Genomic DNA, 224389 nt, shown 5'->3' on the forward strand with positions numbered 1-224389 from the left:
ACGTCGGCTTCGAGCAGGCCCGCGGCAGGTACTCGATCTTTTTCGACGCCGATGACGAACTGGACGCGGAGGTCGTGGCGCGCGTCCTGGACGCCCTCGACTCGACCGACACCGACGTCGCGATGATGCCGTACACCTACCGGCGCGGCTGGACCACCGACTACACGGGAATGAATTCGTTCGACCAGGTCGTCTGGGAGAACTACGTCGGCGCCAGTGATCGCCGGTTGGTGCGGCTCTCGGAGGTCCCGAGGCTGCTCGGTTTCTCGAACTACCCGTGGAACAAGGTGTTGCGCACCGAGCGCTTCCGGCAGACCGGGCTGCGCTTCAGCGAGACCCACGTCCACAACGACATCCTCGGGCACTGGATGACGCTGCTCGGCGCGCGCACGATCCTGCTGTTCAACGAATCCGTCTGCACCCACATCGTCGGTGACGGCGGGGGCAACCTGTCGCACCGGATGGGCCGCGAACGCCTCGCCCTCTTCGATGCGCTCGACGAGACGTATGACGAGCTGCAGCGCCGTCCGGAGCTGCGCAACCGCTACTCGCACCACTACTGGGACTTCGTGCTGCGCTCCTCGGGTTGGGCGCTGGACCGGCTCGCACCCGAAGTCGTCGACGACGCACGGCAACGCTTGCAGCAGCATCTGTTGCGGATCAACCTGGCCGATTTCATGCGCATCCGGGAACGGCGCGATCCGTCCCTCGCCGACCGCATCGTCCGCCGCTCGCTCGTCTGATCCTGGAGTACATCGCCATGCCCACCGTCAGCATCATCGTCACGTCGTACAACATCGAGGCCTACATCGAGGAGTGCCTGCGCAGCGTCGCGGCGCAGACCGTCCAGGACATCGAGGTCCTGGTCGTCGATGACGGGTCGAGCGACAGCACGCCGGACAAGATTCGCGAATTCGCTTCGCAGGACTCGCGATTCATCCCGGTCCTGCTCGGTGAGAACAGCCCCGGTGGCGTCGCCACGGCCGCGAACGCAGGTCTCGACCGCGCGACGGGCGACTGGGTCGGCTTCGTCGACGGTGACGACTTCGTCGAGCCGGACATGTTCGAGCAACTGGTGCGCGCGGCCGACGCCGCAGGCTCCGAGCTCGCGATGTGCAAGTACCTCGAGGTCGAGGACACCACTGGTCAGCGCAACGAACCGGCGGATGCGCATCGTTGGGCCGCGCTGGACCAGGGCAGCTACGACCTCGACCCGACCACCCGGCACCAGTTCCTGCGGTTCATCGCCGTGCCGTGGCGCAAGCTCTACCGGCGTTCCCTGCTGGAGGACGAGGGCATCCGCTTCCCGGTGGGCGACTACTTCTTCGAGGACAACCCGTTCCACTGGTTCTCGATCGTGAGCGCCCGCTCGATCGCCATCGTGCCGACGGTGCTCGCCTACCACCGGGTGGCGCGGTCCGGGCAGACGATGGCGACCGCGGACGAGCGGCTCTTCCGCATCTTCCAGCACCACGACACGATCCACGAGTGGCTGAAGCAGCGCGGTGTGCTGGAGATCTACCAGGTCACCCTGTTGACCTGGGTCATCTCGCAACTGGAGTGGATCTCCCGCCGTACGCCGGAGAATCTGCGGGACACGCTGTTCGACATCGTCCGACCGATCTTCGCCCAGTACTCCAACGCCCTGGTGATCCGGGCGCTCAACGAGGGCAACAAGGGCGAGCACACCCGGCGCCTCTGCCTCGCGATCGCGAAGGGCAACAAGCAGGGATACAACCGGGCGCTGGCCGGCCGTCCCACGACGGACAACAAGGTGCTCGTCGGCTGGCACCACCTGCGGTACTCCGGGGTGCGCAAGACGGCCTCGATGACCCGCAAGTACGCGCAGCAGCAGCTGGCCGACAACAACAGGCTGGCAGCCATCATTCCGCTGCGTTCGTCCAAGGCCGAGGTCAACAACGGTGACCTGATGTACGCCCTGGCCGTGCTCCAGCAACAGCTGAGCGACCTGCAGCAGCAGGTCGCTCAGCTGGAGTCGCGCTCGGCGGACGCGGTCAGTCCTGCAACAGCGCAGGAATCGGGCGCCCTGCGCTGATCGCGTCCTTCATGGCGTCCGCCGCGGCCAGTGCGTCGGCGATCGTGACGTCCATGTCGAGGTAGCGGTAGGTGCCGAGGCGCCCGGCGAACGTCACGTTCGGCTCCTCGCGCGCCGCGTCCAGGTACTGCTGCAGCAACACCTTGTCCTGCGCCATCCGGATCGGGTAGTAGGGGATGTCGTCCTCGCCGGCGAGGCGGGAGTACTCCCGGAAGCAGATCGTGTCCTCGTGTTCCTCCCACGGCGCGAAGTGCTTGTGCTCGGAGATGCGGGTGTAGGGCACGTCGACGTCGCCGTAGTTCATGACGGCACAGCCCTGGAAGTCGCCGGTGCTGCGGATCTCCTCGAAGTCCAGGGTGCGGTAGCCGAGACGGCCGAGGCGGTGCCCGAACCACGCGTCGAGCGGTCCGGTCCAGATCGAGTGGTCGAACTGCTCACGGTCCGCGGCGCTGTATGGCGTGCTCAGTCGGACCTCGATCCGCGGGTGATCCAGGATGCGCTCGATGATCGCGGTGTATCCGTCGCGGGGGATCGCCTGGTAGGGGTGCGCGAAGTAGGAGTTCTCGTAGTTGAAGCGCAGCGGAAGGCGGCGCAGAACGGACGCCGGGATCTCGGTCGGCTCCAATCCCCATTGTTTGCAGGTGTATCCGTGGAAGAACGCCTCATAGAGCTTGCGACCCATCATCTTCAGGGCCTGCTCCTCGAAGTTCGCCGGCTCGCCGATCGACTGGTCCGACTGCTCCCGGATGAATGCTTCCGCGCCGGCCGGATCCAACGTCGTGTCGAACAGCTGGTTGATCGTGAGCAGGTTCACCGGAAGGGAGTAGACCCTGCCGCCCACCGTGCTCAACACCCGGTGGTTGTAGGGCTGCATGTCACCGAAACCGTTGATGTAGGCCCAGACCCGCTCATTGCCGGTGTGGAAGATGTGCGGCCCGTAGCGGTGCACCATGATCCCTGTGTCGGGGTCGCGCTCGGTGTGGCAGTTGCCGCCGACGTGATCGCGCGTCTCGTGGACCACGACGTCGTGTCCGGCCTCGGCCAGCTCGCGCCCGATGACCGCACCGGAGAACCCGGCTCCCGCTATTCCGATCCGCATGTACCGTCTTCTCCCGTGTCGTGTTTCTCCCCGTCCGAAATGGCCGGATACGCTTGTATCACAAGGGAATTCCGACGCTAGTCGTGATTCGATACAGAGGGGAAACGCAGTGAGTACAACACCTGAACGGACGGCGACCATCCAGTGGTCGGTCGTCGTTCCGGCGTACAACTGTGCGCACTTCCTGGCCGAGACGCTCGAGGGGGTCGTCGCACAACTGGGCGGTCGGGCGGACGCCGAGATCATCGTGGTCGACGACGCATCGACCGACGACCCGGAGGCCGTGGTGCGCGACGTCGGGAGGGGACACGTCCGGTACGAGCGAAACCCTCGCAACCTCGGCGCGATCGGCACCTTCAACCGGTGCATCGATCTCGCGCGAGGTGAGTGGGTACACATGCTGCACGGTGACGACATCGTGCTGCCCGGGTTCTACCGGGCCATGGAGCGTGGCATCCGGACAAGCATCGGGACGGGCATCGGGACGGGCATCGACACAGGTGGGGCCGCCGCGCTGTCCGCGATGTGCCGGACGGTCGACATCGACGAGAACGGTGCGCAACTGCACGAGAGTCGTCGGTATCGCGAGGGCACCGGCGTCTGGGACGGCGCGTTCGACGCGTTCGTCGTGTCCAACCGGGTTCGCACCCCCGGCATCGTGGTGCGCCGGGCGGCATACGAGCAGGTCGGGTCGTTCCGCGAGGACCTGCCGCACGCGGCGGACTGGGAGATGTGGACCAGGCTCGCCGCCGCCGGGCCGGTCGTCTTCGTCGACGAGGTGCTGGCCGGTTACCGCAAGCACGGTGAGTCCGATTCGTCGCACCGGATGCGGACCGGCATCAACATCCGTGAGCGGGTGACCGCCATCGGCGTGATCGGCCAGCACGTTCCACCGGCGCGCCGCCCGCGGACCGCTCGACGCGCGTTGTTCTACTCGGTCGCCTATGCCGGCCGCAGCTCGTGGCAGCAGGTTCGGCGACGCCAGTGGCGGGTCGCCGCGGTCCAGGCGAAGGAGGGTGCGCGATGCCTGCTGCACCTGCCGCGGGCCGTCGAGCACACCACCGGTGCAGTGCGCGCCGACCAGGGCTGAGCGTCCGTCATACGGTCCGGTGCGCGGGCGTCCGGGCGACCTTTGAGAGACTGGGGCGACCGCTTCGGACGTCCCCAGGAGAACCACGCCGTGTCCACCGCGCAACCGCTGACCGAGCTTTCCGCCGACGAGATCGCTGCCTTCCGCCAGGAGCAGCAGGCGGCGTACGAGACGTTGAAATCCAGTGGTCTGAAGCTCGATCTCACGCGTGGCAAGCCGTCGGCGCAGCAGCTCGACCTGTCGAACGCCCTCCTTCAGTTGCCGACGGAGTATGTCGACGAGGCCGGTGTCGACACCCGCAACTACGGCGGCCTGCAGGGCATCAGCAAACTGCGGGAGATCTTCGCCGACCTGCTGTGGGTCGAGCCCGAGCAACTCATCGCCGGCGGCAACTCGAGCCTGACGATGATGCGTGACAGCCTCTACTGGCTGACCCTCTTCGGCGGCGTCGACTCCCCGCAGCCGTGGTCGCAGGAGGAGAAGGTCCGCTTCATCACCCCGGTCCCGGGTTATGACCGGCACCACACGCTGCTGGAGTCGCTGGGCATCGAGATGGTGTCCGTGCCGATGACTCCGGACGGCCCGGACGCCGACGCGGTCGCAGCGCTGGTCGCCGACGACCCGACGATCAAGGGCATCTGGGTCGTGCCGACCTACTCCAACCCGGCCGGCGCGGTGTGCAGCCAGGAGGTCGCGGCGCAGTTGGCGTCTATGCCGACCGCGGCGCCGGACTTCAAGATCTTCTGGGACAACGCCTACGCGTTCCACCACCTGACGCAGGATGAGGCCAAGAGCGCCGACATCCTGTCGCTGGCCAGCGCCGCCGGCCACCCGAACCGGCCGATCGTGTTCGCCTCGACGTCCAAGATCACCTTCGCCGGAGCCGGTGTCGGATTCCTCGCCGCCTCCGTCGAGCAGGTGAAGTGGTACCTCGGGCACCTCGGCAACGGCTCCATCGGCCCGGACAAGATCAACCAGCTGCGGCATGCGGAGTTCTTCGGCGACGCCGATGGCGTGCGGGCGCACATGCGCAAGCACCGCGACATCATCGCGCCGAAGTTCGCCGAGGTGCAGCGGATCCTGCGCGAGCAGCTCGGCGGCAAGGGCATCGCCACCTGGACCGACCCGATCGGCGGCTACTTCGTCAGCCTCGACGTGCTGCCGGGCACCGCGACCCGTGTCGTCCAGCTGGCCAAGGAGGCCGGCGTCGCGCTGACGCCCGCCGGTGCGTCATACCCCTACGGGAGCGACCCGGAGGACACCAACATCCGGCTGGCACCGACGTTCCCCGTGCCCGAGGAGGTCACGGCTGCCATGGAGGCCGTCGCGACCTGTGTGCTGCTGGCCGCTGCCGAGAAGCTCGCGGGATAACGGCGCCGGGAACCCGGGTCGACAAGTCCGTCATGAGCGCGTCCTCGGCCCCGGCACCCCGTCACGCGGGTGGGGATCCGTATGGCAGAGTTCGGCCTGTGGATTTCCCGGCCGAGACGCCTGCGACCCCGGTCTTCTTCGTGGCCGGCGGGACGGGAATCTCTGCCGAGACGCTCGGCAACATGATGTTGCAGCAGTTCCCCAGCGTACGTTTCGTGCGGGAGAAGCTGCCGTTCATCAAGACGCCCGAGCAGGCACACGAGGCCGTCGCGCAGATGGACGCCATCAAGACCGACGTCGTGACCCCGCTCGTCTTCTCCACGGTTGCCGTGGAGGAGATCCGCGAGATCCTGTCCGGCACCGAGTGCGCCTTCATCGACCTGTTCGGCTCCCATCTGGACATGGTCGAGCGGGTCCTGCACGTCAACGCGGCGCACAACGCGAGCAGCGCCCATGGCATGCGGGACGTCGGCGAGTACGACAACCGGATGAAGGCCGTCGAGTTCGCGATCGAGCACGACGACGGACAGAGTCTGCGGCAACTGGAGCGTGCCGACCTGATCCTGACGGCGCCGTCCCGCTGCGGCAAGACACCGACCACCATGTATCTCGCGCTGCAGTACGGCCTGCGCGTCGCGAACTACCCCCTGGTCGAGGAGGACTTCGAGACCGGCGGACTGCCCAAGCCGATCGCCCCGTATGCCGACAAGTGCTACGGACTGTTGTCGACGGCTCAACGACTCAGCCAGGTGCGCTCCGAACGTCGACCGGGCTCGACCTACGCAACGCTCGCGCAGTGCACCTACGAGTTGCGCCGCGCCGAGGCGATGTTCCGCACGCATCGCATCCCCTACACCAACTCCGCCCGTATGTCGGTCGAGGAGATGGCCGCGACGATCATGCAGACGCGCAAACTGAGTGCCGGACGAGCTCCTGGCGCCCGAGGTAGATGACGCGAACGTCGCGTCATATGAAAGGAATCCCGACATGACGAACATCGAGTGGTTCGCCGATCTCGGCATGAACGACGTCGAGACCGTGGGTGGCAAGAATGCCTCGCTCGGTGAGATGGTGCAGCACCTGTCCAAGGCCGGCGTGAGCGTGCCGACCGGGTTCGCGACCACCGCCGACGCCTACCGGCGGTTCCTGGACGAGACCGGGCTGAAGGCCGAGATCGACGGGCTGCTGGACGGACTCGACGTGGACGACGTCCGCGAGCTCGCCAAGGTCGGCGCGAAGATCCGCGGCGACATCGAGCAGCACGAGTTCCCGGCCGACCTCGGCGCGGACATCCGCTCGGCATACGAGAAGCTCACCGCCGAGCAGGGCGCGGACGCGACGTTCGCGGTGCGCTCGAGCGCCACGGCCGAGGACATGCCGGACGCCTCGTTCGCCGGTCAGCAGGAGACCTTCCTCAACATCAGCGGCATCGACAATGTGCTGCGCGCGATCAAGCTGGTCTTCGCCTCGCTCTACAACGACCGCGCGATCGCCTACCGCGTCCACGCCGGTTACGACCACTCGCTGGTCGCACTGTCCGCGGGCATCCAGCGCATGGTGCGCTCCGACATCGGGTCCTCCGGCGTCATGTTCACGATGGACACCGAGTCCGGCTTCCGCGACGCGGTCTTCATCACCTCCAGCTACGGCCTGGGCGAGGCTGTGGTGCAGGGCGCCGTCAACCCCGATGAGTTCTACGTCTACAAGCCGGCCCTGAAGGCCGACCGCCCCGCGATCCTCAAGCGCGGTGTCGGCTCCAAGGCGACCAAGATGGTCTACACCGAGGACCCGACCGTGGGGGAGACCATCCACTTCGTGCCGGTCGACGAGGCCGACCAGGGCAAGCTGTCGCTCACCGACGACGAGGTGACCGAGCTGGCCAAGCACGCGGTCGCCATCGAGGAGCACTACGGCCGCCCCATGGACATCGAGTGGGGCAAGGACGGTGTCGACGGCAAGCTCTACATCCTGCAGGCCCGCCCGGAGACCGTGCAATCGCGCTCGAACGCCTCGACGCTGCAGCGGTTCGTGCTCAAGGAGCGCGGCCCGGTCGTCGTCGAGGGCCGCGCCATCGGTCAGAAGATCGGCGCCGGTGCGGTCCGCACGCTCAGCTCCATCGAGTCGATGCACGAGTTCCAGCCCGGCGAGGTGCTCGTCGCGGACATGACCGACCCCGACTGGGAGCCGATCATGAAGCGGGCGTCGGCGATCGTCACCAACCGTGGCGGCCGCACCTGTCACGCCGCGATCATCGCTCGCGAGCTCGGCATCCCCGCCGTGGTCGGCACGGCGACCGCGACGACCGATCTCACGGACGGCCAGCAGGTCACCGTCTCGTGCGCCGAGGGCGACACCGGTTTCGTGTATGACGGCGCGCGCGACTTCGAGATCAACGAGACCGCGCTGGACGAGATGCCGGAGCTACCGGTCAAGATCATGATGAACGTCGGCACCCCGGACCAGGCGTTCGAGTTCAGCCGGCTGCCGAACAAGGGCATCGGTCTGGCCCGGTTGGAGTTCATCATCAACCGGCAGATCGGCATCCATCCGCGTGCGTTGCTCGAGTTGGATCAGCAGGCGCCGGAGCTGCGCTCGCACATCGAGGCGCTGATCTCGGCATACGACAGCCCGCGTGACTTCTTCGTCAAGCGCGTCGCCGAGGGTGTCTCGATGCTGGCCGCGGCGTTCGCGCCCGAGCCGGTGATCGTGCGTATGTCGGACTTCAAGTCCAACGAATACGCCGGCATGCTCGGCGGCGAGGGATTCGAGCCCCACGAAGAGAACCCGATGATCGGCTACCGCGGTGCATCGCGTTACCTGTCAAAGGATTTCGAGGACTGCTTCGCGATGGAGTGCGAGGCGCTGCGCTACGTCCGCGAGGACATGGGGCTCACCAACGTCAAGGTGATGATCCCGTTCGTGCGCACGCTGGAGGAGGCCGAGGGCGTCATCGACCTGCTTGCCAAGAACGGCCTGAAGCGCGGCGAGAACGACCTGCAGGTCGTCATGATGTGCGAGGTTCCCTCGAACGCCGTGATCGCCGATCGGTTCCTCGATCACTTCGACGGGTTCTCGATCGGCTCCAACGACATGACGCAGCTGACGCTGGGTCTGGACCGTGACTCCGGGCTGGTCGCGGCAGGGTTCGACGAGCGCAACCCCGCCGTTAAGGCGATGCTGTCGATGGCGATCAAGGCGTGCCGCGACCGTGGCAAGTACGTCGGCATCTGCGGCCAAGGCCCCTCGGACCACCCGGATCTGGCCGACTGGCTGCTGGACCAGGGCATCGAGTCGATGTCGCTCAACCCCGACACGGTCGTGGAGACCTGGATGCGGCTGGCGAAGCGCAGCTCGGCCGGCGCCGGGGCGGGCACGCCGGGCGAGTAGATCGCTACTGTCGCCGGTTACTCGCCGTTCCAAGCCATTGCGGGCGAGTAACTCACGACAGTAGGCAGTTCGTGGTTCGTATGGCGAGGCGCCTTCCCGTGGTCGGGGAGGCGCCTTCGTCATACGCCCTGAATGGTCCGGCATCCGAACGGGAGCTGGGTGCACAAACATCCCATGTTAGGTTCAATGCGTGTCCGAGCTGATCCCGCCACCGAAGCGCACGAGTGAACTCGTCGTCGCGCACATGCACGAACTCGTCCGCAGCGGCGAGTGGCCGGTGGGGGAGCGCATCCCCGCCGAACCCGACCTGGTCGAGCGGTTCGGGGTCGGGCGCAACACGATTCGCGAGGCGGTGCGGGCGCTGGAACACGTCGGGATGCTCGCGCCACGCCGCGGCGACGGGACCTATGTCCGCAGCACGAACCCGTATGCCGCCGTGATCGAGCACAGCGCCACGACCGAGCTCCTCGACCTGTTGCAGGTGCGTCGCGCCCTGGAGTCCGAAGCCGCCGCCGGCGCCGCTCGAACGGCGACCGCCACCGCTCGGCGTCGCGTCCGGAAGTTGTTGCACGAGGCCGAGAATGCTTTGGCGACAGGCGATTCCGATCGGTATGACGCAGCCGACATCGACTTCCACGCCGGTGTCGTTGCCGCCTCGGGCAACAAGTTGCTCATCGAGATCTATGCCGGCGTCGTCGAGGCGATGCGGCGCTCACATGCTGAGGTCACCGGTGCCGTTCGCAATGCCGAGACCCACCCGGTCGGTCACCGGGACCTGGTGGACGCCATCGAGCAGGGTGACGCGGATGCGGCGCGCGCCGCCGTCCACGCCTACCTCGCCGAGGCCGAGAGGGAGGTGCGCGGATGACCGACGTGCGACCGGCCGAAAGTGCCGGGACGACAACCGCGCTCGGCGGTCGGGCCGCCCTCGTCGCGGCGATCGGCATCATGTTGGTGGCAGCCAACCTGCGACCGGCCGTCGTCGCGGTGTCACCGCTGATCGACACGATCTCGGACTCCTTCGGGTTCAGCAGCTCGACCGCTGGTCTGCTGACCGCGCTGCCGGTGCTGTTCTTCGGAATCAGCGCGCCCGTGGCACCGCGGCTCGCGCACCGGTTCGGCATCGAGCAGACCATCTTCGGGGCGCTCGCCGTCCTCGTTGCCGGCATCGCTCTGCGGCTGATCGCTTCTCCCGCAGCGCTGTTCGGCGGCTCGGTGCTCATCGGGATCGGCATCGGCGTGTGCAACGTCGTGCTCCCGGCACTCATCAAGCGCGACTTCGCGCATCGATCGGGTCTGATGACCGGGCTCTACTCGATGACGCTGTCCGGCGGGGCAGCGGTGGCCGCCGGGCTGACCGTGCCGATCGACGACGCGCTCGGCGGGCGCTGGCGACTCACCCTCGCCGCCTGGGGGCTGCTGGTGCTCGCCGCGATGCTGCAGTGGCTGCCGCAGCTGCGCCGCAAGCACGTGGTGTCGTCGGCGCGGCCGTCGAGCGGGCTGTGGCGGGATCGCACGGCGTGGGCGATCACCGTCTACATGGGTGCGCAGTCCCTGATCTTCTACACCTTCGGGGCGTGGTTGCCGAAGTTCCTCATGGACGAGGCGGGGATGTCGAGCGGTGCTGCCGGTGGCGTCCTCGCGCTCGGTCAGACCGTCGGTCTGACCTGTTCGCTCGTGGCGCCGATCCTCGCCGGACGCTTCGCCGACCAGCGCCCGATCACGTTGACAGCATTGGGAATCTGCGTGCTTGGCTTCGTCGGACTGCTGACCGTGCACGGCTGGTGGGTGCTGTGGACCGGCATGATCATGGTCGGACCGGGCTGTGGCATCGGACTGGCGTTTCTGTTCATGGTGCTGCGCAGCAACTCGACGGCGCAGGCCGGCCAGGTCTCGGGTATGGCGCAGGCTGTCGGCTACGGCATGGCGGCACTCGGCCCGATCGTGATCGGCGCGGTGCACGACGTCAGTGGTTCCTGGACCCTGGCGATGGCCGTGCTCGCGTGCGGCGCCATACCGCAGGGGATCGCGACGCTGCGCGCTGCGCGGCCCGGAAAGATGGCCCCCGCCGACGGCTGAGCCCCGCGCAACGACGATCAAGCGGGGCGGTGCGAAGTGCGGCATGCTGCTGAAATGAGCAGCAACACCGACACGTTCGGACGGTATGTCGGGATCCTCGCCGAGACCCTCGACGATCACGCGACGTCGCCGACCCAGTTGGCGCAGCGGCTCTACACGTCACGGTTCCACCTGGACCGCATCGTGTCGTCGGTCGGCGGTGAACCGCCCGCGACGCTCCGCAGGAGGCTCTTGCTGGAGCGTGCGGCATACCGGCTCATCACCAGTGAGCGCCGGATCCTCGACGTGGGAGTCGAAGCCGGCTATGCCTCGCACGAGGCCTTCACCCGCGCCTTCGCCCGCCTCTTCGGTATGGCGCCACGCGAATTCCGTTGCCATCCGGTCGATTTCAAGATCCCGGCAAACAACGGCGTTCATTTTCAACCACCGGGAGGGCTACGGCTTCCGGGCACAGGAGGATGCACCGCCATGGAACTTCTCACCCGCATGATCGACCATCACATCTGGCTCACCGGCGAATTCGTCGACCGCGCAGCGCGTTTGACCGACGCGCAGTTGGACGAACGCATCGAATACGGACTCGACGACGACCCGGACGTCATGACGTTGCGACGTCTGCTGTCCCGCCTGGTCGGGCAGATGGGGATGTGGAACGCCGTGCTCGCGAACCGCGAATACGACTGGAGCGTCGAGGAGCACGAGTCCGTGCTGTCCCTGCGGTCACGCCTGACGCTCGAGGGGCCGCGGTTCGCCGAGAACGTGCGGGCCGCCATACAACACGGTGAGCTGGACGACACCTTCGTCGACGCCGCCTGTGAGCCCGCCGAGGTGTTCACCTACGGCGGCATGATCGCCCACGTGCTGACCTTCGCGGCGCACCGGCGCACGCTCGTGGCGCTGTCCCTCGACAAGCACGGGGTCACCGACCTCGGCTGGGGCGATCCGATGCGCTGGGTCGCTGAGCCTGCTTGACCCGTTACTCCTCGGAAATCGTCATCGACGCGAGACGCTGACCGGCGAGCGCGACCCCGGCCGCGAGGGCGACGAGTGCGGCGATGACGGCATACGCGACGGGCACGCCCGGTTTGCCGTCGTCCGGCGCGCTCGCGATCTGCTGGATCACGGCGTTGCCCCAGGCGCGTGCCGACAGCCACTTGACCGGTGAGAACAGCGAGGAGATCGTCGACTCCCAGATCAGCCAGAAGAGCAGGCAGCCGACGACGCTGCGCTTCATCGTCGTGGCGAGAGCGGTGAAGATGCCGACATACGCGACGGTCGAGACTGCCCCGCCCGCGAGGGCGGCCAGCGCGACGCGGTCATCACCGCCGACCATGACGATCCCGGCGACGAACATCATGACCGCCGCGAAGACAACGCCGGCGCCGAGCACGATGACCGCCTTGCTGGCGATGATCGCCAGCCGGGAGATCGGCTTGGTGAGCAGGTAGATGATCGACCCGTCGTCGAACTCGGAGTTGATCAGCGTCGTCGTCGCGATCAGGGCGACGACGGGCACGACGATGCCGACGCCGAAGATGCGTAGGAAGTTCTCGGCCGCGGTGCTGTCGTCGCCGCCGGTGGAGGCGGCACGGATGACGCCCGCGAGGATCACCAGGATCACCGGCATCGCGATCATCAACCAGACGCGTGCGCGACCGAAGAGCGAGCGCAGGCCGAGGCGCAGGATGGTTGAGTTCATGAATTCACCAGGTAGCTGAAGACGCTCTCGAGGGACTCGTCGGTCGGGTTGAGCTCGAAGATGCGAATGCCGTTGTCACGCGCGAGTTTCGGGACGATCTGGGCGAAACCACCGAAGTCGTCCGCCTCGACCTCGAGGGCGGTGGTGCCACGGAGTCGAGCCCCGCGCACCGACGGTTCGGCGAGCAACAGGGCAGCCAGCCTGCGGTCGTCGGAGCTGCGGACGACGTACTGGTTGGGCCGGTCGGTCATCAGGCGGCGGATGGCGGCGAAGTCGCCACTGGCGGCGTGCCGGCCGGCGACGACGACCTCGACGTGGCGCGCGATCTGCTCGACCTCCTCCAGGATGTGCGAGCTGAAGACGATCGTCCGACCCTGTTCGGCGAACTGCGTGAGCAACCCCATCATGTGGCGTCGCTGGATCGGGTCCATGCCGTTGAACGGCTCGTCCAGCAGCAGCACACCCGGGTCGTGCACCAGCGCCGACGCCACCTTGATCCGTTGTCGCATGCCCTTGCTGTATGTCGAGATCTTGCGGTCGGCCGCATCGGTCATGTCCAGCAGGCCGATCGCGTGTTTCGCCGCGAGCTTCGGTTGGGGGACCTTCTGCAGTTCGGCGTTCAACCGGACGAACTGCTCACCGGTGAGGAAGTCGTAGAGCGACTCCTGCACGGGGACCAGGCCGACGTGTCGGTACATCTCGACGCGCCCTCGGGTCGGTTGCCCGTCGAGGGTCACCGTGCCGGCCGACGGTGGCAGCAACCCGGCCATCATCGACAACAGCGTGGACTTGCCGGCGCCGTTCGGGCCGAGCAGCCCGGTGACGCCGGGGCCGATGTGCATGTTGACGTCGTTGACCGCCACCACGTTGCCGTACCAGCGGGAGACGTCGATCAGGTCGAGGTCGCTCATACGGAAGCCGCCTTCCGGGTGCGTGCGACCAGGATCGCCGCGGCACCGAGCGTCCAGCAGACGGCAGCGACCGCGAAGCCGACCGTCCAGCCCGGGCCAGGGTGCAGCACGGTCGTGTCGGGCGTCGGCTGGTCGAAGAGTCCACTGATCAGCTCGGCCACGACGGTGAACGGATTGAACAAGGACCCGATGAAGCTCATCGTCGGGTGGTCGCCGTCGTATGCCGCGCCCTGCACCGCCTTGACGATGCCGGAGCTCAGCATCAGCGCGACGATGACCGCGGTCACCGCCAGCCCGGACCGGGTGGTGATCGCCGAGACCATGCCCGCGAAAGTGGCCAGCATCAACGCCAGCACGGCCACGCCGACGACCGCCGCCAGGTAGTTCCGAGTGTGTTCGCCACGGTCCACATTGGCGCCGAGCGCTGCGCCATACCAAAGGGTCATGGGTATGACGACGACCGCGAACAGTGCGGTCGCCAGTGCGGCGAGGCGCATCAGGACGTACACGCTGCGGGAGAGGGGCCGGGCGAAGTAGAGGACGACAGTGCGGTAGCGCAGGTCGCGCGCGAACAGGACCGGTGCCTGCGCGGCAGCGAAGATGGTGATCAGCAGCTGGGTCCAGTAGGGAAAGCCGAAGTAGTTGGCGAGCGGCGCGAACAGGTCCGCCTGGTCGGACAACGACATCTTGTTCAGCTGGAGCAGCAACCCGGCCAGGACCAGCGCCGGGATCAACAACAGGCCACTCATCAGCCACGGCATGACCTTCGACTTGCCGGAGCGGCCGAGGCCGAAGCAATGCCGCAACGAGGTCAGGTAGAGCGACCAGGCGACCGCGGCGGTGCTCTGCCGGCGGCCGGTGAACGGGCGATAGCCGATGTCATGGATGACACCGCGTCGTGCCGGTGTCGTCATACCGGACCTCCTTGCTGGCCGAAGACCTCTTCCAGACTGTGGTGGACCTCCTGCAGGCGGACCAGCCCGAGTCCGGCGTCGGCGACGGTGTCCCGGATCAGGTCGAGGGTCTCGGGTCGTTCGACGCGGACCTCGATCTGCTCACCGACCGGCCAGGCCGGCACACCTCGGTCGAGCAACGCCTGTCCGATCCGGCGGTCGCTGCCGGGCGGCCCGAGCACTTCGACGAGGACGTTGCCGGTGGTGTGGGTCAGCTCCTGGGTGCGTTCGGCGCGCAACAACCGTCCGCCGTTGATGACGATCACGTAGTCGACCGTGCGCTCCAGCTCACCCAACAGGTGGCTGGTGACCATGACCGAGATCCCGAAGTCGTGCCCGATCCGCCCGATCAGGTCGAGCATGTCGTCGCGGGCGCGGGGGTCGAGTCCGTTGGTCGGTTCGTCGAGCAGCACGAGTTGCGGGCTGTGCACGATCGCCTGCGCAAGCTTGGCGCGCTGCTTCATGCCGGTGGAGTAGCCGCCCATCGCCCGGTGCCGTTCCTCGGCGAGCCCGACGTGCCGCAGGACGTCCGAGGTGCGCTCGCGGGCGGCGTTGCGCGGCAGCCCGGACATCATCGCCATGTGCATGACGAACTCCGCTGCGGACACGTCACCGGGGAGTACGTCGTGCTCGGGCATGTAGCCGACGAGCGCGCGAACGTTCGCCCCTTGCACCGTGGGGTCGATGCCGAGCACCTGGACCCGTCCGCCGGTCGGCCGCAGCAGCCCCAGTAGCACCTTGATGAGCGTGGACTTGCCGGCCCCGTTGACGCCCACCACCCCGGTGATGCCCTCGGGGACGGTCAGCGTGAGATCGTCGAGCGCGCGCACCCGGGGGTACTGCATCGTCAGGCCCTCAGCGGCGGCGACTGCCATGGTCGCCACCCTAACCGGCGGTTCCCGTATGACGCCGCCGCCGCACGGAGACCGGCGTGGTCGACCTCACTCGTCTCGATTTGGACTGCGCGGACGTCTCTGGCAGACTGGTCAAGTTGCTTGACGTGCAGTGATCACGTGCGTCGCCGACAGGTCCGGAGCGATCCGGGTCCGGCGAGACGCATTACTGCCGCCCCGAAAGCGCCCAGTTCGCCAGCAGGCGGACCATGCGGGTGAGGTCGGGAAGCGCAAGCCACAGGCGCGAAATCGTAGGGGTTTCGCCGGCCAACCACGCCAGAGATGTCGGCGCCGTGCTGCGAAGCACACACGACACACCCGAGCGCGGGGGTCGGGGACCAACCTTGATATCGCACCGAACAGACCTAGTAAGTAATGAGTACGGCGAGAGAGAGACACGGGCGAATGGCGGGACAAAAGATCCGCATCCGACTGAAGTCGTATGACCACGAAGTCATCGACAGCTCGGCGCGCAAGATTGTCGACACGGTGACTCGTGCCGGTGCAACGGTGGTCGGCCCTGTGCCGCTCCCGACGGAGAAGAACGTTTACTGCGTCATCCGTTCACCGCACAAGTACAAGGACAGCCGCGAGCACTTCGAGATGCGTACCCACAAGCGACTGATCGACATTGTTGACCCGACCCCGAAGGCCGTCGACTCGCTGATGCGTCTCGACCTTCCGGCGGACGTCAACATCGAGATCAAGCTCTGACCTGGGAGGAATGACTCGATATGACACACACCACTGAGCGTTCCGTGAAGGGTGTTCTGGGCGAGAAGCTCGGAATGACCCAGGTCTGGGACGAGAACGGCCGGCTCATCCCGGTCACCGTCGTGCAGGCCGGCCCCTGCGTCGTCACCGCCGTCCGCGGCGAGACCGAGGGCTACCACGCGGTGCAGATCGGCTTCGGCGCGATCGACCCGCGCAAGGTCAACAAGCCGCTGACCGGCCACTTCGAGAAGGCCGGCGTCACGCCGCGTCGTCACCTCGCCGAGATCCGCACCGCTGACGCCGCCGAGTACCAGCTCGGTCAGGAAGTCACCGTGGAGACCTTCGAGACCGGCCAGGTCATCGACGCAGTCGGCACCACCAAGGGCAAGGGCTTCGCCGGCGTCATGAAGCGTCACGGCTTCCACGGCGTCAGCTCCTCCCACGGTGCACACAAGAACCACCGCAAGCCGGGTTCGATCGGTGGCTGCGCCACCCCGGGCCGCGTCTTCAAGGGCATGCGTATGGCGGGCCGCATGGGCGGCGAGCGCCAGACGACCCAGAACCTCACGATTCACGCCATCGACGCCGACAAGGGTCTGTTGCTGATCAAGGGTGCCGTTCCCGGTCCCCGTGGCGGCATCGTCCTGGTGAAGACCGCGGCGAAGTCGTCCGTCAAGGAGGCCTGAGCCAGATGACGACCGTTGACATCAAGAGCGCCACTGGCGCCAAGGCGGGCACCATCGAGCTGCCGGCCGAGATCTTCGACGTGCAGACCAACGTCCCGCTGATCCACCAGGTCGTGGTGGCGCAGCTCGCGGCAGCACGTCAGGGCACCCACTCCACCAAGACCCGCGGCGAGGTCCGCGGTGGTGGTCGCAAGCCCTACCGCCAGAAGGGCACCGGCCGCGCCCGTCAGGGTTCGACCCGCGCCCCGCAGTTCGCCGGCGGTGGCACCGTGCACGGTCCGAAGCCGCGCGACTACGCGCAGCGGACCCCCAAGAAGATGAAGGCCGCCGCTCTCCGTGGCGCCCTGTCCGACCGGGCCCGTCACGACCGCATCCACGTGCTGACTTCCCTGGTCGAGGGCAACACGCCCTCCACCAAGGCCGCGGCCGCGGTGCTGGGTGAGCTCACCGAGCGCAAGAACCTCCTCGTGGTGCTCAGCCGCGACGAGCAGGCGGCGCTGCTGTCGGTGCGCAACCTCGCGGACGTGCACATCCTGTTCGCCGACCAGCTCAACACCTACGACGTGTTGTGCGCGGATGACCTGGTCTTCTCGCAGGCTGCGCTGGAGCGCTTCCTCGCCGGCCCGGCCGCCGCAGGCAAGGCAGCATCGGTCAAGGAATCGGCTCCGGTCGAGACCGCCGCGACCGAGGCAGCCTCCACCGAGGTCGCCGACGGTGGCTTCGGCGCCGACTCGGCAGCTCCGCTGGCCGACGGTGCCTCGCCGGACCCGAAGACCTTCACGGTCAAGGGCAACAAGGACTCGATGAAGTACCACGTCGCCGGCTCCCGTTGGTATGACGCCACGGTCGCCGAGGTGTGGTTCAAGACGGCCGAGGCCGCCGCTGCTGCTGGGTTCGCCCCGGCCGGTGGTGCTGCCGCGCAGCAGACCGATAAGGACAAGTGATTCTCGCCATGACGCAACTGGGTAAGAACCCGCGCGACATCTTGATCGCGCCGGTCGTCTCGGAGAAGTCCTACGCGTTGCTCGACGAGGGCAAGTACACCTTCATCGTCGACCCGAGCGCGAACAAGACCGAGATCAAGATCGCCGTCGAAGAGATCTTCGACGTCAAGGTCGACTCGGTCCACACGTTGAACCGTCAGGGCAAGACGCGCCGGACCCGCTTCGGCACCGGCAAGCGCAAGGACACCAAGCGCGCCATCGTCTCGCTCAAGGAAGGCGCGATCGACATCTTCGGCTCGCAGGCCTGAAGAACGATCGCCCCAAGACAAGACTCCTAAGGACAGACAATGGCTATCCGCAAGTACAAGCCGACGACGCCGGGGCGTCGTGGCTCGAGCGTGGCCGACTTCGCTGAGGTCACCCGCTCGACGCCCGAGAAGTCGCTGGTGCGTCCGCTGCCCAAGACGGGCGGCCGCAACGCGTCGGGTCGCATCACGACTCGTCACATCGGTGGCGGTCACAAGCGTGCCTACCGCGTCATCGACTTCCGTCGCCTCGACAAGGACGGCATCCCGGCGAAGGTCGCTCACATCGAGTACGACCCGAACCGCACCGCCCGCATCGCCCTGCTGCACTACGCCGACGGCGAGAAGCGCTACATCATTGCGCCGAACCGCCTTCGCCAGGGTGACGCGATCGAGAACGGTCCGGGCGCTGACATCAAGCCCGGCAACAACCTGCCGCTGCGCAACATCCCGACCGGTACGGTCATCCACTGCATCGAGCTGCGGCCCGGTGGCGGTGCGAAGATCGCCCGTTCGGCCGGTGCGCGCGTTCAGCTCGTCGCCAAGGACGGCCCCTACGCCCAGCTGCGTATGCCGTCCGGTGAGATCCGCAACGTCGACGTCCGCTGCCGCGCGACGGTCGGCGAGGTGGGCAACGCCGAGCAGAGCAACATCAACTGGGGCAAGGCCGGCCGCATGCGCTGGAAGGGCAAGCGCCCGACCGTGCGTGGTGTCGCGATGAACCCGGTGGACCACCCGCACGGTGGTGGTGAGGGCAAGACCTCCGGTGGACGTCACCCGGTCAGCCCGTGGGGTCAGGCCGAGGGCCGCACCCGTCGCCCGAAGAAGGAGAGCGACAAGCTCATCGTGCGTCGCCGTCGTACTGGAAAGAAGCGGTAAGAAATGCCCCGTTCATTGAAGAAGGGCCCCTTCGTCGACGACCACCTCCAGAAGAAGGTGGACGCACAGAACGAAGCCGGTACCAAGAACGTCATCAAGACCTGGTCCCGCCGGTCGATGATCACTCCCGACATGCTCGGTCACACGCTGGCCGTGCACGATGGTCGCAAGCACATCCCGGTCTTCGTGACCGAGGCGATGGTCGGCCACAAGCTCGGCGAGTTCGCACCGACCCGGACCTTCAAGGGCCACGAGAAGGACGACCGGAAGGGACGGCGTCGCTGATATGTCCACGACAGAGAACACCAACCCGACCGTGGGTGCCAAGGCGCAGGCGCGGTTCGTCCGCATCACGCCGATGAAGGCCCGCCGCGTCGTCGACATGGTGCGCGGCAAGAACGTCCAGGAGGCGATCCACCTGCTCACCTTCGCGCCGCAGGGTGCGAGCGAGCAGGTCCTCAAGACCCTCAACAGCGCTGTCGCCAACGCCCGCCAGAAGGCGGACCAGGCGTCGGTCGCGTTCGACGAGCGTCTGCTGGTCGTCACCGAGGCGTATGTCGACGAGGGCCCGACCATGAAGCGGTTCCGTCCCCGTGCGCAGGGTCGCGCGAGCCGGATCCTCAAGCGGTCGAGCCACATCACGCTGCACGTTGCACAGCCCGAGCGAAAGGACGGTGGCCGGTAATGGGTCAGAAGGTCAACCCGAACGGTTTCCGTCTCGGCATCACGACCGAGCACAAGAGCCGTTGGTTCGCGGACTCGGCCAAGCCGGGTCAGCGTTACCGCGACTACGTCAAGGAAGATGTTGCGATCCGCGGTCTGATGTCGACCGGCATGGAGCGCGCCGGCATCAGCAAGGTCGAGATCGAGCGCACCCGTGACCGCGTGCGTGTCGACATCCACACCGCTCGCCCGGGCATCGTCATCGGTCGCCGCGGCGCCGAGGCCGACCGCCTGCGCGGTGCGCTGGAGAAGCTCACCGGCAAGCAGGTTCAGCTGAACATCCTCGAGGTCAAGAACCCCGAGGTCGACGCTCAGCTGGTCGCGCAGGGCATCGCCGAGCAGCTGTCTGCTCGCGTGAACTTCCGTCGCGCGATGCGCAAGGGCATGCAGACGGCCGAGCGCGCGGGTGCCAAGGGCATCCGAGTGATGGTCTCCGGCCGTCTGAACGGCGCCGAGATGAGCCGCACCGAGTTCTACCGCGAGGGTCGTGTGCCGCTGCACACGCTGCGCGCGAACATCGACTACGGCTTCTACGAGGCCCGCACCACCTTCGGCCGCATCGGCGTGAAGGTCTGGATCTACAAGGGTGACCTGACCGCCAAGGAGTTGGCGCGTGAGCAGGCTGCCGCACCGAGCCGCCCGGCACGGGGTCGTCGTGACGACCGTCGTGGTGGTGGCCCGCGTGGTGGCGGTCGTCGCGACGCGGCTCCTCGCTCCGCCGACGCTCCGGTGGAGGCACCGGTCGCCCAGGACGCCGTCGCTGCAGCCCCCGAGGGTGAAGCGACCAAGCAGGGAGAGCAAGCCTGATGTTGATTCCCCGTCGTGTGAAGCACCGCAAGCAGCACCACCCCAAGCGCGGTGGAGCCGCCAAGGGTGGCACCGCTGTGTCGTTCGGTGACTACGGCATCCAGGCGCTGGAGCCGGCATACGTCACCAACCGGCAGATCGAGTCCGCTCGTATTGCCATGACTCGCTACATGAAGCGTGGCGGAAAGGTCTGGATCAACATCTACCCGGACCGTCCGCTGACCAAGAAGCCGGCCGAGACCCGCATGGGTTCCGGTAAGGGTTCGCCCGAGTGGTGGGTCGCCAACGTCAAGCCGGGTCGGATCATGTTCGAGCTGTCCGGTGTTCCCGAGGAAGTTGCTCGTGAGGCACTGCGCCTGGCGATGCACAAGCTGCCGATGAAGTGCCGCTTCGTCGCGCGTGAAGGTGGTGACCTCTGATGGCAGTGGGTTCGAAGGACCTGACCGCAGCCAAGCTGCGCGAGATGGACGACCAGGCACTGGCCGACGAGCTCGGTAAGAGCAAGCAGGAGCTGTTCAACCTGCGCTTCCAGTCGGCCACCGGCCAGCTGGAGAACAACTCGCGGTTGCGTGCGGTCCGCAAGGACATCGCCCGCATCTACACCGAGTTGCGCGAGCGTGAGCTCGGCATCGGTCGCGCGCAGGAGAAGGCCGAAGCATGAGTGAAGAGAGCAAGGAAGCAACCGTGACCGAGCGCAACGATCGCAAGACGCGCCAGGGCTACGTCGTCAGCGACAAGATGACCAAGACCGTGGTCGTCGAGGTCGAGGACCGCGTCAAGCACGCGCTCTACGGCAAGGTCCAGCGCAAGACCGCCCGCGTCAAGGCGCACGACGAGCAGGAGTCCTGCGGCGTCGGCGACCGCGTCCTGATCATGGAGACCCGACCGCTGTCGGCGCAGAAGCGCTGGCGCGTCGTCGAGATCCTCGAGAAGGCCAAGTAATCGTTCGCGGGGCATGGGCGGAAACGCCCGGGCCCTGCGCACCACCGCGGTGACACCGTCACCGCACTGACACCACATCCGTTCCGCAAGGCTCGTCACAGGCGAGAACCAGTGAGACGACAGGAGAAGAAACGTGATCCAGCAGGAGTCGCGACTGCGCGTCGCCGACAACACCGGTGCCAAGGAGATCTTGTGCATCCGTGTGCTCGGTGGCTCGGGACGTCGCTACGCCGGCATCGGTGACACCATCGTGGCGACCGTCAAGGACGCCATCCCGGGCGGCAACGTCAAGAAGGGCGATGTCGTCAAGGCCGTTGTCGTGCGCACCCGCAAGGAGAAGCGCCGTCCGGACGGCAGCTACATCAAGTTCGACGAGAACGCTGCGGTCATCCTCAAGACCGACGGTGATCCTCGTGGCACGCGCATCTTCGGCCCGGTGGGCCGCGAGCTGCGTGACAAGAAGTTCATGAAGATCATCTCGCTCGCGCCGGAGGTGCTCTGAACATGGCAGGCAAGCCGAAGATGAAGATCAAGAAGAACGACCTGGTCCAGGTCATGTCCGGCAAGGACAAGGGCCTGCAGGGCAAGGTCATCTCGGTGGACCCCGAGCGCCAGCGTGTGCTGGTCGAGGGTGTCAACCGGATCACCAAGCACGTGAAGGCCGGTCAGCCGGGCGGCGGTGCCGGTGGCATCGAGGTCACCGAGGCTCCGATCCACGTGAGCAACGTGATGATCGTGGACCCCGAGACCAAGAAGCCGACCCGCATCCGCATCCGCGAGGAGCAGGTGGAGCGCAACGGTCGGACCAAGACCGTGCGCACCCGCGTGTCGGTGCGATCCGGAAAGGACCTCTGAGATGACTGCGACCAGCACTGAGAAGGTCATGCCCCGTCTCAAGGAGCGCTACCACTCCGAGATCAAGGGCAAGCTGCAGGACGAGTTCACCTTCGCCAACGTGATGCAGGTTCCGACGGTGACCAAGGTCGTCGTCAACATGGGTGTCGGCGACGCCGCCCGGGACTCCAAGCTGATCGACGGCGCCATCAAGGACCTGGCGGCCATCACCGGTCAGAAGCCGGCCGTGACCAAGGCCCGCAAGTCCATCGCGCAGTTCAAGCTGCGCGAGGGTATGCCGATCGGCGCGCACACCACGCTGCGCGGCGACCGCATGTGGGAGTTCCTGGACCGTCTGGTGTCCATCGCACTGCCCCGCATCCGCGACTTCCGCGGCCTGTCGGGCAAGCAGTTCGACGGCAACGGCAACTACACGTTCGGTCTGACCGAGCAGTCGGTCTTCTACGAGATCGACCAGGACAAGATCGACCGCGTCCGGGGTATGGACATCACGGTCGTGACCACCGCGAGCACCGATGACGAGGGCCGCGCTCTGCTGCGCCACCTCGGATTCCCCTTCAAGGAGAACTGATGGCCAAGAAGTCCCTGGTCAACAAGGCCAACAAGAAGCCGAAGTTCGCCGTGCGCGGTTACACCCGCTGCCAGCGCTGCGGACGTCCGCACTCGGTCTACCGCAAGTTCGGCCTGTGCCGGATCTGCCTGCGCGAGATGGCGCACCGGGGCGAGCTGCCCGGCGTCACCAAGTCGAGCTGGTGAAGTCGGTATGGCGAGGGTTCGCCTTCGCCATACCAGCGCAGCCAGCGCACCCTGCATAAACCACGTAACAACTACACCGAAGGTCCGCATCCGGCAACGGGGCAGAAACCACGGTGAGAAGGGCAAGTGCCCACCATGACCATGACCGACCCGATCGCGGACATGCTGACCCGCGTGCGGAACGCCAACTCGGCGCACCACGACGCGGCGACCATGCCGCACAGCAAGCTCAAGGCGCACATCGCCGAGATCCTCCAGGCGGAGGGTTACATCTCCGGCTTCCGCGTCGAGGGCGAGGGCGTCGACAAGACGCTCACCATCGATCTGAAGTACGGCCCCAACCGGGAGCGCTCCATCGCCGGCGTCCGCCGCGTGAGCAAGCCCGGCCTGCGGGTCTACGCCAAGTCCACCAACCTGCCGAAGGTTCTCGGCGGTCTCGGCGTTGCCATCCTTTCCACTTCGTCCGGCCTGCTGACTGACAGGCAAGCGGCGAGCAAGGGCGTTGGCGGGGAAGTCCTCGCCTACGTCTGGTGACCCGGAACAGATAAGGAGATAGACAGATGTCGCGTATTGGACGTCTTCCCGTTCCGGTGCCCAGCGGTGTCGAGGTGACCATCAACGGCCAGGCCGTGTCGGTCAAGGGCCCCAAGGGCCAGCTCGAGCTCACTGTGCCGGAGCCGATCACCGTCGCCAAGGGCGAGGACGGTGTGATCGACGTATCGCGCCCCAACGATGAGCGCGACTCGCGGTCCCGCCACGGACTGACCCGCAGCCTCATCAACAACATGGTCGTTGGTGTGACCGATGGCTTCACCAAGAAGCTGGAGATCCACGGAACCGGTTATCGCGTGACCGCCAAGGGTTCGGACCTCGAGTTCGCTCTCGGCTACAGCCACTCGATCCTGGTCAAGGCTCCCCAGGGCATCACCTTCGCGGTCGAGAACCCCACCCGGTTCTCGGTCAGCGGTGTCGACAAGCAGCAGGTCGGTGAGGTTGCCGCCAACATCCGCAAGCTGCGCAAGCCCGACCCGTACAAGGCAAAGGGTGTTCGTTACGAAGGCGAGCACATCCGCCGCAAGGTCGGAAAGGCTGGTAAGTAAGCCATGGCAAAGATTGTGAAGCGTTCCACGAGCAAGGCTGCGGCCCGCGCTCGTCGCCACTTCCGGTTGCGCAAGCGTGTCACCGGTACGGCGCAGCGTCCCCGCCTGGTCGTCAACCGCTCCTCGCGTCACGTGTTCGTGCAGGTCGTCGACGACACCGTCGGCAAGACCGTCGCGTCCGCGTCGACCATGGAGGCGGACCTGCGTGCGCTCGACGGCGACAAGACCGCCAAGGCCCGCAAGGTCGGCGAGCTGGTTGCAGAGCGTGCCAAGGCAGCCGGTGTCGAGGCAGTCGTCTTCGACCGCGGCGGCAACAAGTACGCCGGTCGGGTCGCCGCCATCGCGGACGGTGCCCGGGAAGGTGGACTGACTCTCTGATGACCACGTTCAATGTCGAAATGAGGAAGCACTGATGCCTGGACCCCAGCGTCGAGGCGCTGCCGGAGCCGGCAGCAGCTCGAACAACAACGAGAACAACAACCGTCGCGGCGGTCGGGACAACGACCGCGGTGGTCGCCGCGGTGGCGACGACCGTAACCAGTACCTGGAGCGCGTCGTCACCATCAACCGTGTGTCCAAGGTTGTGCAGGGTGGTCGCCGCTTCAGCTTCACCGCGCTCGTCGTCGTCGGTGACGGCCAGGGCAGCGTCGGTGTCGGCTACGGCAAGGCCAAGGAAGTTCCGTCCGCCATCGCCAAGGGTGTCGAGGAGGCGAAGAAGTCCTTCTTCCGCGTCCCGATGATCGGCGGCACCATCCCTCACCCGGTGCAGGGTGAGGATGCAGCGGGCGTCGTCCTGCTCCGTCCGGCCAGCCCCGGTACCGGTGTCATCGCCGGTGGCCCGGTGCGCGCCGTCCTGGAGTGCGCCGGCATCCACGACGTCCTGTCCAAGTCGCTCGGCTCGGACAACGCGATCAACATCGTGCACGCGACCGTCACCGCGCTGAAGGGCCTCGAGCGCCCGGAGGCCGTTGCGGCCCGTCGCGGTCTGCCGCTGGACCAGGTTGCCCCGGCCCGGATGCGTTACGCGATGGCCGAGGCCACCGCCGCCGCGCAGAACGACAAGGCAGGTGCCTGATGGCGAACACGTTGGTTGTGACGCAGATCCGTTCGGAGATCGGTGGCAAGCCGCAACACCGGGAGACCTTGCGGTCGCTCGGCCTGAAGCGGATCGGTCACACGGTCGAGAAGCCGGACAGCCCGGAGTTCCGTGGCATGGTTCGCGCGGTCGCCCACCTGGTGACCGTTGAGGAGAAGTGATGGCTGAAGAGAAGACGCACGCACTGAAGGTGCACCACCTGCGTCCTGCTCCCGGTGCCAAGACCGCGAAGACCCGTGTGGGTCGCGGTGAGGGCTCGAAGGGCAAGACCGCCGGTCGCGGCACCAAGGGAACGAAGGCGCGCTACCAGGTGCCCGAGGGCTTCGAGGGTGGCCAGACGCCGATCCACATGCGACTGCCGAAGATGCGGGGCTTCAAGAACCCGTTCAAGGTCACGTACCAGGTTGTCAACCTGGACAAGATCTCGGCACTGTTCCCCGACGGTGGCGACATCACCGTCGAGGACCTGGTCGCCAAGGGCGCGGTCCGCAAGGGCCAGCCGGTCAAGGTGCTCGGCACCGGCGAGATCACCGTCAAGGTGAACCTCTCCGTGCAGAAGTTCTCCGATTCGGCCAAGGAAAAGGTCGAAGCGGCGGGCGGCACCCTGACCAGTGTCTGATCCGCACGCGTAAGCGCTCCGCGGGAACGACGGGACAGCACGTCTCGTTGTTCCCGCGGAGCGTTTCGCATATATCGGGCACCGGCGGGAGGCTTTGCGTATCCCAACGGCTCTCGCGCAGAACCGGCCAGGTAATCTCTGGCACCGAATAAACTTCAGCCAGCTCAACACGTGCCTCCACCGAACGGTGTGGGCCCGGCCGGCTCGAGGGTCCGCACCGGACCTGCCGGCACTTGTCACGGCCTACCTTCTCCCGCGGAGGTTCGCCCAGGAGGACTCACGTTGTTCAACGTCTTCGGCCGCGCGTTTCGCACGCCCGAGCTGCGGAACAAGATCTTGTTCACGCTGGCTATCGTCGCGGTGTTCCGGCTCGGATCGCACATCCCGGCCCCCGGCATCAACTACTCCCAGGTCCAGGCCTGTCAGAAGGGCGCGGGCCAGCAGTCGCTGCTCGGCCTGGCCAACCTCTTCTCCGGTGGCGCGCTGCTGCAGCTGTCGATCTTCGCGCTGGGCATCATGCCCTACATCACCGCGACGATCATCGTGCAGTTGCTGACGGTCGTCATCCCGAAGTTCGAGCAGCTGAAGAAGGAAGGCCAGTCCGGCCAGACCAAGATGACGCAGTACACGCGTTATCTGACGATCGGTCTGGCCATCCTGCAGTCCTCGACGCTGGTCACCGCGGTGCACAACAACCCGCAGTCGATCCTGGGCAACGGGCCGGCGTGCGGCAACATCATGACCGACGGTGCGATGCCGACGCTGATCATCATGGTGCTGACCTTCACCGCCGGCACCGGCCTGATCATGTGGCTCGGTGAGCAGGTCACCGAGAAGGGCGTCGGCCAGGGTATGTCGATCCTGATCCTCGTCTCGGTCGCCGCCCGGGTGCCCTCGGAGATCTGGTCGATCCACAACCAGGGCTGGGGCAAGTTCTTCATGGTGGTCCTGATGGGCCTGGTCATCCTGACCATCGTGGTCTACGTCGAGAACTCCATCCGCCGCCTGCCGGTGCAGTACGCCAAGCGGATGATCGGCCGGCGGATGTATGGCGGCACCTCCACCTACATCCCGCTCAAGGTCAACATGGCCAACGTCATCCCGATCATCTTCGCCAGCTCGTTGCTGTCGTTGCCGGTGATGGTCGCGCAGTTCACCAACCCGCAGGGCGGTAGCAAGGCGCCGGCCGGATGGGCCGAGTGGATCTTCAACAACCTCGGCAAGAGCGACCACCCGTCATACATGATCGTCTACACGATCCTGATCCTGTTCTTCACGTTCTTCTACGTGTCGATCACCTACCAGCCCGACGAGGTCGCGGACGGGCTGAAGCAGTCCGGGTCGTTCATCCCGGGCGTGCGCGCCGGTAAGGCGACCTCGAAGTACATCAACTACGTGCTGTCCCGCATCACCGTCGGCGGCGCGATCTACCTGGCGATCCTGGCGCTCATCCCGCTGATCGCGCTGGCCCTGGTGGGGACCAACCAGAACTTCCCGTTCGGTGGCGCCTCCATCATCATCCTCGTAGGTGTCGGTCTCGATACCGTCAAGCAGATCAACTCCAAGCTGCAGCAGCATCACTACGAAGGGTTCCTGAGATAAATGCGCCTCATCATTCTGGGTCCGCCTGGTGCGGGCAAGGGCACGCAAGCCGAGCGGATCACCGGATCTCGGCGCATCCCGCACATCTCGACCGGCGACATCTTCCGGGACAACATTCGACGTGAGACTCCGCTCGGCAAGCAGGTCAAGGGGATCCTCGACGCCGGCGGTTACGTCACCGACGAGATCACCAACGAGATCGTGGCCGACCGGCTGGCCGCTGACGACGCACGGGACGGCTTCCTGCTCGACGGCTACCCGCGCACGGTCGCGCAGGTCGAGGCGCTCGACGAGCTGCTCGCCGGTTGGGGACAGCAGCTGGACGCGGTGCTGGAGCTGCAGGTCGACGACCAGGAGCTCGTCGCGCGACTGGTGAAGCGCGCGGAGACCAGCGGCCGCACCGATGACACCGAAGAGGTCATCCGCGAGCGGCAGCGCATCTTCCGTGAGGAGACCGCACCGCTGGTGCGGATCTACTCCGAGCGCAACCTGGTGGTCCCGATCGACGGTGTCGGCGACCTGGACGAGGTGACCGAGCGCATCGACGCCGCGCTGGACGGACTCGCGACCGCGTGATACTCGGCCGGGAGCGGTTGCCGGTCAAGACGCCGGAGCAGATCCTGCTCATGCGCCGGGCCGGGCTGGTCGTCGGGGAGTGCCTCGAGCTGCTGGCCGGCTCGGTCCGCGCCGGTATGACGACGCGCGACCTCGACACGGTCGCCGAGGAGTTCATCCGCGGGCACGGCGGCATACCGAGCTTCCTGGGCTACTACGGCTTCCCGGGCACGTTGTGCGTCTCGGTGAACGACGAGGTCGTGCACGGGATCCCGGGCGACCGGGTGCTGCACGACGGTGACCTGGTCTCGATCGACTGCGGCGCGATCGTCGCCGGCTGGCACGGGGATGCCGCGATCACGGTGGTCGTGGGCGGGGACGACGCCGGACACGACGCCGACCTGCAGCTCTCCGCAGCCACCCGCCGGGCGCTCTGGGCAGGCATCGCCGCGTTGCGTCCGGGCATCGGCATCTACGACATCGGCGGCGACATCGAGGACTCGGTGCGCAGCAGCGGCCGCGCCGACGATCGTGACTACGGCATTCTCGACGGCTACACCGGCCACGGCATCGGCACCGAGATGCACATGGAGCCCACCGTCTACAACGAGCGGGTGCGGCCACACGGTCCGCGGGTGCGGGTCGGTGCAACCGTCGCGGTCGAGCCGATGCTGACACTCGGCACCCACGAGTCCCATGAACTCGCGGACGAATGGACCGTTGTCACGAACGACGGTGCACGTGCGGCTCATTGGGAGCACACTGTTGCAGTGACCGATGGCGGCCTCTGGGTGCTGACTGCAGTTGATGGGGGAGCCGCCGAGCTCGGCAGGGTCGGTGCGACCTACGCCCCGATCGAGTAGCCGGGCGCAACCGAAGGGGAAGAGCGCATGGCCGACGCACCGCAGAAGAAGAACAAGCCGGACGAGCCGACCGGGCCCAGCCCGGACGGATGGGCCGCGTGGGGGAAGACGGACTCGTCGCCGCTGAAGCCGGTCGCCGAGAAGCCGACGGAGGCCCCGGAGACCGACGCGACCGGAAACTGAGCCGGAACAGCCTGCAGCCGACACCGACATCCGGAACGACCGTGCTGTCGGCTGCAGGCTGAACAGCGGGCGCGGAGCCGAGAGTGCTCCGTTCCCGCCGATTTGGGGCGTGCGGGGTCGACGGGTAGACTGACCTGTCGGGTCTGGAGTGTCTGCTTGCCCGGACACGGTCCGCCCGCCATCCACATCGGGGGTTTCACCACTGAGTGTGGTCGGCGTGTGTCCGGACATGGGCAATCTGCACGTCATTACCCGATGCCAGCAGGGGCATTCTCAACCGGAGAGTGTCCCGCCGAGAATCAGTTAGGAAGGCATGGCCAAGAAGGACGGTGTCATCGAGATCGAGGGCACGATCGTCGAGGCCCTCCCGAACGCAATGTTCCGGGTGGAGCTGACCAACGGTCACAAGGTGCTCGCGCACATCTCCGGGAAGATGCGACAGCACTACATCCGGATTCTCCCCGAGGACCGCGTAGTGGTGGAGCTCAGCCCGTATGACCTGACCCGTGGCCGGATCGTCTTCCGTTACCGCTGATCCATCGGCAAAGCTCGCCCCGTCACCGCCTTTCCGCGGTGACCTGACTTCAAGACAAAAGGTGCGATGAAGGTCCAGCCGAGCGTCAAGAAGATTTGCGACAAGTGCAAGGTGATCCGCCGCAACGGTCGGGTCATGGTGATCTGTGAGAACGCTCGCCACAAGCAGCGTCAGGGCTGACCACCTGCACAACTCGCGTCTTCGTCATCCGACGCAAGAAGTGAACAACTGAAAATCCTTTCTATTCGCGTGATCCTCACTCCACGACAGATCTCTGGCGTGGACGTCACCCCGGGCGCAGAGGCCCGGGACCCAGCAATCCAGCCACTCCGGCTGACGCGGGACCGATCACGCACCAGACCTCTGCGAGACAACAGGAGAACTGCCTGATGGCACGCTTGATTGGTGTCGACCTGCCGCGTGAGAAGCGCGTCGAGGTTGCACTCACCTACATTTTCGGCGTCGGGAAGACCCGCGCCGCTGCGGCGCTGGAATCCACCGGCGTCAGCCCGGACACTCGTGTCCGCGACCTCTCCGAAGACGAAGTCGTCAAGCTGCGTGACTACCTCGAGGGCAACTACCGCCTCGAAGGTGACCTGCGGCGTGAGATCGCCTCTGACATTCGCCGCAAGGTCGAAATCGGTTCCTACCAGGGCCTGCGCCACCGCCGGGGTCTGCCCGTGCACGGCCAGCGCACCAAGACCAACGCTCGCACCCGCAAGGGCCCGAAGCGCACGGTCGCCGGTAAGAAGAAGGCCAAGTAATCCCTTCGCGTTCCACGCGATCGGGACACCTCTCACCACATCGTCTTTAGTTTTCAGGAGAATTCATGCCTCCCAAGAGCCGTCAGGCTTCCGGCGCCAAGAAGGTGCGCCGCAAGGAGAAGAAGAACGTCGCTGCGGGCCACGCCTACATCCGCAGCACCTTCAACAACACCATCGTCTCGATCACCGACCCGACCGGTGCAGTGATCTCGTGGGCGTCCGCCGGCCAGGTCGGCTTCAAGGGCTCGCGCAAGTCGACGCCGTATGCCGCGCAGATGGCCGCCGAGGCCGCCGCGCGTCGTGCGATGGACCACGGCATGCGCAAGGTCGACGTCTTCGTCAAGGGCCCGGGTTCGGGCCGTGAGACCGCCATCCGTTCGTTGGCTGCTGCCGGCCTCGAGGTCGGAGCGATCTCCGACGTCACCCCGCAGCCGCACAACGGTGTCCGCCAGCCCAAGCGTCGTAGCTGAGCGCGACCAGACTTTCTGAAGGAGATTTGACTCATGGCCCGTTACACCGGCCCGATCACCAAGAAGTCGCGTCGTCTCAAGACCGACCTCGTCGGTGGCGACAAGAACTTCGAGATGCGCCCCTTCCCGCCCGGCCAGCACGGCCGTGGCCGGGTGCAGGAGAAGGAATACCTCACCCAGCTGCAGGAGAAGCAGAAGGCTCGCTTCACCTACGGCGTCATGGAGAAGCAGTTCGTCCGCTACTACAAGGAAGCAGCTCGTCGCCCCGGCAAGACCGGTGAGAACCTGCTGGTCATCCTGGAGTCGCGCCTGGACAGCGTCATCTACCGCGCCGGCCTGGCGCGTACCCGCCGCGCCGCCCGCCAGATGGTGACCCACGGTCACTTCGAGGTCAACGGCAAGCGCGTCGACGTTCCGTCCTACCGCGTCGAGCAGTACGACATCATCACCGTCCGCAAGCAGTCCCGGGAGAAGTTCCCGGTGCAGCTCGCTCGCGAGACCTTCGGTGAGCGTCAGGCCCCGGCCTGGATGCACGTCGTCCCGGAGACGCTGCAGATCCTGATCCACTCGCTGCCGGTTCGCGAGCAGATCGACATCGCTCTCACCGAGCAGCTCATCGTCGAGTTGTACTCCAAGAACTGAGCTTTCTGCTACGGCTCCTCGCAGGTCGGGCAGCGGTGCGGCTCGCAAGCTCGCTTGCACCGCTGCCTGACCTGGTCGTCGCCTCCGCGCCGGTCGGCTTGTCGTTCAGGCAAGCTGGGGTCCGGCGGTCACCTGAGATCGCGAGTGACGGCTTCTTCGGTGAGTGACGGTCAGATCTCGCCGTCACTCGGCGAAGAAGCCGTCACTCGGCACAACTGCATAACCGCGGGCGAATACAGAGTCGCCTGCCGGGTTCACAGGGCTTCATATAGCGGTCGCCCTGAGGAAAGGAAAAGACACAGTGCTTATCGCACAGCGCCCCTCTCTGAGCGAAGACGTTGTCTCCGACAACCGTTCGCGTTTCGTCATCGAGCCGCTGGAGCCGGGTTTCGGCTACACGCTCGGCAACTCGCTGCGTCGCACCCTGCTCTCGAGCATCCCGGGTGCCGCCGTCACCAGCCTGCGCATCGACGGTGTGCAGCACGAGTTCTCCACGATCCCCGGGGTCAAGGAGGACGTCACCGAGATCATCCTGAACGTCAAGGGTCTGGTCGTCTCGTCCGAGCACGACGAGCCGGTCGTCATGTACCTGCGCAAGCAGGGCGCCGGTGAGGTCACCGCCGCGGACATCGCGCCGCCGGCCGGTGTCGAGGTGCACAACCCCGACCTGCACATCGCCACCCTGAACGACAAGGGCAAGATCGAGATGGAGCTGACCGTCGAGCGCGGTCGCGGCTACGTCTCGGCGCAGCAGAACAAGTCCGCCGACCACGAGATCGGCCGCATCCCGGTCGACTCGATCTACTCGCCGGTGCTCGCCGTGACCTACAAGGTCGAGGCGACCCGTGTCGAGCAGCGCACCGACTTCGACAAGCTGATCGTCGACGTGGAGACCAAGAACGCCATCGCCCCGCGCGATGCCATGGCCTCCGCCGGCAAGACGCTGGTCGAGCTGTTCGGCCTGGCCCGTGAGCTCAACGTCGAGGCCGAGGGCATCGACATGGGCCCGAGCCCGACCGACGCCGCGCTGGCCGCGGACCTGGCCCTGCCGATCGAGGACCTGGACCTGACCGTCCGCTCCTACAACTGCCTCAAGCGCGAGGGCATCCACACCGTGGGTGAGCTCGTCGGACGCAGCGAGGCCGACCTGCTGGACATCCGCAACTTCGGTGCGAAGTCCATCGACGAGGTCAAGGACAAGCTGGTCGAGATGGGCCTGCAGCTCAAGGACAGCCCTCCCGGGTTCGACGCGAGCGCCATTGCGGACCGTTACGACGACGAGGACGCCGACGGCAGCTTCGCCGAAGACGAGCAGTACTGAGCAACGCCACCAAAGTTCGGTGAATCACGCTGCAACGCAACGTGATTCGACATACAAGGAGTATTCATGCCTACCCCAACAAAGGGTCCCCGTCTCGGTGGCGGCCCCGCGCACGAGCGGCTGATCCTGGCCAACCTGGCGCAGGCACTGTTCGAGCACGACCGGATCACCACGACCGAGGCCAAGGCCAAGCGCCTGCGCCCGCTCGCCGAGCGTCTGGTGACCTTCGCCAAGCGCGGTGACCTGCACGCTCGTCGTCGTGTCATGACTGTCATCCGTGACAAGGGTGTCGTGCACCGTCTCTTCACCGAGATCGCGCCGGACATGACCGACCGCCAGGGTGGTTACACCCGCATCACCAAGATCGGTCCCCGCAAGGGTGACAACGCGCCGATGGCCGTCATCGAGCTCGTCCGCGAGCCCGTCAACGCCAAGCCGAAGCGCGCCGTTGTCGCCGAGGCCGAGGCCGCCACCAAGCGCTCGGTCAAGGAGGACGCCGCCGCTGCTGCGTCCACCGACGAGGTCGCCGAGGGCAAGTTCGGTCCCGAGTCGGCAGTCCCCCTCGAGGGTGGCGCGTCGCCCGACGCCGAGAAGTTCACGGTCAAGGGCAACGAGGACTCGATGAAGTACCACGTGGCCGGATCGCGTTGGTACGACTCGACCGTCGCCGAGGTCTGGTTCACGACCGCCGAGGCCGCTGCTGCAGCCGGCTTCGAGCCGGCCGGTGGCGAGAAGGCCCAGCAGGTCGAGGCCGACGACGCCGAGGGCGCCGACGAGGAGTGACCCTCCAGGTCCACTGAAGTGGCCCGGATCCGCAACTGCGGGTCCGGGCCGCTTTGTCGTTGTCTGGCGACCGGCGCGGGTGTGCCGAAGTCTCCCCAGGGTCGAGAACGGTCCCGGGTATGCCGGTCCGGGTGTGCCGAAGGTTCCCCTGGGGAGAGTTTGGTTCAGGCGTGCCCCGGCGCACCCCCGCTGCCCCGCCTCAGCCGGCCGTCGCCGCTGCGGCCAACCGGGACCGGTCGAAGACCTTCGCCAGCGGGAAGAGCGCGAGCAGCAGGACGACCGGCACGGCATACCCGATGCGCAGCGAGCCGGTGCCGATCGCACCGGTGAGCACCGACCCGACCAGGGCACCGACGTAGTTGAACTGGTTGAAGCGGGCGATGACCGCATCGGTGCGAGCGCGCGCGGTGTCCGGGTCGAGGTCGCCGCCGCCTCGAGCCAGGGTCGCCGCAGCCGAATAGGACAGCGGGGCGACGACGGCGATCCCGGCGCCGAGGACCAGGAAGCCGACGATCCCGACCGGCCAGGACGGAGCGGCGACCACCACGACCAGCCCGACGATCGCGATCGCCGCTCCGCTGCCGAGCAGCCGGGTCGCGCCCAGCCGGTCGGTGAGTCGATCACCCAGGACCCGGGCGCCCAGCGAGGCCACCAGGTAGGGGAGGGTGGCCAGCGCGACGAGGCCGTGCGGTGCGTCGAGGGTGTGGTCGAAGTAGACCGATCCCCACGTGGTCGAGGCCGTGTCGACGGTGTAGAAGATCACGCAGGCTGCGCCGACCAGCAGGATCGGCCGCCACGGAATGCCTTGTGCCGTCGCCGGATCCGGCGCCGCCCCGGAGCCCGGCAGGAAGCGCGCGAAGCCGACGACGAGCGGGATCACCGCCAGCCCGCTCGACAGGAGTGCGATGGACGCATGCGGCAGCGCCAGCGTGATCAGCGTGCCGGCGATGCCGCCGGCGGTCCAGGCGCCGTGGAAGGACGGCAGCACGGTCCGCCGCAGCTGATGTTCGAGCGACACGGCCTGCATGTTCGTGGTCGCGTCCACCATGCCCAGGCACACGCCGTAGATCGCCAGCCCGGCGATGAGGACCGGGATGTTCGGCGCATTGCCGCTGATCACCAGCGCGACGACGATCCCGAGCAGGCCGGCGCGCAGCACGATCGCGCTGCCACGTCGCGGTGCGAGTTTCTCGGACAGCAGAGATCCGCCGCCGGCGAGCAACACGATCATCAGCATGATCAGGGTCAGGCCCAATTGCGAGATGCCCCAGTGGTCCTCGAACTTCGGCAGGCGCGTCGTCAGCGACAGGAAGACACAGCCCTGGGCGAAGTAGGCCGCCGCGATGGCGGCACGGGGCGAGTAGCTCACCTTCGGCATCCTGGCACGCGTATGGCGCCGGCGTGCGAAATTGGACGATTGACCATGTTCGGCGGCGGATAGGCTTCCGCCATGCGGTTGCGGATCGACTTCGGGTATGACGGCACCGACTTCTCCGGCTGGGCCGCACAGCCCGGCCGGCGCACCGTGGAGCAGACCCTGTCCGAGGGACTCGGCACCATCCTGCGGTGCGACCCGCCGAAACTGACGGTCGCCGGGCGTACCGACGCCGGGGTGCACGCGCGCGGCGCGGTGTGCCACGTCGACCTCGACAACGCCTTGTATGCCGCCCTCCCCGGCCGTTCGAGTCGCGGCCCATCGGAGGCGGCAGTCACCCGGCTCGGTGGGGTGTTGCCGTCCGACATGGTCGTGCACCGTGTGGCGCCCGCGGCGCCCGGGTTCGACGCGCGTTTCTCGGCGGTGTCCCGTCGCTACAGCTATCGCCTGCTCGACGATCCCGCCGCTGCCGACCCGATCCGCCGACGCGACACGGTCGTGGTCCGTGGACCGCTGGACGTCGATGCCATGACCGTCGCTTCGCGAAAACTGGTGGGGCTGAAGGACTTTGCGGCGTTCTGCAAGAAGCGCGAGGGTGCGACGACGGTCCGTACGCTGCTCGATTACCACTGGGAGCGGGACGCCGATGGTGTCCTGGTCGGCACGGTCCTGGCCGACGCGTTCTGTCACTCGATGGTGCGTTCGCTGGTGGGCTCCGTGGTCCCGGTCGGACTGGGGCGGCATACCGAGGAGTGGCCTGCGCAGGTGTTGACCGCTCGGCAGCGCGACCCGGGCGTCCGCGTGATGCCCCCGCACGGACTGTGCCTGGAAGAGGTCAGCTACCCGGCGGATGACGAACTGGCGGCGCGCGCCGAGGAGGCGCGCGCGACCCGCGAACTGCCCGCGGGCTGACCGGCCGCGAGGTTGCCACGCACGAAGCGGCCGAGCTCCCGCATGGCCGCGGCGGCCTCGGGCACCCACGACGCCGCCGCCTGGAATACGTGCACCTGACCGGTCCAGATCTGCAACTGCGTCGGCACTCCGGCGGCCGCCAGGCGGTCGGTCATCACCTCGGCGTCCGGCCGCAGGATCTCCCGCGACCCCATCTGGATGAGCACCGGCGGCAACCCGTGCAGGTCGGCGTCGATCGGACAGACCCGCTCACCCTGGGTCTCGTGCAGGTCGTCGACGTGGGCGACGAGGTGCTGCAGCGCACGACACGCCCGCACCGTGAACAGGTCGCACTTCTCGCTGTGCGGACTGGCCGCCTTGCGCTCGACGCTGAGGTCGAGCAGCGGCGACATACCGGCGATCGATGCCGGCATCGGCAGGTTCTCGTCGCGCAGCGCGAGCGCGACCGCGAACGCGAGGTAGCCGCCGGCCGAATCACCGACGATGCTGATCCGGTCGTGCGCATAGCCCTGGTCGAGCAGCCAGCGGTATCCGGCCAGACAGTCGCCGATCATGCCCTCGATGGTGACCTCGGGCAGCATCCGGAAGTCGACGTTGAGCACCGGCACCCGGCAGACGCGCGAGGTGGCCGCGACCAACCGCCGGTGCGAGGCCAGGCTGCAGACGATGAACGCACCACCGTGCAGGTAGAGGACGGCGCCGTCGTCGCGGGCGCGGGGTGCGCGGACCCATTCCGCGTGGCAGGCGCCCAGCTGGACGGTCTCGACCGTGGTGCCGTTCGGCAGCGTCAGCCGGTCGGCGGTCCGGTCCATGACGCGCGACAGCCTGGACAGGACCGGCGCATAGCTCCACGCGTTGAGCGCCGGCTTGGCGACCGAGCGCATGCCGCCGGCCAACGCTGCGGACCGACGGCTGGTCCGTGGGAACTTCGATCTGACCGCGGTCATCCGCGCGGGTGTCGACCGGGCCGGCGACGTCATACCTCGTCCTCCGTCGATTGACTGGTCCAGCACGTGAAGTGCCGCTGTCCGGAGCCTTACCCTAGGCCTACCGTGGCGTAACCAGGGTGACCTTGAACGGAGAGGCGGAGAAACGCATGCCAGGAATGGGACCGGTCGATTCGGGCTTCCTGCTGATCGAGTCGCGCGAGCATCCGATGCACGTCGGCGGCCTCCAGCTGTTCACCGTCCCCGACGGCGAACCCGCGACCTGGGTGCGCGACCAGCTGATGGCGATCGAACCCGAGCAGATCAGCCCGCGCTTCCGGCTCAAGCCCAAGGACCCGGTGGGGCTGCTCGGCAACTTCCGCTGGTCGGTCGACAACAGCCTGGATCTGGACCACCACATCCGGCGGTCGGCGGTGCCCGGGCCGGCGCGGTTGCGCGAGCTGTTCGAGCTCGCATCGCGGTGGCAGGGGTCGCTGCTCGACCGGCACCGGCCACTGTGGGAGGTGCACACCGTCGAGGGGCTCGAGGACGGCCGCGTCGCCGTCTTCACCAAGGTCCACCACGCTCTGGTCGACGGCGTGTCCGCACTGCACCTCATGCAGCAGGCGTGCAGTCCCGACCCCGACGCGCGTGACTGCATCCCGCCCTACGCGTTGCCGGCCGAAGCGGTCGAGGGCACGGTGGGCGGCAAACGGTCAGGGCTGGGTATGCCGAACCCGATCACCCTGCTGCGCGGCGGTCTCGACGTCGCCGGCGAGTTGGCCAGCATCGGGCCCAACTCGCTGAAGGTCGCCTACCGGTCGTTGCGTGACACCGGGTTGACGACACCCTTCGACGCGCCGCGGACGATCCTCAACGGCCGGATCGGCGGCGCTCGCCGCTTCGTCGCCCAGTCGTTCGGCCTCGAGCGGTTCCGGGCCGTGGCGACGGCGTGCGACGTGTCGCTGAACGACTGCGTGCTCGCGGTCTGCGGCGGTGCGCTGCGTCGTTACCTGGGCGAGCTCGACGAGCTGCCGGACCGGTCGCTGACGGCCATGTGCCCGATCAACCTCCGGGACGAGAAGAGCGAGGTCGGCGGCAACGAGATCGGTGCGATGATCGCGAACCTCGGCACGGATCTCGAGGACCCGGTCGAGCGGATCGAGGCGGTCCACGAGTCCACGACCGCGGCCAAGCAGACCATGGGGGAACTCACCACGCTGCAGCTGTTGCTGATGTCGGGCTACAACGTCGCCGGACTCGGGCTGTCGATGCTCCCGACATACAGCCTGGGCGGCCGGCCGCCGTTCAACGTCATCATCTCCAATGTGCCCGGACCACGAAAACAGATGTATTTCAACGGTGCTCACCTCGAGGGCACGTACCCGGCGTCGATCCCGTTGGACGGCCTGGCCATGAACATCACGCTGGTCACGTATGACGACCAGATCGACTTCGGCATCACCGCCTGCCGCAGCAGCGCCCCGTCGGTGCAGCGGATGATCCACCACCTCGAGGACGCGCTGGCCGACCTGGAGAAGGCCACCGCGGCGGCGTGACCGTCAGCCGACCCGGATCGTCGCGTCCTGCGTGACTCCGTTGACGGTGACCCGCAGCGTCGCGGTGCCACGTCGCAGGCCGGTGAGGGTGCCGGTGGCCGGGTCGAACGACACGATCGCCGGTCCGTGGCCCGTGCCGATCCGGACTCCCTGGCCACCCCACTGCGCGCTGACCGGCCAAGCGACCGGGACCGTGCGGGTCTCGTCCTGGTCGATCGTCGCGGTGGCCTTCGCAGTGTGGCCGACGGCGAGCGTCGCCGGCGCGGACAGCTTCAGCGCGTCTACCCGGGCGTGGGTCTGAACGCGCAGCCACTGCAGCCGGGCACCGGTCCGTGGCACGGTCCCGACCCGGCCGGCGCCGGGGTCGACGCCCAGCATCGTCCAGCCGGTGAAGCCGCCCTGCTCCGGTGAGCCGCTCGGCGTCTTGCCCGAGTTGCCATTGGTCACGCGGGTCACGCCACCGGCGGAGTCGGTGTAGAAGATGCCGATGTGACCGTTGACCTGGGCAACGGATTTGCCGCTGGTTGCAGTGAATTGGGCGAGACTGCGCTCCAGCGCCGCTGCCTCGTAGCGGTCGCCGAGCTGCGACGCCTTGTCCGGCTGCGGGTCGTCGACCGGGTGATGGTTGAAGACGAGCACGCCGGTGATGCGCGGGTTCTTCGCGGCGTCGGCAAGCTGCTCCTGCAGCATCCGCAGCTGCTCCGTCGAGCCGCCCGGGTGCAGCGTGCCCGACGACGAGTCGAGCGTGATGATCCTGGTGCGACCCAGGTCGCGATGTGTCGAGGTGGCACCGAAGACCGACTCGAAGTTGCTGATCGGGCCGCCCATTACCTCGTGATTGCCCGGAACGTAGATGTAGGGGATCTTCGTGCCGACCTCCTCGTCGAGGAACTTCTTCGCGAACGCGATGTCCGCAGGGGAGGCCTCGTCGACCAGGTCACCGTCGATGACCAGCAGGTCCGGCTTGGACGCGACGATCTCGCGCAACGCACGACGTCCGGCTGCCACGATCGGCGAGTTCGGGTCGCGCGCGACGAACTGGGTGTCGCTCATGACCGCGATCCGCTGCGGACTGTTGTCGGTGGTGCCGTTCGTGACGACAGCCGGATCGGTCGGCCACGGCGTGTCGGGCAGCGAGCTCGCGGGCGGGACCTGTGCGGTCAGTCCGGCCACCGCCAGCTGGTCGGTGTAGCTCGCGTCCGACCGCGTCTCCATGAAGCGGATTCTGGTCACTGTCAACGGGTATGGCGTCCCCGCCGGCACGGGGAAGAGCACCTGCTGCCAACCGTCCCAGGTGACAATCGGATTGCTCGCACCCTGTTCCGGGTCCAGATTCGTGGTGGTGCCGTCACCCTTGGTGACCATCAGCCGCGGCCATTCACCCTTGCTGTTGCCCTTGATCCAGAGCGACAGTGCCTGCGGCTGACCTGGGACCGAGATCGGTTGGGGCGGCACGGCATACGCACCACGGGTTGCGGTGGTCGTGCTGAAATCGAAGCCGAGTGCCAGCCCCTTGCTACCGTCCGGTCCGTCGGCCGGAGCGACCGATCCGGTGGCGCGGTCGGCCGCGAACGTCCACGAGGCCGCATCGGTGAAGTCGGCCAGCGTCTTCTCGTCATACCCGACGGTGACCGGGACCGTCACCTGATGGCCGGCGACGGTGAACGTGATCGAGGTGGACACCTTGTCGCTGGTCGGCGTGATCCGGAATCCGGCGGGTCCCTCGGTGGTGACGGTGACGCCGTCGCCGGCGGTCACTGCGACATCGCGGGTCTCGACCGGCACGGTGAACCCGTCGGAGTCCGCGGCGGTCAGGCTGAGTGTGCCGGTGTCGTCCGCCGACGGGATCGACAGCACGCTGTCGGACGGTATGACGCGAGAAACCTTGCCGTGCACGGTGATCGGGACGGATTTCCGGTCGCGGTCGGAGCGGAAGGTCACGTCGGCGGTGCCCGTCGCGCGGCCGCGCACCACCGTCTCCGTGGGGTTGCCGGACACCTGCTGCAGCACATGACCAGGCGCCACGGTGAAGTGACCGCCACCGGCGGTGGGGGCGAAATCGGCTGCCAGTCGCGTCCCGCGCACCGTGCGACTCAGGCCGATCAGTGTCTCGGCGGCGCCATCGGTGGCCAGGCCTGCCGCGGGCTGGAGAGCCGGCCGGACGGCAACCTTCGTGGACGGACCCGTCGCGGTCGACCGGAATACGAGGGCATTGGAGACGTGCCGCTCCGCACCGTCGGACGGACGACCGACGACGGTCAGGTCCTTGGTGCCTGCAGGCCGGGCCACCAGGTCCGTCGAGCCGCCGCCGTCCAGGTTGACGGCGTTCCACGCGCCGAGATCATCCATGAAGCCGGCGAGTTCCTGGATCGTCATACCGTGGCTGTCGCCCTGGCGGCCGTCGAGGCTGACGACCCAGAGGTGGCTGCCGTCCTTGCTGATGCCGATCGCGGTGCGGGCCGCGGTGACTTCATCGTCAGAGGTCTTCGCGCCGTCGGTGAGCAGCCGCTGGCTGCCTCCGACCGCGAGATCCACCGACGCGTTGGCCGTGACCGTGACCGATGCCTTGTCGCCGACGGCGAGCTGGTCGAGGTTGTCGACGGCAGTGCCGCGCGCGACGAGCATCGAGCTCCCGGAGGGTATGTCGGCCGCGTTGTCGAGTGCAGTCCGGTCGTTGCTGACCGCCGTGACGACGCCGTTGCGCACGGTCACGATGCGGACCGGCTCGGTCTTGCCGATCAGCCGTCCGATCGGGTACTTGCCCCAGAGTGAGGTGAACAGACCGACCGAGTTCGCTGCGAAGGTAGGCGAATTCACCGCGGCGACCTTGGTGGTGGACCCGCCGGCGGTGAGCGTTGCCGCCGACATCAGCGCGCGGATCGCGGCCTTGCCGTCGGTGACGGTGAACGCCTGGCGCGGCGTCGACCCGGCGTTGTGGACCCGGCCGTGATCGATGTCGGTGCCGACCGGTGCGTCCGAGGCGTTCATGTCGTAGTAGTCGCCGTTGACCGCGGCGACGACGTTCGGCTGGTCGGCGAACTCACTCACCGGTGCGTTGGCGCCGGAGACCGCTCCGCCGTCGGAGAGACCGAGTGAGAGGGACGGTGTGTTCAGATCGGCGGTCATCACGCTGCCGGTGACCCAGCCACCCGGTTGCAGCCGCTGGAACGACGTCAGGTCCAGGCCAGGGGCAACCGCGGTACGGCGCTGGCGCAGGTAGACCGAGTCGGCGCCGTCCAGGCCGGCGAGCTGGCCGCCGTGGTCGGCACGATCCTGCGACGACGAAGTGCTCGCCGCTGCGGCTACCGGTGCTGTGGCCGGTGCCGCAGCGGCCGAGCCGCTCGGCGCCACCAGCGATCCCGTGACGAGGACTGCGGTGACGACCCCGACCAGCGCGCGGAAGGGGCGGGTGGGCATGGGTGCGAGGGTCCTGCGACGGGGTGAGTGCACCACCACACCTTGGCGGGTATTCAGCTATCTGACAAGAGTTTAGCTACAACGGTCATCGCGCGTTTGTTTTTGCCATCGCGCCGGACGCCCGCTGTTCAATAGGCGGGCGCCGGGCGGATCGCGAAGCGGACGGGCGTGCCCGGAACGCACTGTGCGAGGCGGTCGAGATCCGCGACATCGACGACTCCGATCACCGGATAGCCGCCGGTGGTCGGGTGGTCGGCCAGGAAGACGATGAGCTCACCGCTCGGCGGGGCTTGCACCGCGCCGAGCGGGATCGCTTCGCTGGGTCGACCGCCGCCGGCCAAGGTGATCTGAAAACCGTTCAGCCGCACACCTATCCGGTCGCTGTCGCTCGAGACCACACCGACGGACCGCGTCAGCGTCCGTCGGTCCGCCGCACCGAGCGACTCGGTTCGCGGACCGAGGGTGAGGCGCAGGGTCACCTCCGCGTCGGGTATGGCGGCCGGCACGGCGCTGACCAGCTGCGCGCCGATGATGTTGTCCCCGACCGGGATTCGGTCACCCGTTGCGACCGGCGCCGGGCCTATCCCGCTGGAAGTGTCGGTGCTCCAGGAACCACCGAAAGCGCCGGGCGGCGTCAGGCCGCCGCGCACGGTCAGGTAGCTGCGCAGCCCGTGCGACGCGCGGCCGACCCGCAGCGTCGCACCGGCAGGCACCAGGACGGGAGTGCCGAAGGGCGCTGCCCGGTCGTCGACGGTGACGGGACACCAGGCACCGGTGACCGCAATGAGCACGGCTGCATCGGGACGCAGCTGCAGGTCGCCGAGCAGCACCTCGAACCCCGCTGCTCCAGAACCGTTGCCCAGCAGGCGATTTCCCTGGCGGAGGGACAGCCGGTCGACGGCGCCGGACAGCGTGACGCCCTGGCCGGCGAGGCCCGGGCGGCCGAGGTCCTGCACCAGGCAGAGCGGTCCCGGTCGGATGATCTCGAGGTGTGTCATGGGCGGGACTCAGCGGATCGCGCGGAATCGGATGTGGTCGTTGGGTGCGGCTGCAGCGCCGCCACCGTCGAGATCGAACATCGGGTGGCCGGTCCGCCCGATCAGCTGCCACCCGCCCGGGGAGGTGCGCGGGTAGACGCCGCAGTAGTGGCCGGCGAATCCGACGGAGCCGGTCGGGATCGCCGGTCGTGGTGACTCGCGGCGGGTGACCTGCTGGTCGTGGTCGGCACGGGTCAGGTAGCCGAATCCCGGCATGAATCCGAGGAATTCGACGGTCCATGGCTCGGCGGTGTGCCAGTTGATCAACGCCTCGGTGGACAGTGCGAGTTGCTGCGCCACGGCCTCGAGGTCGGGGCCGTCATACCGGACGTCGATGGTGAGCTCCTTGCTGTCGGCGGCATCCGCGGCGGGCAAGGCGACGAGGTCGAGTTCGGCGAGCTTGCCGGTGAGTCGACGCAACGCCTGCTGCGCATCGGACTCGCTGATCGAGACATCCGAGACATCAAGCAGCACAGTCAATTCCGCGGGTATTGCGGTCACCGCGGGATGATCGATCGTCTCGAGCCAGCCGGTCAATGCACGTCGGGTCGCGGCGTCCGGCAGTTCGAGGAGGACCGCCCGTGCGCCATACGGCCGAAGCGTGAGCTGGTCAGTCATGGTCCGTGAACGGCGCGAGGTCGACACCTGCTTCGACGAGTGCCGCACGCACCGCGGTGGCCATCGCCACCGCATCGGGGGAGTCGCCGTGCAGGCAGATCGACTCGGCCGGGGTCGCCACCACCGAACCGTCGGCGGCGGTCACCTCGTGCTGCAACGCCATCCGGACCGAACGCTGCGCGACGACGGTCGGATCGGTGAGCACCGCCCCCGGCGAGGTGCGAGGCATCAGTGTCCCCTCCGCCGTGTAGGCACGGTCGGCGAAAGCCTCTGGCACCGTACGTATTCCGGCAGCCGATGCCTTCGTGAGAACCGCCGATCCGGGCAGCCCCAGGAGGGGAAGTCCGCCGGCTGCCACGACGGCACGGACCACGCCGGCCGCCTGTTCCTCGTGGTGGACGACCGTGTTGTAGAGCGCGCCGTGCGGCTTCACGTAGCTGACCCGGCCGCCGACGCTGCGAGCGATCCCGTCGAGTGCACCGATCTGGTAGAGCACATCGGCATACAGGTCATCGGGGGATACGTCGATGAACCGCCGCCCGAACCCGGCCAGGTCGCGATAGCCGACCTGCGCGCCGATCCGTACGCCGCGCTCGGCGGCCGCGGCACAGGTGCGGACGAGTGTGGCCGGGTCGCCGGCATGGAAGCCGCACGCGACATTGGCCGAGGTCAGCACCCGCAGCAGCGCCTCGTCGTCGCCGAGCTGCCACCTGCCGAAGGACTCGCCGAGGTCCGCGTTCAGGTCGATGCGCATGGCTTCAGGCTACGGGTCGGCGATCGGGGCGACTCGGCGTCGATCCGGCTGGTAGCTCAGAAGGGCGGCGGAGGAACGTTGCCACCGGTGCTCCGGTGCGACTCGGCCTTCGCCATACCGTTCTGCAGCGCGTTGTGGTTGTCGACGCCGCTGCCCAGCCCACTGCCGCCACCCCGGCTGCGGGTGATGAGAACGAGTGCGGTGCACAGCACGAGAAAGACGGCCAAGCAGATGATCCAGAACATGATGTCCTCCCTGATGGATCGGTGAAAAGCCCTGACGGTCAGTAGAGCACGTTGCCGGTGCGTTCGGTTGTCCCGTGATCCGATCGAAATCCTCGGCAAGAGCGGCGGTGGCGGACGAGCCACGTGTGGAAACCCTTGGGTAGAGCAGTGGTGAGGTACTAGCCACGTGTCGAAACCCATGTGACGCGACGCGGGTCGATGCATGATGCTTGACGGCTGTGGGTCATCTCGATGTTGCCGGTGTGCACTACTTCCTCCCCGACGGTCGTCCGTTGCTCGGGGGCGTGAGCCTGCGGGTCGGGGACGGGGCGAAGGTCGGGCTGGTCGGGCCGAACGGCACCGGCAAGACGACGCTGCTGCGCATCATCGCCGGTGAGATTGACGCGCACGAGGGCGCGATCACCCGCTCGGGAGGGCTCGCCGTCATGCCGCAGTTCATCGGCCGGGCGCGGCCGGACGGCGAGGAATTCACCGTCCGCGACCTCCTCCTCACGGTCGCCCCGGAGCGGATCCGCAATGTCGCCGCGGCAGTGGACGAATCCGAGCTCGCGATCATGGAGCGCGACGACGAACCGGCCCAGCTCGCCTATGCGCAGGCACTCGCGGACTGGGCCGAGGTCGGCGGCTACGACTGGGAGACTCTCTGCGACGTCTGCACGGTCGCGGCGATCGGCATACCGTTCGACAAGGCCCAGTTCCGTGACGTGTCAACGCTTTCCGGTGGCGAGCAGAAGCGCATCGTCCTCGAGTCACTGCTGCGCGGTCAAGAGGAGGTGCTGCTGCTCGACGAGCCGGACAACTCGCTCGACGTGCCGACAAAACGATGGCTCGAGGAGCAGCTCGTCGCCTCGCCCAAGACGGTGCTGTTCATCAGTCACGACCGGGAGATGCTCGCGAACGTCGCGACGCGGATCGCGACGTTGGAACCGGCGGCGGCCGGCGCCAATGCGTGGGTGCACCCCGGCAGCTTCACGACCTATCACCAGGCCCGGATCGACCGGATCAGCAAGCTGGAGGAGCTCCGGCGGCGGTGGGACGAGGAACACCTGAAGCTCAAGCAACTGGTGCAGACACTCAAGGTGAAGGCGACATACAACGACGGTATGGCGCCCCGGTACCGCGCGGCACAGACCCGGTTGGCGAAGTTCGAGGAGGCCGGTCCGCCCGAGGTCGTGCCGATCGAGCAGAACGTCAACATGCGACTGTCCGGTGGGCGCACGGCCAAGCGCGCGGTCATCTGCGAACGTCTTGAACTCACCGGACTGATGAGACCCTTCGACCTCGAGATCTGGTACGGCGAGCGCGTCGCCGTGCTCGGCTCCAACGGGTCCGGCAAGTCGCACTTCCTGCGGCTGCTCGCGGCCGGCGGATCCGACCCGGACGTCGAGCACCGTCCGGTGGGGGAGAACCCGCCGAAACCGGTGCAGCACAACGGCATTGCTCGTCTCGGGTCACGAGTGCGGCCGGGTTGGTTCGCGCAGTCCGCCCAGGCCGGTGGCACGGGCGCGTGGGACAAGCGCACGCTGTTGGAGATCCTGCACCGCGGTGACGAGCACCGCGACGGTATGCCGCGCGAGCAGGCCTCCCGGGCGTTGGATCGTTACGAGCTGGCGCGTGCCGCGGAGCAGACGTTCGGGTCCCTGTCGGGAGGCCAGCAGGCGCGTTTCCAGATTCTGCTGTTGGAGCTGTCCGGCGCGACGCTGCTGTTGCTGGACGAGCCGACCGACAACCTCGACCTGCACTCGGCCGAGGCACTGGAGGCCGGACTCGACGCGTTCGACGGCACGGTCGTCGCCGTCACCCACGACCGTTGGTTCGCAAGGGGATTCGACCGCTTCCTGGTCTTCGGATCCGACGGCAAGGTGCGCGAGGCGCCCGAGCCGGTCTGGGACGAGCAGCGGGTCGAGCGCGCCCGCTGACGCGCCACGCACCCTGACGCCAAGCCCACCATCCCGAGTGACGGCTTCTTCGGCGACTGACGGCCCAATGGGACCGTCACTCGCCGAAGCAGCCGTCACTCGGCGGTGGTCTCGACGTTCCGGACGGACGGCTTCAGCTCGTGTGGCGGCAGGTCCTGGTCGATGCCGAAACTGAGGATCCGCCTCGGGTGGATGCGGATCAGCGCGTCATCGGCGTCATCTCCAGCGATGGTTTCGGCGGTGCCGCGAATCTCGAGGCAGCGCACCCGCCACGGGTCGACCGACGGGAGGTCGTCGACCACGAAGGCGACGCGGCCGTTGTCCTGAATGTTGCGGAACTTTCGGCTGGCGGCCATGTGGAAGCCGCGTATGTCGATCGTTCCGGTGTCGGCGTTCACCGAGAAGCCGACCGGGTTCACCTGCAGCGTGCCGTTCGGTTGCGCCGTCGCCATACGACCCAAGTGTTGGGAACGCAGGTAGTTCAGCTCGTCAGGGGTGAAGACCTCGTTCGTCGGTCGGTTCTCCGTCGTCATACCGACGACGCTATGAGTTGAAGTCGACTTGAAGGCAAGGCAACGGTGGCAGCCACTGCGTACGGTGAGTGCCGTGACTTCAGTACAGACGCTGAGCGAGCCCGACCGCCGGCTCGCTGCGGCATGGGCGGCGGACTGCGCCGAACGGGTGCTGCCGGTCTTCGAGGCGGCAGCACCGGATGACGATCGGCCGCGGTTGCTCATCGCCCGGACCCGGGCGTTCGCGCATGCGGAGGTGAACACGGCGGACGAGATCCGCAGCCGGTTCGCCGGTGGTGTCGGCGTGGGCGAGGTGCCGGACCCGGCCGCGATGGCTGCCGCCCGCGCCGCCGGTCAGGCCGTCGCCGTCAGTCACATGGGTGCCCACGCACTCGGTGCCGCCGGGTATGCCGCACACGCTGTCGCCCTCGCCCATCCGGACCAACCGGACGCCGTCCATGAGGAGATCGGTTGGCAGTTCGAGCACGCGTCTGCGCAGCTCCGCGGCGCGCTGCGCGCCCTGCCGCTGCTCGGCGAGGACCGGTCGGGCCCGCTGGGACCGGGACTGCTGGCGAACGGTCGGGTCGGCGAGTTCATCCGCGAATTCCAGTCGCGCCTCGCCGAGCCCGACTGCTGATTGGGCAACTTCTGCTGGCCCGAAGTGCCCTTCCGGGTTGCCGGCTGATCAAGGACCAGCAGGACGTGCGGCATACCGCACCTTCTGCTGGACCTAACCGTCGCGCGGTCCCGGATCAGCGCGTCGGGGGAGGGTCGACCGGCAGCAGGGCGGTGTATGCCGCGACCCGGCGCGCGCCGGGTGAGCCCGCACCGGCGCGGCGGTAACGCTCCATGACCTCGGCCATCTCGGCCGCGAGTGCGGTCAGTTGTTCGGTGGTCACGAGGACCGCGTGGTCGGTGAGGCCGCAGTGCTCCTGCCAGGTGACCGGCCAGTTCGCGGTGTCGTCGATCCAGGCGCCGGCGCGTTCGGCGAAGTGCTCGACGTAGTCGCGTTGCAGCCACTGCTCGGCGGCGAGGTCGCCCGCGTCCATCGGCTCCGGGTCGGGGCGTCCGGCCGGTTCTGCAGCGGCCCACACCCGCCGCCGGCCGGTCCCGGTGCCGGTGTCCTCGATCAAGCCTGCCTCGGCGAGCCGGCGCAGGTGATAGCTGGTCGCCCCGGTGTGCGTGCCGAGTGCGTTGGCCAGGTCGGTCGCGGTCGCCTGCCCGTGCACCCGCAACTGGGCCAGCAGTCGGGACCGCAGCGGGTGTGCGAGCGCACGTAACTGGTCGGACTGTGGGACGTTGGCGGGCGACATATGTGCACAATAGTTGTGCATAAAAGGTGTGTAAACCCCCCCCGTCATGCTCTGTATGACGGCGAAAAGCGCTCGCGGACAACGGGATCCGCTCGATTTGGGGCGAATCCCGCGCCCCCGTAGAATTGATGGCTGTTGCGCATTGCGCGCAACCACCGACATACAGGGTGACCGCCGGTTGCCCCGAGTCCACGATCAACAAGAAAAGGCAGACTCGTGCGTACCTTCACGCCCAAGCCGGCGCAGGTCCAGCAGGACCGCGTGTGGCACGTCATCGACGCCACCGACGTCGTCCTCGGCCGTCTGGCCACCCAGGCCGCGATCCTGCTGCGCGGGAAGCACAAGCCGACGTTCGCGCCGAACACCGACACCGGTGACTTCGTCATCATCATCAACGCCGACAAGGTCGCCCTGACCGGCGCCAAGCTCCAGAAGAAGAAGGCCTACACCCACTCCGGTTTCCCGGGTGGACTGAAGACCACCTCCTACACCGAGCTGATGGCCAAGAGCCCGACCAAGGCCGTCGAGAAGGCCATCCGCGGCATGCTGCCGCACAACTCCCTCTCGCGCCAGCAGCTGAGCAAGCTGAAGGTCTACGCCGGCCCGGAGCACCCGCACGCCGCGCAGCAGCCCCAGCCGTTCGAGATCACCCAGGTCGCGCAGTAAGCGCCCGCCGGACTTCCAAGGAGAATTGAGCAGATGACCGACCAGACTCAGGTCGACGTCCTGGAGGACGACGAGCCGCAGCTGAGCAACTACACCTCCGAGTCGTCCACGGACGTCGCCGCCGACGAGCCCAAGGCCCGCCGCAGCGCCTCGGCCCCGGGCTCCGGCACCGGCCGTCGCAAGCAGGCCATCGCCCGCGTGCGCATCGTGCCCGGCACCGGTGAGTGGAAGATCAACGGCCGCACCCTCGAGGAGTACTTCCCGAACAAGGTGCACCAGCAGATCGTCAACGAGCCGCTGAAGGTCCTGGACCTCGACGGTGCGTACGACGTCCTGGTGCGCGTGCACGGTGGTGGCCCCTCCGGCCAGTCCGGTGCCGTTCGCCTCGGTGTCGCCCGTTCGCTGAACGCGGTCGACGAGGAGCTGAACCGCCCGACCCTGAAGAAGGCAGGCTTCCTGACCCGTGACGCTCGCGTCCCGGAGCGCAAGAAGGCCGGTCTCAAGAAGGCCCGCAAGGCTCCTCAGTACAGCAAGCGCTGATCTGGCTTCTCGCCATACATGCAGGACGGCCCCGAGCGATTTGGCTCGGGGCCGTTCCCTGTGTATGGCGTATGGGGGAGCGCGAAAAGGCGTCGCCAAGTCACGACGGTCGCCAGAATGGGACAGGCCTGAGCGCGGCATACAACCGAAGTGACGGGTGGGGCGTCATACCTGCTGTGGCGGTGCAGTCACCCGCTGCACGATTTACCGACCGGACCCGCGGTCGCTTAGGCTGCTGGAGGTCGTTCTGCGGCCGCCGGCGCATTCGCGCGCCGGAGTCTTCGAGAGTTTGAGGTGATCCATGGGGCGCTTGTTCGGCACCGACGGCGTGCGCGGCTTGGCCAATCGGGACATCACGGCGGAGCTGGCACTGGACCTGTCCGTGGCAGCCGTGCGGGTGCTGGCCGAGGAGGGCGAGTTCGCCGGTCACCGGCCGACCGCTATCGTCGGCCGCGATCCGCGCGCGTCGGGTGAGTTCCTCGCGGCCGCGACCATCGCCGGCCTGGCCTCGGCCGGGGTCGACGTGTTCGATGCAGGCGTGCTCCCCACCCCGGCCATCGCGTTCCTGACCGCGGCAGCCGGTGCCGACCTCGGCGCGATGCTGTCGGCGTCGCACAACCCGATGCCCGACAACGGGATCAAGTTCTTCTCGCACGGCGGGCACAAGCTGCCGGATGCGACCGAGGACGCCATCGAGGCGCATCTGCGCGGTGAGTGGGAGCGCCCGACCGGCGACCAGGTCGGCCGGGTCAAGGCCTTCCCCGAGGGCGCCGAACGATATGTCGAGCACCTGCTGAACGCCATGCCGCACCGCCTGGACGGACTGCACATCGTGCTCGACACCGCCAATGGTGCGGCCAGCACCTGCGGGGTCCAGGCATTCGAGCAGGCCGGCGCGAAGATCACCCTGGTCGGCAATGCACCCGACGGTCTCAACATCAACGACGGTGTCGGGTCCACGCACCTGGAGCACCTGCAGGTGCTGGTGCCGCAGGTCGGCGCGGACTTCGGCCTCGCCTTCGACGGTGACGCCGACCGCTGCCTCGCGGTCGACGGGTCCGGCAACGAGGTCGACGGCGACCAGATCATGGCGATCCTGGCGCTCGACCTGCACGAGCGGAACGCCCTCGCCGGCGACACCCTCGTCGCGACCGTGATGAGCAATGAGGGCCTGATGCAGGCCATGACCGAAGCCGGCATCACCGTCAAGCGCACCGACGTAGGCGACCGTTACGTGCTCGCCGAGATGCGCAGCGGTGGGTTCTCGCTGGGTGGTGAGCAGTCCGGCCACGTGATCCTGCTGGAGCACGGCACGACCGGCGACGGCGTCCTCACCGGCCTCATGCTGGCCGCCCGGGTCGCCTCCACCGGGAAGTCACTCGCCGAGCTCGCCTCCTGTATGACACGCCTGCCGCAGTGCCTGGTCAACGTGCCCGGCGTCGACAAGCACGCCGTCGACGGGCACCCCGTCGTGCAGGCCGCCGTGGCCGACGCCGAGCGAGACCTCGGTGGTCTCGGCCGGGTGCTGCTGCGCAAGTCCGGCACCGAGCCGGTCGTGCGCGTCATGGTCGAGGCCGCGTCCGCCGAGCGTGCGCAGCAGATCGCACACCACCTCGCGTCGATCGTCGCCAGCGAGTTGGCGCTCACACCGGCCTGAGGGACGCCCGCCGTCATACGAGTCATCAAACGAAGGGGTGTGCGGAGCAATCGCTCCGCACACCCCTTAGCTGTATGACGAGAAGTGTTGCGCCTCAGGCGGCTTCGGTGCTGGCCGCGGCCCGCACCAGCGCGTCGACGGTGCCGCGCAGTGCCGTGCTGACCGGCTCGTGCGTGCTGAGGTCGACGCCGTCCAGGTCGGCCAGGGCGAAGGTCGCGCTGGCGTCGGCCAGCGGCTGGCCACCGGCGATGGTGACGGCGAGGTGGGTGTGGTCCACGACGGTCGAGGTGTTGTGCGCGGCCGAGGACACGGCGACCGGCTTGCCGCTCAGCGAGGACTGACCGTATGGACGGGATGCCCAGTCGATCGCGTTCTTGAGCACTGCGGACAGGGTGCCGTTGTTGGCCGGGGAGAGCAGCAGCGCGGCGTCCGCGCCACCGAGCTGGGTGCGCAGCCGCTGCACGGACTCCGGTGCGACCTCGGTGTCGTGGTCCTCGTTGTAGAAGGGCAGGGTCGCGAGGTAGTCGACGATCTCCACCTCGGTGCCCTCGGGCGCCAGGCCCGCGACGACGTCGGCGAGTTGGCGGTGGATGGAGGCGGAGCGGGGGCTGCCGACGAGGACGGCGAGCTTGATGGTCATGTGCTGCCTTTCGAGAACAAGGGGAGGAACTTCCGAATTGACTAAACGGACCATAGTCCGCTTTTCTTCCCGTGTGCAACCCGGTCGTCGTACGGATGGGAGAATGTGGCCATGACCACACCGCGACAGCTACCGATGGCGGCCGCGCCGCCACGGGTGCGCCGCGATGCGGCAGCCAACTCCGACCGGATCCTGGCCGCGGCTCGGGACGTGATCCGCTGCGAGGGCATCGAGGCGCTCACGATGGATCACCTGGCGGCCCGGGCCTGCGTCGGCAAGGGCACGATCTTCCGTGCATTCGGCAACCGTTCGGGGTTGTTCGCGGCGCTCACCGACGAGTCGGAGCGTGCCTTCCAGCAGGAGTTCCTCTCCGGGCCGCCGCCGCTCGGTCCCGGTGCCCCGCCGCTCGAGCGGCTGCTGGCGTATGGCGAGGGGCGCTTGCAGTTGCTGGAGCTGCACGGCCCGCTGATGCGGGAGATGTCCCGCGACGTGCCGGACAAGTTCGACGTGCCGGCGCGGCTCATCTCGGCGACGCACATCCGAATACTGTTGCGGGAGTGCGGTATTCGCGATGGTTTGGACGTCGCTGTCGAGGCATTGCTCGGGCCGCTCGACCCCGGAGCCGCACACCACCTGACCGCCGGCAATCGGCTCACCCCGGCGATGTTGCTCGCCGGGTGGCAGCGGCTGGCGCGCGCGATCGTCACCGCGGCCTGACCGCCGTGGGAGCGCTGCGACCGTAGTCGTACTGTGAAGGTCTGCGGCCGGTCGGCTGTTCGCGCGACTCGCGCCGTGCACGCACCTTGCGATCATCGAATCGAGAAAGGCACACCAATGACCGAGAAGCTCAACGAGGTTCTGTACACGTCCGAGGCGACTTCCACCGGCGGCCGTGACGGCACGGTCAAGAGCAGCGACGGTGTCATCGACCTCGCGCTCGGCAAGCCGGGTAGCCAGGCGAACCCGAAGGCGAACCCCGAAACCCTTTTCGCCGCAGGATATTCCGCGTGCTTCGGTGGTGCGCTTGCCGCCGTCGCCGGCCAGGAGGGCATCGACGTCAGCGAGTCGACGGTGACCGCCGACGTCTCGCTCGGCAAGACCGACACCGGCTTCGGCATCTCCGCCAAGCTGACCGCGAAGATCCCCGGCGTCGACGCGGCCAAGGCACAGGAGCTGGCGGACAAGGCACACCAGTTCTGCCCCTACTCCAAGGCGACCCGCGGCAACATCGAGGTCACCATCGTCGGCGAGCCCGCCTAGTCGGCGCAGGCCACGAGAAGATCGCTACTGTCGCCGGTTACTCGCCGAAATCAGCAGATTCGGGCGAGTAACCGACGACAGTAGGCAGTTGTTCGTGCCACCTGCCGGAGCAGGAGCTCAACGGGTGGCGACCACCGGGTCCCCGATGCCGATCTCGCCTTCGGTGTCGGGGATCAGGTGGTGGCAGAACCACGTCTTGCCGTCCCACTTGCGATGCCGGCTGAGCGTGCGGATCGGTTCCTTGCCCTTGGCCAGACTCGTCGGCTCGACCAGCGTCATCACGCACCGGTCCACCGGCTTCGCCGCCCGGAAGCGCACGCCGCCGATCTGCACCGTCGACCAGTTGTCCTCGGCAAAGGGTTCCTCGCCGTCGATCACGACATTCGGCCGGAACCGATCGATCGTGACCGGTTCGCCGCCGGCCTCCTCGATCCAGTCGTTCAGTTGTCGCAGCGATGCCAATGACGCGATAGTGACCGGGTAGCCGTCCTGGAACGCCGCCCTGTCCTCCGGCCGCGAATGTTCCGGATTCAGAGTGCGTTCCGTCGGATTCGCGCACCACACGACATCCAATCCCGCGCGGCCCGTCACCTGCTCGAGCCATTGCGAAGCGGACTCTGCGGTCGCCTCGACCCGCATCGGCGGGCGGCCGAACATCGTAGCCTCGACGGCCGGTCCACCCGCTCGGATCGTGTATGACGAACCGCCGGCCGACAACGTGACCGCCGGGGCGTCATCACCCACAACAGGCTCGGCCCGTATGCCGAACAGCTGCGGCAACTCCCGCGCACTGACCATCGCCCGGGACTCGTCGACGATCATCCACTCGCGATCGCCGCGCAGACCGGCGAAGCCGACATACGCGCTCGAAACAGGTGTGATCGCAGTGCTTTTCACCGGGTGAACGCGTAGTGAGACGACCTGCATGTCAGCTGCTGACGGCTGCGGTCGCGGTGATGACGGAGGCCTTGCCGTCGTCCAGCGCATAGGTCGCCCCGACGATGCCGAGCTCGCCGCGCTCGACAGCGTCGCGGATGATGCGCGAGCGGTCGACCAGCAGATCGGCGGTGGCACGCACGTGCAGCGCGCCCACCTCCGCCGGTGACGCGGTGCCCGCGGCCTGCGCCCGAGCGACGCTGGGCAACACCTGCACGGCGATGTCCCGCACGTATCCCGGTGGCATCTGGCCGGTTTCGGCAGCGTCGATCGCCGCGGCGACGGCACCGCACGACTGGTGGCCGAGGATCACGATGAGCGGTGTGCCCAGCATTCCGACGCCGAACTCGATCGAGCCGAGCACGGCGTCGTCGATGATGTGACCGGCTGTGCGGACGACGAACAGGTCACCCAGCCCCTGGTCGAAGATGATCTCGGACGCGACCCGGCTGTCACCGCAGCCGAAGATGACCGCGGTGGGCTTCTGCCCCGCCTCGAGCAGGTGCCGGCGTTCCAGGTCCTGGTTGGGGTGCAGCGCCGCGCCCGAGACGAAGCGCTCGTTGCCCTCGACGAGTCGCTCCCACGCCTGTTGCGGGGTGACATGTTCGGTCACTGTCTGACTCCTTTGAGTGAGCGGGGTCCCCGCGAAGTACCGGGGGAGCGAAGCGGAGGAGAACTTCGTGGGGCGATCAAAGCCCGGGCCGCGTCGTGATCGTGAAGGCGGTGGGCTTGGCGGTGGCGGCGAAGAAGTCCTCGCCCTTGTCGTCGACGACGATGAAGGCGGGGAAGTCCTCGACCTCGATCTTCCAGACGGCTTCCATGCCCAACTCGGGGTATTCGAGCACGTCGACCTGCTTGATGCAGTCCTTGGCCAGACGTGCTGCGGGTCCGCCGATCGAGCCGAGGTAGAAGCCGCCGTGCGACTTGCAGGCATCGGTGACCTGCTTGCTGCGGTTGCCCTTGGCGAGCATCACCATCGAGCCACCGGCTGCCTGGAACTGCTCGACATACGAGTCCATCCGGCCGGCGGTGGTCGGGCCGAACGAGCCCGAGGCATAGCCGTCCGGCGTCTTCGCCGGTCCGGCGTAATAGACCGCGTGGTCCTTGAGGTACTGCGGCATCTCCTCGCCGGCGTCGAGTCGTTCCTTGATCTTGGCGTGCGCGATGTCGCGTGCCACCACGAGCGGTCCGGTCAGCGAAAGCCGGGTCTTGACAGGGTGTTTCGTGAGTTCGGCGCGGATCTCGTCCATCGGCCGGTTGAGGTCGATCTGCACGACGTCGGTCGCGTCGAGGTCCTGGTCGGTGGTGTCCGGCAGGAAGCGGGCCGGGTCGGTCTCCAACTGCTCGATGAAGACACCCTCCGGGGTGATCTTGCCCAGGCACTGTCGGTCGGCCGAGCAGCTCACCGCGATCGCGACGGGCAGCGAGGCACCGTGCCGGGGGAGGCGCACGACGCGCACGTCGTGGCAGAAGTACTTGCCACCGAACTGCGCGCCGATGCCGAAGTTGCGAGTCAGCTCCAGCACCTGCTCCTCCAGCTCGACGTCCCGGAAGCCATGTGCGGTCGCGGCGTCGCCGGACGTCGGCAGCTCGTCGAGGTACTTGGCGCTGGCGTATTTCGCTGTCTTCAGAGCGAACTCGGCGCTCGTGCCGCCGATCACGATCGCCAGGTGGTACGGCGGACAGGCCGACGTGCCGAGCGAGCGCAGCTTCTCGTCGAGGAACTTCATCATCGAGTCGGGGTTCAGGATCGCCTTCGTCTCCTGGTAGAGGAAGGACTTGTTGGCCGACCCGCCGCCCTTGGCCATGAAGAGGAACTTGTAGGAGTTCTCGTGGCCGGCTGCGGTGTCGGCATACAGCTCGATCTGAGCCGGCAGGTTGGAGCCGGTGTTCTTCTCGTCCCACATCGTGACCGGGGCCATCTGGGAGTAGCGCAGGTTGAGGCGCGTGTAGGCGTCATACACACCACGGGCGATGGACTGCTCGTCGGGAGCGTCGCCGTCGACCAGGACCTGCGACCCCTTCTTGCCCATGACGATCGCGGTGCCGGTGTCCTGGCACATCGGCAGCACGCCGGCTGCCGCGATGCCGGCATTCTTCAGCAGGTCCATCGCCACGAACTTGTCGTTGTTGCTCGCCTGGTCGTCGTCCAGGATGCGGCGCAGGAACGCCAGGTGCGCCGGGCGCAGGTAGTGCGCGATGTCGTGCATCGCCGTCTCCGTCAACAGCCGCAGTGCCTCCGGGTCCACCTCGAGGAAGGTGCGGTCGCCCGGTCCTTCGACGGTGCGCACGCCGGTGTCCGACAGCTTGCGGTAGGTGGTCGCGTCGTCTCCGAGCGGCAGCAGGTCTTCGTAGGCGAATTCGGGCATGACTTCGGGCAATCTCCTTGCTGATACGGGTCCGTTCAGCGTAGTCGGGCGACCCGAGCGGCCGCGCGGGAGTGGCGCCCGCGTACGACGCCGGCCGTAGTCCGGCTCTCGCGCAACGGTTTGCCAACTCAATTGCCTGTCCAGGAGACAGCTGGGGTGGAAAGGTGTAAACCGTGTGGAACGTGTTGTAGCTCACACCCCCGGATGGAGCGGATGCATATGAAACGGCTCAGGCCACCCAGGCGTGGCATCGCGATTGGAGCGGCCGCGCTGATGGCCACGACCGGGCTCGCTGCCTGTGGCGGAAGCAGCAACAGCGGCTCGGGAACCAAGACACTGACCTGGTACATCAACCCCGACGTCGGCAACGCCGACGCCAGCAAGGGTGGTCAGGCGACGCTCGCGAAGGAGTGTTCGCAGGCATCGGGCGGCAAGTACAAGATCAAGGTGCAGTTGCTGCCCAACTCGGCGAGCGACCAGCGCATCCAGTTGCTGCGGCGGCTCGCCGGCGGCGACAAGACGATGGATCTGATGAGCGTCGACCCCGCGTTCGTCAGCGAATTCGCAGCGGCCGGTTACTTCGCCCCGGTGCCGAAGAACATGATCGACGATTTCAAGGCGGACCGGGTGCAGTCCTCGATCGACGCCTCGACGTATGACGGCAAGCTGATGTCGGTGCCGTTCTGGTCCAACACCCAGCTGCTCTGGTACAAGAAGTCGATCGCCAAGAAGGCCGGGCTCGACATGAGCAAGCCGGTCACCTGGGACCAGCTGATCAGCGCGGCGCAGAAGACCAAGATGCAGATCGGCGTCCAGTCCTCCCTCTACGAGGGCTACTCGGTCTGGATCAACGCACTCGTCACCGGTGGCGGCGGAAAGATCGTCGACAACCCGAATGCCACCTACGAGAACATCAAACTGGGACTCGACTCGGCTGCGGGCAGGGACGCTGCGGCAATCATCCACAAGCTCTCTTCGACCGGTGTCGGTGGACCCGCGATGGGCAGCTCGACGGAGACCGAGTCGCTGAACCTCTTCATCAGCAAGAAGGGGGGCTTCCTGACGAACTGGCCGTACACCTACGGCGCCTACACCGGCAAGGACAAGTCGGACGTCGCGGCGACGATGTACCCCGAGACGGTGGCGGGTAAGAACTCTCGCCCGCCGTACGGAGGCATTCAGCTCGCAGTGGGCAAGGACAGCCAGCACGCCGATCTTGCCTACCAAGCGGCTGACTGCATCACGAACCAGAAGCACCAGGCTGATTACATGGCGGCTTCCGGCAACCCCGCGAGCCGCAAGGGCGCCTATGACACCGCCGAGGTGAAGAAGGCGTTCCCGAACGGCATCGCGGCAACGATCCGTAAGTCACTGGACGCGGCAGCTGCCCGGCCGCTGACGCCGTACTGGGGTGACATCTCGACTGCGTTGCAGGAGCGATTCAGCCCACCGAGCTCGGTGAACCAGCAGACGCCTGGCAAGACGCAGTCCTTCATCCTCAAAGTTCTCAAGGGGAAGGCGTTGCTATGAGTACTGTCGCTGAAACCACCGAGGGCGAGCTCACCGCGGAGGAGAAGGCACATCTCTCCGACCGCGCCAAGGGCGAGCGCAATCTCGGCTGGCGGCTGGCCGGACCGGCATTCGTCGTCATGCTGCTGGTCACGCTCTATCCGATCGGCTACGCGGTCTACCTGTCGCTGTTCAACTACCGGCTGACCGATCCGGCCGGCAAGAAGCTGGTGTGGCTGCAGAACTACATCACCGCGCTGTCGGACCCGCTCTTCTGGCAGGCGTTCGTGACGACGTTGGTCATCGTGTTCGTCACACTGATCGTCGAGTTGATCCTCGGTATGGCGATCGCCATGGTGATGAACAAGGTGGTCTGGCCGCGGCGCACGCTGCGCACGATCGTGTTGATCCCTTACGCGATCGTCACCGTGGTCTCGGCGTTCTCCTGGAAGTACGCCGCGCAGATCGATACCGGGTTCTTCAACCACTGGCTGCACACGCTCTCGTTCGGCTGGTTCGACGAGAACTACAACTGGTTCGGTGGGCGCTGGTCGTCGCTGACGATCATCTCCTTCTCGGAGATCTGGAAGACGACGCCGTTCATGTCGTTGCTGCTGCTGGCCGGCCTCGCGCAGGTCGACTCCGCTCAGGAGGAGGCCGCCAAGGTGGACGGTGCGACCTGGTGGCAGCGCTTCACCAAGGTGATCCTGCCGAACATGAAGGCAGCGCTGATGGTGGCGTTGCTCTTCCGCACCCTGGACGCCGTTCGCATCTATGACAACCCGTACGTCATGACGGGTGGGGCGAACAAGACGCAGACCCTGTCGATGTTGGTCGGCACCGAGACGGTGAGCCGGGTCGAGATCGGCATGGGTTCGGCGCTCGCGGTGATCCTCTTCCTGATCGTGCTGATCATCGCGTTCATCTTCGTCAAACTCTTCAAGGTCGATCTCACGACGAGCGGAAAGGGCTGAGGCCGTGGAGACCAACATGAGTACCAAGGCCAAGAACGGCCTCGGCATCGTCTCGATCGTCATCATGATCTGGACCGTCATACCACTGCTGTGGATCCTGGCCACGTCGTTGAAAAGCACTGCGGCGCTAGGTGATTCGAGCCAGAACATCCTCGGCAACTTCTGGCCGAAGCACATCAGCTGGGACAACTACAAGCTGATCTTCTCCGGCGGGGCGTCCGATCTGTTCGTGCCGGCGCTGTGGCACTCGATCATCGTGTGTGTGGTCGCGACCGTCATCAGCGTCATCCTCGCGACGTTCTGTGCCTACGCGATCTCCCGGCTGGACTTCCCGGGCAAGAAGCTGATCCTGACCACTGCTCTTGCCGTGTCGTTCTTCCCGGTGATCGCGATGGTCACGCCGTTGTTCAACCTGTGGCGGCAGGTCGGTCTCTTCGACACGATCCCCGGCCTGATCATCCCGTACCTCGCATTGACGCTGCCGCTGTCCATCTGGACCCTGTCGGCGTTCTTCCAGCAGATCCCGTGGGAGATGGAACAGGCCGCGCAGGTCGACGGCGCGACCAGTTGGCAGGCCTTCGTGAAGGTCGTGGCGCCGTTGGCTGCACCGGGTGTCTTCACGACGGCGATCATCGCCTTCTTCACGGCCTGGAACGACTTCGTGTTCTCGTCGAACCTGACGGCACAGAACGCGCAGACCGTTCCTGCGGCGCTGAACTTCTTCACCGGCGCCAGCCAGTTCGTCCAACCGACCGGTGCCATCTGTGCTGCTGCGGTCGTCGTCACCATTCCCGTCGTGATCCTCGTCCTGGTCTTCCAGCGGCGGATCGTTGCCGGACTCACCTCAGGCGCTGTCAAGGGCTGACGCCCTTGCAAAGGAGAGAGATCAATGTCAAGCATCGAACTCAAGCACATTGTCAAGAAGTACGGCGATGGCTTCCCGGCCGTCAACGACGTCAATCTGGACATCAAGGACGGCGAATTCGTCATACTCGTCGGCCCGTCCGGCTGCGGTAAGTCCACGCTGCTGCGGATGATCGTCGGCCTGGAGGACATCACGTCCGGTGACATGGAGATCGACGGAAAGCGGGTCAACGACCTCGCGCCGCGTGACCGGAACCTCGCGATGGTGTTCCAGAACTACGCGCTCTACCCGCACCTGACCGTCTTCGAGAACATCGCGTTCCCGCTGCGGTTGCAGAAGGGCAAGCACAGCAACGAGGAGATCGACCGGAAGGTGCGTGAGGCCTCCAGCATGCTGGAGTTGGACGAGCACCTGGAACGCAAGCCGGGCAACCTGTCCGGTGGTCAGCGCCAGCGCGTCGCGATGGGTCGGGCCATCGTGCGGGAGGCGGACGCCTTCCTCTTCGACGAGCCGTTGTCCAACCTGGACGCCAAGCTGCGTGGGCAGATGCGCACCGAGATCGCCCGCATGCAACGCCGACTCGGCATCACCACGGTCTACGTCACGCACGACCAGACCGAGGCCATGACGCTGGGCGACCGGGTCTGTGTCCTGAAACGTGGTGTGCTGCAACAGGTTGCGTCCCCGCGTGAGCTCTACGAGCAACCGGTCAATCTGTTCGTCGCGGGCTTCATCGGCTCGCCGCCGATGAACTTCCTGCCGGCCAAGGTGGAGGGCAGCACGCTGAAGTTGCCGTTCGTCGATGTGCCGGTCGACGGCGCGCTCGCGGAAAAGGTCAAGGGCAAGGACGTCGTGATCGTCGGCCTGCGTCCCGAGCACCTGAAGGACACGACGGTCGAGTCGGGTCCGGAGCACTCGGTGAAGTTCAGCGCCGTCGTCGACCAGACCGAGTGGCTCGGCAACGAGCAGTACGCCTACATCCCCTACGAGGCCGACGGATCGGTGCGCGACCAGCTCGAGGAGCTGGACCGTGACCTCGACGGTGAGGGGCTGCGCACCCAGATGATCGTCAACCTCGACCCGCGCTCGCGGGTGCTCGAGGGCGACGAAGCGCAGCTGGCGTTCAACCCGGCATCGATGCACGTCTTCGACCCGCACACGGGTGACAACCTCACCCGTGACGAGGCCAAGGCTACCGAGATCGCCGCCGACTCCGAGAAGATGCGCAAGGCGGCGCTGGAGCGGGCCCGCAAGCGCGACGCCGAGCAGTCGGAGAAGTCTGCGTAGCCCGAACTGCGTTCCAACGAAACATCCCAGGGACTTCTGGTCCCTGGGATGTTTCGTTGCGAGTGATGGTTGAGGAGCGAGGTACGAGCGTCTCGAAACCTCGCGGTGTGGTGGTTGAGGAACGAGGTATGAGCGTCTCGAAACTCCGCGGTGTGGTGGTTGAGGAGCGAGGTACGAGCGTCTCGAAACCCTGCCCGGACCGACACGAGGACACCCACGCGCCATACCGTGGAGGCATGACTGCTGAGACGCGTCCCGTCGTACTGATCACCGGAGCCACGCGTGGCATCGGTCGCGCCGTCGCCGATGCGCTCGCCGAGGATCACGATCTGTTGATCGGTGGCCGGGACGACGCCGCGGTTCGTGCGGTGTGTGGTGAGCTCCCTCGCGCGCAACCCTTCGTCGCGGACCTCACCGATGCGGATTCCGTTGCTGCTGCTGTGGATTCGCTCGACTCTGTTGCTGGGTTGGCAGGGGTCGTCCACTCGGCGGGTGTCCTCGGCAGCGGTGCGGTCGCGGAACTCGCGCGCGATGCCTGGCGCCATACGCTCGAGGTGAACGTCGTCGCCGTCGCTGACCTGACCCGTCTGCTGCTGCCGAAGTTGCGCGCGGGCGGCGGGACGGTCGTCGTCGTGAACTCGGGCTCCGGGCTCCGGTCCAGTGCGCAGGGGAGCCTCTACTCGGCATCGAAGTTCGCCGTACGTGCCTTCGCCGACGGCCTGCGCCAGGAGGAGCGCTCGCACGGCGTCCGCGTATCGACCGTCTACCCGGGTCGCGTCGCGACCGACATGCAGCGCGAACTGCGCGACTTCGAAGGTGGCGAGTATGACGAGACTGACTACCTGCGTCCGGAATCCGTAGCATCGGCAGTGCGATTCGTGCTGACCGCCCCGCCGGAAGCGTCCGTGGAAGACCTGTCGATCCGGCCCCGCTGAGGCACCCCGTGTCGACCGTCGGACCGGTACCTAACCTTCGACCGTCGAGGTTTGCGCACGGCGGCGGCGCGGCGGGTCGCGCGTCAGTCCAGCTCGTCGCGCGTGGGCGGGTTCGCGCCGGCGCGGGAGACGGTGACGGCGGACGTCGCGATCGCGCGATCGACGGCGGGCCGCAGGTCGGCGGCGGTGGCGGTGCGCAAACGCTGCCGAGCGTCGGTCGACCCCAGTAGCCCGGCGTCGAGCAGGCCGGACAACAGGCCGGACTGGAAGGAGTCACCGGCGCCGACCGTGTCGGCCACGGAAACGCTTCTGCCGGCTACGGATTCGGTCTCGCCGGTGGCGGTGACGTGCATCAGTGCACCGTCGCCGCCGCGGGTCATGACCACCAGGGACGGGCCGAGCTGGCCCCACAGGGCAAGCACCTGGCCGGGGTCGACGTCCGCGCCATACAGCCAGGCGATGTCCTCGTCGCTGGCTTTGGCCACGTCGGAGTAGCCGACGAGTTGCTCCAATTGCGAGCGAACGTCGTGCGCTGCGCCGATCAGCGTCGGACGTGGGTTCGGGTCGAACGACACTGTCGCGTGGTCGCGCGCCGCGAGCATCGCCTCGGCGACCTTCTCCGCGCCGGGCTGCAGAGCGGCCGCGATCGAGCCGGTGTGCAGGTGTCCGACATCGGTCGGCAACGGGTAGGGGAGGTCCCACGTCAAGTCGAACTCGTAGGTGGCAGAGCCGGTTTCGTCCAGAGTAGCGACAGCCGTGGGCGTTCGGTCGGCGCTCAAACTGCCCTCGACGAGGCTGACGCCGTCGGCTGCCAGGTGCTCCTGGATCTGCTGACCGTACGCGTCATCGGCGAGGTATGCCGCGAGCCGGGCGGGATGCCCGAGCCGCGCCAGCCCGATGGCGACGTTCAGCGGGCTACCACCGACGTGCTCCTGCGGCGCGCCGTCGACGGGACGCACGATGTCGATGAGTGCTTCACCGATGACCAGGGTGTCCACCACGCCGGGCGACCCGTCACGCATTCAGCAGACCGCCGCTGAGCTGCTCCAGTTTGCGCATCGGGTGCACGGCCTCGATGGAGCGGATGGTGCCGCTCTTGGACCGCATGACCAACGAGTGCGTGGTGCAGCCACCGCCCTTGTAGCGGATGCCGCGCAGCAACTCGCCGTCGGTGATGCCGGTCGCGACGAAGAAGCAGTTGTCGCCCTTCACCAGATCGTCGGTGGTCAGCACGGCGTCGAGATCATGACCGGCGTCGGTCGCACGCTGGCGCTCGTCGTCGTCCTTGGGCCACAGGCGTCCCTGAAGCACACCACCGGTGCACTTCATCGCACACGCGCTGATGATGCCTTCGGGGGTGCCGCCGATGCCGAGCAGCAGGTCGATGCCGGTGTCCGGTCGCGCGGCCATGATCGACCCGGCGACGTCGCCGTCGGAGATGTAGCGGATGCGTGCGCCGGCGGCGCGGATCTCCTCCGCCAGCTTCTGGTGCCGGGGGCGGTCGAGCAGCACCACGGTCACGTCGGAGACCGACCCGTGCTTCGCCTTGGCGACGCGGCGGATGTTCTCGGCGACGGGCAGGCGGATGTCGACGACGTCGGCGGCCTCCGGTCCGGTCGCCAGCTTGTCCATGTAGAAGACCGCGCTCGGGTCGTACATCGAACCGCGCTCGCTCACGGCCATCACCGAGACCGCGTTGGTCATTCCCTTGGCGGTCAGCGTGGTGCCGTCGATCGGGTCGACCGCCACGTCGACGTGCGGTCCGGTGCCGTCGCCGACCTTCTCGCCGTTGAACAGCATGGGCGCGTCATCCTTCTCGCCCTCGCCGATCACGACCACGCCGCTCATCGAGACGGACGAGATCAGGTGTCGCATCGCGGCCACGGCGGCGCCGTCGGCGGCGTTCTTGTCGCCACGGCCGACCCACCGACCGCCGGCCATCGCGGCCGCCTCGGTGACGCGCACCAACTCGAGCGCGAGGTTGCGGTCCGGGACCGCCGCAGTGGCTTCCGGGGTGACTTCGTTCGACGGCATGGAATCTCCTCGGAGAACTCGGGCGGGTTCGGCCTCGACTCTATCGGGCGCTCACTCCGGGCCGGGGCGCGACGTGCCACCGGCCGTTTGGGACGATGAGAGGCGTGAGCGAAAGTGAAACCCCGGCCGGCGGCACCGGCACGACGCCGCAGTCGCCCGTCGGCCGGGCGCCCGCCGAACAGCCCGCCCCGCGCCGCCGCGGTCTGGGCTCGGCGCGCAGCATGATCATCTCTATGGTCCTGGTCATGCTCGCGGCCCTGATCTGGTGGGCGTGGGTGCCGCGAGCCAGCAACACCACGCAGCCGACCGCTGACGTGGCCGGCATCGCGCGCGAGGTCGGGCTGAGCAAGCACTGGGACCCGGCGGTCGCGGTCGGCCTGCCGAAGGGCTGGCAGCCGGTCAACGTCCGTCTCGTGTCGGCCGACAAGCAGCCGGACACCTGGCAGGCCGGGTATGACGCACCCGGCGACGACTACGCCCGGGTGGTGCAGACCAAGGACGGTGCGGCGAGCTGGGTGGACGCCCAGACCAGCACGAGCACGCCCGCCGGGTCCGTGACGGTGAACGGCGTGCGCTGGTCGAAGCTGCAACGCTCCGACGGCGGGGAGCGCAGCCTGGTCTGCTCGCAGGACCTCGCCGGGTTGACCACGGTCGTGACCGGCACCGGGGACTGGGCCCAGTTGCAGGAGTTCGCGGCGTCACTGAAACCGCTCAGCAAGAGCCAGCTGTCCACGTCCGGGCCGACCACGCAGCCCGCATCCTGACCCGACCTCAGTCGTCGGCGTCGTCCTCGTCGCCGTCCGTCATCGCGGTGATGGTGCGCTGTGCACCGTCCAGCCAGCGCTCGCAGTGCGCCGCCAGCGCCTCGCCGCGCTCCCAGAGCCGCATCGACTCCTCGAGCGTCTCGGTGCCGCCCTCCAGCCGGCTGACGATGGACGCCAGCTCGTCGCGTGCCTGCTCGTAACCGAGCTCGGCGACATCCGCGTTGGCCTCGTCCCCGGTGGCATCGGGGGTGTCGTCAGCGGCGGCTTTCTTCGGCATACGGCTCACTGTAGGAGAAGCCGCCGACGACGCGGCGCGGGAGATCGAACTCAGGAGACCGGGCGGACCGCGAAGTCGCCGCGGGCCACGGTCACGCGCAGCAGCTCGTCGGCCGCCACGGTCGCCACGTCGGTGACCACCTCGCCGTCGGTATGGCGCACGACGGCATACCCGCGTTCGAGCGTCTGCAGCGGGGACAGCGCACGCAACTGGCCGCGCAGATGACCGACCTGGTCGTGCGCGCGATCGAGCCGATGCGTCATCCGGGACCGCGCCCGGTCACGGAGCGCCTCGACGGTCGCGCGCCGGGTGGCGACCATGGTTTCCGGTGCGACCAGGACGGGGCGGCTGCGCAACTGGTCGAGGTGCCGTCGCTCGGCGACGAGACGATGCTGCAGCGCCCGGGCACCCGCGCCGCGCAGCTGTGCCAGTGCGCGCAGCTCGTCCCGCAGGTCGGGCACCACCCGCTTGGCCGCGTCCGTCGGCGTGGAGGCACGGACGTCGGCAACGAAGTCCAGCAGCGGCGTGTCCTCGTCGTGCCCGATCGCGCTGACGACCGGAGTGCGGGTGGACGAGACGGCGCGCACCAGTGCCTCGTTGCTGAACGGCAACAGGTCCTCGAATCCGCCACCACCGCGGGAGATCACGATCACCTGCACCTGTGGCGCGGCGTCCAGCTCGGCGAGTGCAGCAGTCACCTCCGGCACCGTGTTGGGGCCTTGAACCGCGACCTGCCGGATCTCGAATTGTGTTGCGGGCCAACGCCGTCGGGCGTTCTCGACGACGTCCTTCTCGGCGGCGCTCGCGCGACCACAGATGAGGCCGACCGTGTGCGGGAGGAACGGCAACGGCTTCTTGCGGGAGGCGTCGAAGAGTCCCTCGCTGCGGAGCAACTGCTTGAGGTGCTCGAGCCGGGCGAGCAACTCGCCGACACCCACCGGGCGCATCTGTCGCGCGTCGAGATGCAACGAGCCGCGCTTGGTCCAGAACCGCGGCTTGGCCTGCACGACGACGCGCGCACCCTGCTGGAGGCCGGGACCCATTGCGTCGAGGGTGTTGACATGGACGGTCACCGACAGGGACATGTCGACCTCGGGGTCGCGCAATGTCACGTATGCCGTGGGCGCACCCGGCCGGCGGTTGAGCTGGACGATCTGCCCTTCGACCCAGAGCGCCGACATCTTGTCGACGTAGTCGCTGATCTTCACCGAGAGCTTGCGCACCGGCCACGGCTGCTCGGCCGTGGTGTCGGCGGCCTTCTCCGGCAGGGGCTGGGTCACGTGGCAACTCTAGAGGTTGGGTATGTCGAAGGGCCGTCACACAGGCGGCGGAGGTGACCTAGCCTCAGCTGTATGACGATCCGCATCCCCGGCCTCGCACTGACCGATCACACGCTGCAGCTGCCGCTGGACCACTCCGATCCGAGTGGTCCGACGATCGAGGTGTTCGCGCGCGAGGCCGTGGCCGTCGACAAGGCGGACCAGGACCTGCCGTGGCTGGTGTTCCTGCAGGGAGGACCCGGCGGCGAGAGCCCGCGACCGATGAAGGCCGATGGTTGGCTCGGCCACGTCACCAAGACATACCGGGTGCTGCTGCTCGACCAGCGTGGGTGCGGTCGGTCCACCCCGGTGACCGCTCGGTCGACCGCGGGCATGTCGGCGACGGAGGTGGCGGCGTACCTGAGGCACTTCCGCGCGGACAGCATCGTGGCGGACGCCGAGGTGTTCCGGAAGCAGGTCGCCGGCGGCACGCCGTGGACCACGCTCGGGCAGAGCTATGGCGGGTTCATCACGCTGACCTACCTGTCCCAGGCGCCCGAGGGCCTCGCCGGGTGCATGGTGACCGGTGGCCTCGCCGGCGTGCAGGCGAGCGCGGCGGACGTCTACGCCCGCACCTTCCCGCGGATCGCGCGCAAGAACGCCGCGTTCTACGACCGTTACCCGGACGACGTGATTGCGGTGCGTCGGATCGCCGATCACCTGGCCGCGCACGAGGTCCTGCTCCCGGACGGGTCATCGCTGACCCCGGAACGCTTCCGGCTGATCGGCAGCATCTTCGGGATGAGCTACGGCTTCGAGCACGTCCACTGGCTGCTGGACACCGCCTGGGACGGTGACGAGATCTCGGACCGGTTCCGGCAGGCCGTGATGACGGAGACGTCATACGCGAACGGGCCGATCTACGCGCTGCAGGAGTACCTCTACGGCGCACCCGGCAAGCCGACCCGGTGGGCAGCGGACCAGGAACTCGCCGCACGGCCGGAGTTCGCGGCGGACGCGGACCCGCTGTTGTTCACCGGCGAGACGATGTTCCGCTGGATGTTCGACCAGATCCCGCTCCTGCAACCGTTCGCCGAGACCGCCGACGTCCTCGCGAACGTCGACGACTGGCCACCGCTGTATGACGAGAGCCGGCTCGCGGGCAACACCGTCCCCGTCGTCGCCGCGGTCTACTTCGACGACATGTATGTCGACGCCGACCTCTCCCTGGACACGGCCCGCCGGGTCGGCAACGTGCGGCCGTGGGTGACCAACGAGTTCGAGCACGACGGATTGCGCTCCGGCTCGGTCGTCGAGCGGCTGATGGACATGCTCGCCGGGAAGGTATGACGACAGGCAGGGCGACAGGGACCGGGTGACAGCGGCCGGTTTCGTGCGCTCGCGCCACCGACCTAGCATGGGGACATGACTTCCCTCGCTGCGACCGACACGGACCAGGCCGCCGCCCAGCAGACCAAGCGCGTGCTGCTCGCGGCGCCGCGGGGTTATTGCGCGGGTGTCGACCGTGCGGTGGTGACCGTGGAGAAGTCCCTCGACCTCTACGGGCCGCCGGTCTACGTGCGCAAGCAGATCGTGCACAACAAGCACGTCGTCGCGACGTTGGAGAAGCGTGGAGCGATCTTCGTCGACGAGACCGACGAGGTGCCGGAGGGCGCCACCGTCGTCTTCTCGGCGCACGGCATCGCGCCCGAGGTGCGCGAGCAGGCGAAGGCGTTGTCCCTGAAGACCATCGACGCCACCTGCCCGTTGGTCACCAAGGTCCACCGGGAGGCGACCCGTTTCGCGTCCGACGAGTACGACATCCTGCTCATCGGCCACGAGGGACACGAGGAGGTCGTCGGCACCGCCGGTGAGGCTCCCGACAACATCATCCTGGTGCAGTCACCGGAGCACGCCGACACCGTCGAGGTGAAGCATCCCGACAAGCTGGTCTGGCTCTCCCAGACCACCCTGTCGGTCGACGAGACGATGGAAACGGTGCGCCGGCTCAAGCAGCGCTTCCCGAACCTGGAGGACCCGCCGTCCGACGACATCTGCTACGCGACCCAGAACCGCCAGCTGGCGGTGAAGCAGATGGCGGCCCGTGCCGATCTGATGCTCGTCGTCGGTAGCCGCAACTCGTCGAACTCGGTGCGGCTGGTGGAAGTCGCCCTCGAGCACGGTGCGCGCGACGGCCACCTCGTCGACTACGCGGACGAGATCGAGGACAGCTGGCTGGATGGCGTGACGACGGTCGGCGTCACCTCGGGCGCTTCGGTGCCCGAGATCCTGGTGCGCGACGTGCTCGCCTTCCTCGCCGAGCGCGGGTATGCCGACGTCGAGACGATCACCGCCGCCGAGGAGAGCCTGCTCTTCGCGCTGCCGACGGAACTCCGCCGTGACCTCAAGGCCCGTGGCCAGGAGGACTCGGCTCAGGTCCGGCACGACGCCGGCTCCTTGCACTGACCGACCGACCGAGCCGCTGGTCGGCCGACGGCTGACCGACTCGATCAGCCGGCGTCTCGGGCGTCCGACGCCGCGCGGGGTTGCGATGAAAGTTGTTGTGGCGCCTCGAAATCCAGCGTCGGGCGGGCCACCTCTTCGTCGAGTGCATCGATGAGCTCGTGCGCTGTCAACGGACGCGGCGCGGTCTCGACGGCCGCCAGCTCTGCAGGCGGCGCGTCCTGGGCGAGCCCGAGCGCGTGCATCTGTCGCGCCGTGACGAGCACCCGGGACTCCAGGGTGCCGACCATCGCGTTGTAAGCCTCGACCGACTTGGTGAGGGACTGGCCCACGCGCGCCGTGTGGCGGCTCATCGTGCCGAGCCGGTCGTAGAGGGTCTGACCGAGCGTCAGCAGCTCCCGTGCGCCGCGCGCCAGGCTGTCCTGTTGCCACGCGGCGGCGCTGGTGCGCAGCAGGGCGAGCAGCGTGCTGGGAGAAGCCGGGACGACCTTGCGTGACATGGCGCGGTCGAGCAACGAGGGGTCCTGCCGAAGCGCGGCCGCGAGCATCGCGTCCGCAGGCACGAAACAGACCACGAGCTGTGGTGACTGCTCGAAGGCGCTCCAATAGGCTTTGGCGGCAAGGGAATCCACGTGTCGCACGAGAGCCCTCGCGTGTTGGTCGAGCAGTCGATCACGCTCGTGCGGTGCGACGCCGTCGGCCTGGGCGTCGAGGAACGAACGGGTCGGTGCCTTGCTGTCGATGACCAGCACCCGGTCACCGGGAAGTCGCACCACGACATCCGGGCGGATGCGTGCGTCGTGGCGGCTGACCGCCGTCACCTGCTCCTCGAAGTCGCAGTGCGCAAGCATCCCCGAGTGCTCCAGCACCCGACGCAGCTGCACCTCGCCCCACGTGCCTCCGGTCGAGGTCGCCCGTAGGGCGCCCGCCAATTGCGTTGTCTCCTGGTGCAATGCGCCGGTGACCCGACCGACCTCTGCCAGGCGTTCGCCGAGCTCGCCGAACTGCTCGACCCGGTCACGTTCGAGCGTCGCGACCTGCTGCTCCACCCGACCCAACGTTGCACTGAGCGGCCCGAGCACCGCTGCGGTCTGCTGGTCGTCGGCCACTGTGGACTCGAGATCGATCACCCGCTCACGCAGCAGGTCGCGTTCGGTGGCCAGCGCGACCCCGCGGGCGGCATACGACTGACGCAGCAAGGCCCAGGTGAGGCCCGCCGCGAGCACCACACCGACGAGAACGCCGATCACGAATCCGGTCATGCAGGCAGCAAAGCAGCCGGCACCGACAACGGCGTGCAGGACACGTCAGGCGAGTGTCCGGTCGAGCCATTCCGCGATGTGGGTCGCCGCCCGTTCCCAGCCGGCGTCGAGCATCAGGTCGTGCGGCAGCCCGGCCAGGCACACCGGCTCGACGCCGTAGCGTCGCGCGGTGAACGCCACGTCCGCGGGTGTGGCGGTGCGGTCCTGCGATCCGCCGAGCACCAGCAGCGGACTGCTGACCCGCTTCGTGTGCACGGGTCGGACGACGGTGTCGACGACCGCACGGAAGCTCTCGTCGGTCAGCCGCCGCGCGTAGTCGGCAACCTCGTCGTCCGGAGCATCGGGGGAGAAGAACCAGTACCGAGCCGCCTCGGGTGTCCCGAAGAGCGGCAACAGTCGCAGCGTCGCGAGCGTCCGCAGCGCCCCTGGCGGGTTGTGCCGGATGGCGCGCAGCGTCAGCCGCATGGCACCGTTGCACGGCGTCGATCCGACGAGAACGGCGGCCGGCGCGGTGTACGTCTCGAGATAGCGCTGTATGACGAAACCACCCAGCGAATGTCCGATGAGGATCGGCGGTTGCGTCAGCCGTTCCACGACGTCGTTGAGGTCGTCGAGGTAGTCCCGAATGCTGAGGCGCAGCACCGATATCGCTGACGGACTCCGCCCGTGACCGCGCAGGTCGAGCGCCACGACGTGCCAGCCGCGGGCGGCGAACCAGGGCAGGAAGTGTTGGTCCCAGGACCACGCGCCGTGCATCGCACCGTGGACGAAGACGATCGGCGGTCTGGTCGGAGACGGGTCTCCTCGTTCGATGGTGGCGATCATGGGTCCCTCCCGCGCTATTTTACGAATGTAAAATAGCGCGATGACCACACGGACGCAACGTGTCGAACTATGGTGGAGTCCCGTGCCCACCCGCCAACGAATGACTCCTGAGCAGCGTCGTGCGCAGTTGCTGGACGTGGGTGAGGCGATCTTCGAGGACTGCCGGTTCGAAGAGCTGTCGATGGACGAGATCGCCCGGCGCGCCGGGGTGACCAGGGCGTTGCTCTACCACTACTACACGTCCAAGGCCGACTACTTCGCGGCGATCTGGCAGCGGGCGCACGAGCAGCTCGGGGCCGTGCCCGACCCGTCGGCCGCGGGCACGCTGCGCGAATGGGTGGCGCAACAGCTGGCGGCATACCTCGACTTCTACACTGTGCATCCGCACCTCGTGCTCATCGCAAACCGTAGCTCGGTTGCCGCGGATTCGGCTGTGCGAGAACCGGTTTCGACGCATTTCCGATTGATGGGTCAGGTCGTGTTGGACGCGTCGGGCTGTCGCGACGCCGCTCGGCCGATCGCGGAGGTGGCGTTCGACGGCTGGATCGCGTTCGTCCGCGAGACGACCCTGGCGGTGCTCATGGAGCGCACGATCACGCCGGCGCAGAACCTGGAGCTGGCGCTGGCGGCGCTCGATGCGACCGTCGGTCGCCATGCCGACCTCACCTCCGGGGTCGCTGCGCCGGTCACTGGGGAAGTCGGCCGAGGGCGCGTCGCGTCACGCGGGTCAGGTGCCGACCGGTCAGGCGCTGGATCGCCAGCGTGACGGTTCCGGCCAGCACGAGCCCGGCGAGGTTGATGCCGAGTTGACTGGCCGAACCGGTGATCTCGGATCGTTGCCAGGCCGCCAGCCCGAGTGCGAGATTGCCCGCAGCGGGCACCGTGGTCACCGAGATGAAGACGCCGACCATCGCAGCGGTCTTGTCGGTGGTCATGGCCAGGACGCCGACGGAGCCGGCGATGAGGGCGACGATGAACGACCAGTGGTCCGGGTGCCAGATGAACGCGGTCTGTGGGCGGGCGCGCGTGACGTCCGCCGAGTCGATCAGTCCGGATGTCCGGGCGACCAGGCCGAGCATGGTGACCACAGCGATCGCGAGGACGAACGACGTCACGAGAAGTGTGGCGCTGCGCCATACGAGACGGGCGCGGGCGAAGACGACCCCTGTGCACAGTGCCGCGACCGGTGCGAAGTCCGGGCTGACGACCATTGCGCCGACCACGAGGACGGACGAGTCGGTGACCACGGCGATCGCCGCGAGGATCGTCGCCATGACGAGGAACACGTGATACGAGACGGTCGACGTGCTCGCACTCGCTGCGGTCTCGAGCACTTCGTCCCAGATCACGGCGTCGTCCGGTTCGCCGGGTGCTGCAGCTTCGAGCTCCGCGGCCCGCCGGAAGGGCGTGCTCGCCGGCCGGCTGAGGACGATGCCGCCCCGCTCGCCCAGCCCGAGGTCGCCGAGCGCATCGACGAGTTCGTCGACGGACTCCCGGGCGGCGTCACATTCCACGAGATCGCCGCGTGGCTCGCGGCATACGCCCGGCAGGACGACCAGGTTCGTCACCCACGACCGCGAGTCGAGCAGGTGAGTGACATCCTCGGCCAGGTCCGCCGGGACGGTGAGCCGCAGGTGCACCAGCATGCGTCGCACTCTATGGCCAGCACGGTGCCGGGCCGGGGATCAGTGACTCAGTTTCAGCCCCACGACACAGCCGATGATGCCGAGCAACAGCGCGATCTTGATCATCGAGACCGACTCTGTGCCGGTGGTCATCGCGTAGAGGACGGTGAGTACGGCGCCGATGCCGACCCAGACGGCATACGCGGTGCCGACCGGGAGGCTGCGCATCGCGATCGCGAGTCCGGTCATGCTCGCGGCCAGTGCGGCGACGAAGACGACGGCCGGTACGACGCGGGAGAGTCCTTGCGACTTGTCGAGCGCCGTGGCCCAGACGGCTTCCAACATCCCGGAGACGACGAGAACGATCCATGCCATGGGACAGCACACCTTTCGAGTGGCCGTCTTGTCGCACTCCGGGTACGGCGCCCTCGTCCGGGGGCCGCGAGATCCGGGCCCGTCCTCAGGCTGTCACGGGCGCGCTCGCCGGACAAATCCGCGTGCGCCGGTGCCGCTCCATCCTGCCGGAGGTGCTCGTGGACCGAAGCACCCCGCGCGACCACTAGAATCTTGATCCCGTGGCACTCACTATCGGAATCGTCGGTCTTCCCAACGTCGGCAAGTCGACCATGTTCAACGCACTGACCAAGAACAACGTGCTCGCCGCGAACTACCCGTTCGCGACGATCGAGCCGAACATCGGGGTGGTGCCGCTGCCCGACGAACGGCTGGACAAGCTGGCTGCGCTCTACACCTCCGAGAAGACCGTGCCGGCCACCGTCTCCTTCGTCGACATCGCCGGCATCGTGCGCGGTGCGTCCGAGGGCGAGGGTCTGGGCAACAAGTTCCTGGCCAACATCCGCGAGGCGGACGCGATCTGCCAGGTCATCCGGGTGTTCAACGACGACGACGTCGTGCACGTCGACGGCAAGGTCTCGCCCGAGTCGGACATGGAGACGATCAACACCGAGTTGATCCTCGCCGACATGCAGACCCTGGAGAAGGCGCTGCCGCGCCTCGAGAAAGAGGTCAAGGGCAAGAAGACCGACAAGTCGGTGCTCGATGGTGCCAAGGAGGCACAGGCGATCCTCGAGGCCGGAGACACGTTGTTCTCGAAGGGTTTCGACGTCACGCCGATCAAGGAGCTCGGACTGCTGACCGGTAAGCCGTTCCTCTACGTCTTCAACGTCGACGAGGACCAGCTGACCGACACCGACCTGCAGGCGTCCTTGCAGAAGCTGGTCGATCCGGCCGAGGCGATCTTCCTGAACGCCAAGCTCGAGATGGACCTGACCGACATGTCCGACGAGGAAGCGCTGGAGATGCTCGAAGGCTTTGGTGCCACCGAGTCCGGCCTCGCGCAGCTGGCGCACAAGGGCTTCAACACCCTCGGCCTGCAGACCTATCTCACGGCCGGACCCAAGGAGTCGCGCGCGTGGACCATCCACCGCGGCTGGACCGCGCCGCAGGCCGCGGGCGTCATACACACCGACTTCCAGAAGGGCTTCATCAAGGCCGAGGTCATCTCGTATGACGACCTGATGGAGCTCGGCTCCGTCGCCGAGGCGCGCTCGCACGGCAAGGCCCGCATGGAGGGCAAGGACTACATCATGGCCGACGGCGACGTGGTCGAATTTAGATTCAATGTCTAAAAGGCCTGGTCAGAGCGAACTCCTGGTAATTCGGTCGAGAGCCGTCGAGTTCAGATTCAACGTGTGAATCACGGGAAACCGCAGTTCAGAGTGGATGTAGGCCGCCTGCACTGAACGCGAGTCGTCAGGCCATGGACATGGTTTGCTGTCGCAGGATCTCCATGTAGGGGCGCTCGGTGTCCTTCATGGTCCACGCACCCTTGATGAACTCGGTCAGCCTCGGCAGGTCTTCCTTCACCGTGCTCGGCCAGAGGTTCGGGTTGTACGAGACGACCCGCATCAGGTTGTCCACGTCGAAGATCGGGTTGGTGCCGATCGCCTTGACGAGCACGGTCGGCTTCTTCTCCGCGATGCGTAGGCCCAGCTCGAACAGGACGTTGGGGTTGTGCTCCGTTAGGTCAACGAGCGCGAGGTCGGCGTCCAGCAACCCGTTGACGATCGTGGAGTGGATAACGTCGGAACCCTGGCCCTTGGCAGTCTTGGCCTCGAAACCCGCCGCCTCAATCGCGGGCTCGAACAACGAGGCGTAGACCTCCGTGAAGAACCGGGGCGGGTACGCCTCGGTCTTCTCCGTGAAGGGCATGGCCACGAAGCACACCGGCTTTCCGCTGCCGGAGCCGTTCGGCGCGGCGGGTGCTGCAGGCGTCGTGAGAGTTCCTGTCGGGACACCGTTCGTGGAGGGGGCGGTCGGCGGTGTTGCCTCAGCCTGCTGGCCGGAGGTCCACTCGGCTCCGATGCCGAGATAGCGGCAGTTCTTCTGGAAGACGTCGAGGAACGTGTCGTGCGTGCGCGGGTCCAGGCCGAACTTTGTCTCCAGGACGTTGCGGACGAACTCGTCAGCCGGGAGCTTGCTGCCCTTATAGTGCTCCACGACCCCCTTGAACTTGTCGACGTTCAAGAACGCCTGCAGTTTCGCCGCGTAGGCATCGTCGTCGGACGCCGGGTAGACGGCCTGCTTGCCGAGCGCTGTCAGCGAGATCTCCGAGGAGTCCCGGGTACCGTCCGTGAATTTGTAGTCGCGAGAGGCGGTCGTCAGGTAGAAGAAGTTTCCGGTCTTGCCGCCCACGTTGAGCGCCTTCGCGATCTCCTGCGGGTCGAAGGGCTCGCCGCCGTTGTTGGTGCGAATCGCCGTGGGGACACGCAGGGCGTCCTCCACGGTCTTCCGGGGGAACGGGTACTGCGCCCTGCCACCCTGGGTCGCAGGCTTGTCGGCGGGCCTCTCTTCGGCGTCGACGGACGCGGCTTCCACCCTCTGCTCGGGCGTCTCTGCAGTCATCGTTCTCCCCCTTGGGCCCCGGACTGACAAGGGTACGCGTACCCGCCAACAACCGGGAGTCGTTCAGCACAGCCACCCTCCGCACCGAGCCGTGACGAGTTGTCAACCTCGACGGCAGCCTGCACCCGAACGAGTTCCACTCAGTCCGCGCCACGGCCATGAAGACCTCGAAGGCAGCGTGGCGTCGCGGATCCCCGGGGCGTTGTGAAGCACGTCCGAACTGCGCCGGAGGTCCGAGATGTAAAGCCTCACCGCCGGCTCTGTTGCCGATGGTGGCCCACTGCTGTTCCGATGTCCAGGGGGCCGACCGAGCGACGCGGACATGATCGACTCCGCAGTCTTCCCCGGGCGGGCCAGAGGTGGGCGTAGGTGTTGAGGGTCGTCGCCTTCGCATGGCCGAGCGAGCGCTGGACGGTCACGACGTCGCCCCCCGGCGGCAAATGAGGCCGGAGGCGTAGAAGTGCCGTGGGTCGTGGAGCTTGATGCCGGAGAGCCCGGCGGCGCGCAGTGTTTGGGCCACCAGTAGCCGACGATGTTCTGGTGCGGTGGGTCGTCAGCCTCCCCGGCGAAGAGCCACCGGTTCTTGCCGGTGGTGCCGTGGGGGGCGACGTGCTCGACGAGCACCTTGACGAGACTATCCGCGAGGTAGACGGTGTGCTCTGAACCGCATGGCAGACGCGCAGATCGCCGCGTTCTGCCTGGCACAAGGGGCGATCTGCGCGACGCGGAACGTCAATGACTTTGCGAATACGGCGTCGAACTGGTCGACCCGTGGAGCGTCGGGGATGACGGCTTCGGAAGAGGGTCCTACGTGCGGCGACGTGGTGGAATTCCGGTTTAACGGATAGCAGTTGTGGATCGATCGCGTTGCGATCTCGTGTCCACGCGCGTGTGCAACGACCCTCTACGATCGCAGGCATGAAAGATATGCCGTGGCGACGTGCGATCCTGAAGGTGCTGTCGGAGGCACGAGAGCCGCTGCACTACTCGGAGATCGCCCAGCGCATCCTGGACAACGGTCTGCGCCAGCAGGGAGGTGCTACTCCCGCTGCTACGGTTGCCGCGACAATCTCGATGTACATGCAGAACGACCTCGTTCGCGTAGACAGGGGCGTATATGCGTTGGCTTCCTCATCCTCGGAGGTAGCGAGGCCGACAGCAATGGACGGGCCGGTTGCTTCCGAAAGCGAGCCTCCAGAGGCAACGGAAAGCGATGCGGATGACACAGGATTTCTCAACGCTTTCGGCATGTTCTGGCGTCGTGAAGAGGTCGACTGGGAGCAGCGCGGGCAGACACTTCTCGGTGCACAGCTGAAGGCAGCACAGCCGATCAACTTTGCTGATCAGGTGGGTGTGTACATCCTGTACTCGGGCGATCGGGTCACCTACGTTGGCCGCGTCACAGAACCTCGACTCGGACCCCGTTTGTGGGATCACACTCGCGATCGTTTGACGGGTCGTTGGGATCGATTCTCTTGGTTCGGAGTCCGGGCCGTCGCTGATGACGGCAGTCTGGGCCACGTCCCAGCGGGCAACTTCGCGGTCGAGATGCTCGTAGCAACGATGGAGGCTCTGCTGATCGAGGGGCTTGAGCCTCCGCAGAACAGGCGACGCGGCGACGGTTTCAACGCGACGGAGTTCATTCAGACCACGGACCCTCAGGTTGAACGTCGACGCGCGCAGCAATTCTTCCAACGTCTCACGGGTGGAGACCAGTGATGGGTGGTGTCAGCGATAGGTGACGTGGTAGGTCCTGTGCGTTCATTCAGATGCCACTAACGCGGGCAGCAGTCCCCGTCAGGTACGTCGACTCATTGGAAGCGCGGGCGATGGAGCGTTCCTAGCCGTGGCGACGCGGTGGAGTTCCGCTTCAACGTCTAGCGCCGGACGGGTCACTCCGCGCGCGGTGGTCTGCGGTTTTGCTTGACCTCGGAGCGCTCACGCTTCGCGTCCAAACGCCGTCGCTGCGACCCACGCGTCGGCCGCGTCGCGCGACGAGTCGGCGTCGGGATGACGGCGCCACGCAGCAGTATGGCGAGCCGCTCCCGTGCAGCGGTTCGATTGCGGCGCTGGGAGCGGTGCTCGGCCGCGCTGATCGTGAGCACGGTTCCCGACAGCCGCGTGGCCAGCCGCTCGAGCGCGAGCTCGCGTTGGGTCTCGGTGAGTGCTGTTGTGGTCCCGAGGTCGAGGCTGAGCTGCACTCGCGAATCCGCAGTGTTGACGCCCTGTCCGCCCGGTCCGGACGCGTGCGAGAACTGCTCGAGCAGTTCGCCGGCCGGAATCGTCAGGCCGTCCGGTGCACCCGGTCCCGGAGCTATTTGCAGGTCCTCCACGCCGCCCAGTCTGCCTGTCCAGCGCTCAGTTCGGCCGACAAGCGACCATGAGGCCGATGCTGCCGCGCTGGACGACTGTTTCGTCCTGGTTGGTGAGGGCAAAGTCGCGCTCGAGGATGCCGGCCCTGCCGTTGCTGGTGGCGCGTGTGCCGGTGATGTGGATCCTGCAGCGCAGGGTGTCGCCCGCCACGACCGGGCGCTCGAACCGCCAACCGTCGATGCCCAGCAGTGCGATCGAGCACTGCTCGAAGACGCCGAGTCCCGAGGCCAGACCCATCGCCACCGAAAGGCCGAGGACTCCGTGCGCGATCGGTCCGCCGAAACGTCCGCCGGCGCTGTGGACGGCGTCGGTGTGCACCGGGTTGGTGTCCCAGCTCCAGCCCGCGAAGGACGTGATGTCCGCTTCGGTGATGGTGCGGCCTTGGGTGTGGAAGACCTGCCCGGCGGAGAAGTCCTCGAAGAACCAGTCCGTCAGTGGATCCAAATGCGATGTCATGCATCGATCATCTCTGTTCTTGCGCGGTCGGTGCCGGTCGGCTAATACTTAGCCATATGGGCAACTATCCGGACGTGCTGGGCGACGTGTTCGGTGCGCTCGCTGATCCGACGCGACGGGACGTCGTCCGGCGGCTCGGCGATGGCGATGCGAGCGTGAGTGAACTCGCCGCGGACAGCACGATGGCGTTGCCCTCCTTCCTCAAGCATGTGCGAGTGCTCGAACGCAGCGGCATCGTCCGGACCACGAAATCCGGTCGCGTGCGGATGTGTTCGCTGCAGCGCGAGCGGTTGGCTCTCGTGGACGACTGGCTCGCCATACAGCGCACGGTGTGGGCGGAGCGCACGGACCGGCTGGAGGACCTCGTCACCAAGATCGCCCAGGAGGAGTCATGACAACCGATCTCGACCTCACGATCGAGCGAGTGATCCGCGCGCCGCGCGCCACCGTATGGAAGGCGTGGACGAGCCCGGAACTGTTTGCGCAGTGGTGGATTCCCGCGCCATACACGTGCCGGGTCGAGGCCTTCGCACCGCACGCCGGCGGCGGGTTCGTCACCACGATGAGCGAGGACGGCACGTCGTTCACGCCGCACATGGACGCGGCGTTCCTCGTCGTCGACGAGGCGGAGCGGCTGGTGTTCACCAATGCGGTTGACAGCACCCTGCGTCCGGCGAACCCGATGCCGGTAGCCGTGACCGGGGACGTCACCTTCGAGGATCACCCCGACGGCACGCTGTATCGGATCGTGGCCAGGCACGGCGACCCGGAGGCTCGCGCCCGGCACGACGAACTCGGGCTGCTGCCGGGCTGGACCGAGGTCGCCGGGCAATTGGCCGCACTCGTCGAGGTATGACGCGCCGGGTCCGTCAGGTGTCGGTGGTCGGCGGCAGTTTCGGATAGTCCGGGACCGGGTAGACGCCGATCGCAAAGCCGTGGACGACGTCACCGTGGCGGGGGAGTGCGTCGAATTCGTCCACCAGCGCCGCCATGCGCTGCCAGAAGTTCTCCTTCTGGGCATCGTCGATCCGGGCGTGCCGGATGAATCCCCACAGCTTCCCCTCGGCGTATGCCGGGCCGGACTCGCGGGCGGCGACCTCGAAATCGTTGAAGTCCAAAGGGATTTCGTCGCCCTCGCCCGTCGGCTTGTCGAGTTGGACGTAGAACAGTCGCGCGGTCCGGCCGTAGAAGGCCTCGTCGATCGCGCGCACTCGGCGCGTCCGGACGACGCGGAGCATCCCCGCGTCGGTGAGCACCTTGACGTGATGCGCGACCGTGCTCTTCGGGCGACGGACCGCCGAGCTGAGCTCCGTCACGGTCGCGGCGCGCTCGTGCAACAACCCGAGGATCGTGTTGCGCAGGGGGTTGCCGAGTGCGCGCACCTGGGCGGGCGTGGTCAGGGCCAACCGGTCCGCGAGGTCGTAGTCGGGGGTCTTGCCATCCATGACTAAACATACTAGCGTTTTCGAACGTTCGATATTTCCGGTTCATTAGGCGGCGAAGCGCATGTCCGAGGTCATCCTGTTCCACCACGCCCAGGGGCTCACCGCCGGCGTTCGCGCCTTCGCGGACGAGTTGCGCTCCGCCGGGCACACCGTGCACGTGCCCGATCTCTTCGACGGTCGCACCTTTGACACCGTCGAGTCCGGCGTCGATCACGCGCGCGAGATCGGCTTCGACAACGTGCTGGCACGCGGCGTTGCGGCTGCCGACGACTTGCCGAACAACGTTGTCTATGCAGGTTTCTCGTTGGGAGTCATGCCTGCTCAGAAGCTCGCGCAGACCCGCGCCGGTGCGGCAGGTGCGCTCTTCTTCGACTCGTGCCTGCCGGTCTCGGAGTTCGGCACGTGGCCCGACGGCCTGTCGGCGCAGATCCACGGCGGCGTGGACGACGAGTGGTTCGCCGAGGACCTGGAGTTCGCCCGGAAGCTGGCCGATTCGGTGCCGACCGCCGAGCTCTTCCTCTACTCCGGCACGGCGCACCTCTTCGCGGACTCGTCCCTGGCGTCATACGACCCGGCGGCGGCCGGGCTCGTCCTGGAGCGCACGAAGACGTTCCTCGCCGGGCTGTCCGAACTGCGGTAAGGCGTCTACGGGACAGTCGCGGGCCTACCGAACGTCACCGCGTCGCGAACCGCTTCGGGAGCAGCCTGCGCCAACTGGGCGTCCGGCTGCGCGCCGAGTGCGTCGTTGACGGTCGAGAAGGCGAGCCGGAAAGCGATGAACGCGGTTGCCTCGAAGATCGCTTCGTCGCCGAGCCCGCAGTCGCGCAGCTCCGCGATCTGGGTGGGCGTCGTCGCGTTCGGTTCGGACACGACGGACGCAGCCCACTCGGCGAGCGCTCGCTGCCGTGCCGCCAGCGACTCGGGCCGGCCCCGCAGGGTCTCGGCGGCACGGTGCTCGCCGACGAGCTCGGCGAGCCGAGCGCCCCATGCGAGGGAGCAGTAGGAATCGCCCCGTGCCTGCGCCGTGGCGACGACAAGCGTCGCGAGGTCGAGGTCGTCCAGCTGTCCCCGCTCGTGCAATTGCCGTCGCAACGCGGTGAACGCATCGAACACGTCCGGCCGCCACGCCCACAGGCGGGTCAGATTGGCGACGTAACCGTCGTCATCGAGGTCTTCCTGGTACGCCGCGTCCCTCGCGGCCGAGGGCGGCGGCTCGGAGATGAACATGATCCAGTGTCCTGCCGACAGCACAGCTGCGACAAGAGCAGGCCGGCACCTCGGAGGCTCAGCGCTTCCTGTTCCACAACTGGTGCACCAGACCGCTCGGTGACGTGGTCGACTCGATGTCGAACCGCTCCTGGAGGCCCTCCAGCCCGCCGAAGAGACTGGTGCCACGCCCGAGCGTGATCGGCACGATGGCGAGATGCATGAAGTCGATGAGGTCGGCCTCGAGGAACTGTCGCACGGTGGTCGGTCCGCCCCCGATGCGGATGTCCTTCCCGGCTGCGGCGTCCCGGGCCAGCTGCAGCACCTCCGCCGCCGACCCGTCGACGAAGCGGAAGCTGGTGCCGTTGGCAAACTCGATGGTCTCCCGCGGATAGTGCGTCATGATGAAAACCGGTGTCATGAAAGGCGGTTCGTCCTCCCACCAACCCTTCCAGCCGTCGTCCGGCCACTCGCCGGTCTGCGGCCCGAACTTGCGGCGGCCCATGATCTCGGCGCCGATGCCCTGACCCCAGAGGGCGGTGAGCGCCAGGTCGATCGTGACCGGTGCGTCGACGCCGTCGATCCCGTGTATGCCGCGCCCGTCGAACCGTGCGAAGAGCTGGCCCGCACCGCCGATCGGTTCGTCGAAGGTCACGTGCTCACCGGCGGCGAAACCGTCCAGCGAGACGAAGAGGTTGTGAACGCGTGTGCGGGACATGGCGCCTCCGAGGTGATGGCAGAGCGGGACTGGTTGAAAGCCTAGGGTGATTCTGGACCCGAGCTACGACAACGAGGTGACCCATGACCGACCCTGAACGAACTCCGTCGCGAACAGCGGTCGGCGACCTGCGTTTCCGGCCGGCCGAACCATCCGACGTCGCGGAGGTAGTGGCGTTGGTGGAGTCGGCATACCGCGGTGATGCGAGTCGGGCCGGCTGGACGACCGAGGCGGACCTGCTGCAGGGCCAGCGCACGGACCCCGAGCAGATCGCCGCACTGCTGGCCGCAGCGGACGGGGTGCTCCTGCTCGCCATACAGGACGGACTGGTCGTTGCCTGCTGTCAGCTCCAGAACCGTGGCGCACGAGCGTATTTCGGCCTTTTCGCGGTCTCCCCACGAGCGCAGGGCGGCGGCATCGGCAAGCAGGTCATCGCGTATGCCGAGCGGTATGCCGCAACGACATGGTCGGCCGCGCACATGGAGATGACGGTTATCCGCCAGCGCACCGACCTGATCGCGTTCTACGAGCGTCGCGGTTACCGGGACACCGGGGTTCGGTCACCGTTCCCGTACGGCGACGAGCGGTTCGGCATACCGCAGCGTGACGACCTCGAATTCACCCTGCTCGACAAGGACATCCGAGCCGAGCGGTGAGGTGTCAGCCCGTCAGGTCGGAGCGCCTCCAGTTGCGAGCCCACCGCACGACGCCACGGACGGTCGCGTCGGGGTCCCCGGCGAGGTCGCTCAGCAACGACTGCGGCACAGCGGGATTCGCGGCGACCCAGCCACGCACATCCGCCGCGTGATCGCACGCGAGACGCCGCAACAGCACCTCCGGGGTGTTCGGTTGCCGCGCCACGCAGCACCGCACACTGGCGTCGGCATCCGCGGCGAGGAGTTCGAGCACATCGACGGGGCACTGCTGGTTGAGCGCCGCACTCTGCCGGATGCTCGGATCGGCGCTGCGCGCGAGCAGGCGGATCCGGTGGAGCTTCCCATCGGTCACCGGCGGACTCGGGTGGGCCGCCCGGATCTCCTCGGGCGTCAGCTGTTCGTCGTCCGACTCGCGCAGGGCCGCCCGCTGGGCGGTGCTGAGGAAACTCACGCAGGACATTGCACTCTCCTTCGAAGTCGGTGCATCCGACTGTATGCCGCCACGACGACAGCGCCGCCCGGGGGCGGGTCACGTCCCGAAGGGCACTCCGGCCTGACAGATCACGTTCGCGTAGAACGTCGCCTCACCGGTGCGAACGGCGAACTTCGCCTCCAGGGCCAACTGTTTGAACCGCTCGTGGTCGACTGGCTCGGGGGCGAGGTCGAGGGCGGTGAGTGCACCGTGGCACGTCGGGTTGGTGTCCAGCATGTCCCGTGAGATCCAGCTGTGCTCGATCGTGAGCCGGGGCAGGACGGTCTGCACCACGTCCTCGAAACTCGCTGCGCCATAACGGTATCCGAGATCAATAGTGGGCAGATCACCGAGCGGCAGGCCGCTGTCGCACACCACGAATCGTTCTGTATGGCGCAGCCCAGCCAGATGTCCGGCCAGTCCTGCGTGGATGACGCCGTGTGTGATCATCGGTCTGACCTCGTCGTGATCTCTGGAGTGTTGCGCAAAAACGTTGTCAGCTGGGCGAATTCGTCATACCCGCCCTGCGCCGTGGGATGGCGCACGGCGAGCGATCCCGCCGTGACGCCGGATCGCAGGGCGGCGCTGAGCGACTCGCCCATGGCCAGCCGAGCGGCGAAGGCCCCGCAGAACGCGTCGCCCGCACCGGTGCTGTCCACGACGTCCGGCGTGGGAGGTGTCGCTGCCGTGAGGGTCTGGTCCGCAGTGCAGAGAACGGCGCCCCGGGAGCCGAGAGTCGTTGCCACCGCGGTGACTCCGCGACTGATCAGGGCCCGAGCAGCCGCGACCAGCGCGTCGTCGTCCGACGCATCGAGCGTGGTCCGGCCGCTCACTTCGGCGAGTTCGTGCTCGTTGACGATCAGCACGTCGCAACGGCTCAGCAGGTCGTCGCCGAGCGGCCTGGCGGGTGCCGCATTGAGGACGAAGGTCCCCGCGGTCGCCGCCGCGGCACGTTCGACCACGGGCAACGGGATCTCCAACTGGCAGAGCACGACCGCGGATCTGTCGAACGGCGGAATCGACTCCGGCCACTCAGCATTCGCGCCGGGCACGACGAGGATGGTGTTCTCACTGGCCGACACGGTGATCCAGGCGCTGCCGGTCGCGACCCCAGCTCGTTGCTCGACCCCGGCGGTGTCCACACCGGCTCGCTGGAGCGTCTCGAGCGCCTGTGACCCTTCCGGGTCCGTGCCGATGGAGGCGAGCATCGCCACCGTCGCGCCCGATTTCGCAGCAGCGACAGCCTGATTGGCCCCCTTGCCGCCCATCGAGCTGCTCAGCGACGACGCGAGCAGGGTCTCCCCGGGGCGGGGAAAGCGATCCACCTGGATCGTGCGATCGACATTGACCGAACCGATGACGATGACTCGTTCAGTCACCGGCATCTCCGGGCTGTGCACCTGTGATTAGCGCCACCAGGTCGTCGGGAGACACCGAAGCGACGTCCCGACGAGCGACCGTCGTGCCACGGCGCAGCACCACGGCCGTGTCCGCGAGGCGCTTGACCTGCGCCATGTCGTGGCTGATCAGCAACACCGTGACGCCCCTGTCCCGGAGCCCCCGCACGAGGGACTCCACAGCCGCCGTCTCGCGGACCCCGAGCGCCGCAGTGGGTTCGTCCATCACCACCAGTTGCTTGCCCCAATGTGCAGCGCGCGCGATCGCAATGCTCTGTCGCTGGCCACCCGACATCCGCCGAACAGTGCTGGAAACACTGGGAATGTCGACATCAAGTTCGGTGAGGATCGACGTTGCACTGGCGCGCATCGCCGACTTGTCGAGCACCCGGAACGGACCGATCCCGCGGGTGAGCTCCCGTCGCAGATAGAGGTTCTGCCAGACGGGGAGGTCGTCGATGAGCGACAGCGTCTGATATACCGTCTCTATCCCTGCGCGCCGGCTCTCGTCCGGGGCGTCGAAACTCACCGATGCGCCGTTGAGCGTGATGGTCCCTGTGTCGGGCGGATGGACGCCGGTGAGGCAGCGCACCAGCGTCGACTTGCCGGCGCCGTTGTCGCCCAGCAGGGCGGTGACCTTGCCGCGCTCCAGCACGAGGTCCGCGTGCCGCAGCGCTTGCACCGCATCGAACGACTTGCTGAGCTTGGTGGCCTCGAGCAGCACATCGCCGGTGACCGGCTTGTGAAGAGTTACCTGGGTGTTCACGGTCTCGGTCCTCAATGCTGGAAGCGGGAGATGAAGGCGGCGCCCAGGACGACGACACCGACGGCGATCGGTTGGTAGTACTGCGAGATGTCCAACAGCGTGAAGCCGTTGAGCAGAGTCTGCAGCAGAACGGCGCCGGCTGCCGCGCCGAGCACGGACGCGCGTCCGCCACTCAGGCTCGAGCCGCCGAGGACCACCGCAGCGATGGAGCTCAGCAGGAGGTTGGTCTGCATGCTCGGGTCGGAACCGCCGTTGTTGGACACGAAGAGCACGCCGGCGATGCCACAGGCCAGACCTGATCCGGCGTACGCGAGGAGTCGGACCCGGTTGACCGGGATGCCGACGTCACGGGCGGCGTCGAGATTGCCGCCGGTGCTGAGAAGGTAGGTCCCGGTGCGGGTCCAGAAGAGCAGGAAGGCGGTCAGCAGCGCGACGATCACGCCGACCAGCCAGAACCACCGGATCGGACCGACGCCGTTGAGGGCCAGGCCCTGCAGGAAGTCCGATGACACCGGGAGTTGGTTGCCGCTGGTCAGCAGCAGTGTGAGGCCACTGACCACGGACAACGAACCGAGCGTCACGATGAAGTCGGCCATCTTGAGGCGGGCGACCAACACACCGTTGACGATGCCGACGATCGTGCCGGCCAGGATCCCGGCGACGATCGCCGCCGGCGTGCCCCACCCATGCGAGGAGGTCCACGCCAGGACCGTCGCGGCCCACGGCAGGTTGGAGCCGACGGACAGATCGATGCCGGCGACCGTGATGACCAGTTGCTGGCCCATCGACAGGACGACCAGGATCGCGGCCGACACGAACAGCGCTGTCATGTTGCTGGACGTCAGGAACTTCGGTGTCGCGATGAAGAAGATGACGAACAGTGCGACGAGCGCGATCGGCGCGGCATACCGGGCGATCACCTCACCGACGTTGCGCGTCCGGCGCGGTGCTGCCCCGGCGGGCGCGGTGGCACTCTCTGCGGTCATGAGTGGATCTCTCGATTTCGGTGGGAGGAGATGTGCGCTCACTTGCTCGACTTCGGCGTCCCGAACGGGTCGTCGAACGGCCCGAACGGCTTGGGGAAGCTGCTGGTCGCCTTGGCGACGTTGCTGGAGCTGATGTAGGCAATAGGCGCGACGACGCGACTCGGGATCTTCTTGCCCTGGACCTTGGCGATGCACGCCTGGACCGCCATCTGCCCCTCGGCATACGGGTATTGCGTGATCGTGCCGGTGTTCTTGCCGGTCTTGACCGACTTCAGCATGGCTTCGATGCCGTCGACCGAGATGATCTTGACCTTGCCCTCCTTGCCGGCGTTCTTGACCGCCTGAGCGGCACCGAGGCCCATCGTGTCGTTGGCCGCGAAGATGCCGGTGATCGACGGGTGGGCCTGCAACATTGCCGTGGCGACCGTCAGGCCCTTGTTCTGGTCGTAGTCGGCCGGTTGGGAGCTGACGACCTTGAGCTTGCCCTTGGTGACCTTCTTGAAGCCGGTCTCGCGGTTGATGCCGTTCTTCTCGCCGGCGATGCCCTGCAGGATGCCGACGTCACCCTTGCCGCCGAGTGCCTTCAGCAACTGCTTGCCCGCCTGCTCGCCGGCCGACAAGTTGTCGGAGCCGATGAACGACGCGTAGGACACGCCGGCCTTCTTGGAGGCGGCAGGGTCGATCTGGGTGTCCAGGTTGAGGATCGGGATCTTCTTCCGGGCGACGGGCACCAGCGGCGTTATGACGTTGGTCGCGTTGACCGGGACCACGCCGAAACAGTTGTAGTCCTGCCCAGCGAGGGTCTGGATCTCGGAGTTCTCGCCCTGCGAATCTGTTTCGTTGGAACCGGCCTTGACGGTCACCTTGACGCCTTGTGCCTTCCCTTCAGCGATTGCGCCGTCGCGCAGCGCCGCCCAGTAGGGGTTGGAGAAGTCGCGGGTCACGATCGCGATCTTGGTGGTGCTGCCGGAGTTAGACGATTTACTAGCGTCCGAACCGCCCCGTCCGCAGGCTGCGACGCTGGTGAGAGTCAGCCCGCTGATGGCGACTGCGATGACGGTGGACTTCAGTTGTGTTCGCATTTCTGTTCTCTCCGTTGTTGTTTCGATGATGTATGCCGTGCTTGACGAACGAGGCTCTACTCGGCCGGAACACCGCAGGACGATCGCCGGATGAATCGGCAGGCGGGATGCGCGGCTGGCAGGCTCGCTGGAGGCGCACCTCGCAGTAGTGCGAGCATCGTGGCGACGGCCGTCCTGGCAAGGTCTTCGATGGGCTGGGCGATCGTGGTCAGCGGTGGGTCGAAGAGGTCGAACCATGGTGCGTCGTCGAAGCAGATGAGCGACATGTCGTGCGGGACGCGCAGACCGCGTGCCCGCAGCGCCTTGAGGGCGCCTACGCCCATTGGCCCGTCCGCTGCGATGATCGCAGTCGGTCGGCGCTGGTCCAGCAGCACGTTCGTGGCCCGGTAGCCGCTGTCCAGACGGAAGTCGCCTTCCTCGACGAAGATGTCCCGGCTGCGCACGCCGGCGCCCACCAGCGCGTCCTTGATCTGTGTGCGACGAGCTCGACCGAGAGGTGTGTCCAGTGGAGGTGAGACGACGCCGATGCGCCGGTGCCCGAGCGTCGTGAGCAACTCCGCGGCATCGGCGAGTGCCTGCCCGGAGTCGCTGCTGACGGTGGGAAGTGCGCGCAGGCTGTCGGCCGCAGATCCCTTGCCGGGCACGGTGATCGGACGATCGAGCAGTACGACCTTTGCATCTGAGGCGGCGACGGCGCGGAGACCGGGCGTCGTGGACGAGGTCGGTACGAGCAGCACGCCGTCGACCTGGCTTCCGGCCAGCATGTTGAGCAGGTAGTCGTCCTGCCGATCGGCGTCCTCGTCGGAGTTGCAGAGGATCACCGAGTAGCCCTCGCGTGCCGCTTGACGCTCGACGGCACCGGCGAGCTCTCCGAAGAACGGGTTGGCGACGTCACTCACGATCAGCCCGAGGCTGCGGGTGGACTCCGTGCGCAAGGCGCGCGCCGCCGAGTTGGGGCGGTAGCCGAGTTCGTTCGCAACCTGGATGACCCGCTGCGCGGTGGCAGCGGAGATCCGCGAGTTGCCGGCGAGGGCCAACGAGACTGTTGCATCGCTGACGCCGGCGGCTGCCGCGACGTCGCGCAGGCGGACAACCATGAGAGCACTCCGTAAATCGATTAACCGAAATAATGACAGAGAGTGGCGTGGATCACAACAGGTGATTCGCCCGCCTTCGACCGCGGCAGGTGGATTCGCAGTGGAGTCCCGCTCGGCCTGCACTGTCCGGTTGACCCTGGGTGTGCTGAGGTGGGGGTATGACGAACGAAACCTTCTCCCTGGCCGGGCACGACGTGCAGCGCATCGGATTCGGTGCGATGCAACTCCCCGGACCGGGCGTCATGGGACCGCCGCGCGATCATGACGCAGCGATCTCGGTGCTCCGCCGTGCTGTCGAGCTGGGTGTGAATCACATTGACACTGCTGCGTTCTACGGACCGGACGTGTCGAATGCGCTGATCCGGGAGGCCCTGCATCCCTATTCGGATGATCTGGTGCTGCTGTCGAAGGTCGGTGCACGCCGTGACGAGGCGGGTGCCTGGCTGCCCGCGCAGCGGCCGGAGCAGCTGAAGCAGGATGTGCGGAACAATCTCGAGCAGCTCGGAGTGGACCGGCTGCCCGTGGTCAACCTGCGGGTGATGCCGAAGGAGGAGATCGGCGAGGAGAACCATCACCCGCTCGAGGAGCAGCTCACCGCGATGCAGGAGCTCGTCTCGGAGGGACTGCTCGAGGCATTCGGGGTCAGCAATGTGTCCCAGGCGCAGGCCCGCACCGCGATCGACGCCGGAGCGGTGTGCGTGCAGAACGCCTACAACCTGTTGCAGCGCGACGACGAGGCGACCCTGCGGCTGTGCGCGGAGCGTGGCGTCGCCTACGTGCCGTTCTTCCCGCTCGGTTCGGCCTTCCCGGGTATGCCGAAGGTGACCGAGGACGCCCGGGTCCGCTCACTCGCGGACAAGCTCGGTGCCACGCCGTCGCAGATCGGTCTCGCCTGGCTGCTGCGCCAGTCGGATGTCGTGCTGCTCATCCCGGGAACCTCGTCCGTTGCCCATCTCGAGGAGAACGTCGCGGCCGGTCGTGTCGTGCTGTCGGACAGTGAAAGCGCCGAGCTGGAGGGGCCGCTCGCGTCCGAGTGAGGCACTTGCCACCGGGTGTCGATCAAGGGCGTCGCGGTGGCCGGGGAACGAAGATGCTTGTTCTTGAACGGTATTCGGCGATCCCCGGCCTCCCGTCCATGGCGCGCTCGGTCAGTCGGACGCCGCTGCCCCAGACCAGCAGCCCCGTCATGATCACCGGGGATGCGATGGTCAACGGCCCCGGCCACGTCGAGCAGGCGACCAGATAGACCCCGACCCAGACGCATGCGTCGCCGAAGTAGTTGGGGTGGCGCGACCAACCCCACAGGCCGCGGTCCATGACCCGCGGTCGCGGGTCGAGTCTCTTGTACTGCTCGAGCTGGCGGTCGGCGATCGCTTCGAACACCAACCCGCCGGCTGCGAGCATCGCTCCGAGAACCGTCAGCGCTCCGGCGATTCCGGACGGATCCGCGCTCACGGCCACGAGCTGGATCGGCAGCGACACGATCCACTGGATCACACCCTGCAGGCCGAAGACCCGCAACATCATCGCCGTGGTCGACCGGCCGTCGGCCATCCGCACATAGCGCGGATCGTCGTCGTTGTGACCGCGCATCCGCCGCCATACGTGGGAACCGAGCCGGGCGCCCCAGGCGCAGACGATCACGGCCAGCACGATGCGGCGGACGGAGCCGCCGGGACCGGTCAGCAGGCCGAGCAGCGACACGGCAGCGAGGCCGGGCCCCCACGCGACGTCCGCGACCGCCCAGCGGCCGGCCGTATGGGACCAGTAGGCGGCAGCGCCCTGCACGATCGCCAGGACCACCGCACTGGCGATGGCTATCCACGCGAAGTCAGCCACGTGGGTCGCTCCAGGCTGCCGGACGTATGGCGGGCAGCGCACTCGGTCCGCGGCGGCGGCGGACCGCGACGATCTGGTCCACGCCCATCCGCCCTTCGTCAAAGGCCAGCAGGCCACCGGCCAGGTAGAGCTCCCAGACCCGCACGGTCTCCGGAGGCACGAGTCGCTCTATGGCGCAACGGTTTCGGTCGAAACGCGCCCGCCAGGCCCGGATGGTCCACGCGTAGTGCTCGCGGAGTCCGTGGACGTCGCGCACCTCCAGGTCCGCCTGCTCCAGCAGCTCGATCGTGTCGCCGACCGGCCGCATCGTCATGTCGGGTGCGATGAACGCCTCGATGAACGGGCCGCCACCAGGATGACGGCCGCGACGACTCATCTGTTGGATCACGATGCGGGCGTCCTCGGTCGCGGCATCGTGCAACACGCGGGCGTAATCGGGATAGCCCTTGTCGCCGGCGTGCTCGCCCATCTCCAGCGAGGCGACGGCGTCATACCGGCCGATCACGTCGCGGTAGTCCCGCAGTTCGATGGTGACCCGGTCCTGCAGGCCACGCGCGTGAATCCGCTTGTCGATGAACGCCTTCTGTTCCGTGGAGATGGTCACGCCGGTCACGTGTGCGCCATACCGCTCGGCCGCGTGGAGACTGAGGGAGCCCCAGCCGCAGCCGACGTCGAGCAGTCGCATCCCGGACCGTTGGTCCAGTCCCACCTTGCGGCAGACCAGGTCGAGCTTGTCGCGCTGGGCGTCCTCGAGGCTGTAACCGGCGGTCTCCGTCCCGGTCAGTTCCGCGCCCGTCACGTAGGCGCAGGAGTAGGCCATCTGCTCGTCGAGGACCAACCGGTAGAAGTCGCTGTCGACGTCGTAGTGGCCGTGTATGACAGCACGATCGCGCGAGCGGGAGTGCAGTTTGCCGGCGACCTTGAGCTGGGCGGGCGGGTCCGCGGGCCGACGCCCGATGACGCCACCGACGCCGAGGACGCCGCGCAGCGCGGTCGCGATGTCGCGTACCCCCGGACCCCGTCCGGCCAGCCCGCGCTCCGTCCCGACCCTGCGCAGATGTTGCAGCATTTCCGCGATGGGTGTCCCGAGCTCCACATCGCCGGCGACATACGCCTGTGCGGCGCCGAGTTCGCCCGGATGCCAGAGCAATCGGCGCAGCGCGTCGGGACCGTGCAACCGGACCTGGGGCGCTTGCGGGTCGCCCGCGACGCTGCCGTCCCACGCGGTCAGTCGCACCGGCAGCGGACCGCGCAGCACCGGGCGCAGGGCATCCTGGATCGCCTCGGCGATGCCGGCCACCTGCACGGAGCTCACGCCGTCGCCTCTCGGACGAAAGTCAGTTGATGGACGTCGAGGTACCCGGCACGGAACCCGCCTTCGGAGTACCGAAGGTAGAAGTCCCACATCCGACGGAATGTCGCGTCGAAACCGAGATCGTCCACGTGCGAGGCATTTTCGGCGAACGTGTTCGCCCACGCGTCGAGGGTTCGGACGTAGGAGTCACCCAGCGCGAGGTCGCGCGTGACCCGAAGCCCGGCACGTTCCGCCGCCTCGGCGATGAGACGGATGGACGGCAGCGCACCACCGGGGAAGATGTACTTGTGGATCCAGGTGTAGGTGTGCTGGGTCGTCAGCGCGCGACGGTGGGGGATCACGATGGCCTGGATGGCGGCGTGTCCGCCGGGGCGCAGGGAGTCGGCGATCTTCGCGAAGTAGGTGTCCAGGAATTCCAGACCCACCGCCTCGATCATCTCGACCGAGACGACGGCGTCATACCTGCCCTCGACGTCGCGGTAGTCGCACAGGTCGATGCGTGCGCTGGCGCCGACACCTTCCGCCGCGAGCATCGCTGTGGCCCATTGCTGTTGCTGCTCGGAGAGCGTGATGCTGCGCACCCGGGCACCGCGACGCGCTGCGCGCAGGGCCGATCCGCCCCAACCAGAACCTATTTCGAGAAGTTCTGTGCCGCAGCCCACCTCGGCTTCGTCGAGCAGACGGTCCATCTTGCGGCGCTGTGCGGCGACGAGGTTGTCATCCGGGCCGTACAGCGCACTCGAGTAGGACATCGTTTCGTCGAGGAAGGACGCGAACAGGTCGTTGGACAGGTCGTAGTGTCGCTCGACGTTGCTGCGCGAGTGTGCGCGGTCCGGCCGGTCCGTGGACGGCTGTCGTTGCAGGACCACTGCCCGGAGCGCACGCAGTGGGCGCGGCACGAGGGTGTCGACACCACGGGCGAACTTTTCGATCAACAGGGTGAGTTCGGCACTGTCCCACTCGCCGGCGAGGTAGGACTCACCGAAGCCCACCATGCCCCCGGTCCCGATGCGACGCATCATCGTGGTCGGGTCGTGGATCGTCATGACCGGTGCGTCGGCGCGCTGGTCACCGCCGAGCACGCGCCCGTCGGGGAGTTCGACCCGAATCGGTAAGCGGGAGACGGCGTATCGGAAGATGCGGGCAGCGATCGCGCCCGCGACTGCGGCGCGGCAGCCGCGGGGCTTGCGTGCGACATCGGGCCAGCGCGTGGAGTCGACCACCGTCGAGGAACCGTCCTGCCGGGCGGTTCGGGACAGCACCGGGCGGATGTGCGGGGTGCTCGGGCGGGGCGCTGTGCGGAAGAAGGTCATGTCAGCTCCTCGGAGTGGTCGGGTCGGGGTTGGATCGGCAATCGGCGGGCCCAGAGCCGGATGCCCTGCAGCCGGATGCGGGCTGTGACGAGTTGTGCGGCGAACGGCAGGTGCACACCGAGGCGGAGGCGGTCACCGACCGACGTCGGTCGGACGCCGCGCCAGGTCGCGACGAAGGGCGGCTCGCCGGGGCGATGCAGGGTCACCCGGATATCGAAGCCGGACTCGTCGGGCGGAGGGAGGGACATGGTGTAGCTGCCGCTGACGTCGTTGAACGGCGATACGTAGAGCCGCTTTTCGGCTCGCGCGACCGCGTGAGCATCCGGACGGACGAGGTAGGCATGTCGTTCGCCATACGTGTTGCGGACCTCGGCGACGACGGCAGCCAGCTCTCCGGTGGAGGTGGTGCACCAATAGAGAGTGAGCGGGTCGAATGCGTAACCAGCGGTTGCCGCTCCGGTCAGCGCGAGGATCTGCCACGACGATGCATCGAGGCCATGCGATGCGGCGAACGCGACGATGTTGTCGCGCCAGTTCGTGGAGTCGCCGAGGTGGTCCGATGCGCGAAATCTGATGAACAGTCGCTGCCACCAGGGGATTCCGTCACTCGGATCGGTGCCATCGAGGGGAATCGCCCAGGTGGCGGTGCGGTAGGTGAAGTCGTGTCGTAGTGGACTGGTGCGCACGTGCCGCACGGTCGCGAGGTATGCCGTGGGCGTCACCAGGCACCTCCGAGGGCCTCCGCGGCGCGCTTGCCGGACACTGCGCCGTCCTCGTGGAACCCCCATCCGTGGTAGGCGCCGGCGAAGACGATGCGACGCTCGTCGATCTGCGGGAGCCGCGCCTGCGCGCGCACGAACTCGGCTGTGTAGAGCGGGTGCTCATAGGTCATGTCCGCGATGACCGACGCCGGATCCACTCGGTCGGCGCCGCCGAGAGTGACGATGAAGCGGCGCCCGTCGACCACCGGCAGATGCATCAACCGGGTCATGTCGTAGGAGACGAGGACGCCGTCGCGTGGATCGATCGGCAGCCGGTAGTTCCACGATGCACGGGCACGACGGGCGGACGGCAGCAGCGACGAGTCCGTGTGCAATTGAGCCGGATTGGGGGAGTAGCGCAGTGCGCCGAGGACGTCTGTCTGCGGCACCGTGGGGGACTTGAGCATGTCGAGCGCCGCGCTCGGATGGGCCGCGATCACGACACCGGAGAAGTCGTGCTCGTCCCGATCGGTCTGTACCGTCACCGCGTCACGTCGGGCGACGACGGCTCGAACCGGTGTGCCGCAGCGCAGTTCGATGTTCGGGTTGGCCAGCAGCGTGTCGACATACGTGCGAGACCCACCGGCGACGGTGCGCCAGGACGGTGAGCCGGAGACCGACAGCATCCCGTGGTGTTCCAGGAAGGTGAGCAGACTGCGGGCCGGGTAGGACATTGCATCGGCCGGAGCGCACGACCAGACGGCCGCGACCACCGGTGTCGCGAAGTGGTCCAGGAAGGCTGTTGAGAAGCCGCGATCGGACAACCAGTCACCGATGGTGATCAGGGTGGCGTCGTCGGCGGTAGTGAGGAATTCCCGTGCCGCGGAATGGAATCGACGCACCTCCGTCAGCATGCGCAGGAACGTGGGCCGGACAACGGTGCGCGGGTCGGCAAGGACACCACCGACGCCCTTGCCACCGGCATACTGCCAGTGGGTGCGCTCGGAGTAGATCGACATGCTCATGTCGGTCGGTCGGGTCGGTATGCCGAGCTCGTCGAACAGGCGGCACAGGGTCGGATAGGTGCGGTCGTTGTGCACGATGAACCCGGTGTCGACGCGCACCGTGCCACCATCCGGCAGCGGCACGTCGTGCGTGTGCGCGTGCCCGCCCGGACGACTGTCGGCCTCGAGGACGGTCACCCGCGCCCTGCGGGCCAGCACGTGCGCAGCGACGAGTCCGGAGACGCCGCTGCCCACGACCGCGAAATGATCCACCACAACTCCCTCGACGATCGATGGTCGTCAGGGGTTCGTCACCGGGTGACGAACGGATGGGTCGGTCAGCTCATGAAGATCGACACGATCGGTTTGCTGGTCGGTTGCGTGGATCCGCCGGCCGGTTCGACGGTGACGGCGGCCCCCTTGGCATGCGCGATGCTGCCGTTCAGCACGGTCGGCTTGCCGGGTTGCAGCAGACCGGCATCAACCATTCCCGACGGGGTGATGAGCCACGCCTGGTAGACCTTCCCGTCGGCGGCCGGGGCGACGCCCCGCAGTGTTGCGACCGCCTTCTCCTGCGCGGTGGAGAAGACCATCTCCAGCGAGCCGCCGTCGACCGGCTTGCTCGCCCGCTGCGCGTCCGGAGCCGAGGTCACCTTCGCGACTGCCGACACCGTCTGGCTCTGCGACCAGGGGTGTACGGCGACCGTCACACCACCTGCAACCAGCAGGACCACCGCGGCGGCGGCCGCGAGCAGCCATCGAGCGCGGAGCCGTGGCGGTTGCTTCGGCCCGGTCGTCGGTTCGGGTGTGTCGTCCCGCGTCGGCTCGATCTCCGCATCGATGCTGTCCTGCGGGGTCGTCGAGGCTGCGGCGAGGATCGAGTCGCGCAGCGCGGCCGGTGGATCAACATGCGCGGGCGACTCGGCGAGGACCGACGTGGCCTCGCGCCACTCGGCGACCTCGGCGCGGCACTGCGCGCAGTGCTTCAGGTGCTGGTCGGCGCGGCGACGGCTGACCTCATCCTGTGCGTCCATCACGTAATCGATCGGATCGATGTGTTCGTCGGTCATGCCTCACCTCCCAGTGTCGTTCGCAGTTTCAACAATCCGTCACGGATCCGTGACTTGGCCGTGCCGAGAGGTATGTCCAGACGCTGTGCGACCTCGGCCTGTGAAATCCCTTGGAAATACGCAAGTTCGACGGCTTCTCGCTGCACCGGTGACAGCTGCGAGATCGCAGCCCGCACGGACTCCGCGCGCAGCGACCCATCGACCAGCTCGGCCGTCGAATCGTATTCCGGCTCGTTCTGCGTGACGGCGTATGCCGTGTCACGGTGCCGTGCTGCCTCGGACGACCTGACCCGGTCAACCGCCTTGCGGTGCGCGATCGTGAACAGCCAGGACAAGGCGGAACCGCGTGCCGGGTCGAACCGCGGGCTGGTCCGCCATACCTCCAGGAACACCTCCTGGGTGACCTCTTCACTCATCGCTCGGTCGACCAGCACCCGACACACGAGCCCGTGTACGCGTGCGGCGGTGGCGTCATACAGCTGGGCGAAGGCCGCGTCGTCGCCCTGGCCGACCTGCCGGAGCAGGTCGGCCAGCGCGGGAACATTGCGGACGGCCACGTCCCCCATTCTTACCCGGGGTTCCTCCGCAACCAGCATCGACATGGCTAGAACCGCACAGTCGCTCTTACTTGCCCATCAACACGGTGTCGACGATGTACACCGTTGCGTTCGAGGTCTGCACATTGCCGCACACGACGTTGGAGTTGCCGTCGACAGTGAACTTCTCGCCGGACCCCGCGACCTTGATCGTCGTGCCGGCCAGCGACTTGTGTTGTCCGGCAAGCTGTTTCGGGCTCAGCCGACCCTTGACGACGTGTCCGGTCAGCAGGGTGGTCAGTTTCGCCTTGTCCGCGAGGACGGCGTTCAGCTGGGCCTTCGGCAACTTGGCGAACGCCGAGTTGGCCGGTGCGAACACGGTCAGGGCCGGCGCGCTGTTGAGCGTGTCGACCAGGCCGGCCTTCTTCACCGCGGTCGTCAAGGTCGACAGTGCGGGGTTGTTCGATGCCGCCGTCGCCACCGGATCCTGCGCCATACCGGTGAAGGAGCCCTTGCCACTCTTGGGAACCGTCGAGCATGCGGCCCCGAACGGCTTGGCCGCATTGGCAGCACCGCCCATGCTCGAACTGCCGCCGCCCGAACCCATGGCCGGCGAACTCATCGCGGACGAACTCTTCATCGAGTCGGCGGAGCTGCTGCCGCCGGCGCCGCTGGAGCCCGATGACCCGCATGCGGTGAGAGAGGCGGCCAGGAGGGCCGCGGTGCCGAGCGAGACGGTGAGACGTGACTTCATGGGACCCAACTCCTATGAGTGATGTGAATGCCTGAGAACACCTGTTATTCGGAGCCGGGGGCGGTATGGATGGGTCGTCGGTGACCGGAGGTCAGTGCACGACGAAACTCTTCTCCTCGATACCGCTCGAACCGTTGGGGAACACACCCGCACGCGTCGCGGTCTGCACCCGGCCATCGCCGTACACGACTCGCGCCCGGACACTGTGCGTGCCCTTCTGCTCGGTGTTCCACGCGAAGTACCACTGGCGCCAGTAATCGAGGTTCACGTCCGGTCCCATGGTGGCGTCCTGCCAATGGCCGCCGTCGATGCTGACCTGCACGCGCAGCACGCCGCGACGTTGTGCCCACGCAGTGCCCCCGATCATCACCCGTCCTGCTTGCACCGACGCGAACGACCCGGGGACATCGATGCGGGCGGTCGGTTTGATCTCCCCATCCGTCGTCCAGCCGCGTTCGGTCCAGTAGGCCTTCTTGTCGGCGTATGTCGTCACGGTCAGCCGCGTGACCCATTTGGTACAACCCAGCATCCCGTAGAGGCCAGGAGTCACGAGCCGTGCCGGAAAGCCATGGGCGCGGGGAAGCGGTCGTCCGTTCATGGCCACCGCGAGCATCGCGCCACGATCATCGGTGAGCGCGCCGAGCGGTGTGCTGATCGTGAAGCCGTTGAAGGACGTGCTCAGCACCTGCAGGTCGGGTCGGTCCGGAGCCTTGATCCTGGCCTCGCGCAGCAGGTCCCGGGTGAGCACGCCACGCCAGGTCGCGCCTCCGGCGTAGCCGCCGCCGACCTCATTGCTCACGCACGTGATGGTGATGTTGCGTTCGACAAGGGGTCGACGTAGGAGCTCCGAATAGGTGATTTCATAGGGGTTCTCGACATCACCATCGATCCGCAAGGACCAGCTCGAAGCATTCAGCGTCGGCACGGAGAGCTCGGTGTCGACGCGGTAGAACTTCGTGTTGGGAGTGCGCAGTGGTGTGACACCAGGCACGGTGCTGTCCACACCGCGCGGCAACGCCGGTGCACGTTCTGCCGGTGTGGGGATGTGCACATCGATGCCGGACCGGGCGTCGGACAATTGACGAGCACCGAGGAACCCGGCGACAGCGGCAGTTGTGCCTACACCGGCCGCGACGACGAACTCGCGTCGTCCGGCGCCGACGGCCCGGGGACCCGTGGTCGGGGAGGTGCGCCGGCGCAAGGCCGGTTGGTGGTCGAACCACAGCAACACGAGCAGCGCGAGGAGCGAGAAGAGACCGGCAGTGACCGTCGGCAGGAGGTCCGCGAGGCGGGCGAACGGTCGGTCCAGCACCGCGTAACCGGCGATCGCCAGCATGACCACCTGGATGCCGGCTCCGATCGCGACGCGGCGGCGGGCGATCAGCCCCGAGACGGCCGCGATGATCAGCACGCCGGCGATCACCGAGGACAGCAGCACGAGCTTGTCGTGCGTCCCGAACTGGCGAATCGCCCAGTCCTTCAATGCTGTCGGCGTTCGGTCGATGACTCCGGAGCCGACCGCCAGCACCGGCGAGGTCGCCGGGTCGCGCACGGCAGCGACCAGTTGCCCGGCGGCGAGCCCGACCACGACCGAGATCACCCCGCACAACGCGGCTCGGACCCGTGGAAAGAGCGCATCCGTCATGCCCGTGGTTCGGCGCGCCCGGTGCCTCGGATGGGTAAAGGGACTCAGATGTCGAGCAGGTACAACCGCATTCGACGTGGTGTTCCGTCCGGGTGCGTGTCCGTGGCCGACAGGAAGTCGCGGTCGAACCGGAAGCCCGCACGCTCGGCGACGCCGAGCGACGCGACGTTGTCCGGTTCGATGCGCAACGCGGCCCGGTCGCCGATGCGGTGGACGCCGATGTAGTCACAGATGAGCGCCACCGCGCGCGTGGCGACACCTCGACGGCGTGCCCACGCATGTGTCGTGTACGAGATGTTCACGATGCCGAGCTCACCCGGCTCGAGCCCGTCGCTGTTGTCGGGATCGCAGTCGACATACCCACCGAGTCTACCGTCGACGACGACCCCGAAGCCGCGTTTGCCCTGTCCACGCTCGGCGTTCGCAGCCAATGCCGCGAAGTGACGACGCGTCGACTCGGTGGTGCCCTGCTCGCCGGTGAGCCAGCGGATGATCTCGGCGTCCTCTGCGGCGTTGTGGGCCGCTATGTCCGCCTCACCGAGCGCCCGCAGGCGCACGTCGGGTCTCAACCGAGCGTGGACGTGATGGCGGCGATGACGCGCGGGTCGTCGGGAGTGACCTGCGGACTGAAGCGCTGCACGACGGTGCCATCGGCGTCGATCACGAACTTCTCGAAGTTCCACTGGATGTCACCGTCGCGACCCTCCTCGTCCGCGGCCTGGGCCAGCTCGCGGTAGATCGCGTGCCGGTCCTTCCCGTTGACCTCGATCTTCTCGGTCAACGGGAAGGTCACGCCGTACGTCGCGCTGCAGAACTCCTGGATCTCCTCCGCCGAGCCGGGCTCCTGGCCCGCGAACTGGTTGCACGGGAAGCCGATCACGGTGAATCGCTCGGATTCGTAGTCCTTTTGGAGTTGTTCGAGCGCGGTGTACTGTGGGGTGAGTCCGCACTTGCTGGCGACATTCACCAGCAGGGCGGGACGCCCTTCGGTGATGCCGGCCAGCGTGTCCGGAGTGCCGTCGAGGCGGGCGATGTTCGCATCGAGAATCGTCATACCGTCAATGTATGCCGAGCCGACGCTGCGTCGTCCGCGACCTCCGCAGCGGCCGGGCGTGCCGACGGCCGGATGAGAGCTCCTGCGACCACGCCGCCGACGACGCCCAGGACCCCGGCGACCAGTGCCGTCAGTTGCAGGCCGTCGACCGACGACAGGTGGATGAGATGGTCGGTCGTGGCATGTGCGTGGATCGGCGCGTGGGCGAGGACCAACTTGGCCTGACCACCCGCGATCGCGTCGGCAGCCTCCGATGCGTGCGGCATCGAGTGCGCCGTCAGCGACGACTGGATGCGAACGGCGAAAAGCGTTCCGAGTGAAGCGATTCCGAGCGCGAACCCGAGCTGCCGGGCGGTGTTGACCGCGCCGGCCGCCATACCGCCGCGTTCGAGGGGGACGACCGACATCGCCGTCGAGCTGAGCGTCGGGGCGGCCAGGCCGACGCCAACTCCGGTCACCGTCATACCCGCGACGAGTGCGGTCCAGGTGACGTCCGCGCTGTTCAGTTGCAAGGCGACGACCAGACCGCCGACGCCGGTCAACCCGATGCCCAGTCCGATCGCCAGCCAGTTGCGGTCGCCGTGCGTGAGACGGCCGACGGCCGCGCTGGTCACGAATGCGGCGATGGCGAGCGGCAGCGTCGCCAGACCTGCCTCGACCGGCGACATGCCACGGACCGACTGCAGCCAGATGGAGGCGTAGGTGAGATACGCGAAAGCTGCTGCCGACAGGACGAATCCGGCGATCAGGCAACCAGTGAAGATGCGGTTGCGCAGCAGGCCGAGGTCGAGCATGGGGTGGTCGGTCCGCGACTCGAATGCGACGAACGCGGCGAGCATGACCACGGACACGAGGAAGGAGGCGAGCACGAGCCCGTCGCCCCAGCCGTCCTCGTTGGCACGGATGAGTCCGTAGGTGAGCGCGGCGGCGAAGAGCGTGAAGGTGACGATGCCGGCGGGGTCCAGCGGTGCGCGGTGGCGAGCCCCGGTGCCGAGGACCATGAAGCAGAGCACGATCGCGGCGATCGCGAACGGCAGGTTCACGAAGAAGATCCAGCGCCAGGAGAGGTGCTCGGTGAGCAGGCCGCCGGCGATCGGGCCGATGGCCGCTGCGGCGCCCGAGACTGCACCCCACACGCCGTATGCCGTGCCACGGTCGCGGCCGTTGTAGCTGCTGTTCAGCAGTGCGAACGTCGTCGCGAACATCGCGGCACCACCAAGACCCTGCACACCGCGGGCTGTGATCAGAACACCCGCGTTGTCGGCGAATCCCGATGCAGCAGAGGCGATTGCGAAGAGGCTGAGGCCGGCGACATACATCGACCGGTGACCCACCCGGTCAGCGAACGAGCCGATGCCGAGCAGGAACGCGGCCAGCACGAGGGCGTAGATGTCGACCACCCACTGGAGCGAGCTGAAGCTGGTGTGCAGATTGACCGCCATGTCGGGCAGTGCGACGTTGACGATGGTCACGTCCACCAGCAGCATCAGCGTGCCGATGCAGATCGTGACCAGCGGTAGCCATTTACGCATGAGGTATCCGTCCTGTCAGTCGTGAAGCTGTTGTGCCCTGATGACGTCCGAGAGGTGCGGGAATCGACACGGGCAATCGACATCCAGGCTCCGGCAGTGGTGCGCAATATTCCAGCCGGGACGTAGTTGGCGTAGATTTCCGCCATGAAGAGCGCACACGCAAGAGAATCCGCCGCGGTTGACGCTCTTGATGCCAAGATCGCCCATTGCCTACAGGCCGCGCCGCGTGCCTCGTTCGCGGTCATCGGCACGGTGCTCGGGGTTTCCGAGCAGACGGTGGCGCGTCGTTATCGCAGGTTGCGCGCCGCTGCCGCGGTCCGGGTGATCGGTTTCGTCGACCCGACCCCGTTCGGTCGGCAGAACTGGATGCTGCGGCTCTTCTGTCGGCCGGACTCAGCTACGAGCGTGGGCCGCGCGCTGGCGGCCCGCGAGGACACGCAATGGGTCGCGCTGATGGGGGGAGGCACCGAGGTCGACTGCGTGCTACGGCCACGATCCCTGGACGACCAGGAGGAGCTGCTGCTGCGGCAACTGCCGCATACCGTGCCGATCACCGGGATCGAGGCGGCCAATGTGTTGCACATCTTCCGCGGCTCCACGACGCGGGACTGGCGGATCGGGGAGGACTTCCTCACCGAGGACGACGAGGCGCGGCTCAATGAAGGAACGGTGGTCGTGCGCACCGGGCGCACCGTGGAGCTCACGCCATCGGACGAGTCGATGTTGCGGGTGCTGATGACCGACGGGCGGGCGACGTATGCCGAGCTGCGTGGCGCGGTCGGTGGTGATTGGACTGACGCCCGAATCCGTAGACGGGTCAACGAATTACGTGAGGCCGGTGTGCTCTACTTCGACGTCGACATCGACGAGAACGCGTTCGGTGTCCCCCTGTCCGCCCGCGTCGTACTGACGGTCGCGCCGGCCCACTTGCACGCGGCCGGGGAGGCGCTGGGGTCGCACCGGGCCGTGCGTTTCTGTGGCGCCACGACAGGCGCCACGAGCCTCACCGCGACCGTCGCCTTCGCGAACTCCGAGGAGCTCTATCGGTTCGTGTCCGAGGACGTCGGTCGGTTGGAGGGAGTATCCCAGGTGCAGGTGTGGCAGGTGACCCGGATCATCAAGCGCGCCGGTGCCCTGATCGAGCGAGATCGATCGGGCAAGTGATCGTCCGGTCGGACTGCTATTGACGTCGCTGCACATCGCGGTCATGACAAGCCCGTCCTGGTGCCCTGAGCCGAGCCTTGAGGATTTCGTGAGCTTCGCCCCGAGGAGCCGGTGAGCCTCGCCCTGAGGAGCAGCCCGCGAGGGACGAGCGGAGGTCTCGAAGGGGCACGAGCGTGAGCGTGCCCTGAGGAGCCCGTGAGGGACGAGCGGGCGTCTCGAAGGGGGACGAGCGGGCGTCTCGAAGGGTCTCGAAGGGTCTCGAGGTCCCGTCCCCTGGCGTGGTCGCGTCAGGCTGCGACGGTGTGGTGGCTGCCCATGAGTCCTGGTGTCAGGTTCCAGTGCACGCCGTCGGGGCGGACCAGCGCGGTGTAGCCGTTGCGGTGGACGATCTGGTGATGCCTGCCGCACAGCAGCGCGGAATTGATGAACGAGGTTGCGCCACCTGCCCACCAGGGGTTGATGTGGTGGACTTCGCAGAAACCTGGTGGTCGATCACATCCCGGGAAGGAACATCCGCCGTCTCGCAAGATTGCTCCGGCGCGGATTGCTTTGGTGGCTAATCGTTCTCGTCTGCCGACGTCCAGGGGTTGGCTGGGTCCGCCGAGGACGACGGGGATGAGGTCTGCGGTGCAGGCGAGGCGGCGGGCGGCTCCGGCGTCGATGACGTTACCGTCGGTGGTGGTGGCGCCGTGCCCGTCCAGCAGTTCCTGTAAGCCCATGGTGAGCAGGACGGTGGCTGCGCCGGCTTGGACTCCGTCACCGGCAGCGACGCGTGCACCGGCGCCGATCAAGTCCATGAGCGCGTCGACGCGGCGTTTGCCGGGGGAGCGTTCATCCCGGACCGGATCACCGGGACCGGCCGATGCCGAGCCGCCAGGACCGTCAACTGGTTTGGCGGGTCGTGGTGCGGACTTGGCGGTGATGGCTTCTTTGAGGATGGCCGCGTTCACCGGTGCCAGTTCCGCCACCAACCGTGTCATCCCGGTGGGTGTGGTGCCCCAGGTGAGGGATTCAGCTTGTTCGAGTTTCTCGTCATCGTGGGTGAGTCGGTCGGGGTTGAAGCGGTCGATGATCCGCCGGGTCAACTGCGTCAACCCTGCCGCGCCGAGCGCCGGGTCGACTTGCAGGAACCAGCCGAGCACCTCGTCCCGGTCGGCCGTGGGTATGACGGGTGCCACCTTGTCCGCCTGGGTCAACGCTGTCTTGGCGGAGTCGACCGAACACGTCCCCTCCCGCAACGCGGCCGTGATCACCTGGTTCTTCCGCTCCCGGCAGGCGTCGGCAACGGACGCGATGACTCGCACGGTTTTGGGTTCGACCGGCGCATCGCCAGCCACGTGGTTCAGCAGCCACTGACTGGTGTTCGCGGCATCTGATTCGGCGACCGCGCCGCGGTCGACTGCGTCCGCTGTTGCCACCGTGGCGACCTGTGCGGACCGCCCGTGCAGTCGCAGCAGGACTGTCACGAGCCGGTCCTCGTCGGCGCCGCTCAACTGGTGGATGACATCCGGGACCTCGTCGAGCAGCGTCATGGCTGTCTCCAGGCCGGTGAGCACCTCCGGGCCGCGCCCCGGCTCGGCACGCGGAACGTCGGTCACGTTCACGAGACCCCTGCAGGGCGAGAGTCGGGCGTCATCGAAGGGTTCATATCGGCCGAATCCCCTTCCCCTGGCTGCGTTTTCGCGTACATACAGGATATCAAGGATAGTCGACAGCGTATAGGCATACCCGAACAAAATTCGTAAAAATTGGCCACGACTATCCCCGGGAGAATCGTCGCCAACCACTCGCATCGGCGACAGGTCGGACGCGTCGTGCCAGTCGGGTTCGATCGCGTCGGCGCCCTCGCCGGCGAGTCGGACGACACGCTCGTCAAGGATTTCGGATGAGGACAGCATCAGGAATGGCGTGGCAGGTCCCATCGGGTGGCTGACGAACCGAAAGCAGGCCCGAACTGCCACATCGGGCGCCGGCAGCGACGCCCTCCCGCTGGCAGATCGGGGTGGCGGCGGTTCGAAACCGGCTATGGCGCCGGGTCGTGGGCGAATACGCTCACGCTCATGTCGGCCGACTGGAGGGATGGCGCGTTCACGCAGCGACGACCTTCCGCCGAGACCCTTGTCTGGGTCGCGGCCGTGATGGGTCGTGGGAGTCGCGTCGTCGGGCATCGTCGGATGACCGGCGGTGTCTCCTCCGTGGTCAACCGATTGACCGTCGAGCGTGACGGTGTGCGCTCGTTCGTCGTACTGCGGCAGTATCCGCAGGGGCGTGGGCTGAGTGCGACGGCCGAGGCGGAGATATCCAACCTTGCTGCGGTGGCAGACAGCGGGCTTCCGGTCCCGAGGGTGCTCGCCGCCGACGTGGACGGTGCCATGACAGGAGGTGCGCCCTCCTTGTTGATGACGCGGTTGCCGGGGCATCTCGACCTGAGTCCGGTGGATCCGCAGTCATGGATGGCGAGGATCGCGGAGCTCGCTGTCGCGCTGCATTCCCTTGACCTGCCGGCCAAGGTGTTCAGACCCTGGACCGACTCTTGGATCGCTCCGGCAGCAGAGCTGCAGGTGCCGGCCGGGGCGCGGAAACCTGCTGTGTGGAAGGCCGCGTTCGGTGCCATGGCGGCAACGCCGCCGAAGGATCACGCCGTGTTTCTGCACGGCGATCTCCTGCCCGTCAACATCTTGTGGTCGCGGGGGAGCATCTCCGGGCTGCTCGACTGGAACAGTGTCCATCGGGGGTCTCGTGCCGTGGATATCGGGCACTGCCGGCGATACCTGGCGGCGCTGTACTCACCCGAGTGGTCCGAGCACCTGCGGTCGGTCTATGAGCGGATGGTCGGGATCACCCTCGATCCGTGGTGGGACCTTTACGCACTCCTGCACCACGACGACAGTCAGTCGAAGTGGATCCGGCGCCAGGTCGCCCGACGTCGTCCCGTCGATGGGTCCGGGATGACCGCCAGAGTCGAGGCAGTGATCGAGAGCACGTTGCAACGCCTCGGCTAGCGACGCCGCGTCGAACGGCTGGTCAGACCGCCGTACCGACCAGACTTCCCACGCCATACGTGATCGCCATCGCGAGCATGCCGCCGAGCACATTGCGTATGACGGCCGGTCGCTGCGGAGCCTCGCCGAGCCGGGCACTCACGGCACCGGTGATCATCAAGGCGATCGCGACCGCCACGAAACAGATCGGCACGCGCAGGGTGGGTGTCGGCAGCAGGATCGCGATCAACGGGATGAGCGCTCCGACCGTGAAGGCGAGGAACGATGCGCCGGCCGCGTGCCACGGGTTGGTGAGGTCGTCCGGGTCGATGCCGAGCTCGGCCTCGGCGTGCGCTTCGAGGGCGTTGTGCTCGGTGAGTTCGTGCGCGACCTGGGATGCGAGCTCACGCCGCAGACCCTTCGCCTGGTAGATCTGCGTGAGTTCCTCGAGCTCCTCGTCCGGCAGCTCGCGCAGCTCCTGCTTCTCCTTGCGCAGCATCGCACGCTCACTGTCGCGCTGCGTGCTGACGGAGACGTATTCGCCTGCGGCCATTGACAATGCGCCGGCCACGAGGCCGGCGATCCCGGCGATGGCGATGTTGTTGCGGTCGGTCGTGGCACCGGCAACACCGGCGACGATGCCCGCGACGCTGACGATGCCGTCGTTGGCGCCCAGGACCCCGGCGCGCAGCCAGTTGAGCCGACTGTTGAGTCCCTCGTCCTGCAGTTCACCCTCGTGCGGCTCCACCGACGACGTCACTCGGCCACCTGCGCGCCGGTCTGCTCGGCGGCCTCGCCGATCCGGTGCGCCAACTCGATGTCGAGCTGGGTGATGCCACCCTCGCTGTGCGTCGACAGCGCCCAGCGAACAGAGGTGTAGGAGATCTCGATGTCCGGGTGATGGTTCATCTGGTCGGCGTCCGTCGCGACCAGATCCACGAACTCGATCGCGCGCGCGAACGACGTTGCCTTGTATGCCGATCGCAGCGTGTCGCCGTCACGGGACCAGCCGGGCAACGCTGCCACCTGCCGGGCGATCTCCTCGTCGGTCAGCAGTCTGCTCATACCCCGACTCTGCTCCGATCATCCGCGTCTGTCCACGCAGGACAGCCTTGGATTACCGGCCCACACGATGCCCAATGACGGCTTCTTCGGCGAGTGACGGCCGGATACGGCCGTCACTCGCCGAAGAAGCCGTCATTCGGCAAGAGGGGTGGCCGTAAAGAGGGGTGGCCGTACAGGGGGCGGCCGCGGGCGAAGCTCAGTCGTTGAGATAGGCGAGGACGGCGAGCACCCGGCGGTTGTCGTCGCTGGACACCGGCAGGTCGAGCTTGGTGAAGATCGCGTTGGTGTGTTTGCTGATCGCTTTCTCGGTGACGAACAGCGCGCTCGCGATCGCCGCGTTGGACCGTCCCTGCGCCATCTGCCCGAGCACCTCGCGTTCGCGCTCGGTCAGCCGGTCCATCTTGCTGCCCTGTGGTCGTCGGGCGATCAGTTGACGTACGACCGTCGGGTCGAGCACGGTGCCGCCGCCCGCGACCTGCTGCACTGCTTCGATGAAGGCGCCGACGTCGGACACGCGGTCCTTCAGAAGGTATCCGACACCGCCCTCGCCGTCCTCGAGAAGCTCTCGGGCGTAAAGGTTTTCGACATACTGAGATAGCACGAGGACGGGCAGGCCGGGCTGTTCCTGGCGCGCTTCGATCGCAACCCGTAGTCCCTCGTCGGTCAGTGTCGGCGGCATCCGCACGTCGACGATGGCGATGTCGGGGGAGTGCTCCCGCAGTGCCTTCACCAGGCTCGGCGCGTTGTCGGCCGCGGCGACGACCTCGATGTCGTGTGCCTTGAGGATGCGTTCCAGACCGTCGCGCAGCAGCGCGTGGTCCTCCCCGATCACTGCCCGCACGGCACCTCCATGGTCACGATCGTCGGCCCGCCGGTCGGACTCGACACCTCCATCGTGCCGTCGAACACCGCCAGCCGTCCGGCGACACCCTGTATGCCGCTGCCGTTCGGGTCTGCACCGCCGACGCCGTTGTCCCCGATCTCGACGTGCAGCACACCGTTCTGCGGCGCCATCCGGACCCAGCCGGCAGTGGCGCGCGCGTGCTTGCCCATGTTGGCCAGGCACTCGGCGACACCGAAGTAGACGGCCGACTCCAACGGCGGAGCCAGCGGTGGCGGCCGCAGATCGAGGTCGAAGTCGATGGGCAGGTCCACCGCCACGGCGCGTATGGCGTCCGCCAGCCCACGATCGGCCAGCACCGGCGGATGGATGCCGCGTACGACGGAGCGGATGTCCTGCAAGGCGACTCCCGAGTTGTCCCGTGCCTCGAGCAGGAGCTGGCGGGCAGCATCGGGATCCTTCTCGATGAGCTCGGCGGCCAGACCGAGGTTCATTCCGAGTGCGACCAGTCGAGCCTGCGCCCCGTCGTGCAGGTCACGCTCGACGCGGCGCAACTCGGCGGCTGCCGCGTCCGCGCCCTGGGCACGCGAGGTGGTGACCTCGCGGACTCGGCGAGCGAGCACCTCTCGCCGAGAGAGACCGAGGAGGAAGGCGTCCAGGCCGAACCGCCAGCGGGCGATCGGCTTGACCGTCACCCACCAGATCAATGCGCCCACGATGAACCCGCTCGCCGAGACTGCAACAGCACCAGCGGTGCTCGTGACCCGGAGGGAATCGCCATACGGCGTGTCGAAGATGTCCGGCAGTCCCTTCCAGAGGCCGAACCAGACGATCGACCAGATCGGGTACGCGAACAGCGCGATGGTCAGCACCGACAGCGTGAAGCCGATGGTGGCCGTGGCGAGTTCCCAGAGCACGTCCCGCCACCGGGCCGGGTCCTTGGCCCAGCGCTGGACGCGATTGATCGGCCCGAGGCCCGTGGTGTCCTGGTATTCGCGTGTGATCTGCTCGCCCAGGGCCGCCTGCGCGATGCCGCGCTGACCGGTGGCGAGCAGCCGGGTGGTGGGCACCGCGATCGACACCAGGAGGATGCCGATCCCGAGCGGTGCGGAGACCGTGCCGACCAGTGTCAGCACCAGCATCGCGAGAGCGGGGACGGCGAGAAGGATCGAGACGAAGTGCGCCAGCATGAGCTGCGGGCGGCCTGCGGTTGATTGCACGCCTCCATCCTGACGTGTCACGCGCTCGCGCACAGGCGAGCCAATCCCACTTTCGATGGTGGGGTTAGCCCTACCCCAAGTGTGGTGCTGCCGTCACTGACTTTGCCCGGCAAGCCGACAAGTGTTGACCACGGTCGGGATTCGCCCGGCCGATGTTCATCGAAGAAGGGGGACCACAGCCGTGAAGAAGGCCGGGTTCACACTCAGAATTGCTCGCTGGAGCGCGCGCCATCCCTGGCGTGCGGTCGGCACCTGGTTGCTTCTGGTGATCGCGGCCGTCGCGTGCGGCGCCGCAGTCTCCATGCACACCACCACCGCCGCCGACTACCGCGTCGGCCAGTCCGGGACCGCCGCCGCGCAGATCGAGAAGGCCGGGCTCGACGCTCCGGACTCCGAATACGTCGTACTGTCTCGCACTTCCGGCGGTGCCGTCGGAGCCGACGCTCGTGGCACCGCGAACCGGATCGCTGCGGAGATCCGCGGTGACAGCCACGTCCAGCACGTCGCAGCGCCGGCCGTCTCACCGGACAAGAAGCTGATGATCGTTCCGATCACGATGAAATCCGTTGCGGATGACAAGGATCCGGACATCAGCGGCATCACTCGCGCGGTCAACGATGCCCAGCCGCGGGCGCCCGGGCTGCAGATCGTGCAGACCGGTGAGACCTCGATGAACGACGCGATCAACACCCGGGTCGGCAACGACCTCGGCTCCGCCGAATCCAAGAGCATGCCCATCACCATCGTGCTGATGCTGCTCGTCTTCGCTGCGCTGATCGCGGCCGGCATTCCGGTGTTGCTCGCAATCGCAAGTGTTTTCGCGACCATGGGCCTGATGGGACCGGTGTCCCTGCTGCTGCCGATGGAGGACTCGGTCACCAGCGTCATCCTGTTGATCGGTATGGCGGTCGGTGTCGACTACTCGCTCTTCTACCTCAAGCGCGAACGCCAGGAACGGCAACGCGGTGCGAGTACGGCGGAAGCCGTCGAGATCGCGGCCGAGACTTCCGGTCACTCGATCGTCGTGTCGGGCATCGCCGTGATCGTCAGCATGGGCGGCCTGTATGCCGTCGGCGATGTGACCTTCGCGTCCATCGCGACCGGCTCGCTCGTGGTCGTCGCGTTCGCAGTCTTCGGCTCGCTGACCGTGCTGCCCGCGCTGCTGTCGCTGCTCGGTCCGAAGGTGGACCGGCCGCGCATCCCGCTGCTGTGGCGGGTGTCCTCCCGCATGCAGCCGGGAACGGTGAGCAAGCGGGTGCTGGGTCCGGTCCTGCGTCGCCCGGTGGCGTCGCTGATCACCGGCCTCGTCATCCTCGGTGCGATCGCCATACCGGCGCTCGGGATGAAGCAGCAGACCAGCAGTCTGGACTCGCTGCCGCGGGACATTCCGGCGGTGCGAGCCATGCAGCAGATCGGCGAGGCGTTCCCCGGAGACGGGCCGACCGCCGCAGTCGTCCTGCAGGGGAACAATGCGACCGAGCTGAAGCGCGACGCGAACATTGTTGCGGACAAAGCGATTTCGACCGGTGACTGGAAGGCCGTGGCCGATCCGGTGCAGGTGTCCTCGGACGGGCGCACCGCGGTGCTCACGCTGGGCAGCAAGGCCGGGGAAGGTTCCTTCGCCGCGGGTGACGCCGTCCGCGACCTGCGGGCCACGGTGATCCCGCAGGCGCTGTCCTCGTCCCACACGAAGTGGGCAGTGGGCGGCGGTGTCGCCGAGAGTTACGACCAGATGAAACACCAGTCGGCCGGTCTGCCGAAGGTGCTGATCGTGGTGCTCGGCCTGACCCTGGTGATGATGATGGTGACGTTCCGCAGCATCGTGGTCGCGCTGCTGACCATGGGGCTCAACCTGCTGTCGGTAGGTGCCGCATTCGGTGTGCTGACAGCGGTCTTCCAGCACAGCTGGGCGGAGTCGATCCTGAACTTCCACTCCACCGGTGGACTGATCTCGTGGATCCCGATCTTCCTCTTCGCGGTGCTGGTCGGGTTGTCGATGGACTACCACGTCTTCGTCCTCAGCCGGATCAAGGAGAAGGTCGACGCCGGCCTGCCGCCGAAGCTGGCAGTACGTGAGGGCGTGCAGGAGACCGCCGGTGTGGTCACCAGCGCGGCCGTGGTGATGATCTCGGTCTTCGCCCTCTTCGCGACGTTGTCGATGGTCGAGATGAAGGAGATCGGGGTCGGCCTGTCCATCGCAATCCTGTTGGACGCCACCGTTGTTCGGCTCGTGCTGTTGCCGTCGGCGCTGGCCCTGCTGGGCCGGTGGGCCTGGTGGCCGTCACGTGGCGGCCGCAAGGGATCGGCTGCACGCCCGGTCGACCCGGCGCCATACAGCGTCCGTCAGCCGGTGGGCATGCGCTGACCGACGCCGCACAACACAAGAGCCGCCGAGCCGGCCCACGGGGGGACCGGATCGGCGGCTCTTGCGCGTGCTCAGGGAGTCGAGAAGGGGATGTGCGGACTCTCGTCACCCGGCTGCACGTCCCGGTCAACCCTGACCTCGGTGTTGGCACTGGGATCGGTCGCCGTCGCAGTCACCTCGTGCCGTTCGATCTCGCCGGCTTGGATCTGCTCCGCGTAGTGGCAGGCGACCCGGTGCGTTGCAGGAACACCGTCGATCTGTACGACGCGCAACTGCGGGCGTTCGGTGTCGCACCGCTCCTCCTGCCGCCACGGGCACCGGGTGTGGAAACGGCAGCCGCTCGGCGGGCTGGCGGGGGAGGGCAGGTCGCCCGCCAGGATGATCTGCTCCCGGCGGTCCTCCACCAGCGGGTCCGGGATCGGCACCGCCGACATCAGCGCCCGCGTGTAGGGGTGCAACGGCTCGGCATACAGCCCGTCGGCGTCGGCCTCCTCGACCAGCGAACCGAGGTACATCACGCCGACCCGGTCGCTGATGTGCCGGACCACGGCCAGGTCGTGCGCGATCACCAGGTAGGTCAGGCCGAACTGCTCCTGGACGTCCTCGAGCAGGTTGATCACCTGAGCCTGCACCGACACGTCGAGAGCGCTGACCGGCTCGTCGGCGACGATCAACTGCGGGTCGACCGACAGGGCACGTGCGATGCCGATCCGCTGGCGCTGACCACCGGAGAACTCGTGCGGGTACTTGCGCAATGCAGCGGCGGGCAGTCCCACCGCCGCGAGCAGTTCACGCAGCCGCGCACCGGCGGCCTCTTTGTCCTTGGTCAGTCCGTGTGCGTGCATGCCCTCGAGCAGCAGCGACTCGACGGTCTGTCGCGGGTCGAGGCTGGACAGCGGGTCCTGGAAGACCATCTGCATGTCACGCCGCTTGGTGCGCAACTCCTCACCCTTGAGCGTCGACAGGTCGGTGCCGCCGAACGTCACCGTGCCGTTCGTCGGCTCCTCGAGACGCAGCAGCGCGCGCCCGAATGTCGATTTGCCGCAACCGGATTCACCGACGAGGCCATAGGTCTCACCCTTGTGGATCTGCAGTGTCATACCGTCGACGGCGTAGACGTGACCGACGGTCTTGTCGAAGATGACGCCGCGCTTGATCGGGAAGTGGACCTCAACATCCTGCGCGTCCAGCAGCACCTCGCGCTCGGCGGGCGAGTCCTTCTTGTCCAGCAGGGATGCCCTCTCGTTCATGCTCCCTCTCCCGTCGGCCAGGGGTTGTGACACCGCAGCGTGTGGTCCTCGATCGACACGTCGTCCTGTTTGAGCGCGGGCGTCTCGGCCCGGCATACCTCGATCGCACGTGAGCAGCGCGGTGCGAAGGCACATCCGGAGGTCCACGGGATGTTGTCCGCGACGGACCCCGGTATGGCGGCCAGCTTCTCGCTCCGGGAACCGTCCAACCGTGGGATCGATCCGAGCAGACCGTTGGTGTAGGGGTGCCGCGGGGTGGCGAATATCTCGTGCCGAGAAGCGGTTTCGACGATCCGGCCGCCATACAGGACGTTGACCTCGTCGCAGAGCCCGGCGACGACACCCAGATCGTGCGTGATCATGATCAGCGCGGTCCCGGAGTCGATGACGAGTTCCTTGAGCAGGTTGAGGATCTGCGCCTGGATGGTCACGTCGAGCGCCGTGGTCGGTTCGTCGGCGATGAGCAGCCGCGGCTTGCAGGCCAGCGCCATGGCGATCAGCGCGCGCTGGCGCATGCCGCCGGAGAGCTGGTGCGGGTATTCCTTGAGCCGCCGGTTGGGGTCGGGGATGCCGACCTTGTCCAGCAGGTCGCGGGATTCCGCCAGGGCCGCGGACTTGTTCATCCCGCGATGCCGCTGCAGCACCTCCGCCACCTGGATGCCGATCGAGACGACCGGGTTCAGGGAGGACAGCGGATCCTGGAAGATCATCGCGATGTCCCGGCCACGCCGGTCGCGCATCTCGCGGTCGTCCAGGGTCAGCAGATCGGTGCCGTCATACGTCGCCGACCCGGCGACCTTGTTGCCGCGCTTGGGCAGCAGGCCCATGATCGCCAGCGATGTCACGGACTTGCCGCAACCGGACTCGCCCACCAGACCGACGGTCTGGCCCGGGCGGACGTCGAAGGACACCCCGTCGACGGCGCGGAACGGCCGCTGGCCCTTCGTGCCGAATTCGACGGTCAGGTCGCGCACCGACAGCAGTGTGTCGGTCTTCGTGGGTGCCGGAGCAGTCATCTCCGTCACCTCCTGTTCCGAGGATCGAGGGCTTCGCGCAGGGACTCGCCCATCAGGGTGAACCCGAAGGCCACCACGACGATGCAGCCGGCCGGCCAGAAGGCCACGTGCGGGGAGATGTCGAAGAGGGTCTGCGCCTTGCCGAGCATCTGGCCCCACTCGGGGGAGGAGTCGTCCGGGTTGCCCAGGCCGAGGAAGCTCAGTGCGGCCGCTTCGATGATGGCCGTGGCCAGCACCAGCGTCGCCTGGACAAGCACCGGTCCGAGCGAGTTGGGCAGCATGTGCCGGAAGGTGATCGACGACCGTTTGACGCCGAGCGCCCGCGCCGCGAGCACATGGTCGCTGCCACGCTGCGTCAGCATCGAACCGCGCAACAACCGGGCGAAGATCGGCACCTGGACGATCGCGATCGCGATGATCAGGGTCCACTGGGACGGCCTGCCGAACAGCGTTGCGACGGCCAGCGCGAGCACCAGCGACGGCAACGAGAGCATCACGTCCACGATGCGCATGACGACCGAGTCCACCCAGCCGCCGAACGATCCGGCGATGGTGCCGAGCACCAGGCCGCCGGCCAGGCCGGCCAAGGTGGCCAGCACGCCGACGACCAGGGTCTGGCGGGACCCGAGGATCAGCCGGGACAGGAAGTCTCGTCCCTGGTCGTCGCCACCGAGCGGGAACCCGCTCTGCGACGACGGGATCGGGGTCGACGGGGTGACTTGGCTGATCAGGTACTTCGTGGTGCCGTTGTGCGGCGCGATCAGCGGCGCGAAGATCGCGAGCAGGATGAAGAGAACCGTGATCGTCGCGCCGATCAGGAAGACCGGGTTGCGGCGCAGCCGCAGCCACGCGCTGCCGATCAGGCTCAGCCCGCCGGACTCGCTGACATGACCCGCATCGGGTATGTCGGTGGCGTCGCCGGCGCTCGCGGCGAGCGCGTCGATGCGGTCCTTCTTGCGTTGCATGGGACTCATCGGGGTCACCTCGTCCGGATCCGGGGGTCGATGACGGCATACGCGATGTCGACGAGCAGGTTGACCAGCACGTAACCGATGGCCGCCATGGTGATCATCACTTGCAGCACCGCATAGTCGCGCTGGCTGAACGCCTGGGCGAGGGCATCACCGAGGCCGGGATAGGCGAACACCGTTTCGGTGAGCACGGCTCCGGTGAGCAGGCCACCGACCTGGAGGCCGATCGTGGTGACCACCGGCAGCAGCGCGTTGCGCAGCACGTGCCGACCCCGGATGGTCCGGTTCGCGAGGCCCTTGGACTCGGCGGTCCGCACGTAGTCCTCGTTGAGCACGTCGAGCACGGATGCCCGGGTGATCCGGAAGATGACGGCGAACGGAATGGACGCCAACGCGATGGCGGGCAGGATCAGGTGCTTGATGGCGTCCCACGAGGCGTCGAACTCGCGGGTCAGCAGGCCGTCGAGCACGTAGAAATTGGTGATGCGGGTGGCGTCCAGGTCGGGACTCTGTCGGCCGGCGACCGGCAGCCAGTGCAGTTCGATGGCGAAGACGTACTTCAGCACGAACGCCAGGAAGAACACCGGGACGGCCACACCGACGAGTGACACGACCACCGAGCCGGTGTCGAGCAGGCCGCCGTGTCGCTTGGCGGCGAAGTAGCCGAGGGGTATGGCGGTGACCAGCGCGAGGATGATCGCGAAGATCGACAGCTCCACCGTTGCCGGCAGCCGCTGCAGGAAGAGGTCCATCGCGTCCGTCCCGGCCTGCACCTGGGTGGAGGTGCCGAAGTTGCCGTGCAGGACGTTGTCGAGGAAGTGCCAGTACTGCACGGGCAGTGGCTGATCGAGGCCGAGGGTCTTGCTCAATGCGGCACGCGTGGCGGGTGTCGCCCGCTCACCGAGGATCGAGTCGACCGGGCCACCGGGCAGGGATCGCAACCAGGCGAAGAGCAGGACCGAGACGATGAACATGACCAGTACGGCCTGTAACAGTCGTCGGATGATGAATCTGAGCACGGGGGTGGCTCCTACGAAGAGTTGACGTGCACCGGTGGCCGGTGCCGAGGTCTGACCACGGCACCGGCCACCGGGTGACGACTGCTACTTGCTGACCTTGGCGGTCCACAGGTGCTCGTCGGTCAGCGGGCTCGGAGTGACCCCGGTGACCTTCTTGGCGAACACGATCGCCGGCGGCGAGCTGGAGATCGGCAGGCCCGGGAGGTAGTCCTCCATGACCTTCTTGTTCAGTTCCTCGTATGCCGCGGCGCGCTTGCTCTCGTCGACGATCGAGTCGTCGTCCGCGAGTGCCTTGTGGAACTCGTTGCCCCACGGGTAGGCACCGACCGTCATCTGGCCCTTCGGGTCGGAGAAGAAGTTGCCCAGGTAGTTGTCGGCGGTGTCGTAGTCACCGGTCCAACCCATCAGGTAGGCGCCCGCGTTGCCGTTCTGGGTGCCCGTCACATAACCGCCGGCCCACGGCAGCGGCTTCGGCGTGACCTTCACGCCGACGGCGGCCCAGTCCGACTTGATCGCGTTGAAGATCTTGTCCGGTGCCGGCATGTAGGGCCGGGTGACCTCGGTCGGGTACCAGAAGGTGATCTTCAGGTTGGTCTTGCCGGCCGCCTTGAGCAGCGACTTGGCCTTCGCCGGGTCGTACTTGTACGGCTTCAGGGATTTGTTGTAGCCGGCGACCGTCTTGGGGATGAACTGCGTGGCGACGCTCGCGCCGGCCGGCAGCTGCGACTTGACCAGCTGGTCGCGGTTGATGGCGTAGTAGAGCGCCTGGCGGACCCGGATGTCCTTCAGGTCGGGGTCGACCTTGGCGTTGAGGCCGAGGTAGAGGATGTTGAACGCCGGTCGGATCTCGAGGTTGTCGTCCTTCTTCAGCGACGGCCAGTCGACCGGGTTCGGCAGGTCGTAGCCGTCGATCTGACCGGAGGCGAGCGCCTGCTTGCGCGCCGTCTCGTCGGGGATGATCGAGAAGACGATCTTCTTGACCGTCGCCTTGTCGTCGCCGGAGTAGGCGTCGTTGCGGACCAGCGTGACCGTCTTGTTCGTCTTGTCGTACGACTGGAACTTCATCGGGCCGGTGCCGACCGGGTGCGAGTTCGCGTAGTCGGAGTAGACGAAGCCCTGACCCTGAGCCGTGATGTTGTTGGCCTTGTACTTGTCCATGGCGGTCGGCGACTGCATCGAGAACGACGGCAGGCCGAGCAGTGCCGGGAACTTCGACGTCGGCCGGGCGATCTTGATGACGACCGTGGAGGCGTCCTGGGCGGTGCAGCCCTGGTAGAGCTCGTCCTTGGTGCCGTTGTAGCCGCCCATGTTGGCCAGCCAGTACTCCGAAGCGGTCTGGCCCGCCTTGTTCTGGCCGTCCATGCGCTTGAAGTTCTTGCAGACGGCGTCGGCGTTGAACGGCGTGCCGTCGGTGAACTTCACGCCCGTCTTCAGCTTGAACGTCCAGGTCTTGCCGTCGGCGGACGGCTTCCAGCTGGTGGCCAGGCGCGGGGCGACCTCGGCGGTGCCCGGCTTGAAGCCGACCAGGCCTTCGAAGATCTGGCGGCTGACGCGGAAGGTCTCGCCGTCGCTGGCATAGAACGGATCGAACGTCGCGGGGGCGCCTGCGGCGCCGAAGTTCAGGGTGGCGTTGCTGTTGCTCGCGCCGTTGCCGGACTTCTTGGAGTCATCGCGCTTGGAGCTGGCGCACGAGCTGAGCGCCAGGGTGGACGCGGCCAACAGCGCGACGGCGGCTGTGGTCTTGGTGACGGCCATGGTGATGGACCTTCCGGGGGTAGAAAAGGGTCCCGTGAACGGTACTCAAGAGCCCGGCGTCATACCGGGTTTCGGCCACACCGACATCATCTCGATATATGGGACTCCAATCTGACCTGCGTCGCGTCAGGCCGGCTTGTGTGGTCTGCGCAGGAGGGGAGGGAGGAATGCGGCACCAGGTGCACCGGCGCCGTCGGCCGCCCGGTCCGCCGGGTTGGAGATCGCGCAGCGGCGCAGTGACAGGCAGCCGCAGCCGATGCAGGAGTCGAGACCGTCGCGCAGCTTCTCCAGCGCAGCGATCTGCTCGTCGAGGCGTCCTCGCCAGTGGGTGGTGATGCGTTGCCAGTCGGCCTTGGTGGGGGTGCGGCCGTCGGGCAGCCGGTCGAGTTCGTCGCGGATCTCCTCCAGCGTCAGGCCGACGTTGGCGGCCGCCCGGATGAACGCCAACCGGCGCAGCACGCTGCGTTCGAATCGGCGCTGCCCGCCGGAGTTGCGGTGGGCATGGATCAGGCCCTGGGTCTCGTAGTAGCGGAGCGCGGAGGCCGCGAAGCCGCTGCGTGTGGCGACGGCGCCGACCGGAAGCAGGTCGTGGGTGTCCATGAGAACCTTTTCGGATCGAGGTATTGACTTCAAGTTAACTTCAACTTGAAGGATGGCATCAATCAACCTGATCAACAAGGAGATTCGATGTCCGACACGAAAGTCGCACTGGTAACCGGGGGCTCCTCCGGGCTGGGTCGCGAACTGGTCCGGGCGCTGGCCGGCGACGGCTGGCGAGTGATCACCGATGCCCGCAACGGAGACGCTCTGACGCGGGAGACACGCGGCATGCCCGGCGTCGAGGCGATCCCGGGGGATGTCACCGATGCCGATCACAAGGACGCGTTGGTCGCGGCAGTGCGCCGTCACGGGCGGCTCGACCTGCTGGTGCACAACGCGAGCACCCTCGGCCCGACCCCGTTGCCAGCACTCGCCACCGTCACGGTCGCGGACCTGAAGGACGTATGGCGCACCAACATCGGCGCGCCCCTGGTCCTCACCGGCGCGCTGTTGCCCGACCTTCTCGCCGCTGATGGAGTCCTCGTGTCCATCTCCTCGGACGCGGCCGTCGAGCACTACGAGGGCTGGGGCCTGTATGGCGCCTCGAAGGCCGGGCTCGACCACGTGACGCTCACCTACGCTGCGGAGAACCCGGGACTGCACGCCTACGCCGTCGATCCGGGCGACATGCGCACTCCCATGCACCAGGCGGCGTTCCCGGGGGAGGACATCTCGGATCGTCCTGAACCGGCCTCCGTCATACCCCGCCTGCGGCAGTTGTGGGAGCAGCGGCCGCCGTCCGGGCGCTACAAGGCGGCCGATCTGGCGATTCTCGAGACGGCAGGGGCAGAGTCATGAGCGAGCGCAGCGAGCGGCCAAACGAGCTCAGGGCGAATGCCGACACCCGAGGAACGAGGGGATCGGAATGAGCCTCCTCGCGGTCACGCCGCGCACCATGTTCGACGCACCTGACGACCGCACCGCGCCGTCCCCGGCCGAACGCCGGGGTCTCGAGCGGGACCAGGTCCGGCTGCTCGTGGCCTCGCGCGACGGCATCGAGCACACGCGGTTCCGGTCACTGCCGGACCACCTGAACGCCGGTGACCTGGTCGTCGTCAACAACTCGGCCACCATCGCCGGCCAGGTGGACGCCCGGCGCAGTGACGGCAGTCCTGTCGTCCTGCACGCGGCGACCCCGCTGGACGACGGGACGTGGGTGGTGGAACTCCGATCCGCGCCGGACGCCGCCCGCGCGATCCTCGATGCCCGCGTGGGGGATCACCTCGAGGTCGGCTCGCTGGTGCTACGACTGGCTGCGGCATACCCCTTCGTGTCGTCACCCACCGGCTCCGGCAACCGGCTCTGGCAGGCCGAGGTCGACGGCGACCTGGCCGAGCACCTGTGGCACCACGGGCGGCCGATCAGCTACGGCTACCTCGACCGCGCGTACCCGCTCGCCGACTACCAGACGGCCTTCGCGACCGTGCCCGGGAGCGCCGAAATGCCCTCCGCGGCAAGGCCGTTCACGCCCGAGGTCGTCACTCGACTGGTGGCGGCCGGCGTTGGGGTCGCCCCCATCACGCTGCACACGGGTGTGTCGTCGCAGGAAGCGGGCGAGGGCCCCCAGATGGAACGTTTCGAGGTCCCCGAGAACACTGCCCGCCAGGTCAATGCCACGCGTCGGGCCGGCGGTCGGATCGTGGCCGTCGGCACCACGGTGACCCGGGCCTTGGAGTCCGCGGTGACCTCCGAGGGACTCGTCGTCGGCGCAGCCGGATGGACCGATCGGGTCATCACCCGGGACGAACCGCCGCGGGTCGTGGACGGGCTCATCACCGGCTGGCACGACCCGCACGCGTCGCATCTGCTGCTGGTCGAGGCAGTGGCGGGCGAGCGGCTCACCCAGGCGGCATACGACGCGGCCGTGCACGAGGGCTACCACTGGCACGAGTTCGGGGACGCAGCCTTGCTGCTTCCCTGATTCGTTCCTCATCAGACAAGCTGCCCTGTGTCCTTGGCTCGGCCTGCGGCCTCGCTGCTTCCCTGACCGTGCACGGCTCGGGGGTGTGGTCAATAGCAGGTGAAAACCCTGAGACACTGGTAGGGATCCGATACACGTCGTCAGAAAGGACGAAGCCTGTCGGTGCCCGACGCCGAATCCGGCCGAACGGTGCAGCAGCTTTGACAACTCCATGCCCATGAAGTCACGCAGCGACGTCCGCAACGTCGCCATCGTTGCCCACGTCGACCACGGCAAGACCACGCTCGTCGACAAGATGCTCTGGCAGACGGGCGCCTTCAGCGAACGCTCGACCGTCGAGTCCACCGGCGAACGCGTCATGGACAGCGGGGACCTGGAGCGCGAGAAGGGCATCACGATCCTGGCCAAGAACACGGCCATCTCGTATGACGGACCCTCCGCGAACGGCGAATCGGTCACCATCAACATCATCGACACCCCCGGCCACGCCGACTTCGGTGGTGAGGTCGAGCGCGGCCTGTCGATGGTGGACGGCGTCGTGCTGCTGGTGGACGCCAGTGAGGGCCCGCTGCCGCAGACCCGTTTCGTGCTGCGCAAGGCGCTCGCGGCGAAGATGCCGGTCATCCTGTGCATCAACAAGGTCGACCGCCCCGACTCCCGGATCGAAGCGGTGGAGGAGGAGACCTACGAGCTGTTCATGGACCTGCTCGAGGACGCCGACGCCGACGCCGACCAGCTCGACTTCCCGGTCGTCTACGCCTCCGCGAAGGCGGGCGTCGCATCCACCACCCGCCCGGCCGACGGCGGACTGCCCGAGGGCAGCGACCTCGAGCCGCTCTTCAAGACGATCCTGGAGACCGTCCCGGCGCCGTCGTATGACGACGAGGCGCCGCTGCAGGCACACGTCACCAACCTCGACTCCAGCAACTTCCTGGGTCGCCTCGCGCTGCTGCGCGTGCACAACGGCGAGATCCGCAAGGGTCAGCAGGTCGCGTGGTGCCGTCACGACGGGTCGCAGCAGACGGTGAAGATCACCGAGCTGCTGATGACCAGCGGTCTGGACCGCGAGCCGGCCGAGACCGCCGGACCCGGCGACATCATCGCGGTCGCGGGCATCCCGGAGATCACCATCGGTGAGACGCTCGCCGACCCCGAGAACCCGATCCCGTTGCCGCTCATCACCGTCGACGAGCCGGCCATCTCGATGACCATCGGCACCAACACCTCGCCGCTGGTCGGCAAGGTGCGCGGTTCCAAGGTCACCGCGCGCATGGTCAAGGACCGCCTCGACCGCGAGCTGATCGGCAACGTGTCGCTGCGCGTGCTCCCGACCGAGCGCCCGGACGCGTGGGAGGTGCAGGGCCGTGGCGAGCTGGCGCTCGCGATCCTCGTCGAGCAGATGCGCCGCGAGGGCTACGAGCTGACCGTCGGCAAGCCGCAGGTCGTCACCAAGGAGGTCGACGGCAAGCTGCACGAGCCGGTCGAGCACCTGACGATCGACACGCCGGAGGAATACCTCGGCACGATCACCCAGATCATGGCCGCCCGCAAGGCCCGTATGGAGCAGATGACCAACCACGGAACCGGTTGGGTCCGTATGGAATTCGTCGTTCCGTCGCGTGGCCTCATCGGCTTCCGCACCGAGTTCCTCACCGAGACCCGTGGCACCGGCATCGCCAACCACGTCTTCTCCGGCTACGAGCCGTGGCACGGCACGATCACGACACGCCTGTCCGGCTCGCTGGTGTCCGACCGCTCGGGCGCGGTCACGTCATACGCGATGGTCAACCTGCAGGAGCGCGGTGTGCTCTTCGTCGAGCCGACCACCGAGGTCTACGAGGGCATGATCGTCGGCGAGAACTCCCGGGCCGACGACATGGACGTCAACATCACCAAGGAGAAGAAGCTCACGAACGTTCGCGCGTCCAGCGCGGACAACTTCGAGAAGATCTTCCCGCCGCGCAAGCTGTCGCTCGAGCAGAGCCTGGAGTTCTGCCGCGAGGACGAATGTGTCGAGGTGACACCGGAATCCGTCCGTATCCGCAAGGTGGTCCTGAACGCCGGTGAGCGTGCGCGCGCTGCGTCGCGGGCACGGAGCGCTGCGAAGCAGTAGTCATGCGGCTGGTCTTCGTTCACGCCCACCCCGACGACGAGTCGTTGTGGACCGGGCTCGCGATCGCGCACCACGCGGCGCGCGGCGATGACGTGCACGTGCTCACCTGCACCCTCGGCGAGGAGGGCGAGGTCATTCCTCCGGAGCTGCAGCACCTACAGCTGCCGGCCGACCTGCCCCGCGCCGCGGACGTGCCGGATCCACTTGCCGATCTTCGCCGGGACGAATTGCACTCTGCTGTCAAGGAACTCGGAGTCAGCGACGTCACCGTCCTGGCGGACGGCCGCTTCCGCGACTCCGGTATGGCGGGCACGCCGTCCGCGGCGCACCCGCGCGCGTTCACGGGGGCGGACCTGGCGGCGACCGGCGAGGCCGTTGCGTCATACCTGCGGGACGTGCGGCCGGACGTCGTCGTCACGTATGACGCACACGGTGGCTACGGCCACCCGGACCACATCCGCACGCACGAGGCGACGAAGGCCGCGGTCGCGAGCGTGCCGGAGCCGCCTGCGTTCTACACAGTCGTCACGCCGCGCAGTTGGGCGATCGAGGACCGCGAGTGGCTCGCCGAACACGCGACGCTGCCCGAGGTGATCGTCCCCGCCGCGGACGAGGCATTCCTGCCCAGCGTGGTCGACGATGCGGCGGTCACCCACACGGTCGTCGACGATGCGGCACTCGAGCGTCAGGTCGCCGCGTTGCAGCGACACCGCACGCAGGTCACCGTCCATGACGGCTACTACACGCTGTCCAACGACGTCGCGACCCGGCTCGCCGCCCGCGAGGCGTTCCAGCGCCTCGACCCGGCGACCGGGCAGGTGCTGCCCGTGGTCACCGGCGGACTCCGGCATACCGGATTGACGCGATGAGCGAGCAGGTGAACCCTCGGCCGGAGGAGGTCGACCCGGACGCCTATCGGCAGGTCATGGGCCGGTTCGCCACGGGCGTCTCGATCGTCACGACGCGCGTCGGTGACATCGACCACGCGATGACCGCGAACGCGATCATGTCCGTGTCGCTGGACCCGGTGCTGATGGTGATCAGTGTGGAGCGGGAGGCGCGCTTCCATGACGCGGTCATCGAGGCGGGTGCTTGGGGCGTGAGCCTGCTGCCCGAGTCCGAGCGCGCCACTGCCGCCTGGTTGTCGACCCGCGGACGTCCGCTGCACGGTCAGCTCGAGCGGGTGAAGTTCCACCGCGGTGAGCACACCGGTATGGCGCTGCTCGACGACGCTCTCGGCACGCTCGAATGTCACACCTACGACACAGTGCGGGCAGGTGACCACACTCTCGTCATCGGCGACGTACGCTCTGTCTCGATCGCAGACAGGCCAGGGGATGCCCTGATCTACTACCGGGGCGCATTTGGAGTACAACGTTGAGCACAGGTGCATCGGATGGGGGCCGCGAGAGCGGTGATGTGCGGCACAGCCGCCTGCGCAAGGGACTGCTGATCGGCGCGCCGACGGCCGTGGTCGTCCTCGCCGGCGCGTATGTCGGCCTCGCAGCGTGGCAGTCCGGGAAGATCCAGGGCGGGACCACCGTCGCCGGCCAATCGGTCGGCGGCATGAGCCGGTCGGACGCCAAGGCGGAGATCGAGGCAACAGCCGCCAAGCAGGTCAAGGCACCGATCGTCATCACCTCCGGCGGCAAGAAGCTGACCCTGCAACCGGCCTCCTCGGGCTTGTCGATCGACACGGACGGCACCATCGACGGGCTGAGTGGCTTCTCACTCAACCCGTCCACCGTCTGGCACCGGCTGACCGGTGACGGTCCGCACCGGAGCGTCACCCCGCGCGTGGACCACAAGAAGCTGCAGCACGCGGTCGACACCGTGTCCCAGACCCTCGAGGGCGCCCCGAAGAACGGTTCGGTGAAGTTCGTCGACGGCAAGGTCGTCACCACCAAGTCGACCCCGGGCAAGGGTGTCGATGCGAAGGCGATCGCCACGAAGATCGCCGCGGGCTGGCCGAAGACCAAGCAGTACACCGCCACCACGTCCGCGCAGCCGGCATCGCTGACCGACGCCGAAGTGGCGCGCTACGTCAAGGAATTCGCCGATCCGGCGATGTCGGACCCGGTGACCGTGCAGGTCGGAAGCAAGAAGGCCACGCTCCAGCCGTCGGACATCTCCGGCGTCCTGACCACCACCTTCGACGGCACCCACCTGAAGCCGAAGGTCGACGAGTCCGCGCTGGCCGACCTGCTGGACAAGCAGGCCGCCGACCTGACCACCCCCGCGGTCAACGCCAAGCTCCGCTACAAGGGTGGCAAGAGCAGCGTCATACCCGCCAAGAACGGCACCGCACCGCAGACCAAGGGCGCCGGCAAGCTGCTGATCGCCGCCCTGACAGCGTCGGACCGGACGATGTCGCTGCCGACCAAGCCGGTGCAGCCGACGGTCACCGCCGCGCAGCTGAAGAAGACCAAGGTCGGGGACCAGAAGATCTCGGAGTTCGTCTCGGTCTTCCCGACGGGGGCGGAGAACGCTGCGCGCACCGAGAACATTCGGGTCGGCCTGTCCAAGCTCAACGGTCTGGTCGTGCAACCCGGTGAGACGTTCTCGCTGCTCAACGTGCTGCGTCCGTTCGACGCTGCCCACGGCTACGTGGACGCGCCGATCCTGGTGGACGGCATCGACGTCCCCGGCAAGGGCGGCGGCATCTCACAGGTGTCGACCACGCTCTACAACGCGACGTTCTTCGCCGGCGTCAAGCTCGTGGAGCACACCGCGCACGCCTACTGGATCCCGCGGTACCCGATGGGCCGGGAAGCCACCATGCTCGACCCCTCCATCGACAACAAGTGGACCAACGACACGGGTCACCCGATCCGGATCCAGGCCGGCATCGAGGGGAACGCCTCCGTCATACGGCTGTATGGCGTGAAGACGTTCTCCGTCTCCACCAGCACGAGCGGCAAGTTCGACATCGAGAAGCCCGGCCCGGCCAGGCACCTGGACGGTGCCAAGTGCATCCCGCAGGAGCCCGAGGACGGCTTCAAGGTCACCGTCACCCGCGTGGTGAAGAACCTCTCCGACGAGGTCGTCAAGAACGAGAGCGTCACGACGCACTACATCCCCGCCGTGCGCGTCACCTGCAACTGACCCACCCACCCCCGCTCTTTGCCGAATGACGGCTTCTTCGGCGAGTGACGGTCCTATCTCGCCGTCATTCGGCGAGGAAGCCGTCACTCGCCGGTGCGTTGGTATGACGTGCCGGGCCGCTGTGGATAACTTCTGAGGCCGCCGGCACCGTCGTGCCACGATGCGGCGATGTCAGAGGTGAAGCTGGATCCGGAAGAGATCTTTTCGGCTGGGCTTCTCCTGCGCACGGGTACCGACCCGACCCGTGAGATCTGTGGGTCGTCGCCGCGACTGACGCGGGTGCGCATGGGTGAATATGTTCAGGCGTGCCGGTGGGCCGAGCTCTCGCCGGATGAGCGGCACCGCGCGTTGGTGCTGGCGACCGTCCGACGCATGCGCGGTGCGGACCAGATCGTGTCGCACCTGTCGGCGGCCGCGGTGTGGGAGATGCCGATCGTCGGCGCATGGCCCGACCGGGTACACGTCACCATGGATGCGCTCTCGGCGGGTTCGAGCGCGCTCATCAGCCGACATCGCATCAGCCGTATGCCGGACGGCGTCGAGCGTCACGGCATGGTTGTGACCTCACCGGCTCGAACGGTGGTCGACATCGCGAGGACGTGCGCCCTCGCGAGTGCGTTGACTGCGGCTGACTGGACGGTCCGAAACGGGCTGTGCACGCTGGCCGAGCTGGATCGCGAGGTCGAGGCGATCGAGCCCGGCCGGCGTGGTCGGACCGGTGCCCAGGCGGTGCAGTTGTTGGTGGATCCGCGCTCACAGTCACCCGGTGAATCCCTGAGCAGGGCGCGGATGTACGAGCTCGGTTTCGCGCAACCGTCGCTGCAGGTCCTGCTGGAGGACAGCCGGGGCGAGTTCGGCGCAGCGGATTTCGGCTGGCCGGGGGTGATCGGGGAGTTCGACGGCGAGCGGAAGTACCGAGCCACAGGCGATGCCGGCGACCTGGCGAGCGAAGACGTGGTGATCAAGGAGAAGAAACGGGAGGACCGGATACGCCGGACTGACCTCCGGGTGGCCCGATGGTGCTGGGTTGATGCGCTGCCATCGCCGGCGGCCGGCATGGTTGCGGCGCTGCAGGCAGTCGGGTTGTCTCCGCAGGGGTCACCCTGGTCGCCATACCCTCGCGACTGACGGCTTCGTCAGCGAGTGACGGTCCTATCTCGCCGTCATTCGGCGAGAAAGCCGTCACTCGGCATGGGGTGTCGCGTAGTGGTACTCGTGGTGGACGCGCCAGCCGAGGGAGCGGTAGAGCGCGACGGCTGCGTCATTGTCGAGGGCAACTTGCAAGTATTGCATCGGAATTCGGCGCTGCACTGCGGTCTGCTCGGCGTGGTGCATGAGCGCGCGAGCGATGCCACGACCACGAACTGCAGGATCCGTGTGGACGTCGAAGACGCCGGACCAGCCGTCGGCGAGCGCCAGCCTCAGGTGCCCGACCGGGCGGCCGTCGAGGTATGCCGTCAGGTATGCCGCCGGCCGAGCCCGCTGCAGAATCCGCTCCACGGTGTCGCGGTGCTCGAGCACTCGCGGGGATCCCGTGTGCCACCAGTCGTCCGTCGGATCGTCCGACACCTCGACGCGTACGCCCTGCCGAGTGACGGCTTCCTCGGCCACTGACGGTGAGATCGGACCGTCACTCGGCGAAGAAGCCGTCATTCGGCAGGGGAGGGTCATGACGGACGTGCGCAGGAAGAAGCGCCAATCCCGTTGCGCCAGAACAGATCCCAACGGTGACGCGGCGGGGTCGGCATCGGTCGCGTGCGGCAACTGCACGAGCGCGGGCTGATGACGCTCGGAATACCAGGTGATGACCTGGTCAACGGCCGTCTCGAGTGGAACGCCCGGATCGCCAACCGGCAGAGCGGAATTCGCTCGACCGGTGTAGCCGTTCGCGGCCCGCAGCAGCCAGTCGCCGATGCGCGCCGACTCCAGGGGCGGCATGCCGCCGACCATGATGCGCTGCAGTTCGTCCCGAGTGACGGCTTCCTCGGCGACCGACGGCGATATCGGACCGTCACTCGCCGAGGAAGCCGTCACTGGGGATGGGGTGGGCCGCCGGGGTGCCCGACGCGGCGGGGGCGGCGGGACGTGTTTGGCCAGCACGATGCTCGAGCGCAGGACCGTCGCCGGGCCGTTGCGCGTCTCGATCACGACCTCGTCGTCGGTCACCGAGAGCACCTCGCCGAGGGTGTCCGTGAGGGTCGGGCCGCCCGGTGTCACGTCACCCGGCGCCAGTCGGGAGCGCAGTACGACGCGCCTGCCGACGGCCAGGAGTTCAGTGAGGTGAGACTGACTGACCGACTCGGAAGGCACGTCGGCATAATAGGTGTCGGATATTGACCCGGATATTGACCCGTCGGTCGTCGACATACGGCCGCGCATGCTTCGCAGCAGGAGGACCTCACCGTATGACCTACGTCATTGCACAGCCGTGCGTCGACCTCAAGGACAAGGCCTGCATCGAGGAATGCCCGGTCGACTGCATCTACGAAGGCAAGCGCAGCCTCTACATCCAGCCCGACGAATGCGTCGACTGCGGTGCCTGTGAGCCGGTCTGCCCGGTCGAGGCCATCTACTACGAGGACGACACCCCGGAGCAGTGGGCCGACTACTACAAGGCCAACGTCGAGTTCTTCGACGAGATCGGCAGCCCGGGCGGTGCCGCGAAGATGGGCGTCATCGACTACGACCACCCGCTGATCGCCGCGCTGCCGCCGCAGGAACACGACGAGTGACGAGCGCGTTCCATCGCGCTTGCCCGGACTGAACTCCCATGCCCGTCGCTGACCTGCCCGATTTCCCCTGGGACTCCCTGGCGGGCGCCAAGGCGAAGGCCGCCGCCCACCCGGACGGTGTCGTCGACCTCTCGGTCGGCACGCCCGTGGATCCGACCCCGAAGGTGCTGCAGGACGCGCTGATCGCGGCCGCTGATGCGCCGGGATACCCGCAGGTCTGGGGGACATCTGACCTGCGTGAAGCAGTTGCCGGCTGGTTCGCCCGCCGGCGCAACGCCACCGATGTCGATCCGGACTCGGTGATGCCGGCGATCGGCACCAAGGAGCTCGTCGCCTGGCTGCCGACGCTGCTGGGTCTCGGCGCCGGCGACACCGTCGGGATCCCCGAGCTGGCCTACCCGACGTATGACGTGGGCGCTCGCATCGCGGGCGCGACTCCGGTGGCCGCAGCCAGCCTTCTGCAGTTCGGCCCGAAAGCACCGAAACTGTTGTGGCTCAACACTCCTGCCAATCCGCACGGGCAGGTGTTGCCGGTCGACCACCTGAAGAAGGTCGTCGACTGGGCGCGCAGCCGAGGTGTCATCGTCGCCAGCGACGAGTGCTACGCCGAGCTCGACTGGCGGGACGATCCGGACGGCCTCACGACCCCCAGCATCCTCGACGATCGAGTGTGTGGTGGAAGTCACGAAGGCCTGCTGTCGGTCTATTCGCTGTCGAAACAGAGCAATCTCGCCGGCTACCGCGCCGGATTCGTCGCTGGTGACACCTCGCTCGTCCAGCAACTCGTCCAGGTGCGCAAGCACGCCGGGATGATCGTGCCGTGGCCGGTGCAGCGCGTCATACACGCAGCCGTGCAGGACGACGAGCACGTGGCCGCGCAGAAGAAGATCTACGCCGCCCGCCGTGAAGAGCTGAAAACCGCTCTCCTGCAGGCGAATTGGCAGATCGACCACTCGGTCGCCGGGCTCTACCTGTGGGCGACGCAGGGGAAACCGTGCCACGAGAGCATCGACGAGCTCGCCGGCCGGGGCATCCTCGCCGCACCCGGCGACTTCTACGGCGCGGCCGGCGCGCAGCACGTGCGCATCGCCCTCACCGCGACCGATGAGCGAATTTCCGCTGCCGCAAAGAGACTGACTTCTTGACACGGGGTCGCAGATGGTGTTGGCCAGACCCTGAGGTACCGTCGATTTCGCTGACTTTCCCGGCAGTGTTGCCGGTTGACGCATAAGGACGGAAAGCAAATATGACTGACCAGGCACCTGCCACATTCCAGGCGGGGGACAAGACCCTCGAGTTCGGGGTCGTCCCCGCAACCGAGGGCAATGACGGTTACGACATCTCGAAGCTGCTGGGTGAGACCGGCAACGTCACCCTCGACGTCGGCTTCGTCAACACCGCCTCCTGCAAGTCGGCGATCACCTACATCGACGGTGGCGCCGGCATCCTGCGCTACCGCGGATACCCGATCGAGCAGCTGGCGGAGAAGTCGACCTTCATCGAGGTCTCCTACCTGCTCATCTACGGTGAGCTGCCGACGCCGACGCAGCTGGACGAGTTCACCGAGCGCATCCGTCGCCACACGATGCTGCACGAGGACCTGAAGGACCTGCTGGCCGCGTTCCCGCGCGACGCGCACCCGATGTCGGTGCTCTCCGCGGCCGTGTCCGCACTCGGCACCTTCTACCAGGACTCGCTGTCGATCACCGACCGCGACCAGATCGAGCTGTCCACCGTGCGGCTGCTCGCCAAGCTGCCGACGATCGCGGCATACGCGCACAAGAAGAGCCAGGGCCAGCCGACGCTCTACCCGGACAACAAGCTGAGCCTCGTCGAGAACTTCCTGCGTATGACGTTCGGCTTCCCGTCCGAGGACTACGACATCGACCCGGTCGTCGCCAAGGCGCTGGACCAGCTGTTCATCCTGCACGCCGACCACGAGCAGAACTGCTCGACCTCCACCGTGCGCCTGGTGGGCTCCGGCCACGCCAACCTGTTCGGCTCGATCTCGGCCGGCATCCACGCGCTGTCCGGCCCGCTGCACGGCGGCGCCAACGCGGCTGTGCTGGAGATGCTGGACAGCATCGACAACGAGTTCGGCGGCGACGTCGACAAGTTCGTCGAGAAGGTCAAGAACAAGGAGACCGGTGTGAAGCTCATGGGCTTCGGACACCGCGTCTACAAGAACTACGACCCGCGCGCCGCGATCGTCAAGAAGTCGGCCGACGAGATCCTCAAGAAGATGGGCGTCAACGACCCGCAGCTCGAGATGGCGATGCGCCTGGAGGAGATCGCGCTCAAGGACGACTACTTCGTCTCGCGCAAGCTCTACCCGAACGTCGACTTCTACACCGGCCTCATCTACAAGGCCATGGGCTTCCCGACCGAGATGTTCACCGTGCTCTTCGCCATCGGTCGTCTGCCGGGCTGGATCGCCCAGTGGCGCGAGATGATGGAGGACCCGGCCACCAAGATCGGCCGTCCTCGCCAGATCTACACCGGCGAGGGTGCTCGCGACTACCCGGCCAAGGCCTGACGCTCGCGCGGCATACGGAACGCCCGGCACCTTTCGGTGCCGGGCGTTCCGTATGTCGGGAGGTCACCTCGAGACGCCCGCTCGTTCCTCACGGGCTCCTCGGCGACCTCGAGTTACAGGGCCGGGCCGTAGCCGGTGCAGGACGGCCGGAAGTCGGCCGGCCCGCCACCGAGCGCATTCATGGTCAGCTGCAGCGTCGGGCTGTCCAGGAAGAGACCGACGTGACCGGTCGGGTCGTTCGGGCACAGGTTCTGCAGCACGATGTTCTGTGCACCGGGCAGGGACTGGGTGGCGTACGGCGTCACCACCTCGTCGTGTGTGCTCTGGATCGTCACGTACTTCGGCCCCTGCGGCAGCGGGATGCCCGCCGTCTGCTTGTTGTATGCCGAGCCGACCTCCTGATCGCGCAGGCCGGGGGCACCGAACGCAGCGAGCCCGACGTTGAAGATGCCGAGCGCGCCGAGCGCCTGGCCTGCGGTCACGATGCCGGACAGGGTCGTGCCGTTCGAGCTCTGTCCCCAGCCGACATACGTGCCGACCTTGTTGCCGCCGCCATGCAGCTTCAGGTAGTTGACGCCGATGGAGCCGCCCTGGCTGTGCCCGACGATGTCGACCTTCTGCGCTCCGGTGGACGTGAGCACCTTGTCGATGAACGCCGAAACCTGGTTGCCCGAGGCGGTTTCGGTGTCGAGACCGCCGATGCGGCCGCCCGCCGACAACCACGTCATGCCGAAGTTCGTCCCGTAGACGCAGTAGCCGGCGTTCTTCAGCATCGGCGCGAGCGCGACGAAGTTCGCTCCGATGTTGGCGAACGTGCCCGGCAGCAGGACGACGGGATCGGGATGGGCCGCGCTCGGTGTGCAACTCCAGTCGTTGACGCCGGGCGAGGAGTCCGGGTGGAACGCGTAACCCGCGGCCGCGTCGGCGAGGCCACCGACGGGCAGCGTCGAGTCGGCGCGGGCGGCCGGAGCCGCCGCGGTCGCGAACAGGATCGCCGCGGTGCCGGCGCACGCCAGCGACAACGAGGTGGAGCGAGTGAGACGCATGTGGTGCCTCCATGGGAGTGAGGTAGGTCACACCACGGTAGCTACGTTCGGGTAGGTAACGGGCCGTTCGCGAACGGGACGTTCCCGACTACTTGCCGGTCTCCACGTCGATCCGCACCGCCGTCGCGCTCCCGGTCGGCTGTTTCGCGTCGTGCCAGGACCAGCCGTCGCGTCCGCGATGACGCTCCCACGCGCGGTTGCCGACGGTGACCGCGGTGATGTTGTCCGAGTCGGCATGGGCGATCGCCCACGACGCGACCGCGAACGCTCCGTTGACCGATTTCGCCTGGTAATCAACGGAGCTCGCGTTGGCAGTCCCGCGCAGTCCGCTCTCGGTGCTGAGCTGCTGGGTGATCTGGGCGGGCGAGCCGTTCTTCTTCGGCGCGTCGAGCCGGCAGCCGATCGCCTCGTGGGTCTCGCCGGTCATCACCGACGTGATCACCTCGCCCTGGGACTCGTGCTCGGCATACGCATCGGGGAATCCGCTGCGCTGCACCGCCTGTGCGGCCTCGCCGATGCCCATGGCCTCCCAGTTCGGGACCTTCAGCAGCGCGTTGTAGAACGAGCCGCTGGAGAACACCGGGTCCTGGATCTGCGCGGCAGTGCCCCAGCCCTGGCTCTTGCGCTGCTGGAACAGCCCGAGGGAGTCCAGGTCGCCATACGCGAGGTTCCGCAGCTTCGACTCCTGTATGGCGGTCGTGGTCGCCACGATGGCCGCCCGGGTCGGTACACCCTTCTTGTAGACGCCGACCGCGACGATCGTCGACGCTGACTGCGTCTGGTCCGGATCCCACTGGTATTCATAGTTTTTCGCGACCAGCTTGCACGATGGAGAGCCGAAGTTGTCGACGAGGTGCTGGTAGGCGAGATAACCCCCACCGGCGATGCCGGCGACAAGCGCGATCGGGATCAGACAGCCGAAGGTGCGGCGGATCGGGCCGCGGGGCCGGTGCTCCTCCTCAAGGAACCCGTGCTCGCCGAGAGCACCCCACTGCGAATCCTCCGGGTCCTGCTCGAACCCGAACGCCGGACCGTCGTCGTACTCCTCGGGGTCGTGCGCGAAGTGCTCACCGTGCTGGGTGTAGCGCGCCGGGTGCGGGTTGTCGTCGTAGGCGTCACGGTCGTTGCCGACGTCGGCGCAGGCGCCATACAACCGATGGACCTCGCGGTCACCGGGGTTGCTGTCGCGATTGCGGCGTAAGGGCATCGGAGTCGGTTCGCTGTGTCTGTGTCGGCGGATCAGTTGGCGTGCAGCGCGTCGTTGAGGACGATGCCGTGTCCCTTGCGCGGGCGGCATTCGACGACACCGGTCGTGGAGTTGCGGATGAACAGCAGGCCGTCTCGTCCGGACAGCTCGGATGCCTTCACGACCTCACCGTCTGGGAGGGTCACCTTGGTGCCGGCCGTGACGTAGAGGCCCGCCTCGACGACACAGTCGTCGCCGAGCGCGATGCCGATGCCGGCCTCGGCGCCGATCAGGCAACGCTTGCCGATCGACACGCGCGTCGTGCCACCGCCGGAGAGGGTCCCCATGATCGAGGCGCCACCGCCGATGTCCGAGCCGTCGCCGACGACGACTCCCTGCACGATGCGGCCCTCGACCATCGAGGTGCCCAGCGTGCCGGCGTTGTAGTTGCAGAAGCCCTCGTGCATGACGGTCGTGCCCTCGGCCAGGTGGGCGCCGAGGCGGACCCGGTCGGCGTCCGCGATGCGCACGCCGGACGGCACGACATAGTCGGTCATCCGGGGGAACTTGTCGACGCCGTGGACCTGCACCTGGCCGTCCAGTCGCAGCCGGACCCGGACGCGCTCGAAGTCGGCGACCGCGCAGGGTCCGTAGTTGGTCCAGACGACGTTGTTCAGGACTCCGAACAAGCCGTCCAGGTTGATCGAGTTGGGCACCACCAGGCGATGACTGAGCAGGTGCAGGCGCAAGTAGGCGTCGGCGACGTCCGCGGGCGGGGTGTCCAGATCGATCACGACCCTGGTGACGCGGGTGCGCACCTGCCGGTGCGGGTGGTCACGGGTGAGTGCGGCGAGGTCGGCCGGCTCGGCATACGGGTCGTCCGCCGGTGCCGGGCCGAGCTGCGGCTCGGGGAACCAGGTGTCCAGCAGGTCCCCGTCATACGTCTCGGTTGCGAGGCCGTAGCCCCAGGCGGCGCGCGGGGAATCAGTCATGGGGCAAGCGTAGGTGACGACCTGGACGATTCCCGCGACCCGGTCCTGGACTCGCCTCTCGTCGCCGGCCGCCATACGCGAGGATTGCGGGTATGGCGGAACTGGACCTGACCCGAGATGTCGTCGACCTCACCGCGGACCTGGTCGACATACCGTCGGTGAGTCGTGACGAACAGCAGATCGCCGACGCCGTGGAACGCGCACTGCGCGCACTGCCGCACCTGCGCGTCGACCGCGACGGCAACACGATCGTCGCGCGGACCGACCTCGGCCGTGCCGAGCGCGTCGTCCTCGCCGGGCATCTCGACACGGTCCCACTGACCGATCCGCCGAACCTGCCGACCCGGCGGGTGGACGGCCTGCTGGTCGGTCGCGGCACCACGGACATGAAGGGCGGCGTCGCGGTCCAGCTCGCGGTCGCGCAGGCGATCGCCGAGCCGACCCGTGATGTCACTTTCGTCTTCTACGACTGCGAGGAGATCGAGGAGGAGTTCAACGGGTTGCGCCGCATCGCCGCCCACCACCCGGAGTGGCTGGCCGCCGACTTCGCCGTGCTGCTCGAGCCGACGAACGGCGGCATCGAGGGCGGCTGCAAGGGCACGCTGCGCGTCGACGTCGCCACCAAGGGCATCAGCGCACACTCGGCCCGGCCGTGGAACGGCCACAACGCGATCCACGACGCAGGCGAGGTGCTGGCACGGCTCGCGGCATACGAACCGCAGACCGTGAACGTCGACGGCCTCGACTACCACGAGGCGCTCAACGCGGTCGGGATCAGCGGCGGCATCGCCGGCAACGTCATACCCGATCGGTGCGTGGTGACCGTCAACTACCGCTTCGCGCCGGACAAGTCCGCCGAGGAGGCCGTCGCCCACGTGCGCGCGATCTTCAGCGGGTATGACGTCACGGTCGGCGACTGTGCAGCCGGCGCCCGGCCGGGCCTGGACACCCCGGCTGCGGCGTCGTTCGTCGCGGCGCTCGGACTGCCCGTCACGGCCAAGGAGGGCTGGACCGACGTCGCCCGCTTCTCCGCGCTCGGCGTGCCCGCGGTCAACTTCGGACCCGGCGACCCCAACCTCGCGCACACCGACGACGAACGCTGCCCCGAGCAACAGATCACCGACGCGTTCGCCGCGCTCGCCCGCTGGTTGCGGTGACCTTTCCCGAGTGACGGCTTCCTCGCCGAGTGACGGTCGGATCGGGCCGTCACTCGCCGAGGAAGCCGTCATTCGGCATCGGGGTGTGGCGTGAGAGATTGGGCTCGTGAGCAACGATCCCGAGGCCTACCAGAAGGGCGCGACCACGCTGCGTCGCAGCCACGTCCCCTCGACCACCACCGACCAGCGGCTGCTCGACCAGTCCCAGGACACCGACTGGGTGCACACCGACCCGTGGCGCGTGATGCGCATCCAGGCCGAGTTCGTCGAGGGCTTCGGCACACTCGCCGAGCTCGGTCCCGCGGTCAGTGTCTTCGGCTCGGCCCGGATCAAGCCGGACAGCGACTACTACGCCAAGGGCGTCGAGCTCGGCCGGCTGCTGGCCGACGCGGGCTACGCGGTCATCACCGGCGGTGGCCCCGGAGCGATGGAGGCGGCCAACAAGGGTGCCTACGAGGCCGGCGGCACCAGTGTCGGTCTCGGCATCGAGCTGCCCTTCGAGTCGGGTCTCAACCGGTATGTCGACCTCGGCGTCAACTTCCGCTACTTCTTCGCGCGCAAGACGATGTTCGTCAAGTACGCGCAGGGGTATGTCGTGCTGCCCGGCGGCTTCGGCACCCTCGACGAGCTGTTCGAGGCGGTCACCCTCGTGCAGACGCAGAAGGTCACCAGCTTCCCGATCGTGCTGCTCGGCACGAAGTTCTGGGAGCCGATGCTCGGCTTCATCAAGGACACCCTGTATGCCGAGGGCATGATCGGCGAGAAGGACCTGCACCGGCTGCAGATCGTCGACGACCCGGCCGAGGCCGTGCGGATCATCGCCTCCGACGGCGAGAACCTCGGCGCAGCTCGTCCGGAGTAGCGGCCCGGTCGAGGGGCGGGAGTTAGTCTGAGCGGGTGCTCGTCTTCCTCATTGCGCTCCTGGTCGTCGTGATCGGCCTGGTCGTCTTCGCGATCCTCGGCCACTTCGGCACCCACCTGGAGGACCCGACCGGGACATCGCCCTTCGAGTCGCTGCCGCGCGGTGTGGTCAATGCCGAGGACGTCGAGCAGGTGCGCTTCGACCAGACGTTGCGTGGCTACCGCATGGGCCAGGTCGACGAGGTGCTCGACCGGCTGCGCGCCGAGTTGCAGGCGCGGGACGACGAGATCGCGATGCTGCGCGGTGACCGTGCGCGGCCCGTGCGCGACTGAGCCGCGCATGTCCGATGTGGTGGTGACGCGCGAGTCGACCGCGCCCGTGGAGCGACTCTGGCAGGTCGTGACGGACTGGCCCGGGCACGGGCGGTTCTTCCCGCTGACGACGGTGCGGGTCGAGCCCGGAGTCACGGGCTCCGGTGCGGCGGCCGCCGGTGCCCGCCTGCACGCGACGACGCGGATCGGTCCGGTGCGACTGCACGACCGGATGGTCGTGACGCGCTGGGAGCCGCCGGGGGAGCGCGGCAGTTGCGAGCTGCGCAAGGTCGGCCCGATGCTCGGCGGACGCGCCCTGCTCGAGGTCGAGCCCTCCGGGAGCGGGTCGCGGCTGCGCTGGACGACGGACGTCGGTCCGGCGCCCGAACGACTGCGCCGGCTCGTCGCGCCGGTGGCGAAGGTGAGCGCCATACCGCTCTATCGGCATGTGGTGCGCGGCATGGTGCGGGAGGCGGAGCGTGGCTGAACAGGAATCCCTGGTCATCGGACCGGACGGTATGGCGCGCTGCGCCTGGGCCGACGGCAGTGACGACTACCGGGCCTATCACGACACCGAGTGGGGTGTGCCCGTCCGCGGCGAGCGCGCACTCTACGAACGCATCACCTTGGAGGCGTTCCAGTCCGGCCTGGCGTGGATCACCATCCTGCGCAAGCGCCCGGCGTTCCGTGCGGCGTTCGCGGATTTCGACCCGGAGGTGGTCGCGTCCTACGGGCCGGACGACGTGGAGCGGCTGATGCAGGACGCGACGATCGTCCGCAACCGGCGCAAGATCGACGCGGCCGTCACCAACGCACAGGCGGTGCTGCGGCTGCGCGAGTCCGGCGGACTCGACGAGCTGGTGTGGTCCCACGTGCCGACGGAGCACAACCGTCCCGCGACGTTCGGCGAAACCCCGGCGCAGACACCCGAATCCGTAGTACTGGCAAAGACTTTGAAGAAGGCCGGCTTCGCGCACGTCGGCCCCACCACGATGTATGCCGCCATGCAGGCGTGCGGGCTGGTCGACGATCACATCATCGGCTGCTTCCGGGGGGCCTGATGGCGAGCACGAGCACCACCGCCGCAGAGCTGTCGGAGGGCCTGCAGACGGTCGCCGTCCCCACCCGGCTGCAGGTCTGGCAGCTGCGCGGGATCGACCTGCTGCAGCGCCGGCTCCTGGTGTGCGTCGTCGCCGCATACCTGCTGCTGCGACTCTTCTCCGCGGTCGTGATGCAACTGGTGTCCGGCCAGCAGGACCCCGGCTTCATCTTCTACTCCGACGGGCACCGGGACTACTGGCAGATGACCCACGTGTGGGACGGCCGCTGGTACCAGACGATCGTCGAGGAGGGCTACCCCTCCAAACTGCCCGAGGACAACGGAGTCGTCCAGCAGAACCAATGGGCGTTCTACCCGATGTATCCCGGCATGGTGCGGGCACTGATGACGCTGACCGGTGGCTCGTTCGCAGTGGTCGGGTCTTTGCTCTCGCTGGCGCTCGGCGCGCTCGCGGTCGGCATGATGGCCGTCCTGGTGCGCGACAAGGTCGGCCCGGTGGTCGCGTTCTGCGTGGTGTGTGTCTTCGCCGCATCGCCGCCGTCACCGGTGCTGCAGATGACCTACACCGAGTCGCTCGCGCTGGTCCTGCTGATCGGCGCCCTGCTCGCCCTGCAACGCGAGCGATGGTGGCTCGCGACGATCGCCGCCCTGGCGACCGGACTCGCGCGTCCGGTCGCGGTGCCGTTGGGGGTGGTCGCCCTCGTTGCGGTGTGGCTGCGCTGGAGGAGACGTGCGGACGCGCCGATCGAGCGACGCGAGTGGATCGCGATGGCGTCCACACTCGTCGGCTGCGGTGTCGCGGGCGGACTCTGGCCGGCGATCGCGGCGTGGCGCACGGGCGTCTCGTCGGCATACACCGACACGATGGGGACCTGGCGCAGCGACGGCACGATCACCTACTTCCAGCCGTGGGTCGCCAACTTCGACCAGATCCTCGGTAACGGGTTCATGGCCGTGGTCCTGCTGGTGGTGCTGATCCTCGGCTTCGTGCTGATCACGGTCGGTCCGTGGGCCGACGCGATGGGCCCGATCATGCGGACCTGGTTGCTCGCGTACGCGTTCTACCTGCTCGCCGTCCTGGACGCGTGGACCAGCACCTACCGCTATCTGCTCTTCATGTTCCCGATCCTGATCGTCTTCGTCGGCGCCGGTTGGAAGGACCGGGCGATGCGGCTGCTCGTCGGCTGGCGGACGGTCATCTGGGTCGGCCTCGGGCTGGGCTGGCAGGTCTGGTGGTGCTGGACGTTGCTGGTGCTGCGGCATCCGAGTGGCAACCCCATCTGAGCACCCATCTGAGGACGCGGCATACGAAAGAGGGCGTGGATCCATCGGATCCACGCCCTCTCTCGCGTGCTGCGACTGCTGCGTCCGCTAGTGCTGCGGGCCGTTCGGGTCCTGCTGGCCGGGCTGCTCCGGGTGCGGGGGCTGCGGCGCGGCCTGCGGCTGGTGACCGGGCAGCTGCACACCCTGCGGCGGGTATCCGGGCGGCGGGCCGGAGATCTGGTGCTGCTCGCCGGGGCCGGCGACCTGCGGGTGCGCCTGGGTGGCCTGCTCGTCGGGAATCGGCTCGGCGTCGTCGTGCTCCGGCGCGATCGAGGTCGACGGCGTCGCCGGGGTCGACGGACGGTTGGACCGGCCCGGGCGAGTCGGCCGCACGTCGTCGATGTCGCTGGTCTGCCGGGCGACGGCTTCGGCGGCGGCGACGGCCTCGGCCACGGCCGGGTCGCGTTCGAGGGTGAACCAGTCGGCGACGTCCTCGTCCTCGACCGGCGCGCGGTCCTCGGCCGGCGGCATCTCGTACCGGAAGGTTCCGTCGTCGCCCTGGGCGCCGAAGGACTTCGCGAAGCCCTGGAGCGCGGAACCGAAGTCGCTGGGAACGACCCAGACCTTGCTGGCCTCGCCCTTGGCCATCTCGGGCAACATCTGCAGGTACTTGTAGGCCAGCAGTTCCGGGGTGGGGTTGCTGGACCGGATCGCGTTGAACGTCTTCTCGATGGCCTTGGCCTCGCCCTGCGCGTGCAGGTACTTGGCGGCCCGCTCACCCTCGGCGCGCAGCACCTGGGACTTGCGGTCGGCCTCGGCCTCGAGGATGGCGGCCTGCTTGGCACCCTCGGCTGCCAGGATCCGGCCCTGCTTGTCACCCTCGGCCGACTTGATCGCAGCCTCCCGGTGACCCTCGGCCGCCAGGATGGTCGCCCGCTTCTCACGGTCGGCCTTCATCTGCTTCTCCATCGACTCCTGGATCGACGGCGGCGGGAAGATCGACTTCAGCTCGACCCGCGCGACGCGCAGGCCCCAGCGACCGGTCGCTTCGTCCAGCACTCCGCGCAACTGCGCGTTGATCGTCTCGCGGGAGGTCAGGGTCTCCTCCAGCGTCATACCGCCGACGACGTTGCGCAGCGTCGTGGTGGTCAGCTGCTCGACACCGACGATGTAGTCGTTGATCTCGTAGACCGCGGCGCGCGGCTCGGTGACCTGGAAGTAGACGACGGTGTCGATGTTGACCGTCAGGTTGTCCTCGGTGATCACCGGCTGGGGCGGGAACGAGACGACGCGCTCACGCAGGTCGACCCGGGCGCGCACCCGATCGACGAACGGCATGAGCAACGTCAGCTGGCCGGACACCGTCTTGGTGTAGCGGCCGAGGCGCTCGATCACCGCGGCTTCCGCCTGCGGGATCAGTGCCACCGACTTCGCGACGATCGCGATCACCAGGATCACGATCACTGCAACAACTATCAGGACTGCCATGAGTCATCTCCCCGTTTCACGACGGCCGTTGCGCCGTCGATGTCTTGGACGATCACGCTCTCGCCGGTGCGGAACGTGTCGTTCTCGTCTGCCGGCCGGGCCGTCCAGACGTCTCCGCCGATGCGTACGCGACCGCCGTCGTTGCCGAACGCCTTCAGCACGGTGGCCTCCTGGCCACGGAGCGCTTCGATGCCGGTCGGTGTCGTCGGCGTACTGAGCAGGTGGCGTTTGAGGACCGGGCGCAGGCCGAACACCAGCCCGATGGAGACGACCGCGAAGACGATCGTCGCCAGCCACAACGGCGCGCCCAGGAAGGACGCGAGCGCGGCGGCCACCGCACCGCCACCGATCATCAACAGCACGAAGTCGCCGCTGAGTGCTTCGGCGGCGGCCAGCAACACCCCGCCCGCGAACCAGATCAGCGCTGCCATGCAGCGAGTCTTTCATGTATGACGCAGCCGCGAGTGACCGCCATCACAAGGTTGCCGCTTCGTGATGAGGGGATGAGCGGGCCCGGAACGGCTGTGCGAGAAGGTCACGACTGTCGCCAGTCGCTCGTCCGAGAGGGCTGGAGTGGGCGAGTAAATGGCGACTGTCGCCAGTGACTCGTCCGAATCGGGTTGAGCAGGCGAGAAACTGGCGACAGTAGTGAGATGTACGCCGGGAGATCCGCGATCGTCGGCGCTGCGCCTGGGACTCAGCGGCCTTCGAAGGTCGGCTTCTCCTTGGCGAGGAACGCGTCGACCGCGGCCCGGTGGTCCTGCGTCGAGCCGGTGGAGGCCATCAGCTCGGCCTCGTGGGCCAGCGACTCGGCGAGCGTGTGGGTCGCCGAGAACTCCACGGCGCGGCGGACGGCGCCATACGCCTTGGTCGGGCCGGCGGCCAGGCGGGCGGCGACGTCCTGCACAGCAGCGGCGAATCCGTCGGCCGGTACCACCTGCGTGGCCAGGCCGAGCGCCAGTGCCTCGTCCGCCTTGACCGTCCGCGGCATCAGCAGCAACTCCTTGGCCTTGGCCACCCCGACCAGGCGCGGCAGCCAGAAGGACGAGCCGGAGTCGCTGGACAGGGCGATGCCGGTGAACGCGAGGTTGAACCCTGCAGTGTCGGCGACGATGCGCAGGTCGGCGGCGAACGCGAACGCAGCACCCGCCCCGGCCGCGACGCCGTTGACCGCGGCGATGACCGGCTTGTCCATCGTGGACAGCAGGGTGACGATCGGGTTGTAGTGCTCGGGCACGGTCGTGAACAGGGCGTCGGCGCCGTCGGCGAGCAGCCCGACGTGCTCCTTCAGGTCCTGGCCGACGCAAAAGGCCCGCCCTGTCCCGGTGAGCACCACGCAGCGCACCGTCTCGTCGCTCGCCACGTCCTGCAGCGCCGCCAGCAGCGCCTCCTTGGTAGTGATGTCCAGCGAGTTCATCGCGTCGGGACGGTTCAGGCGCACGGTGGCCACACCACCGGTCCGTTCGGTGAGGACGGGTGCGGCTGCGGCGGAATCGCTCATGCGGACGGGTCTCCTTCGGAGTGCTGGTGGGTGCATCACCCGGCGGCGGTCGGTGCGCCCGGGGGGAACAACCTGCAGCGTATCGGGGGACGAGGATTTCCCTCTGCGCCGCGGAAGCTGAAATAATGCGCAGGACTGTTGGTCGCACCCGCCGGAAGACCGGCGTCGTAAAGCACCGCGTGGCATTGGTGTGGCCGAGGATTTGAGCCACGCGGACGGAAGGGGAAAGCCGATGGCGGCAATGAAGCCGAGGACCGGAGACGGGCCTCTCGAGGTCACCAAGGAAGGCCGCAGCATTCTCCTGCGTATGCCGCTCGAGGGTGGTGGCCGCCTGGTCGTCGAGATGAACGCCGAGGAGGCTGCGGCGCTCGGTGAGGCCATCGACGGCTGCATCGGCTGACCGCCGAGTCACTACACGGAACGGCCGCCCACGACTTGTCGTGGGCGGCCGTTCCGTTGTTCGTATGGCGGAAGGTCACCGCTTGACGGCGGCGAACAGTCCGTCACCGACCGGAAGCATCGTCGTCGTCCAGTCCGGGTCGTCGCGCAGCTGCTTGCCGAGATTGCGCAGCACCACGGTCGTCTCGTCACGGACCGCCGGATCGGCCACCCGGTCGTGCCACAGCATGTTGTCGATCAGCAGCAGACCGCCGCTGCGCAACAGCCGCGCCGCGGCGTCGACGTAGGCGGGGTAGTCGGGTTTGTGCGCATCGACGAACACCAGGTCGTAGCCGCGGTCGGCCAGCCGGCCCATGACCTGCAATGCATTGCCGGTGATGATCCGAGTCCGGGCCGAGGCGATGCCGGCGTCGGCGAACGCCTGCCGCGCGGCGCTCTGATGCTCGGCCTTGATGTCGATGGTGGTCAGGACACCGTCGGCCGGCATACCGGCGAGCAACCACAGCCCGGAGGACCCGGCGCCGGTGCCGACCTCGACGACCGCCTTCGCCTGCGTCGCCGCGGTGAGCAGCCGCAGCGCCGGTCCGGTGCCGGCGCCGATCGGCGTGCAGCCGAGCTGCTCGCCGCGTACCCGCGCTCGTTCGACGACCTCGGGCTCGGGCACGAATTCCTCGGCATACCCCCAGCTGGCCGCACGCTGTGAAGACATGTTCCGAACCTAGTCGACCGGGCCGGACATCAGTTAGTCCGGTGCAGCGGTAACGAATCCGGACCGTCGGTCGTTGTGCAGTGCAACAGACCATGGCGTGTCCCGCGTGACAGAAATGCCACAGCAGGGCCACAGGTTCATCCGGCAGGATGAGTGGTCGGAAGCACAGAAGTTCATTGGATAAGCACAGGCCTCAAGGTCGACGACACGAGATGGAATGCCGAAAGCGATGACCGACCAACTGCTGCGGGGTGCAGTCAAGACCAAGGTGCCCGATGTGGCGCCACCGGGGTGGGAGCCGCCGACCTGGGAGGAGATCGTCACCGAGCACTCGGCGCGCGTCTACCGCCTGGCCTACCGGCTGACCGGCAATGTGCACGACGCCGAGGACCTGACGCACGACGTCTTCGTGCGCGTGTTCCGTTCCTTGCACTCCTATCGCCCGGGCACGTTCGAGGGCTGGCTGCACCGCATCACCACCAACGTCTTCCTGGACAAGATGCGCCGCAAGCAGCGCATCCGTTTCGACGCGCTCGCGGATGACGCCGCGGCACGCCTGCCCAGCAGGGACGGCAGCCCCGAGCAGCTGTATGCCGACGCCCACTTCGACGACGACGTGCAGCGCGCGTTGGACGCACTGGCGCCGGACTTCCGCGCGGCCGTCGTCCTGTGTGACATCGAGGGTCTGTCCTACGAGGAGATCGCGGCCACGCTCGGCATCAAGCTCGGCACCGTCCGGTCGCGGATCCACCGCGGCCGCGCGCAGCTGCGGGAGGCCCTGGCACACCGTGCGCCGGAGAACCGCCCGGCCGCACGGCGCCGGATCGGCATGCCGACGTTGACCCCCGCAGGGGCGGCGCGGTGATGCTCTTCGCGCGCGACCAGTTCGCGCGTGCCGAGCACGAGCACCTGGGTGAGCGCGTCGCCGACTACGTCGACGGCATGCTGTCCGACCAGGACGAATACCGCGCCGATCTCCACCTGACCGTGTGCGAGCACTGCCGTTACGCCGTGCAGCAGGAGCGCGCGATCATCGATCAGCTGCGTGCGGTCCGCTTCGACTCCGGTGGCCACCAGCAATTGATGGCCGGCCTGTTGTCGCTCGCGTCGACCGGCCCGGACGGCCCGCTCGGCGGCGCTGCGCCGGCCGGACATCCCGGAGCCGGTTCCCGTCCTGCGCCTGCTGTGGTGACCTGCAGCGCACCGCCTCAGTACCAGTCGGTACGCAAGTCGATGGCGTTCGCGCTCGTCGCTGTCGCCGGCTGCGTCGGAGTCGCGCTCGTCGCGTCGACCGCCGGTGGTGTCGCGCAGAACCCGGACAACCCGCGCCCGGGCTCGCCCGAGCGTGCGGGAGTGGTCCGCAACGTGTCGGCGCCGCAGACCACCGCGGTCGTGCAGCGGCGCTCGAAGGTCAGCGGGACCCTCACCCGTGAGATGCCGATGTTCGAACAGGCCGTGGCGCGGCATACGCCCTGAACGGTCGGCTGTCGACCCGCCTCGGCCGGTCGCTGCCACCTGCGTTCGGGCCGGGTGCAAGAATCAGGCGGCGATCTCTGTAGCGGGAAAGGTTTGAGTCGACATGTTTGGCATCAGCGGGTGGGAGTTCCTGATTCTCATCGGTCTCGCCGCTGCCCTGATCGGCCCCGACCGGCTGCCGGAGTACGTCGGCAAGCTGCGTGGCTACATCCGGCAGGTGCGCGACATGGCCGACGGGGCCAAGTCGCAGCTCAAGGAGCAGATGGGCCCCGAGTTCGACGACATCAACTGGCGCGCGTACGACCCGCGGCAGTACGACCCCCGCAAGATCGTGCGCGACGCGCTCTTCGATCCCGAGCCCGACCCGGACGCCGAGCCGAGCGGTGACGCTGACGTGCCGCAGGTCGCGGCCGGCCCGGCATACGACCCGCACAAGTTCGACCCCGACCGCGCGACGCCCTTCGATCACGACGCCACGTAACTCCTTCGTGCTTCGGCCGTCGCGAACCAGTCACAAGGCGAAGGGCCCGACCGGAATCGGTCGGGCCCTTTCGCCTTGTGTCGTTCAGCGGCCGGTCGGCGTGAGGCCGAGCGAACGGCCGGCCAGGCCGCGCGAGCGGGTGGCCAGACCCTTGGCGATGCCGCGCAGTGCGACGGCAGCGGGGGAGTCGGGCTTGCCGAGCACGACGGGCGTGCCCTGGTCGGCGCCCTCGCGGAGGGTGACGTCGAGCGGGATCTGACCGAGCAGCTCCACGGGCGCACCGATCGAGCGGGTCAACGACTCGGCGACCTGCTGGCCGCCGCCGCTGCCGAAGATCTCCTGGCGGGTGCCGTCCGGCAGCTCCATCCAGGACATGTTCTCGATGACGCCGGCGACCCGCTGCTTGGTCTGCAGCGCAATCGCACCGGCGCGTTCGGCGACCTCCGCGGCGGCCTGCTGCGGGGTGGTGACGACCAGGACTTCGGCGTTCGGGATCAGCTGCGCGACCGAGATCGCGATGTCGCCCGTGCCGGGCGGCAGGTCCAGCAGCAGCACGTCCAGGTCGCCCCAGAACACATCGGCGAGGAATTGCTGCAATGCGCGGTGCAGCATGGGCCCGCGCCATACGACGGGCTGGTTGCCGGGCACGAACATGCCGATCGAGATGACCTTCACGCCCTGGCTCTCCGGCGGCAGGATCATGTCGTCGACCTGGGTCGGGCGGTGCTCGACACCGAGCATCCGCGGCACCGAGAAGCCGTAGATGTCGGCGTCGACGACGCCGACGCGAAGGCCTGAATCCGCAAGTGCCGCAGCGAGATTGACGGTGACGGACGACTTGCCGACGCCGCCCTTGCCGGAGGCGACCGCGTAGACCCGCGTCAATGAACCCGGCTTCGCGAACGGGATTTCCTTCTCCGCCTGACCGCCGCGCAACTGGTCCTTCAGCGCCGCGCGCTGCTCGTCGGACATGACGCCGAGCCGGACGTCGACACCGGTGACACCCTCGACCTTGCTCACGGCTTCGGTCGTGTCGGTCTGCAGCCGCGTCTTCATCGGACAGCCGGCGATCGTCAGCAGGACGGTGACGGTGACCTTGCCGTCGTCGGCGACATCGACCGACTCGACCATGTTGAGCTCGGTGATGGGCCGGTGAATCTCGGGATCCTGGACGGTGGCCAGTGCAGCGCGAATGGCGTCCAACGAAGGGGTGGGCATGGAATCCATGGTAAATCGTGGGTCAGTGGTGCCCTCCGGCGGTCACGTGGCGCCCGAGCCCGTGTGACCCGCGCCATACCGGGTCCGGTGGGTCGAACCGGCTAGGCCGGTGCCGCCTCGTCGCCCGCTGGGTCGGGCGGATCCGGCTGGCGTAGGTAGCCGCGTTCCTCCATCTCGTCCAGCAACGACCGCAGCTCCGAGCGGACGAAGTCACGAGTTGCGGTGTCGCGCATGGCAAGTCGCAAGGACGCGACCTCGCGGGTGAGGAACTCGGTGTCAGCCAGGTTGCGTTCGTCCCGCGCCCGATCGGCCTCCAGGGTGACCCGGTCCCGGTCGTCCTGGCGGTTCTGTGCGAGCAGGATCAGCGGTGCGGCGTATGACGCCTGGGTGGAGAAGAAGAGGTTCAGCAGGATGAACGGGTAGGGATCCCATTTGAGCCCGAACAGTCCGATCAGGTTGAACAGGATCCACAGGATCACGAAGACCGTCATCCACACCAGGAACTGCGCGGTGCCCATGAACCGCGCGAAGTCCTCGGCGAACCGCCCGAAGGTGTCCGAGTCCATCGGCGCGCGCGGCAGCCACCGACGGACGGCCTCGCGCGGCTGGTCCAAACGGCCGGACTCCTGCTGTCGGCGGCCCTTGCGGCGCTCGTCGTCGCGGTCGGCCATCAGACGACCTCCTCGTCCGTCGCCGGCGCGTCGGACGGCCGCGGATCGTGCCGAGCCTCACGCCAGTCGTCGGGCAGGATGTGGTCGAGCACGTCGTCCACCGTGACGGCGCCCAGCAGGCGGCCGAGGTCGTCGACGACCGGCATGCTCACCAGGTTGTATGTCGCCAGCTGACGGGTCACCTCACCGAGCGGCGCCTCGACACCCACCGGTTCGATGGTCTTGTCCACGATTGTGCCGAGCGCGGTCTGCGGCGGCTCGCGCAGCAGCTTCTGGGTGTGCACCAGGCCGATGAACCGGCCCGTCGGGGTCTCCAGCGGTGGGCGGCTGACGAAGACGGCGGACGCCAGTGCCGGTGCGAGTTCCTCCCGGCGCACCACCGCGAGCGCCTCGGCGATGGTGGCCTCCGGTCCGAGTACGACGGGTTCGGTGGTCATCAGTCCGCCGGCGGTGTTCTCGTCATACGACAGCAGACGCCGCAGGGGAGCGGCCTCGTCCGGCTCCATCAGTTGCAGCAGTTGCTCGGCCTGGTCCGACGGGAGGTCGGACAGCAGGTCCGCCGCGTCGTCGGGCTCCATCGCCTCGAGCACGTCGGCCGCGCGTTCGGTGTCCAGCCCGGCGATGATTTCGATCTGGTCGTCCTCGGGCAGTTCCTCGAGCACGTCCGCCAGCTTGTGGTCGTCCATGGCGGCGGCCACCTCGGCGCGTCGCTTGGGATTCAGGTCGTGGATGACCTCTGCCAGGTCGGCGACCCGCAGGTCCTCGTACTCCTCGAGCAGACGTTCCGCGCTCTGTGCGCTGGCCTGCTGGTGCAGTCCCGTGACGTCCCGCGCGTCGACCAGCATCGTCTTGCCGCTGCGGCGACGGGTCAGCCGCGACATCGCCTTCGACGCCGAGGAGACGCCGTCGACCTGGCGGACGAAGACCTTCGCCAGCACCCAGTCCCGCCGCAGGTTCTGCTCGATCGCGATGTCCTCGACGAGCCCGGTCACGGTCTCCCCGGCATGGCGGACTTGCACCCGTCGGTCGAAAAGCTCTGCCAACACAAGTGTTTCGCCGGCACGCTGTTCGAAGCGTCGCATGTTGACCAGCCCGGTCGTGATGACGGCGCCCGCGTCGACACTGGTGACACGGGTCATCGGCACGAAGACCCGACGCTTTCCCGGCACCTCGGTGACCAGGCCGATGGCTCTCGGCTCGGAGCCGCCGAAACTCATGACGACGTCCCGGACCCTCCCCACGCGGTCCCCCAAGGGGTCCAGCACGGTGAGTCCGGCGATCCGGGCTACGAAAACTCGGCTGCTCACCTGCGAAAGGTTAGTCAGGTGGGGCCTGGGACGGGTGCGGCGGTTCGGCGTGGTGCGTCGACAACTGCTCGCCGACCTCCAGCGCCCACACCGCGCACTGGGCCGCCCAGTGCTCCTGCAGGCCGCTCGGCGGGTTGCTCTGCCGCGCCGCGAGCAACGCTCCGGTGGCCGCCGCCCACTCGTCGGAGTCGGGCTGCACTCGCGTGGCGCGAGCCGGGACGGGACCGATTGCGCGTCGAGTCTCCTTGTCCCGCAGGATGATCCGCAGCTCGCCAGGCAGTTCGGGGATGGGCTGCTCGCCCTCGCCGCCCACGATGTATGCCGTGTCATCCGAGGCGGCATACCAGCACGGGACGGTGCTGTCGGGTGGCAGCAACAGCCACGCGACCTTCGATTTCGCCAGGGCAGCAGTCACGTCCGACACCAGGTGAGCCTATCCCGCGCCGGGCGCGGGACGTCGGAGAAGTTTGTCTGGACAGGTGGACAACCTGTTTGCCGATTCGGGCGTCATAACCGACGAGTCACGACGACAATGGTTTTGTCGAGGGGGGCTTCGACAGCGTCATCCATCCGGGTGACCAGTGAATAATTTGGGGGCAGAAATGAATACGTTGATCACTCGTCGGCAGGCACTCGGCGGTGCTGCGGCAGTCGGCGCGATCGGAGTCGTCGGCATCGCCCAGGCGGGAAGCGCCGAGGCGGCGACCCGGCCGACCGTCAAATACGGCAGTCGCGGCTCGAACGTCCTGTACCTGCAACAGCGCCTCGGCGCCGTCGGTTACTGGTGCGGTGCGGCCGACGGCGTCTTCGGCGGGCAGACCCAGCAGGCGGTCTTCGCCCTGCAGAAGGCCTGGGGGCTGGTGCGGGACGGAGTTGTCGGGCCGCTCACCTGGACCAAGGTCGCCTCGAACACCCGGCGTACACCGCGGTATGGCGCGGGATATCGCATCGAGGTCGACAAGACGCGCCAGCTCGCGCTCGTGGTGTGGGGATCCACCGTGCGCTACACGCTCAACACCAGCACCGGCGCCAACAAGCCGTTCTACGCATGGGGCCGTTGGTATGACGGGCGCACACCGAGTGGGAAGTTCACCGTGCGCAGCCACGTCAACGGCTGGCAGACCGGCGCGCTCGGGTCGATGTACAAGCCGTATTACTTCAACGGCGGCATCGCCATGCACGGTTCGACCAGTGTGCCGACATACAACGCGTCGCACGGTTGCTGCCGGCTGTCGATCTCGGCGCAGGACATGCTGATCCGTGGCGGCTATCTCAAGAACGGCCGCCAGATCTACGTCTATTGAGCCCGAAGGTCACGAAACGGACACGTCCCGGTATTCGGTGCAACGGAATGGCGCCCCGCGTCGTCTAGTCAGTATCAGCACCGCGGGGGACTCGCCTCCGGCACCGAAAGGGCCGGAGCATTGGGGAGGAAACGGCTGGTGCCGGCACTAACGGGGAGTGTCGGCACCAGCCGTTCGTCATGTCCGAAGAGGTTGTCGGCTCAGGCCTTCGAGTCCGCCTGCACTCGTGCGATCCAGGCCTCGACGTCGTCGGCCTTGCTCGGAATGTGCGCCGACAGCACCTCATGGCCGTCCTCGGTCACCAGCACGTCGTCCTCGATGCGCACGCCGATGCCGCGCAACTCCTCCGGCACCAGCTCGTCGTCGGCCTTGAAGTACAGACCCGGCTCGACCGTCAGGATCATCCCCGGCTTGAGCTCGGCGTCCATGTAGTCCTCCCGCAACGCCAACGCACAGTCGTGCACGTCGATGCCGAGGTGGTGGCTCGTGCCGTGCACCATCCACCGGCGGTGGAACTGGCCGTTCTCCTTGTCGAGGGTGCCCTCGACGTCGACACCGTCGGGCAGCAGGCCCCACTCGTGCAGGTGCTCGGCGATCACCCGGATCGCTGCAGCATGCACGTCCGAGAACTTGTTGCCCGGCTTGACCGCGGCGATGCCCGCCTGCTGGGCGGCATACACGGCCTCGTAGACCTTGCGCTGCGCCTCGTCGTAGGTGCCGTCGACCGGCAGCGTGCGGGTGATGTCCGCGGTGTAGAGCGAGTCGACCTCGACGCCCGCGTCGAGCAGCACCAGGTCGTCCTCGTGAACGTCGCCGGTGTTCTTGATCCAGTGCAGCGTGTTGGCGTGATCGCCTGCGGCACAGATGGATTCGTAGCCGACACCGTTGCCACGGTGTCGGGCGTGCAGGCCGAAGACGCCCTCGACCCACCGCTCACCGCGACCACGGCGCACTGCCTCCGCCAACTCGGCGATGACGGCGTCGAAGCCCTCCCCGGTCGCGTTCACGGCCTGGCGCATCTGCTCGATCTCGAACGCGTCCTTGATCAGCCGCAGGGTGGACAACACCCGACCCAGCTCGGCGTCCGCCTCGAGGCGTTGCTCGGACGCAGACTCGGCCTCGGCCTCGGCGGCACGCGCCTTGTCGACGGTCTCGGTGACCTCGGCGTCGGCATCACGGACGACTCGGACGCCGATCTCACCGGCGTCCTTCGCGACCGCGTCGGTGAACTCGTCGATGTGCCGGGCGATGACGCCCAGCTCGGCCTCGATGTCCTCGATCGTCGGGCGACTGCCGACCCAGAACTCGCCATACCGCGAATCGGCGAAGAACTCCTCGGTGTCCCGTCCGGCCAACGGTCGGAAGTAGAGGACCGTGTCGTGCCCGCCGCCGTCGCGCGGCTCGAGCACGAGGACGGCGTCCGGCTCGCGGTCGGCGCCCAGGCCGGTCAGGTGGGCGAAGGCCGAGTGCGGCCGGAAGATGTAGTCGGTGTCATTGCTGCGGACCTTCAGACCACCGGCGGGTATGACGAGACGCTCACCCGGGAACGCCTCCGACACGGCCGAACGGCGCTCCGCGGCAAAGTCCGCGACGGCTGCCCGGGCGGGCGTGGCATCGCTGCGCGGCGTCCATCCGGAGCTGATGAAGGACCGGAACGCCTCGGGCGACGGCTGACTGCGCGATTGCGACTTCTGCTGCTTCTCACTCACACCTGCCATCGTCGCACGTCGCCCCGACGCGCGAGCGGCGAGCGCGCATTCAGCGCTCGCGGACCGTCACTGCTGCTTCCAGGCCCAGGTGGAGAAGATCGCCGACAACGCCTGATCCGCCCCCGCTGCGGCGTCGGCCGAGGAAGCGCTGGTCATCGTCATCGAATAGACGTGACTTCGGAAGACCACGAAGTACTGCGTCTGGGTGAAGTCGGCGCCCTGCGCCTTGCGGTCGAAGGTGTACCCGCGGGCCGGCAGCCCGCCGATCGTGCGATCCGGCTTGTCCTTGATGTGCACGCCTTGCTGGCGCCAGGCGATCTCCGCCTGGGTCACGACGTCGTCGAGCGCCGGCACCGGCAACGGGTTCTGCACCACCACGTTGAAGTTCGTCGTGACCTTGTCCTGCGGCGACCCGGCCTTGATCGCCAGCGTCGCCGGCTTCTGGTCCAGCTTCTTCCAGCCGGTGGGCGCGACCAGGGAGAACGACGAGTCGCTGCTGCTGATGCTGCCCGTCGCCGTGGACGTGCTCGGGGTGGGCGTCGGCGCTGCGGTCACCGTGGTCGGGATCGACACATGCGTCGTGGGTGTCGTTGCGGCCCCACTGCCGGATCCCGAGCATCCGGTGAGCCCGGCGATCAGCGCGCCGGCTGCGGCAAGGACGAGCGGTCGGGACAGCGAAGCAGTCATGTCGCGCGATCCTAAATCAGTGGGGACAAGAACCGCTGGACCAGGGGCATCAGCTGATGCGGCGTCCCCGGCGCAGCGCGACCAACCGCGGGTTCATGGCACCGACCCGCCGACGTGACGTGCGGAACGCGTTTCGTCGAAGGCAAGAATCGACCGTGGTCACCTGCGACAATCGCCGCGGTGAACAATTGGGAGGAGTCACGTGAACGACCGGTATCAGCGGCCGTGGAGCGCGATTGTGGGGGCTGGTCGAGCCGCTCGGTCGAGTGCAGGGGTCGCGGCATTGATCGTGCTCGCGGCGGTCACGGTCGCTCTCGCGACGTGGCCGGCACCAGGGTTCGTCGTCGGGGTTCTCGCGCTGGGACAGCTTGCCGGCGCCGTCGTGGTCTCCCGCTATCGCCCGGGACCGGTGCTGGCCGCCAGCTCACTGATGGCAGCACTGTCGTGCGTGCTCAGCCTGCGCGCACACGGTGGCGCGACGATCTGGGTCGCGCTGACCATCGGGGTGTGCGCCGCGGTCGGCCTGGCGCAGGAACCACTGCACCAGCGGATCGTCCCGCGCGTGCGGACGGTGAATCTGCCTGGCGTTCCTGATGATCCGCGGGCGCAGGAGCCGGGGGCGCTCGCGCCGGTCGTGCCGCTCGCCGTCGGTCTGCTGACGCTGCTGCTCATCCTCGAGTCCGTGTGGGGGGTCCCGGACTTCGTCAGCCTGATCGTGTTCGGCAGCGTGCTGGCGAGCCTCGTCGGGTGCGTCATACGGATGCGGCATGCGGTGCGCGTCCGCCGCAACGGAACGGTCAACCGCGACGTGACGCTCGCCCTGGAACGGCTGGCCCCCGCGTTCTTCGTCTACTTCAGTGGCCCGGTCGACGGCGAGTACCAGATCCGGATGTGGCTGCCGTACCTCGAGCAGCTCGGTGTGCCGTTCGCGATCCTGGCCCGCAATCCGAAGATGCTGCCGCGTGCCGCGCGGTTGACCGACGTGCCGCTCATCGCCTGCCCGCGGGTGACAGGGTTGGACGCCTGCATGGTGCCCAGTGTGCGCGCCCTCTTCTACGTCAACATCGACAACGCCTGTGCCGATGGCATCCGCTACATCGACCGTACACACGTGCACCTCAACCATGGTGACTCGGACAAGCCATCGAGCTATCACCCGATGTTCGCCGTGTTCGACAAGGACTTCGTGGCCGGCCAGGCCGCGATCGACAGGTTCGCGCGGCACGGGGTGTCGATGCCCGAGCACAAGTTCGTGGTCGTGGGCCGCCCGCAGGTCGCGGCGGCCACCGAGCACAACACGTTCCCGGTTCCGGGACGACGCACCGTGCTCTACGCACCCACCTGGCAGTCGGGGATGCGCGAGATGAGCTTGAGTTCATTGGAGTACGGCGAGCAGATCGTGCAGGCGTTGCTGGATGGAGGTGCGTGCGTGGTGTTCCGGCCGCACCCGTTGTCCAGAGGGCAGCGGCGCGCGATGACGGCGATCAGCCGCATCGACGCGTTGTTGGAGTCCTCGGCGACTCCGGATTGTCCGCACCTGCCGAGCACCCAGGCGCTCACGGAGGGCATCATCGACAACTTCAACCGGTCCGACGCGATGGTCACGGACATCTCGAGTGTGGCCTCGGACTACCTGGCGTCCTGCAAACCGCTGGCCGTGGTGTTGCCGACCCGCACCCGGCAACGCCCGGACGTCGAGGAGTATCCCGTGCTGAAGGCGGCATACCTGGTCGACGTTCGCACGGGCCTCGCCGAGGGTCTCCGACCGGTGTTGACCTCCGACGCCGACCTGCTGGCACAGCAGCGGCGGGACCTGCGAGCGCACTATCTGGGCGACGAGCGCGACAGCGTGCGACTGTTCCGGGAAGCGGCGAGGGCAGCCCTCGATGCGTGACGTCGACCGACGACCGAATTGCGACACCCGGATTTCACCGCTTGTTAAACTCGCCCGTTCCGGAGCGGGCACAGACGTGCGGCATGCCGGCACACCGAAAAGGGGAAAGACCGCGTGAAGACGTACGGAGTGGTGCTGGCCGGTGGAGTCGGTTCCCGACTCGGGCTCAGCGTGCCCAAGCAGATGGTGAAGGTCTCCGGCAAGACCATCCTGGAGCACACGGTCGCTGCCCTGCACGACTCGTCGGTGATCGACGAGATGATCGTGATGGTCACCCCGGGCTGGTCGGAGAAGACCGCGACCATCCTCGGTGAGAAGTACCCGAAGGTCTCGCGGATCCTCGAGGGCGGCGCGACACGCAACGAGACCACCATGCGGGTGCTGACCGCGATCGAGGAGAGCGACGCCAAGATCCTGCTGCACGACGCCGTGCGACCACTGGTCGATGACCGGATCCTGCGTGACTGCACCGCAGCCCTGGACAGCTATGACGCGGTCGACGTCGTCATACCGTCCGCGGACACCATCGTGTCCGTCGACGAGGACGAGATCATCACGCACATCCCGGACCGCAGTTTCCTGCGGCGGGGACAGACCCCGCAGGGCTTCCGGCTCTCGGTGCTGCGCTCGGCGTACGAGCTCGCGGTGGAGGACCCCTACTTCTCCGCGACCGACGACTGCGGGGTGGTGCTGAAGTACAAGCCCGAGGTGAAGACCAAGACCATCCAGGGCTCCGACCGCAACATGAAGGTCACCTATCCGCTCGACATGTACATCGTCGACAAGTTCTTCCAACTGGGCACCCAGGAGGCGCCCCTGCCGGTCGCCGACATGCGGTCGTTCTTCAGCGGAAAGACCATCGTCGTCCTCGGCGGCAGTTACGGCATCGGCGCCGAGATCGACCGTCTGGCAAGGGGTTTCGGTGCGACGGTGGTCGCACACGGCCGCTCGACGACGGGCCTGCACGTCGAGAACGCCGACCACATCGCCGAGGCGTTCGAGAAGACCGCCCAGGAACACGGCCAGATCGATGCGGTCGTGCTGACCGCCGGTGTCCTGCAGATGGGCCGGCTCGCCGACGCCACGCAGGAGGACGTCGCCCGCGTCATCGACGTCAACTACCTGGCGCCGGTCAACGTGGCCCGCGCGGCATACCCCTACCTGCGGAAGTCGGCCGGTCACCTGCTGAACTTCACGTCGTCGTCCTACACCCGCGGCCGGGAGAACTACGCGCTGTACTCCTCGACGAAGGCGGCGGTGGTCAACCTGACCCAGGCGCTGTCCGAGGAATGGTCCGCCGACAACATCAAGGTCAACGTCATCAACCCGGAACGCGCCGCGACGCCCATGCGGCTCGCTGCCTTCGGCGAGGAGCCGCCGGGCACCCTGCTGTCGGCGGAGCAGGTCGCCGACGCGTCGCTCGCGGTGCTGGCGTCCGACCTGACCGGCGCCGTGATCGACGTCCGTCGCGAGCTGCCCGCCCGCGACGGCAGCACCGGCTGAACACTCCCCGAGAGGCTTTCGTGAGCGCTGCGACGCACACCGACAATCGCCGCACCCCTGCCGGCAACCCGACGATAGGAAGCGGCACCGGCTTCCGCGCCGACATCCAGGGACTGCGAACCATCGCGGTACTGCTGGTGGTGATCTACCACCTCTGGCCGAATCGGCTGACCGGCGGGTTCGCCGGTGTCGACGTCTTCTTCGTCATCTCCGGGTTCCTGATGACTGCGGTCCTGCTCAAGGCGCCGCCCACGTCCGCCCGTGGTTTCGCCGACTTCTGGGCTCGCCGCATCCGCCGACTGGTCCCGGCGGCGCTGGCGGTCCTGCTCGCGACCGGAGTGGCGACCTGGTGGGTCGCGCCGTCGACGATGTGGACCACCACCGCCCGCCAGATCCTGGCCAGCACGTTCTACGTCCAGAACTGGGTGCTCGCCGGCAACAGCGTCAACTACCTCGCCGAGGACGACGCCCCGAGTCCGCTGCAGCACTATTGGTCGCTGTCGGTGGAGGAGCAGTTCTACGTCGTGTGGCCGTTCCTCATGGCGCTTGCCGTGTGGTGGGCCTACCGCCGGGTCACCGCGGAGACACCGCGCAGCCTCCGGGTGAGCGCGCGCCTGCTGGTCGTGATCGGTGCGGTCTTCGTCGCCTCACTTGTCGTGTCGATCTCGTACACGTCGACCAATCCAGCAGCCGCCTACTTCGTGACGCCGACCCGGATGTGGGAGCTCGCCCTGGGCGGCATGGTCGCCGCCCTGCCGCTCGCGAGCGTCCGGGGCATGACCGGACGGGCCCGGTCACTGTTCGCCTGGCTGGGCATCATCGCCATACTCATCACCGGGTTCCGGTATGTCGGGAGCATGCCGTTCCCCGGGTACAGCGCGCTCTTGCCGACGGTGGGCACTGCGCTCGTGCTGTTCGCGCATCCGCCGAAGTCCTCGGTCCTGGGTCGGGTCCTCGGCGTGCGCCCGGTGCAGTACCTCGGTGACATCTCCTACTCGCTCTACCTGGTCCACTGGCCGCTCATCGCACTGCTCCCGTACGTCAGCGGTCACCTCGGGCTGCTGGACCGGTGCGGCATCCTCGTGGTGTCGGTCGTCCTGGCCGGCCTGTGCAAGAAGTACGTCGAGGACGTCTTCCGGCAGCGCCGTACGCCGCGCGTGCTGCTCAACACCTATCGTTACGGCGTTGCCGCGATGGCGGTGCTGGCGCTCGCCGCCTCCGGTTGGTGGTGGGCGAGCAATGAGCACATCCGTGCCGAACAGCGGGCGGCCGAGGCCGCGGTGGCCGACGCCGGACCGTGCTTCGGAGCGGCCTCGATGGCCAAGGGTTTCCAGGCGTGCCCGCAGGACAACTCGGCGACGCCCGTGCCGTCGCCGGATGCCGCCAAGCAGGACAAGGAAGTCGCGTATGCCGACGGGTGCTGGGCCTATCGGCCCTTCACCAAACGGCCGACGTGTCACTACGGCTCGGGGTCGACGAAGGTTGCGCTCGTGGGCAACTCGCATGCGGGCCACTGGCAGCCGGCACTGATGGCGTTGGCCAAGAAGAACAACTGGTCGATCACGACCTACCTGATCTCGCAGTGCGCGCCCAGCGACACCCGGCAACAGTTCGACACCAAGGAGGTGTCCGACCGATGCCACGACTACGGCAAGTGGGTCCTGGGCCAGACCGCACACGGACAGTACGACCTGATCATCACCTCGAACCGTGAATCGGTGCTGCCCGAGGGGGAGACCGACTGGAACAAGGGCGAGAAGGTCGACCAGGCGGGGTTCCACAGTTACCTGCAGAAGTGGTCGGCCGGCGGCACACCCATCGTGGTGATCCACGACCTGCCCTACCCGGGCAACACGATGCAGAACGTGCCGGACTGCCTCGCGGAGCACTCGGGCCAGAACGACAAATGCTCCGGCACACCGACCTCGTGGAAGTGGCACTACCCCTACACGGCCGCTGCTGCCGGAGTGAAGGGCGTGCACACCATCGACCTGACCAACTTCTTCTGTACGGCGACGACCTGCCCGGCCGTCATCGGTGGCGTCACCGTCTACTTCGACGCCTCGCACATGACGGCGACCTACGCTCGGACACTGGCGCCATACCTGGAGCAGAAGCTGGACGCGCTCGGGCTCGGCGCCTCCTGACGGACGCGGCCCCTGACGAACGAACGCCCCACCGCAAGCGGTGGGGCGTTCGTCGGAGCGGTGCGGGTCAGCTGGTCGAGCTGGACGACTGGATCGCGGCCTTCACCGCCTGGCCCAGGGTGTCCTCGAACGACGGAGTTCCGTTGCCGTACAACGCGATCACGTGCCGCAGGATCGGGAACGACTGACTGCCCGTCGATTGGGTGTAGACCGGCTCGACATACAGCAGGCGACCGGCGACCGGGATCGCCTCCAGGTCACCCAGGACGACCTTCGACTGACCCCCTCGCTGCAGGGTCAGTGCCTCGGTGATCCGGGTGTCGGACTCGATGTCGTTCTGCACCTGTGACGGTGATTCCCCGGCACCTTCGGACGGGAAGTCGAGCACGGTGAACTTCCCGTAATCGGGACCGGGCGCGGCATCGACCGACATGAACGCCGACAGGTCGCGTCCGTTGTAGGTGACCATCGGACTGGACAGCGCGTAGCGCGGACCGCCGAACCCGTCGGCGGACATCGAGACGTACTCCGACGGCTGCGACGGCGTGGAGCTCGTCGAGGCGCTGCCGTTCGCGTTGATCGTGTTGGTCGCAGCGACCGTCGGATCGTTCGGCACCGTCCAGAAGTCGTTGCCGCTGTAGAAGTCGGCCGGCTGCGCCACGTGGTAGTTGGCGAGCAACTGCCGCTGCACGTTGAACAGGTCTGTGGGATAACGCATTTCGGACAACAACGCCGACGGGATGCTCGACTGGCTCTTCACCAGGCCGGGGAACGCCGACTCCCACGTCTTCAGCAGCGGGTCCGGCTGCTGCTTCTGGTTCCACTCGTACAGCGTCACCTTGCCGGTGTAGGCGTCGACGACGGCCTTCACCGAGTTGTGCATGTAGTTGACGCCTCGACTCGGCTGGGAGACCGACGAACCGTTCTGCGTCAGCGAGGTGCTGGTCGCGTTGTGCAGGTTCACCATCTGCGAGTCGGGGTACTTGTTGGAGGTGGTGTAGCCGTCGACGATCCACTTGATCTGCCCGTTGACGACGGCGGGGTAGACGTCACCGTCGAGGGTCAGCCAGGGCGCGACCTGCGCGACCCGGGCCCGCGGGTTGCGGTACTCGAGCAGTTGCGAGGCGGAGTTCATCTCCGAGCTGAACAGCACGTTCGGGCTGTGCAACTGCACCGCGAAGAGGAGGCGACGCAGCGTCGAGCCGACGGGTATGCCGCCGTTGCCGGTGTATGTCGTGTGCGCCGACTGCGCCGAACCCTTCGCGCCCGGGTGGTCGAACTCGAGGTTCTGATGGCTACCGGACGGCTGTCCCACGATCGAGTAGGAGCCGGACGGGAACGACTGACCGAAGTAGATCTGCGGCCGGTTGACCGGGATCTGCTGCTCCGGGGGTATGCCGCCGTCCAGGAAGGCCGGACTCTCCGTGGCCGTGTCCATGCGCGACGTCGGTGCCGCCACGATGCCGTAGCCGTGGGTGTAGACGAGGTGACTGTTGACCCAGTTGCTGGACGGGACGCCCGACAGGTTCAGCTCGCGCACCGCGAGGGCGACATCGTTCTTCGCGGTCGTGGTGCCCGGCAACTGGTAGTTGCCGATGTCCAGGGTCGACTTGAACTGGTAGTACGGCTGGATCTGCTGCTTGACCGTGAACGTCGGGGACAGCTTGTTGGGGTCGATCACCGGGATCTGCGCGGTCTGACCGGCCAGCTTGGTCAGCGCCTGACTGCTGGACTTCGCCTCCTGGTGGTAGGCCACCGTCTTCACGTTGCCGTCGAGACCGAACGCGGCCAGCGTCGCCTTCTGGTTGTTGGCGATCTCCGGCAGATCGACCTGCGCGGCGCTGGGCGCCTCCCGCAGGCGGTAGACCAGCTTCGGCCAGCCGACGCCGACCACGGCGGCAGCGACGACGAGCGCCAGCACGGAGGCGAGCAGCATGCGCACCCGGCCGACGACGAACGCGTTGACCAGCAGGGCCGCTGCGCACAGCGCACTGATGACCACCATCGTGTCCTTGCTGGGCAGCAGTGCGTGCACCGCCGTGTAACCGGCGCCGGTCACCGGGCCCTGGCCCGACGTCGTCACCGCGTAGCGGGTCAGCCAGTAGCCGACCGCCTTGAGCAGTGCGTAGGCGCCGATCAGCGCGGACAGCACGACGACCATGCCGCGGGTGACCTTCTGTCGGCCACCTCGCAGCCGCCAACCGCCGTACCAGTAGCCGGCGATCACGGCGATGTACAGGCCGTACCGGATGCTGCCCGACAGCAGCGTGACGACGGCGACGTGGAAGGGGTTGACCTCGATGAAGAACGAGATGTCCTTGTGGAACACTGGGTCGGTCTTGTGCCACGGCGTCGCGTGGGCCCACAGCAGGTAGGTCTGCCATTGGGCGGCGGCATGCTTGCCGGCCGACACCCCGGTGGCCACGGCGGTCGCCGCCACGATGAGCCAGCGGAACCGCGGCTCGTAGCGGCGGAACCCGGCGCGGAACACGTCGTCGCTCTCATTGACCGAGAGCCGGTTCCGGAAATGGCTCACGGCATACATCGTGCCGCCGCCGATGGCGGCACCGATCAGCCCGAAGACCGCGAACAACCCGACCTTCGCCCAGATCTCCGTGGAGTAGACCGACCCGTCGTGGACCGAGTCGAACCACATGTAGGTCGTCGCGATGTTCACCGCGACCTTGAACAGGACGTACGCCACGACCAGGACGGCGGCGGCGATGGCCAACCGGATCGTCCAGCGGAGAGCGGCCCGACCGGCGCGCGCGCGTCGGTCCGGTTCGGCCAGCCGTTTGGTCGGCAACTGCAGGAGACTCACCGCCGGCCACCTCGGCGGGAACTGTCGGCAGAGCGCTGTCGCATGTGGGCCTCCTGGGCGGGGCTGCTGGTTTCCTACAGGCCAGCCCGTGACGTATGGATGGTGGCCGGCCGTTCGGGCCGACCGTGGTCAGATCGGCGACAGGATAGGGACCGATTCCGAGTGCGACGTTCAGGAAACTGTCTGCGCGGTGTGACGTTGCTCATGTTGCGGAGTGCGGGTCACGCAGTGCCTCGCGCGCGAAGGGAAACGACGGCGGGTGAACCCTGACCTGCACCCGGTGTCTCGATCGGGTCGCGTCGGAGCGCGATGGCGCGGAGTTGTGCTGTTCATGTCGTATCGTTGCGCGTTGTGACGGAGTCGGGACAGGCATACAAGGCGCCGCCGGGGAACACCCAGGCGTCCCACGAGGATGCCCAAGCACTGGTCGCGCGCTACGGCCTGAAGCGCGCGGGAGCTCGGGCGTCCTTGTCCGAGTACACGCGCGAGCTGTGGCAGCGGCGGTACTTCATCGTGGAGTTCTCCCGGGCGACGAACGCGTCCGGCTACACCCGCAGTTTCCTGGGGCAGGCCTGGCAGGTGCTGACCCCGCTGCTGAACGCGGCCGTCTACTACTTGATCTTCGGACTGCTGATCGGCACCCGTCGTGGCGTGCCCAACTATCTCGGCTTCCTGGTCATCGGAATCTTCGTGTTCCAGTTCACCCAGAGTGCGATCACCAGTGGCGCTCGCGCGCTCCAGTCGAACCGCTCGCTGGCACGCACACTGCGCTTCCCGCGGGCGGTGTTCCCGGTGGCCTCCACCACGATCGCCTTGCAGCACCTGCTGGCCTCGCTGGTGGTCCTGGTGCCGATCGTGCTGTTCACGGGTGAGCCCATTCGGGTGCAATGGATCCTGGTGGTCCCGGCGGTGGTGCTGCAGACGATGTTCAGTGCGGGCTTGGCATTCGCGTTCGCGCGCATCGGCGCCAAGGTCCCGGACGTCTCGCAGATGCTGCCCTTCGCGCTGCGGGTGTGGTTGTACGCCTCCGGCATCATGTTCAACATCGACTCGTTCACCAAGTCGAAGCCGAACGTCGGGGCGATCCTGAACGCCAACCCGATGACCATCTACGTCGATCTCTACCGCGGTGCGTTCCTGGCTTCGGGTCAAGGCACGACACCCGGCCAATGGCTTACCGCACTAGCCTGGTCCGTCGGTGTTCTGCTCGTTGGATATGTCTTCTTCTGGAAGGCTGAGGAGTCGTACGGTCGTGAGTGAACGAGTCGAAGAGCGCAAGCCCACCGTCGTCGCCGACGACGTCCACCTGACCTACAAGATCGCCGGCCGCTACGCCAACCGCGGTGGCGCGATGGCTCTTGCCCGGACGGTGACCGGCGCGTCGCAGCCCGGCATGCGCGAGGTGAAGGCCGTGCGCGGCGTCAGCTTCACCGCCTGGGAGGGCGAGGCCATCGGGCTGATCGGTCCGAACGGATCCGGTAAGTCGACGTTGCTGCGCGGCGTCGCCGGGCTGCTCACCCCGTCGTCCGGCGCGGTCTACACCCGTGGGGAGCCGGCCCTGCTCGGTGTCAACGCCGCCCTCATCTCGACGATGAGCGGCGAGCGCAACATCATGCTGGGCTGCCTGGCGATGGGTATGACGCCGCAGGACGTCGAGGAGCGGTTTGACGACATCTGCGATTTCTCCGGCATCGGTGACTTCATCTCGCTGCCGATGAACGCCTACTCCAGCGGCATGGGCGCACGGTTGCGCTTCGCGATCGCGTCGAGCAAGTCGCACGACATCCTGCTGATCGACGAGGCGTTGGCGACCGGTGACGCGGAGTTCCGGCGACGCAGCGAGCGACGGATCCAGGAGCTGCGTAAGGACGCCGGCACGGTGTTCCTGGTCAGCCACAGCCTGGGCGTCGTGCGCGAGACGTGCGACCGGGTGATCTGGCTGGAGGAAGGGCAGATCGTGATGGACGGTGAGACCGAAGAGGTCTTGGACGCCTATCAGGAGAAGCACGACCCGAAGAAGGCGGCGGCATACCGCGCGCAGCGTCGCGCTGCCGAGGAGGCCGCTGCGAAGGAAGCAGCCGAGAAGGACTCCGGACCCAATTCGGTCCGGGCGGTCGGCTGACCACCCTGCAGTCTGCGCCGCTCAGCGCAGCAGCTTGCGCTCGATCAGGTCGGTGATCCGCTGCGCCGCATGGCCGTCCGTCAGCGGCAGGGTGCGCCGGATCCGTTCCTCGAAGTGCTCCGGCCAGTCGGCATCGGTCCCGGTGAAGGCGCGCACCGTGTGGGCGACCGCGTCGTCCACCGTCGTCGCCACGGGCCCGAACCCGTGCTCCGTGTAGTCCCAGTAGCCGGGCATGTAGGTGTGGGCTCCGCCCAGGAACTCGTCCTGGTCGAACTGGAAGAAGACGATGCGTGACTCGGCCAGCGCCGCGTCGAAGAAGATGGACGAGTAGTCGGTGACGGTGACCCGGGATCGACTCATCAGCTCGTGCACGTTGGGGGCGGACTCGATGACCCGCACGTGATCCGGGTAGACGACCTCGTCGGCGTTGCCCCGCAGGTTCGGGTGTGGCAGGTAGACGATCTCGGCATGCTGCTCGGCCGCCAGCCGCGCGAACGCCGGGTGGGACAGGAACTCCATCCAGTTCCGCCCGAACTCGGTCTCCAGGAACGGTGCTCGCAACTTGCGCTGCGCGCCGAACGACTCTTTGGGAAGGAACAGGTTGTTCCGCCAGGTCGGCGCGATGAGGATCATCGAGCGCTCCGCGAACGGGTGCGCGGCGGCCTCCTTGACGACCACGTCGTGCCTCGGGAAGCCGGTCAGCGTGACCGAATCCGAGGTCAACTTGTAGGCACAGCCGTCGACGATCGACGCGTGCTCGTCGACGCTCGCGGTCGTGAGGAGGTCGATGTCCTTGTTGTTGAACCAATGCGCCAGGTTGTGCTGCAGCACCCCGTGCTGCAGGTAGACGAATCGCCATGGACGCCGCGAGTGCGGGTAGAAGTTCGGCGGGACCGGGCGTTCGATCTCCAGGTCGAGTTGTGAGGACGCGACGACGGAAGCACACTGCAGCGCGACAAGGTGCTCGAGGCTGCGGTAGGCGATCAGTCGGAAACCCTTGCGCTTCAAGCGATCCCAGTCTGCGGTGCCCCGCTTGATGACGAACCAGGCGTTGATGTCGGGCCGCTCACCGGCGAGGTAGTCGTAGAGGTACTCGCCGTTGTCGTTGGCCGCGCGCAGCTTGTCCATGACCAGCCACGCGCCGGAGTACTTCGTGAGGTAGTGCGGTGTCTGGGCGAGGTTGCGGATGAACTGGCGGAATCGGGTGCCGCGCAGTGCGTTCGCCTTCCGGGTGATGCCCGACTTGCCGACCGGTGCCTTGGTGAAGCAGACCACCTCCGCCGCGCCGCGGATCGCCACCTGCTTCCAGACGGGCGTGGCCTTCCGCTCGCTCGCCTTTGCCGAGTCGGCATCCTTGGCCCTGGCCTCGCCGGAGCCGAAGTAGTAGTTGCCGTAGGTCAGGATCTGCGGCTCGTCGTTCAGGCTCAACGTGATCGACGGCAGGTTGGGCAGGCGCAGGATGCGCTCGTGCAGCTCGTCCTGTCCGAAGTAGTCCAGGCAGCGGGTCTTGGTCGTGAGCGGCTCGATCTCCTTGCCGTGCGATGCAATCCGCTCGACGGGGTGGTCGGCGCCCTGGAAGAGGTAGGCCATCTCGAACGACCCCGGAACGTTCTTGGCCAACCGCACCGCGCCCCCGGCCGGCAGCGGCTTGTCGCCGAGCGTCAGCATCAGGGCTCGCACCTCCGGTGCGATGTTGGTGATCCGGTAGTTGACGATCGTGGGCCACTCCAGCGCCCGGCAGACCGTCTTGAGCAGTTCGATGACGCGCTTCCGCTCTTCGTCACTGAGGTGGGTCGCCTTGCGTTCGACATTGAGCTCGCGCGGGAACAGCCAGCTCAGGTCGTACAGAATGATGTTCTGCAGCCACTCCGGGACCGGCTCCGACGGCGAGAAGCGTTGGAGCAGCGGGATGTAGCCGCGCTCGAAGCGGCCGAAGTAGAAGTCCGGATTGGTGCGGTAGGAGTCGGCGGCCGAGTCCGCTGCCGCCCGGCGGCGGTAGTAGTACTTCGCCTCCTTCAGCGGGACGATGCGGGTCGTCGGGGCGGCGAGCAGGTAGGTCGACGCGAACAGTGCGTCCTCGGCGACCCGCAGGCCCTCGATGAAGCGCACCGAGTGCTCCCGGATGACGTCCGTCCGGAAGAACGCCGACGCGCTCTGCGTCTGGATGTATGTCGGTCGGGTGGCCAGATCCACCGTGTTGTGGTTGCTGCGGCCACCGACGAACTTGTGTCGCAGCGGATGCTCGTCGGTCTTGCGGCCGGTCGACTCGGTGAAGCGGTGGACGTTGGCGCTGAGCAGCACGACGTCCTCGTCGGACTTCTCGGCGAGCGCCAGGGCAGCGCAGTGGAAGTACTCGTCGCTGAGGAAGTCGTCCGAGTCGGGGAACGTGATCCAGTCCCCGGTTGCCGCGTCCATGCCGCGGTTGCGCGCCGCCGAGACGCCGGCGTTCTCCTGGTGGATGACCTGGCCGGTGGCGCCGGCCGTGGTGAGCCACCGCTGCGCGATGGCGGCGGAGTCGTCGTCGGAGCCGTCATCGACGAAGACGAACTCCACGGCGTAGTCGCCGGGACGTTGGTTCTCGAAGGAGGCGAGGAGGTCCGGGAGGTAACGCGCCGTGCGATACAACGGAACGACCACACTGAAGCGGGGCTGTACGGGTGCCAACGGCACGACATCCTCTCAACGGCTCAGGAAACGTCGACTGATCGTACTGTGAACATTCGGTGGTGCTGCGCGCAGCGTGCGGTCAGGCGCGACCGGCGGCCCGCAACGCGGCGCAACGCTCGAAGAAGGTCGTGCTCGGCGGCTGCCACAACAGCCAGGCGGCAGCGGCGCCGACCAACAGGGTCGGAACCTCGGCGATGGTGGCCGCAGTGGTGCCACGCGTCGCCATACCGATGGTGAGCAGCAGGTTCATCACCACCAGCACCGTCGCGACGATCCGTGCCCAGCCGAGTCCGCGGCTGTTGGCGATCGCCATGACGAGCCAGACGACGGCGGCCACGATCGACATGACCAGGAAGCCGTCGTAGGTCAGGTCGGCCGCCTGCTTCAGGTCGTGCGCCGACAGCCGGTCACCGGGGGAGCGTGAGGCGTTCGTGTGTTTCAGGGCGCGGGTGATCGCACCCCGCGAGAGCGCATTGACCAGCACCCCGATCAACGCGAGGACCAGCCCGGCATACATCAGTCGGATGGCGGTGACGACCGCCTTCGGACGCAGCGCGGCGAGACGCGGCGGGGTGGGCGCGGGCCGGTCAGCTGGCATGGGGTCCAGCTTGTCAGCCGGGGCCCGCTGACGTGGCGTAGACGCGGATACGCGCGAGCGCCGATCTTGCTCGGACGGTTACAGTCGGCGCGTGCGAATTGACCTGCATACCCATTCCACTCAGAGCGACGGCACCGAGACTCCCGCGGAGGTCATGCGGTCGGCGGCGAGGGCCGGGCTCGACGTCGTCGCCCTGACCGACCACGACACGACCCGCGGCTGGGGGCAGGCGGCCCGTGCCATCGCCGAGACCGGCGTCACGCTGGTGCCCGGGATCGAGATCTCCTGCGCGTATGACGGCATCAGCATCCACCTGCTCGGCTATTTCATCGACCCGTTGGACGCGGCTCTGCTGTCCGAGCTGGAGCGGGCCCGTTCGTCCCGGCGCACCCGTGCACAGCGGATGGTCGAGAAGCTCGCGCCGGACACCGGGCTGAGTTGGGAGCAGGTGCAGGAGCAGTTCGGGGCGGACACCACGATCGGCCGGCCGCACATCGCCGATGCGCTGATCGCGACCGGTGTCGTCGCGTCTCGGGAGGAGGCGTTCGCGTCATACCTGGCCTCGGGGTCGAAGTACCACGTGTCGCACTACGCGCCGCATCCGGCGGTGGCGACCCGCCTGGTGCGCGCGGCCGGGGGAGTGCCGGTGATGGCGCATCCGTTCGCGGCAGCCCGTGGCCGCACGGTCGGCGTCGACGTCATCGAGGGTATGGCGGAGGCCGGCCTCGCCGGCCTGGAGATCCACCACCGGGACCACACCGACGAAGCGATCGGCCAGGGTCTGAAGCTCGCCGACCGGCTCGGGCTGCTCGTCACTGGGTCCAGCGACTACCACGGCACCGGCAAGGAGAATCAGCTCGGGGAGAACACCACCTCCCCGGAGGTGCTGGAGCAGCTCGCCGCGCAAGCGACCTCGGGCACCGGACCGCTGCGCCCCTGAGGAGGGTTCCGGCATCTGGTGGCGGCAACGGGTTGCGGCACCAGGTGGCGGCAACAGGGTCCGGACGCAAAAGATCGCCGGCACATCCCCGTATGTGCCGGCGACCTCTCCCCTGGACTGTCGTCCGCTCCCCCCAGCCTGCGAACGATCTGAGTCAATGATGTCGGTTTCCGCCCGGGCGAGCCATGCGACTCGGGATGAACTTTGCGCCGAAGGGGACTAGGCCCTAGTAGTAGGTACTACGCCTCGAGGGGGTGCCGAGCACCAGTTCGATGCCGGCCCGCTGGGCCACGCCGAGCTTGCGCAGCACGTTGCCGACGTGCGTCTTCACGGTCGTCTCGGAGATGTGCAGCTGTCGCGCGAGGTCGGCGTTGCTGACGCCGTCCCGCGCGATCAGCTCGGCGATCTCCCGCTCGCGGCTGGTCAGCTCGGCCGCCGGATCCGGAGAATCGTCCTGGTCCCGCGAGTCGGCGAACTCACCGAACAGGTCACCGATCTCCACCTGGGTGGACTCCGACATCTGCTGCAGTGCCTGTGCGGCCTCGGCGACCGCACCACCGAGCGGGGATGCCAGCTGGGCGAGGTCCCGGATCTGCCGGTGCAGCCGGTTGACCCGGGCACTGACGGCGTCGATCAGGTCCGTCTCGTCCCGAACGCCGCTGGTGTCCAGCTCGGGATAGATGGTGTAGAGGTCGAGCTCGTCCTGGGCGGCGGTGTCCCGGGCGAAGGAATGCATCAGCGCACGGCCGAGCCACTCCAGGGCACGAACCGCCTCGTCGTCATACACGTGCGGGTGCAGGCTCTGCGCGCTCATCAGACCGGCGACCTCGCCGGTGACGGCGTCGATCAGCGGGACCGCCATCGCGTCCAGCGACACCTCGGTCGTGTCCCCGAACGGCATGGCGTTGGTGAGCCGGCGCCCGCCGTCCTCGCGGTAGACGTAGGGCCGCTTGCTGCTGCGGACCCAGTTGGAGACGCCGTGCTTGCTGTACCGCCCGATGTTCGGGCGCAGGAACTGGTCGTGGTCGTAAATGTACGGGATGAAGACGGTGTCCTCTTCCCGGAAGAACCCGATGTAGAAACTATCGACCCGGGTCAGCGCCGAGATGGTCGTCCGGCATACGGCATAACGCGCCGCGTGGGCGTCGCGTTCGGACGCGCGCAGCCACCGATCGGCCGCCCGCAGGCGGTCGATGTATGGCGGACTGAACCGCGCGGTGGCCACCGGCCCGGCTCAGCCCTGCTCGGCGGATGCGCGACCGGCGGAGCCACCGCGATGGGTGCGACGGCGACGACGCGGCGAGGTGGTGGTGCGGCTGCTCTCGCCCTCGCCGTCCCGGTTGGCCGGCTTGCGTGAGCGGTTGCCACCGCGTCCGCCGTCCCGACCGCCATCGCGGCCACCGTGGCGCTTACCGGTCTCGCCGAGGTCTTCGAGACGCTCGGCACGCAAGCCGGCGCGGGTGCGCTGGGCGCGCGGCAGCTCGCCGGTCGCCGAGGTCGGGATGTTCAGGTCGGAGAACAGGTGCTCGGAGGAGGAGTAGGTCTCCGGCGGCTCCGGGATGCCCAGGTCGAGGGCCTTGTTGATCAGGCCCCAGCGGCCCAGGTCGTCCCAGTCGACGAAGGTGACCGCGGTGCCGGTGTTGCCCGCGCGGCCGGTCCGGCCGATGCGGTGGACGTAGGTCTTCTCGTCCTCCGGGCACTGGTAGTTGACGACGTGGGTGACGTTCTCGACGTCGATGCCGCGGGCGGCGACGTCGGTGGCGACCAAGGTGTCGACCTTGCCGGTGCGGAACGCGCGCAGCGCCTGCTCGCGCGCGCCCTGGCCGAGGTCGCCGTGCAGTGCGGCGGCCGCGAAGCCACGCGTGGTCAGCTCGTCGCTGACCTTCGCAGCGGTGCGCTTGGTGCGGGTGAAGACGACGGTCAGGCCGCGGCCCTCGGACTGCAGGATGCGTGCCAGCATCTCCACCTTGTCCATGGCGTGGGCGCGGTAGACGAACTGCTCGGTCGCCGCGACGGTCTGTCGGTCGTCGCCGTCCTCGCTCATCGCGCGGATGTGCGTCGGCTGAGTCATGTAACGGCGGGCCAGCGACACGACGGCGCCGGGCATGGTGGCGGAGAACAGCATCGTCTGGCGCGACGCGGGCGTCATCGCGAGCAGCTTCTCGACGTCGGGCAGGAAGCCCAGGTCGAGCATCTCGTCGGCCTCGTCGAGCACCACGCTGCGCACGTAGCCGAGGTCCAGGTGGCCCTGGTTGGCCAGGTCGATGAGGCGGCCGGGGGTGCCGACGACGACCTCGACGCCCTTCTTGAGTTGCTCGATCTGCGGTTCGAAGGCGCGGCCGCCGTAGATGGTGGCGACGCGGATGCCGCGCCGCTTGGCCGCGGTCTGCAGGTCGCCCGCGACCTGCACCGCGAGCTCACGGGTCGGTGCGACGGCGAGCGCCTGCGGCTTGCCGGGGGCCGGCAGTTCGGAGAACCCGTCGTCGCCCGGGGCGACGGTCTGCTGCAGCATCGGGACGGCGAAGCCGAGCGTCTTGCCGGTGCCGGTCTTGGCCTGGCCGATGATGTCGTGGCCGGACATGGCGACCGGCAGGGTCATCGCCTGGATCGGGAACGGTGTGGTGATGCCGGCCTCGGAGAGGGCCGAGACGATGTCGGCGTGGACCCCGAAATCGGCGAAGGTCTGCTGTGCGGTGGTGGTGGTTTCGTCGGTCATGACGGGTGATGAAAATCTTCCTGTGATCGGCTTGCGTCGCCTCCAGCGCCGGGGCGTCGACCCGTCGTGGGTCGTGTCCGGCGCGAGCATCGCATCGCGCGGTATGAGCGGAGCCGATCGGAATTTTTCGGGTCGCGGGGCAATCCCGCGGATGTCTTCGTGACCGACCGGGCACCTGGGTGAACCGGTTGTACTCGTGCGTGACGGGCACACACACGCGGCCCGTCGGTCCCAATTGTACCGTGCCGGCGCGGCATACCCGACCGCTACGATCTGGACATGACCGAAGAGACCCGTGACAGGCCCGCGCGAGTCAAGGAGGATCTCGCGGAACCGGCCTACCGGCGAGGAGTCGTCGCGCTCCTGGGAGTGCTGGCGTATGGCGAGCTCGTCGGCTTCCTCACCATCGCACAGGAGGCCGGATTCGCGCCGTCGTCGCGTGACAAGGCGACGCTGGCGAAGGTCGCAACGCAGGAGTTCGCGCACTACGAGCGGCTCGCCGCCCGCATCGAGGAACTCGACGCCGACCCGCACCGGGCGATGGCGCCGTTCATCCGGGCGGTCGACGACTGGCATCGCCGTGCGACGCCCACCGACTGGGTCGAGGCGCTGATGAAGGTCTACGCCGGCAACTCGATCGCGAACGACTTCTACCGCGAGGTCTCCGAACTCGTGGACCCGGACACCCGGCTGCTGATGCGTGAGGCGCTCGAGGACGCCGGTCAGGTGGAGTTCGCGGCCGGCGAGTTGCGCCGGGCGATCGCGGCGGACGACAAGGTGGCCGGTCGGTTGGCCCTGTGGGGCCGTCGACTGATCGGCGAGGCGCTGTCGCAGGCCCAACGGGTCGCCGCGGACAACGATGACCTCATGGGGCTGCTGGTCGACGACGGCTCGGGCTACGGGCTCGACCTCGGCGACTGGATGCACATGTTCACCCGATTGACCGATGCGCACACCGCACGGATGGAGGCGCTCGGTCTGTCGGCCTAGCGACACGCGAGCCCCCGGGAACACGAAAGTGCCCCGCGACCGGACCGGTCGCGGGGCACTTCTCGATGTGCTGACGGGATCAGCGGGCGACTTGCTTCCGCCCCGTCATGTTGCCGTAGATCACGATGATGATCGCGGCGAACACGACGCCCACGATGAACGGCACCCACGCGAATCCGCTCTTGTTGTGGTAGCCGATGAGCCCCACGACCAGGCTGGCGACCAGCGAGGCGACGATGCCGATACCGATTGTCATCAGGATGGACAGGTCCTGCTTGCCGGGCAGGATCAGCCGGGCGAGCGCTCCAATGATGAGACCACCGATGATGGCCCCGATGATTGCGCCGATCATGTGCTTCTCTCCTTCTGGTCGAAGGCCCTGTCGGGAGACGGACCCTGAATGCTGACTTTCCTACACCCTGGATCAACCCGCAACGGTTGGTGTGGGCGAGCCGTGTATCTGTTCGGTAAACGTCTGGGGTGCGGGCGCTTGTCAGCGGCGGGTGCGAGGCTGGATACGGCGACCTGACGGTCGGCGAAACCGGGTTGCGGGGCGATGCGGTGATCGGTCAGGGTCTACCCGGGGCCGATCAGGGTTGAACCGCATGGCGACGGATCGTGCTCGGGGGAATAGTTGTCGTCGAAAATGCAGCAGATTCATGATCTCGGGAGGAACCACATGTCCAACCCAGCAGCCGCCCCAGAGGTGGCGCTCGAGGCGCAGGCACCGCCGGCCGCCGCGGCATACAAGCTGGCCAAAACGTACGGCAAGGGCGAGACCGTCGTGCACGCGTTGCGCGAGGTCTCGGTCGAGTTCGCCGCGGGGGAGTTCACCGCGATCATGGGCCCGTCCGGCTCGGGCAAGTCGACACTGATGCACTGCCTCGCCGGTCTCGACACCGCGAGCTCGGGGAACGTGCAGGTCGGCCCGATCCCGCTGAACGGCCTGAGCGACAAGCAGATGACCAAGCTGCGCCGTGATCTCGTCGGGTTCGTCTTCCAGTCGTTCAATCTGGTGCCGACCCTGACCGCGCGCGAGAACATCACCCTCCCGCTGGACATCGCGGGCAAGAAGGTCGACAAGGACTGGATGGCCACGGTCGTCGATCGCCTCGGACTCACCGACCGGCTCGGGCACCGCCCGAGCGAGCTGTCCGGTGGTCAGGTGCAGCGCGTGGCGTGCGCCCGTGCGCTGGTCGCCCGGCCGCAGATCATCTTCGGCGACGAGCCGACCGGCAACCTGGACTCCCGGTCGTCCGCCGAGGTGCTGTCGATCCTGCGCACGTCGGTCGACGACTTCGGGCAGACCGTCGTCATCGTGACGCACGACCCGCGCGCTGCGTCATACGCCGACCGGGTGATCTTCCTGGCCGACGGTCAGATCGTGAACGACCGGCGCGGGCTGTCCACCGACGACATCTACGAATACATGAAGCACCTCGACGAGCACGCGCCCGCCCAGACGGCGGACCGGACCGACCCGTCGACGGCCGCGGATCAGGGCTGAGCGCCATGGCATCCACGATGCGCAAGGTCTCCTTGCGAAATCTCGCGGCGCACAAGTTGCGCCTCGCCCTGACCGTCCTGTCCGTCGTGCTCGGCACGTCGTTCATCGCCGGTGCCCTCATCTTCACCTCGACGATGAGCAACTCCTTCAACGGCATCTTCGACAAGGTCGCCATCGGCGTCGACACCCAGATCAGCCCGAAGACCACCGACACCAACGCGTATGGCGGGGTCGAGAGTCTCGGCGTGCCGGACTCCGTCATCCAGCAGATCCAGCAGGACAAGGGCTCCCTGGGCGTGGACAAGATCGTCCCGGGATACCAGTCGATGATGACCATCGCCGACTCGAAGGGAAAGGCGATCCAGACCGGTGGCGCACCCACCATGGGCGCCAACTGGGTCCCGAAGGACGAGGCACTCGACCCGGACGGTGCGACCATCCTGCCCGGCGGCCGGGCGCCGCACGGTCCGGACGAGGCGCTGCTCAACGAGAGCGCGGCCAAGCGCGCCCACCTGAAGGTCGGCTCCCGCACCAAGGTGGTCGTCTCGGCCGGTAACGCCAAGCCGTTCGACGTGACGATCGTCGGCCTGGTCGACATGGCCGGTGACACCTCGGGCTACACCGAGATGGACTTCGACGCGGCAACCGCCAAGAAGCTCTTCACCGACGGATCGCACGCCTCCAACGTCCAGCTCGGTGCGGTCAAGGGAGTGTCGGCCGACACCCTGAAGGCGCGCATCAACAAGGAGTTCCCCGGCTACAAGGTGCAGACCGGCGCTGAGGTCCGCAAGGAGAACAAGGACGCGATCAACTCGTTCCTGCAGATCTTCAACTACATCCTGCTGGCCTTCGCCGCCATCGGCCTGATCGTCGGAACGTTCATCATCTACAACACCTTCTCGATGATCGTCGCCCAGCGGGTCCGTGAGTTGGCGCTGCTGCGTGCGATCGGCGCCGGCCGCGGCCAGATCCTGCGGTCCGTGATGCTCGAAGCGGTCGTGGTCGGGTTCATCGGATCCGTCGTCGGCCTCGCGGTCGGCACCGGACTCGCCGCGGGGCTGCAGGCGTTGTTGTCCAGCACCGGCACCGGGCTGCCCAGTGGCTCGCTCGTCGTCGGCGCGGGACCGATCATCGCCTGCATCGTGGTCGGCGTCGTCGTCACCACGGTCAGCGCCCTCGCTCCCGCCCGTCGCGCGTCGCGTGTCGCGCCGGTCGAGGCGATGCGGGAGAGCCAGACCGACGGTGCCTCGTCGCTCCGCGTGCGCACGCTCATCGCTTCGGTGCTCGCGGTCCTGGCCGTCGTCGCCCTCGCGATCGGCGCCAGCGGCAAGGGTGGTGGCGCCGCCGGCATGGTCGGCCTCGGCGCCGTGCTGACCATCGTCGCGGTCGTGTGCGGTGCTCCCGCGCTGGCGCGTCCGGTGGTCGGTGCGCTCGGACTGGTGCTCGCCAAGCCGTTCGGGAAGCTCGGACAGCTGGCACGCACCAACGCCATACGCAACCCGCGCCGGACGGCGGCGACGGCGTTCGCGCTGACGCTCGGCCTGATGCTGGTGGCGATCATCGGCACGCTCGGTGCGTCGTTCAAGTCGACGATCGACCGGGCGGTCAACGATCAGGTCAAGGCGCCGATCATGGCCGTCGGCACCGGTGGCACCGGCGCGCTGCCGCCCGCTGTCAGCAAGGCGATCAAGAACGTCGACGGCGTCGACAGCGTGGTGTCGATCCACGGTGTGACCGCGAAGCTGAACGGCAAGAACGTCAGCGGCAACTCGCCGAGCGGTGACCTGACCCGGGCCGCGACGTTCAAGATGGTCAAGGGCACCGCGAAGCTGCCCCCGAACGGTCTCGTCGCGTCCGACAAGTCGGCCAAGAAGTACGGCTGGACGGTCGGGGAGAACGTCACCTTCCAGGGCCGTTTCGGCCAGAACGCCACCGTGCAGGTCGTCGGCATCTACAAGAGTTCGGCGTTGCTCGATCCCTGGCAACTGGGCAGCTCGGCATACGAGAAGCTGACGCCGGAGAGCATGCGCGCCGACTTCGTCGATCTGGTGCTGCTGAAGAACGGCGCGGACAGTTCCGCGGTGCAGCAGAAGATCGAGGATGCGACGGGCAGCTACCTGACGGTCAAGGTGCAGACCAAGGAGGAGTTCGCGAACTCCTCGGCGCAGCAGATCAATCAGATGCTCGTGGTGCTCTACGGCATGCTCGGCCTGGCGCTGGTGATCGCCGTCCTCGGCATCATCAACACGCTGGCGCTGTCGGTCGTCGAGCGCAAGCGCGAGATCGGGATGCTGCGAGCGGTCGGAATGCTGCGCAAGCAGGTGCGGCGCACGATCTACCTCGAGTCCGTGCTGATCTCGATCTTCGGCGCACTGCTCGGCATGGTGCTCGGTGTGGTCATCGGCTGGTGTCTCGTCCGGACCTTCCGGGAATGGCTGACCGGCATCGAACCGGTCGTCCCATGGGGGACGGTGCTGTTCACCCTGGTGGCCGCCGGCATCTGTGGCGTCCTGGCCGCGCTGTGGCCGGCCATCCGGGCCGCACGCACCAAACCGCTGGAGGCCATCGCGGACGTCTGATTCGCGGCTGCGGCAACGGCAACGGCAACGGGCCGGTCATCCCAGTGGGATGACCGGCCCGTTGTGGTGTGGCTAGAGGCTCATCCTCCGAACTTGATCATCGGCTTCCTCACACTCCGCTCCGGCCGGATGCCTCCTTCGTCGGCCTCCAACCTGCGCTGCGCGCTTCGCGTCGTGACGACGACCTGATCGGACTCAGCCGTCGGCGAACGTGTGAGCGACGGCTGAGGACCGGTCCGCAAGGAGTGCGACCAGAACTACCCTCCGAAACCGACGCGGGCGCGCTGCTCGCTGCCGATGTCGATGTAGCCCAGGGCATTTCCCGGGACGACGACGTGGTGGCCACGCTCATCGGCCAGGACCAGCGGGGTGCCCTTCTCGAGAGCGGTCTCCACCAGCTTCTGGACCTCGTCCGGCGACTGCTCGGACTCCAGGACGACCTCGCGTGCGACGTGCTGCACACCGATGCGGATCTCCACGTTCAAGCTCCTTCACGTTGGGATGGGTGGTCTGGCGCTCACTCTACGTCGGCGCCATACGGGTGCCGTCGGCCACCACGACCGACGCAGCGAACACCGACCGACGCACGTGCACGCGCGTCGGTCGGTGGGTAATGCGTGGGTCGGCGAAGGAAGCGCCGGGTCAGCTCTCGGGCTGCTCCGGGTGCAGCGGGAAACCGGCGAGGCCGCGCCATACAAGACTGGCGACGAGGTCCTCGGCCTGCTCGCGCGGCACGGTCTGCTGGTGCATCCAGGAACGGGCGACCGTCTGCGACATACCGACGGTGGCGACACCGAGCAGCAGCGACTTCTCCGGCGGCAGGTCGGTGTCCTCCTGGATGACCTTCGCGACGGCATCCGCGCACTCGGCGCTCATCTTCTCGACACGGCCGGCGACCTCGGGCTCACCCAGCAGGTCGGACTCGAAGACCAGGCGGAAGGCGGCGTCCTCGCGCTCGACGAAGGAGAAGAAGGTGCGCACGGCGGCAGCGACGCGCTCCTGATTGTCCTGAGTGGAGGCCATCGCGGCCCGAACCAACTCGGGCAATTCGGAGGTGTGCTGCTCGATCAGTGCCAGGTAGAGGTCCAGCTTGCCCGGAAAGTGCTGGTAGAGAACGGGTTTGCTGACGTGCGCGCGATCCGCGATCTCGTCCATCGCTGCAGCGTGGTATCCGGACTCGGCGAACACCGACTGCGCGGCCTCCAACAACTGGGCTCGTCGGGCCGAGCGTGGCAGTCGTCCTCCGCGGGCTCCCGCGTCCGCAACACTCACTCCAGGATCCTTTCTGACCAGCGCCGGCAAGGCTGTCCCGCTCGGCATACTAGAGCGAGACTAGGCTTTGGCGATGTGACTCGCCCACACAGGTTACGCGGCAGTACGCCCAGTGAGAGCAACCACGCCGAGCGATATTCGCGGCACACGTTGTTGCCGGAGATCGGCGTGGCCGGTCAGCGCAAGCTCGCGGCGGCCCGAGTTCTCGTGGTCGGTGCGGGCGGTCTGGCCGCTCCGGTGGTGGCCTATCTGGCCGGTGCGGGCATCGGGCGGTTGACCGTCATCGACGACGACGTCGTCGAACTCAGCAACCTGCACCGGCAGGTGATCCACCGCACCTCCGACGTGGGGGTTGCCAAGGTCGAGTCCGCCGTACGCGCGGCCACTGCACTCAATCCGGACATCGAGGTGATCGGTGTCGAGCAACGGTTGACCGCCGACAACGCACTTGCGCTCTTCGCGGATCACGACGTGATCGTCGACGCCACCGACAACTTTGCGACCCGCTACCTGATCAACGACGCATGCGTGCTGCTCGGGCTCCCGCTCGTCTGGTCGTCGATCAATCGGTTCGACGGTCAGGTCACGGTCTGGGGGTATGGCGAATCCCCTTGCTACCGCTGTATCTTCCCGACCGCACCACCGCCGGGTGCCGTGCCGTCCTGCGCCGAGGCAGGTGTGGTCGGGTCGCTGCCCGGAGTCATGGGGTCGATCCAGGCCACCGAGACGGTGAAGCTGGTGCTCGGCATCGGTGAGCCACTGGCCGGACGGATCCAGGTGCACAACGCGCTCGCCGGGACCTGGGCGACCGTGCCGGTTGCGCGCGACCCGCAGTGCGCGGTCTGCGGAGACCGGCCGACCATCACGGTACTGCGCGACGAGGACGTGTCGTGCGATGTTCCGGCCGAGCGGCCGGTCGCGACGATCGGTGCGCGCGAGCTGGCCGACCTCCTCGAAGCGGGGGAGACCCCGGTGCTGGTCGACGTGCGCACCGCGGCCGAACGCGACATCGTGACGCTGCCCGGTGGCGGCATGCACGTGGACGTGGAGGGGTTGCGCGACGGCAGCGCGATGGATGCTCTCGCCGACGTGGACGAGGACGCGATCTTCTACTGTCGCAGCGGTGTTCGCTCGGCGGAGGCGGTCCGGCTCGTAGCTGCCGCGACCGGGGTGCACGCGCGTTCGCTCGACGGCGGGGTCCTCGCGTGGATCGATCAGGTCGACCCCTCGCTGCCGCGGTACTGAAGGCCGCCCGGACATGACGATCCACGAACTGCCCGACCTGGCCGACGCGGTGCTCGAGGTCGTCGACGGCATCCCCGCGGGCAAGGTCCTCACGTATGGCGACATCGGCAAGATCGTCGGTGCCGGCCCGCGCCAGGTCGGTGCGGTGATGTCCGAGTACGGCGCGCTGGTCACGTGGTGGCGGGTGCTGCGCGCCGACGGCAGGCCTCCGCAGGGCCATGAGGACGAGGCTCTCGCTCACTATCGCGAGGAGGGCACGCCGCTCAAGGGCACCTTCCTGGACCGCGTCGACCTGCGCCGCGCCCGATTCGAGCTCGCCTGAGGTGTTCCCAACCCTCGACGGTCGAGGTTTGTGCACGGGTGCGAGTGAGTGTCGGTCACACGTGATGGGATGAGCCGCGTGCTGGAGCTACGACGATCGCCGGATCTGGCGGTGCGACCGCCGGTGCTGGACGACGTCCAGCAGGCGGTGTGCGACAGCGCCGAGCGCGCCCAGGTCGTGCTCGGCGCGCCGGGCACCGGCAAGACGACCCTCGCCGTCGAATGTGTCGTGGCGGCGGTGGAGCGCGGCATACGTCCGGATGCCTGCCTGGTCCTGGCGCCGACCAGGTTGGCCGCGGCGGACCTGCGGGACCGGGTGACCGCCCGGTTGCAGCGGACGTCCACCGAACCCCTGGCCCGGACCCACCAGGCGCTCGGCTTCGGCATCCTGCGCCAGGCCGCTGCGTTGCACGGGGAGCCGGCGCCCCGGCTGCTCAGCGGTCCCGAGCAGGACGTCGTGCTCCGCGAGTTGCTGGCCGGGCACGAGGCCGGTGACGGCATACCTCCGCAGTGGCCTGAGTTCGTCCGTAATGCGTTGCCCACCAGGGGTTTTCGCAACGAGCTGCGTGATCTCCTGATGCGCGCGGTGGAGTGGGGGTTGACCGCGCAGGAGCTCGCCGAGCTGGGCCGTCGGCACGACCACCCCGAGTGGGAGGCCGCGGCGCGAGTGCTTGACGAATACGACCAGGTGACGGCGCTCTCGCGCCCCGGTGCGTTCGACCCGGCATGGATCCTCAGCGCCGCCGCCGACCTGCTGGAGGTGGATCTCGACGCACGGGATCGGGTGCAGCGAGCCATCCGACTCGTCGTGGTCGACGACGCCCAAGAGATCACCCGCGCTGCGGCGCGCCTGCTGCGCCTGGTCGTCGCGCCCGACACCCGGGTGGTGCTGATCGGCGACCCGGATGCGGCCGTGCAGGGCTTCCGCGGTGCCGACCCCCGGATGTTCGGTGCGCTCGGCGACCATTTCGGAGCGGTCGACCACGCGACGCTGCCCGCCGGGCATCGACAACCGGACGTCCTGCGCACGGCGGCCGAGCGGGTCGCCGAGCGCATCGGTGCGGTCGCCGGCGCCGAGCACCGCCGGGTCGCATCGCGACCTGGCGGACGCCTCGACGTGGCGCTGCTGCGATCGGCACCACAGGAAGCCGCACACATCGCCGCGCAACTGCGCCGGGCACATCTGCTCGACGGGCTGGCCTGGTCCCAGATGGCGGTCATCGTCCGCGGGCAGGGCAGAGCCGGCTCACTGCGCCGTGCGCTGAACACCGCTGGGGTTCCTGTCAATTCGCCTCCGACCGTCGTCCCGCTGCGCGACGAACCCGCCGTCCGACCGTTCCTGGCCCTGCTCGAGACCATCGGCAAGCTGTTGGCCGATGACCCCGACCCGATCAGTCCGGAGCTCGCCGCGGACGTGTTGTCCTCACCATTGGGCGGAGCGGATGCAGTGGCACTGCGTCGCCTGCGCCGTGCGCTGCGTGCCGAGGAGCTGGGTTCGGACGGTTCGCGGTCGTCCGACGAGCTCCTTGCGGCGTCTGTCGTCGGGTTGCCCTGGCTGGAGCTGCTCGGCCCTGTCGCGACCCCCGCGGTCCGGGTGGCGGGCGTCATACGGGCGGGGCGGGAAGCGGCGGTGGCTACGGGTGCGACCGCCGAGACCGTGCTGTGGGCGATGTGGGAGGCCGCCGGGCTGGCCGCCGACTGGCAGGCGAAGGCGCTCGCCGGTGGCCGCGAAGGGTCTCGGGCCGACAGTCGCCTCGATGCGATCGTGGCCCTCTTCTCTGACGCCGCTGCGTACGTCGACCGGCTTCCGGGCGCGGCGCCGTTGGATTTCCTCGAGCACGTGCGTGGCCAGGACGTGCCGGGCGACCGGCTGGTCGCCTCCGCCCCGGCCGACGAGACCGTTGCCTTGCTGACAGCGCAGGCCGCAGCCGGGCGCGAGTGGCAGTTCGTCGTCGTCGCCGGGGTCCAGGAGGGTGTCTGGCCCGACCTGCGGCTGCGCGGTTCCCTGCTCGGTTCGGAGCGGCTGGTCGACGTGCTCGCCGATCGCGGCGACTCGTGGCGCGCCGCCCAGACGGCCGTTCGGTATGACGAGACCCGGCAGTTCCTCGTCGCGGTCAGCCGCGCGAGCGAGCGGCTGCTGGTCACGGCGGTGCGGAACGAGGACGAGCAGCCCTCGCCCTACCTGGACGTCGTCGATCCGCTGGACCTGACCGACGATCCGGACAGGTTGCGTGACTTCACCGAGGTCGCCCGGCCCACAACACTGTCGGCCGTGGTGGCCGAGCTGCGTCGCGAGCTGGCCACCGGTGACGACGACGTCCGCGCGCGGGCGGCCGGGCAGCTCGCCGGGTTGGCTCGCGCCGGGGTGCGTGGAGCGGATCCCCGCGAGTGGTGGGCGTTGCGTGAGCTCAGCGACGACCGTCCACTGCGTGCACCGGAGCAACTGGTCCAGGTGTCGCCGTCCCGCGTCGAGAGTTTCGGGCAGTGTTCGCTCAACTGGCTGCTGACGACGGCCGGCGGTGACGGCCCGGACATCGGCGCTGCGGCGCTCGGAACCCTGGTGCACGAGGTCGCCCAGGAGTTCGGCGACTCCGATCCGGACGCGATGGCCGCGGCGCTCGACGAGCGGTGGGCGCGACTCGGGTTGGGCGACACCTGGGTGTCCGCCCAGAAGCGTGTGACGGCGCACCAGATGCTGCAGCGGCTGGTCGGCTATCTCGACGAGGCGAAGGCTCAGGGCTGGCGGCCGGTCGGAGTCGAGATCGGCTTCTCGGTGCTCGTCGGCCGCGCCCGGCTCACCGGTCGCGTCGACCGGATCGAGCAGCGCGGGGAGGAGCTGCGGATCATCGATCTCAAGACGGGCGCGTCCAAGCCGTCCGCGGCGGACCTGCCGACCAACCCGCAGCTGGGCGCCTACCAGGTGGCCGTTGCTGAGGGTGGGTTCGAAGCAGGCAACGTCTCCGGCGGTGCGGCACTGGTGCAGGTCGGCAAGGCGGGCGGCAAGGGCGCCGACACCCAGGTGCAGGCGCCATTGGCCGAGCAGGACGACCCACGCTGGGCCTACGAGCTGCTCGCCGAGACCGCCGACGGTATGTCGGCCGCCAGCTTCACCGCCCAGATCAACAAGCGCTGCCGCACCTGCCCGGTGCTGAAAAGCTGCCCGCTGCAACCCGAAGGAGGTCGGTTGTGACTGCCGAAAAGCGTTATTCCGCAACTGACCTCGCCAACGCACTGGGTCTTCCACAACCCACCGAGGAGCAGGTCGCGGTCACCGAAGCCGCGCCCGACGCTCCGCTGCTCGTCGTTGCCGGCGCGGGCTCCGGCAAGACCGAGACCATGGCCGCGCGCGTGGTGTGGCTCGTCGCCAACGGTCATGTCGAGCCGGACCAAGTGCTGGGTCTGACGTTCACCCGCAAGGCCGCCGGTCAGCTGGCGGAGCGCATCGGGCTGCGCCTGCGACGACTGCGCCGCGAGGGCATCTGGCTGCCGACGACGGACGACGGCACGCAGGCGCTGGCCGAGTTGCCGACGGTGCAGACCTACCACTCCTATGCGGGCCGGCTGGTCGGCGAGCACGGGCTCCGGCTCGGCATCGAGCCGGAGTCGCGCCTGCTCTCCGAAGCGGCGGCCTGGCAACTCGCCTCCGAGGCGGTCCTCGGGTATGACGGCCCGATGGACGAGGTGACGTTCACCGAGGGCAACGTCACAACGGCGGTGGTCAGCCTTGCCGGCGAGCTCGCCGAGCACCTGGTCGGCGTCGACGACCTGATCGCCTACCTCGACCAATACCTCACGGACACAGCACAATTGCCCGCTGTCGGCACCACGAAGGTGACCGGTGGGGACATGAAGAAGGTCTCGGCGGCGCTGACCGCGCGCCGGCAGGTGGTTCCCATCGTGCAGCGCTACCTGCAGCTCAAGCGGCAGCGATCCGCGCTCGACTTCGCCGACCAGATGGCGCTCGCCGCCGCACTGGCTCGGACGTTCCCGGCACTCAGCGCGTTGGAACGCGGCCGCTTCCGGGCGGTGCTGCTCGACGAGTTCCAGGACACCAGCGAGGCGCAGATGGTCCTGCTGCGGTCGCTGTATGCCGGTAGCGATGACCTCCCCGGTGAAGACGTGCGGGTGACTGCGGTGGGCGACCCGCACCAGTCGATCTACGGATGGCGCGGGGCGAGTGCGACCACGCTGGGTACGTTCCCGCAGCTCTTCGCCGACACCAGCGGACCGGCGAAAGTCCTTCAGCTGTCTCGCAGTTGGCGTAATGACAGCAGCATCCTGGCTGCCGCCAACCGTGCCGCGGCGCCGTTGCGCGAGGCCAGTGCCGTTCCGGTCGCGACACTGCAGCCACGACCCGGTGCGGGCGACGGTGCGGTGACCGCAGCCCGGTTGATCGACCAGGAGGCGGAGGCGGCATACATCGCCGAGTGGATCGACCAACGGCACACGCTGCCGGACGGCGAGTGGACCCGTCGCACCGCTGCGGTGCTGTGCCGCAAGCGGTCGCAGTTCACCGCTGTCGTCGAGGCGCTGCGGGAACGCAATCTGCCGGTCGAAGTCGTCGGCGTCGGTGGTCTGCTGACGACCCCCGAGGTCGCCGACATCGTGAGTTTGCTGTGGGCGGTGCAGGATCCGACTCGCGGCGACGAGTTGATGCGGTTGTTGACGGGGCCGTTGATGCGCCTGGGGGCGGCCGACCTGGACGGCCTCGGGGAGTGGGCCCGCACCCTGGAACGCCGCGACCGGCCGAAGCCCTCTGACGGCGAGGGCGGTGAGCGGACAAGTGCGGACATCTCCGCCGAGACCCGCGACCGTCCCTCGATCATCGAGGCGCTCGACGAACTGCCCGGTCCCGACTGGGAAGGACCGGCAGGTCAACGACTCAGCCGTCTCGCGCTCGAGCGGCTCACCGGCCTGCGTGACGAGATCCGCCGACTCCGGTCGATGACCGGACTGCCGCTGAGCGAGCTGGTGGTGGAGGCGGAGCGGGCGCTCGCGCTCGACATCGAGGTGCTCGCGCGCCCCGGCCAGACGTCCGAGACAGCTCGAGTCCATCTCGACGGATTCGCCGAAGTGGCAGCGGGTTTCGCGGCGTCGTCGGACCGCCCGACATTGGGTGGCTTCCTCGCCTGGCTGGCTGCGGCGGAGCGGGAGGAACGCGGCCTCGACCGTCCCTACCTCGAGGCCGAACCGCGCGCCGTGCAGGTGCTGACCGTTCACGCCGCCAAGGGCTTGGAGTGGGACATCGTCGCGGTGCCTGGTCTCGTCGAGAGCACCTTCCCATCCCACTCGGGCGTGGTCGGCTGGAGCGCCGACTACGGCGGTTGGAAGATCAGCGCGAAGGGAGTCCCCGGCGATCCGTCGTCATGGGCGATCAACGCCTCCGAGTGGATCGGCGGCCTCGACGGGCTGCCGTTCGACCTGCGTGGCGACGCCGAGGGTCTGCCGCAGCTGCGCTGGTCCGAGGCGACCGACGCGCGCGAGTTGCGCGACGCGATCAGCGAATTCAGAGCAGCCGCAGGCGAACACGGCCTCGATGAGGAACGGCGTCTTGCGTATGTCGCCTTCACCCGGGCGCGGTCCGAGCTGCTGTTGACGGCGTCGGTGTGGGCGGCTGCGAGCACGCCACGCATCACCTCCCGCTATCTGACCGAGCTGGTCGACGCCGGCCTGGTGCAGCAGCAGGTCTGGGAGCCGATGCCAGAGCCGAAGCCGGGTGAGACGAAGGTCGACGATCCGCGCGGTGACGGTGACACGGTCGCCACCTGGCCGACCGACCCAATGGCGAGCCGGCGGGCGGACCTCGCCGACGGGGTGGCGCGTGTCTCGCAGGCGTTGTCGGCCGGGGCGACCCAGGAGCTGTTGCCGCTGGACGATCGCGAGCAGGAGATCGAGCTGCTGCTGCGTGAGCGCGACCGGACACGGACCCGCGGCATCGGAGCGGTGCTCCTGCCACGTCACCTGTCGGCATCCGCGATCGTCGCTCTGGCCGACGACCCGGAGGAGTTCACCCGGCGGCTCCGGCGGCCGATGCCGGCGCCGCCCGCGCTCGCCGCGCGGCGCGGCACCGCGTTCCACGCCTGGATCGAGCAGCACTACGCGCAGGCGGCATTGGTCGACGTCCTGGCGCTGCCCGGAGCGGCCGACGAGGAGGCCGACGACGGCGCCGACCTGGAGGTGCTCAAGGAGCGGTTCCTCGCCTCGGAGTGGGCCGCACGCACCCCGGAGGAGATCGAGGTCTCGGTGGAGACCTGGATCGACGGCATCTCGGTCCGCGGCCGCATCGACGCGGTCTTCCACCGTGCGGACGGCGGCTTCGTCATCGTCGACTGGAAGACCGGCGCCCGGCCGTCGGGCGCCGCGATGCGGGCACGAGTGCTGCAGCTGGCGGCATACCGACTCGCCTTCGCACGGCTGCGCGGGGTGTCGACCGACCAGGTCGACGCGGCGTTCTACTACGCCGCGACAGGTGACACGGTGTGGCCCGAGATGCCGGACGATGACGCCATTTCCGTTCTGCTGCAACAGATTCCGAGCTGACCGCTCGGCTTCGGGTCAACTGCGCGACAGGAGCTCGAGCCCGTCGGCTGCCGGCGTGCCCGGCTCGGCGTGATAGACCGCGAGCCGGTGCGTGCTCTCCGCGAGCTCCATCACCTCGAACGACACGTCGATCCGGCCGACCAGCGGATGCTGGAACCGCTTCACGCCATACCCGCAGTCCTGCACCAGGTGTTTGGCCCACAGTTTGGCGAACTGGTTGCTTCCCACACTCAGTTCACCGACCAGCGCGGTCAGCTTGGCGTCCTCGGGGTTGTTGCCCGACGAGTAGCGCAGGAACGCCACCATGTCCTTGGCGACCTGATCCGCGTCGACATATAGATCCTGACCGCCCGGCTCGAGGAAGAACATCTTCAGGACGTTCGGCCGGTGATGTTTCTGCTGGGGGTGCTCGAAGCAGGTGCCATATCCGATCAGCTTGTGTCCCAACGGATTCCAGGCGAGCACGTCGTTGCAGTGGTCCAGGATCAGCGCAGGTGTCGACATCGCCATGATCATCGAGACGGCGGCCTGCCGAGGCATCTCCGGCTTCGGCCGGCGGCGCACCTGACTGGGTGCCGGGCGCGCCAGCCGCCGCAGATGTTCGTGCTCGTTCGGAGTCAACGCGAGAGCGCGGGCCAAGGCGTCGATCACACCGTCGGAAGCGTTGTGCGAGGCGGACTGCTCGAGCCGGGTGTAGTAGGTCGGGCTCACCCCTGCAAGATGCGCGAGCTCTTCCCGGCGTAGCCCGGGCACCCGGCGTGCGCCGTACGACACCACACCGACATCCTCGGGACTGATCGCGGCGCGACGGGTCTTGAGGAACTCACCCAACTCGGTCGTCATGCGCCCATTGTGCGCCGCCCACCATGCGGAAACCTCACCCTGTCAGTGGTACCCACGCGGTGGGTAGGCAACTCAGGGAGCTGGCTGGCCCGTGCGCGGTCGCCGACGGTGTTGATGTGACTACTTCAACCACACCCGCCATGAGCCGACGGCAGCTGCTGGTGCTCGTGCTCCTCCTGGCGTCGCAATTCATGCTCGCCGTCGACTTCTCCATCCTGAACGTCGCCCTGCCGGCTGTCGGCGCCGGCTTGGGCTTCTCGGCGGCGAACCTGCAATGGATCGCCACCGCGTTCGCGCTCTGCGCCGCCGGGTTCACGCTGCTGTTCGGCCGGATCGGCGACTACGTCGGCCGGCGGCGAATCTTCCTGATCGGCATGGCCGCGCTGGGTCTCGCGTCGCTCGTCGGTGGCCTCGCCGGCAACCCGGCCATCCTGCTCACCGCGCGCGTCGTCCAAGGGCTGGCGACCGCCGCGGTCACGCCGGCGGGCCTGTCGTTGCTCACCACGGCCTTCCCGGAGGGTCCGTTGCGTGCCCGCGCCCTCGGCCTCAACAGCGTGATGATGTCGACGGGCTTCACGAGTGGCGCCATCCTGGGCGGTGTACTGACCGATTTGTTGTCCTGGCGATGGGCGTTCCTGGTCAACGTGCCGATCGCAGCGCTGGTCCTCGCGGTCGCACCGAGCGTGCTCAGTGACACCGCCGCCCGCGAGAAGTCCCGGCTCGACATACCCGGCTCGATCCTGGTGACGACCGGCCTCCTCGCGCTCGTGTACGGCGTCACCCGCGCCGGCGAGGAAGGCGCCGGGGACCCGTGGGCGGTGGCTTCGCTCGTGACCTCGGCCATCCTCCTGTGGGCGTTCTGGCGTGCGGAACAGCGGCACGAGCACCCGCTGGTTCCGACCGCGATCCTCACCCGGCGCACCATCGGCTGGGGCAACGTCGCGGGCTTCGTGACGTTCTCGATGGAGAGCTCGCTGGTGTTCGTGCTGACGATGTATCTGCAGCACGTGCTCGGCCTGAACCCGTTGCAGACAGGTCTGATGCTCGGCGCGATCGGCCTGGGCGCGATCATCGGTGGATCCGCCGGCTCGCGGGTGATCGGAGCGTTCGGCGTACGTCGCACCCTCGCGACCGGACTCGCCGTGCAGGCCGTGTTCACCGTCCTGCTCGTCGCCCTCGGAACCTCCACCGCGTGGCTGTGGGTCCTGGCGGCCGTGACGTTCCTCGGCGCCATCGGTCACGTGTGTGTGATCGTCGGCTTCATGGTGGCGGCGACCTCGGGGTTGCCGGACCGCGAGCAGGGTCTGGCAACCGGGCTCGCCACGATGACCCAGCAGGTCGGCGTCGCGATGGGAGTTCCGCTCATGAGTGCCGTCGCGACCGCGACCGGCTCACTGGAGTCGTTGTCCTCGCTACGGGTCGCCATCGGTGTCAATGCCGGCGTCATCGCGGTGACTGCCTGGCTGGTGGGGACACAGCTGCGATCGCAGGCGCCGAGCCGTCAGCCGGAGAGCACCGAGCGGGAACCGGCGCACGTCTGACCGTCCATACCCGGGTGAGGCGCTCATCGCGCCTCACCCGGTCGTGTCGGGCTTCGCATCGTCCGGTGTCGTGTCCTGGCTCGAATCCTGGCTCGAGTCCTTCGGCGACGGGTCCTCGGGCTCGTCGCCGTCGTCCTGCCCTGCCGAATCGTCCTCGATCGGGTAACTGGACGGCTCCGGCTCATCGTCGACAGCGACCTCGTCGGCGCTGCTCTCGGGAGCAGTGGCCGGGTCGGCCGCCCGCTTCGCGGCCGGTGCTTCCTCCGCTGCCCGGTCACGCGGGGCGACCGGGATCTCGACGGTCTCGTCGTCGGACCCGGCGTCCTCGAACTCCACGACCTCGATGTCCTCGGGGTCGACCGTGGGCGGCGCCGGCTCGTGCGTGGCCGGGTCCGGCAGCTTGCGGCGTCCGGGTGCGGGCGGCAGGAGTGATTCGTCGTCGCGCATCGCCTCGTCGAGTCGGCTCAACGCCGCGGTGCGGCGCGCGATCAGGTCGCTGTCGTCGCTGGTGACGGCATCCATCAGGGCGTTGACCCGCTGCAGTTCGGCCGCCAGCCGAACACGTCGCTCCAGGTGCGTGTCGAGGGAGTCGTGCCGGGCACCGGCGTAGGACTCGAGCACCGTGTCGAACGCGGCCGGCTCTGCGAGCACCGACAGCACCGCGAAATCGGCGGCCGGATCGGACACGCCGGCCTGCTCCCAGCCGGTCATCGCCACGACGTCGTCGCCGTCGACCAGCACGTGCGCGCCCTCCAGTGGCCCGTGCACCGTGCAGGTCGCGAACTTCCAGAGCGCGACCTCCTCCAGGGCGCGCTCCCATCGCGAGAGCAGTCCCGCCGGGACGTGACCGGTCGCGGCGGCCCGATCGAGGGTGGCCAGCCGGCGTGCGCGATAGGCGTCGGCGTCGTATGACGGCAGGCCGGCCTCCTCGACGGCGCGCGGATCGGTGTCGTGCACGGCGGCCAACGCCTGGCCGATGTTGCGTGCGATCGCCGAGCCCGGGCGCAGGTCGCGCCATACGAGCGGATTGCCCGGCAGGCGGGTCTGGACGGACACCACGGTGCCGTCGTCCGCCACGGCGGTGCCCTCGATGCGCGGCACCGCGAACGGGACCCGCTTGGCCAGCAACCGCAGCAGACCGTCGGACTGCTCCATCTGTGCGCCCGCGGCGGTGCTGCGGCCGGCGCGCACCACCCATTCCTTGCCGTCGGCGGTTGTCACGAACGCGACCTGGAAGCGATCGTCCTGTGCGGTCGAGCTGCCTTGGACGGTCGTCGGCGCAAAATGTGGGACGGCGGCGGTCGCGAGGGCGGCGAGGTTCAACGGGCTGCGGAGCACGGCTCCACGGTAAGCCGAAGCGACCGCATAACCTGGATGGCGTGCCCGCAGCTTCGCAAACTCGTTTCGATCTCCTCGACAGCTCCTCCCTCGACCGCCGCACGTTGCGGCGGCGTGACCCCGCACTGATCCCAGCCCTTCTCGCCGACCCGTCGACCGCCGTGCTGGACGTGTATGGCGACAGGCTTCCCAACACCGGTGACGGCAACCGGCTCCACTACCGCGCTCCGGAGCCCGCCGATCAGGACGAACTCGTCGTCTACTTGGGCGAGATCGCCGGACGCGAGGTGCTGGCGGTGCTCCGGGACGGTGATGACGAGGTCCCGGCGGAGGGACTGCGATACCTCGGGATGCGATTGCATGCCGACGACGCGCCGATTGCGATCACTGCGACCGGCATCGGTCGCTGGCACGCAGTGACCGGGTTCTGCTCCAAGTGCGGCACCGCGACCGTCGTGACGGAGGCCGGCTGGGTGCGCCACTGCGACAACTGCGGTCGTGACCACTACCCGCGCACCGATCCGGCGGTGATCATGGCGGTGCTCGACGACGACGACCGGCTGTTGCTCGGCCGTGGCCGCAACTTCGCCGGCAACGGGATGTCGGTGCTGGCTGGTTTCGTGGAGCCCGGCGAGTCGCTCGAGACCGCCGTTGCCCGTGAGGTCATGGAGGAGGTCGGTGTGCCGGTCGTGGACGCGCAGTTCCTCGGCGATCAGCCGTGGCCGTTCCCCTCGTCGCTGATGGTCGGCTACACCTGCCGCGCGACCAGCACCGAGTTGACACTGGACCCGGAGGAGATCGCCGCGGCCCGCTGGTTCACCCGACCCGAGCTGGCCGCCGCCGTCGCGAGCGGCGAGGTGCGGTTGTCGGCGCGGTTGTCGATCGCGCGGCACCTCATCGAGCACTGGTACGGCGGGCCGATCGACCAGCCCGACGATGGCGTGTCCCTGCGGCAGGCCCGATGACACTGAACCCCGAAGACGTCCTCGCCGGGCTGGACCCGGAGCAACGGGAGGTCGCGAGCAACCCGCTCGGGCCGATGTGCGTGCTCGCCGGTGCCGGCACCGGCAAGACGCGCGCCATCACGCACCGGATCGCGTATGGCGTGCATTCCGGCGCCTATCGCTCCGATCGAGTGTTGGCGGTGACGTTCACGGCTCGGGCGGCGGGGGAGATGCGCACGCGGCTGCGCGGCCTCGGCCTGCCGACGGTCCAGGCCCGCACGTTCCACGCGGCGGCCCTGCGGCAGCTGCGCTATTTCTGGCCGCAGGCGATCGGCGGCCCGCTCCCGCAGATCCTCAAGCACAAGGCACCGGTCGTCGGTGAGGCCGGAGCACGGCTGCGGCTGCAGCTGGACCGCGTGGTGATTCGTGACCTGGCGGCCGAGATCGAGTGGGCCAAGGTGTCGATGCTGACGCCGGAGACCTATCGGGCGGCTGCCGCCCGGGCCGGGCGTTCACCCGCGGAGCTGGACCTCACCGCGATGGCCCGGCTCTGGGAGACCTACGAGGAGGTCAAGTCCGCCCGGGACGTCATCGACTTCGAGGACGTGATCCTGCTGATGGCCGGGGTGCTCGCGGAGCGGGACGACATCGCGGCCACGGTGCGCGGGCAATACCGCCACTTCGTGGTGGACGAATATCAGGACGTCAACGCGGCCCAGCAGGCATTGCTGGACCTGTGGGTCGGTGACCGGCCCGACCTGTGCGTGGTGGGCGACCCGGCGCAGACGATCTATTCGTTCACCGGCGCCTCGCCGCGCCACCTGCTCGACTTCGCCGGCAAGCGCCCCGGCACGCGGACCGTGCGGCTGGTGCGCAACTACCGCTCCACTCCGCAGGTGGTCGACCTCGCCAACCTCGTGCTGCAGGCCGGCCCGCGGCATGCCGAGACCGTGCAGTTGCAGGCGCAACGCGAGCCCGGCCCGGCCCCGGCGCTCAGCCAGCTGACCGACGACGATGCCGAGGCGTCATGCGTCGCACAGCAGGTGGCCAAGCTGTTGAAGCAGGGCGTGCCGGCCAGTGAGATCGCGGTTCTCTACCGGATCAACGCGCAGAGCGAGGCGGTGGAGCAGGCGCTGTCCGCCGCCGGCATTCCCTATCTGGTGCGTGGTGGCGAGCGGTTCTTCCAGCGGGACGAAGTGCGAAAAGCACTGGTATTACTGCGAGGTGCCGTCCGGACCGATGACGGCAGCATCGAGCTCGGCAAGCTGGTGAGCGACATCGTGACGGCTGCGGGCTGGTCCCCGCAGCGTCCAGCAGGTGGCGCGGTGCTCGAGCGCTGGCAGTCGCTGAATGCACTCGTCGAGCTGGCCGACGACCTCGGTGGCAACGACGAGGACTTCCGGTTGCGGGAGTTGGTCGCCGAGTTGGATCGGCGCGCGGCCGAGCAGCACGCACCGACGGTCGAGGGCGTCACGCTGGCGTCGTTGCACGCGGCGAAGGGCCTGGAGTGGGATGCCGTGCTGCTCATCGGGTGTTCGGACGGCCTGCTGCCGATCTCGATGGCGGAGGGTCCACAGGCGATCGAGGAGGAGCGCCGGCTGCTGTATGTCGGCCTGACTCGCGCTCGCAAGCACCTGCTGCTGAGCTGGGCCGCGGCACGTAATCCCGGCGGCCGTGCGTCCCGTCGGCCCTCCCGGTTCCTCGATGCGGCCGCGCCGGTGCTCGGGCCGGGTGCCCGCAGCGCGCCGAAGGCCCGGTCCGGTCCGGCGCCCAAGAAGGCCGCCAAGCCGAAGACCTGTCGGACGTGCGGCACCACGTTGGACACCGCTGCCGAGCGCAAGATCGGCCGGTGCACGGACTGCCCGGCGACATACGACGAGGCGCAGTTCGAGGCGCTGCGCGCGTGGCGTCTCGAAGTTGCGATGCGCTCCAAGGTGCCGGCGTTCGTGGTGTTCACCGACGCGACATTGATCGCGATAGCCGAGAGCCGTCCCCGTGACGTCGCGGGCCTCGCCGGGGTGTCCGGAGTCGGCAAGCACAAGCGGGACACCTACGGCGACGCGGTGCTGGCGGTGCTGGACGGAGCCGACCCGGTGTCGGCCGCTGCCGAGTGCTTGGCGGGGCAAGACAGTGCGTGACGCTGTCGGAGGTCGGCGATACGCCCGTCGTCCGAATTTTTCTGCAGGCGAATCCCGTTGGCACGCAATACTTTTCGAGTCGCCACAGTTTCCTGCAAAAAATTCTCGTTAATTCAGTTGCCGGGGTACATGGGCACCCCGTAGCCTGTTGGATGTTCAGCTCGCGCGCCCAGGCGGCGCGACGAGGTCCGCGAGAGCGAGAGGAGGGGTTGGCGAAATGGGAAACATTCAGATGACGCAGCCGTGTGACGAGCACGCCGCGATGACGCCTGCCCTTCCGATGATGACGAGTGTTCACCTCGCTGCCGCCCGCGGTCGGGTCCAGGGGATCAGTGCGTTCGCCGCCGGAAGTGTCAATGGCTTCGTCGTGCGCGAGCGCTCCGTCGATCGCAGCTCCGCCGCCGCGATGGGCGCCACCGATCTGGGTGGCACGCGCGAAGTCAAGTCCTACAACTCCAAGTTTGCCGGCGGTGTCCGGTGTTCCCTCCTTGCAAGGCCACCCGTCTGACTCAGACGTAACGGTCCTTTCAAGGCCGCGGAACCCGACACCAGGGTCCGCGGCCTTTTTGTGTCGCGGGCTTCCACCACCAGAAGGAAGACCGAACTCCATGCCGAACACCATCAGGGAACGACCGGCCGGCGCGAACCACGCGCAGACCGAGCAGGAGGGGCCCCGCACCAGGGGTCACCGCGACAAGGAGGTGCCACCGATGATGTTGACCGATCTGATAGACGCGACCGGCCTGGCTGCTGAATGCGGCGAGCAGTTGCCCTGCCACCAGAACGACCCCGAGCTGTGGTTCGCAGAGCGCCCGGAGGACGTCGAGTTCGCCAAGGCGCTGTGCGCCAGCTGCCCCCTGCAGGCCCAGTGCCTGGCCGGGGCGAAGGACCGCTCGGAGCCGTGGGGAGTCTGGGGCGGCGAGTTGTTCGCCCAGGGCGTCGTCATTCCGCGCAAGCGGCCGCGTGGTCGGCCGCGCAAGCAGACCGTGGCCGCGTGATCTCCATGCGTACCAACACAATTCGACTTCATGACACCGGTATGCCGCATGGCCGGTGTGTCCCTTCCGGGCAACACCGGTCATGTCGGGATACCCATCCCGAAAGAGCTTCCACCATGTTCCAGTTGCTGCGGGTCGAACCGACCCGACCGCGCCCACCGACAGGGCAGATGGCGGCCAGGCGAAGCAAACACGTGAGTCGTGTGCTTCCCCCGCCGACCTCACCACGTCGATGAACGCCCACCAGCCGCCCCTCAGTGGCGGTCCGATCGCAAAGCCGGTCGCGGCTTACCGCGGCCGGCTTTGCCATGTCATCTGCTCCGACTCCTCGCGGCGTGGTTGGCGGGATGGCTCGCGGGCTCGCTCATCCCGCCAACCGCGCCGGTCGTCGTCTCCGGCGCCGTCGGCTCGTCGTACTGCTGGAGTGGTCGGGGCGGTCGCCGGCCACGTCTTGTGCTCCGCCTTCTCACGGCCCGGTTGGCAGGATGGCTCGCGCTCGCTCATCCCGCCGACCGCGCCGGTCGTCGTCCCGGCGCCGTCGGCTTGTCGTACTGCTGGAGTGGTCGGGGCGGTCGCCGGCCATGTCTTCCGCTCCGCCTTCTCACGGCCCGCTCGGTGCTGCCGGCGCGCGCGCCGTTTTGCGAATTCTTGACCCTTCCTAGTCCTTTCTGGGTTGAATTTACCCAATCCTGTGGATCCGATACTTTTCGGTAACTTACTCGGGTATAAACGTGTGAGCCTGATCTCATACATGAGTTAAGGCGTCTCCAACACTTCCCGCCCGAGGAGGGCTTCATGTCTCAGCTCGAGACCCGCAAGACTCAGGTTTCCCGCCGTACTCTGGCCAAGGGCGCCGCCTGGTCGGTGCCCGTCATCGCCACCGCTGCTGCCGCTCCCGCCGCGAGCGCGAGTGTCGTTCCCGGCCAGTCCAGCGTCGGGCCCGTCTCCGTGAGTTGCTCGCTGACCAGCCCGGTTCCGCTGACCGCCACCTGGACGCTCACCCTCACCGCCACGACGCCGACGAGCGCTGCGCCCGGCGACGCGCTGCCGGCACCGACGCTCACGGCAACCGTCACCACCGACGCCCAGTCGGGCGGCCTGCTGCGACAGCTTGGCGTGACCTCGCTCGACGGCACCAGCACCGCGCCCTACACGGTGTCGGGTGCCGTCGTGAACCCGGGCGACCGGACGGCGACGCTGACCGTCCCGACCACGACCGTCGACCCGGCGGGCACCGGCGGCCTCACCACGACCGCCACCGGCACCGGCGCAGCCGAGACCGCCGGTGCGAGCGCCGGATCGATTCTGGTCACCCTGAAGCCGTTCGACATCAGTCTGACAGCTCACGGTGGAGCGTTCGACGGATCGACCATCGCCGGCACCTGCACGCCGCCCGATGGCACCGTGCTCTCGCCGGTCATCCAGGTCCAGTAACCACCCGGCTGTCCGCGGCTCCGCCGCTCCGAACGTGCCCGGCGACCAAACTGGTCGCCGGGCACGTTCGTTCGTGCGAACGACGGGCTCCGACCGGACAACCCGGTTTGCGATGTGAGCGCGGCGGCGTTATTCGCTGCAGCGGCGCCGGGAATGGCAGACGATCGGGACACCACATTGTCCGCCGGCCGCCGCGACGCCCGATCTTGCAGAACACCCGATCCTGCACGTCCGAATGGGCCGGCCCGTTCCCGGGAGGGCCGTCGATGTCTGACCACACCACGCTCGGCACCATCGTTGAGCGATTGGGGCTGACCCTGCTCACGACGCACGCCGGGGCGCTCGATCGCGAGAGGCACACCTCCGGCGTCGTGCTGTTCGATCCCACTGATCCACCGGAGATTCCGGAGGATGCGATCGTGCTCGGCATCGGGGTGCAGGGTCCTGACGCGGTGGAGGCGTTGTTGCAACGGTTGGCCGAGGACCACGCGGCCGCCCTGGTGGTACGTGAGCCGGTCACCGTGACCGAACGGATCACCGAGCAGGTGCGAGATGGCGGCGTGGTCCTGCTCGGTCTCGTTCGAGGAGCCTCCTGGATCCAGATCGCCGGCATCCTCGACAGCAGACGACACGACGGTATCGATGCCATGACGCCCGCGCACGATGGTCTGGACCTGTTCGAGGTGGCGAATGCTTTGTCCGATCTGTTGAGTGCACCTGTGACGGTCGAAGACATCGGATCGCACATCCTTGCCTTCTCCGCGGACCAGGGCGATGCCGACGAGGCGCGCAAGGCAAGCGTGCTCGGACAGCAGGTGCCCCGCCGCTACAACGACCGGCTGATCGAACGCGGGGCCTTCCGCCGCCTCTACGCCTCGAACGAACCCATCTACATCGGGTCGATCGGCGACGGGATTCGACCGCGATCGGCGGTTCGGATCTGCGCCGGCGACGAGGTCCTCGGATCGATCTGGGCCGTGGTCGACAATCCGTTGTCGGATCAACGGGCGGCGGCCATGCGGGAGGCGGCCAGCACTGCGGCGATCGCGATGTTGCGGAATCGGCTGGCGGCCGATGCTTCCAGCCGGTGGCGGGCGGCGGCCGTGGGCGCCCTGATCGAGGGCGGGACGGCCGCTCAACAGGCGGTGGCCAAGATGCGGCATACGGTGACCGGTGGCTGCGTGATCGCTGTCGGTGTGCGGGACGAGACAGCCGATGACGCTGCCACGTCGGCGGAGTTGGAACGGCTCGCCGGGGCGTTGCGTATGTTGCTGCATTCGGAGATCCCGGATGCACTGGCCGCTGCGGTCGACGACACCGTGTACGCCGTGGTGCCGGCGGACGAACAGCGGCCCGTCGATCTGGGACAAGTGCGTCGCCTCGCGGGGGAGTTCTCCCGCCGGGCGGGACGGGACTGCGATCGCGTGGTCGTCGGGATCGGCACGATCGCCGGGTCGGTCGCAGCGCTGGACGGGTCGCGTCGGGATGCCGACCTCGCGTTGCGCGTGCTGCGGTCCACGCCGGACTCCCCGGACCGCGTCGTACTCGCGCAGGATGTGCAGGTGCAGGGTCTGCTGATGCGACTGACGGATCTGATGAGTCGAGAGGGGAGCACACTCTCCGGGCCGATCGCCGCGCTGCGCACGTATGACGAGCGGCACCAGTCCGCCCTCGAGGAGACGTTGCGTGCCTGGCTCGATCATTTCGGTGATGTCGGCACTGCCGCGACGGCACTGCATGTCCACAAGAACACCTTCCGCTACCGGCTGAGCCGGGTCGTCGACCTCACCGGGGTGGACCTGACCGATCCAGAGGTCAGGTTCCGACTCATGCTCCAGTTCCGGCTGACCGCCTGACCGCCCGTCGGGCGAGAGGGTCCGCTTCGTTCGAGCGGACAACCGCTGCTGCGAAGTTCGTCTGTTCGCATGAGGAATGCCGTCGCCGCATGTTCGATGCTGACCGAGTGACCGAGACGCACACGGCCCGACCGGACCGGCTCCCCGAGATGCTGCACGACGTCCGCGAATTGGTCGAGTGCGAGTCACCGTCCGTCGATCAGGCTGCGATCGCCAGGAGTGCGGATCTCGTCGCACGGATCGGCCGGGAACGGCTCGGAGCCGAGGCCGACCGCATCGCGATCGAGGGCTGCAGTCACCTGCGCTGGCGGTTCGGCCGCCGACCGGCTCGTGTCGTGCTGCTGGCGCACCATGACACGGTCTGGCCGCAGGGCACCCTCGAGAGAATCCCGTTCGCCATACAGTCGGGAGTGCTGCGCGGGCCAGGGTGCTTCGACATGAAGACCGGCCTCGTGCAGGCCTTCCATGCGTTGGCCGGGCTGCTTGCTGATGGCGAATCCATCGATGGCACAACGCTTCTCGTCACCGGTGACGAAGAGATCGGTTCGCCGACCTCCCGGTCGCTGATCGAGGAGGAAGCAGCCGGTTGTGTCGCTGCACTGGTGCTCGAGGCGTCGGGGCCGGGCGGTGCGCTCAAGGTGGGTCGCAAGGGCGTCTCGTTGTATGACGTCGAGGTGACCGGTCGCGCGGCGCACGCCGGACTCGAGCCGGAGGCAGGCGTCAATGCCGCGGTCGAGATCGCCCACCAGGTTCATGCGGTGCTGGCACTGGGCGACACGGACCGGGGGACGACCGTCACGCCGACCGTGCTCCGGGCGGGTACGACGACCAACACAGTGCCCGCACATGCCGCGCTCTCCGTTGACGCGCGGATGTGGACCGACTCGGAACAGCAGCGGGTGGACCGTGCGATGCGCGGCCTCACCGCGCAGGTGCCGACGGCCGGCATCGAGGTGCGTGGGGGACCGAACAGGCCCCCATTGCAACGGGATTCGTCGACGAGGTTGGCGCGGATCGCGCAGGACCTGGCACCCACCGTCGGGATCGACCAGTTGTCGACCATGTCCGTCGGCGGTGCGTCGGACGGCAACTTCACCGCGGGCATCGGCGTCCCCACCCTGGACGGGCTCGGTGCCGTGGGCGACGGGGCGCACGCCGAGCACGAACACGTTCTGGTCGAGCACATCGTGCCGAGAACCGAGTTGCTCGCGGCCCTGATCCGCCGTCTGTTGCACGGGGAGAGCCGGGAAGCCGATGTCATCCAGTAGTGCGGCGGTGGATGCGGCGCGCCGCGTTGCAGTCGCGCACGCCCGGGCCGGCCAGGTCGACATACGTCGGCTCTATGTGGACGAGACCCCGGATGCGTGCGAATTACTCACGGAGATATGGGCGTCCGGCAGCGGGCGCCCACCCATCGAGGCGAGTCTGCTGATCGCCCTGCTGCACGCCGACAACTACGTCGCGGGCGCGTTCGCGCAACAGGAGCTCGTCGGGGTCTGCGTCGGCTTCTGCACCCCGCCGATGCAGTCCGGACTTCACTCGCACATCGCCGGAGTGCGCCCGTCGAACTCCGGGCACGGGATCGGCACGGCGCTCAAGCTGCATCAACGGGCGTGGGCGTTGCGTCGTGGGCTCGCCGCGATCTCCTGGACCTACGACCCGCTGGTGGCGCGCAACGCCTATTTCAACCTCGGGCGGCTCGGCGCAGCTGCTGTCGACTACATCCCGGATTTCTACGGCGAGATGACTGACGGCCTCAACGAGGGCCAGCGCAGCGACCGGATGGTCGTGCACTGGGATCTCACGCGCTGGCCGCCGACCGAACCGGCCGACAACGGCGAGGTGCGACCGGTCCTGGAGGTCGGGCGCGCCCGCGAACCCGTGTTCGTGGAGCTGCCGGCGGAAGCGGTGGCGTGTCGGCTCGCCATACCCGATGACATCGCGGCGTTGCGGTCGCACGACCCTGAGCTCGCCGACCGATGGCGGCACGCGACGGGGGACGCGTTCACCGAACTGCTCCAGCAGGGCTGGGGCGTCACTGGATTCGACCCGGCAGGGTTCTACCTACTCACGAAGGCTCCCGGATGAAGATCTCTCGACTCACCGTGCACACCGTCCGCATGCCGCTGGTCGCTCCGTTCACGACCTCGTTCTCGACCCAGACCGAACGCACCGTGCTCGTCCTCGAACTCGAGGCGGAGGTCGCGGGCACCTCGGTCACGGGCTGGGCGGAGTGTGTAGCGCTCGCGGCGCCGGACTATTCGAGCGAGTATGTCGCGGCCGTCGTCGACGTCCTGACCCGCTTCCTCCTGCCGCGGTTGCGGGACGAGGTAACCGCGGAGACGGTGGCGGATTCGCTTGCTCCGGTCGTCGGACATCGGATGGCCAAGGCGGCGCTCGAGATGGCGGTGCTGGATGCCCAACTGCGAGCATCCGGAACAAGCTTCGCGCGATATCTCGGTGTCACCCGGACCCATGTGCCGTGTGGTGTCTCGGTCGGCATCCACGACACGGTGAGCGAACTGCTCGACGCGGTCGGCGGATATCTCGACGACGGCTATCGGCGTATCAAACTCAAGATCCGGCCCGGCTGGGATGTCGAACCGGTCCGCGCGGTTCGGGCACAGTTCGGGTCGATCCCACTGCAGGTCGATGCGAATGCGGCATACACCCTCTCCGACGCGGCCCACCTGCGAGCACTCGACGAGTTCGACCTGCTGCTGATCGAGCAGCCACTGGCCGAGGACGACCTCTACCAGCACTCCCGGCTCAGCCGGATGATGCGCACGCCGATGTGCCTCGACGAATCGGTCGTCTCCGCGGAGTCCGCGGCCAGTGCCATCGCACTCGGCGCCACCGCGATCATCAACATCAAACCTGGCCGAGTCGGTGGCTATCTCGAAGCACGCCGGATCCACGATCTCGCCCGTGCTCACGGCGTGGGGGTCTGGTGCGGTGGGATGCTCGAGACCGGGATCGGTCGCGCCGCCAACGTCGCCCTGGCAGCGCTCCCCGGGTTCACGCTCGTCGGTGATGTTTCGGCGTCGAATCGCTTCTACCGGGAGGATCTCACCACGCCGATCGAGATGGTCAACGGTCACATCGCGGTGCCTGAGGGCCCCGGCCTGTGCACGCCACCGGAGGTCGAGCAGCTCGAACGGTTCCGGGTGGAGCGGCTCGTCTGCTGAGCAGGCTCGGCCGCGTCAGTCGATCTCGACACTCACCTTCCAGAGCGGCGTGAGGGCACTGTCACCCAGGTTGGCCCGCCGCGGCGAGATGTCCACCGGCGCCGCCGCCCGCGGCCGGCCCGCGGGCACGGCACGGATCACGAACTCCTGGATCTGCGCCGGCTCCACCGGCGTCAGGTGGATCATGCAGAGCAGCTCGCCACCCTCGCCAGGAATCGACCAGGTGACATCGGCGGCGGTCGCGGCCGAGACGACCGCCGCACCCGGACGCGGCGCGGCGAGGGGTCCGACCTCCGCGACGAGCCGGTCGATCTCCGCGCGCCGTTCTGTCAGCGAGCGATCGAAGTCGATGTTCGGGGCGAATATCTCCGCCGCCAGGTCGTCGTTCCAGTCGCGTACCAGTCGCTCGGTAGCATCTCGCAATTGCGTTGTCTCCGGCCACAATCGGATGGTTTCGGCGGGGGTGTCGTCATACGACAGAAGCCGGCCGAGAGCTGTCGAGCACAGCGTGCCGGCGCTGCCACGATGACTGTTGGTGAGCGCGACGATGCCCTGTCCGGAGTTGGGGTGCCAGCACATGTAGAGACTGAATCCGGGCAGCCCACCGCCATGGCCGACGATGGTCCCGTGCCGGAGGTCGACGTCGATGCGCAGCCCGAGCCCGTAGCCGGCCATCGACGGCCGGAGTTCGCCGTCCGGTCCCAGGGACAGGGACGGGGTGTCCAGGATGTGCAGCCGCTGCATCTCCCGTCGTGAGGAGCGCCGCAGGATCGGGGTGTCGTTGTCGTCCGGGGCGCGGAACGCGGCACCCAACCACGTGACCCAGCGGGACAGGTCCGAAATCGTGCTCATGATGCCGCCGGCTGCTGCGAACGCCACGGATGCCACGGAGGGGTAGCCGACCCAGGCGCCTTCGGCGTCCAGGTGGTAGCCGGTGGCGCGACTGATGTCGGCAGGGGCGGCGTTGTCGAAGCAGGTGGAGGTCAGCCCGAGAGGCGTGAAGATCTCGGCGCGGACGAAGTCCTCGATCCGGGCGCCGACGGCCTTGCCGACCGCGAGTCCGGCGAGTGTGTAGCCGAGATTCGAATACTCGTAGACCGCTCCGGGGACATGGCTGTACCGCAGTCCCTTGCTGATGTGATCGAGCAGCACGTCCTCGGACGCGTCGATGAACGGGTCGACCCACGAGTTGTCCTCGGTCAGCCCGCCCGACATCGACAAGAGCATGCCGAGGGTCGGGGGTTCGCAGGGATCCTCGAACGTTCCGGACGCGACGAACTGCGGGAAGTATGTCGTGACCGGATCGTCCAGGGAGAGCAGTCCGCGGTCCCGCGCGATCAGCGCCGCGCAGGCGATGAAGCTCTTGGACATCGAAGCGATGGGGAAAACGGTGTCGGCGTCCGGCACGAGTCCCTCATCGGTCACCACGCCGAACCCGGCAGCATGTCGCAGCCCGGACGGGCCGGTGATGCCGTACGCGAGTCCCTTGTACATGCCCGCCGCGACATGCTGCGCGAAGAAGGCGTCGAGCCCTGTCTCGAGCGGGATCCGGATCGTCTCGTTCGACATCTCGACCGGGTGCTCCTTCGTATCGGGGATGGCGCGCGGGCGCAGTCGCCGGCGCGGGCATCCCGAAGCTAGTGGCTGAAGGGCTGTCGAAAACCGTTCAACCGCACCAAGTTCGCGCCGAACTTTCGTGCTGATGACCAGCCCGGCTGCACGAGATCCGCACCTACTCTGGCTCCTGCCCGACGCAGCTGAGTGAGTGCGGAAACGCAGCTCTCGTCTCGGCGCACCTCATGATTCCCTGACAGGAGCGGACCTTCATGACACGCAGGAAGACCCTGAACAGCGTGGTGGTCGTGGCGGCTGCCGCATCCTTGGCAGCGTGCTCGTCCGGGTCGTCCGGTGGTGGCAGTGCCGGGAAACCGACGACCGGCGGGAATCTGGTGATGGCCCGGGCGGATGAGGCGACCAGCCTGCTGCCGTCGGTACCCACGGACAACGCCTCGATCTGGATCATCGAGGAGATCTACGACACGCTGACGGTGCCGGCCCAGAACGGCAAGGGGGTGCAGCCCTCCCTGGCGACCTCGTGGAAGCAGTCAGCGGACAAGCTCAGCTGGACCTTCCACATGCGCAAGGACGCGAAGTTCACCAACGGGCAGCCGGTGACCTCGGCAGACGTGAAGTTCTCGATCGAGCAGAACCAGAAGAAGGATGCTCCGTTCTCGTTCATCGACTCGATCATCACCAAGATGGACACGCCGGATGCCCACACCGTCGTCTTCCACACCGACACACCGTGGGCGCCGCTTCCCGCGGACCTGGCGCTCTACGCGAACTCGATCGTGCCGAAGAACTACGGCGGCAAGTCGGCGCAGGCGTTCGCCGCCCACCCGGTGGGTTCGGGGCCGTTCACGTTCCAGAGCTGGACGAAGGGAAGCAGTCTCAAGATCGTCAAGAACGCCGGCTACTGGCGCAAGGACACTCCCCGTCTCGACTCGGTGAACTTCACGGTCGTCCCGGACAGCAACACCCGAGGCACTCAGCTGAGCAGTGGGCAGATCCAGATCAACGAGTACCCACCGAGTTCCAGCATCGCCACCTTGCAGAAGCAGCCCACGCTGAAGGTGAGCACGTTCCCCTCCAGCGAGGTCGACTACCTGGGGATGAACACCAAGCACGCACCACTGAACGACATCAATGTGCGTAAGGCGATCCGGCTCGCGATCGACAAGGAAGCCATCCTGAAGGCGGTCTACAACGGTCACGGCACCATCGCGGGCTCCTACCTGTCACCGACCAGCTGGGCGCACAACTCGTCGATCAAACCGACCGCCTTCGACCTGAAGGCAGCCAAGGCAGCGCTGGCGAAGTCGAGCAAACCCAACGGGTTCACCACGACGATCACCATCGCGTCCGGGTCGCAGGGAGCCTCGAGCGAGGCGCAGCTGGTGCAGAGCAACCTCGCCAAGATCGGCATCAAGGTGAAGATCAAGACCCTCGACCCGTCCGCGATCGTGACGGCGAAGCACGCTGGGAACTACGACATGGCGTTCGGTCTCTACACGACCGACATCGTCGACCCGGACGAGATCGCTCGATTCGCAGGCACTTTCAGCGGTGGCGTGCACACGGTCTACACGTGGTTCCAGAACGCGCAGATGGACAAGCTCGCTGCGTCGGCCAGCAGTGCCTCGGACCAGGCGACGCGCAAGAAGGCCTACGACCAGATGCAGGAGATCATCAACGAGAACGTGCCGTACATCCCGCTGTTCTACGTGCCCGGCATCTACTCCTACTCCAGCAAGGTCGGCGGCTTCAAGCCCGGCGCGACCGGGAACTACTTCCTCGAGAAGGCGTGGCTGTCCAAGTAGTGCCCCGTAGCCGAGCGAAAGGAGTGTTCTGTGTTGCGGTGGCTCGTGCGGCGCTTGTTGCTCGCCATACCCGTCGTGTGGGGAGTCGTCACGATCTCCTTCATCCTGATGCACCTGGCGCCGGGTGACCCGGCGCGAACAGCGTTGGGGGAGAAGGCGGATGCCGCCTCGGTCGCCGCCCTGCGGCACCAATGGGGTCTGGACCAGAGCCTGCCGATGCAGTACCTGTCGTATCTCGGGCAATTGGCCCGGGGCGATCTCGGCACGTCGTTCTACTACCACTCCTCGATCACCTCGCTGATGGCGCAACGGCTGCCGGTGACCTTGATCCTGATCGTGCTCAGCGCGATCCTCGCGGCGCTCATCTCCGTCCCGCTCGCATCCCGCAGCGCGACCAAGCCCAATGGATGGGCCGCCTTCGCGGTCCGCATCTTCAACGCCGTGATGCAGGGTTCGCCGACCTTCTTCATCGGCAGCATGCTCATCCTGTTCCTCGGCGTCCGGGTGGCGATCTTCCCGGCCGGCGGCTATCCGAGCGGAATCGGTCACCGGGCGTGGGCGCTGGTGCTGCCCGCCTTCACGATCGCGTTGAGCATCGTTCCCCTGCTCGTGCGGGGTCTGCGCGCCGCCATGATCGAGTCGTACGGCAGTGAGTACGTCACCTTCGCACAATCAAAAGGCTTGGGAACCGGCCCGATTCGCCGACGTTATGTCTTGCGGAACGCTGCGATATCCGGCGTCAGCATCCTCGGCATACAGGTCGGTGCATTGGCCAGCGGAGCCCTGGTGATCGAGCAGGTGTTCGCCATACCCGGCATGGGGTCGATGCTGATGACCGGCATCCTCAACAGGGACTATGCGCTGGTTCAGGCCTGCACGCTGGTGTTCGGGCTGTTGGTCGTCGTCGTGTACCTCGTCACCGACCTCGTGTACGCGCGGCTCGATCCGAGAGCGAGGTTGTCATGACGACGAGTGAGACCACAGTGGCGGTGACTCCACCGGTCGCCGAGCCGCCCGGCCGAGCTGCCGGGTGGGCTCCCGGCTGGATGCGGCGGCACAACCTGCAGCTCTGGATCGGCGGTCTGATGCTCGGGCTGCTCGTGATCGCAGCTGTTTTCGCGCCATTGATCACCCAACACAGTCCGACCGAACCTGACGCGCTGCATGCACTCCTCGGGCCGTCCGGGAGTCACTGGTTCGGCACCGACAACCTCGGTCGGGATGTCTTCTCCCGCGTCGTGTACGGCGCTCGCAGCGACCTGACGATCGCCGTGGTCGCAGTCATTGCGCCGTTCCTCATCGGCGTCGTATTCGGAATAGTCTCAGGCTATTTCGGCGGTTGGGTCGACACGATCATGATGCGACTGGCCGACATCGTGACCGCGTTTCCGTTCTTCATCCTGGTCATCGCACTCGTCTTCGTGCTGGGCAACGGGGCATGGAGCATCTTCGTGGCCATCACTTGCGTTTCCTGGGTGGCATACGCCCGACTGGTCCGCGGCGAGGCGATGGTGCTGCGCAACAAGGAATTCGTGTCCGCCTGCGAGGCGGGCGGCATCTCGACAACCCGGATCCTGTGGCGGCACATCGCTCCGAACGTCGCGACCCAGGCGATCGTCTACGCGATGAGCGACATCGTGATGAACGTCGGAGTCATCGTGACGCTGAGCTATTTCGGTCTCGGCATCGTGCCGCCCACGCCCGACTGGGGATCGATGATGTCCGACGGTCAGCAGTTCCTCGCCGGCGGCTACTACGGCGTGACCCTGTTCCCGGCCGGAGCGGTGATCTGGACGAGCCTCGCGCTGTCCTTCATCGGTGACGGTCTTGCCCATGCCCTGCGGGTCGAGCGATGAGGAGCACCATGGACGACAGCGGTTCGCTGCTGACGATGGATGACCTGACCGTCAGCCTGCAGGTGGGCGGGGCGGAACACACGGTGCTGGAGCACGTTTCGTTCGCGCTGCGACCCGGCGAGGCACGCGGTCTGGTCGGTGAGTCGGGCTCGGGCAAGAGCCTGACGCTGCGGGCGATCCTCGGGCTGTTGCCGCCGAACGCGACCGTCGTCTCCGGCCGGATGGAGTTCGACGGCCAGACCTTCGACCTGTCCCAACGCTCGAAGAAGGCTCGCCAACAGCTGAAACGCATTCGTGGCGCCGGAATCTCGATGATTTTCCAGGAACCGTCCGTTGCCCTGAACCCGGTGATCCCGGTGGGCGAGCAGATCGTGGACGCAGTGATGCGCCGGGACCGGATGCGTCGTGCTGACGCGCGCGATTACGCCATACACCTGATGAAGCTGGTGGGCATCCATGACGCCGAGCACACCGTCGACGCCTACGCTTTCGAGCTGTCCGGCGGTCTGAAGCAGCGGGTCATGATCGCGGCGGCCGTCGCGGGCAAGCCCAAGCTGATCCTCTGCGACGAACCCACGACAGCGCTCGACGTGACCGTCCAGCAGCAGATCCTCAGCCTCTTCACCCATCTGCGGGACGAGCTCGGCGCAGGAGTGCTCTACGTGACGCACGATCTCGCCGTCGTCGCGCAGTTGTGTGACTCGGTCACGGTGCTCTACTCGGGGAACGTCATGGAGGCGTCGGGTGACCTGCGTGCCGTGTTCGAGCGGCCCGCTCATCCCTACACCGAGGCACTGTTGCGATCGACGCCGGACGTGGATCGGATTGGCAGACGGCTGTATTCGATCCCCGGCACTGCGCCCGCGCTGGGTGACCGACCCGCGGGTTGTCCGTTCGCGCCCCGCTGTGAGTACCGCGGCGACGACTGCGCGGAGGCGCGGGTGCCGGACACCTCCGAGATCGTGGGACGCGAGCTGCACTGCCTCCACCCGGTCGGGCAGGACGCCTCGTCGGTCCAGCTCGCCAAGGAGGGCCGATGACCGAAGATCCGCAGCTGCGTTGCTCGGACGTCGTGGTGACGTTCCGGCAGAAGCAGACCCGCACCATCGTGCAGGCGGTGAAATCTGCTTCGTTGGATGTCGATGCCGGCGAAATCGTAGGACTGGTAGGGGAATCCGGATCCGGAAAGTCGACGCTGGCACGGGCGGTGGTCGGTCTGCAGGCGATCGATTCCGGCACCATCACCTTCGAGGGTAAGGCGTTCGGCGCGCGGCGGAGCCGGGCGGACCGGCGCGGCATACAGATGGTCTTTCAGGATCCGTACGGCTCACTCGACCCGCGTATGACGGTTCGCGGCACCCTGGCCGAGATGCTCCATCGCCATACCGAATTGCGCGGCGGTGCGATCGAGAAGCGGTGCGGCGAACTCATGGAGATGGTCCGGCTGCCGACGTCGCTGCTCGGCTCGCGTCCCGCCGGGATGTCCGGCGGCCAACGGCAACGCATCGCGATCGCCCGAGCGCTGTCCATCGAGCCGCGGCTGTTGGTCGCGGACGAACCCGTTGCGGCGCTTGATGTTTCGGTCCAGGCAGGGATCGTCAACCTGCTGTCCGACCTGCGCGACGAGGTCGGCCTGTCCATCCTGTTCATCTCGCACGACCTGTCGATAGTGCGGACACTGTGCGACCGCGTGAACGTCATCTACCGAGGTGAGATCGTGGAGGAGCAGGTGTGTGCCGACCTCTTCACGGATCCGCGAGCCGACTACACCAAGACCCTGCTCGCGGCGATACCGAGGCTCGGCGGTCCACGGACCGAGGGGTTCCGCGACGGCCGATCGCTATCGCGTTAGCGGCGGCAGGTCGGCGCCGGGGACCCATCGATCAAAGATCGCGCGGGCGGGCACGTTGCCGCCGATCTGGCAGAGCACCGCGATCCCGCCGAGCCACGCGCGGTGGATCATCACGTAACTCGGCGGCAGGTTGAGTCGGAGACCGACCGTGAACGTGGTGTTGCGGGGATCGTTCAGGAAGTTGAAGATGCCGCGCAACCAGTCGCGGTCGAAGCGGAAATCGTTGCTGCGCAACGGTTTCAGGAACACGCCGAGGTAGTCGAGGACGTCCTGGGCGTCGACGTCGATCGAACGCTTCACGAACCCTTCGTCCCGCAGCCCGTCCAGCAACGCCACCTCGTCGTTGCGCAACGCGGCCGTGATGAGTTCGCCCATCGCGGTCGGCAGGCCATCCGGCAGCCGGTTGACCGCGCCGAAGTCGAGGACCCCGAGTCGCCCGTCCGGCAGCAGACGGAAGTTGCCCGGGTGCGGATCGGCGTGCAGCAGCCCGGCGCGTTCGGGGCCGCTCACCAGGAACTCGAAGTAGCGCGCGGCAGCCAGGTCCCGCTCGTCCTGCGTGCCCGACTCGATGATCTTGGAGAGCGGGACCCCGTCGATCCAGTCGCTCACGATGACCTGCTCGGTCGCGAAGACGACGCCGGGAAGCAGGTAGTGCGGGTCGTCGGCATACGCCTCGGCGAACTGCTCGTGCATGGCGGCTTCGAGGCTGTAGTCGGTCTCCTCGGCCATTCGCCCCTTCAGCTCACGCAGGATCGGCGCGACGTCGAGCCCCGGCACCCAGCTGGTGCTCATCCGGGCGACCCGGGACAGCTGGTTGAGGTCGGACATCAACGCTTCGGCGGCCCCGGGGTACTGCACCTTCACGGCCACTTCGCGGCCGTCCCGCCATACGGCGTGGTGCACCTGGCCGATCGAGGCCGCGGCGCGTGGGGTGTCCTCGAACTCCGCGAACTTCGACCGCCACCGCACACCCAGCTGGTCGGCCAGCACCCCGTGCAGCGAGTCGGTCGACATCGCCGGCGCGGTGTCCTGCAGCTTCGTCAACGTCGCGCGGTATGGCGCCGCCAGCTCCTCCGGCAACGCGGCCTCGAACATCGACAGCGACTGTCCGAACTTCATCGCGCCGCCCTTGAGCCCGCCCAGGACCCTGAACAGCTGTTCCGCGGTCTGTGCCTGCAGTTCGGCGGTGACCGCCTGTGCCGGGCGGCCACCGACCCGCTTGCCCAGTCCGACCGCAGCACGTGCGCCGATGCCGAGGGGCAGCGTCGCCAACCGCGCGGCGCGCGTCACGGACTTCCGGGGCAGATCACTCATGCCTCCATTGTCACTCGTGCTTCCGCGCCGCCGCAGCAGGCCGGGTGCCGAGTCCACAGGTGGTGGTTCACCCGTGGTTGCGGACGCTCGAGGGAGAGGCCGACGCCGGTGGGCAACGGCTGGTTCTCCAACAGCCCACGGGCGATCAGTGTGGCGAGCGCGGCGGCCGCCACACGCAACTCGGGCAGTGCGTCGAGCTCGTCGATGTCGGAGCGCACTGCACGGGATGCCAGCCACGGCGCCCAGCCCGCGTCGCGCGCACCGCGGTGCAGATCCAGACAGGTCAGACACGGGCCGGCGCCCGGCCGGACCAGCGGTCCGACGCTGAGCCGCCCGCTCGACACCACGACGGGCAGCTGTGGCACGCCGCGACCGTGCCACGGGCGCCCCGCGAATGCCGTGACCGCGTCGACCGCCGGCAGGATCACCAGATCGGGAGTGTGTATGGCGGGATCGAACTCCGGCGCGAGCAGCGCCTCGGGCTCGGTGATGACCCGGCCCACGACGGGGGAGAGAGCGCGGCAGATCTCGTCCGGCAGCGGGCCCTCACCGAGCACGACGACCTGCCCGGTGACGTCGTCGAGCGGTGTCAACAGCGCCGCCGCCTGCTCGATGAAGTCCAGCACCTGCGGCCAGCGGGCCGAAGGAGCGGTCCGGCAGTCGCCATGACCGGGTCCCCGCAGTGCGGCGGTGAGACCGATGGCCGCGGTGATCTCGGCATCGCTGAGGCCATTGAGGATCAGCGCACCCGGACCCGGGCCCGTCACGAGCACCGCGTCGTTGCCTCGTCGACGTACCGCAAGCTCCGGCGGCAGCTCGGCGTGTTCGACGGCCTCGGCTCCAGCGACCATGACACGTCCTTCCTTCGACGTCGGGGTCGGCGAAAGCAGTCACCGTGTCACTGGACGACCGTCCTGCGCAGAAGTTGTCCACAGGGTCGGCCCTGAGGGTGGGATCAGTGGAAAGCCGCGGACGGCGCGTGTCTCGTCGGCCGCCCAATGGTCGCCAATGTCGGCACCATCGCTTAGGTTCGAGGTATGACGTCGGCCACACCCGAAGTGGAAGTGCGGCGCTCCGCGCGTCGTCGCCGCACCGTGTCGGCATACCGCGAGGGCAACCGCATCGTCGTCCTGGTGCCCGCTCGACTGTCCAAGAAGGACGAGGACCGACTCGTCGCCGACATGGTCCGCAAGGTGCAGGCGGCCGCCGACCGAGGGCGCAGCACCGACTCCGAGTTGATGCAGCGCGCGCTGCAGTTGTCCACCCGCTACCTGGGCGGCCTGGCGCACCCGGTGTCGGTGCGCTGGGTGAGCAACCAGCAAGCCAGGTGGGGGTCGTGCACGCCGGCCAACGGCACGATCCGGCTGTCCGACCGCTTGCAGGGGATGCCCGAATACGTCAGCGACTACGTCCTTTTGCACGAGCTGGCGCACCTGCTGCAGCCCGACCACGGCAAGAGTTTCTGGTCGCTGCTGGAGGCCTACCCGCGGCTCGAACGCGCCCGTGGCTACCTCGACGGCGTCGCGTTCGGGGCCGGTCTGGAGTTGTCGGGCGACGGCGACACCGACGTGTTGCCTCCGTCGGACGACGGCTGAGTCAACGGCTGAGTCGGCCGGCAGTTCCGCGGCCGTGCACACGATCCGGAAGAGAGATGAGCATGAGCCCCGTCAGTCGACGAACTGCATTGAGAACAGCCGGAATCGGCGCCGCGATGGCCACATTCGGATGGCCGCAGATCAGCCTCGCCGCACCGGCCGCCGATGCGACTGACAACGACAGGCTGCTCGCCAACATCGCGGGGTCGTTCGCCGGCACGACCGCGACGAATGCCGACCCGGCCGTGCAGAGCAAGTTGCTGGCGCTCCACGACACCGCGCAGAGCAACCTTGCGGCCATGGTCGCGACACCGACGACCGAGTTGTTCAGCGGCCTGCCGTTGGGCACGAGCGACCCGAACCTGAACACCACGTACCTGAAACTCAGTCAGATCGCGTTCGCGACGGTGATGCCGTTGCCCGACGGGTCGAACGTCCCCACCGACCTCGCCGGCAACACCGGCGTGCAACATCGGGTGATCGACGCGCTGAGTTGGCTCTACGACACCTACTTCGGCGACCAGGCGGCCGGCTACTACGGCAATTGGTACAACTGGGAAATCGGCATCCCGATGAGTGTCAGCCGTACCTTGGCCGTGTTGCACGAGACGCTTGCGGCATACCGTCCCGACCTCGCCGCGACCTACGTGCAGGCGATGGACCTCTATCTGCGCAGCGGCAAGAACGGCGATGTCGACCTCGACTCCCGCTTCGACACCGGTGCCAACCTGGCCGACATGACGACCAATCGCATCGTGCAGGGTGCGGTGCTCGGCGACGACGCTCGCATCACCAAGGCGATCGCCGATCAGCTGACCGTCTACCGGACCATCGACCCGTACAACCTGCAACACGACGTCACCGACGGCTTCTACGCCGACGGGTCATTCATCCAGCACGCGTCGGTTGCCTACACCGGCAGCTACGGCACCGGTCTGCTGTCGCGCGTCGCCGCGACCATCGCGATGCTCGACGGAACCTCCTACGCGAGTGACGCCAACCTCGCCGATCAGGTCAACGGCTGGCTGTCGCGCACCTTCGCGCCGGTGATCGCGCAGGGCTGGATGATGGAGATGATCAAGGGCCGGGCGATCTCGCGCACCACGACCGGCTACCAGGACACCGCCGGCGTGGTCGAGTCGGCCGTCACGCTCTCGGCGTATGCCGGATCGCCCGGCGCGGGCGATCTTCAGTCCTACGTGAAATACCTGCACGAGTCCACGAAGGTCCCCGTCAACCCGACCTCGTTCACCTCACCCGGCAGCGTGCAGCGTTACGCGCAGATCATCGAGGACGCGAGCATTCGCCCGGCGGACCTCCTGCCCCGGGAAGCGACGTTCGCCTTCAACGCCATGGACCGGAACGTCCACCGCCGCGCCGGCTACACGTTCGCACTGGCGCGCAGCTCGAGCCGGATCAGCAGGTACGAATACATGAGCGGCGAGAACATGCTGCCCTGGTTCCAGGGCGACGGGGCGCACTATCTCTACCTCACCGGCGACGACCAGAGCCAGGCCTACGGCGTCGACTACGTGACGACCGTGGAGCCCTACCGCCTCGGCGGTGTCACCTCGCCGGTGGAGGATCGCAAGACCATCCCGGAGCTGTATGGCGAGCAGTTCTACGACAACCCGGCGGCCGGCTTCACCTCGTCGTCGGTGTCGCAGAACACCTACGTCTACTTCCCGCTCGGCACGAACGACTACTCCGGGGGAGCGACGCTCGGCACCTACGCGGTGGCCGGCATGGTGCAGTCGGACGACGCCGCGTATGTCGCCAAGAGTCGTGGCGAGTTGCCCGACGACTTCGTCGCCTACGCGAACGCGCGCTCGCAGAAGTCCTGGTTCCTGCTGGACGACGAGATCGCCGTGCTCGTCGCCGGGGTCTGCGACCTGCACGGCAGGGACGTGCTGACGACGATCGACAGCCGGATCGCCGCGACGACGGACGACGTCGCGGTCAGCGGCGTGCTGCGCGGCGGCACGCCGTTCGCCGGCCCGGGGGCGGCCCACCGGCCGCGCTGGCTGCGTTATGCCAACGTGACGCGCGCGAACTCCGTCGGCTACGTCTTCCTCGACGGCGCGGTGGTCGACGTCCGGCTGCGCGACGTGCAGCGCAGCCGGCGACTCGTGCGAGCGTCGAACCCGGACACCAAGGTCACGAAGCAGGTCTTCGATCTGTCCGTCGCGCATCCGGCGGACGAGGGCGCCGGCGCGCTCGCCTACGCGATCGTTCCCGGTGCCGATGCGTCCGCCCTGGAGCGGTATGACGGAACACGGCACGGCCCGGTCGTGCTGGCGAATTCCACCGACCTGCAGGCGATTCGGCACCCACAGCTCGGGCTGGTCGCGGCCAACAGCTTCACCGATCGCACGCATCGGCTCGGGAAACTCGTGATCGACGGCGCCGCATCCGTCATCGTCCAGGAGGTCGATCGTGGTCGGACGACGATCGCGGTGTCCGATCCCACCTTCGGAAGAGACGCGATAACCGTGACCGTTCCCGGACGGCGCCGTGTCGAGCGGCCACACGACGGTGTCTCGGTGCACCAGGTGAGGGGCGGCACCCGTTTGGTGTTCACGACCCGCCACGCGTATGGCGCAACGATCGCCATCACCCTGCAAGGGCGCGGCATCGTCTGATCAGGCCGAAACCAGTTGTCCCCGAAGGAGATCGATGCACTCGGCCAGGTCCGGGTCGGTTGGGTCGGGCAGGTCGTCCACCGGCCACCACCGCACGTCGTCGGACTCGTCGGAGACCGTGATGGTCGCGCCCGGCGGGGCGACTGCGGCGATCCGCAGGTCCCAGTGCGCCGTGCACCGACCGAATGCCGCGGCCAGGTCGTGCCGGTGCAGGAACAGCGCGCCGGGCACGGCGGTCAGCCCGTCGATGCCGGACTCCTCCGTCGCCTCGCGCACCGCGGCGCCGGCCACCGTCGTGTCGCCGTCCTCGAAGTGACCGCCGGGCTGCAACCACAGCTTCGCCTTCTTGTGCAGCACCAGCAGCACCTGGCTCAGGTCGGCCGAGAAGACCACCGCGCTGGCGGTGAAGTGCTCGGGCGGTCCGTCCCGCCACAGGACGTCCTCGTATGACGCGAGGTGTCCCTCGAACGCATCACGCGTCGCATTCGGTGGTGCGGCGCGCAGCACCTCGAAAGCGTTGTCCCGCAATGCCTTCCGTGAGTCAGCCAATGCAGTCTCGGCTGTCACCGGGCACTCGGACCGTCGCCGGAACCGCCGCTGGGGTCCTCGCCGTCGCCGTCGTCTCCCTTGCTCTCACGTTCGGCATCCAACTCCGCGGTCCCCTGGGCGAGCAGCGCCTCGAGCGCGGTGTCGACCTCGTCCGGCTGCGGCGCCGCGTCGTCGGGCGACTGTCGACGCCGGACGTAGCCGCTCGGGTCGTCCAGATCCGCGGTGGACGGTGCGAAATCGGGGTGCTTCCAGGCGTCGTCCCGCTCGGCCGAGCCGAGTGCCTTCTCGAGCTCGGTGAAGACGGCAGCGGCGTCGCGCAACCGGCGTGGTCGCAACTCGAGACCGACGAGGGAGGCGAAGACGCGCTCGGCCGGACCGCCGGACGCCCGGCGGCGGCGCACGGCCTCGGACAGCTGCACGGTGTGCGGCAGGTGCTTGCCGGCGGCTTCGTTCGTGACGACCTCGACCCAGCCCTCGACCAGCGCGAGCAACGTCTCCAGGTGCGCGAGCGCCCGCTGCTGGGCCTCGGAGGGCTCCGGGCTGAAGAGCGAACCCTGCAATGCCTCCTGCATCGACTCCGGGTCGGACGTGTCGGCGTCCGCCACGGCGCGTTCGATGCCCTCGGTGTCGATCGAGATGTCCCCGGCATACGACTGCACGGCGGCGATCAGCGCCGGGCCGAGCCACGGCACCGAGGCGAAGAGCCGGGCGCGCGCCGCCTCGCGGATCGCGAGGTAGAGGTGGACCTCGCCGGCGTCGACCTCGAGCCCCTCGGCGAAGTCCTTGACGTTGGCCGGCAGCATCGCGACGCCATCGGTGAGGGGGAGACCGACCTCGGTGCCGCTGACGAGTTCGCCGGCCAGCGCGCCGACCGCCTGACCGATCTGCGCGCCGAACATGCCGGCGCTCATCCGCGCCATCATCGGCTGCATCTGGCCGAGCATCGCGGACGGGTCGACGCCGGGCGGCAACCCCATCTGCTCCGCGTCGTGCGGGTCGAGGCGGCGCAACTGCTCACCCATCGCCCGCTCGATCGCGCTGTTGACGCCGCCGGCGACCGGCTCGACGAGCTGGCGCCACATCGGCATCGTCTGCTCCACCCATTCGGCGCGGCTGAGCGCCTTGGCCGGGCCGACCGCCGCGAACTCGGTGACCTCGTCCAGCCACAGGTTGGCGACCTGGACGACCTGTTCGACGTCACGCACGGTCGCCGCGCCGACACTCGCGTCGCCCGCGGCGGACACCGTCTTGCGGGCGACGTCGGTCGCGAGCTCGAGGTTGACCGGGCCGTCGACCGGCGCGGACATCATCGCCTGCAGTTGGTTCTGCAGGGCTTCCATCATCTGCGGGTTGAGGCCCTGCACGCCCATCTGCTCCAGGGCACCGGCCAGCTGGTCGTTCCCGGAGTCGCCCCCGAGGATCGACCGCAGCAACTCGGACAGGTCCGGCTCCTGGCCGTCGTCGTCCCCGGACTGGTCGTCTGGGCGCTCGGGTGGGTTGTTCGACATGTCTTCTCCTTGCCGATGACCGGGATGCGGCACGCGGCGTCTGCGCGCCGGAAGCGGTGAATAGGCTCTGCACTAGACAACCACGAAGCAGCCGGTGTGGTTCCGCCGCCCGGCACGTGTTCGCTCGCAGCAGAATCAGGAGAACGACGTATGACGGTGCCAGACCCACGGGTCCGTCTCCTCGACCTGCGGGACACCGCGTTGTCGGTCGACGAGGCGCTCGCCGCGGTCAGTGACCCGGCGGCCGGCGGCATCGCCCTCTTCGTGGGGACCGTGCGCACCCAGGATCACGCCAAGGCTGTTGAGTTGCTGGATTATTCGGCGCACCCGAGCGCGGTCGACACCCTGCGCGAGGTCGCCGAGTCCGTGCTGACCGACGAGATCACCGCGCTGGCGGCGGTGCATCGCGTCGGGCGACTCGCCATCGGTGACACCGCGGTGGTCGTGGCGGTCAGCGCACCGCACCGCGGTGCCGCACTCACAGTTTGCCGGGAGATGATCGACACGCTCAAAGCACGGGTGCCGATCTGGAAGCACCAGGTGTTCCGCGACGGAAGCGACGAATGGGTCGGGCTGTAGATCAATGACGGATGCGAATGAACAAGGCACGACCGGCCCCACTCCGGGATCGGACGCGGCCGTCGGTGCGCGGTCGGGAGACCGGACCACACCCAAGAGCTCGCTGAGCGGGCGGAACATCGGACTGCTGATCACCGCCGTGGTCCTGGTCGTCGCGATCGCCGCCCTCAACCTGATCCACGTGCCGAAGGTCATCATGCGGCCCGGCCCGGTCACCAACACGCTCGGCAAGGTCGGCGACAAGCCGGTCATCGAGGTCAAGGGCGCCAAGACCTACCCGACCTCGGGCAAGTTGGACTTCACCACGGTGTCCATGGCCGGCGGTCCGCAGTACCCGGTCAGTGTCATGGAATGGCTGCGCGCGAAGTACTTCGACAAGGACGCCGAGATCTATCCCGAGGAGATGTGGTTCCCCAAGGGAGTCACCTCCAAGCAGGTGCAGCAGCAGAGCACCGCCGAGATGACCGACTCGCAGCAGACCGCCGAGGTCGTCGCGATGCGTGCCGCCGGTGTCACCGTGCCGGAGTCGGTGAAGGTGATGCAGTTGCAGAAGGGCGCCGCGGCCGCCGGCAAGCTCGAGGTCAACGACCTGCTGACCCGGCTGAACGGCCACCCGGTCACGAACCTGGCGTCGGTGTCGACCGCGATGGCCAAGGTCAAGGCCGGTACGACGGTGCCGGTCACCGTCAAGCGCGGTTCGAAGTCCCTGGACCTGAAGGTGCCGACGAGCGCGGGCGACGGCGGTCACGCGGTCTTCGGCATCGCGATCGCACCGTCATACAAGTTCCCGTATGACGTGAAGGTCAACGCCGGCAACGTCGGCGGTCCGTCGGCCGGCACGATGTTCACGCTGGCGATCTACGACCTGCTCACGCCGGGTGCACTGACCGGCGGACACCAGGTCGCGGGCACCGGCACGATGAGCGAGGACGGCTCGGTCGGTCCGATCGGCGGGATCCGGCAGAAGATGCAGGGCGCCAAGCGGGCCGGTGCGCAGTTCTTCCTCGCTCCCACCAGCGACTGCAACGAGGCCAAGGGTCACGTTCCGTCCGGTCTGACCGTCATCAAGATCAACACGTTCCAGGACGCGCTCGCGGCACTGAAGAAGATCGCTGCCGGCCAGACCACCGGGTTCACCGGCTGCAACTGACGGCGCGCGATCTCGAGCGAGCGCCCGGGGAGTGGAGCTGGGTTCCTACTCCTCGAGGGTGACCTGGAGTGCGTGGACCAGGCCGGGTGCGATGTCCTTGCCGACCGCGACCTGGTCGTCGGCGTCGTGAGAACGCTGCCGCAGCAGGCAGATCGACTCGCCGTCCCGCAGCACCGCCACGAGTAGTCGCACGTCGGCACGGTCGGGGTGAGCGGCGAGTGCGTCAGCGGCGGCCTCGGCGCCGGCCGGCAGGCCGCGCTCGGCCTCCGGCGGCACCACGATCCGCTCCACCGCCAGCGCCACGCCGTCGACCTCCGCAGGCCAGGCGAGCTGGCGCAGCAGGCTCTCGATGTTGGAGGTCTGCGGCAGCCCCTCCTGCTCGATGGTGCTGTATGCCGAGGGGTCGGCACCCTGCAGTTGGGCAGCCAGTCCCGGCTCGCGGGAGAGCAGGTCGCCGTTGCGTGCGATCGCGAAGAGCCGCGGCGGCTGGTCCCAGCCCGCGGAGGCGACGTGGCGCTCGGTGTCGATGGCGCATTCACCCAACGGGCTGAGGAGGTGTTTGGCCTGGGGTGCGGAGTCGTCGGACGGCATACGACTTATGGTGACATCACGGCGACGATGCGCCGTATTTGCCCGGCACGGAGTCCGGTTCATAAGTCCGCGGGTTAAGTTGTCCTTTCAACCCAGCATCAACCCTGCACCCTTGGACACGAGGCCCACGTTGACATCTTCGGACGAGCCGGCCGACGGCGGCGAGCGCGACGAACAGGCGGGCACGATGGTGCGCCGCTTCGGACCGGTGGGAGCGCGGCGGCTGGTCATCGTCGCGGTGACGATCATCGCGATCCTGGTCCTCGCGCAGGTGTGGGCCAACGTGTGGACCAACCAGCTGTGGTTCCAGAGCATCGGCTACTCATCGGTCTTCCGGACCGAATACCTCACCAAGGCAACGATGTTCGTTGGTGGAGCGGTCCTTTCCGGTGGGTTGATCTGGGTCAGCATGTGGCTGGCCTACCGGCAGCGGCCGATCTACGCGCCGGTGACCGCCGAGTTGGACAGCATGGACCGCTACCGCGAGGCGATCGAGCCGTTCCGCCGTGCGGCGTTCTGGCTGGTGCCGGCAGTCTTCGCGCTGTTCACCGGGTCTGCGGCGATCGGTCAGTGGAAGACCGCACTGCTCTGGCTGCATCGACAGAGCTTCGGCACCAAGGATCCGGAGTTCCACAAGGACGTCGGCTTCTACGTCTTCACGCTGCCCTGGTTGCAGGTCGTCATCAGCTTCCTGACGATGGCGTTGATTCTCTCGCTGATCGCTGCGGCCGTCATGCATTACCTGTATGGCGGGATCGCGTTGCGGGACAAGGGAGTTCGTACGACGGGGGCTGCCCGCATCCATCTGTCGCTGTTGCTCGCCGTGCTGGTGCTGGTGCGGGCCGTCGCCTATTGGCTGGGCCGTTACAACCTGACCGCCACGGACAACTCGCTGTTCACCGGCATCGACTACACGGCTCAGAACGCCATGCTGCCCGCCAAGGCGATGCTGGCCGGTGCAGCGGTGATCTGCGCGGCGCTGTTCGTCGCGACGATCTGGACCCGGACCTGGCGGTTGCCGGTCGTCGGACTGGTGCTGCTGATCGTGTGCGCGATCGTGCTCGGCGCGATCTACCCGGCACTGGTGCAGCGCTTCAAGGTGCGGCCCACCGAGCAGTCGCTGCAGACGCCATACATCGCCCAGAACATCAAGGCGACCAAGACGGCGTACGGCCTCGACAAGGTGAAGGTCACGTCCTACACGCCGACCAAGAAGACCAGTGCCGGCCAGCTCGCTCAGGACGCCGAGACGGTGCCGGGCATTCGGCTGGTGGATCCCTCGATCGTGTCGCCGACGTTCCGGCAACTGCAGGGCACGCGCAACTACTACCAGTTCGGCAACACCCTCGACGTCGACCGCTACAAGGTCGACGGCAAGGTCGAGGACGCTGTCGTCGGCGTACGCGAGCTCGATCTGGACGGTGTGCCGGCGTCGCAGCGCAACTGGGTCAACGACCACACGGTCTACACGCACGGGTTCGGTGTCGTTGCGGCATACGGCAACGAGCGCACGGACGACGGGCAGCCGGTCTTCATGGAGTCCGACATCCCACCGGTGGGCAAGCTCGGCACCTTCGAGCCGCGCATCTACTTCGGCGAGTCCTCACCGCGGTTCTCGATCGTCGGCGGTCCCGCGAATGGCCCGAAGCGCGAGCTTGACTATCCGCGCACCTCCTCCGGTGGTGAACAGCGCACGACCTACACCGGTGGTGGCGGTGTCGCCGTCGGCTCGTGGAACCGGAAACTGGCCTACGCCATGAAGTTCCACGACCTGAACTTCCTCTTCTCCGGCGGGATCAACGCCGAGTCACGCGTGCTGGACACCCGCAACCCGGTCGATCGGGTCAAGAAGGTCGCGCCGTGGTTGACCGTCGACGGTGACCCTTACCCGGTGGTCGAGGGCGGGCACGTGCAGTGGGTGGTCGACGGTTACACGACGACCGCGCACTACCCGAACTCGCAGCTGACCTCCCTCGGCAACGCGACCACGGACGCGCTGACCTCGTCCTCGGACAACCTGCGGCAGCTGGCCGGCGGGCGCGTCAACTACATCCGCAACTCGGTCAAGGCGACCGTCGACGCCTACACCGGCAAGGTGACGATGTATGCGTGGGACGACAAGGACCCCATGCTGAAGGCGTGGATGAGTGCGTTCCCCGGCACGGTGAAGCCGATGTCGAAGATCCCGGCCGACCTGATGTCACACCTGCGCTACCCGGAGGACCTCTTCAAGGTGCAGCGTGAGTTGCTCACGAAGTATCACGTGACCGATGCCGGTCAGTTCTTCCAGGGCAACGACCAGTGGCAGATCCCGACCGACCCGGCCCACAACAACCGCGAGCAGCAGCCGCCGTACTACCTGTCGGTCGCGATGCCGGACCAGCAGTCGCCGACGTTCTCGCTGACCTCGACGTTCATCCCGACGGGTGACCGGCAGAACCTCGCGGCCTTCATGACGGTCGACGCGGACGCCGGGTCGACGCCGGGTAAGAAGAGCTCGGGCTACGGCACGTTCCGCATCCTGGAGATGCCGCGGAACGTCACGGTGAAGGGTCCGGGGCAGTTCCAGAACGACATCAACTCCTCACAGGCCGTCTCGCCCACCACGAAGCAGACGCTGGCGCAGTTCCTCACCTACAACAAGCAGGTCGGCTCCGAGGTGCAGGAGGGCAATCTGCTCACCCTGCCGGTCGGCGGCGGGCTGCTGTATGTCGAGCCGATCTACGTGCGTGCCGCGGGAAGCACGTCGTTCCCGCTGCTCAAGGCCGTGGTCGTCGGCTTCGGCGACAAACTGGCCTGGGACACCACGCTGGATGGTGCGTTGAACGAGTTGTTCGGCGGTGATTCCGGTGCCAGTGCTGGGGATTCGGGTCAGTCGACCACGCCGTCGACGAAGCCGTCGCCCTCGCCGTCCGGGAAGTCGTCGTCGAAGCCCTCGAGTTCGTCGAAGACCGATGCGGCCGAGCTCAAGTCGGCGCTGAGCGACGCGAACAAGTGGTACACGCAGGGCGAGAAGGACCTCAAGAAGGGTGACTTCGCGGCATACGGCGAGGACCAGAAGCAGCTGAAGGCGGCCATCAAGCGGGCCATCGAGGCCCAGGGCGGCACGGCGCCGTCGAGCACGTCCTCGCCCGCACCGAAGTCGACCAACGGCAAGTGAGGTCGTTGGTAGCTGACCGCTCGGTCGCGTCAAGATCGCGGCGACGGGGCCGATTTGGCGCTCCGGTCACGGTCGCGTAGTGTTGGGTTCACCGACGCGGGGTGGAGCAGCTCGGTAGCTCGCCGGGCTCATAACCCGGAGGTCGCAGGTTCAAATCCTGCCCCCGCTACAAATGTGATGTCTCAGGACATCTGCAAGGCCCGAACCTACGTTTTGTGGGTTCGGGCCTTGTTTTGTTGTTGGGGTTGGTAGTCGCGGGTGGGGTCGATCTGGAGTTCGCGGAGGAACTCGCCGGTGGTGGCGTTGATGATGCGGACGTGTCGGTCTTGGACGAGCAGGATGACGTGGGTTCGGGTGTGGGTTCGGCCGATGCCGATGTGGTGTAGTCGGCCGGCGATGCGCAGGGTCACTGGTCCACGCGACGTGCGAACCGAGCTGGAACAGGTCGCCGCAGCACTGGAACTGCCAGGCATCAACCCAGACTTGCGCCATGGGGCCTTCGCTGTGCTGCCCGTGTCGCGGTCCGAGTTCTCTGGCAGCCAAGGGCTCTGGTTGGCCAGACAGCCCGACTCAGGCCGGCTGACACTGTTCGAAAAGCAGGGGACTGCGTCCGCTGGTTGCCTCGCGACGACGGGCCGGCCGAACGAGGCAAACACTGGCCAAGGTTCCGGTAAGACCCACCCACGTGGCAGTCGAGTCTCGGGGTCGCGAACGGTCTAGCTCTTGCTCACGAGCGCTTCCCTGACTTCCCACCCCGACCGGCCACTCTTCTGTCCTCTTGCTTCCACCTGCAGTGGCGGAGCTGCTGTCCATGAGTTCGTCCGCTGCGGAATGGCGAGTCGCTAGTCCCCTCGTCGGTGTCGGTTTCTGGACGGCTTGATCTGCCCGTACCAGTCCGCGTGCTGTACACGGCAGCACGCGACCGTCTCGCGGAAATGGCAACCCCGCGTGACCAAAAGCCACGCGGGGTTCGGTCGGCCATCGCGCTACTTCGTGTCGCGACAGTCCAATAGCTTCGAGTACTTGCCGCCCTTGATCTGCTTGAGCGACTCCTTATTGATCTTGTGCGTCGGCAGAACGGCTAGTTCTACCTTGCGAGCGGAGTCAATGGAAGATGAGTTCGTGCATGCTGCGACCACTGTCCACCGATCGGAGTCCTGCTGGTCCGCACTGTATGTCGTCTTCAGCTTGAGAACAGGGGAGACGTCTTGAACATAAAGTCGAGCATTTGACGACAAGTGAGGCGCAACGACAGCCATCGTCAAACCAGGGGCGTCTTTAGTCGCGATACTCGACTCGTTACCTCCGCCGGAACTCGAGCAGGCGGCCGTGATAGGCGCAAATAGCACGCCCATCACGGCCGCAAGTGCGACTATCCGAGGCCGCACGCGATACCAGTCTTCGAAGGATTGAACGCATATTTCCATCCGCTGGTCCCGCCGTCGTACGACATTCCGTCCGATCCTGACTGGGTCACGTAGAGGTGGACCTTGTACCTGTAGTGAGAGCCCTTCGGGTACGCAACCCAGCGCTTGTTCTTCGCCATCTTTGGCGAGGTGCAACCCACAGTCACCGACTGCCACTTCGCTGACGAGATTCCCAGTTCACCTGAAATTACGCCACGCGAAGCGCCGAGAGCTACAGAAACGGTGCGGCTCGCCTGCATTCCAGACGTGATCGTGCAGGTCGCGCCCTTCGTCAAGATGGTGCAGCTGCCGATCTTCTGTTTTTTGTTGACGTAATCGGAACTGAGCTTCGTCTTGCTTTTTAGGGTGTAGTGGTAATGTCTTCCCCCGAGCCCGTCAGGCTTCACCTGATCCTGTGACTGGTTCGTTGACGAAGTCTGCGCATGGGCGGCCCCAGTAGGACCGGCCACCGCCACGGCAGCAGCAATAGCGGTAGTGGCGACAACCGTCGGCAACGTTCTCATTTGTTCCCCTGAATATCATAGGGGTTGCCTGGACTCCTCCAAGCAACCTCAATTGGTTGTGACCTCGCTGCTTGGAGCCAGGTCGCCGTCCACATCCCCAGTGAACGTGTGCGCCACTATAGCCATACCGGGGCTCCCGAAACGCCGTAGGGTTTAGCTGGTATCGCCATACCTCGTCGCCCAGCGAAGGCTGACCCCGAGTTCCGCGCTGCCGCGACTGTTGGTTCCGTTCGGCGGTAGGCGGCACGACGCGGGCGGCGAAGCGACCTACTGTGCACAAGGTCCGACCCTCGACCCTCGGTCGGACGATGCCGCTTTCCCGGGCCGAGTAGGTCCAGCACTGACACCAACGGGGTGAGGGTTCTGGCTGGGAACATTGCAAACCATGATGCGTCGGTCGGCACTGCTGTGAGGGTTACGCCCTGGCAGCACTGAGACATAGTGTCGCCGATGACGTGAACCAGCACACTGCCCCTGCTGCCACGGGAAGTCCCTGGTCAGCCGAAAGGCTGACCAGGGACTTCTGCATGTGACCACCTGCACTCGATGCCGCAACGGACTACGTTCTTCGGGCATGGACATGCGCACTGAGCAGCAGGCGGAGCCGACATACCGGATCGAAGCGCTGAGCCCGCAGACCTGGCCCGCGTTCGAAGCGCTGGTGGAGCGGCACAACGGCATCTTCGGCGGTTGCTGGTGCACCTGGTTCCACGGAGACCATCCGAGCTGCGAGGGCAGGGGTGAGTCGTACGACGGCAATCGGGCCATCAAGAAGCGGCTGGTCGAGGAGGGCGTCGCGCACGCGGCGCTGGTCATGGACGGCGATGAGGCGGTCGCCTGGGCGGAGTTCGGTACTCCGACAGAACTACCGGCCATGAAGCACAACAAGGAGTACGAGGCGACCAAGTCCGGGGACCCCGACTACCGGATCACGTGTGTCTTCGTCGACAAGAGGTATCGGCGAAAAGGCCTGTCGGAGCTGGTGATTCGCGGCGCGTTGGAGCTGATCGCGCAGGACGGTGGCGGGGTCGTCGAGAGCTACCCGCACGATCTGACCGAGCAGACCAAGAAGATGTCGTCGTCGTTCCTCTACAACGGCACGCGCCGGCTCTACGAACGACTGGGCTTCACCTATGACCGACCCAAGGGGTTGAAGAACTGCGTGATGGTGGTGACGGTTGACCCCGCCTGACAGTGCGGCCGACACCGTCCGGAATATACCCCCTAGGGGTATTGTTCTGCACGGTTGTGACGGAACCGCAGGCGGAGGAGATGCCGATGAGCGAGCAGCACCAACATCATCACGACATGACTGCGGGGCACGCGCAGCACTCGGGCTGGTCCATGGCGGTGGCGGCGACACTGCACTGCCTCACCGGGTGTGCGATCGGCGAGATCGCCGGCCTGATGATCAGCACGGCGGCCGGCCTCGGGAACGGATGGTCTGTTGCCATCTCGATCGGGCTGTCCTTCGTCTTCGGCTACTCGCTGTCGACGCTTCCGCTGGTCAAGGTCGGCGTCGCGCCGCTGGCAGCGCTCGGCGTCGTCCTCGCCGCGGACACGTTGTCCATCGCGACGATGGAGGTGACCGACAACCTGGTGATGGTGCTCCTGCCCGGGGCGATGAATGCCGGGTTGGTCAACGTCGTGTTCTGGGTCGGCATGATGATCTCGCTCACCGCGGCGTTCCTGGTCGCTGTGCCGGTGAACCAGTGGCTGCTCAGCCGTGGCAGGGGGCACGCGCTCACCCACGAATATCACGGTATGGCGGGGCAGTCCGCCGGTTGGCGGCGCTGGCTGCCCACCCTGCCGACCGGCGCGCTGGTCGCCGTACTCATCACGTTCATGGTCGGCGGACTGACCGTCTCGATCGCCGACCAGGCGGGCTGGCAGCAGAACTCGTCCGCGGCGGCTCAGGCCAGCGCGGCCGCTTTGGCATTGAGGTAGTTCTGCTCCGGGATGGAGTCGGTGAGCGACGCTGCGCGACGGAACGCGGCACCGGCACCCGGGCGACCGAGCTGTTCGAGCAGGTGGGCCTGCGCGGCGATGACCCGGTGGTCCCGTGGCCGGGCGGCGGCGAGCGGTTCCAGCGCCGTCATACCCGCTTCCGGGCCCTCCACCTCGCTCAACGCGATCGCGGCGCCGAGTTCGGCGGCCGGGTTCGATCCCAGCTCGACGAGCATCCGATAGAGCTCGAGGATCTGCGGCCAGTCCGTGTCCTGGAAGGTCGGTGCCGTGGCGTGCACGGCGGCGATGGCGGCCTGCAGCTGGAACGATCCGACCGGACCGCGGGGGAGTGCCTCCTCGAGCAGGCCGACAGCGCGCCGGATCTGCGCGTGGTTCCACACGCTGCGATCCTGCTCGGCCAGCGGGACCAGTCGCTGCTCGCGGACCCGGCCGGCCGCCCGAGCGTCCCCGAGCAGCATGAGCGCGAGCAGCCCAGCGGTCTCCGGGTCACGCGGTAGCGCCCGGTGCAGTCGTTCGGTCAGCCGGATTGCCTCCTTCGTGAGTGCCACGTCCAACAGCTGCTGGCCGGACGGGAGTGACGACCCGGTCGTGAAGATCAGCTGCAGCACGCTGCGCACCCCGTGCAGGCGGCGTGGCAGCTCGTCGGGGGAGACCGGCCCGAAGCTCGCACCCGCGGTGCGCAAGGTGGACTTGGCGCGGCTGATCCGTTGTGCCGCAGTGGTTTCCGGCACCAACAGGCCGGCTGCGATCTGCGCGGTGGTGAGGCCGGCGACGGCACGCAGGGTGAGCGCGACCGCCGACGGCGTGGTGAGCGCCGGGTGACAGCACAGCACCAGCATCTGGAGCGAGTCGTCGTGGTCGCCGACGTGCTCGCTCCACGTCGCCGCGCGTTCGGCCTCGGCGCGCTGCTCCCGCTGCGGTCGTGCGGCAGCGGACCGCTGGGCGTCGATGAGTCGCCGCGAAGCGACTCGGATCAGCCAGCCACGCGGGTTTGCCGGCATACCGTCGCCTGGCCATTGCAGCGCGGCGGCTGCGAGCGCCTCCTGCGCGGCGTCCTCACAGTCCTCCAGGGCAGCGCCCCGGCGTTGCAGCGCGGCGAGGACGTGCGGCGCCTCGCGGCGCCACACGTCCTCGACACTGCGTTCCATGCGTATGACGCGGCCGGTGCCGCTCAGGACTCGCAGCCGGGCTGCATCGTCGGCCGCAGTTCGACCGTGTCACCCGGGCAGGAGAACGCCTCGGCGATCTCGCGGCCGCGCGCCTCGGACTCGACGTCGATCAGGAAGAACCCGGCCAGGTGCTCCTTGCTCTCCGAGTAGGGGCCGTCGGTGACGACCGGCTTGCCGTCATACACGAAGACCGAGGAGGCGGTCGGGTCGCCGAGTGCGCACCCGTAGACGATCTCGCCGTTGGCGTCGGCCTCGCCGAACACCTTGTCCCAGCAGGCGCCGAGCTCGTCCCGCTTCGCCTGCGATTGCGCTTGGTACTCCGCGGTGTGCGCGCTGGTGGGGTGACCCCAGGGCTGGGGGTTGGAGTGGATCAGAATGACGAACTTCATGTGCGGGCTCCTCGTGTCGGTGTGGCCGTGGCTCGGCCCCATCACCCGAACGTCGGAGCCGTTGCTCCGGGCTCGACATTCTCCCGGCAGCATGTCATCGCCGGGTGTCGTATGTCGGGATCAGACCGTCCAGGGGCGGAGTTTCTCCGGGTTGCGGATCGCCCAGATGCGCCGGATCAGGCCGTCGACGATGTCGAAGGCGTAGACGCTGACCGTTCGTCCGTCCTGCTGCGCGACCAGGCCCGGCTGACCGTTGACCGATCGCTGGTGCAGGGTCAGTTCGCCGATGCGGTCGGCGAGCTGCAACCACACGTCGATGACGTGGTCGCGGCCCTCGATCGGATCCCGGAAGGCCAGCGCCCGGCCGCCGCCGTCGGCGGTGGCGACGACACTCGGGTCGAGCAGGGTGACGAGGGAGTCGATGTCCTTGCTGCGCCAAGCCGTCTCGAATCGGCGCACCACGTCGGCCTGTTGTGCGGGCGCCGGCGCTGTGGAGTCGGGTCGGGCAGCCCGGACCCGCCCGCGCGCGGAGGACGCGAGCTGACGGCACGCGCCCGGGCTGCGGCCGACGATCTCGGCAATCTCGTCGAACGGGAAGCCGAAGACGTCGTGCAGGATGAAGGCCACGCGTTCCGCAGGGGTCATCGACTCCATGACGACCATCAGCGCCATACCGACGGACTCGTCGAGGGTGACCCGGTCCGCCGGGTCGGCGGCGGTGTCATCGGGTGCGGCGTTGTCGGTGCCGCCGGGTCCGGGCAGCGGTTCGGGGAGCCAGTCCCCGACGTACGTCTCCCGACGCACACGTGCGGAGGTCAGCAGGTTCAGGCAGATCCGGCTGGTGACCGTCGTGAGCCAGGCGCCGGGGTTCCTGATCTCGGCCCGCTCCTGCGGTGTCATCGTGTACCAGCGGGTGTAGGCCTCCTGCACCACGTCCTCGGCCTCGACCAGCGAGCCCAGCAGGCGGTAGCCGACGTTCAGCAGGTTCCGGCGCTCGCCCATGACGGCACGCAGCTGCGGCTCGGCGGCGTCGCTCGGCGGGTTCGGTGCGCTCATGGTGGTCGCTCCTGGTTCTGGTCCTTACTCATTCGACACCGTTCGGGTCGGGAATGTCAGGTCTGCAGGTGCACCTGACGTTTGCGAGGGTCCGGCTGTCGAAGCGGCATCGACCACAACCCGAGAGGAATTGAGATGCCCGACCTGCAACTGACAGCCGATCGCGTCGAGATCGAGGCGCTGCGCGCCGAGTTCTCCGACGCCGTGATGATGGCTGAACCTGCCCGAATAGCAGCACTTTTCACCGATGACGGCGTGCTTCGTATGCCGGATGTGCCGGTCGAGTTCGTGGGCTGCGCGGAGATCCGGCAGGGGTGCGAACGCCTGCAGTCCGCCTGGAAGTTCTTCGTCCAGATCAGCCATGCCGGGACCGTGCGATTGGACGGGGACACCGCGTCCGGACGCACCTACCTGCACGAGCTCGCCCAACTCCAGGATGGTCGCGGCGGAACGAACTACGGCGTCTACCACGACCGCTACCGGCGCACGGCTGACGGCTGGCGGTTCAGCGAACGGGTCTACGAGGTGCGCTATTTCGACGCTTCACCGTTGCCTGGCACCGACTCCGCCGACGCCTTCAATAAAGGGGCGTGACTGCCGTGTTCGACGTGGTGGTCTGGACCGCGGAGGTGATCCTCGCACTCTTCTTCCTCGTCTCCGGCGTGCCGAAGGTGCTGGCCCTCGTCACCGACCGATGGTCGGGATTCATCACGTTGCCACGAGGGATGACGATCATGATCGGCGTCTGTGAGGTTGCAGCGTCGATCGGTCTGGTCGCCCCACTGCTGACCGACCGTGCCGAGTGGCTGACTCCGCTGGCCGCGCTCGGGGTCGCGGTGATCGCGTTGATGGCCGGCGGTTTTCACATCCGGCAGGGCGAGTGGCTGGCTTCCGTGGAGACATCGTTGTGGGCGGCTCTGGCAGGTGGTGTCGCCGTCGCGCGGTGGGACAAGTTCGCCGACGGGCCATCCGTGACGCTGCATGACGTGCTGCCGACCGTGCTGATCGTGCTGCTCGCCGCGATCGTCGTCAGCCTGGCCCTGCTGTCACTCGGCGCCGGGAAGGAGAAGGACGCCGCGCCGCTCGAGGTGACCGAACCCTCTGACGTGCTGAGTTGATCGGCTGCGATGCTGAGGTTTGACCCGCCGACCTCCTGTGAAAGGTCCTGTGATGAAGCAACCGACGACGACCCAGCGGTATGACGTGGCGGCGGTGCGCGAGCACTTCCCCTCGCTGCGCAGCGAGCGAGCGCACTTCGACGCACCGGGCGGCACGCAGACTCCGGAGCCGGTCGCGCGTGCGATGTATGACGCGCTGACC

At 67.7% G+C, this 224389-nt stretch carries 224 protein-coding genes, 1 tRNA gene, 2 pseudogenes and 1 riboswitch (2 of these 228 running past the window's edge); of the genes and pseudogenes, 129 read left to right on the forward strand and 98 right to left on the reverse strand.

Features of this window, described 5'->3' with window-relative positions; genetic code table 11:
• Positions 1-743: the 3' portion of a glycosyltransferase family 2 protein gene (locus tag ACZ50J_RS03910; RefSeq protein ID WP_464299971.1), read on the forward strand. Its footprint begins 235 nt before the window's first position; the window shows 743 of its 978 coding nt (coding positions 236-978); its start codon lies beyond the left edge, outside the window; it ends in the stop codon at positions 741-743.
• Between the two features lie 17 nt (positions 744-760).
• A complete protein-coding gene (locus ACZ50J_RS03915) occupies positions 761-2056 on the forward strand; it encodes a glycosyltransferase family 2 protein (protein ID WP_464299972.1) in 1296 nt (431 codons plus the stop codon).
• On the opposite strand, the gene glf is transcribed toward ACZ50J_RS03915, so the two are convergent.
• Entirely contained in the window at positions 2016-3155 is a 1140-nt protein-coding gene (gene glf / locus ACZ50J_RS03920) for a UDP-galactopyranose mutase (protein ID WP_464299973.1), read from the reverse strand. The two genes, ACZ50J_RS03915 and glf, sit on opposite strands and share 41 nt — an antisense overlap.
• A gap of 109 nt (positions 3156-3264) precedes the next feature.
• Here glf and ACZ50J_RS03925 point away from each other — a divergent pair, with 109 nt between their 5' ends.
• The 7 genes from ACZ50J_RS03925 to ACZ50J_RS03955 all read left to right on the forward strand — a co-directional run bounded on the left by ACZ50J_RS03925 (position 3265) and on the right by ACZ50J_RS03955 (position 12054).
• Complete coding sequence (locus tag ACZ50J_RS03925) at positions 3265-4245, forward strand: glycosyltransferase family 2 protein (RefSeq protein ID WP_464299974.1); 981 nt, start codon at positions 3265-3267, stop codon at positions 4243-4245.
• 90 nt (positions 4246-4335) lie between these two features.
• Complete coding sequence (locus ACZ50J_RS03930; RefSeq protein ID WP_464299975.1) at positions 4336-5616, forward strand: aspartate aminotransferase type Ic; 1281 nt, start codon at positions 4336-4338, stop codon at positions 5614-5616.
• Positions 5617-5714: 98 nt separating this feature from the next.
• Entirely contained in the window at positions 5715-6569 is an 855-nt protein-coding gene (locus tag ACZ50J_RS03935; protein ID WP_464299976.1) for a pyruvate, water dikinase regulatory protein, read from the forward strand.
• 34 nt (positions 6570-6603) lie between these two features.
• Positions 6604-9003, forward strand: coding sequence for a phosphoenolpyruvate synthase (gene ppsA / locus ACZ50J_RS03940; RefSeq protein WP_464299977.1), 2400 nt, complete (start codon positions 6604-6606; stop codon positions 9001-9003).
• Positions 9004-9193: 190 nt separating this feature from the next.
• Positions 9194-9871 (forward strand): FadR/GntR family transcriptional regulator, encoded by a 678-nt coding sequence (locus ACZ50J_RS03945; RefSeq protein WP_464299978.1) that lies wholly within the window; start codon positions 9194-9196, stop codon positions 9869-9871.
• Positions 9868-11082, forward strand: coding sequence for a CynX/NimT family MFS transporter (locus ACZ50J_RS03950; protein WP_464299979.1), 1215 nt, complete (start codon positions 9868-9870; stop codon positions 11080-11082). The genes ACZ50J_RS03945 and ACZ50J_RS03950 overlap by 4 nt, the downstream gene beginning before the upstream one ends.
• Positions 11083-11136: 54 nt before the next feature.
• Entirely contained in the window at positions 11137-12054 is a 918-nt protein-coding gene (locus ACZ50J_RS03955; protein ID WP_464299980.1) for a helix-turn-helix transcriptional regulator, read from the forward strand.
• Between the two features lie 4 nt (positions 12055-12058).
• Here the strand turns inward: ACZ50J_RS03955 and ACZ50J_RS03960 are convergent, their stop codons facing one another.
• The 4 genes from ACZ50J_RS03960 to ACZ50J_RS03975 are packed head-to-tail and all read right to left on the reverse strand — an operon-like array spanning position 12059 to position 15520.
• Complete coding sequence (locus ACZ50J_RS03960; protein WP_464299981.1) at positions 12059-12781, reverse strand: ABC transporter permease; 723 nt, start codon at positions 12779-12781, stop codon at positions 12059-12061.
• Positions 12778-13692, reverse strand: coding sequence for an ABC transporter ATP-binding protein (locus ACZ50J_RS03965; protein ID WP_464299982.1), 915 nt, complete (start codon positions 13690-13692; stop codon positions 12778-12780). The genes ACZ50J_RS03960 and ACZ50J_RS03965 overlap by 4 nt, the downstream gene beginning before the upstream one ends.
• On the reverse strand, positions 13689-14606 hold the full coding sequence (locus ACZ50J_RS03970; protein ID WP_464299983.1) for a hypothetical protein: 918 nt from the start codon (positions 14604-14606) through the stop codon (positions 13689-13691). Before ACZ50J_RS03970 ends, ACZ50J_RS03965 begins: the two co-directional genes overlap by 4 nt.
• Entirely contained in the window at positions 14603-15520 is a 918-nt protein-coding gene (locus ACZ50J_RS03975) for an ABC transporter ATP-binding protein (RefSeq protein WP_464299984.1), read from the reverse strand. The genes ACZ50J_RS03970 and ACZ50J_RS03975 overlap by 4 nt, the downstream gene beginning before the upstream one ends.
• Positions 15521-15943: 423 nt before the next feature.
• Here ACZ50J_RS03975 and rpsJ point away from each other — a divergent pair, with 423 nt between their 5' ends.
• The 32 genes from rpsJ to rplQ all read left to right on the forward strand — a co-directional run bounded on the left by rpsJ (position 15944) and on the right by rplQ (position 33682).
• Positions 15944-16252, forward strand: coding sequence for a 30S ribosomal protein S10 (gene rpsJ, locus ACZ50J_RS03980; RefSeq protein ID WP_114930053.1), 309 nt, complete (start codon positions 15944-15946; stop codon positions 16250-16252).
• Between the two features lie 20 nt (positions 16253-16272).
• Positions 16273-16938 (forward strand): 50S ribosomal protein L3, encoded by a 666-nt coding sequence (gene rplC / locus ACZ50J_RS03985; RefSeq protein ID WP_464299985.1) that lies wholly within the window; start codon positions 16273-16275, stop codon positions 16936-16938.
• Complete coding sequence (rplD, locus tag ACZ50J_RS03990) at positions 16935-17882, forward strand: 50S ribosomal protein L4, sunset domain variant (protein ID WP_464301309.1); 948 nt, start codon at positions 16935-16937, stop codon at positions 17880-17882. Before rplC ends, rplD begins: the two co-directional genes overlap by 4 nt.
• Before the next feature lie 8 nt (positions 17883-17890).
• The gene (rplW, locus tag ACZ50J_RS03995) at positions 17891-18190 is read left to right on the forward strand and encodes a 50S ribosomal protein L23 (RefSeq protein ID WP_464299986.1); all 300 of its coding nucleotides are present in this window, start codon (positions 17891-17893) and stop codon (positions 18188-18190) included.
• Between the two features lie 39 nt (positions 18191-18229).
• A complete protein-coding gene (rplB, locus tag ACZ50J_RS04000) occupies positions 18230-19066 on the forward strand; it encodes a 50S ribosomal protein L2 (protein ID WP_464299987.1) in 837 nt (278 codons plus the stop codon).
• A gap of 3 nt (positions 19067-19069) precedes the next feature.
• Positions 19070-19351, forward strand: a complete 282-nt coding sequence (gene rpsS, locus ACZ50J_RS04005; protein WP_464299988.1) for a 30S ribosomal protein S19 — start codon at positions 19070-19072, stop codon at positions 19349-19351.
• Position 19352: 1 nt separating this feature from the next.
• Complete coding sequence (gene rplV / locus ACZ50J_RS04010) at positions 19353-19751, forward strand: 50S ribosomal protein L22 (RefSeq protein ID WP_464299989.1); 399 nt, start codon at positions 19353-19355, stop codon at positions 19749-19751.
• Positions 19751-20596 (forward strand): 30S ribosomal protein S3, encoded by an 846-nt coding sequence (gene rpsC, locus ACZ50J_RS04015; protein ID WP_464299990.1) that lies wholly within the window; start codon positions 19751-19753, stop codon positions 20594-20596. Before rplV ends, rpsC begins: the two co-directional genes overlap by 1 nt.
• Positions 20596-21015, forward strand: coding sequence for a 50S ribosomal protein L16 (gene rplP / locus ACZ50J_RS04020; RefSeq protein ID WP_188839012.1), 420 nt, complete (start codon positions 20596-20598; stop codon positions 21013-21015). The genes rpsC and rplP overlap by 1 nt, the downstream gene beginning before the upstream one ends.
• Positions 21015-21257, forward strand: coding sequence for a 50S ribosomal protein L29 (rpmC, locus tag ACZ50J_RS04025; RefSeq protein WP_464299991.1), 243 nt, complete (start codon positions 21015-21017; stop codon positions 21255-21257). The genes rplP and rpmC overlap by 1 nt, the downstream gene beginning before the upstream one ends.
• Positions 21254-21538, forward strand: coding sequence for a 30S ribosomal protein S17 (rpsQ, locus tag ACZ50J_RS04030; protein ID WP_464299992.1), 285 nt, complete (start codon positions 21254-21256; stop codon positions 21536-21538). The genes rpmC and rpsQ overlap by 4 nt, the downstream gene beginning before the upstream one ends.
• Before the next feature lie 133 nt (positions 21539-21671).
• Positions 21672-22040, forward strand: coding sequence for a 50S ribosomal protein L14 (rplN, locus tag ACZ50J_RS04035; protein WP_188839009.1), 369 nt, complete (start codon positions 21672-21674; stop codon positions 22038-22040).
• A 2-nt stretch (positions 22041-22042) separates the two neighbouring features.
• On the forward strand, positions 22043-22393 hold the full coding sequence (rplX, locus tag ACZ50J_RS04040; RefSeq protein ID WP_464299993.1) for a 50S ribosomal protein L24: 351 nt from the start codon (positions 22043-22045) through the stop codon (positions 22391-22393).
• A 1-nt stretch (position 22394) separates the two neighbouring features.
• A complete protein-coding gene (gene rplE / locus ACZ50J_RS04045) occupies positions 22395-22964 on the forward strand; it encodes a 50S ribosomal protein L5 (protein WP_464299994.1) in 570 nt (189 codons plus the stop codon).
• The gene (locus ACZ50J_RS04050; RefSeq protein ID WP_325548882.1) at positions 22964-23149 is read left to right on the forward strand and encodes a type Z 30S ribosomal protein S14; all 186 of its coding nucleotides are present in this window, start codon (positions 22964-22966) and stop codon (positions 23147-23149) included. The genes rplE and ACZ50J_RS04050 overlap by 1 nt, the downstream gene beginning before the upstream one ends.
• A gap of 135 nt (positions 23150-23284) precedes the next feature.
• Positions 23285-23683 carry a 30S ribosomal protein S8 gene (gene rpsH / locus ACZ50J_RS04055; protein ID WP_325548925.1) on the forward strand — a complete coding sequence of 133 codons (399 nt, stop codon included), beginning with the start codon at positions 23285-23287 and terminating at the stop codon, positions 23681-23683.
• A 26-nt stretch (positions 23684-23709) separates the two neighbouring features.
• Positions 23710-24249, forward strand: a complete 540-nt coding sequence (gene rplF / locus ACZ50J_RS04060) for a 50S ribosomal protein L6 (RefSeq protein WP_464299995.1) — start codon at positions 23710-23712, stop codon at positions 24247-24249.
• 3 nt (positions 24250-24252) lie between these two features.
• Positions 24253-24627 (forward strand): 50S ribosomal protein L18, encoded by a 375-nt coding sequence (rplR, locus tag ACZ50J_RS04065; protein WP_464299996.1) that lies wholly within the window; start codon positions 24253-24255, stop codon positions 24625-24627.
• Between the two features lie 34 nt (positions 24628-24661).
• Positions 24662-25324, forward strand: coding sequence for a 30S ribosomal protein S5 (gene rpsE / locus ACZ50J_RS04070; protein ID WP_464299997.1), 663 nt, complete (start codon positions 24662-24664; stop codon positions 25322-25324).
• Positions 25324-25506: a 50S ribosomal protein L30 gene (gene rpmD, locus ACZ50J_RS04075; protein WP_188839002.1), complete on the forward strand. Its 183-nt coding sequence runs from the start codon at positions 25324-25326 to the stop codon at positions 25504-25506. Before rpsE ends, rpmD begins: the two co-directional genes overlap by 1 nt.
• The gene (rplO, locus tag ACZ50J_RS04080; protein WP_464299998.1) at positions 25506-25964 is read left to right on the forward strand and encodes a 50S ribosomal protein L15; all 459 of its coding nucleotides are present in this window, start codon (positions 25506-25508) and stop codon (positions 25962-25964) included. Before rpmD ends, rplO begins: the two co-directional genes overlap by 1 nt.
• Before the next feature lie 282 nt (positions 25965-26246).
• Positions 26247-27566, forward strand: coding sequence for a preprotein translocase subunit SecY (secY, locus tag ACZ50J_RS04085; protein WP_464299999.1), 1320 nt, complete (start codon positions 26247-26249; stop codon positions 27564-27566).
• Positions 27567-28142 carry an adenylate kinase gene (locus ACZ50J_RS04090; RefSeq protein WP_464300000.1) on the forward strand — a complete coding sequence of 192 codons (576 nt, stop codon included), beginning with the start codon at positions 27567-27569 and terminating at the stop codon, positions 28140-28142.
• Complete coding sequence (map, locus tag ACZ50J_RS04095) at positions 28139-28984, forward strand: type I methionyl aminopeptidase (RefSeq protein WP_464300001.1); 846 nt, start codon at positions 28139-28141, stop codon at positions 28982-28984. The genes ACZ50J_RS04090 and map overlap by 4 nt, the downstream gene beginning before the upstream one ends.
• A gap of 27 nt (positions 28985-29011) precedes the next feature.
• A complete protein-coding gene (locus ACZ50J_RS04100) occupies positions 29012-29167 on the forward strand; it encodes a hypothetical protein (RefSeq protein ID WP_464300002.1) in 156 nt (51 codons plus the stop codon).
• A gap of 313 nt (positions 29168-29480) precedes the next feature.
• On the forward strand, positions 29481-29702 hold the full coding sequence (infA, locus tag ACZ50J_RS04105; protein ID WP_006946284.1) for a translation initiation factor IF-1: 222 nt from the start codon (positions 29481-29483) through the stop codon (positions 29700-29702).
• A gap of 66 nt (positions 29703-29768) precedes the next feature.
• Positions 29769-29882 (forward strand): 50S ribosomal protein L36, encoded by a 114-nt coding sequence (rpmJ, locus tag ACZ50J_RS04110; protein ID WP_019286332.1) that lies wholly within the window; start codon positions 29769-29771, stop codon positions 29880-29882.
• A 209-nt stretch (positions 29883-30091) separates the two neighbouring features.
• Positions 30092-30466, forward strand: a complete 375-nt coding sequence (rpsM, locus tag ACZ50J_RS04115) for a 30S ribosomal protein S13 (protein ID WP_325548875.1) — start codon at positions 30092-30094, stop codon at positions 30464-30466.
• A gap of 65 nt (positions 30467-30531) precedes the next feature.
• Positions 30532-30936: a 30S ribosomal protein S11 gene (rpsK, locus tag ACZ50J_RS04120; protein WP_171153451.1), complete on the forward strand. Its 405-nt coding sequence runs from the start codon at positions 30532-30534 to the stop codon at positions 30934-30936.
• Between the two features lie 33 nt (positions 30937-30969).
• The gene (gene rpsD, locus ACZ50J_RS04125; protein WP_464300003.1) at positions 30970-31578 is read left to right on the forward strand and encodes a 30S ribosomal protein S4; all 609 of its coding nucleotides are present in this window, start codon (positions 30970-30972) and stop codon (positions 31576-31578) included.
• A 301-nt stretch (positions 31579-31879) separates the two neighbouring features.
• Entirely contained in the window at positions 31880-32899 is a 1020-nt protein-coding gene (locus ACZ50J_RS04130) for a DNA-directed RNA polymerase subunit alpha (protein ID WP_382400531.1), read from the forward strand.
• 66 nt (positions 32900-32965) lie between these two features.
• Positions 32966-33682 carry a 50S ribosomal protein L17, sunset domain variant gene (gene rplQ, locus ACZ50J_RS04135; RefSeq protein ID WP_464300004.1) on the forward strand — a complete coding sequence of 239 codons (717 nt, stop codon included), beginning with the start codon at positions 32966-32968 and terminating at the stop codon, positions 33680-33682.
• Between the two features lie 199 nt (positions 33683-33881).
• Here rplQ and ACZ50J_RS04140 read toward each other — a convergent pair whose 3' ends face one another.
• Positions 33882-35051, reverse strand: coding sequence for an MFS transporter (locus ACZ50J_RS04140; RefSeq protein WP_464300005.1), 1170 nt, complete (start codon positions 35049-35051; stop codon positions 33882-33884).
• An 81-nt stretch (positions 35052-35132) separates the two neighbouring features.
• Here ACZ50J_RS04140 and ACZ50J_RS04145 point away from each other — a divergent pair, with 81 nt between their 5' ends.
• Positions 35133-35969 carry a tRNA pseudouridine synthase A gene (locus tag ACZ50J_RS04145; RefSeq protein WP_464300006.1) on the forward strand — a complete coding sequence of 279 codons (837 nt, stop codon included), beginning with the start codon at positions 35133-35135 and terminating at the stop codon, positions 35967-35969.
• Here the strand turns inward: ACZ50J_RS04145 and ACZ50J_RS04150 are convergent.
• Positions 35897-36949, reverse strand: coding sequence for an alpha/beta hydrolase (locus ACZ50J_RS04150; protein WP_464300007.1), 1053 nt, complete (start codon positions 36947-36949; stop codon positions 35897-35899). The two genes, ACZ50J_RS04145 and ACZ50J_RS04150, sit on opposite strands and share 73 nt — an antisense overlap.
• Positions 36950-37065: 116 nt before the next feature.
• Here ACZ50J_RS04150 and ACZ50J_RS04155 point away from each other — a divergent pair, with 116 nt between their 5' ends.
• Positions 37066-38454, forward strand: a complete 1389-nt coding sequence (locus ACZ50J_RS04155) for a WS/DGAT/MGAT family O-acyltransferase (protein WP_464300008.1) — start codon at positions 37066-37068, stop codon at positions 38452-38454.
• A 3-nt stretch (positions 38455-38457) separates the two neighbouring features.
• Here the strand turns inward: ACZ50J_RS04155 and ACZ50J_RS04160 are convergent, their stop codons facing one another.
• The 5 genes from ACZ50J_RS04160 to ACZ50J_RS04180 form a co-directional block, all read right to left on the reverse strand.
• A complete protein-coding gene (locus ACZ50J_RS04160; RefSeq protein WP_464300009.1) occupies positions 38458-41871 on the reverse strand; it encodes a phosphodiester glycosidase family protein in 3414 nt (1137 codons plus the stop codon).
• A 128-nt stretch (positions 41872-41999) separates the two neighbouring features.
• On the reverse strand, positions 42000-42869 hold the full coding sequence (locus ACZ50J_RS04165) for a 5-oxoprolinase subunit C family protein (protein ID WP_464300010.1): 870 nt from the start codon (positions 42867-42869) through the stop codon (positions 42000-42002).
• 9 nt (positions 42870-42878) lie between these two features.
• Positions 42879-43526, reverse strand: coding sequence for a 5-oxoprolinase subunit B family protein (locus tag ACZ50J_RS04170; protein WP_464300011.1), 648 nt, complete (start codon positions 43524-43526; stop codon positions 42879-42881).
• Positions 43519-44280, reverse strand: coding sequence for a LamB/YcsF family protein (locus ACZ50J_RS04175; protein WP_464300012.1), 762 nt, complete (start codon positions 44278-44280; stop codon positions 43519-43521). Before ACZ50J_RS04175 ends, ACZ50J_RS04170 begins: the two co-directional genes overlap by 8 nt.
• A gap of 56 nt (positions 44281-44336) precedes the next feature.
• On the reverse strand, positions 44337-44525 hold the full coding sequence (locus ACZ50J_RS04180; protein ID WP_464300013.1) for a hypothetical protein: 189 nt from the start codon (positions 44523-44525) through the stop codon (positions 44337-44339).
• 218 nt (positions 44526-44743) lie between these two features.
• On the opposite strand from ACZ50J_RS04180, the gene ACZ50J_RS04185 reads away from it, so the two are divergent.
• On the forward strand, positions 44744-46444 hold the full coding sequence (locus ACZ50J_RS04185) for an ABC-F family ATP-binding cassette domain-containing protein (RefSeq protein WP_464300014.1): 1701 nt from the start codon (positions 44744-44746) through the stop codon (positions 46442-46444).
• Positions 46445-46539: 95 nt separating this feature from the next.
• Here the strand turns inward: ACZ50J_RS04185 and ACZ50J_RS04190 are convergent, their stop codons facing one another.
• A complete protein-coding gene (locus ACZ50J_RS04190) occupies positions 46540-46977 on the reverse strand; it encodes a PPOX class F420-dependent oxidoreductase (RefSeq protein WP_464300015.1) in 438 nt (145 codons plus the stop codon).
• A 73-nt stretch (positions 46978-47050) separates the two neighbouring features.
• On the opposite strand from ACZ50J_RS04190, the gene ACZ50J_RS04195 reads away from it, so the two are divergent.
• The gene (locus ACZ50J_RS04195; protein ID WP_464300016.1) at positions 47051-47593 is read left to right on the forward strand and encodes a putative immunity protein; all 543 of its coding nucleotides are present in this window, start codon (positions 47051-47053) and stop codon (positions 47591-47593) included.
• Between the two features lie 115 nt (positions 47594-47708).
• On the opposite strand, the gene ACZ50J_RS04200 is transcribed toward ACZ50J_RS04195, so the two are convergent.
• Positions 47709-48269: an ArsR/SmtB family transcription factor gene (locus tag ACZ50J_RS04200; RefSeq protein WP_464300017.1), complete on the reverse strand. Its 561-nt coding sequence runs from the start codon at positions 48267-48269 to the stop codon at positions 47709-47711.
• A 216-nt stretch (positions 48270-48485) separates the two neighbouring features.
• Here ACZ50J_RS04200 and rplM point away from each other — a divergent pair, with 216 nt between their 5' ends.
• From rplM to glmM, 3 genes are all read left to right on the forward strand, one after another.
• Entirely contained in the window at positions 48486-48935 is a 450-nt protein-coding gene (gene rplM / locus ACZ50J_RS04205) for a 50S ribosomal protein L13 (RefSeq protein ID WP_464300018.1), read from the forward strand.
• A 33-nt stretch (positions 48936-48968) separates the two neighbouring features.
• Complete coding sequence (gene rpsI / locus ACZ50J_RS04210) at positions 48969-49475, forward strand: 30S ribosomal protein S9 (protein WP_464300019.1); 507 nt, start codon at positions 48969-48971, stop codon at positions 49473-49475.
• 301 nt (positions 49476-49776) lie between these two features.
• Positions 49777-51132, forward strand: a complete 1356-nt coding sequence (glmM, locus tag ACZ50J_RS04215) for a phosphoglucosamine mutase (RefSeq protein WP_464300020.1) — start codon at positions 49777-49779, stop codon at positions 51130-51132.
• A 94-nt stretch (positions 51133-51226) separates the two neighbouring features.
• Here glmM and ACZ50J_RS04220 read toward each other — a convergent pair whose 3' ends face one another.
• The gene (locus tag ACZ50J_RS04220; protein ID WP_464300021.1) at positions 51227-51772 is read right to left on the reverse strand and encodes an NAD(P)H-dependent oxidoreductase; all 546 of its coding nucleotides are present in this window, start codon (positions 51770-51772) and stop codon (positions 51227-51229) included.
• 111 nt (positions 51773-51883) lie between these two features.
• Here ACZ50J_RS04220 and ACZ50J_RS04225 point away from each other — a divergent pair, with 111 nt between their 5' ends.
• Positions 51884-52489 carry a TetR/AcrR family transcriptional regulator gene (locus ACZ50J_RS04225; RefSeq protein ID WP_464300022.1) on the forward strand — a complete coding sequence of 202 codons (606 nt, stop codon included), beginning with the start codon at positions 51884-51886 and terminating at the stop codon, positions 52487-52489.
• 117 nt (positions 52490-52606) lie between these two features.
• Positions 52607-53032: an organic hydroperoxide resistance protein gene (locus ACZ50J_RS04230; RefSeq protein WP_464300023.1), complete on the forward strand. Its 426-nt coding sequence runs from the start codon at positions 52607-52609 to the stop codon at positions 53030-53032.
• Between the two features lie 117 nt (positions 53033-53149).
• Here the strand turns inward: ACZ50J_RS04230 and ACZ50J_RS04235 are convergent, their stop codons facing one another.
• The 3 genes from ACZ50J_RS04235 to ACZ50J_RS04245 all read right to left on the reverse strand — a co-directional run bounded on the left by ACZ50J_RS04235 (position 53150) and on the right by ACZ50J_RS04245 (position 56337).
• The gene (locus ACZ50J_RS04235) at positions 53150-54019 is read right to left on the reverse strand and encodes an MOSC domain-containing protein (RefSeq protein ID WP_464300024.1); all 870 of its coding nucleotides are present in this window, start codon (positions 54017-54019) and stop codon (positions 53150-53152) included.
• The gene (locus ACZ50J_RS04240) at positions 53961-54581 is read right to left on the reverse strand and encodes a carbonic anhydrase (RefSeq protein ID WP_464300025.1); all 621 of its coding nucleotides are present in this window, start codon (positions 54579-54581) and stop codon (positions 53961-53963) included. Before ACZ50J_RS04240 ends, ACZ50J_RS04235 begins: the two co-directional genes overlap by 59 nt.
• 76 nt (positions 54582-54657) lie before the next feature.
• The gene (locus tag ACZ50J_RS04245; protein ID WP_464300026.1) at positions 54658-56337 is read right to left on the reverse strand and encodes a fumarate hydratase; all 1680 of its coding nucleotides are present in this window, start codon (positions 56335-56337) and stop codon (positions 54658-54660) included.
• A gap of 273 nt (positions 56338-56610) precedes the next feature.
• Between ACZ50J_RS04245 and ACZ50J_RS04250 the strand changes: the two genes are divergently transcribed.
• The 5 genes from ACZ50J_RS04250 to ACZ50J_RS04270 all read left to right on the forward strand — a co-directional run bounded on the left by ACZ50J_RS04250 (position 56611) and on the right by ACZ50J_RS04270 (position 61907).
• Complete coding sequence (locus ACZ50J_RS04250) at positions 56611-57867, forward strand: extracellular solute-binding protein (protein WP_464300027.1); 1257 nt, start codon at positions 56611-56613, stop codon at positions 57865-57867.
• Positions 57864-58820: a carbohydrate ABC transporter permease gene (locus ACZ50J_RS04255; protein ID WP_464300028.1), complete on the forward strand. Its 957-nt coding sequence runs from the start codon at positions 57864-57866 to the stop codon at positions 58818-58820. Before ACZ50J_RS04250 ends, ACZ50J_RS04255 begins: the two co-directional genes overlap by 4 nt.
• 16 nt (positions 58821-58836) lie before the next feature.
• On the forward strand, positions 58837-59685 hold the full coding sequence (locus ACZ50J_RS04260) for a carbohydrate ABC transporter permease (RefSeq protein ID WP_464300029.1): 849 nt from the start codon (positions 58837-58839) through the stop codon (positions 59683-59685).
• A 24-nt stretch (positions 59686-59709) separates the two neighbouring features.
• On the forward strand, positions 59710-60972 hold the full coding sequence (locus tag ACZ50J_RS04265) for an ABC transporter ATP-binding protein (RefSeq protein WP_464300030.1): 1263 nt from the start codon (positions 59710-59712) through the stop codon (positions 60970-60972).
• Between the two features lie 236 nt (positions 60973-61208).
• Entirely contained in the window at positions 61209-61907 is a 699-nt protein-coding gene (locus tag ACZ50J_RS04270; RefSeq protein ID WP_464300031.1) for an SDR family oxidoreductase, read from the forward strand.
• An 83-nt stretch (positions 61908-61990) separates the two neighbouring features.
• Here the strand turns inward: ACZ50J_RS04270 and ACZ50J_RS04275 are convergent, their stop codons facing one another.
• Complete coding sequence (locus ACZ50J_RS04275; protein WP_464300032.1) at positions 61991-62929, reverse strand: carbohydrate kinase family protein; 939 nt, start codon at positions 62927-62929, stop codon at positions 61991-61993.
• On the reverse strand, positions 62922-63941 hold the full coding sequence (glpX, locus tag ACZ50J_RS04280; RefSeq protein ID WP_464300033.1) for a class II fructose-bisphosphatase: 1020 nt from the start codon (positions 63939-63941) through the stop codon (positions 62922-62924). Before glpX ends, ACZ50J_RS04275 begins: the two co-directional genes overlap by 8 nt.
• A gap of 104 nt (positions 63942-64045) precedes the next feature.
• Between glpX and ACZ50J_RS04285 the strand changes: the two genes are divergently transcribed.
• Positions 64046-64705, forward strand: coding sequence for a DUF4245 domain-containing protein (locus ACZ50J_RS04285; protein WP_464300034.1), 660 nt, complete (start codon positions 64046-64048; stop codon positions 64703-64705).
• Positions 64706-64712: 7 nt separating this feature from the next.
• On the opposite strand, the gene ACZ50J_RS04290 is transcribed toward ACZ50J_RS04285, so the two are convergent.
• Both ACZ50J_RS04290 and xseA read right to left on the reverse strand, forming a co-directional pair.
• Positions 64713-64982 carry an exodeoxyribonuclease VII small subunit gene (locus ACZ50J_RS04290; RefSeq protein WP_464300035.1) on the reverse strand — a complete coding sequence of 90 codons (270 nt, stop codon included), beginning with the start codon at positions 64980-64982 and terminating at the stop codon, positions 64713-64715.
• A 50-nt stretch (positions 64983-65032) separates the two neighbouring features.
• Positions 65033-66262, reverse strand: a complete 1230-nt coding sequence (xseA, locus tag ACZ50J_RS04295) for an exodeoxyribonuclease VII large subunit (protein WP_464300036.1) — start codon at positions 66260-66262, stop codon at positions 65033-65035.
• A 72-nt stretch (positions 66263-66334) separates the two neighbouring features.
• Here xseA and ACZ50J_RS04300 point away from each other — a divergent pair, with 72 nt between their 5' ends.
• Complete coding sequence (locus ACZ50J_RS04300; protein ID WP_464300037.1) at positions 66335-67591, forward strand: alpha/beta fold hydrolase; 1257 nt, start codon at positions 66335-66337, stop codon at positions 67589-67591.
• Between the two features lie 75 nt (positions 67592-67666).
• Entirely contained in the window at positions 67667-68707 is a 1041-nt protein-coding gene (locus ACZ50J_RS04305) for a 4-hydroxy-3-methylbut-2-enyl diphosphate reductase (RefSeq protein ID WP_464300038.1), read from the forward strand.
• A 44-nt stretch (positions 68708-68751) separates the two neighbouring features.
• On the opposite strand, the gene ACZ50J_RS04310 is transcribed toward ACZ50J_RS04305, so the two are convergent.
• Together ACZ50J_RS04310 and ACZ50J_RS04315 are read right to left on the reverse strand one after the other, a co-directional pair.
• Positions 68752-69966, reverse strand: coding sequence for a DNA recombination protein RmuC (locus ACZ50J_RS04310; protein WP_464300039.1), 1215 nt, complete (start codon positions 69964-69966; stop codon positions 68752-68754).
• A gap of 45 nt (positions 69967-70011) precedes the next feature.
• Entirely contained in the window at positions 70012-70791 is a 780-nt protein-coding gene (locus ACZ50J_RS04315) for an alpha/beta hydrolase (RefSeq protein ID WP_464300040.1), read from the reverse strand.
• A gap of 82 nt (positions 70792-70873) precedes the next feature.
• Between ACZ50J_RS04315 and ACZ50J_RS04320 the strand changes: the two genes are divergently transcribed.
• Entirely contained in the window at positions 70874-71557 is a 684-nt protein-coding gene (locus ACZ50J_RS04320) for a TetR/AcrR family transcriptional regulator (protein ID WP_464300041.1), read from the forward strand.
• Here ACZ50J_RS04320 and ACZ50J_RS04325 read toward each other — a convergent pair.
• Together ACZ50J_RS04325 and ACZ50J_RS04330 are read right to left on the reverse strand one after the other, a co-directional pair.
• Positions 71478-72437: a DUF389 domain-containing protein gene (locus ACZ50J_RS04325; protein WP_464300042.1), complete on the reverse strand. Its 960-nt coding sequence runs from the start codon at positions 72435-72437 to the stop codon at positions 71478-71480. The two genes, ACZ50J_RS04320 and ACZ50J_RS04325, sit on opposite strands and share 80 nt — an antisense overlap.
• 39 nt (positions 72438-72476) lie before the next feature.
• Entirely contained in the window at positions 72477-72791 is a 315-nt protein-coding gene (locus tag ACZ50J_RS04330; RefSeq protein WP_464300043.1) for a DMT family transporter, read from the reverse strand.
• 18 nt (positions 72792-72809) lie between these two features.
• Positions 72810-72875: riboswitch (guanidine-III (ykkC-III) riboswitch) on the reverse strand.
• A 116-nt stretch (positions 72876-72991) separates the two neighbouring features.
• Between ACZ50J_RS04330 and ychF the strand changes: the two genes are divergently transcribed.
• Complete coding sequence (gene ychF, locus ACZ50J_RS04335; RefSeq protein WP_464300044.1) at positions 72992-74065, forward strand: redox-regulated ATPase YchF; 1074 nt, start codon at positions 72992-72994, stop codon at positions 74063-74065.
• A gap of 124 nt (positions 74066-74189) precedes the next feature.
• Here ychF and ACZ50J_RS04340 read toward each other — a convergent pair whose 3' ends face one another.
• The gene (locus ACZ50J_RS04340) at positions 74190-75341 is read right to left on the reverse strand and encodes a hypothetical protein (protein WP_464300045.1); all 1152 of its coding nucleotides are present in this window, start codon (positions 75339-75341) and stop codon (positions 74190-74192) included.
• A gap of 918 nt (positions 75342-76259) precedes the next feature.
• On the opposite strand from ACZ50J_RS04340, the gene ACZ50J_RS04345 reads away from it, so the two are divergent.
• Complete coding sequence (locus ACZ50J_RS04345) at positions 76260-77060, forward strand: HTH domain-containing protein (protein ID WP_464300046.1); 801 nt, start codon at positions 76260-76262, stop codon at positions 77058-77060.
• Positions 77061-77233: 173 nt separating this feature from the next.
• Here ACZ50J_RS04345 and arfB read toward each other — a convergent pair whose 3' ends face one another.
• Positions 77234-77674, reverse strand: coding sequence for an alternative ribosome rescue aminoacyl-tRNA hydrolase ArfB (gene arfB, locus ACZ50J_RS04350; RefSeq protein ID WP_464300047.1), 441 nt, complete (start codon positions 77672-77674; stop codon positions 77234-77236).
• A 25-nt stretch (positions 77675-77699) separates the two neighbouring features.
• Complete coding sequence (locus ACZ50J_RS04355) at positions 77700-78170, reverse strand: MaoC/PaaZ C-terminal domain-containing protein (protein WP_464300048.1); 471 nt, start codon at positions 78168-78170, stop codon at positions 77700-77702.
• A gap of 56 nt (positions 78171-78226) precedes the next feature.
• On the opposite strand from ACZ50J_RS04355, the gene ACZ50J_RS04360 reads away from it, so the two are divergent.
• Together ACZ50J_RS04360 and ACZ50J_RS04365 are read left to right on the forward strand one after the other, a co-directional pair.
• Positions 78227-78565: an ArsR/SmtB family transcription factor gene (locus ACZ50J_RS04360; protein WP_464300049.1), complete on the forward strand. Its 339-nt coding sequence runs from the start codon at positions 78227-78229 to the stop codon at positions 78563-78565.
• The gene (locus ACZ50J_RS04365; protein ID WP_464300050.1) at positions 78562-79026 is read left to right on the forward strand and encodes an SRPBCC domain-containing protein; all 465 of its coding nucleotides are present in this window, start codon (positions 78562-78564) and stop codon (positions 79024-79026) included. The genes ACZ50J_RS04360 and ACZ50J_RS04365 overlap by 4 nt, the downstream gene beginning before the upstream one ends.
• Before the next feature lie 13 nt (positions 79027-79039).
• Here the strand turns inward: ACZ50J_RS04365 and ACZ50J_RS04370 are convergent, their stop codons facing one another.
• Positions 79040-79615 (reverse strand): ArsR/SmtB family transcription factor, encoded by a 576-nt coding sequence (locus ACZ50J_RS04370; protein ID WP_464300051.1) that lies wholly within the window; start codon positions 79613-79615, stop codon positions 79040-79042.
• Positions 79616-79676: 61 nt separating this feature from the next.
• Between ACZ50J_RS04370 and ACZ50J_RS04375 the strand changes: the two genes are divergently transcribed.
• Positions 79677-80255 (forward strand): dienelactone hydrolase family protein, encoded by a 579-nt coding sequence (locus tag ACZ50J_RS04375; protein WP_464300052.1) that lies wholly within the window; start codon positions 79677-79679, stop codon positions 80253-80255.
• 5 nt (positions 80256-80260) lie between these two features.
• Here ACZ50J_RS04375 and ACZ50J_RS04380 read toward each other — a convergent pair whose 3' ends face one another.
• Both ACZ50J_RS04380 and ACZ50J_RS04385 read right to left on the reverse strand, forming a co-directional pair.
• Positions 80261-80842, reverse strand: a complete 582-nt coding sequence (locus ACZ50J_RS04380) for a carboxymuconolactone decarboxylase family protein (protein ID WP_464300053.1) — start codon at positions 80840-80842, stop codon at positions 80261-80263.
• Between the two features lie 58 nt (positions 80843-80900).
• Positions 80901-81539 carry a dihydrofolate reductase family protein gene (locus tag ACZ50J_RS04385; RefSeq protein WP_464300054.1) on the reverse strand — a complete coding sequence of 213 codons (639 nt, stop codon included), beginning with the start codon at positions 81537-81539 and terminating at the stop codon, positions 80901-80903.
• 83 nt (positions 81540-81622) lie between these two features.
• On the opposite strand from ACZ50J_RS04385, the gene ACZ50J_RS04390 reads away from it, so the two are divergent.
• On the forward strand, positions 81623-82195 hold the full coding sequence (locus ACZ50J_RS04390; protein WP_464300055.1) for a GNAT family N-acetyltransferase: 573 nt from the start codon (positions 81623-81625) through the stop codon (positions 82193-82195).
• Between the two features lie 4 nt (positions 82196-82199).
• Here the strand turns inward: ACZ50J_RS04390 and ACZ50J_RS04395 are convergent, their stop codons facing one another.
• From ACZ50J_RS04395 to ACZ50J_RS04425, 7 genes are all read right to left on the reverse strand, one after another.
• On the reverse strand, positions 82200-82655 hold the full coding sequence (locus tag ACZ50J_RS04395) for a hypothetical protein (protein ID WP_464300056.1): 456 nt from the start codon (positions 82653-82655) through the stop codon (positions 82200-82202).
• 69 nt (positions 82656-82724) lie between these two features.
• Positions 82725-83117 carry an RbsD/FucU domain-containing protein gene (locus ACZ50J_RS04400; RefSeq protein WP_464300057.1) on the reverse strand — a complete coding sequence of 131 codons (393 nt, stop codon included), beginning with the start codon at positions 83115-83117 and terminating at the stop codon, positions 82725-82727.
• On the reverse strand, positions 83114-84046 hold the full coding sequence (locus tag ACZ50J_RS04405; protein WP_464300058.1) for a ribokinase: 933 nt from the start codon (positions 84044-84046) through the stop codon (positions 83114-83116). Before ACZ50J_RS04405 ends, ACZ50J_RS04400 begins: the two co-directional genes overlap by 4 nt.
• Positions 84039-84830: an ATP-binding cassette domain-containing protein gene (locus ACZ50J_RS04410; protein WP_464300059.1), complete on the reverse strand. Its 792-nt coding sequence runs from the start codon at positions 84828-84830 to the stop codon at positions 84039-84041. The genes ACZ50J_RS04405 and ACZ50J_RS04410 overlap by 8 nt, the downstream gene beginning before the upstream one ends.
• Positions 84831-84841: 11 nt before the next feature.
• Positions 84842-85816: an ABC transporter permease gene (locus ACZ50J_RS04415; protein ID WP_464300060.1), complete on the reverse strand. Its 975-nt coding sequence runs from the start codon at positions 85814-85816 to the stop codon at positions 84842-84844.
• Positions 85817-85854: 38 nt separating this feature from the next.
• Entirely contained in the window at positions 85855-86898 is a 1044-nt protein-coding gene (locus ACZ50J_RS04420) for a sugar ABC transporter substrate-binding protein (RefSeq protein WP_464300061.1), read from the reverse strand.
• Between the two features lie 56 nt (positions 86899-86954).
• Positions 86955-87995, reverse strand: coding sequence for a LacI family DNA-binding transcriptional regulator (locus ACZ50J_RS04425; protein ID WP_464300062.1), 1041 nt, complete (start codon positions 87993-87995; stop codon positions 86955-86957).
• 158 nt (positions 87996-88153) lie between these two features.
• Between ACZ50J_RS04425 and ACZ50J_RS04430 the strand changes: the two genes are divergently transcribed.
• Positions 88154-89032 (forward strand): oxidoreductase, encoded by an 879-nt coding sequence (locus ACZ50J_RS04430; RefSeq protein ID WP_464300063.1) that lies wholly within the window; start codon positions 88154-88156, stop codon positions 89030-89032.
• Between the two features lie 22 nt (positions 89033-89054).
• On the opposite strand, the gene ACZ50J_RS04435 is transcribed toward ACZ50J_RS04430, so the two are convergent.
• The 12 genes from ACZ50J_RS04435 to ACZ50J_RS04490 all read right to left on the reverse strand — a co-directional run bounded on the left by ACZ50J_RS04435 (position 89055) and on the right by ACZ50J_RS04490 (position 100758).
• Positions 89055-89834 (reverse strand): DUF1295 domain-containing protein, encoded by a 780-nt coding sequence (locus ACZ50J_RS04435; protein ID WP_464300064.1) that lies wholly within the window; start codon positions 89832-89834, stop codon positions 89055-89057.
• Positions 89827-91149: a class I SAM-dependent methyltransferase gene (locus ACZ50J_RS04440; RefSeq protein ID WP_464300065.1), complete on the reverse strand. Its 1323-nt coding sequence runs from the start codon at positions 91147-91149 to the stop codon at positions 89827-89829. Before ACZ50J_RS04440 ends, ACZ50J_RS04435 begins: the two co-directional genes overlap by 8 nt.
• Entirely contained in the window at positions 91146-92462 is a 1317-nt protein-coding gene (locus ACZ50J_RS04445; RefSeq protein ID WP_464300066.1) for a class I SAM-dependent methyltransferase, read from the reverse strand. The genes ACZ50J_RS04440 and ACZ50J_RS04445 overlap by 4 nt, the downstream gene beginning before the upstream one ends.
• Positions 92459-93184, reverse strand: a complete 726-nt coding sequence (locus ACZ50J_RS04450; RefSeq protein ID WP_464300067.1) for a DUF1365 domain-containing protein — start codon at positions 93182-93184, stop codon at positions 92459-92461. The genes ACZ50J_RS04445 and ACZ50J_RS04450 overlap by 4 nt, the downstream gene beginning before the upstream one ends.
• Complete coding sequence (locus ACZ50J_RS04455; protein WP_464300068.1) at positions 93181-94440, reverse strand: NAD(P)/FAD-dependent oxidoreductase; 1260 nt, start codon at positions 94438-94440, stop codon at positions 93181-93183. Before ACZ50J_RS04455 ends, ACZ50J_RS04450 begins: the two co-directional genes overlap by 4 nt.
• Positions 94441-94505: 65 nt before the next feature.
• Positions 94506-95237 carry an anti-sigma factor gene (locus tag ACZ50J_RS04460; protein WP_464300069.1) on the reverse strand — a complete coding sequence of 244 codons (732 nt, stop codon included), beginning with the start codon at positions 95235-95237 and terminating at the stop codon, positions 94506-94508.
• Positions 95234-95803, reverse strand: a complete 570-nt coding sequence (gene sigK, locus ACZ50J_RS04465) for an ECF RNA polymerase sigma factor SigK (RefSeq protein WP_464301310.1) — start codon at positions 95801-95803, stop codon at positions 95234-95236. Before sigK ends, ACZ50J_RS04460 begins: the two co-directional genes overlap by 4 nt.
• Positions 95804-95861: 58 nt before the next feature.
• Complete coding sequence (locus tag ACZ50J_RS04470) at positions 95862-96527, reverse strand: fasciclin domain-containing protein (RefSeq protein ID WP_464300070.1); 666 nt, start codon at positions 96525-96527, stop codon at positions 95862-95864.
• A gap of 91 nt (positions 96528-96618) precedes the next feature.
• Positions 96619-98172, reverse strand: a complete 1554-nt coding sequence (locus tag ACZ50J_RS04475; protein WP_464300071.1) for a molybdopterin-dependent oxidoreductase — start codon at positions 98170-98172, stop codon at positions 96619-96621.
• A 44-nt stretch (positions 98173-98216) separates the two neighbouring features.
• Complete coding sequence (locus ACZ50J_RS04480; protein ID WP_464300072.1) at positions 98217-98729, reverse strand: GNAT family N-acetyltransferase; 513 nt, start codon at positions 98727-98729, stop codon at positions 98217-98219.
• 8 nt (positions 98730-98737) lie between these two features.
• Complete coding sequence (locus ACZ50J_RS04485) at positions 98738-99226, reverse strand: glutathione peroxidase (protein ID WP_464300073.1); 489 nt, start codon at positions 99224-99226, stop codon at positions 98738-98740.
• Positions 99223-100758: an MFS transporter gene (locus ACZ50J_RS04490; protein ID WP_464300074.1), complete on the reverse strand. Its 1536-nt coding sequence runs from the start codon at positions 100756-100758 to the stop codon at positions 99223-99225. Before ACZ50J_RS04490 ends, ACZ50J_RS04485 begins: the two co-directional genes overlap by 4 nt.
• A 144-nt stretch (positions 100759-100902) precedes the next feature.
• Between ACZ50J_RS04490 and ACZ50J_RS04495 the strand changes: the two genes are divergently transcribed.
• On the forward strand, positions 100903-101922 hold the full coding sequence (locus ACZ50J_RS04495) for an AsnC family transcriptional regulator (RefSeq protein WP_464300075.1): 1020 nt from the start codon (positions 100903-100905) through the stop codon (positions 101920-101922).
• A gap of 287 nt (positions 101923-102209) precedes the next feature.
• Here ACZ50J_RS04495 and ACZ50J_RS04500 read toward each other — a convergent pair whose 3' ends face one another.
• The gene (locus ACZ50J_RS04500; RefSeq protein ID WP_464300076.1) at positions 102210-103820 is read right to left on the reverse strand and encodes an HNH endonuclease signature motif containing protein; all 1611 of its coding nucleotides are present in this window, start codon (positions 103818-103820) and stop codon (positions 102210-102212) included.
• A 162-nt stretch (positions 103821-103982) separates the two neighbouring features.
• On the opposite strand from ACZ50J_RS04500, the gene ACZ50J_RS04505 reads away from it, so the two are divergent.
• Complete coding sequence (locus ACZ50J_RS04505) at positions 103983-104924, forward strand: phosphotransferase family protein (RefSeq protein WP_464300077.1); 942 nt, start codon at positions 103983-103985, stop codon at positions 104922-104924.
• A 22-nt stretch (positions 104925-104946) separates the two neighbouring features.
• Here ACZ50J_RS04505 and ACZ50J_RS04510 read toward each other — a convergent pair whose 3' ends face one another.
• The 4 genes from ACZ50J_RS04510 to ACZ50J_RS04525 form a co-directional block, all read right to left on the reverse strand.
• Complete coding sequence (locus tag ACZ50J_RS04510; protein WP_464300078.1) at positions 104947-105663, reverse strand: VIT1/CCC1 transporter family protein; 717 nt, start codon at positions 105661-105663, stop codon at positions 104947-104949.
• Positions 105660-105968 carry a 4a-hydroxytetrahydrobiopterin dehydratase gene (locus tag ACZ50J_RS04515; protein ID WP_464300079.1) on the reverse strand — a complete coding sequence of 103 codons (309 nt, stop codon included), beginning with the start codon at positions 105966-105968 and terminating at the stop codon, positions 105660-105662. Before ACZ50J_RS04515 ends, ACZ50J_RS04510 begins: the two co-directional genes overlap by 4 nt.
• A gap of 196 nt (positions 105969-106164) precedes the next feature.
• Positions 106165-106809: a response regulator transcription factor gene (locus ACZ50J_RS04520; RefSeq protein WP_464300080.1), complete on the reverse strand. Its 645-nt coding sequence runs from the start codon at positions 106807-106809 to the stop codon at positions 106165-106167.
• On the reverse strand, positions 106797-108029 hold the full coding sequence (locus tag ACZ50J_RS04525; RefSeq protein ID WP_464300081.1) for a sensor histidine kinase: 1233 nt from the start codon (positions 108027-108029) through the stop codon (positions 106797-106799). The genes ACZ50J_RS04520 and ACZ50J_RS04525 overlap by 13 nt, the downstream gene beginning before the upstream one ends.
• Positions 108030-108330: 301 nt before the next feature.
• Between ACZ50J_RS04525 and ACZ50J_RS04530 the strand changes: the two genes are divergently transcribed.
• Positions 108331-110394, forward strand: coding sequence for an MMPL family transporter (locus ACZ50J_RS04530; protein WP_464300082.1), 2064 nt, complete (start codon positions 108331-108333; stop codon positions 110392-110394).
• 71 nt (positions 110395-110465) lie between these two features.
• On the opposite strand, the gene ACZ50J_RS04535 is transcribed toward ACZ50J_RS04530, so the two are convergent.
• The 6 genes from ACZ50J_RS04535 to soxR all read right to left on the reverse strand — a co-directional run bounded on the left by ACZ50J_RS04535 (position 110466) and on the right by soxR (position 117005).
• Positions 110466-111644 (reverse strand): ABC transporter ATP-binding protein, encoded by a 1179-nt coding sequence (locus ACZ50J_RS04535; protein ID WP_464300083.1) that lies wholly within the window; start codon positions 111642-111644, stop codon positions 110466-110468.
• Positions 111641-112660: an ABC transporter ATP-binding protein gene (locus tag ACZ50J_RS04540; protein ID WP_464300084.1), complete on the reverse strand. Its 1020-nt coding sequence runs from the start codon at positions 112658-112660 to the stop codon at positions 111641-111643. The genes ACZ50J_RS04535 and ACZ50J_RS04540 overlap by 4 nt, the downstream gene beginning before the upstream one ends.
• A gap of 5 nt (positions 112661-112665) precedes the next feature.
• On the reverse strand, positions 112666-113625 hold the full coding sequence (locus ACZ50J_RS04545; RefSeq protein ID WP_464301311.1) for an ABC transporter permease: 960 nt from the start codon (positions 113623-113625) through the stop codon (positions 112666-112668).
• A 14-nt stretch (positions 113626-113639) separates the two neighbouring features.
• The gene (locus tag ACZ50J_RS04550) at positions 113640-114650 is read right to left on the reverse strand and encodes an ABC transporter permease (protein WP_464300085.1); all 1011 of its coding nucleotides are present in this window, start codon (positions 114648-114650) and stop codon (positions 113640-113642) included.
• 84 nt (positions 114651-114734) lie between these two features.
• Positions 114735-116405, reverse strand: a complete 1671-nt coding sequence (locus tag ACZ50J_RS04555; RefSeq protein ID WP_464300086.1) for an ABC transporter substrate-binding protein — start codon at positions 116403-116405, stop codon at positions 114735-114737.
• 126 nt (positions 116406-116531) lie between these two features.
• On the reverse strand, positions 116532-117005 hold the full coding sequence (gene soxR / locus ACZ50J_RS04560; RefSeq protein ID WP_464300087.1) for a redox-sensitive transcriptional activator SoxR: 474 nt from the start codon (positions 117003-117005) through the stop codon (positions 116532-116534).
• Positions 117006-117092: 87 nt separating this feature from the next.
• Here soxR and ACZ50J_RS04565 point away from each other — a divergent pair, with 87 nt between their 5' ends.
• The 7 genes from ACZ50J_RS04565 to ACZ50J_RS04595 all read left to right on the forward strand — a co-directional run bounded on the left by ACZ50J_RS04565 (position 117093) and on the right by ACZ50J_RS04595 (position 125272).
• Positions 117093-117803, forward strand: a complete 711-nt coding sequence (locus ACZ50J_RS04565; RefSeq protein ID WP_464300088.1) for an SDR family NAD(P)-dependent oxidoreductase — start codon at positions 117093-117095, stop codon at positions 117801-117803.
• Positions 117804-117870: 67 nt separating this feature from the next.
• Positions 117871-118926, forward strand: coding sequence for an S-adenosylmethionine:tRNA ribosyltransferase-isomerase (locus ACZ50J_RS04570; protein WP_464300089.1), 1056 nt, complete (start codon positions 117871-117873; stop codon positions 118924-118926).
• Between the two features lie 211 nt (positions 118927-119137).
• Positions 119138-121039 carry a translational GTPase TypA gene (gene typA, locus ACZ50J_RS04575; RefSeq protein ID WP_464300090.1) on the forward strand — a complete coding sequence of 634 codons (1902 nt, stop codon included), beginning with the start codon at positions 119138-119140 and terminating at the stop codon, positions 121037-121039.
• Positions 121040-121041: 2 nt separating this feature from the next.
• Positions 121042-121908: an N-acetyl-1-D-myo-inositol-2-amino-2-deoxy-alpha-D-glucopyranoside deacetylase gene (gene mshB / locus ACZ50J_RS04580; protein WP_464300091.1), complete on the forward strand. Its 867-nt coding sequence runs from the start codon at positions 121042-121044 to the stop codon at positions 121906-121908.
• Positions 121905-122420 carry a flavin reductase family protein gene (locus tag ACZ50J_RS04585; RefSeq protein WP_464300092.1) on the forward strand — a complete coding sequence of 172 codons (516 nt, stop codon included), beginning with the start codon at positions 121905-121907 and terminating at the stop codon, positions 122418-122420. The genes mshB and ACZ50J_RS04585 overlap by 4 nt, the downstream gene beginning before the upstream one ends.
• Before the next feature lie 38 nt (positions 122421-122458).
• A complete protein-coding gene (locus ACZ50J_RS04590) occupies positions 122459-124144 on the forward strand; it encodes a VanW family protein (protein WP_464300093.1) in 1686 nt (561 codons plus the stop codon).
• Positions 124145-124312: 168 nt separating this feature from the next.
• The gene (locus ACZ50J_RS04595; protein ID WP_464300094.1) at positions 124313-125272 is read left to right on the forward strand and encodes a hypothetical protein; all 960 of its coding nucleotides are present in this window, start codon (positions 124313-124315) and stop codon (positions 125270-125272) included.
• 54 nt (positions 125273-125326) lie between these two features.
• Here ACZ50J_RS04595 and ACZ50J_RS04600 read toward each other — a convergent pair whose 3' ends face one another.
• Positions 125327-126454: a GNAT family N-acetyltransferase gene (locus ACZ50J_RS04600; RefSeq protein WP_464300095.1), complete on the reverse strand. Its 1128-nt coding sequence runs from the start codon at positions 126452-126454 to the stop codon at positions 125327-125329.
• 95 nt (positions 126455-126549) lie between these two features.
• Between ACZ50J_RS04600 and fdxA the strand changes: the two genes are divergently transcribed.
• From fdxA to ACZ50J_RS04615, 3 genes are all read left to right on the forward strand, one after another.
• Positions 126550-126876, forward strand: a complete 327-nt coding sequence (gene fdxA, locus ACZ50J_RS04605) for a ferredoxin (RefSeq protein WP_325548767.1) — start codon at positions 126550-126552, stop codon at positions 126874-126876.
• A 38-nt stretch (positions 126877-126914) separates the two neighbouring features.
• Entirely contained in the window at positions 126915-128021 is a 1107-nt protein-coding gene (dapC, locus tag ACZ50J_RS04610) for a succinyldiaminopimelate transaminase (RefSeq protein WP_464300096.1), read from the forward strand.
• 101 nt (positions 128022-128122) lie between these two features.
• Positions 128123-129412: a citrate synthase gene (locus ACZ50J_RS04615; protein WP_464300097.1), complete on the forward strand. Its 1290-nt coding sequence runs from the start codon at positions 128123-128125 to the stop codon at positions 129410-129412.
• Between the two features lie 113 nt (positions 129413-129525).
• Here the strand turns inward: ACZ50J_RS04615 and ACZ50J_RS04620 are convergent, their stop codons facing one another.
• The 3 genes from ACZ50J_RS04620 to dapD form a co-directional block, all read right to left on the reverse strand.
• Positions 129526-130458 (reverse strand): esterase/lipase family protein, encoded by a 933-nt coding sequence (locus tag ACZ50J_RS04620; RefSeq protein WP_464300098.1) that lies wholly within the window; start codon positions 130456-130458, stop codon positions 129526-129528.
• Positions 130459-130546: 88 nt separating this feature from the next.
• Positions 130547-131665, reverse strand: coding sequence for a hypothetical protein (locus ACZ50J_RS04625; protein ID WP_464300099.1), 1119 nt, complete (start codon positions 131663-131665; stop codon positions 130547-130549).
• A gap of 32 nt (positions 131666-131697) precedes the next feature.
• Positions 131698-132636: a 2,3,4,5-tetrahydropyridine-2,6-dicarboxylate N-succinyltransferase gene (dapD, locus tag ACZ50J_RS04630; RefSeq protein ID WP_464300100.1), complete on the reverse strand. Its 939-nt coding sequence runs from the start codon at positions 132634-132636 to the stop codon at positions 131698-131700.
• Positions 132637-132728: 92 nt separating this feature from the next.
• Between dapD and dapE the strand changes: the two genes are divergently transcribed.
• The 6 genes from dapE (at position 132729) to ACZ50J_RS04660 (ending at position 137310) form a co-directional block, all read left to right on the forward strand.
• Positions 132729-133793 (forward strand): succinyl-diaminopimelate desuccinylase, encoded by a 1065-nt coding sequence (gene dapE, locus ACZ50J_RS04635; protein WP_464300101.1) that lies wholly within the window; start codon positions 132729-132731, stop codon positions 133791-133793.
• Positions 133794-133890: 97 nt separating this feature from the next.
• On the forward strand, positions 133891-134655 hold the full coding sequence (locus ACZ50J_RS04640) for an LOG family protein (RefSeq protein WP_464301312.1): 765 nt from the start codon (positions 133891-133893) through the stop codon (positions 134653-134655).
• A 35-nt stretch (positions 134656-134690) separates the two neighbouring features.
• Positions 134691-134987 (forward strand): DivIVA domain-containing protein, encoded by a 297-nt coding sequence (locus ACZ50J_RS04645; RefSeq protein ID WP_464300102.1) that lies wholly within the window; start codon positions 134691-134693, stop codon positions 134985-134987.
• A 7-nt stretch (positions 134988-134994) separates the two neighbouring features.
• Positions 134995-135453 carry an SRPBCC family protein gene (locus tag ACZ50J_RS04650; protein WP_464300103.1) on the forward strand — a complete coding sequence of 153 codons (459 nt, stop codon included), beginning with the start codon at positions 134995-134997 and terminating at the stop codon, positions 135451-135453.
• A gap of 31 nt (positions 135454-135484) precedes the next feature.
• Positions 135485-136027 carry a DNA-3-methyladenine glycosylase I gene (locus ACZ50J_RS04655; RefSeq protein ID WP_464301313.1) on the forward strand — a complete coding sequence of 181 codons (543 nt, stop codon included), beginning with the start codon at positions 135485-135487 and terminating at the stop codon, positions 136025-136027.
• Positions 136027-137310 (forward strand): glycosyltransferase family protein, encoded by a 1284-nt coding sequence (locus tag ACZ50J_RS04660; RefSeq protein ID WP_464300104.1) that lies wholly within the window; start codon positions 136027-136029, stop codon positions 137308-137310. Before ACZ50J_RS04655 ends, ACZ50J_RS04660 begins: the two co-directional genes overlap by 1 nt.
• A gap of 87 nt (positions 137311-137397) precedes the next feature.
• On the opposite strand, the gene ACZ50J_RS04665 is transcribed toward ACZ50J_RS04660, so the two are convergent.
• The 3 genes from ACZ50J_RS04665 to ACZ50J_RS04675 all read right to left on the reverse strand — a co-directional run bounded on the left by ACZ50J_RS04665 (position 137398) and on the right by ACZ50J_RS04675 (position 140278).
• Positions 137398-138777, reverse strand: a complete 1380-nt coding sequence (locus ACZ50J_RS04665; protein WP_464300105.1) for an SPFH domain-containing protein — start codon at positions 138775-138777, stop codon at positions 137398-137400.
• Positions 138765-139208 (reverse strand): NfeD family protein, encoded by a 444-nt coding sequence (locus ACZ50J_RS04670; RefSeq protein ID WP_464300106.1) that lies wholly within the window; start codon positions 139206-139208, stop codon positions 138765-138767. Before ACZ50J_RS04670 ends, ACZ50J_RS04665 begins: the two co-directional genes overlap by 13 nt.
• A 266-nt stretch (positions 139209-139474) precedes the next feature.
• Complete coding sequence (locus ACZ50J_RS04675; protein WP_464300107.1) at positions 139475-140278, reverse strand: enoyl-CoA hydratase/isomerase family protein; 804 nt, start codon at positions 140276-140278, stop codon at positions 139475-139477.
• Between the two features lie 232 nt (positions 140279-140510).
• Between ACZ50J_RS04675 and ACZ50J_RS04680 the strand changes: the two genes are divergently transcribed.
• A complete protein-coding gene (locus ACZ50J_RS04680; protein WP_325548752.1) occupies positions 140511-140678 on the forward strand; it encodes a DUF3117 domain-containing protein in 168 nt (55 codons plus the stop codon).
• A 75-nt stretch (positions 140679-140753) separates the two neighbouring features.
• Here the strand turns inward: ACZ50J_RS04680 and ACZ50J_RS04685 are convergent, their stop codons facing one another.
• Positions 140754-141386, reverse strand: coding sequence for an O-methyltransferase (locus ACZ50J_RS04685; protein ID WP_464300108.1), 633 nt, complete (start codon positions 141384-141386; stop codon positions 140754-140756).
• Positions 141387-141615: 229 nt separating this feature from the next.
• Here ACZ50J_RS04685 and sigE point away from each other — a divergent pair, with 229 nt between their 5' ends.
• From sigE to ACZ50J_RS04700, 3 genes are all read left to right on the forward strand, one after another.
• Complete coding sequence (gene sigE, locus ACZ50J_RS04690) at positions 141616-142251, forward strand: RNA polymerase sigma factor SigE (protein ID WP_464300109.1); 636 nt, start codon at positions 141616-141618, stop codon at positions 142249-142251.
• Positions 142248-142862 (forward strand): zf-HC2 domain-containing protein, encoded by a 615-nt coding sequence (locus tag ACZ50J_RS04695; RefSeq protein WP_464300110.1) that lies wholly within the window; start codon positions 142248-142250, stop codon positions 142860-142862. The genes sigE and ACZ50J_RS04695 overlap by 4 nt, the downstream gene beginning before the upstream one ends.
• A 103-nt stretch (positions 142863-142965) precedes the next feature.
• The gene (locus ACZ50J_RS04700; RefSeq protein ID WP_464300111.1) at positions 142966-143343 is read left to right on the forward strand and encodes a twin-arginine translocase TatA/TatE family subunit; all 378 of its coding nucleotides are present in this window, start codon (positions 142966-142968) and stop codon (positions 143341-143343) included.
• 84 nt (positions 143344-143427) lie between these two features.
• Here ACZ50J_RS04700 and ACZ50J_RS04705 read toward each other — a convergent pair whose 3' ends face one another.
• The 4 genes from ACZ50J_RS04705 to ACZ50J_RS04720 all read right to left on the reverse strand — a co-directional run bounded on the left by ACZ50J_RS04705 (position 143428) and on the right by ACZ50J_RS04720 (position 146963).
• On the reverse strand, positions 143428-144561 hold the full coding sequence (locus ACZ50J_RS04705; protein ID WP_464300112.1) for an Mrp/NBP35 family ATP-binding protein: 1134 nt from the start codon (positions 144559-144561) through the stop codon (positions 143428-143430).
• Positions 144562-144662: 101 nt separating this feature from the next.
• Complete coding sequence (locus ACZ50J_RS04710; protein WP_464300113.1) at positions 144663-145232, reverse strand: DUF1003 domain-containing protein; 570 nt, start codon at positions 145230-145232, stop codon at positions 144663-144665.
• Positions 145232-146539 carry a magnesium transporter MgtE N-terminal domain-containing protein gene (locus tag ACZ50J_RS04715; protein WP_464300114.1) on the reverse strand — a complete coding sequence of 436 codons (1308 nt, stop codon included), beginning with the start codon at positions 146537-146539 and terminating at the stop codon, positions 145232-145234. Before ACZ50J_RS04715 ends, ACZ50J_RS04710 begins: the two co-directional genes overlap by 1 nt.
• Before the next feature lie 10 nt (positions 146540-146549).
• Entirely contained in the window at positions 146550-146963 is a 414-nt protein-coding gene (locus ACZ50J_RS04720) for a hypothetical protein (RefSeq protein ID WP_464300115.1), read from the reverse strand.
• Between the two features lie 178 nt (positions 146964-147141).
• Between ACZ50J_RS04720 and ACZ50J_RS04725 the strand changes: the two genes are divergently transcribed.
• Positions 147142-147843: a L,D-transpeptidase family protein gene (locus tag ACZ50J_RS04725; protein WP_464300116.1), complete on the forward strand. Its 702-nt coding sequence runs from the start codon at positions 147142-147144 to the stop codon at positions 147841-147843.
• Between the two features lie 200 nt (positions 147844-148043).
• Here ACZ50J_RS04725 and ACZ50J_RS04730 read toward each other — a convergent pair whose 3' ends face one another.
• Together ACZ50J_RS04730 and ACZ50J_RS04735 are read right to left on the reverse strand one after the other, a co-directional pair.
• On the reverse strand, positions 148044-149561 hold the full coding sequence (locus tag ACZ50J_RS04730) for an aminopeptidase P family protein (RefSeq protein ID WP_464300117.1): 1518 nt from the start codon (positions 149559-149561) through the stop codon (positions 148044-148046).
• Positions 149562-149618: 57 nt separating this feature from the next.
• Complete coding sequence (locus ACZ50J_RS04735) at positions 149619-150239, reverse strand: hypothetical protein (protein ID WP_464300118.1); 621 nt, start codon at positions 150237-150239, stop codon at positions 149619-149621.
• Positions 150240-150441: 202 nt separating this feature from the next.
• Here ACZ50J_RS04735 and ACZ50J_RS04740 point away from each other — a divergent pair, with 202 nt between their 5' ends.
• From ACZ50J_RS04740 to ACZ50J_RS04750, 3 genes are all read left to right on the forward strand, one after another.
• The gene (locus ACZ50J_RS04740; RefSeq protein ID WP_464300119.1) at positions 150442-152133 is read left to right on the forward strand and encodes a CDP-glycerol glycerophosphotransferase family protein; all 1692 of its coding nucleotides are present in this window, start codon (positions 150442-150444) and stop codon (positions 152131-152133) included.
• Positions 152134-152247: 114 nt separating this feature from the next.
• Positions 152248-153636 carry an SDR family NAD(P)-dependent oxidoreductase gene (locus ACZ50J_RS04745; RefSeq protein WP_464300120.1) on the forward strand — a complete coding sequence of 463 codons (1389 nt, stop codon included), beginning with the start codon at positions 152248-152250 and terminating at the stop codon, positions 153634-153636.
• A gap of 20 nt (positions 153637-153656) precedes the next feature.
• A complete protein-coding gene (locus tag ACZ50J_RS04750) occupies positions 153657-155783 on the forward strand; it encodes an acyltransferase family protein (protein WP_464300121.1) in 2127 nt (708 codons plus the stop codon).
• Between the two features lie 67 nt (positions 155784-155850).
• Here ACZ50J_RS04750 and ACZ50J_RS04755 read toward each other — a convergent pair whose 3' ends face one another.
• Positions 155851-158604: a UPF0182 family protein gene (locus ACZ50J_RS04755; protein WP_464300122.1), complete on the reverse strand. Its 2754-nt coding sequence runs from the start codon at positions 158602-158604 to the stop codon at positions 155851-155853.
• A gap of 351 nt (positions 158605-158955) precedes the next feature.
• On the opposite strand from ACZ50J_RS04755, the gene ACZ50J_RS04760 reads away from it, so the two are divergent.
• Both ACZ50J_RS04760 and ACZ50J_RS04765 read left to right on the forward strand, forming a co-directional pair.
• Positions 158956-159864, forward strand: a complete 909-nt coding sequence (locus ACZ50J_RS04760) for an ABC transporter permease (RefSeq protein ID WP_464300123.1) — start codon at positions 158956-158958, stop codon at positions 159862-159864.
• Complete coding sequence (locus tag ACZ50J_RS04765; protein WP_464300124.1) at positions 159857-160726, forward strand: ABC transporter ATP-binding protein; 870 nt, start codon at positions 159857-159859, stop codon at positions 160724-160726. The genes ACZ50J_RS04760 and ACZ50J_RS04765 overlap by 8 nt, the downstream gene beginning before the upstream one ends.
• A 21-nt stretch (positions 160727-160747) precedes the next feature.
• On the opposite strand, the gene ACZ50J_RS04770 is transcribed toward ACZ50J_RS04765, so the two are convergent.
• Entirely contained in the window at positions 160748-163390 is a 2643-nt protein-coding gene (locus ACZ50J_RS04770) for a CDP-glycerol glycerophosphotransferase family protein (RefSeq protein WP_464300125.1), read from the reverse strand.
• 82 nt (positions 163391-163472) lie between these two features.
• A complete protein-coding gene (locus ACZ50J_RS04775) occupies positions 163473-163991 on the reverse strand; it encodes a hypothetical protein (RefSeq protein WP_464300126.1) in 519 nt (172 codons plus the stop codon).
• Between the two features lie 91 nt (positions 163992-164082).
• Between ACZ50J_RS04775 and ACZ50J_RS04780 the strand changes: the two genes are divergently transcribed.
• Positions 164083-164931, forward strand: a complete 849-nt coding sequence (locus ACZ50J_RS04780) for a PHP domain-containing protein (RefSeq protein ID WP_464300127.1) — start codon at positions 164083-164085, stop codon at positions 164929-164931.
• Positions 164932-165157: 226 nt separating this feature from the next.
• Here the strand turns inward: ACZ50J_RS04780 and ACZ50J_RS04785 are convergent, their stop codons facing one another.
• Together ACZ50J_RS04785 and ACZ50J_RS04790 are read right to left on the reverse strand one after the other, a co-directional pair.
• Complete coding sequence (locus ACZ50J_RS04785) at positions 165158-166156, reverse strand: LuxR C-terminal-related transcriptional regulator (RefSeq protein WP_464300128.1); 999 nt, start codon at positions 166154-166156, stop codon at positions 165158-165160.
• Positions 166157-166165: 9 nt separating this feature from the next.
• Positions 166166-167647, reverse strand: a complete 1482-nt coding sequence (locus ACZ50J_RS04790) for a DEAD/DEAH box helicase (RefSeq protein ID WP_464300129.1) — start codon at positions 167645-167647, stop codon at positions 166166-166168.
• 279 nt (positions 167648-167926) lie between these two features.
• Here ACZ50J_RS04790 and ACZ50J_RS04795 point away from each other — a divergent pair, with 279 nt between their 5' ends.
• Positions 167927-168637, forward strand: coding sequence for a ferritin-like fold-containing protein (locus ACZ50J_RS04795; protein WP_464300130.1), 711 nt, complete (start codon positions 167927-167929; stop codon positions 168635-168637).
• Positions 168638-168716: 79 nt separating this feature from the next.
• Here the strand turns inward: ACZ50J_RS04795 and ACZ50J_RS04800 are convergent, their stop codons facing one another.
• Complete coding sequence (locus tag ACZ50J_RS04800) at positions 168717-168989, reverse strand: GlsB/YeaQ/YmgE family stress response membrane protein (protein ID WP_464300131.1); 273 nt, start codon at positions 168987-168989, stop codon at positions 168717-168719.
• 327 nt (positions 168990-169316) lie between these two features.
• Here ACZ50J_RS04800 and ACZ50J_RS04805 point away from each other — a divergent pair, with 327 nt between their 5' ends.
• Positions 169317-170144 carry an ABC transporter ATP-binding protein gene (locus ACZ50J_RS04805; protein WP_464300132.1) on the forward strand — a complete coding sequence of 276 codons (828 nt, stop codon included), beginning with the start codon at positions 169317-169319 and terminating at the stop codon, positions 170142-170144.
• A gap of 5 nt (positions 170145-170149) precedes the next feature.
• The gene (locus tag ACZ50J_RS04810; RefSeq protein ID WP_464300133.1) at positions 170150-172723 is read left to right on the forward strand and encodes an ABC transporter permease; all 2574 of its coding nucleotides are present in this window, start codon (positions 170150-170152) and stop codon (positions 172721-172723) included.
• Positions 172724-172980: 257 nt separating this feature from the next.
• Here ACZ50J_RS04810 and ACZ50J_RS04815 read toward each other — a convergent pair whose 3' ends face one another.
• Both ACZ50J_RS04815 and ACZ50J_RS04820 read right to left on the reverse strand, forming a co-directional pair.
• The gene (locus ACZ50J_RS04815; RefSeq protein ID WP_464300134.1) at positions 172981-173202 is read right to left on the reverse strand and encodes a DUF3107 domain-containing protein; all 222 of its coding nucleotides are present in this window, start codon (positions 173200-173202) and stop codon (positions 172981-172983) included.
• Between the two features lie 163 nt (positions 173203-173365).
• The gene (locus tag ACZ50J_RS04820) at positions 173366-173995 is read right to left on the reverse strand and encodes a TetR/AcrR family transcriptional regulator (protein ID WP_464300135.1); all 630 of its coding nucleotides are present in this window, start codon (positions 173993-173995) and stop codon (positions 173366-173368) included.
• Positions 173996-174070: 75 nt separating this feature from the next.
• Here ACZ50J_RS04820 and moeB point away from each other — a divergent pair, with 75 nt between their 5' ends.
• The 4 genes from moeB to ACZ50J_RS04840 all read left to right on the forward strand — a co-directional run bounded on the left by moeB (position 174071) and on the right by ACZ50J_RS04840 (position 182101).
• Positions 174071-175240, forward strand: a complete 1170-nt coding sequence (moeB, locus tag ACZ50J_RS04825; protein ID WP_464300136.1) for a molybdopterin-synthase adenylyltransferase MoeB — start codon at positions 174071-174073, stop codon at positions 175238-175240.
• Positions 175241-175253: 13 nt separating this feature from the next.
• Positions 175254-175562, forward strand: a complete 309-nt coding sequence (locus ACZ50J_RS04830) for an MGMT family protein (protein ID WP_464300137.1) — start codon at positions 175254-175256, stop codon at positions 175560-175562.
• 69 nt (positions 175563-175631) lie between these two features.
• Positions 175632-178751, forward strand: coding sequence for an ATP-dependent helicase (locus tag ACZ50J_RS04835; protein WP_464300138.1), 3120 nt, complete (start codon positions 175632-175634; stop codon positions 178749-178751).
• Positions 178748-182101, forward strand: coding sequence for an ATP-dependent helicase (locus ACZ50J_RS04840; RefSeq protein ID WP_464300139.1), 3354 nt, complete (start codon positions 178748-178750; stop codon positions 182099-182101). Before ACZ50J_RS04835 ends, ACZ50J_RS04840 begins: the two co-directional genes overlap by 4 nt.
• Before the next feature lie 15 nt (positions 182102-182116).
• On the opposite strand, the gene ACZ50J_RS04845 is transcribed toward ACZ50J_RS04840, so the two are convergent.
• The gene (locus ACZ50J_RS04845; protein ID WP_464300140.1) at positions 182117-182944 is read right to left on the reverse strand and encodes a helix-turn-helix transcriptional regulator; all 828 of its coding nucleotides are present in this window, start codon (positions 182942-182944) and stop codon (positions 182117-182119) included.
• 140 nt (positions 182945-183084) lie between these two features.
• Here ACZ50J_RS04845 and ACZ50J_RS04850 point away from each other — a divergent pair, with 140 nt between their 5' ends.
• The gene (locus ACZ50J_RS04850; protein ID WP_464300141.1) at positions 183085-184485 is read left to right on the forward strand and encodes an MFS transporter; all 1401 of its coding nucleotides are present in this window, start codon (positions 183085-183087) and stop codon (positions 184483-184485) included.
• Between the two features lie 33 nt (positions 184486-184518).
• Here ACZ50J_RS04850 and ACZ50J_RS04855 read toward each other — a convergent pair whose 3' ends face one another.
• Positions 184519-185823, reverse strand: a complete 1305-nt coding sequence (locus ACZ50J_RS04855) for a phosphotransferase (RefSeq protein ID WP_464300142.1) — start codon at positions 185821-185823, stop codon at positions 184519-184521.
• Positions 185824-185864: 41 nt separating this feature from the next.
• Between ACZ50J_RS04855 and nudC the strand changes: the two genes are divergently transcribed.
• The 9 genes from nudC (at position 185865) to menC (ending at position 196381) form a co-directional block, all read left to right on the forward strand.
• Positions 185865-186788: an NAD(+) diphosphatase gene (nudC, locus tag ACZ50J_RS04860; protein ID WP_464300143.1), complete on the forward strand. Its 924-nt coding sequence runs from the start codon at positions 185865-185867 to the stop codon at positions 186786-186788.
• Positions 186785-188905 carry an ATP-dependent DNA helicase UvrD2 gene (locus tag ACZ50J_RS04865; protein WP_464300144.1) on the forward strand — a complete coding sequence of 707 codons (2121 nt, stop codon included), beginning with the start codon at positions 186785-186787 and terminating at the stop codon, positions 188903-188905. Before nudC ends, ACZ50J_RS04865 begins: the two co-directional genes overlap by 4 nt.
• 217 nt (positions 188906-189122) lie before the next feature.
• On the forward strand, positions 189123-189413 hold the full coding sequence (locus ACZ50J_RS04870; RefSeq protein WP_464300145.1) for a hypothetical protein: 291 nt from the start codon (positions 189123-189125) through the stop codon (positions 189411-189413).
• Between the two features lie 202 nt (positions 189414-189615).
• A complete protein-coding gene (locus ACZ50J_RS04875) occupies positions 189616-189903 on the forward strand; it encodes a WhiB family transcriptional regulator (protein ID WP_464301314.1) in 288 nt (95 codons plus the stop codon).
• A gap of 795 nt (positions 189904-190698) precedes the next feature.
• Positions 190699-191337, forward strand: a complete 639-nt coding sequence (locus tag ACZ50J_RS04880; protein WP_464300146.1) for a DUF6801 domain-containing protein — start codon at positions 190699-190701, stop codon at positions 191335-191337.
• A 266-nt stretch (positions 191338-191603) separates the two neighbouring features.
• A complete protein-coding gene (locus tag ACZ50J_RS04885; protein WP_464300147.1) occupies positions 191604-193193 on the forward strand; it encodes a PucR family transcriptional regulator in 1590 nt (529 codons plus the stop codon).
• A 107-nt stretch (positions 193194-193300) separates the two neighbouring features.
• Positions 193301-194461, forward strand: coding sequence for a M20 family metallopeptidase (locus tag ACZ50J_RS04890; RefSeq protein WP_464300148.1), 1161 nt, complete (start codon positions 193301-193303; stop codon positions 194459-194461).
• Complete coding sequence (locus tag ACZ50J_RS04895; RefSeq protein WP_464300149.1) at positions 194448-195281, forward strand: hypothetical protein; 834 nt, start codon at positions 194448-194450, stop codon at positions 195279-195281. The genes ACZ50J_RS04890 and ACZ50J_RS04895 overlap by 14 nt, the downstream gene beginning before the upstream one ends.
• On the forward strand, positions 195278-196381 hold the full coding sequence (gene menC, locus ACZ50J_RS04900) for an o-succinylbenzoate synthase (protein WP_464300150.1): 1104 nt from the start codon (positions 195278-195280) through the stop codon (positions 196379-196381). Before ACZ50J_RS04895 ends, menC begins: the two co-directional genes overlap by 4 nt.
• A gap of 15 nt (positions 196382-196396) precedes the next feature.
• Here menC and ACZ50J_RS04905 read toward each other — a convergent pair whose 3' ends face one another.
• Entirely contained in the window at positions 196397-197950 is a 1554-nt protein-coding gene (locus tag ACZ50J_RS04905) for a serine hydrolase domain-containing protein (protein WP_464300151.1), read from the reverse strand.
• Positions 197951-198207: 257 nt separating this feature from the next.
• Here ACZ50J_RS04905 and ACZ50J_RS04910 point away from each other — a divergent pair, with 257 nt between their 5' ends.
• Genes ACZ50J_RS04910 through ACZ50J_RS04930 form a run of 5 tightly spaced genes read left to right on the forward strand, consistent with a single transcriptional unit; the run spans position 198208 to position 203469 of the window.
• Positions 198208-199761 (forward strand): ABC transporter substrate-binding protein, encoded by a 1554-nt coding sequence (locus tag ACZ50J_RS04910; protein ID WP_464300152.1) that lies wholly within the window; start codon positions 198208-198210, stop codon positions 199759-199761.
• A gap of 30 nt (positions 199762-199791) precedes the next feature.
• Complete coding sequence (locus ACZ50J_RS04915) at positions 199792-200727, forward strand: ABC transporter permease (RefSeq protein WP_464300153.1); 936 nt, start codon at positions 199792-199794, stop codon at positions 200725-200727.
• Positions 200724-201617 (forward strand): ABC transporter permease, encoded by an 894-nt coding sequence (locus ACZ50J_RS04920; RefSeq protein WP_464300154.1) that lies wholly within the window; start codon positions 200724-200726, stop codon positions 201615-201617. Before ACZ50J_RS04915 ends, ACZ50J_RS04920 begins: the two co-directional genes overlap by 4 nt.
• Before the next feature lie 8 nt (positions 201618-201625).
• On the forward strand, positions 201626-202657 hold the full coding sequence (locus ACZ50J_RS04925) for an ABC transporter ATP-binding protein (protein WP_464300155.1): 1032 nt from the start codon (positions 201626-201628) through the stop codon (positions 202655-202657).
• A complete protein-coding gene (locus ACZ50J_RS04930; RefSeq protein ID WP_464300156.1) occupies positions 202654-203469 on the forward strand; it encodes an ABC transporter ATP-binding protein in 816 nt (271 codons plus the stop codon). The genes ACZ50J_RS04925 and ACZ50J_RS04930 overlap by 4 nt, the downstream gene beginning before the upstream one ends.
• Here ACZ50J_RS04930 and ACZ50J_RS04935 read toward each other — a convergent pair.
• Positions 203458-204783 (reverse strand): ABC1 kinase family protein, encoded by a 1326-nt coding sequence (locus ACZ50J_RS04935; RefSeq protein ID WP_464300157.1) that lies wholly within the window; start codon positions 204781-204783, stop codon positions 203458-203460. The genes ACZ50J_RS04930 and ACZ50J_RS04935 overlap by 12 nt on opposite strands.
• A complete protein-coding gene (locus ACZ50J_RS04940) occupies positions 204780-205634 on the reverse strand; it encodes a TOMM precursor leader peptide-binding protein (RefSeq protein ID WP_464300158.1) in 855 nt (284 codons plus the stop codon). Before ACZ50J_RS04940 ends, ACZ50J_RS04935 begins: the two co-directional genes overlap by 4 nt.
• Positions 205635-205820: 186 nt before the next feature.
• On the opposite strand from ACZ50J_RS04940, the gene ACZ50J_RS04945 reads away from it, so the two are divergent.
• Both ACZ50J_RS04945 and ACZ50J_RS04950 read left to right on the forward strand, forming a co-directional pair.
• Entirely contained in the window at positions 205821-206378 is a 558-nt protein-coding gene (locus ACZ50J_RS04945) for a M48 metallopeptidase family protein (RefSeq protein WP_464300159.1), read from the forward strand.
• A 116-nt stretch (positions 206379-206494) separates the two neighbouring features.
• The gene (locus ACZ50J_RS04950; protein WP_464300160.1) at positions 206495-209020 is read left to right on the forward strand and encodes a polysaccharide lyase family 8 super-sandwich domain-containing protein; all 2526 of its coding nucleotides are present in this window, start codon (positions 206495-206497) and stop codon (positions 209018-209020) included.
• Here the strand turns inward: ACZ50J_RS04950 and ACZ50J_RS04955 are convergent, their stop codons facing one another.
• Positions 209021-209587, reverse strand: coding sequence for an NUDIX hydrolase (locus tag ACZ50J_RS04955; protein ID WP_464300161.1), 567 nt, complete (start codon positions 209585-209587; stop codon positions 209021-209023).
• Entirely contained in the window at positions 209584-211077 is a 1494-nt protein-coding gene (locus tag ACZ50J_RS04960; protein WP_464300162.1) for a zinc-dependent metalloprotease, read from the reverse strand. The genes ACZ50J_RS04955 and ACZ50J_RS04960 overlap by 4 nt, the downstream gene beginning before the upstream one ends.
• Positions 211078-211227: 150 nt before the next feature.
• Here ACZ50J_RS04960 and ACZ50J_RS04965 point away from each other — a divergent pair, with 150 nt between their 5' ends.
• Together ACZ50J_RS04965 and ACZ50J_RS04970 are read left to right on the forward strand one after the other, a co-directional pair.
• Complete coding sequence (locus ACZ50J_RS04965) at positions 211228-211656, forward strand: molybdenum cofactor biosynthesis protein MoaE (protein WP_464300163.1); 429 nt, start codon at positions 211228-211230, stop codon at positions 211654-211656.
• Positions 211657-211660: 4 nt separating this feature from the next.
• Complete coding sequence (locus tag ACZ50J_RS04970; protein WP_464300164.1) at positions 211661-212806, forward strand: YlbL family protein; 1146 nt, start codon at positions 211661-211663, stop codon at positions 212804-212806.
• A 45-nt stretch (positions 212807-212851) separates the two neighbouring features.
• Here ACZ50J_RS04970 and ACZ50J_RS04975 read toward each other — a convergent pair whose 3' ends face one another.
• Entirely contained in the window at positions 212852-213397 is a 546-nt protein-coding gene (locus ACZ50J_RS04975) for a PPA1309 family protein (RefSeq protein ID WP_464300165.1), read from the reverse strand.
• Positions 213398-213527: 130 nt separating this feature from the next.
• Between ACZ50J_RS04975 and ACZ50J_RS04980 the strand changes: the two genes are divergently transcribed.
• Both ACZ50J_RS04980 and ACZ50J_RS04985 read left to right on the forward strand, forming a co-directional pair.
• A complete protein-coding gene (locus tag ACZ50J_RS04980) occupies positions 213528-216557 on the forward strand; it encodes a UPF0182 family membrane protein (RefSeq protein WP_464300166.1) in 3030 nt (1009 codons plus the stop codon).
• 95 nt (positions 216558-216652) lie between these two features.
• Positions 216653-216726: transfer RNA gene (locus ACZ50J_RS04985), tRNA-Met, on the forward strand.
• Positions 216727-216763: 37 nt separating this feature from the next.
• Here ACZ50J_RS04985 and ACZ50J_RS04990 read toward each other — a convergent pair.
• The 3 genes and pseudogenes from ACZ50J_RS04990 to ACZ50J_RS05000 form a co-directional block, all read right to left on the reverse strand.
• A pseudogene (locus ACZ50J_RS04990) lies at positions 216764-216979 on the reverse strand (IS481 family transposase); the annotation flags it as partial.
• Positions 216980-216998: 19 nt separating this feature from the next.
• Positions 216999-217049 (reverse strand): annotated as a pseudogene (locus tag ACZ50J_RS04995) (hypothetical protein); the annotation flags it as partial.
• Between the two features lie 880 nt (positions 217050-217929).
• Positions 217930-218487, reverse strand: a complete 558-nt coding sequence (locus ACZ50J_RS05000; RefSeq protein WP_464300167.1) for a hypothetical protein — start codon at positions 218485-218487, stop codon at positions 217930-217932.
• A 574-nt stretch (positions 218488-219061) separates the two neighbouring features.
• Between ACZ50J_RS05000 and ACZ50J_RS05005 the strand changes: the two genes are divergently transcribed.
• Positions 219062-219679 (forward strand): GNAT family N-acetyltransferase, encoded by a 618-nt coding sequence (locus ACZ50J_RS05005; protein WP_464300168.1) that lies wholly within the window; start codon positions 219062-219064, stop codon positions 219677-219679.
• 86 nt (positions 219680-219765) lie between these two features.
• The gene (locus ACZ50J_RS05010) at positions 219766-220434 is read left to right on the forward strand and encodes a DUF4396 domain-containing protein (RefSeq protein ID WP_464300169.1); all 669 of its coding nucleotides are present in this window, start codon (positions 219766-219768) and stop codon (positions 220432-220434) included.
• Here the strand turns inward: ACZ50J_RS05010 and ACZ50J_RS05015 are convergent.
• The 3 genes from ACZ50J_RS05015 to sigJ all read right to left on the reverse strand — a co-directional run bounded on the left by ACZ50J_RS05015 (position 220401) and on the right by sigJ (position 223069).
• Positions 220401-221603, reverse strand: coding sequence for an RNA polymerase sigma factor (locus ACZ50J_RS05015; protein WP_464300170.1), 1203 nt, complete (start codon positions 221601-221603; stop codon positions 220401-220403). The genes ACZ50J_RS05010 and ACZ50J_RS05015 overlap by 34 nt on opposite strands.
• 23 nt (positions 221604-221626) lie before the next feature.
• Entirely contained in the window at positions 221627-222013 is a 387-nt protein-coding gene (locus tag ACZ50J_RS05020; RefSeq protein WP_464300171.1) for a YciI family protein, read from the reverse strand.
• Positions 222014-222133: 120 nt separating this feature from the next.
• On the reverse strand, positions 222134-223069 hold the full coding sequence (gene sigJ / locus ACZ50J_RS05025) for an RNA polymerase sigma factor SigJ (RefSeq protein ID WP_464300172.1): 936 nt from the start codon (positions 223067-223069) through the stop codon (positions 222134-222136).
• Between the two features lie 135 nt (positions 223070-223204).
• On the opposite strand from sigJ, the gene ACZ50J_RS05030 reads away from it, so the two are divergent.
• The 3 genes in view from ACZ50J_RS05030 to ACZ50J_RS05040 are tightly spaced (at most 52 nt apart) and all read left to right on the forward strand, a layout consistent with a single transcriptional unit that may run on beyond the window.
• Complete coding sequence (locus ACZ50J_RS05030; protein ID WP_464300173.1) at positions 223205-223663, forward strand: nuclear transport factor 2 family protein; 459 nt, start codon at positions 223205-223207, stop codon at positions 223661-223663.
• Positions 223660-224187 carry a DoxX family protein gene (locus ACZ50J_RS05035; RefSeq protein WP_464300174.1) on the forward strand — a complete coding sequence of 176 codons (528 nt, stop codon included), beginning with the start codon at positions 223660-223662 and terminating at the stop codon, positions 224185-224187. The genes ACZ50J_RS05030 and ACZ50J_RS05035 overlap by 4 nt, the downstream gene beginning before the upstream one ends.
• 52 nt (positions 224188-224239) lie before the next feature.
• Positions 224240-224389, forward strand: the 5' end (the start) of a protein-coding gene (locus ACZ50J_RS05040; RefSeq protein WP_464300175.1) for a cysteine desulfurase-like protein. The gene runs 1077 nt beyond the window's last position; only the first 150 of its 1227 coding nucleotides appear in the window; it begins with the start codon at positions 224240-224242; its stop codon lies beyond the right edge, outside the window.

The organism is Flexivirga sp. G2, assembly GCF_055397625.1.

Excerpts from the sequence above, each read along its gene's own strand:
- ACZ50J_RS04845 (WP_464300140.1), bottom strand. The coding sequence starts at position 182,944 with ATGACGACCGAGTTGGGTGAGTTCCTCAAGACCCGTCGCGCCGCGATC.
- rpsD (WP_464300003.1), top strand. The coding sequence starts at position 30,970 with ATGGCCCGTTACACCGGCCCGATCACCAAGAAGTCGCGTCGTCTCAAG.
- infA (WP_006946284.1), top strand. The coding sequence starts at position 29,481 with ATGGCCAAGAAGGACGGTGTCATCGAGATCGAGGGCACGATCGTCGAG.
- ACZ50J_RS04170 (WP_464300011.1), bottom strand. The coding sequence starts at position 43,526 with ATGACTGACCAGCTCACGCTTCGGCCGTATGGCGCACGGGCGGTCCTC.
- ACZ50J_RS05020 (WP_464300171.1), bottom strand. The coding sequence starts at position 222,013 with ATGAAGTTCGTCATTCTGATCCACTCCAACCCCCAGCCCTGGGGTCAC.
- ACZ50J_RS04260 (WP_464300029.1), top strand. The coding sequence starts at position 58,837 with ATGAGTACCAAGGCCAAGAACGGCCTCGGCATCGTCTCGATCGTCATC.
- ACZ50J_RS04400 (WP_464300057.1), bottom strand. The coding sequence starts at position 83,117 with ATGATCACACACGGCGTCATCCACGCAGGACTGGCCGGACATCTGGCT.
- ACZ50J_RS04370 (WP_464300051.1), bottom strand. The coding sequence starts at position 79,615 with ATGGATGGCAAGACCCCCGACTACGACCTCGCGGACCGGTTGGCCCTG.
- ACZ50J_RS04325 (WP_464300042.1), bottom strand. The coding sequence starts at position 72,437 with ATGCTGGTGCACCTGCGGCTCACCGTCCCGGCGGACCTGGCCGAGGAT.
- ACZ50J_RS04500 (WP_464300076.1), bottom strand. The coding sequence starts at position 103,820 with ATGCTGTCCTCATCCGAAATCCTTGACGAGCGTGTCGTCCGACTCGCC.
- ACZ50J_RS04535 (WP_464300083.1), bottom strand. The coding sequence starts at position 111,644 with ATGAACGAGAGGGCATCCCTGCTGGACAAGAAGGACTCGCCCGCCGAG.
- ACZ50J_RS04975 (WP_464300165.1), bottom strand. The coding sequence starts at position 213,397 with ATGCCGTCCGACGACTCCGCACCCCAGGCCAAACACCTCCTCAGCCCG.
- ACZ50J_RS04270 (WP_464300031.1), top strand. The coding sequence starts at position 61,209 with ATGACTGCTGAGACGCGTCCCGTCGTACTGATCACCGGAGCCACGCGT.
- ACZ50J_RS04300 (WP_464300037.1), top strand. The coding sequence starts at position 66,335 with ATGACGATCCGCATCCCCGGCCTCGCACTGACCGATCACACGCTGCAG.
- ACZ50J_RS04790 (WP_464300129.1), bottom strand. The coding sequence starts at position 167,647 with ATGACCGACGAAACCACCACCACCGCACAGCAGACCTTCGCCGATTTC.
- sigJ (WP_464300172.1), bottom strand. The coding sequence starts at position 223,069 with ATGAGCGCACCGAACCCGCCGAGCGACGCCGCCGAGCCGCAGCTGCGT.
- ACZ50J_RS04090 (WP_464300000.1), top strand. The coding sequence starts at position 27,567 with ATGCGCCTCATCATTCTGGGTCCGCCTGGTGCGGGCAAGGGCACGCAA.
- ACZ50J_RS04685 (WP_464300108.1), bottom strand. The coding sequence starts at position 141,386 with ATGTCTTCACAGCGTGCGGCCAGCTGGGGGTATGCCGAGGAATTCGTG.
- ACZ50J_RS04965 (WP_464300163.1), top strand. The coding sequence starts at position 211,228 with ATGACGGTGCCAGACCCACGGGTCCGTCTCCTCGACCTGCGGGACACC.
- ACZ50J_RS04100 (WP_464300002.1), top strand. The coding sequence starts at position 29,012 with ATGGCCGACGCACCGCAGAAGAAGAACAAGCCGGACGAGCCGACCGGG.
- ACZ50J_RS04470 (WP_464300070.1), bottom strand. The coding sequence starts at position 96,527 with ATGAAGTCACGTCTCACCGTCTCGCTCGGCACCGCGGCCCTCCTGGCC.
- ACZ50J_RS04730 (WP_464300117.1), bottom strand. The coding sequence starts at position 149,561 with ATGGCAGGTGTGAGTGAGAAGCAGCAGAAGTCGCAATCGCGCAGTCAG.
- rpsE (WP_464299997.1), top strand. The coding sequence starts at position 24,662 with ATGCCTGGACCCCAGCGTCGAGGCGCTGCCGGAGCCGGCAGCAGCTCG.
- ACZ50J_RS03965 (WP_464299982.1), bottom strand. The coding sequence starts at position 13,692 with ATGAGCGACCTCGACCTGATCGACGTCTCCCGCTGGTACGGCAACGTG.
- ACZ50J_RS04310 (WP_464300039.1), bottom strand. The coding sequence starts at position 69,966 with ATGACCGGATTCGTGATCGGCGTTCTCGTCGGTGTGGTGCTCGCGGCG.
- ACZ50J_RS04230 (WP_464300023.1), top strand. The coding sequence starts at position 52,607 with ATGACCGAGAAGCTCAACGAGGTTCTGTACACGTCCGAGGCGACTTCC.
- ACZ50J_RS04805 (WP_464300132.1), top strand. The coding sequence starts at position 169,317 with ATGTCCAACCCAGCAGCCGCCCCAGAGGTGGCGCTCGAGGCGCAGGCA.
- ACZ50J_RS04355 (WP_464300048.1), bottom strand. The coding sequence starts at position 78,170 with ATGACATCGCATTTGGATCCACTGACGGACTGGTTCTTCGAGGACTTC.
- ACZ50J_RS04515 (WP_464300079.1), bottom strand. The coding sequence starts at position 105,968 with ATGAGCAGACTGCTGACCGACGAGGAGATCGCCCGGCAGGTGGCAGCG.
- ACZ50J_RS04925 (WP_464300155.1), top strand. The coding sequence starts at position 201,626 with ATGGACGACAGCGGTTCGCTGCTGACGATGGATGACCTGACCGTCAGC.
- ACZ50J_RS04430 (WP_464300063.1), top strand. The coding sequence starts at position 88,154 with ATGACGAACGAAACCTTCTCCCTGGCCGGGCACGACGTGCAGCGCATC.
- soxR (WP_464300087.1), bottom strand. The coding sequence starts at position 117,005 with ATGGACACCCACGACCTGCTTCCGGTCGGCGCCGTCGCCACACGCAGC.
- ACZ50J_RS04885 (WP_464300147.1), top strand. The coding sequence starts at position 191,604 with ATGTCTGACCACACCACGCTCGGCACCATCGTTGAGCGATTGGGGCTG.
- ACZ50J_RS03970 (WP_464299983.1), bottom strand. The coding sequence starts at position 14,606 with ATGACGACACCGGCACGACGCGGTGTCATCCATGACATCGGCTATCGC.
- ACZ50J_RS04810 (WP_464300133.1), top strand. The coding sequence starts at position 170,150 with ATGGCATCCACGATGCGCAAGGTCTCCTTGCGAAATCTCGCGGCGCAC.
- rpsM (WP_325548875.1), top strand. The coding sequence starts at position 30,092 with ATGGCACGCTTGATTGGTGTCGACCTGCCGCGTGAGAAGCGCGTCGAG.
- ACZ50J_RS04960 (WP_464300162.1), bottom strand. The coding sequence starts at position 211,077 with ATGTCGAACAACCCACCCGAGCGCCCAGACGACCAGTCCGGGGACGAC.
- ACZ50J_RS04650 (WP_464300103.1), top strand. The coding sequence starts at position 134,995 with ATGTCCGATGTGGTGGTGACGCGCGAGTCGACCGCGCCCGTGGAGCGA.
- ACZ50J_RS04235 (WP_464300024.1), bottom strand. The coding sequence starts at position 54,019 with ATGCGCTGGACGACGGCAAGGCCTCCGTCATCACCGCGACCGCAGCCG.
- ACZ50J_RS04245 (WP_464300026.1), bottom strand. The coding sequence starts at position 56,337 with ATGCCCGAATTCGCCTACGAAGACCTGCTGCCGCTCGGAGACGACGCG.
- dapC (WP_464300096.1), top strand. The coding sequence starts at position 126,915 with ATGCCCGTCGCTGACCTGCCCGATTTCCCCTGGGACTCCCTGGCGGGC.
- ACZ50J_RS04380 (WP_464300053.1), bottom strand. The coding sequence starts at position 80,842 with ATGTTCATCTCCGAGCCGCCGCCCTCGGCCGCGAGGGACGCGGCGTAC.
- rpsQ (WP_464299992.1), top strand. The coding sequence starts at position 21,254 with ATGAGTGAAGAGAGCAAGGAAGCAACCGTGACCGAGCGCAACGATCGC.
- ACZ50J_RS04935 (WP_464300157.1), bottom strand. The coding sequence starts at position 204,783 with ATGAGTGATCTGCCCCGGAAGTCCGTGACGCGCGCCGCGCGGTTGGCG.
- ACZ50J_RS04710 (WP_464300113.1), bottom strand. The coding sequence starts at position 145,232 with ATGGCCGACCGCGACGACGAGCGCCGCAAGGGCCGCCGACAGCAGGAG.
- ACZ50J_RS04365 (WP_464300050.1), top strand. The coding sequence starts at position 78,562 with ATGACAACCGATCTCGACCTCACGATCGAGCGAGTGATCCGCGCGCCG.
- rplC (WP_464299985.1), top strand. The coding sequence starts at position 16,273 with ATGACACACACCACTGAGCGTTCCGTGAAGGGTGTTCTGGGCGAGAAG.
- rpsS (WP_464299988.1), top strand. The coding sequence starts at position 19,070 with ATGCCCCGTTCATTGAAGAAGGGCCCCTTCGTCGACGACCACCTCCAG.
- ACZ50J_RS04970 (WP_464300164.1), top strand. The coding sequence starts at position 211,661 with ATGACGGATGCGAATGAACAAGGCACGACCGGCCCCACTCCGGGATCG.
- glmM (WP_464300020.1), top strand. The coding sequence starts at position 49,777 with ATGGGGCGCTTGTTCGGCACCGACGGCGTGCGCGGCTTGGCCAATCGG.
- ACZ50J_RS03975 (WP_464299984.1), bottom strand. The coding sequence starts at position 15,520 with ATGGCAGTCGCCGCCGCTGAGGGCCTGACGATGCAGTACCCCCGGGTG.
- rpmD (WP_188839002.1), top strand. The coding sequence starts at position 25,324 with ATGGCGAACACGTTGGTTGTGACGCAGATCCGTTCGGAGATCGGTGGC.
- sigK (WP_464301310.1), bottom strand. The coding sequence starts at position 95,803 with ATGGGGGACGTGGCCGTCCGCAATGTTCCCGCGCTGGCCGACCTGCTC.
- rplB (WP_464299987.1), top strand. The coding sequence starts at position 18,230 with ATGGCTATCCGCAAGTACAAGCCGACGACGCCGGGGCGTCGTGGCTCG.
- ACZ50J_RS04165 (WP_464300010.1), bottom strand. The coding sequence starts at position 42,869 with ATGACACACCTCGAGATCATCCGACCGGGACCGCTCTGCCTGGTGCAG.
- fdxA (WP_325548767.1), top strand. The coding sequence starts at position 126,550 with ATGACCTACGTCATTGCACAGCCGTGCGTCGACCTCAAGGACAAGGCC.
- ACZ50J_RS04265 (WP_464300030.1), top strand. The coding sequence starts at position 59,710 with ATGTCAAGCATCGAACTCAAGCACATTGTCAAGAAGTACGGCGATGGC.
- ACZ50J_RS04670 (WP_464300106.1), bottom strand. The coding sequence starts at position 139,208 with ATGGCAGCGCTGATCTGGTTCGCGGGCGGGGTGTTGCTGGCCGCCGCC.
- ACZ50J_RS04345 (WP_464300046.1), top strand. The coding sequence starts at position 76,260 with ATGAAAGATATGCCGTGGCGACGTGCGATCCTGAAGGTGCTGTCGGAG.
- ACZ50J_RS04150 (WP_464300007.1), bottom strand. The coding sequence starts at position 36,949 with ATGACGTCGCCGGCCCGGTCGACACCCGCGCGGATGACCGCGGTCAGA.
- ACZ50J_RS04905 (WP_464300151.1), bottom strand. The coding sequence starts at position 197,950 with ATGTCGAACGAGACGATCCGGATCCCGCTCGAGACAGGGCTCGACGCC.
- ACZ50J_RS04495 (WP_464300075.1), top strand. The coding sequence starts at position 100,903 with ATGAAGAGCGCACACGCAAGAGAATCCGCCGCGGTTGACGCTCTTGAT.
- ACZ50J_RS04795 (WP_464300130.1), top strand. The coding sequence starts at position 167,927 with ATGACCGAAGAGACCCGTGACAGGCCCGCGCGAGTCAAGGAGGATCTC.
- ACZ50J_RS04385 (WP_464300054.1), bottom strand. The coding sequence starts at position 81,539 with ATGTCCCGCACACGCGTTCACAACCTCTTCGTCTCGCTGGACGGTTTC.
- ACZ50J_RS04865 (WP_464300144.1), top strand. The coding sequence starts at position 186,785 with ATGACACTGAACCCCGAAGACGTCCTCGCCGGGCTGGACCCGGAGCAA.
- rplO (WP_464299998.1), top strand. The coding sequence starts at position 25,506 with ATGGCTGAAGAGAAGACGCACGCACTGAAGGTGCACCACCTGCGTCCT.
- ACZ50J_RS04835 (WP_464300138.1), top strand. The coding sequence starts at position 175,632 with ATGAGCCGCGTGCTGGAGCTACGACGATCGCCGGATCTGGCGGTGCGA.
- ACZ50J_RS04220 (WP_464300021.1), bottom strand. The coding sequence starts at position 51,772 with ATGACCATCAAGCTCGCCGTCCTCGTCGGCAGCCCCCGCTCCGCCTCC.
- rplE (WP_464299994.1), top strand. The coding sequence starts at position 22,395 with ATGACTGCGACCAGCACTGAGAAGGTCATGCCCCGTCTCAAGGAGCGC.
- ACZ50J_RS03955 (WP_464299980.1), top strand. The coding sequence starts at position 11,137 with ATGAGCAGCAACACCGACACGTTCGGACGGTATGTCGGGATCCTCGCC.
- rplX (WP_464299993.1), top strand. The coding sequence starts at position 22,043 with ATGGCAGGCAAGCCGAAGATGAAGATCAAGAAGAACGACCTGGTCCAG.
- ACZ50J_RS05030 (WP_464300173.1), top strand. The coding sequence starts at position 223,205 with ATGCCCGACCTGCAACTGACAGCCGATCGCGTCGAGATCGAGGCGCTG.
- ACZ50J_RS04875 (WP_464301314.1), top strand. The coding sequence starts at position 189,616 with ATGATGTTGACCGATCTGATAGACGCGACCGGCCTGGCTGCTGAATGC.
- ACZ50J_RS04945 (WP_464300159.1), top strand. The coding sequence starts at position 205,821 with ATGACGTCGGCCACACCCGAAGTGGAAGTGCGGCGCTCCGCGCGTCGT.
- ACZ50J_RS04475 (WP_464300071.1), bottom strand. The coding sequence starts at position 98,172 with ATGACGGATGCGCTCTTTCCACGGGTCCGAGCCGCGTTGTGCGGGGTG.
- ACZ50J_RS04555 (WP_464300086.1), bottom strand. The coding sequence starts at position 116,405 with ATGGCCGTCACCAAGACCACAGCCGCCGTCGCGCTGTTGGCCGCGTCC.
- ACZ50J_RS04420 (WP_464300061.1), bottom strand. The coding sequence starts at position 86,898 with ATGCGAACACAACTGAAGTCCACCGTCATCGCAGTCGCCATCAGCGGG.
- sigE (WP_464300109.1), top strand. The coding sequence starts at position 141,616 with ATGACCGACCAACTGCTGCGGGGTGCAGTCAAGACCAAGGTGCCCGAT.
- ACZ50J_RS04275 (WP_464300032.1), bottom strand. The coding sequence starts at position 62,929 with ATGCGTGACGGGTCGCCCGGCGTGGTGGACACCCTGGTCATCGGTGAA.
- ACZ50J_RS05010 (WP_464300169.1), top strand. The coding sequence starts at position 219,766 with ATGAGCGAGCAGCACCAACATCATCACGACATGACTGCGGGGCACGCG.
- ACZ50J_RS04830 (WP_464300137.1), top strand. The coding sequence starts at position 175,254 with ATGACGATCCACGAACTGCCCGACCTGGCCGACGCGGTGCTCGAGGTC.
- ACZ50J_RS04225 (WP_464300022.1), top strand. The coding sequence starts at position 51,884 with ATGACCACACCGCGACAGCTACCGATGGCGGCCGCGCCGCCACGGGTG.
- rplR (WP_464299996.1), top strand. The coding sequence starts at position 24,253 with ATGGCAAAGATTGTGAAGCGTTCCACGAGCAAGGCTGCGGCCCGCGCT.
- ACZ50J_RS04190 (WP_464300015.1), bottom strand. The coding sequence starts at position 46,977 with ATGACGACGGAGAACCGACCGACGAACGAGGTCTTCACCCCTGACGAG.
- ACZ50J_RS04735 (WP_464300118.1), bottom strand. The coding sequence starts at position 150,239 with ATGACTGCTTCGCTGTCCCGACCGCTCGTCCTTGCCGCAGCCGGCGCG.
- ACZ50J_RS04390 (WP_464300055.1), top strand. The coding sequence starts at position 81,623 with ATGACCGACCCTGAACGAACTCCGTCGCGAACAGCGGTCGGCGACCTG.
- ACZ50J_RS04315 (WP_464300040.1), bottom strand. The coding sequence starts at position 70,791 with ATGATCGCCACCATCGAACGAGGAGACCCGTCTCCGACCAGACCGCCG.
- ACZ50J_RS03950 (WP_464299979.1), top strand. The coding sequence starts at position 9,868 with ATGACCGACGTGCGACCGGCCGAAAGTGCCGGGACGACAACCGCGCTC.
- ACZ50J_RS05000 (WP_464300167.1), bottom strand. The coding sequence starts at position 218,487 with ATGAGAACGTTGCCGACGGTTGTCGCCACTACCGCTATTGCTGCTGCC.
- ACZ50J_RS04425 (WP_464300062.1), bottom strand. The coding sequence starts at position 87,995 with ATGGTTGTCCGCCTGCGCGACGTCGCGGCAGCCGCCGGCGTCAGCGAT.
- ACZ50J_RS04200 (WP_464300017.1), bottom strand. The coding sequence starts at position 48,269 with ATGTCGCCCGCCAACGTCCCACAGTCCGACCAGTTACGTGCGCTCGCA.
- mshB (WP_464300091.1), top strand. The coding sequence starts at position 121,042 with ATGCGGCTGGTCTTCGTTCACGCCCACCCCGACGACGAGTCGTTGTGG.
- rpsK (WP_171153451.1), top strand. The coding sequence starts at position 30,532 with ATGCCTCCCAAGAGCCGTCAGGCTTCCGGCGCCAAGAAGGTGCGCCGC.
- ACZ50J_RS04625 (WP_464300099.1), bottom strand. The coding sequence starts at position 131,665 with ATGCCCTTACGCCGCAATCGCGACAGCAACCCCGGTGACCGCGAGGTC.
- ACZ50J_RS04050 (WP_325548882.1), top strand. The coding sequence starts at position 22,964 with ATGGCCAAGAAGTCCCTGGTCAACAAGGCCAACAAGAAGCCGAAGTTC.
- ACZ50J_RS04675 (WP_464300107.1), bottom strand. The coding sequence starts at position 140,278 with ATGAGCGATTCCGCCGCAGCCGCACCCGTCCTCACCGAACGGACCGGT.
- glf (WP_464299973.1), bottom strand. The coding sequence starts at position 3,155 with ATGCGGATCGGAATAGCGGGAGCCGGGTTCTCCGGTGCGGTCATCGGG.
- ACZ50J_RS04725 (WP_464300116.1), top strand. The coding sequence starts at position 147,142 with ATGAATACGTTGATCACTCGTCGGCAGGCACTCGGCGGTGCTGCGGCA.
- ACZ50J_RS04460 (WP_464300069.1), bottom strand. The coding sequence starts at position 95,237 with ATGACCGACGAACACATCGATCCGATCGATTACGTGATGGACGCACAG.
- ACZ50J_RS04290 (WP_464300035.1), bottom strand. The coding sequence starts at position 64,982 with ATGCCGAAGAAAGCCGCCGCTGACGACACCCCCGATGCCACCGGGGAC.
- ACZ50J_RS04415 (WP_464300060.1), bottom strand. The coding sequence starts at position 85,816 with ATGACCGCAGAGAGTGCCACCGCGCCCGCCGGGGCAGCACCGCGCCGG.
- dapD (WP_464300100.1), bottom strand. The coding sequence starts at position 132,636 with ATGACTGATTCCCCGCGCGCCGCCTGGGGCTACGGCCTCGCAACCGAG.
- rplP (WP_188839012.1), top strand. The coding sequence starts at position 20,596 with ATGTTGATTCCCCGTCGTGTGAAGCACCGCAAGCAGCACCACCCCAAG.
- ACZ50J_RS04620 (WP_464300098.1), bottom strand. The coding sequence starts at position 130,458 with ATGCGTCTCACTCGCTCCACCTCGTTGTCGCTGGCGTGCGCCGGCACC.
- ACZ50J_RS04255 (WP_464300028.1), top strand. The coding sequence starts at position 57,864 with ATGAGTACTGTCGCTGAAACCACCGAGGGCGAGCTCACCGCGGAGGAG.
- ACZ50J_RS03915 (WP_464299972.1), top strand. The coding sequence starts at position 761 with ATGCCCACCGTCAGCATCATCGTCACGTCGTACAACATCGAGGCCTAC.
- ACZ50J_RS04910 (WP_464300152.1), top strand. The coding sequence starts at position 198,208 with ATGACACGCAGGAAGACCCTGAACAGCGTGGTGGTCGTGGCGGCTGCC.
- ACZ50J_RS04155 (WP_464300008.1), top strand. The coding sequence starts at position 37,066 with ATGCCAGGAATGGGACCGGTCGATTCGGGCTTCCTGCTGATCGAGTCG.
- ACZ50J_RS04530 (WP_464300082.1), top strand. The coding sequence starts at position 108,331 with ATGCACACCACCACCGCCGCCGACTACCGCGTCGGCCAGTCCGGGACC.
- typA (WP_464300090.1), top strand. The coding sequence starts at position 119,138 with ATGCCCATGAAGTCACGCAGCGACGTCCGCAACGTCGCCATCGTTGCC.
- ACZ50J_RS04505 (WP_464300077.1), top strand. The coding sequence starts at position 103,983 with ATGTCGGCCGACTGGAGGGATGGCGCGTTCACGCAGCGACGACCTTCC.
- ACZ50J_RS04850 (WP_464300141.1), top strand. The coding sequence starts at position 183,085 with ATGAGCCGACGGCAGCTGCTGGTGCTCGTGCTCCTCCTGGCGTCGCAA.
- ACZ50J_RS04160 (WP_464300009.1), bottom strand. The coding sequence starts at position 41,871 with ATGCCCACCCGCCCCTTCCGCGCGCTGGTCGGGGTCGTCACCGCAGTC.
- ACZ50J_RS04360 (WP_464300049.1), top strand. The coding sequence starts at position 78,227 with ATGGGCAACTATCCGGACGTGCTGGGCGACGTGTTCGGTGCGCTCGCT.
- ACZ50J_RS04340 (WP_464300045.1), bottom strand. The coding sequence starts at position 75,341 with ATGACTGCAGAGACGCCCGAGCAGAGGGTGGAAGCCGCGTCCGTCGAC.
- rpsJ (WP_114930053.1), top strand. The coding sequence starts at position 15,944 with ATGGCGGGACAAAAGATCCGCATCCGACTGAAGTCGTATGACCACGAA.
- ACZ50J_RS04895 (WP_464300149.1), top strand. The coding sequence starts at position 194,448 with ATGTCATCCAGTAGTGCGGCGGTGGATGCGGCGCGCCGCGTTGCAGTC.
- rplW (WP_464299986.1), top strand. The coding sequence starts at position 17,891 with ATGACGCAACTGGGTAAGAACCCGCGCGACATCTTGATCGCGCCGGTC.
- rplQ (WP_464300004.1), top strand. The coding sequence starts at position 32,966 with ATGCCTACCCCAACAAAGGGTCCCCGTCTCGGTGGCGGCCCCGCGCAC.
- ACZ50J_RS04595 (WP_464300094.1), top strand. The coding sequence starts at position 124,313 with ATGTCAGAGGTGAAGCTGGATCCGGAAGAGATCTTTTCGGCTGGGCTT.
- ACZ50J_RS04330 (WP_464300043.1), bottom strand. The coding sequence starts at position 72,791 with ATGGCATGGATCGTTCTCGTCGTCTCCGGGATGTTGGAAGCCGTCTGG.
- ACZ50J_RS04585 (WP_464300092.1), top strand. The coding sequence starts at position 121,905 with ATGAGCGAGCAGGTGAACCCTCGGCCGGAGGAGGTCGACCCGGACGCC.
- ACZ50J_RS03960 (WP_464299981.1), bottom strand. The coding sequence starts at position 12,781 with ATGAACTCAACCATCCTGCGCCTCGGCCTGCGCTCGCTCTTCGGTCGC.
- ACZ50J_RS04570 (WP_464300089.1), top strand. The coding sequence starts at position 117,871 with ATGAGCCTCCTCGCGGTCACGCCGCGCACCATGTTCGACGCACCTGAC.
- ACZ50J_RS05005 (WP_464300168.1), top strand. The coding sequence starts at position 219,062 with ATGGACATGCGCACTGAGCAGCAGGCGGAGCCGACATACCGGATCGAA.
- ACZ50J_RS04615 (WP_464300097.1), top strand. The coding sequence starts at position 128,123 with ATGACTGACCAGGCACCTGCCACATTCCAGGCGGGGGACAAGACCCTC.
- ACZ50J_RS04775 (WP_464300126.1), bottom strand. The coding sequence starts at position 163,991 with ATGCCAGCTGACCGGCCCGCGCCCACCCCGCCGCGTCTCGCCGCGCTG.
- ACZ50J_RS04180 (WP_464300013.1), bottom strand. The coding sequence starts at position 44,525 with ATGTTCTGGATCATCTGCTTGGCCGTCTTTCTCGTGCTGTGCACCGCA.
- ACZ50J_RS04485 (WP_464300073.1), bottom strand. The coding sequence starts at position 99,226 with ATGACGATTCTCGATGCGAACATCGCCCGCCTCGACGGCACTCCGGAC.
- ACZ50J_RS04870 (WP_464300145.1), top strand. The coding sequence starts at position 189,123 with ATGGGAAACATTCAGATGACGCAGCCGTGTGACGAGCACGCCGCGATG.
- rpsC (WP_464299990.1), top strand. The coding sequence starts at position 19,751 with ATGGGTCAGAAGGTCAACCCGAACGGTTTCCGTCTCGGCATCACGACC.
- ACZ50J_RS04705 (WP_464300112.1), bottom strand. The coding sequence starts at position 144,561 with ATGCCCACCCCTTCGTTGGACGCCATTCGCGCTGCACTGGCCACCGTC.
- ACZ50J_RS04665 (WP_464300105.1), bottom strand. The coding sequence starts at position 138,777 with ATGGCAGTCCTGATAGTTGTTGCAGTGATCGTGATCCTGGTGATCGCG.
- ACZ50J_RS04540 (WP_464300084.1), bottom strand. The coding sequence starts at position 112,660 with ATGACTGCTCCGGCACCCACGAAGACCGACACACTGCTGTCGGTGCGC.
- ACZ50J_RS04445 (WP_464300066.1), bottom strand. The coding sequence starts at position 92,462 with ATGACCTTCTTCCGCACAGCGCCCCGCCCGAGCACCCCGCACATCCGC.
- ACZ50J_RS04305 (WP_464300038.1), top strand. The coding sequence starts at position 67,667 with ATGACTTCCCTCGCTGCGACCGACACGGACCAGGCCGCCGCCCAGCAG.
- ACZ50J_RS04920 (WP_464300154.1), top strand. The coding sequence starts at position 200,724 with ATGACGACGAGTGAGACCACAGTGGCGGTGACTCCACCGGTCGCCGAG.
- ACZ50J_RS04175 (WP_464300012.1), bottom strand. The coding sequence starts at position 44,280 with ATGCGCATCGACCTGAACGCGGACCTCGGCGAGTCCTTCGGCAGGTGG.
- ACZ50J_RS04545 (WP_464301311.1), bottom strand. The coding sequence starts at position 113,625 with ATGCAACGCAAGAAGGACCGCATCGACGCGCTCGCCGCGAGCGCCGGC.
- rpsH (WP_325548925.1), top strand. The coding sequence starts at position 23,285 with ATGACCATGACCGACCCGATCGCGGACATGCTGACCCGCGTGCGGAAC.
- ACZ50J_RS04680 (WP_325548752.1), top strand. The coding sequence starts at position 140,511 with ATGGCGGCAATGAAGCCGAGGACCGGAGACGGGCCTCTCGAGGTCACC.
- ACZ50J_RS04565 (WP_464300088.1), top strand. The coding sequence starts at position 117,093 with ATGTCCGACACGAAAGTCGCACTGGTAACCGGGGGCTCCTCCGGGCTG.
- ACZ50J_RS04930 (WP_464300156.1), top strand. The coding sequence starts at position 202,654 with ATGACCGAAGATCCGCAGCTGCGTTGCTCGGACGTCGTGGTGACGTTC.
- ACZ50J_RS04375 (WP_464300052.1), top strand. The coding sequence starts at position 79,677 with ATGTCCGAGGTCATCCTGTTCCACCACGCCCAGGGGCTCACCGCCGGC.
- ACZ50J_RS04940 (WP_464300158.1), bottom strand. The coding sequence starts at position 205,634 with ATGGTCGCTGGAGCCGAGGCCGTCGAACACGCCGAGCTGCCGCCGGAG.
- rpmC (WP_464299991.1), top strand. The coding sequence starts at position 21,015 with ATGGCAGTGGGTTCGAAGGACCTGACCGCAGCCAAGCTGCGCGAGATG.
- ACZ50J_RS04660 (WP_464300104.1), top strand. The coding sequence starts at position 136,027 with ATGGCGAGCACGAGCACCACCGCCGCAGAGCTGTCGGAGGGCCTGCAG.
- rplF (WP_464299995.1), top strand. The coding sequence starts at position 23,710 with ATGTCGCGTATTGGACGTCTTCCCGTTCCGGTGCCCAGCGGTGTCGAG.
- ACZ50J_RS04800 (WP_464300131.1), bottom strand. The coding sequence starts at position 168,989 with ATGATCGGCGCAATCATCGGGGCCATCATCGGTGGTCTCATCATTGGA.
- ACZ50J_RS04655 (WP_464301313.1), top strand. The coding sequence starts at position 135,485 with ATGGCGCGCTGCGCCTGGGCCGACGGCAGTGACGACTACCGGGCCTAT.
- menC (WP_464300150.1), top strand. The coding sequence starts at position 195,278 with ATGAAGATCTCTCGACTCACCGTGCACACCGTCCGCATGCCGCTGGTC.
- ACZ50J_RS04145 (WP_464300006.1), top strand. The coding sequence starts at position 35,133 with ATGCGGTTGCGGATCGACTTCGGGTATGACGGCACCGACTTCTCCGGC.
- glpX (WP_464300033.1), bottom strand. The coding sequence starts at position 63,941 with ATGCCGTCGAACGAAGTCACCCCGGAAGCCACTGCGGCGGTCCCGGAC.
- dapE (WP_464300101.1), top strand. The coding sequence starts at position 132,729 with ATGGCGGAACTGGACCTGACCCGAGATGTCGTCGACCTCACCGCGGAC.
- ACZ50J_RS04395 (WP_464300056.1), bottom strand. The coding sequence starts at position 82,655 with ATGTCCTGCGTGAGTTTCCTCAGCACCGCCCAGCGGGCGGCCCTGCGC.
- ACZ50J_RS04950 (WP_464300160.1), top strand. The coding sequence starts at position 206,495 with ATGGCCACATTCGGATGGCCGCAGATCAGCCTCGCCGCACCGGCCGCC.
- rpsI (WP_464300019.1), top strand. The coding sequence starts at position 48,969 with ATGACCGACCAGACTCAGGTCGACGTCCTGGAGGACGACGAGCCGCAG.
- ACZ50J_RS04490 (WP_464300074.1), bottom strand. The coding sequence starts at position 100,758 with ATGCGTAAATGGCTACCGCTGGTCACGATCTGCATCGGCACGCTGATG.
- ACZ50J_RS04700 (WP_464300111.1), top strand. The coding sequence starts at position 142,966 with ATGTTTGGCATCAGCGGGTGGGAGTTCCTGATTCTCATCGGTCTCGCC.
- ACZ50J_RS05015 (WP_464300170.1), bottom strand. The coding sequence starts at position 221,603 with ATGGAACGCAGTGTCGAGGACGTGTGGCGCCGCGAGGCGCCGCACGTC.
- ACZ50J_RS04250 (WP_464300027.1), top strand. The coding sequence starts at position 56,611 with ATGGCCACGACCGGGCTCGCTGCCTGTGGCGGAAGCAGCAACAGCGGC.
- ACZ50J_RS04880 (WP_464300146.1), top strand. The coding sequence starts at position 190,699 with ATGTCTCAGCTCGAGACCCGCAAGACTCAGGTTTCCCGCCGTACTCTG.
- rplV (WP_464299989.1), top strand. The coding sequence starts at position 19,353 with ATGTCCACGACAGAGAACACCAACCCGACCGTGGGTGCCAAGGCGCAG.
- ppsA (WP_464299977.1), top strand. The coding sequence starts at position 6,604 with ATGACGAACATCGAGTGGTTCGCCGATCTCGGCATGAACGACGTCGAG.
- rpmJ (WP_019286332.1), top strand. The coding sequence starts at position 29,769 with ATGAAGGTCCAGCCGAGCGTCAAGAAGATTTGCGACAAGTGCAAGGTG.